Origin of the sequence: Borrelia hispanica CRI (genome assembly GCF_000500065.1) — a bacterium.
GTDB lineage: Bacteria > Spirochaetota > Spirochaetia > Borreliales > Borreliaceae > Borrelia > Borrelia hispanica.
In genome coordinates, this window is record NZ_AYOU01000121.1 from 57,672 (window position 1) to 288,357 (window position 230,686).

Below are 230,686 nucleotides of genomic sequence, written 5' to 3' on the forward strand. Positions count from 1 at the left end.
TGGATAAAATTAAGTTAGCTTATGATAAAAATCCACATCTTATTAATTTGCTTTTTGATGATTATTTTTTGGATATAATAAAGAATCATCATAAATCTTTAAGACGTATAGTTTCAAAGGCCAGTGAAATTGGGATACCATTGCCAGCATTTTATGCAAGTCTTTCTTTTCTAGACTCTTATGCTACTAATTATTTGCCAGCAAATTTAATTCAGGCCCAGAGAGATTTTTTTGGTGCACACAGCTTTGAGAGAATAGATTCAAATAGGGGTGAATTTTTTCATAGTAGTTGGGAATAATTTAGGTTATGTGTTTAAATATAATATTTAATGAATATTCCTCCTATTATATTTATTTTAAATCCTGCATAAAGATAATGGTATGCGATAGATTGTGGACTTGATACAAATTCTATTGAAGGTGCTATTTTAAATCCAATTTCTATATGTTCTGTTATATCGTAAAAAATAGCTATTGGAATTCTAAATCCAAAACCTATTTCCATGCTTTCAAAATTTGATTTGTGGGATGATATGTGTATGTTTCCTCCAATTCCTGTTCCGATAGATAATTTTTCTATTAATGATATTATAAATATTAAATCAATGGCCGAGAGTACAAATACATTGAAATCATATTTTTTAGATTTGAGTATACTTTGTGGTAATTTAATCCCATTAGTTCCTCCATAGCCTATTTCAATATCAATAAATGGAAATGACATGATGTAATTAAATATTGGATTTCCAATGCTTCCACCAAATCCTATTGTTCTATCTAAATATGAACTTTTACCAAATGAATTAATCCACATACTTGATGTTAGTATTATTAGCATTATTTTTTGCATGATGTCCCCAACAATTCATGTTTTTATCTCATTATATTTTATTTTTAATGATTAATAAATTTTATATGAAAATCTTATTAATTGAATTTTTTGATAGTTAATGTTAATGATATTTTGTATTTTTTATGCAACCCAAAGTTTTATACCAAGTCCAGCAAATACTTCCCATTTGTGTTTTGGATAATCATTTCCTATTCCCCATATGTTTATTCCTGGGCCTACTTTTAAAAATAAATCAAAATGTCTTTTGATAATTGGTAAAATTAAGGATAGCGAAATTTTGATACCTATATTTGTTGAATTATATATTTTATGTGTTTTTTGCCATTTAGATATCCACCATAACCCATAAATTCCTATTCCAAGTGATGTATTTATGGGTTTAGGTTTGTTAAATGAGTTTGATGAGAATATATTGAATTCTATAGATGTAAATAATGTATGAAAATTTTGGAATAGATTTTTGAGTCCATTGTAAATTCCAAATTCTATTTCGATGTTTTTTGCTAAAGTAAGTTGTATTGCATTTGGAAATGGCCCTAGTATTCCAATTCCAAAATAACCTTTGTTTTTTGGATGTTTATCTTTTGCTGCGCTATTAAAACAATTTATTAATATAAAAAATAAAATTATTTTTTTCATTTGATAATGAATCCTCTCATCTTAAGTGTATGCTTAATTTTAAAACAAACGTAACCAATATTAGTTATTATTTTATATAAAATTTATATTGTCAAATTTTAAGTAAGGTTGTATTATAGCAGTTTACTTATTTGCTGTACATTGCGTTAGAATTGGCTTGTATTTATTATTTTATTTATAAAGAGAAGTCATTGATACTTCTCTTTATAAATTTATGTAAACCAATACCTAATACCAAGAGTAGCAAATATTTCCCATCTAAATCCAGCTCCTCCATTCCAAATATTTATTCCAAGACCAGGTGCTACTTTTAAAAATACGTCAAATTTTTTTATAAATATTGCAAGATTTAATATTAGTGGCAATCTGGCTCCTATGCTTATTGGACCACTATTTGTGTGTGTATGACTCCATCTGGAGAACCATATTGTTCCATAGCCGCCACCACCAATCGAAAAGTTAAGCATTTGATTTAATCCTTTAAAAGTATGCATATAAAATATGTAGTCTATCGCAAGAAATAAAGTTTGCCAATCTTTAAAAAGATTGTTTGCTCCATTATAAATTCCTAAGTCTATGTCAAAGTTTTCAATGTTAAATTCTAATGCAATTGGAAATGGTAATAAAATTCCTATTCCAAAATTACTTCTTGCTGTTGAATTGGCAAAAGCGGAAGTTGACAATAATAACAATATTAAGATAAATATATTTTTTTGTTTCACGGGTTCTCCTTTAATATAAAGATTTAATATATAAATTTAATTCTGGATTGATATAATTCAATTTATTGTAATAAAGAAAATGTATTTATTATAGGCAGTTTAGATTATTACGTGTTGTTATTTTTTAATTATTGATTGGCATTTATATTTTTTTTTTATATTTTGTAGGATAATTGTATTAGGATGTATTTTTGTTATGTGTAATATTTGAACGTTTGATATTTGTTTAGTATTGAGGTTTTTGATTTATAATTGATACATAATGGTGTTTTTAGGTACATAAATTTAAATAAAACCTATGAAAGTTATTTTAGTTAGTTATATTATTAAGAGGCACTTATGGAATTAGAGGTAGATATACAAGATACATTAAATCAGTATCTTCTATTTAGTTTAGATGAGCTTTATGCAATTGAGATTAAATATGTTGTTGAAGTATTAGAATATACTAAAATCTCAAAGATACCAAGAACTCCTGATTATATGGCAGGAATAATCAACAATAGAGGAAAGATAGTTCCAATAATTGATATTAGAAAGCAATTTGGCATGGAAGAGCGTAAAGTTAGTGATGATGAGGTTAAGAAAAAAGAAATTAATACTTCAAATATTATTATATTGACTTTAACGTATGAAGGCGATGAATTGAATCTTGGAATTTTAGTGGATCATGTTAAAGAGGTTCTTGAGTTAAGTTCATCGGATATCGATGATGCTCCAAGGATTGGTTCGGGTTTCAATTCAAAATTTATATCTGGTATTGGTAAACATAATGATAAATTTGTTGTTATTCTTGATATAAAAAATTTGTTTGATATTAAAGAACTCTCTCAATTTAAAAATACTACAATAAATGGTCCTGATGACGAGTAGGAGCTTTGAGTGTTATGATTTATAAACCAGAAGGGGAACTTGTAGTAAATAATATTTTTAAAGTTAAGGAAGATCTGCTAAATATTCTGAAAGATATGAAAGAAAAAGAAACATTAGTAATTAATCTTGCAAACGTAGAAAAAATAGATGTTACTTTTATACAAATCTTATATGCTTCTAATAAGTATGCCAAGGATAGGAATTTATTTATAAAGATAGAATATCCTTCTGATGAGGTTTTAAGTTCATTAATATATGGTGGATTTTTAATAGATATTGAGGATGTTGATAACTTGGATTTGGGCCTTAGTTTAATTGAATTTTAATTTTATGTGTTTAAGGGCAATTTATGAATAGTAGTGATATGATTGATAAATTTAAGGATTCTTTTAAAGAAGAGTCTATAGAGAATATTTCAGATATTGAACATGCACTTCTTAATATTGAATTTGAATCGGGAAAAGAGGTTATCAATTCTATTTTTAGGAATTTTCATACAATAAAGGGTAGTGCAGGGATGTTTGGTTTTAATTTTACAGCTTCTCTTGTGCATGAAATAGAGACGATTCTTGATTCTATCAAGGTGGGTGTTAATAAATTTAATCAAAGTACTGTTGATGCTACTTTGATGGCGGTTGATTTTATTCGTGAACTCATTGAGGGAGATGAAGCTATTGATGAGATTGTATATAAGACCCGTGAAAACAGTTTAATAGATGCAATTAAGAAGGGACTTGGTATTAATATTGGTGTTGCTAAAGATATGGTTTTAGCTACTAATAGTAAAATTCAAAATTCATCAATTAATTTGGATTCTCAAGAAGCAGAATTAAATTTGTCTTTAAATCAAAATAAATATGAAGATGAGGCTTTGAATGTTGAGATTAAAGTGTATAGGATTCTTTTTATTCCTTCAAGGGGAATTTTATTTCATGGGCACAAACCAATTAATTTGTTAAAAAAGTTATTGAATTTGGGAAATGGACAAGTTAAGGCTAGAGTAAAAAATATTCCTGATCTGGAATTGATATCTCCTGATAATGTTTATGTTGAGTGGGAATTAAAGTTGGAGACGGGAGAGAGTAAAAGTACTATCGAGGATGTTTTTATATTTGTGGATGGACAGTCGACATTTGTTATTGAGGAAGTTGATGCATCTTATGAGATAACAGATGATTCTTTTTTATTAAATAATGTAACTCAAAATGTTAATGAGATGTTTTCTGAGCAAGAGCAAAATTTATCAAATTCACAAGAATTATATAATAAAATGGCCTTTAATAGTGGCGAACATAATGTTAATGATGATAATGCTAAGAGTAAAGTAAATATTGCAAGTATTAAAGTTGATTCAAAAAAATTAGATCATTTGGTAAACCTTGTTGGTGAACTTGTGACGATTCATTCTAAGCTTGCTAAAGAGGCTGAGACTAGTAATAATAATGTTTTAAATTCAATTTCAGCTGAATTTTCTTTGCTGATTAATGAACTTAGAGATTATACTACAGGACTTAGAACAGTTCCTATTGAGATTTTATTTGTCAAGTTCCAAAGAATAGTTAAAGATTTGTCTGTTCAGCTTGGTAAGTCAATTCATTATTATTCTCAAGGTGGTGATACCGTTCTTGATAAGAGTATTATTGAAAGGTTAAATGAGCCTTTGGTACACTTAATTAGAAATTCAATCGATCATGGAATTGAACTTGATGAAGAGAGAGTAAAGGCAGGAAAGAAGTCCCATGGAATAATTAGGCTTTCTGCACAACAATCAGGTGATTCTGTAATTGTTGTTATTGAAGATGATGGTAGGGGACTTGATAAACATAAGATAATTAAGAGAGCTATAGAGAAAAATATAATATCTGAGGCTATATCTAGAACTTTATCTGATATTGATATTTATAATTTAATTTTTGAATCTGGATTTTCAACAGCTGATGTTGTTACAAATATATCGGGTCGTGGTGTTGGAATGGATGTTGTTAAAAAACAGGTAGAGTCTCTTAGAGGGAATGTAGTTATTGAGAGTGAGTTTGGTAAATATACCCGAATAAAATTAATTTTTCCTTTGACCTTAGCAATTATTGAAGGATGGCTTGTTAGGGTTTGCGATCAGTATTTTATTGTTCCTTTGTCTAATGTTGAATCTTGTCTTGAGGCTGATAAATTGGATTCTAGGGTATACGGACTTGAAAGTGGTAGTAATGTCATGAATTATAGGGGAAGTATGATTAGCTTCATAAGGTTGAGGGAATTTTTTGAAATATCTAATGCAAAAAGTAATAGTGAACATGTTGTTGTTGTTAACACAAATAGTGGTAAAATAGGAATTGTGGTAGATGAGGTTTTAGGGCAACATCAAACCGTTATAAAAACTTTAGGTAAGATTTATTCTAAAGTAGAAGGAGTTTCTGGAGCTACAATACTAGGAGATGGCAGTTTGGCATTAGTCATTGATGTTGATAATATAACTAAAATTATAAGGTAGTATATTCTTAGAGTAAGATATCTTGGTTTTTATAAAGGTAGGTTTATATTAAATAATAATAATGAAAATATTGGTAATTGATATTCAAGGTCTTATAAGACAGGTTTTTGTTAGAGCCTTTTCTAAGGATGCAGATGTTGAGATATTAAATCCAGGTTCTAATCCTTTAAATCTTATTAATATTTTTTTGCAAAAATTTCCTGATGTAGTTATTATTGATGAAAATACGGCTAAGTCACATTTTGGAAATGCACTTAACAATGTTCTTAATAATATTTCACTTCCTGTTATTTTTATAGCAGAGAATGAAGTTTATCCAAAATTTGGTTTTCTTGATTCTAAAAAGGATAAGATTAAATTAATAATCAATAAACTTAATTTTAAACTTACAGTTAATTTATTTAGAAGTGATTATTTAGATTTAATCAAATCAGAAATTAAGAAATTAGTAGATCATAAGTTTGTAGCTTCTTTTGAAAGTAAGAGAATAAAATCTCCTGATTTTTTTGAAAAAACTGAAAGTAAAGAGTCTGAGAGAGATATTACTAATATAACCAAAAGTTATAAAGTGGCAGATGTTATTAATGTTTCTCCTAAAAATGGTCCAGATGTTATTCTGAAGTATCAAGGTGTAATTAATAAAAATAAGACAGGAAAAATTATTTTTGTTGGGGCTTCAACTGGTGGTACTGAGGCTTTAAGAGTTTTTTTAAAATTATTCAAAAAAGATTCTCCTCCAATTGTAATTGTGCAACATATGCCTGGGGGTTTTACAACATCTTTTGCAAAAAGTTTGAATAATGAATTTGAAGTTGATGTAAAAGAAGCTGAAGATGGAGATATTTTAAGACCTGGTCTTGTAATAATTGCAAATGGTCATTATCATTTAATTGTGAAATATGCTAATGGAAATTATTTTACTCATCTAATTGATGGGCCTCCAGTTAGCAGACATAAACCTTCCGTTAATGTGTTATTTCGTTCTGCTGCTATGTATGCAGGAGAGAATGCCATTGGAGTTATGCTTACGGGAATGGGGGATGATGGTGCTAGTTGTATGCTTGAAATGAAAAATAGTGGTGCATATAATATTGCACAAGATCAATTAACTTCTGTAGTATTTGGTATGCCTATGGAGGCAATCAAGATAGGTGCTGTGGATAAGGTCCTTCCTTTAAATAAAATATCTGAGTGTATTTTAAGGAGATCTTAATGGAAAATAATGATAAATTTTTGGATATTGATTCGCACATTAATAAGGTATTAACAGAACTTGAAACTTTTGATAATCGTTCAAGGCAAGTTTATGCAAGCTTAAGTAAATCAATTCCTAGGTTAATAGAAAAACTTTCTAAAGATATTAAAGATTTGTCTTTTAATATTGGGTTTATTTCTGATCTTGATGTTGATAATGACTATTCTTTAAATAATTTTATATCTAAAGTAATAAGCGTACTTAATGATTTCGTATTTTATTTTAATTCGTCAACTGAGATTCTTGAGTCTCAATTTAGTATAATACGGGATAAGGTTAAGGATATAGAAATTCTTGAAGATGTAATTGAAAAAATGAAAAAAAGTTCTATCGATATGGAGATAATGTCGATTAATACACTGACTGTTGCCATGAGAGCTGGGAGAGCTGGCGGTGCTTTTTCTTATATTACAAATGAGATTAAAACCTTAACTCAATCTATGATTAAGCAAGCAGATCAGCTAACTAGTAAGGGTAGAGATATTAAGGTTGGACTTGATCGGGCTAAAGAGCAGGTACTTGAAAATAATACAGCTGAGAATAAAATTCTTGAAGAATTTAAAGAGGATTTGATAAAAAATATCGATGAATTTGCAGGAAGTATTGGAGAGGTTATTGCATTTTATGATAATGTATTAAAAATACTTCATGAATTTAAATTTAAATTTGTAAATGCTGTATCTTATCTACAATTTCAAGATCGACTTACTCAGTCTTTACATCATTTAAATGTTATGTATTCTAGCATTGATGTTTTTAAATTTAGGGATATAAGTGAAATTCAAAAATTAAAAATTTTATCTGTTTTTACAGATTCTTCTAGAATGATAATTAGGGATGTTATTTCTAAATTAGACGAAAATTGTATGGCTTTTGAAGAATTTATTGATACATCTATTTCTTCTATTCAAGTCATTAATGATTTAAAGTCAGATAATTCTTCATATGTTGATATTTCAAAGTCTGTTGAATCTTGTTCTATTATCTTATCAAATTTACTTAGGAGAATAGATGATGTTGAGAAAAATAATTCTAATTTTTTAAATCTTTATTATGAACAAATTAAGCTTGTTAAATCTTTAGAATTAATGTTTTCAAATATTTCAGCTATTTCTTCTCGATTTCAAAATATCAATATAGCTTCTAAAATAGAGGTTGTAAAGAGAGTTGAACTTGAAGATATGGAAGGCAATATTTCTGAAATGTCCAAAATTATTAATAATATTGATTTAAATATTACTAAAGGACGAGAATTTCTATCTCAAATAATATTCTTTTTTGAAAAAGTTGTAAAAGATTGTGACAATCGCTTTTATATTGAAAAAAATTATTTTAATAAGTTTAAGAAATTGTTTATAGAGATAAAGGGTAATATTGTTGAGATAAAAAGGATAGCTATTGATCATGTATTATCTTATGAAATGTTTCCCGTTAATTTTTTGGAAATATTTGAAGAGGTAAAATTAGATATTCATAGTATAAAAGCTTTACGAGAGGATCTTATAAATATTGAAAAGATTTTAATTGACATAGAAAATGATATTAATAGTAATCTTGATTCAGAGTTATTAAAACACGATTTTAAGTGTATTGAAGTGGAAGATAAAGAGTTTATTCGTAGAATTGCTAATAGATTTACTTTGTTTGTTCATAAGAAGTATTTATTATCGCTTATTGAAGATGAAAAGGATGTTCATTCATTTGATGAGGGTAGTGTAATTTTATTCTAACTTTTGTATACTTTTGTATGGGTTTAGGAGCGTTTCATGCAAAAAAGGATTTTGGTTATAGATGACAATAGAGCTATTAGGCAAAGTGTTGCTTATATTTTGGAGCAGAATGGTTTTGTGGTTGCTGAGGCTCAGGATGGTCTTGAGGGTGTATCTAAGTTTAAGGAGGCTGTTGGACAGAGTGATAAAGATTTTGATCTAGTAATTACAGATATCAATATGCCTAATTTAGATGGAATAGGAGTGATAAAAGAGATAAGAGAGCTTGGAAGTTTTGTTCCAATACTTGTTTTAACTACTGAATCTGAACAATCGAAAGTTGATGAAGGTCGTAAAGCTGGCGCTACTGGTTGGCTTGTTAAACCTTTCAATCCCGATACTCTTATGCACACAATATCAAAAATATTTTAATTTTTATATTTTAATCTTTATTTTTAGATTATCGTAAGGTTTAGTCTTATGAGTTTTAAGCTAGATAAACAGTTTTATTTTCATTTAGAGGAATTAATTAAATTTAATAGTGTTAATGCTCCTGCATTAAAGAGTAAACCTTTTGGAGAACAAATTGATTTATGTCTAGATAAAGTATTAGAAATTGCTCGAGATATTGGTTTTAAAGTTTATAAAGATCCAGATGGATATTATGGTTTTGCTGAGATAGGTCAGGGTGATGAACTTATAGGTATTTTAACTCATATTGATATTGTTGATGCTGGCAATATATCTAAATGGTATTCAAATCCTTTTGAACTTGGTTTTAGAGATGGAAGAGTTTATGCTAGAGGTATTTTAGATGATAAGGGACCTTTAATGGCTGTTCTTTATGCTTTTAAAATGTTGCTATTAGAGAAAATTTGTTTTAAGAAGAGATTTAGAGTGATTTTTGGAACAGATGAAGAGACTGCATGGCGTTGTATTGAGCAATATAAGATTAACGAAGAGATTCCTGATTTTTCTTTTACTCCTGATGGTGATTTTCCTATTGTTAATGCTGAGAAGGGGTTATTGCAATTTGATGTTATTAGTGATGAACAATTTTTTATGGACCTTGAGCTTGGTATAGGATATAATGTTATTCCTGATGAATGTTCTTTTGAGCTTGGTGATGCTAATAAAGATGATTTTAGGATTTTGCTTGATAATTTTGATGGTAAAATTAGGTATAAGTTTTTTGAAAACAATGTTTTAATTCATGGCATTTCTGCACATGCTTCTTTACCCGAACTTGGTGTTAATGTTGCTCCTTATGCATTAGATATTATTAAATCTTTAGGAATAAGAAGTAATTTTATTGATTTTTTTGAAGACAGGATTGGTTTTACTATCAATGGAGAGAAATTGTTTGGGAAGATTTTGGAAGATTTGCAATCCGGAAAACTTACTCTTTGTTTGACAAAAATTAAATTGTCTAAAACATCTAATCAAATTTTGTCTTTTGATATGAGGTATCCTATAAGTTATAAAAGGGAAGATTTAGTAAATTTAATAAAGAAAACTTTAGATTTATATTCTCTAAATTATAGTGAAGTTTCTTTTCTTGATCCTCTTTATGTTGATTCCAAGTTGAAATTTATTTCATCTTTAATGGAAGTTTATCAGGATTTTACAGGTGAGAGTGATGTTAATCCTATTTCTATTGGTGGTGCAACTTATTCAAGAGCTTTGAAAAATTGTGTTGCTTTTGGACCATTATTTAAAGGTTCAGATAATACAGCTCATCAGATTAATGAATATATTAATGAAAATGAACTTATGGATCTTATTTTGATTTATAAGAATGCTGTTGAAAAACTTAATACTTAAAAGTTTATAGAATAGTACCGGTAGTCGGAGTCGAACCGACACGAGATTGCTCCCATCAGATTTTGAGTCTGACGCGTCTACCAATTCCGCCATACCGGCAATAGATTTTATTTTACTATAATAGTGCCTAAAAAATCATCATTTTTATCGAAAACTTTTTGTAAATTTGTAAGATCAGTGCCATTAAGTATATAAGCTTTAATACCAAGTTTTAATGCTAGTTCTGTTGCTATTGGATCGAATGGTAAATGTGAACCAGGTTCCCAATCTTTTCCTACAATATTTTGTAATTCATTCCAAGTGATGTTTTTAAACCCTTTTGCATCATTATATTTTTTTGGGTCTTTATCATATATTTGATCAATATTGGTTAAATTAATTATTTCGTTTGAATTGAACTTTTCTGCAAGTTTTACAGTAATATAGTCTGTTGAAAATCCTGGTTTCCATCCTGATGCAACTAATATTTGTCCTTTAAATTGAAAATCTTCAGTTGGGTTGCTTACAATATCGTTGATGCAAAGTGGTTGCATTGCTTTGCTTATAAGAGCTGCATTTAGTTTAGTTGCCATTATCCCAATTTCATCGAGTTCATGATTTTTAAATTTAGGATTAATTTGCTTATAAGCATCTTGATATTCTCTTGCTGTTTTTCCTCCTCCTGTAATTAAAATAACTTTTCTGTTAGGTTCTTTTTTTATCCATTGAAAAATAAGATTTTTTAAATTTTTAATGTATGTTGTATTAATGTGATTAGGATTGATTATCCCTCCCCCAAGACTAATTATTTTTATCATCTAAACTCCTTATTTGAGTTGGTTATTTTTTATTTAAATTTGTATTATATAGTATATTTATATTCAGGTTGTTGGAAAATATGATTTAAAATCATATCACCTTATTAACTATACTATATTGTGCAATGTTTCCTTATATCTTATAGTTAAGAATATTTAGTATATTGAATTGTTTACAGGTTTTGCTTAGGTAGGTATTTATTTAGGAGGATTTTATGTATAAGTACAAGGTTTCTGTGATTATTTGTTTTTTTAATGCTGAGAGTACCCTTGAAACGATGTTGAAGAACGCTGTTAATCAGACATTGCGAGATAAGGAAATTATATTGGTAAATGATGGTTCTTATGATCATAGCTTAAAGGTAGCTCAAAAATTTGCGGAACAATATGATTTTGTCAAAATTATTAATCAGAAAAATATGGGAATATCTGTTGCTAGGAATAATGGTTTTGATAAATCTGAGGGAGAATATATAGTCTATTGGGATAGTGATGATCTTGTTGAAAATACTATGCTTGAGGTACTATATAATAGGGCAAAAGCTGATAATTCAGATATAGTTTGTTCTCAGTTTTATATTTATTTTCTTGCACGAAAGATTAAAAGAAAATCAGTTCTTCCTTTTCCTAATTATCCAATAACCGGTGAAGAGGCTTTTAAGAATTTATTATTGACTGTTTTCTCTAGTTTTTATAAAAAAAATTTTGTTGTAGGTACAGTGTGGGATAAATTGATTAGAAGAGATTTGATTGTAAATAATAATATTAAATTTAATGATGTAATATTAGAGGATATAGTTTTTATGCTGCATGCTTTTTTAAAAGCGAATAAAGTTTCTTTTGTAAATAATTATTTCTATACTAATTTTCAAAGGATGGGAAGTGCTAGTTCATCAATTAGTGTAATTAGTAAGTTAAATATGTCTCTGAAGGTTGTAGAGAATCTTTTAAAAGAAGAGGGGTTATTTGAAAAATATTTTGAATATTATAAAAAATTCTATTTGCAACTTTATTATTATATTTCTTTTAAGCAAGTTTATGTTATAAATTGGCATATCAAGAATAAATTTGTATATAAAGCTCATAAATCAAAACTCATTTTTGTTCTTAATGAAGTTAAAAATTCAAAAGAATTTCAAAATTATTATGCAAGTCTTAAAAGTTCCAGATTTAGTGAGTTACAAACTTTGCCAAAAGTGATGTTAAAAATTTGGAATCTGAGTTCTGGATTGTACGTTAATTTTTCCATATTCATGTATAAGGCTTTCTTGAAAAATTAATATTTTAATTCTTGTATTTATTTTTATACTATTTTATAATGTGCCTGAAGGAGAATTTTAGTTGAAAATAGAATTGCGAGATATTTCATTTTCGTATTATAAGACTAATGTTTATTTGAATGTAAATTTATCTGTTGAAAGGGCTCAAAATTATTTGGTTCTTGGTAAGAATGGAGTAGGAAAAACCACTTTGCTTAGGCTTATTAGTGGACTTTTAAATCCATCTACAGGAGAGTTGCTATTTAATTCTTTAAAGACTTTTCCAAGAAATCCTTTAAATTTAGTAAATTTATTTTTTGTTCCGGAAGAGTTTTCTTTGCCTGATATTTCTTTAAATGATTATTATAAATCTTTGTGTAAATTTTATCCAAATTTCAAGGAAGAAAATTTTAAGGAATATTTATTAAGATTTGAATTAGATATTAATCTTAAGTTATCATCTGCGTCATATGGGCAGAAGAAAAAAAGTATTATTGCTTTCTCTGTTGCTACAGGTGTTCCTGTTTTGATATTTGATGAACCTACAAATGGGCTTGATATTGCGTCAAAAAATGTTTTTAGAGATATTTTAAGTAATTTAAGAAATACGATGGTTTTTATTACAGGACATAATGTTAGAGATTTATCAGATATTGTAGAACATTTGATCATTGTTGGTAATAATGATGTTCTCTTTTCAGATTCAGTGTCTCATATTAAGAATAATTATAAAGTTAGGATTGTAGATAAATTGGATGGAGAAGAACTTTATTATGAAAAAGTAAAAGATGGATTTAAATCACTTTATTATGAAAGTGGTACTTTTGATAATAATAATTTTGACATTGAATTTTTCTTTTTATATGTTGTTAATGATAGTTTAAAGGATTTTTCGAATGTTTAGTTTGAAGAGATTTTTTTTATTATTTAATATAGATTTTGTTTATCATAAGAAATTTTATTTTTACTTTGTTATGTCAATTTTTTTGATTTTTCCTTTTATTCATATTTTTTTCAAAAGTTATTTGGGTTTTAATCTAGTTGAACTTGTGGTTTCTAATCAGCCGTTAGACAATATAGTATTTTTTTTGATTTTATTTTGTATGATGTATTTCGTTTCAATATATAATATGTTTAATTATTTTAAATCGATTCATGATCCACTTAAAAATGTGTTTTATTTGTCTTTACCCGTTTCTACTCTAGAGAAATATTTGTTTGTTTTGTCTAAATTTTTATTTTTATTTCCTTTATTTGTAGCCATTTGTTGTTATATGGGTGCCAATATAACTGTGTTATTGGATAAGAAGCTTTTTTTGGGCGATCAAACAAAGAGTTTGTCTTTTGATGTCTTTGTTATGTTTGTTGGCGATACTTATCTTATCTATTTTATTGGATTTTCTATGTTATTGTTATTGAGAATTGTATTTAAGAGATTTGCTTTTTTTAAGTCGGTTGTTATTATAAGTTTATGTTATACATCATTGATCGTCTTATTTAATTTTATGATGTTTTTTGTTAATAACTACTTATTCGAACTTAAAAATAATTTTGATAAGTGGGGAGAGTATTATTTCATTCAGTATATTAGTATATCTTTTGCATTATGTAGTTATTTTTATTCATATTTTTTGCTTAGAAATGTGGGAAATTTAAGTACTAAAAAAATTAATTCTAATATTTTATTGGGCTTGATGTCTTTTTTCGTTATATTTGTCTTTTGTTTTGTGATATTTTTACTTCTTTATGTAATTTATGCGTATATACTTCATGCTTAACAATGGGTCATGATTGATTTTTGAATGGAATAAATGTTAATTTTTATAATTAATATTTTTGTTTAAAATTTTAACTTAAAGGTAATTTTTTGTCTGTATATAAATATTACATAAAACATTTATTTTGTATAGAGATTAGTAAAATATTATTCTTAATTTGTATAAGTCTTTTTATAATAGTGCATTATCTCAAGAATTTATAACATTTTAAAATGTAGTTAAAGGCTTTGTAGGCCTTTGTATTGCGTATTGAGTTTATTTGGAGGGTGTTAATAGTGGATAATCTAAAGATTTTGGTAATAACAGGTGGTGTAATTTCTGGAATAGGTAAAGGGGTTACTTCTGCAAGTATTGCAAGATTGTTTAAGGATAATTTGAAAATAACACCAATTAAATGTGATGGTTATTTAAATACTGATCCTGGGACTATTAATCCTGTTGAACATGGAGAAGTTTTTGTGCTTGATGATGGTGGAGAAGTTGATATGGATTTTGGTCATTATGAGAGATTTTTAAACCAGAATTCTAAATCTAGTTGGAATATTACAATGGGAAAAATATATAAAAATATTCTTGAAAATGAGAGGCGTGGAAAATATTTAGGTAGAACTGTGCAGCTTATTCCTCATGTTACTAATGAAATTAAAGAGACAATTTTAAATATTGCTAGAGAAGAGCATAGTGAACTTTTAGTTATTGAAATTGGTGGTACTGTGGGAGATATGGAGAATATCTTGTTTATTGAGGCAATGAGACAGATAAGATATGAAATTGGAATTGATAATATTGCTTTTGTTCATTTAACTTATATTCCAAATCCTGCTGGGATAAATGAACAAAAATCTAAACCTACTCAACAGAGTGTTAAGACTTTAAATAAAGCCGGAATTTTTCCTGATTTAATTGTTGCAAGAAGTTCTCAACTCTTAACAAAGCAAATAAGAGATAAAATAGCAATGTTTTGTAATGTTGATGCCTCTTGTATTGTTGATAATATTGATGTTGCAACTATTTATGAAATCCCTATATCTTTTTATAAACAAGGATTGCATAAAATTTTAGGTTCAAAATTGAAAATTAATGTTACACCTAAGGTGGATGGTCTTGAAAAGTTAGTAAATGTAATAAAGAGAAATCTTCTCTCTCCCCAAAAGGTTGTAAATATTGCTATTTGTGGTAAATATACTGAACTTGGTGATTCTTATGCATCAATATTTGAGTCTTTAACTCATGTTTCTGCCAATTTGGATATCTTAGTTAAGACAACTGTCATTGACGGTATTAATTTTGATGAGAAAATGATGGAAGGTGTAGATGGCATAGTTGTGCCTGGAGGATTTGGAAGTCGAGGGTATGAAGGTAAGATTCGTGCAATTAAATATGCTCGTGAGAATAATATTCCTTTTCTTGGTATTTGTCTTGGAATGCAACTTGCAGTTATTGAATTTGCACGTAATGTTTGTGGGATATTTGATGCTGATACTGAGGAGATTTTATCTGAAGATAATGTTATGTTGAATTCTATAAATCCTGTTATTCATTTGTTATCTGAGCAAAAAGAACTTGAGAATAAGGGTGCTACAATGCGACTTGGAGGATATCCCGTTTTACTTAAAAAAGATACTCTTGCTTTTAAACTTTATGGAAATGATATGATTATTGAGAGATTTAGGCATAGATATGAAGTTAATAATGATTATCTTGATTTATTTAGCAAATATGGTCTTGTTGTTTCTGGATTTTCTGAAGATTTTCAAATAGTAAAAATAATAGAGATACCTAAAAATAAATTTTTTGTGGCTTGTCAGTTTCATCCTGAGCTTATTACTAGATTGGAAAATCCGTCTAAACTTTTTGTAGGATTAGTAAAAGCATGTCTTTAATTTAAAAATTCAACATGTTTTGTAGGTAATTTTTTATGATATTTGGTTAGGAGGTATAAGATGAATGAAAGTGATGTTAAAAGAGCAATCTCTATGAAGAGATTGGTTAAATATTTTTTTGATGAACTTAAGTATAGAATGAAAATACCTTGTTTGAGACATAATAATCAATATATGAGTAAAAAATATATATTGCTTAATCTTTTAAGGAAAATAGCAAACCTTTCGTTTTATGAGCAATATGAAATTGAGGAACAATTTTTTCTTGATATTTTAGGAAAAGGTGTGTTAGCAGATGCGGTACTTATTAAAAGATTGGATTATGAAAAGTGTGTTATTATTGGTATTATTGAGGCAAAAGCAGAGCATGTTGATCTTGAGTATGAACTTAGTAGATTTTTGATTCAAGGTGATAAGGTTAATGTTCTTTTTTGGCAACCTAAAAGGATACTTTTAAAACAAAATGAAGAATTAGTTATATTAGATGCAGATGACATTTTTAAATTAGATAACGATTTTTATTTGCCATTGGTAAAAGAGAGACTGGAAGACTTTATTAATATTTTTGTGAAATTTTTTTCTTATAATAATATATTATTTGACTATAATAAAATAACAGGTAAGTATTCTTTCATTAGGAGTAAGTAAAATAATAATTTATAGATATTTGTGTTTTATTTATGATATTATTAATAATAATTAGATTAAATTTGTTTTATATTGTTAGAAAATTCTTTTTTATGGTAAAATTTTTTCATGTATAAATTTCCATTTTTTTGTAAAAAAAAATCTGCTGCGGCTGGTGTTAAAGACAATTCTTTTAATGATGTTGAAAATATTGATGATATTAGTATATGTGAGAATGAAAGTTCTTTAAAAGAAATGGTGAGGGGTTTTTATCACGCCAAGTCTTCTATTAGTAATGTATTAATTAATATTGAATTTTTATATAAAAATTTATTTTCTGGTTTTGTAAATGTTGAGAAGGTTTGCGTATCACTTATCAGTAAGGTAAATGATGGTCGAATTAAAGTAAGTGCTATTTTTGAAGATATTGAAAAAAATAATAAAGAAAAATTACAAAAAGTTACTGATATTATTATGGATGTTCAAAAAAGTTTAGAGACCATTAATAGTTTTTTAGGTGCAACTAATATGATTTCTCTTAATGCTAAACTTGAAGCGGCAAGAGCAAAAGAGTATGGAAAGGGATTTTCTGTTGTTGCTGATGAGATTAAAAGATTATCAGATCAAGCAAAGGGTGTTATGAATATGATTTCTGTTAAGGAAATTGAGCAGGTGTCTACAAATTTGGTTTCTGAAAATATTAAGGAATTACAATTAGGTATTGATAATCTTTTTTTAAATATGATAGAAAAACTTACTTCGCTTGAAGAATCATTTAAATATTGTATTGGTCAACAAGGTGAATTTTCAACCTTAATTAATGAGCTTGAAAATATTGAAGCTAGTGTTTCTTATTTGTCAAGAAATTGTGATTCTTTATTTGCTTCTAAAGCTTTTGTATATTCTAATGATGAATTTTTAAAGGAATTGGAATTTATTATTTCAGAACATATGTCTTGGATGAGTGTTGTAAAAGCAATTGTTGATAATCAAAAAAATATGGCAATCCAAAGTGATCCTATGAAACATGGTTTTGGGTTGTTTTATCAAGGTTTTGCTCCAAAAGAGCTTGAGATTAGAGAAGTTTGGGAAAAGATTTATTCTGATTATTTAAATATTCATAAGCTTGTTGTTGATATAATCAAAATTTTTTCACAGGGTAATTTTAACGATGCTGATTTGAAGCATGCAAGGGATTTTTTAATGCAGGCTGAAAATTTATCGAATGAAATAATTAGTAGACTTGAATCTGTTAAAAACATGGTAGTTGAATGTGAAAATCAGAGCATTAATGTTTTTTGCTAATTTAAAGTTATTGTTTGTGTTATTCTAGTTTATAAGTAGTTTAAAGATTTTTCATTTAATTATTTTACTTTAGTTTAAGGTATTTGCTATTAAAAGGTCGAGTTTTATTTTGGTAAGATAAGTATGAATTTAAAAGCTAAGTTTGTTCATTTGCATGTGCATTCAGATTTTTCACTCTTAGATGGAGCTGCAAAGATTGTAGATATTGTGTCAAAGGCTAAAGAGTACAATATGTCTCATATTGCGTTGACTGATCATGGTAATCTTTTTGGTGCTATTAAGTTTTATAGAGAGGCAAAAAAAGTAGGCATTAAGCCCATAATTGGTATTGAAGCCTATATGTCAAATACTTTAAAACATATAAAGAAGAATGATGAATTTGGAAAACCGTATTATCATTTAATTCTTCTTGCAAAGAATGAGCAAGGATATAAGAATTTATTGAAACTTACAAGTGTTTCTTATCTTGAGGGATTTTATTATAGGCCTAGGATGGATAGAGATGATCTTGCAAAGTATTCAGAAGGGCTTATTTGTATGTCTGCATGTATTGGAGGCATTATTCCTCAGTTGATTCTTTCAAATAGATTTGATGATGCAAGGAATGAAATTCTTTGGTTTAAAAATACTTTTGGAGATGATTTTTATCTTGAATTGCAACGTCATGGAATTAAACAACAAGATATAGTTAATGAAAGATTAATAGCTTATTCTAAAGAGCTTGATGTTCAGTTGAGTGTGTCTAATGATTCTCATTATGTCAATAAAGAGGATGCTGCAGCTCAAGATATTATTGTTTGTATTGGTACTGGTGCTAAGAGAAGCGATGCTGGTAGATTTAAAATGGAAACGGATGAATTTTATCTTAAGTCTCCAGAAGAAATGTGTGAACTTTTTAAAGATTTACCAGAGGCTTTGGCAAATACTCTAAAGATTGCTGAGAAATGTAATGATTTTGAAATTAAATTTCCAGGACCTATTTTCCCTGAGTATCATATACCCGAGAAATTTGGTACTCAGGGAAAATATTTAGAACATTTAACACTTGAAGGTTTGAAATTTAGATATGCAGACATAACCGATAATATTAAGGAGCGTGCTTTTTATGAGCTCTCAACAATTATTAATATGGGATTTGAGGCATATTTTTTAATTGTGTGGGATTTTATTAAGTTTGCTCATGATAATGATATTCCTGTTGGTCCTGGTCGTGGTTCTGGAGCGGGTTCTATTGTTGCATATGCTTTACGTATTACTGATGTTGATCCTTTAAAATATAATTTGCTCTTTGAGAGATTTTTAAATCCTGAACGTGTTTCTATGCCTGATTTTGATATTGATTTTTGCTTTGAAGGTAGAGATGAGGTTATAAAGTATGTTACAAAAAAGTATGGAGAAGATAAGGTTGCACAGATAATTACTTTTGGAACTCTAAAACCCAAGGCTGTATTTAAGGATGTGGGTAGGGTCTTAGATATTCCTTTTGTTCAATCTAATGAGATTACTAAACTTATTCCCGATGGTCCAAAAGTTTCCTTGAGAGAAGTTTTGAAAGATAAGGCATTGCAAGAATATTTAAATAAGGGGCCTGTTTATAATGAGTTAATGGAAGCAGCTCTTGTTCTTGAAGGCATGAATAGACATGCATCAACACATGCAGCAGGTATTGTGATTGCTAGAACTTCTTTAACAGATTATGTTCCTCTTTATAAGGACTATAAGCAAGACACAGTCTCTACACAGTATACTATGGATTTATTAGAGGATTGTGGTCTTGTAAAGATGGATTTTCTTGGACTTAAGACATTAACTTTAATAAAAAATGCAGAGAAACTTATTAAGATTACTAATCCTGATTTTAGTATTGCTACTATTTCTGATAGTGATGCTAAGACGTTTAAAATGCTTTCTGAAGGGCGTAGTACTTCTGTTTTTCAGTTTGAATCTGAAGGTATGCAGCAAATTTTGAAAGATTCGAAACCTGATAGTATTGAAGATTTGATTGCTTTAAATGCACTTTATCGTCCAGGGCCTATGCAATTTATACCACAATTTGTTGCTGCTAAGACGGGGGCTAAGCGCATTAAATATCCTCATCCAGATTTAACAGAGGTTTTAAAACCAACTTATGGTGTTATTGTTTATCAAGAACAAGTTATGGAAGTTGCAAAAATTATTGGTGGATTTTCTCTTGGAAAAGCAGATATTTTAAGACGAGCAATGGGTAAAAAGAAAGAAGATGAAATGAATAGGATGAAAGTTGACTTTATAAAAGGTGCTCTTGAGAAAGGTTATGATGAAACACTTGCAAGTGATATATTTGAACTTTTAAAGCCTTTTGCTGGTTATGGTTTTAATAAATCACATGCAGCTGCTTATTCTTTAATAGCTTATCAAACAGCATATCTTAAAGCTAATTATCCTGCAAGTTTTATGGCTGCTAACTTGACAAATGAAATTAATAATACTGAAAAATTGTCTTACTATATTGAAGAGACAAAATCGATGGGAATTAATGTTTTAAGACCCGATATAAATCAATCTTTTAAAGATTTTCGTGTAGTTGGTTCTGATATTTCTTATGGTCTTAATGGAATTAAAAATATTGGTGAACTAATGGTTGATCTTATACTGAATGAGAGACAAGAAAATGGAGAATATAAGTCTTTTGAAGATTTTATTAAAAGAGTAGATGACAAAGTTATAAATAAAAAATTTCTTGAGGCTTCAATAAAGTCTGGTCTTTTTGATAGTCTTGGGCAAAATAGAAGAACACTTATTGAAAATCTTGATAAATTAATAGCTTTTGTATTAGAAAATGAGAATGCAAAAAAACAGGGACAAAATAGTTTATTTGGTTCTCAAAATGTTTTGGAAGAGACTTTTAATTACAATTTGTTTGAGGAATATTCTTATCTTGAGCTTTTAGGGTTTGAAAAGGAGCTTTTAGGTTTTTATGTGTCTGGACATCCTCTTGATCCTTATAAATCAGAATTGGAATTTTTTACAAACTTTAATGTTGTCAAAGATCTTGCATCTAGGAGAAATACTATTGTTAAATTTGCAGGTAGCTTAAACTTTATAAGAGTTGTTCATCTGAAGAAAAATAATGCTAGGATGGCTTTTGGAATTGTTGAAAATTTTGAAGGTTCAATCGAAATTGTGGTTTTTCCTGAGAGTTATGAGCGATATAAACATTTATTGATTGAAGATGATGTGATTGGTGTTATAGGGAAGCTTACATTTAGTAGAGATAAGTTTTCCATAATAGTTGAGAAAATTCTAACTATAAAAGAAATTTCTATTAATAAAATTAATAATCTTCATATTAAATTTACTAATACGGGATTAAATGATTCTAATCTTTTGACTTCTTTAAAAAATAAAATCTTTGATCTTGAGGATAATACGGGATTTTCATATGTTTATCTTTATTTAAAAAATAACGGTAGAGACTTAAAACTTAAAATGGATTTAATTCTAAATTTTAAACCAGATGAGTTTAAAATTAATGAATTAAGAGACCATAAAATAGTGGAGGATATTTGGTTTGATTAGGAGGATTAGTTGTGATAACAGAGACTTTAATTGTATTTTTGAACATTTATAGAATTTTAATTTTAATTAGAATTCTTCTTAGTTGGTTGGTATCCTCAGGAATTAGTTCTAATGCATTTTTTAGATTTATATATAATGTAACAGAGCCATTTTTATCTGTTTTTAGAAGCATTAGATTTTTTAGGTTTGGTATTTATGATTTCTCACCAATTGCAGCTTTAATTACTATTACGATAATCGAGAGAATGTTATCTTATGGTAATTATAAGCTTTCTACTTTTATAGTATTATTTATTATGGAAGCTTGGGGAATATTTAGAAGTATTTTTTTTGCTCTTATTTTTTTCTTTGTTTTAAGAGTGGTATTTCTATTTTTACATTTATTTGATGGTACTGATTTTATGAGGAGCGTTGATTCTTTATTAGTGCCGTTATCTTTTAAGATAAAAAATATAGTTACAGATAAGCATATGTCTTATGCTATTAGTTTAATTGTAGCAGCATCATTACTTTTAGCATTTATAATTATTTGTGAGCAAGCTATAATGGCTATTAATATTTTAAGCTTTTATTTGCCTTTTTAGGGATTTTTTGTGTTTTTACATGAATTTCAGTATGGCTTACAAGGCATTAATGGTCTTGGCAGTAGAGGAATTGATAGATTAAATAATATTAGAATTACAAATGTTAAGGAGCTAATAGAGTATTATCCAAAAAAATATGAAGATCGTCAAAATATGGCAGCGTTCCCAGATCCATCGCAAGTTAGAATTTGTGAACTTATGACAATTTTTACTGTTATAGAACATAGAAATTTTGGAAATACTTTTAAGAGAAATTTAAAAATTATAGGTAGGAGTGACAATAATGAATTATTTGAAATTCTTTTGTTTAATAGAAGTTTTTTAGAGCGAATTTTTAAGATAGGTCAAAAGTTTTATATTTATGCTAGGTTTAGTTATAACGATTATACTAAGATGTGGAGTTGTTCTAATTTTGATAGTGAGATATTTAGTTATAATCCTGTAAAATTTAAAAAAATTATGCCTGTTTATTCTCTTAGTGAGGGACTTAGTTCTAAGAAAATATCTTCTTATGTAAAAGGTGCTCTTGCGTATTTTGTAAAATTTGGACAATCAGATATTCCTAAGTTTTTAATAAATAAATATTCATTATTGTCTTTGCATGATGCTTTAAATGAGATTCATTTTCCAAGTTCTCTTGAAATGCTTAGGAGAGCAAAAAAAACTTTAGTTTATAGAGAGATTTTTTTACTTCAATTTTTCTCAAGGGGTAAAAGTTATAGGGTTTTCTTAAGGGCAGAAAAAAACTTATCTAATGATTTGTTGAAACAAATTATTTCAAAACTTTCATTTGAACTTACAAGGGATCAAAAAATTGCAATTACTGAAATAATTAATGATCTTAAAAATAATAAACCAATGAATAGACTCTTACAAGGTGATGTTGGAAGTGGTAAAACCCTTGTCGCTTTTCTCTCTAGTATTCCTTTAATTGAGGCTGGATATCAGGTTGCATTTATGGTGCCTACTGATCTCTTAGCACGTCAACATTATAATAGTTTGACAAATATATTAAAAGATTTTGATATTTCTGTGGCTCTTTTGACTGGAAGTTTGAAAAAAAAAGATAGAGATGAGGTTTTAGAAAAGATTCAAAGTGGAATTTGTAGTTTGGTAATTGGGACTCATGCTATTTTTTCTCAAGGGACAAAGTTTAAAAATTTGGCTTATGTCATTATTGATGAACAACATAAGTTTGGCGTTGAACAAAGAGAAGAGCTTAGAAATAAAGGTGAAGAAGTTGATGTTCTTTTGATGTCAGCAACGCCTATTCCTAGAAGCTTAGCTTTAACCCTTTTTGGCGATCTTGAAGTGTCTTTAATTAAACGGGGTCCTGAGGGTAGAATACCTGTTACTACATATTTGGCAAAACATGGCAATGAGGAAAAGGTGTATGAATTTTTAAAAAATGAACTTGTAAAAGGACATCAGGTTTATTTTGTATATCCTTTAATATCCTCTTCAGAAAAGTTTAATCTAAAGGATGCTACTAGTATGTGTTTAAATCTGCAAAATATTTTTATTGAATATTCTGTTGCTATTATTCATTCCAAGCTTGAATCTCATGTTAAGGAAGAAATTATGCATAATTTTTATTTAAAAAAAATCGATATTTTAGTTGCAACGAGTGTTATTGAAGTTGGTATTGATTGTCCCAATGCAACTTGCATGGTAGTAGAACATGCAGAACGTTTTGGACTCTCTACATTACATCAAATTCGAGGACGTGTTGGTAGGAGTAATTTAAAGTCTTTTTTCTTTTTGCTTTATAAGGAACCTTTAACGGAAGCAGGTAAATTTAGGCTTAAAACTATAAAGGAAAATATAGATGGATTTAAAATAGCAGAAGAGGATCTTAAATTACGAGGTCCTGGAAATTTATTTGGTCTTGAACAGAGTGGTTATTTTAATCTTAGGATATCTGATTTTGTTGAGGATAAAGAAATTATAGGTTTAATGAGAGAAGAACTTGATATGTTTTGTTCAAATAGAGATTTTTATGATAAAGCAGATGTTAAGTTGCTAGATAACCTTTTAGTATCATATTTGAGTTCAGTTTCTAAAGATAGTTAATATTAATTTGTGTATTTTTGAATTAACTTTAAAAGTTCTTTTTTGTGATTATTCCAAAATTCAAGAAATTTATATTGTAAATTATTAAAGTATTTTTTTTGCAGGGTACATGCTTGTTTTCCAATGTACATGTAATGCCAAGGTTCTGCTTTATAACCAGTTTCTTTTTCATGTTTTTGGGGGTATGATAATGAGAATCCATATTTTGATGAGTTTTCATAAAGCCATTTTCCTTCTTTTGTATTTAATAAGTTATCATCTGTATTGATGAAATCTATTGTTGTTCCTAATTGGTGTTGTGAGTGATTAGAAATTGCTGATTGTATTTGTGCTGACTTTATACCATATGTTTTTACATTATATTTAAATAAAAAATTTTGGTATTCTTTTGTTCTATATGCTGATATTATTTTTATTTGTAAACCATTGTTTTTGCCTTCATTTATAAGATCAATTAAGTCATTTATTAATATTTTTCTTAATTTGAAGTTTTCTTTGCCAATATTTTTAAGTTCTTTGAAATTTTTTAAATAAACCAAGTCAGTTGGGTTATATCCTTTAGGAATAGGGATTTTTTTATTTACAAGTATTAGTAAATTGTTTTCTTCTGCTTTAATTAATGGTTTTAGTTCTTGAATAAATGAGATAGGTTGTTCTTTTATTTGTTTTTGATGAACTTGATCTAGAGTTTTTATGATATTAAGTAAAATTTGAAAATCTTGTTTTGATATTTGGTTTGCTTCTAAAGAATGATTACTAATTAAATTACTAACTAAAAAAAATAGTGAAAAAATATTAAAAGATATCATTAGTATGTAATTATATTGCATTATTCAGTTAACATGTAGTTATATGATGTTGATCTTTTGTTATTGATGAATAATGTCTTAGGTTTTGTTTTTATAAATGTTAAATTAAGTAAAATTTGATGTTATTGTATACCAATTGTAATTGGTGTAATTATTGTGAATTTTACTGTAAATGATAAAAAGATATGTTAGAATACTAGGAATATTTTTGTTAGTTGTTGTTTTAGGTTGTTTGAAAGATAATAGGCCAAAGGGAATTCATTATAAGAAGCAGTTTTAATTTTTAAAATATATTATAATAGCAATTAAAGATATTATATGAGTAATATGAATTTAAAATTCATGTTGATCTTATTTAATAAAGGTATTTTTGTTATTTTTTTATAGTATATTTTTTAAGTTGGTTTTGTTTGTTTTTCTTAACAATTTGAAAATTTGCTTTTTTTATATTTAGGAGGAGGTTATGCATTCATTAAGCAAATCCAAGAAAAGCAGTGTTTATCGAGATGTTTTTAATATTGCAATTCCAACAGTCATTGAATTTTTTTTGTTTAATATTGTTGCATTTACAGATAATATTATGGTGTCTTACCTTGGTGATTATCCTGTTGTTGGTGTTTCTCTTGCAAATAAATTGTTTGAACTCTTTAGTACTATTGCATTTGCTGTAATGGGTGCTTATAACATATTGGCTACAAGACAATATTCTCAAGGTGATATTGATAGTTTTAAAAATACATTTTTTATTAGTATAGCAATACTTTTATTTTTTTCCTTTTTATTTATATTAGTTTCATTATTTTATTCATATTTTTTACTTGGATTATTATCTGATGATTTAATAGCCGTATCTTATGGCGTATCTTATCTTAATATTGCTGTTTATTCTTTTATATTTGCTGTTGTTAAGGGAATTATTGCAAATTCTCTAAAAGTTGTTAAGATCACTAAAATTCAAATTGTTACTTCTATTATTTCAGTTATTGTAAATGTAGTTTTTAATTATATGTTTATTTTTGTTTTTAATATGGGAGTCATTGGTGCTGCTATTGCAACTACATTGGTTCGTCTACTTGAACTTGTTTTTTATCTTTTTTATACTGTTTTTAATGTAAATTCACATTTTTATCTGAAGTTTGAAAACTTAAAAATTAATCCTGTAATATTTTCTGAGTTAATTAAAGTTTTTGTTCCAATTTTTTTCAATGATTTTATTTGGTATATAGGATACTTTGTTTTAAGTGCGATCTTTTCAAGAATTGATACTGCTAAATATGCAGCTTATAGCATAACTTTTTCTACTTATTTTATTGGATTTAATATAGTGCATGCTTTTTGTTTTGCTGTTAATATTGTGATGGGACATGAGATGAATAATGATAAGGATGAAATAATGTCTGTTGCAATATTTTTGGGTAAAATAGGTCTTGCTTTGGCCGCTTTAACTTCTATTATAATGTTTATTTTATCATTTATAGCTCCTTATGTTTTTTGTAAATTAGAGTATGCTAGTCTTACGGGGGTTATGTTAAGATATTATTCCATTTCAGCTTTTTTTACATCACTTGCATTTCAATATTTATTTGGGTTTTTCCGTGCAGGTGCATCTCCAAATTTTGGGGCTGTTATGGAGGGTGCTGTAACTTTAATTTATACAATTCCCATTGCATATTTTTTAGCAAATTATACTCAAACTCCTTTTGAACTTGTTGTATTTATTCCCACCCTTGAAGATGTCATTAAATTTGGTATTTCTTTACCTTATTTTTATAGTACTAAATGGATTAAGTCTATTAAAACAGGTTAATTATTTTGTTATAATACTTGTGCTGTGTGTCTAAATGAGATTAAAGGTAAAAATTTTTTAATTATGGGTTTAGGGCTTCATGGAGGAGGTCTGGCTGTTGCAAAGTTCTTGTTAAAACATGGTGGTAATTTAGTAATTACAGATTTAAGAAATGAAATTGAGTTAAGCCCAAGCATTAATTCTTTAAAACAGTTTAAAGGTAAAATACGATATGTTTTAGGATATCATAATGAGGATGATTTTAAGAGAGCAGATATTGTAATTAAAAACCCTGGTGTAAGCTTTGATAATCGGTATTTAAAGCTTGCAAAAAGAATTGAGAGTGAGATTAGTTTGTTTTTAATGTTTAATCGAAATCCAATCATTGCTATTACGGGAACTAAAGGAAAATCAACCCTAGCATCTCTTTTGTATAAAGTTTTAGTTGCTAGTTATCCGAATGCTAAGCTTGGAGGTAATATTGGAATATCTCCTTTAAATTTTTTGGACGAACTTGATGGAATATCGCCAATTATTTTGGAACTATCTTCTTGGCAATTGCATGATATTAAGAGTTTATCTCCTATAATTAGCATTATTACAAATGTTTATTATGATCATCAAAATTATTATTCAAATTTTGATGATTATATAGAAGATAAAGCAAAAATCTTTATAAATCAAAATTCTGGAATTTTAATTGTGCAAGATCAAGCTTATTATAATTACTTTTCTAGATTTAAACATAATCTTAAGATTGTTTTATTTTCAGAAATTATACCCATAGATTTTAAAGAAGATATCTTTTATTTTAAGGATGGAAGAGTATATTTGAATGATGAAGAGATAGGTGTTCTTAATGAATCAAAAATTGTATTGTTAATTTCTAAAATGATTACTATTTTTGTTGTAAATTATTTGCATTTAAATTTAAATATCTCTTCTGAGATTGTGTCTATTTTTGATGGCATTGAACATAGGTTAGAATTTGTGAGGGAATTTGATGGTGTTAAGTATTATAATGATACGGCATCAACCATTCCTGATTCTACAGTTTTTTCTCTGAAGAGTTTAAAGGTTCATGGAGAATCAATCCATTTGATTACTGGCGGAACTGATAAAGAATTGAATTTTGAAATTTTTGATGATATTTTAAGTTTTGTTAAGACTTGGATTTTGCTACAGGGAAGTGCTACTTTAAAAATTATTGAATTTTTAAAATCAAGAAATGTTAATTATTTTATTTTTTCATCTTTAAAAGAATGTGTTTGTTATGCTAAAGAAGTAGCTATGATAAGTGATATAGTTTTATTTTCTCCAGCTAGTGCTTCTTTTGAACTTTTTCATAATGAGTTTGATCGAGGAATTTGTTTTAAAAATTTAGTGAATAGTATTATTTAAATTCTTTTTTTTATGACTTTGTAATAAATGTATCTTAATATTTCAACAATATTATAAATATTGTATAAAAATTTTTTGTATACAAAATCATAACATCCAATTCTATGAATAATTGTTCCTCCAAATCCGGTTTTAAATTGAAATAGTCCAAATAAAGGGTGTTTTGTATCAGCAGTTGGAGGAATCCCTAAAAAGTCATATTCTTTTATTGAGAGTGTCTTAAGCATTTGTATTGCTTTAAATTGTACCGCATAATTTGGCATTAAATTCCTATTTGTATTACTTGATGCACCATAGAGGTATGTGGCTTTGTCTTTATATATACCAACAATAATTCCAGATATTAATTTTTCATTATGTAATGTAATTATGAGTTTTATTGTTGCATGTTTATCTTCTTTAAAGGCTTTTATTAGGTGTTTTATGTAATCTTTTGAATGAATGGTAAATTTGTCTCTTTGGGCTGTTTCTTTATAAAGTTCATAAAATTCATCAAAATATTTAAAATCATCATCTATTATTACTTTAATATTTTTTTTATTGCTAAGATTTATATTATATCTTGTTTTCTTTTTCATTTTGGCTTTGATGTCATCTATTGAATCGTTTAAATTTAGTATTGTTGTACTTGATGGTTGTATATCATCAAATGATTTTTTGAGATTTTTAAATTTAATTTTTAATGGAATGTATTTGTCTTTACTACTTCTTGAAGTATAGAACATTAAATCATATCGTACGAATATGGTGTTTTTATGTAAATATTGTCTTATATTTTCACTGAATTTTTTTATTTGATTGTTAATTTTATCTATATTAATATCTTCGATTCTTTTATTTGAAAATTCTGGATGAGCGACATAACTTAAATAAAAATTTCCAAAAAGCCTTCTTTGCATTACAAGAATTTTGTTAAATTGATTATTGTTTAATGCTATGGCTTTCCATGCACTTTGTTTGCTGAAATTTTGTTTTACAACTGCCCATAACTTGCTTTGAAGATAATTTTCATTTAAGTTTTCTATTTCTATTTTTTGTGTATCCATTGTTTTTATTTAGTTAAGATTTTAATATACTTTACCATTAGGAATTTCTTTTGAGAGTATTTTCTCTTTAGAATGTTCTAATATTAAGTTAATGCCATTTATTTTAAGTTCTCCATTTTCTGCCACAATTTGAGCTTGGAAAAATTTATCTATGCTAATTTTTTTTGGTGATTTTAATTCTTTTCCAGTGTCGCTCTCAAGTATTACTCTTTCTCCAGGAATGGGATTATCTTTAAAATCTTCTACAATTATTATTTTAAAATTTTTATTTTCATCTTCAGTTGCAATTAACATGCCCTCAGATTTGATACCTCTAAATTTTGCAGGTTTTAAATTGTCAACTATTATTATGTGTTTTCCAATTAGTTCTTCTTCTGTGTAGTGATCCGCAATACTACTTACAATTTGTTTTCCATCAGGCGTGCCATCGTCAAGTTTTAAGATGAATAATTTTTCTGCATCTGGATTTCTGTCTATTGTTTTGATTTTTACTGTTTTTAAGCGGATTTGCTCGCTAAATAAATTTATTGAATTTTTATTTTGTTCATCTTGCATGTTTGTTCTCCCCGAGTATTTTAATTTTAAACTATCAATTAGTTGTTTTTCTAGTTTTGTAAATAATACTTCTGTAGATTGAATTGTTGTTAATCCTAAATTTGTTCCTAAAAATTTGTTGGATATTTCATAACTTTTACCAAAAAAACTTCTTATTTTATCGCTTGTATGTGGCATGAATGGTGAGATTAATATGGAGAGATCTCTTATTAAGTATATCAAGTTTAAGAGTAATTCTTTTGTTGTTTGGGGCGTGCTATTTTTTGTTTTCCATGGTTCTCTGTCTTGAAATATTTTATTACCTATTCTTGAGATATCAAGAATTTCTTTTAAAGCTGATTTTAATTCTATTTGTTTGAAAAAATTTATTGTTCTCTCGTATTTAATATTGACTATTTGCCAGAAATTTTCATTTAGTTCTATTTTATCAATTTTATCTCCAAAGAATTTTTTATAAAATGTTAATACTCTATTAATAAGGTTTGAAAAATTTCCTATAAGTTCACTATTGATTCTTTCCATAAAGTCATCCCACATAAATTGAAAATCAGCTTTTTCAGGTCTGTTGTAATATATATAAAATCTCCAAACATCAGAAGGTATGCCAGTGGTAATAACATCGTTTCCAAATATTCCAGTTCCTGCAGATTTTGAAAATTTTAAGTTTTCATAATTTAAATATTCGCTTGAAGCTAGCTTATTTAACATTGTCCAATTTTCTTGGCTTCCAAGTTCTATTGAAGGAAACATAATGGTATGAAATAAAATATTGTCTTTCCCAATAAATTGTGTTAAATTTGTCTCTTCATTATTTTTCCACCAGGATTCCCAATCTTTGATTGTTTCTTTTGTAATTGATATATATCCAATTGGCGCATCAAACCATACATAAAATACTTTATTTTCATATTCTTTTTTAGGGACAGGTATTCCCCATTTTAAATCTCTTGTTATTGTTCGTTCTTTAAGACCATCTCTTAAAAATGCATTTGTTATTTTAATGGCATTGGTGTTCCAATTTGTGTTTTGGTCAATTTTTTGTATCCAATGTTCCAGTTCATTTTTTAACTTTGGTAGATCAATGTATAAATGCTTAGTTTTTTTTATAATAGGGATATTTTTACAAATTATGCATCTTGGGTTTATTATTTCATTTGTAACTAGTAAACTAGAGCAATTTTCACACTGATCTCCTTTTGTATTATTTCCACAATTTGGACATTCTCCTGTTACGTATCGATCTGCTAAAAACATTTGATCTTTTTGACAAAAAAATTGTTCATTTTCTTTTTCTGTAATATATCCATTTTTGTCTAACTTTAAGAATAAATCTTGTACTGTTTCTTTATGATATTTATTAGTTGTGCGTCCAAAAATATCAAATTTTATATTGAACCATTCATAAATTGATTTGTGTATTGCATGATATTTGTTGCACAACTCTTCAGGTGTAGTTTTTTCAATTAAAGCTTTAGTTTCTGTGGCTGTACCATATTCATCTGTTCCACAAACATAAAGTGTTTCTATTCCCATCATTCTTGAATATCTTGCAAAAGCGTCTGCAGATAAGACTTGGACTAAATTTCCAAGGTGAGGTATGTTATTAACATATGGTAATGCTGCTGTAATTAAGTTCTTTTTTTTCACTTGATTTATTTTTTCCTTTTCTGATACATTATATTCATAATTTTAATATTAACATATCATTTTATTTAGTTTTTTTATTAATGTATGCTTTTATTAATGAATTATTATGTAGGAATGAAATATATGGGATTTTTTAATTTTAGGGATTATGTTTATGCTAGAGCAAGAAAAAATGTAATAGATAATCGGGATAAGGCTAGTATTGTTTTTCCTGAGAGCAATGACATTAGGATTTTAAAAGCCACTATTAATATTTTAAGAGAAGGTCTTGCTGGATTGGTAGTACTTATTGGAGTTAGGGATACTATTTTAGGAAAATTAAGAGAACTTATGGGTTTTAGAGATGATATTTTGGATATGATAAAAATTATAAATCCTAGTTCTTTTAAAGATTTTAATAGGTATTTGGATGAATACTTAAGTTTGTGCCATAATAAAAAATTAAATGTTAGTCAAGCTAAGAGAGAACTTTTAGATGATATTGTATTTTCTATGATGATGGTTAGACTTGGTGATGTTAAGACTTGTGTTTGTGGTGCTTTAGCTTCTTCTGCTAAAGTTTTAAAAAGCGTTTTTAAGATACTTCCTAGACTTAGAGAAACTAAATTTGTATCTTCTTTTATGATTATGGATACTCGGAATGTTTTTGCTCAATCTGAAACTTGTTTTGGGTATGAAGGGATTTTGATGTTTGCTGATTGTGCTGTAATAATTAATCCTGATTCTATGCAACTTGCAGAAATTGCGATGCATAGTGCAAGTTCATTTAGAAATATTTTTGATCAAGATCCAAAGGTGGCTCTTTTAAGCTTTTCTACAAAAGGATCTGCTAATTCTTTAGAGGTTAAAAAAGTAAGGGATGCGTTAGATATTGTTAGGAGCCAATGTTCAGACTTACTGATTGATGGAGAACTTCAGGTTGATGCAGCTTTAGTTAAAAGTATTGCAGAAAAGAAGTGTAGTGATTCTCTGGTTGCCGGTATTGCAAATATTCTTATTTTTCCTAATTTAGAGTCTGGTAATATTGGATATAAACTTGTTGAGAGATTAGCTTTTGCTAGAGCATATGGTCCTTTTTTGCAAGGACTAAGGAATCCTGTTAGTGATCTCTCAAGGGGTTGTTCTGTAAGTGATATTGTATTAACAAGTGCCTTAATGATATGTAGTTAATTGGTTTGCAATTGTAATGAATTCCTTAACAGAGATTTCTTCAGGTCTTTTATCTAAAAAGTTTTTCAAAAAGTCTTCTTTAATAATGTTTTCATTTTTAATAAAGTTGATAATTGTATTTTTAAATTTTTTTCTACGACTTGTAAAGACTGTTCTGATTAATTTGTTGAATATTTGAAAATTTTCAATGTTTCCTTTACAAGGAGTTAATTTTATGGTTGTTGATTTAACTTTAGGGATTGGATAAAAATTTTTTTTATCAATATCCATTACTTTAATTACATTAAAATGTGATTGTACTAATATTGTAAATGATGAGTAATTTTTATTTCCTTCTCTGGCAATCATTCTGTCTGCTAGTTCTTTTTGTACTGTAAATACCATGTGTGTTAATATTTCGTCTTCAATTAGCGTTGATATTACCTTTGATGCAATGTTGTAAGGTAAATTTGAAACTATTTTATTGATGTTTTTTTTTTCTTGCTTATATGTTTTTAAGAAGTCACCTTCAATTAGTTTAAAATTTTTCAGTTGACCAAATTGTTCATTTAGGATTTCTGAATATTTGGGGTCAATTTCGAATGCCGTTAAAAAATCTGCTTTGTTTAATAAGATTGCTGTCATTGCTCCAAGTCCTGGACCAATTTCCCAAATTTTTTCATTTGTTTTAATGTCAAGTGCATCTATTATTTTTTTTCTTATGTTTTCATTAATTAAATAATTTTGTCCCCATATCTTTCTTGGTGCTATATTTTTATTTTTTAACACATTATTTATGCTGTTTATGCTGTTATAATTTATATTCATAGATATTAAAATAATATCACATAGTTATTATCATGAGTTTTTTATATTTTGTTTATAGTATTTTTCTTGTTCTAGCCTGTAGATTATGTAAGATAGTATTATAGTGCTTAATATCAAAAATATTCCTATATTTGAATTGTTAATTCCCTCAACTTTGCTAAAAATAGTGATTGTGTTTTTTATTGTTCTGAATATATAACTATTAATTAGATCAAAAAATAGAAATAGATTTGTGCTAATTGCATAAGTTAGTAGACTAAATATTGTTATTATTAAAAATATTAAAATTAGAGGAGTAACTATTATATTAGATAGTATTGATATTGGTTGAATATTGATATTATTTATATAAAGAATAGGAGCTGTTAGTATTTGAATTAAAAAAGTTGTAAGCATTGGGTATATAAATTTATTTAAGTTGTATCTTTTATTAAGAGCAATAGAAATGCATATTCCAATTACTGAGAGGTAAGATAACTGAAAGCTTATTGAGTTTAATGTGTATGGGAAAATGATGGCGTTTATTATGAAACTAATTGATAATGTGCTAAATAAGTTAATTTTTCCGTATATTAATTTATAAATTATAAAAGTTTTTAGCATTATAAATGCCCTTAATGCAGATGGTGATAAGCCTGTTAAGATTAAATAATTGAGTAATATTATGCTTATGATTGTATATTTTAGTTTGTAATTTACAATCATGTTTAGTAAGTAATTTAAAATAATGTAAATCAAATAAAAGTGTAGACCAGATATCACTAGTATATGTGATAATCCTGCTTTTTGAAATAAATGTTTTTCATATTTTGTTATGTCTGATTTATTATTTGTAAGAATTGCTTTTAAAAAATGGGAATATTTGATACTAATCGAATTTAAAAATTTATTGATGAGTTTATTGTATTTTTCTCTAAGTGTTACCAGCAGTGGTTTTTTGATGCATTGAATTTTATTATTTTGAATTTTGACGATATCTCCTATATTGTATTCATTTTCAATATTTTTAAATATAAATTTGTAATTTTTTCCAAATCCATCTATTGCTTCGATTTTGACATTTTGATATTTAGAGATATAGGTGGTGATATTTGTTATTTGGTAATAATTGTTTTCAAGTATATTAAAAATTAAACTAATTTCAAGAATTATAAGTAGACCTGTGTTGATTATGAATGTTAATGAGAGATGAGCATTTTTTTTGATTATAAAGATTAATATTAGAGCTATATTTAAGTATATTAAATTTAATTTTAGATAATATCTTATTGATAAACTTAATGCACTGATTATAAATAAAAAAATCACTAGAAATCTCTTTTTGAAAGTATGTTTTAAATATATCAGATCATTAATATACTAGATCATTTTTGTATTAATTATTATAAAGTTTGACAATCGTGTATTGATATATCTATAATTTATCATGACATTGTTGAATAAATATCCTGTAAAGTATGCTTTTTTGGAAATCCTATTATCTTATTTTATAGTGACTCGTATTTCTCCTTTTCAAGATGTTAATGTTGACCTTTGGAATTTTAATAAAAATCATTATTCTTATTGGTTATATAGTTTTTTTAAAATTCTTTTTATTATGCATTTTGCCAGGTTAACAAGTTCTTATGATTTTAGGGAGGAATTTTGTATTCCAGAATTTAAATTTGTCTTTGTTTGGCAAGCATTTGCAATTTTCGTTAAGTTGCTTATTTATATTTTTTTTGTATTAATTATTTTATGTCTGTGTTTTTTATTTTTTACATCAGAGTCCGTGATACCTTGGATGGAAATGGGTAGTTCTGGTTTTATTTGGGAAATCAAGAGTATTCAATCACTTCTTTTAATGGTTGTTACTTCTCTTTTTACAGGAGGAGTTGAAGAGTTGTTTTTTAGATCTTTTTTTATTACTAAACTTAAACAAATGGGAATTTCTTTATTCATTTCGAGTTTGATTAGTAGTGTTGTTTTTGCTTATGGGCATTCTTATTATGGATTTATTGGGTTTTTTATGTCTTTGATCTTTGGAATAATTTTTGCTGGTATGTATTTGAGATATAAAAATGTATATTATTCAATTTTTGTTCATAGTTTTTATAATGTCTTTGTTAGTTTTTTACTTTTTTTGTCAAATTACTCAAAGTAGCTTTTATAAGGAGGTTTTATGCTAGATACTGTTCCTAAGCGTTTCAATGAAATTATAGGGCTTTATGGAGATCTTGATATTTTTATTTATAAAGAGAATGATTCTAGAGATTTTAAGAGACAAATATATTCTGATTTTTGGAATGAAGTTAAGAGTGTTGGATCTGGTCTTTTGCATTATGGAATGAGGAAAGGAGATAAAGTAGCTCTTATTTCTGATTCAAGAAGAGAATGGATAATCATTGATATAGCTGTTATGAGCTTGGGTTGTATTGATGTTCCAAGAGGTAATGATTCATCTGAGGATGAATTGGCTTATATTATTAATCATTCTGAATCAAGTTTTATCTTTGTAGAGAATGCGAAACAGTTACAAAAAATCATTTCTAAAAAACACGAGCTTAAATTTGTTAAATATGTTGTGGTTATTGATGATGATAAGCTTTATGAAGATAAGTTGGGGAATATTACGATAATTTCTTATAGGCAATTATTGAGTTTGGGGCATGATTACTTAAAAGATTATCCTAAAATGTTTGATCTTGAACTTGAGAAAGTTTCTGGGAAAGATGTTGCTACTATAATATATACTTCAGGAACAACAGGTTTTCCGAAAGGTGTTGTGCTTCGTCATGAATCTTTTATTTTTCAGTTAGATAGAATTAATGATTATTTGCCAGCACTTGAACCAGGTCAAATAATGATATCTATACTTCCTCTTTGGCATTCATTTGAGAGAACTTGCGAATATATAGTTGCTCTTAATGGTCTCTCAATTGCCTATTCTAAGCCTGTAGGTCCTATTTTGCTTAAAGATTTTGCAGCTTTAAATCCTCATGCAATTATTTCTGTACCAAGAATATGGGAAGGAATAAGGGCTGGGATTATTAAAAAAGTATCGGAATCATTTTTAAAGAAAATTTTGTTTAATTTTTTCTTAAAAGTGGGCATTTTGTATGTAAAACTTGCGGAAAAGTTTTTAGGACTTGTTCCTATTTATAGAAAATCAAACTTTTTAATTTCATCTTTTATGAAGATGATTTATCTTATAGGATTAGTTTTAATTTTTCCTTTTAAATTTTTGGGACATATTTTGGTTTTTAAAAAGATAAAAAAAGCACTTGGAAAAAGATTTATATTTGGTATTTCTGGTGGGGGAGCTTTAATAGATTATGTTGATTATTTTTTTAAGGCTGTAGGGATTCTTGTCCTTGAAGGTTATGGTCTTACAGAAACGGGACCTGTTTTGAGTGTGAGGCGTCTTAAGTCTCCTGTTGCAAATACTGTTGGACCTTTATTTCCAGATATTGAGTATAAAGTAGTTGATCATAATGGTAATGCTTTGCCACCAGGTGAGAAAGGTGAACTTTGGATAAAATCCCCGCAGGTTATGAGTGGTTATTTTAAAGATGAGACTATGACAAGAGAAGTTTTAACAAGAGATGGTTGGTTTAAAACGGGGGATTTGGTTTGTGCGACGATTAATGATGAAATTTCAATTGTTGGGAGGACTAAAGATACAATTGTTCTAAGAGGTGGAGAAAATATTGAGCCTGAACCCATTGAGAGAGCTTTATCAAAATCTATGTTTATTGAAAATGTTGTGGTTGTTGGACAGGATCAAAAATTTTTAGGAGCTATTATTGTACCTAATTTTGAAGTTCTTGAAAAATGGGCTATTTCTAGTGGAATAGCATTTTCTTCTCATGATGATTTGTTATCCAATGAACTTGTGAATAAATTTTATTCTAAATGTATTTTGGATATCGTTAATCCTAAATCTGGATTTAAAAGCTTTGAGAGAATTGTTGGATTTGTTTTGTTAAAGGATGCTTTTGTTATTGGTGACGAACTTACTAATACTCTTAAGCTTAAGAGATATTATATACTTGAGAAATATAATAAGAAGATAATGTCTATCTTTAATAAAGATGATTGTGAATTATTATGATAGATTTTTAGTATATTTAAATTTATAAAATTTACATTTTTTGTATGTAAGGAATATTAAGTAAATGCATGCAGTTTTTTATTGTTTGTAAGACTGCTTTTGATAAATCAATTCTTGCGTGTGTGAGCTCAAGGTTATTTTTATCTATTATTTTTGTGTCTTGATAATATGTGCTAAAGTTTTTTGCAAGTAAATAAGAATAATTAGCTATTACTGAAGGATTACGATCTTTTGATGCTTTAATTATATGTTCTTCAAATTCTGAGATAATTTTAATTATTTCCCATTCGTTTTCATTTACTAGTAAATCAAAATTAGTATTTTTGTTAGTTAAATTTAGATTGTTATATTTGTCAAGTATGCTATTAATTCTTGCTCCTACATATTGAATATATGGACCTGAATTTCCTGTAAATGATAAACTTTCTGTTTTGTTAAATAATATGTCTTTGTGTATTGCTGTTTTTAATAAATAGTAGTGAATGGCTCCTAATGATATATTTAATGCAAGTTTTTGTAAGTTTTGTTCATTTTCATGTCTTTTTTTGAGTTCTAACATAGTTGATTGGCTTAAATCATGAATTAAATTGTCAGCATCAATTATATTTCCTTCTCTTGATTTCATTTTGCCTTCAGGCAAATTTACCATTCCATATGATAAATGTATTAGATTATTTTCGTTAGTAATTCCTAATTTATCTGCAACATAAAATAAAGTTTTAAAGTGGTGAATTTGTTCACTTCCAACCACATAAATCATTTCATCGAAATCAAATTCGTTTTTTCTAGCTACTATATTTCCTAAATCTTGAGTTAAATAAATAGATGTGCCATTGGCTCTTAAGAGCACTTTTTGTTTAAAATTTTGATTGTCTATATTGTTTTTTTCTGTAGGTATGTCGATGCATATTGCTCCATCTTCTCTTTTATAACATAAACCTTTTTTTAATCCGTTAATTACAACTTCTCGTCCAATTTTAAATATTTCACTCTCAAGATAGATTTTGTCAAATGTAATGTTTGTAGTATGATATGTTTCTTTAATGCCATCAATTGCCCATTTGTTTAGCTTTTGCCAAAGTTGAACTGTTTTTTCGTCTCCTTGTTCCCATTGACATAGTAGTTGTTGTATTTCATTCTCTGCCATTTCACTATTTTGAATAGCATATTCATTGTATTTTACATAAAAGTCACCAATTAAATGATCTCCCTTTTTTTGTGCAATTTCAGGGGTTATATTATTTCCAAATTTTTTGTAAGCAAGCATTGACTTACAAATGTGTGTTCCTCTATCATTTATTAGATTTATTTTTGTTACCTTGCTACCAGAAGCCTTTAATATTCTTGATAAACTTTCTCCAATAATGTCATTTCTAAGATGTCCTACATGTAATGGTTTGTTTGTATTTGGTGATGAAAATTCTATTATTATCTTTTTATTTTGGAGCGAATTATTAATACCATAATTTTCTTTTTCTTTATTGACTTTCTTGATTGTATTTTGAATGTATTCTTTTCTGTTAAATTTTATGTTTAAATAGGGACCCATTGATTTTGTTTTATATTCACTTCCAATTTGTTTTATTATTTCTTGCGTGATTACAGGCATGCTTAATTTTAATATTTTGCTAAATTCAAATATTAGTATTGATAAATCTCCCATTTCACTTTTTGGGGGTTTTTGCATTACTATATTTATTTTGTCTAATTTGATATTTGAATTTAATGCAAGTTCCTTTATTGTTTTCTGAATTTTATTTTCTAGATCTGCTTTTATTGTTTTAATCATTCTTTTGTCCTTTAATGTTTGTTAATATGTTAATTAATAGAAAGATTAAAGATGTTATTAAAAAAATATTTGAACTATAAGCTGGTATTTTTGTTATGTTGTAATTTTTAATAATTTGAAATGTAATATTAAAAAATTTCAAATTACCAGTATTTAATATTTCCCTGAAAAATGAAATTATTGTACTTATTGATATAAATGTTATTATGGATGATTTTGAGTATTGCCATATGCTTGGTGATTTAAAAGGTTCATTTTTGTGAAAAGAGATTATTATAACTGTCAAAATAGGTATTGAAAATCGTAAATTTTCATAAAGAATAGGCGTTACATATTGCATAAATGGATAAGTTATGCTGATAACTAGTCCTATTATTAGTAAGTAAATTTCTAGTATGTGATTTTTCAATTCTATTTTTTTAATAATGATTGCTGGCAATAAAATGCATAGTGATATCCAAATTGATATTATTGTTCCTTCTAAAAAATTTTTTGTATATGCAAAAATTGGAAATAACATTAAAGATGTTTTTAAGTACTTTTCTGTTATGTAAAATGTTGTTTTATTCATAAAATTTACCTTGAATTATTTTGTTTTAAATTGATTTGTATCTGTGTTAATTTTTGTAATATGATTTGAATTTGTTGTTCCAAAAGTTTTGATGCTTTCAATGGCTTCTATTAGTTTCTTGATCTCTTCTTTTAATCCTTTCATTGAGTTTGAGACAGTAATATTAATTTCTCCTAAACCCGATACTGTGTTGATTATTTCTTTATTTCCTCTAAACATTTCATTTGAACCTATTTTTACTTCATATGTTATTTCTCTCATTGTGTTTAAAGCTTTTAAAATTTCTTGGCTACCAATTGATTGTTCTTGCATTGTATGATTTATTTCTTCTATAACTTGAACCACAAGGTTTATTGAATTAAATATTTGATTGAAAGCTTTATTTGTTAGTTCTGATGTTTTAACTGTCTGGTTAATGGAATCCATTATTTCATTTATTGATGCTGCAACTGATTCTGATTGTGAAGTTACTTGTTCTGCAAGATCTTTTATCTCTTCTGCAACAATTGCAAAACCTTTACCGGCCTCTCCAGCGTGAGATGCTTCAATGGCGGCATTCATGGATAGTAAGTTTGTTTGACTGGCTATGGATGATATTAATGCATTAGCTTCTTGTAGTCTTGTTGAATTTTTATAAATATCTTTGATTTGCATGATGATTTCTTCTTGTTTTTTTCTTCCATCATCAGAAAAGGCTTTAAGCTCTTCTGTGCTTTTTGCTGCTTTTTGTGTTATTTCTGTAACCGATTGTATGCTTCCTATCATCTCTTCAATAGCTGAGGATGATTCTTCAACACTTGAAGCTTGGGTTTCGATTGAATTATCAAGTGATGCAATGTTTTTAGATAGATTTTCAATTGTATTTGTTGTGTTTGAAATAAATTCAACTTGTTTTTCTATTTCTCCTTGTGTTTTTTCTATATATCTATTTGAGTTTTTTATTGTATCATAAGCTTTATTTATTTCGTTAAATAATAAATCACCATTGTCTTTTAATAGCTTAACCCTGCCTTGTAGCGAATTTATTACATTTTTTAAGTTTTCAATGAAATATCCAAAATAATTTATGGTTGCGCTTATTGAATCTTTGCCTTTTGAGTTAATTTTAATAGTTAAATCACCTTCTTTAACTTTTGGGATAATATTATTAAGTTTTTCTATTTTTGATATGATTAATTTTTTAATTATAATTATCATGATTAATATAAACACTATTATAAACAAAATTATTATTGATGCTGACATTAATTTGATTTTATTAAGTTCGTTTGAAAATATATTGTTATGATTCATTTGTATTGCTAGATACCAAGATGAAGATGTAAGTCTTGTGATAGATATTATGTTATTATTGTTGCTAATATTGTAATTATTTTTTCTTTTAGTCATTGCATTAAGTAGTGGATTTGTTATGTTTGTGTTGTTTTCAAATAGGTCATTTATGGATAATTTGATGGGCTTAAGTGTATCTTCGTTTTTTTCGCCAAAAATTTCTCCTTGATTGTTCATTGCATATATATTGAAGTAGTGTGAACTTTGGTGATGATTGTCTTTCTCCAGTAAAGACCTTTCTAATAGCATAAATATATTATTTCTTAGTTGTTTAATGTGTTCTAATATGTCTACATATAAAACAATATATCCATTATGATCCATTCGTTCACTTTGTTCTAATTTTATGTTTGCATCATTTGTGTCATAAAAATCGTGTTGTTCTTTTTTAGGAAGTTTGTAAATCATTGGTATATAGTATTTGTTATTTATTATTGTGAGATCTTGGTTTAGTATAAGCGTATGATGATTGCCTATGTTGCTGTCCTTTTGCATTTCTTGTAGGTTTATGTAGGTATTAAGCCTTCTCTCATTGCTTGAATATAATACTTTACCATTTTTATCTGTGTATTCTAATATCTTTATATAAGATGGAAATGAACTTAACTGTTCACTAGTTATGATATTTTTGAAACGTTCATTTTGTTGTTTATTTATATTTTGATTGTGATATTTTGCAAAATTATCAATAGCTATTAACATGTTTCTTGTATCTCTAGAGAAACTTTTTATCATTATGTTATTTACAAATTTCGTAAAATTTTGGAGTTCTGTTGTTATGATTTTTTTATATCCACGTTCTAATAATATAAAAATCGTCATAGCAATAATTATTGTGTAAATTACAATAACAATATTAAATTTATAAAAAAGAGTAGAACTAGAATGATTTCTTTTCATTTAAAGCCTCGCAAAACTTTTTACAAAATATCATAACTCACTAGTATTATATATGTTTTATTATATAATTATATACATATTATTAATTAATGAAATGTATATTTTAGTGAATATTTATTAATTATTTATATTATACTATAATTCGTTAACATGGCTTGAAACTTTATTTTTATGGATTGAATTGTGGAGAATTTTTTATGCGTGAGGATTTGGTGAATGTTAAATTAAAAAATATGAGATTTTTGCTCTATCTCATGCTTTTTATTTTTATTTGCTTTGGTTTGTTGTTTCTAGGTCAAGCTTATTTAAATTATAGACATGAATATTTGAATCGTATTGAGGCTGATTTTAAACTTTTTTCAAGTAATGTGGCTTTTAAGATAAAGAATAAATATGATGCTGCTGTTAGTGTTTTGAAAAATTTGATTAAGGATAGTAATGTTTTAAATGTATTACATAAGGTTTCAAATAATTTTGTTTCAAGTGTCGATTTAAGATTTATAGATTTAAATACAAGTATTGCTCTTTTTTTAAGTTCTAAAGGATTTAATGATGTAAGCAAAATTTTTCAACATATTTCTCTTGAAGCTGATTCTTTAGAGGGAGTTTTTTATATTCCTGCAGGAAAAAATGTTTTAATTTCAAATAAAAATTTTTCATTCTTAGATATCAATAATATTATTGAGGATCCAATTTATTTTGTGCCTGTAAAGGAGCGTAGTGTTTATTATTCAAGTTATAAGAGAGTAAAAAATAAGCTTTATTCCCTTGTAAGTATGCCACTTATAAACGATAATCATGCAGTATTAGGAGTAATTTGTTTTTTTGTTTGTTTTGATAGTTTATTTGTTGATATTGCAAATCAATTGAATTCTTATTTTAAATTTAGCAATAAGAATTATGAATTTTTTATGATTGATAGAGATTTTCAACCTTTATTGTTAAATCTTAATGACTTAAATATTAATAATTTTTCAGAAAATTATGTAAATAGTGTGTTAAGTAGTGTTATAGAAGTCGTTAAAATCGATCCTAATATTGTTAAAAAAATTGTAAAGCATAATACTTCTTCTTATTTTTTAAGTACTTCTCAGCTTGCTGGACAGGTAGTTCAAGGCATTATTTTTGATATTAATCATGTTCCTTTAAAGTTTCAGTCAAATTCAATATTTTTCTTAGGTTTTATCTTTTTTTCTTATCTTATCATCTTTTGTCTATGCATCAAGTTTGTTTTACCCTTTTTTAGTGATTTTAAAATTTTAATTGAACAAAAAAAGGAGAGAGAGGATATTTTAAAGCTTGATTCTGCCTCAGAATTCAAATATAAATCTTTTATTTTCTCTTATATTAATACTGAATTTGATAATTTGTTTTCAAAGACTACTAATATCGTTAATAATATTAAATTTTATGTACAGGAATTAAGGGGACGTCTAATCGAAATGAATATACCAGAAGAAAGTATAGAGAGAGTGCATAATAGTCTTACTACTTATGATGGGATAGGAGATGCTTTTTCTAAATTTGAAAAAGCAGTTATGAATATTTTAAAAGATTTTGAATCAACATCTAATCCAATTAATGAGCATAATAAAAATATATTAGATATTGCTGCTAAATTTGAAGAGAATACTAATGCTTTTTATGCAATAGATAAAAATTTAGAAGTTTTTAATAAAGTTGTAGTGTCAAATTCTGCAAGTATTGATACAGTAAAGAGTAAAGTTTCTGAATTGAATTCTGTATTTGATAGTGTAAATAAAAATTTCTCCGACCTTTTGTCGCAAACTAATAATCTTCAAAGTGCAAATAAACTTTTGGTTTTAATATCGGCTCAGACTAATATGCTTGCAATGAATGCAGCTATTGAGGCAGCAAAAGCAGGAGATGCTGGTAAGAGTTTTGCTGTTGTTGCAGAAGAAATTAGAAAGCTTGCTATTAATTCTGGTAAGTACTCAACGACTATCAAGGATGAGCTTAAAAAGGTTAATAATATCATTTCAGTTATAAGTTCAGAAATTGATTCTATTTATAAAGATTTCATTGATATTCAAGATAATATTAATAATAATTCTATGCAGCATGAGAGAATTAATATTACTCTTGCTAAACATGTGAAAGAGATAGGTGAATTTAAAGAACAGTATTTAGCCCATGATATTAAAATTAAAGACACTAAAAATATGTGTAAAGAAATATTTAATAGTTATTTTGTTATTAGTGGAAAGTTTCATAATTTGAATAGTGATCTGAGTGAATTTGAGGTTTCTAAAATGAGTTTAGATGCATTAGAAACTTTGCGTGAACATATACTTTTGATTAATGAGTTTAAAGAAAAAATTTCTAAAATGAGAGATGTTGTTGAGAATATGAATAATGAATTTTGGGGTATGTAGTTTAATTTTTTTGATTAAATCCTATATATAGTATTTCTTCTTCAAGTAAAAATCCTGTTTTTATTTGAACTTGGGTTTTTATCTTGTCAATAAGTGTTTTAACCTCTCTAGAAGTAGCGTTGTTATTATTAATTATAAAATTGCCATGATAATGTGATACTTTTGCTCCTCCGATTTGAAGTCCTTTTAAATTGCATTCTTCAATTATTTGTCCAGTGGGTTTTAAAAAATTTTTGTTGTTTTTAAATGTGCTTCCGCTACTTGGAAAGAGATAATGTCCTTTGTTGATTCTTATTTGCTTATTTTGGTTCATAATTTTTTCAATATGTTTTTTATTGCCTTTCTTTAAATTTAGCGTTGCTTTTAATATTGCAGTATTTTTGTTTTGAAAAGGCGAAATTTTATATGCAAATTCATTTTTATTAAATTTTTTACATATAAAATTTCCATTTTCATCTATAAAGACGATTTTATCTAATATGTCAGAAATCTCACTTCCAAAACATCTTGCATTCATCCAAATTGCTCCCCCAAGTGTTCCAGGAAGTCCATATATAAATTCTAGTCCGCTTAATTCATTTTTCAATGCAAAGTTACATAGATCGTTAAAATTGGTTCCGCATTCTGCAGTAATTTGATTGTCATGAATTTCAATTTTATTTAAATGTTTAGTATAGATAATAGGAAAATTGATTTCTTCTTCATCGTTTATTAATAGATTTGAACCTCCCCCTAAAATAAATATTTTAATTTTTTCTTTTATTGCTGTTTTAAATATATGTTCTGCATCTTCGATCGTTTTAGGTGTTAAGAATAATTTAGAAATACCCCCTATTTTATAAGTTGTGTAATTTGCAAGATTTGTTGTTTGAGGTTGAATATTTATCTTTTTAAGAAAATTGTTTATGTTTTCTAACATGACATTCATTTTATATTGGATTATTATTTTTTTCAAATTATAACTATACTTTAAATGTAATATAGCTATATAGAATAATTTGGATTTGTCAAATTGTTTCAAATGTAATAGACTTGTTATAATAAGTTATATAAAGATTGTGTCAGTCCTAAGTTTTTTAGGATGTCTTTTGAGTTTAAAACTTAATTTTTGATGGTATTTATGCTTCTTAAGTTATACAATACAAAAACAAAATGTTTGTCTGAAGTAAAGGATTTAAGTGAAACTAAGATTTATGCTTGTGGTCCTACTGTTTATAATTATGCTCACATAGGTAATCTTAGAACTTATATTTTTGAAGATCTTCTTATTAAATCTTTAAAGTTATTTAAGTATAATGTTAATTATGCAATGAATATTACTGATATTGGGCATTTAACAGGTGATTTTGATGATGGGGAAGATAAGGTAGTAAAGGCTGCAAAAGAGAGAGGTCTTACTGTTTGTGAGATTAGCAGGTTTTTTACAAAAGCTTTTTTTGATGATTGTAAAAAGTTAAATATTTTACGTCCTGATAAAGTACTTGTTGCAAGTGAATATATTTTAAGTATGATAGAAGTAGTCAAAGTTCTTGAACAGAATGGGTTTACTTATTTTGTAAATGGTAATGTTTATTTTGATATTGCTCGTTTTAAAAATTATGGACAGATGGCTGGCATTAATCTAAATGATATTAATGAAAATTCTGTTTCTAGAGTTGAATTAGATCTCTCAAAAAGGAATAAATCAGATTTTGTTTTATGGTTTACAAATTCAAAATTTAAAAATCAAGAGATGAAGTGGGATTCTCCTTGGGGATTTGGTTATCCAAGTTGGCATTTAGAATGTGCAACAATGAATTTGAATTATTTTAATAATACTCTTAATATTCATTTGGGAGGTGTTGATCATATTAGAGTTCATCATGTAAATGAAATAGCTATAATGGAATGTTATTTAGGTGTAAACTGGTGTGACATGTTTGTTCATGGTGAGTTTTTGATTATGGAAAATGAAAAGATGTCAAAGTCAAATAATAATTTTATTACTATTAAAAACTTAGAAGATGAAGGATTTTCACCTTTAGACTTTAGATATTTTTGTTTAACTGCACATTATAGGACACAACTTAAATTTTCATTTCATAGCTTAAAAGCTTGTAAAGTGGCTAGAGAAAATTTGCTTAGTAAATTGACCTCTTGTTATTCTTCGTTAAGTCAATTTGATATTAGTTTACTTAGTCAGGATGATGAAAATGCTAAGTTTGTTTTAGAACACAAGTATTATTATAGTTTTTTAGAAAGCATAGCTTTTGATTTGAATATTCCTAAAGTGTTGGCTTTGCTTTGGGATATTGTAAGGGATAATAATTTAAGCTCTCTTGCGAAACTTAAACTTGCATTTAAATTTGATGAAGTTTTGTCTCTTGGATTACGGGAAGAAATTTTGAGAGAAATTGACAGGAGTAGGGTAGTTATTGATGATGTTATGAATTCTTTGATTGAAGAGAGACGACTTGCCAAATTGAAAAAAGATTTTAAACGTGCTGATGAGATTAGAGAATATTGTCGTTCTAAAGGTTTTATATTAATTGATACTGAAGAGGGTACTAAAGTTAAAAGAGGGTAATTTTTGGCAGTATTTATTAGGGGACAATATTTTGTTTTAAGTTTGATTTTTTTGATTTTTTTTTGTTTATTTGTTTTTTCTGGATTTTTATTTTATTTAAAGCCTGTAATTTATGAAATATCACCAATGCCTGCTTCTCATGAAAATGTAATTGTTATTAAGGGACGTAATTTGGGTGATCATATTGGAGAAATTAATATTAATGATCATTATTTAATGAAAAGTAGTATTATTAGTTGGAGCAATGAGAAAGTAGTTTTTAAAATTACTAATGAAATTAATTCTGGGCTTGTTTTTATAAAAAATAGGCAAGGTATTAGTAATGAGCTTTTTCTTGTTATTAGTAGACAAGTTCCAATCAAACTTGAAAAAGGCAATAGTCCTTTTCTTGTTTTTGAGGAAAATTTAGTTGTAATGACAAATACTCCTGTTGTATTGAGGGGTAAAAATTTGATATCAGATTCTGGAATTGTTGAGATATTTATTCAAACCAAACATGAACTTTATAAAGTTCTCTCTAGAGATATATTGAGTTTAAGTGAGGTGGAAATAAGATTTATGCCTCCCAAAACTTTGGATATTAATGGTGAGATTTTTGTGATGGTTGATGAACTTAAGAGCAATAAGCTTCCTTTTAAATTTAATGAAAATTTTTTTGCATGGAATTTAAAGAAGGGTAGAAATTTTAAAATCTCTCATGAAATTTATTTTTTAAAGAATAAGAATGATAATTCTAATGAAATATTAAATAATATTAATTTTAATATTTTTTATTTAAGTCCAGTTGAAAATGAAAGACAAAAAATTCAGTTTGCAGATAATAATGGAACTCTATTGAATTTAGATAATTTGTTTTTTAAAAATTTGAAATCAGATAAGTATCATTTTAACTTTGAAGTTAAGACTTGTCAGTTAAATTTAGATATTTTTGATGTGAAAGCTTTGGAGGGTATTAAGGTAAATGCAGATGCTAATATACGCGAGTTTAAAACTTATGTTTTAGATAAAAGAGATCATTATTTATCTTATGAGTCGTTTGATTTAAGTTCAATTAATTTAAATGTCAATAACAAAGATTCAGCTTATGAATTAGCTAAATCTATTATTGATGCTTTAGTATCATATTTTACGCTTGTAGATAATGATTTAGCTTTAGATAAAGCTATTGAGATGAAAGAAATTTCGGTTGATAATTTGATTTTACTTACTAATTTATTTTTTTTTCGACATAATATACCTTTAAGAAATGCTATTGGATTTTATTTTGATAATAAGTCTTCCAGACTTCAAAAACATATTTGGTGTGAGTTTTTTTTAGAGCATATTGGTTTTATTTATTTTGATATAATAAATGCAGTATTATTTAAGGATAGCTCAAGTTATTTTTTGAATATGTCAGAGAATTATATCCATTATGGATATAGAGAAGATTATGATGAGGATTTATTATTAGATGAATATGTTGATTTGGTATTGTTTCAATATAAAAGCTTAACAAGTCATGATCATTCTTTAAATTATAAGATTACTTTGGAGGAAAATATTAATGATAGATGATATTCTATTTGATTTAATTGAAAGAGAAGCTAAGAGAGAGAGAGAAAATATTGAGTTAATTGCTTCAGAGAATTTTGTTTCATCAAATGTGAGACAAGCTGTTGGAAGTGTTTTGACCAATAAATATTCCGAAGGGTATCCTTCAAAGAGATATTATGGTGGATGTTCTGTTGTTGATGATATTGAAAATTTGGCCATATCACGAGCTATGGAATTATTCGGTGCAAGTTATGCTAATGTTCAGCCTCATAGTGGTTCTCAGGCTAATATGGCTGCTATAATGTCACTTATTAAGCCTGGGGATAAAATTCTTGGGATGGAATTATCTCATGGTGGTCATTTGACACATGGTAGTAAGGTTAGCTTTTCTGGTATGTTTTTTGATGCATATTCTTATGGTGTTTCAAGAGATTCGGAGATGATTGATTACGATGATGTTAGAAGGATAGCTAAAGCATGTAGGCCAAATTTGATAATTGCTGGTGCATCTTCTTATTCAAGAGAAATTGATTTTAAGAAGTTTCGTGAAATAGCAAATGAAGTTTCAGCTTATCTTTTATGTGATATTGCTCATACTGCAGGTCTTGTTGCTACGGGTTTTCATAATTCTCCTATTGATGTTGCACATTTAACTACAAGTACTACTCATAAAACTTTAAGAGGACCTAGAGGAGGCTTGATTCTTTCGGGCAGAGAGTGTAATACGATGATCAATTATAATAATAAAGAGAGAACTTTAGGTTCAGCTGTTAATTCTTGTGTTTTTCCAGGAACTCAAGGTGGACCTTTAATGCATGTTATTGCAGGTAAAGCAGTGGCTTTCAAAGAAGCATTAAATAAAGAGTTTAAAGATTATATTTCTAGGGTTATAGAGAATACTAAAGCTATGGCTGAGTATTTTATTTCAGAAGGTCTGAGAATAGTTAGTGGTGGTACAGATAATCATTTGTTTTTAGTTGACCTTAGTGATTTAGGTATTACGGGAGCTGATGCTGAGAAGATTCTTGAGAGTGTAAATATTACGCTTAATAAGAATGCAATTCCTTTTGATTCTAAAAATCCTTCTGTAGCTTCTGGTATTAGAATTGGTGCTCCTGCTATTACTTCACGAGGTTTAAAGAGAGATGATTCTATTAAAGTTGCTCATTTTATTGTTAGGGCTTTAAAGACAAAATCTGCTGATGAACTTAGAAAGATCAAACAGGAAGTTATAGGGTTTATTAGTAGTTTTGATATGCCTTAATTTTAATTTATAGGTTGTTTGTTGAAGTGTCTAATTTATTTCAGATTATTTTTTTATTGTTGCCATTTATTTTGATTTTTAGTCCTTTTATTTTAAGTATATTTTTCATATTTTTTATTTTTTGTATAATTTATAGTATTTTAGGTGGATTTAGGATATATACTACAGGGGATTATTTTTATTCTAAATCAAGGGAATTTGAGTTTTATAAATTATCATTTTTATTAATGGCTAAGTTAATTTCTATTTTAGGATCGATGACCGGTGAGCAATTAAATTATATTAATTTTATAATGAGTTCATTAAATTTATCTGAAAGGGATAAGAGTGAACTTTATAATCTATTTCATTTTTCTGTGACTCAGAATAGGAATGCAGACAAAATATTATATACTCTAAAACTTGGCTATTTTCAACGTAAAGACCTTTTTGTGTGGCTTGTTTCGGTTTTAAAAGAAATTAATAATTTGGCTAGGTATAAAAGTTCAGAAGGTGATAAATTTATTTTATATGTTAGTTCATTCCTTGAACTTGATTTTGAAAGTTATGATTCTTATAAGAATGTTGATATTAAGATTGTGAGTCCTTATGAAGTATTAGGGTTAAAGTATGATGCTAGTGATGATGATATAAAGAAAGCTTATAAAAAATTGGTTATACAATACCATCCAGATAAATTTGCAAATGAACCTGTTAAACAAAAAGAAGCAAATGAAAAATTTATTAAGATTCAAGATGCTTATGAAAGAATTTCTAAAGAGAGAAATTTAAAGTAGCAATGAATTGGTTATAAATTTATAATTTGCAGGGTTATGTTGAATTTTATGAGTAAAATTGTTTAAAGAGTAAATTTACTCTTTAAACAATTTTATTTATTAAGAAATAGATATTTTAAGTAGTATAAATACACTTCCCTTTTGATCTTTGGATGCCAGAATATTGTTTGAATCCCATCCAATAACTATGTTTGTTAATTTAATTAGGTTTTCTAATTCTAGTCCAGCTTTTAGATATAAAGTGTTATTTGAAAAATTAAGAGCTCCTAGCATATGAGCACCTACATATGGAATTATATATGTATTTGGTGACATAGATTTTAAAGGTATTGCATAATCAAGGTATAATGCACCCCCAAGTTGGGTTGCGCTAGTAAATTCAATGTTGGTTTTATTTGTGGTGGTGTTGGTTTTGTTTGGGTTAAGATCTGCTATTATGTCATCTGATTTAGGTTTGTCTCTTAATAGATCGTAAATTCCTATTGAGGCTATCCATCCAAGTCCAGGAATAATACCTTTTTTATTATCTTCGTAAGTTGAAATTTCTGCATTCAATGTTTGAAATGATTTTTTAGCAATGTTTTGTATTAACGTATTTGAAGATGTGGGTCTATATAAACTTTTTCCATAATTAATTCCAAATCCTATACCGGATTTTTTGTCTTGTGCGCCAAATATTCGTTTGTTATAAGATTTACTTCCGCTAATTTCCCAAGATTCTTCTTCTCCTTCATCTGTATTCCAGGCAAATCCTATACCAGTTCCTATAGAGAATTCAAAATTGGGAGTTCTTTTTGTATCGAATTGAAGCTTATTGCTTATTGGATCAAATTGTTTTTTTTCATCTGTGTTTGCTTTTCTAGATATATGTCCAAGTATAGAAAAATCGCTTGCAAATGGGTCTATTCCTAAATCGGAACCAGCTTTTAATACTAGATAAGTATTCTTATTGTTAATTTTTGTAAGACCAAGTTTGTAACTAACTCCAATGGAAGTTATTATAGATGCATTTGATAGAGTTGGACTTACAAGATCTGAGTCTATAACAGATGTATCTTTAAGACCATATGTTATAGAGGAATTATTGAATGTTGAATTTCCGATTGCTCCTGATATTCCAAAATTCAACTCAAGAGGATTTTTGACAATTATATTTGAATTATATTGTGTTGGTTTGTTTTGTATTGGCTTCCATTTGACTTGAGTGCCATAAAGTATACCTTTGTAAGTATCGTTATAAGGAATTGCATCTTTATTTTTTTTATCCTCTTCAGAATCCTTGTCATTTTTTTTATTATTTCTGTTTCCTGTTCCTGTTGCTCCAATTGATAGTATGAGTTCTAATTGTGATGGAAGTTTGTATCCAAATTGAAGAGTTCCTATTTTTTTAGCTGTACTTCTTGCAAGAATTGTTCTTTTTGTTGCATTTTCCTTGTTTGGGAAACCGTAATATTGGCTTTGAATTTTACTTATTGGTGCGAAGCTAAATAATGATTCTTGATTAAAGTTAAAATCAGTCATTGATTCCATTTTAAGGTAAAAATCGTACATATTAATTTGTGCTGTAATATTTCCTACGCTAAATTTTATTGGTGTATCACTTTTTCCACTAGCGTTTAAGCATAGACTTTCTACTTTAACATAAGCTGAGAGAGGATCATTATTACCTACTTCTTTTGTGTTTATATAGGGTGTAATCTTAATTCCCACATTGGTTTTATTTTCTAAACCAGGAACAAGTTCATCCATATCAAATCTAAATTGGCTGCTGTTGTCAAAAGTTAGTGTAATAGGGAGTTTGAGATTTGGGTTAAGTGCGGGTGTATTATTGCTTGTATTTATATTGTTTGCGTTATTACCATTAGTATCAGTCTCATTATCTTCAGCAAAAGCCATGATATAATTTAATGTTATTACGAGTAGGCATACTATTGTTTTTGTCATTATGATATCTCCTTTGTTATAAGATGTAAACTTCCTTGGAAGTTTTTTAATAATTATATATTTTAGGTATTAAAGGTTTTATGATTTTATAATATTAGTTCTTATGTAAAAATTCAAGTAATTTTACGGTATGTATAGATTATTTCAAATAAGACCAACTATTTGTTAGCCTTATTTGTTAATATTATGATATATTTAAACTTATTATTTATTTATAATAAGAAGTAAACCAGAATTCCTGATATTAAAATGTATCCAATAGCATATATAATGGTTTTAGATAATAATTTCCCTTCTTGTCCAATAAGTCCTGCAGTCGTTGTTGCGATTGTTATGTTTTGAGGAGAAATCATTTTTCCTCCTGTTGCTCCTGTTGTATTTGCAGCTGATAGCCAATATGGATTAATATCAAGGTTTGTTGCAATTTGTGTTTGCAAAGGTCCAAATAAAACATTTGAAACAGTATCGCTTCCTGTTAAAAAAGTTCCCAGAGCGCCAATTAATGGGCTAAATAGTGGATATAATGTGCCTGTTAATGTTGAGATACCATCTGCAAGGTCTTTGATCATTCCACTATGTGTCATTAATCTTGATATTGATACTATGCAGATAATTACAAATGAAGACAATGCTAGTTTTTTTATTGTAAGGAGGAATGTTTTTAGTTGCTCAAGTATAGGAACACCTCTCATAGAATAAGATATTATGGTTGCAAGAATAATTAGAGGTCCTGGTGAAGTTAGCCATTTAAATTGTAGTGGATTTGCTCCTGGATAAATTTCGAGAATTGTTTTAAAGTTTGATAAATATTTATTTATTGAGTGAAACAGTGGGGAAACAATTATTATAAGTGAAACTATTAAAATATAGGGCATGCAGGCAAGGAATCCTTGCATTTTTGATATTTTTATTTTGTTGTAAGTTTTATTTTCTTTGTCAAAAAATTTTGCATAGATTATTATTATTGCCATTACTGGTATGCTTCCAATTATTGCAGGAAGTTCTGGTCCTAATATTTTTGAAACATAAACTTGTGATATTGCAATAGATGCCCCTGATAGTAGTGTAAGTACAAACATTCCTCCTTTAAGGCTTTTAATTCCGCCGCCTACAAGAATAACCAATATAAATGGTATCAAAAGTGTTGGAATTATTAGTTGTAAAGAGGTGTCATAAGATAACATTTTAACGTCTAATTCTGTTGCTTGTGCTAGAGATATTATAGGAATTCCTACCGAACCATAGGCAGTTGAAGATGTATCCATGATTAAACATAAAAGACATGCAAAAAATGGTTCAAATCCCATTGCTATTAGTATTGATACAGGAATTGCAACAGCAGTTCCATATCCTGCAACTCCTTCCAAGAAGTTACCAAATCCCCATGTTACTAGCAAAATGATTATTCGCCTATCAGAAGATACGTTTGATAACATTGCTTTTATGATTTGCATGTCATTTTGGCTTTCAGCCATTTTATATGTAAAAATAGCAGCTACTATTACAATAATTATTGGCCATATTCCCATTATTGTTCCTTCAAGGATTGCAAGACTTGTATTGCTTATTCCTAGGTTTTTATCAAATAAAACTATTGCAATAGTAACTATTAAACATATTGGTATGACATAGTAAGCTGGTTTTTTTATTATTCCAAGTCCAATAATAATTATTATAATTGGAATTACTGCTTTAATGAAATTATATAAATTCATAGTTGAATGTGAGCTCCTTTTTCTATTTACCATTTAATTTTATAACAAATTTTCATGCAATAATATACAATATTTATTGTATGAAAATTATTTTTATTATTATGAGCATGTTTATTGTGTTTAATGCTCATAAACTATTTTCAATTACTTTGTTGCAAATTGAAAAAGTAACTTTGGATGCCAAGTCAGTCGTTTTGCTTGATTGTGATACTAAATGTGTTCTTTATTCTAAAAATCCAAATTTGGTTTTTCCGCCAGCATCACTTACTAAGCTTGTTACTATTTATACTGCTTTAGTTGAGGCAAAAAAGCAAAATATAGATTTAAATGTCATTGTTCCTATTAGTAGTTCTGCCTCATATTATAATTTGCCTTTAGATTCTTCATTAATGTTTTTAGAAGAAGGTCATAAGGTAACTTTTGAAGAATTGCTTAAGGGTCTTGTAGTTTCTTCTGGTAATGATGCTGCTATTGCGATTGCAGAATTTATAGTTGGTAAAGATTTAAATAATTTTGTTAGTTTGATGAATGATAATGTTTTAAAATTGAAACTTGTAAATACAAGTTTTGTTGATACATCAGGTTATAGTAAAGATAATAAAATTACAGCATTAGAGATGGCATTATTTGCAAAAACTTATATAGATGAATTTGAATTTATGCTTAAGATACATTCTCTTAAAGATTTTATTTATCCAAAACTTGAAAATTTGGGTAGTACTTCTTCTTCAAAGATGTTAAATTTGAAACAAGATAATAAAAATATTTTGATATTGAGTTATCCTTATGCTGATGGATTAAAAACGGGTTATATTAAGACATCTGGTTTAAATTTAGTTGCTACAGCTAAAAAAGATGATATAAGGTTAATAGCTGTTATTTTAGGGGTTAATAAGGGAGTTGATAATGTTGGAGAAAAGAAACGTTCATTAATTGCACAGAAATTGTTTGAATATGGATTTGATAATTATTCTAAATTTTTTTGCATTGGCAAAAATAAATGAAAAAAGATATAATGGGGGTGTGATTTATTTTTTCTTTAAAGTAGTTTTAAATATATTTTGAAGAGAGGTTATTTTAGATAATAAATTCTAACATTAAAATATTGAGTGCTATGTTGAGAAGTGATTAAAGATTTAGAGGATTAATTCCTGAATACTTTTCAAGTATAAATATTAGGTTTATTTGTTTAATTGCATTTGAAAAGTAAAACGTTTAACAGTATTTTATATGGTTTTATAAAAATTTTTTTAGAGAGTAATTAATTTTATGTTAAATCATTTTAATTTTAAATTAAAGAGAGATGTTACGATAATCGTACCGGGTGAGGCTTTTGTATCAAATGATAGGGTTATATCTACAATACTTGGGTCTTGTGTTTCTGTTGTCCTTTATGATGAATTTCGTAAGCTTATAGGGTTAAATCATTATGTACTAGTGAAATCCGATTTAGTGGTAGATGATCTTAAAAAGGGTAGGTATGGTGTTTATGCTATTCCTATGTTAATTGATGCTATGATAGAGAATGGTGCATCAAAAAGCAATCTTAAAGCTAAGCTTTTTGGAGGTGCAAATTTTATAGCCAAGGGGACAGTAAAGGTGGGTGTTGAAAATTCGTCATTTGCACTTAGTGAATTAGATAAGCATGGTATTCCAATTTTGGCTAGAGATGTGGGGCATTCTAAGTCCAGAAAGATTTTTGTTTACCCTGAGAATTTTAGGGTTGTTGTTGAATATCCAGATGGTGCTAAAATTTTTTAATTTTTTATATACAATTTAGTTAGTATATAATTTATATCTTATATGTAATATATATTGACTTTGTAAATTGAGTTTATGGATTGTTTAGTATGTTTTTGTTAAAAATTGATTTTTTAAGTTGTATTATATTGTGTATATGGTAATTATACTTATTAATAATTGTAAATTTTTATTGGAAATAATAGATGGAAAATATTGTAATACATTATTTTAAACAGATATCTCAAATTCCTCGATGTTCAAAGAATTTGAAAGGTATTAGTAATTTTATTAAAAAAGAAGCCAAAAAATTTAGATTTTCTTTTAAAGAAGACAATGTTGGAAATATTGTGGTTAAGATTAAGGCTAATGAATGTGATAATGTTTTGCCAGTGATTTTACAAGCTCATACAGATATGGTTTGTGAAAAAAATGAATCTGTTGTACATGATTTTGAAAAAGATCCTATAAAGATCATAGAGGATGATGGATATTTTTTTGCATCAGGTACTACTCTTGGTGCTGATAATGGAATTGGGGTTGCAATTATGCTTGCCATTATGAGTGAGTCTTCTGCTTTTAAACATCCTGCTTTAGAACTTCTCTTTACTGTTGATGAGGAGATAGGATTAATAGGAGCTATTGGACTTGATCCTAATTTATGTAGTGGTAAGATGTTAATTAATCTTGATGGAGAAGAAGAAGGCTATTTTTTGATTGGTTGTGCTGGTTCTAGGCTTGTTCATATTAATTTTGAGCCACGATATAGAAAATCTAGAAAAAAAACATGTGTTGAAATTTTATTTACAGGACTTCAAGGCGGTCATTCTGGTGTAGATATTCATGTTGATTTTGCTAATTCTTTAAAGTTGATTTTTTTTGCATTAAATTTACTTGGAGAAAAAATATCGTTTGAGATTGGACACATATCTGGTGGATGTAAAAGCAATGCCATTCCTAGAGAGGCAAAGGCATTGATACTGATTGAAGATGAAGATTATGCTTTATTAGAGAGAGAATTAGACTTGTTTAAGTGTCATGTTCAGGAGATGCATAATCTTGATGTTGGTTTTGAGATTGTTTTAGATAGAGTGGATTTTTCTGGTGATGTTTTAGATGACATAGATCAGGGTAAACTTTTAGATATGGGAATGGCGTTTTTTCATGGAGTTCAAAAGGTTGAAGATTATGATGAAAAACTTGTTAGAACATCTTTAAATTTTGCTAGTCTGTTGAAAGTTGGGGATGAATATCAGTTTGTGTTTACAATAAGATCTTTATTAGATATTGAAAAGGAATATATTTGTTGTCATTTAAAAGCTATTAGTAAGCTTGCAGGTGCTAATTTTAAAATAATTTATGATTATTCTTCTTGGCAACCATCGAAGCATAGTGAACTTCTAAGTCATTTGAAAAATGTATATAAAGATATGTATTTGCATGAGGCTAAGACGGTAATGGTTCATGCTGGTCTTGAGACAGGAATAATATCTGCAAAATTTGGAGAAATAGATGCGGTTACAATTGGGCCTTGGATCAATTATCCTCATACACCAAGGGAACGTGTTGATATTGCTTCAGTTGTTAGAGTTTATGATTTTTTAAAGAAAAGCTTGGAAACTTTGTAAGTTGTGAGTTTTTTTTGATGTTATTTAGTTTTGAATATATATTTTGGTTGACTTACTCTTTGAATATATATAAAATAAAATTTGCATATAATTGAGTAATTGGTGGTTGTAGCTCAGTTGGTAGAGCGCCGGGTTGTGGTTCCGGTTGTCGCGGGTTCGAGCCCCGTCAGTCACCTTTTATTTTTTGTTAGATACACCCATGGCTCAATTGGAGAGAGCATTGGACTTCGGATCCAAAGGTTGCAGGTTCGAGCCCTGCTGGGTGTGAAGTGTTGGTTTTGTACTTGCAAAAGCTTTTTAAGTTTTGTATACTACCTAAGGTATGCAGGAGTGGTGGAACTGGCAGACACGCTAGACTTAGGATCTAGTGCCTTAGGCATGTGGGTTCAAGTCCCACCTTCTGCAAAAGTGCGAAAGTAACTCAGTGGTAGAGTATCACCTTGCCAAGGTGGGAGTCGCGGGTTCAAATCCCGTCTTTCGCTTAATTTTGAAAATTATTAATGTTAAAGCATGTTAATTAGAGGAATATTGTGATATTAACTAGTAATGTGAAATTAATGCCTGGTTCTAAAGTTGAAGCTGTTATTCAAATTTCAAAAGAATTTGTTAAGGCAAAATATAATGAAATCTTGAAAGATTATTCTTCTCGTCTTAAAGTTAAAGGATTTCGGACTGGTAAAGTTCCTTTTAGCATTATTGAAGGTAAATATTCTGACAATATTAGGGCTCTTGCTATAGAGAATCTAATTCATAAATCTTTGGAAGAATTCTTTGAAAATGCAATTTATAAGCCATTAAGTTATGCTGTTCCTAAAATATTAGATGAAAAATTGGAAATAAATTTTGATAAAGATTTTGAATTTACTTTTGTTTATGAATCTTATCCTGAATTTGAAATTTTTGATATTTCAAATTTTAAGGTGGAAATTCCAGAAGTTGTTATTTCTGATTCTGATATAGAAAATGAGCTTAAGTTGTTACAATTTGAAAATTCAATAATTGTTGAGGATACCGGTAGTGTTAAAGTAGGTAGTATTGTTAGAGTAGATTTTGTGGAACTTGATGATTCTTTAAATGAGATTTTAGCAACTAAAAGACAAGATTTTGTTCTTACCGTTGGTGGTGAATCTGATAATTATTATGGATTTGATGATGATATTATTGGGATGAAAAAAGATGAAGAGAAAATAGTGGAAAAAAATTATGGTATAGATTATAAGTTTAGTGAACTTGTTAATACTTCTAAGAGATTGAAGATATGCGTTAAGAATATAAAGAGACGTGATATTCCTGAGCTTGATGATGCTTTTGCAAAAGATGTTAAAGATAGTCTGAATACTTTGGAAGAGCTTAGGGATTATGTAAGAGAAAATATGTTAAGAGTTGTTCAGGAGAAGACCAATTCTCTCAAGCTTTCAAAGTTATTATCTAGTATTGCAGAAAAAGTAAATATAGATGTACCGTCTGCTATGTTTGAAGCTGAATTAAAAAATGTTATTAATGAATTTTCACATCAAAATAAGATTAACATTACTCAGTTGCAAAATTCTTCTGCAGGTTTAGAGGGTGTTAGTGATGTTTTTAAGGAAAATGTACTTAATAAATTAAAATCTAAATTAGTTTTTCAAAAAATTGTAGATAATGATTCAAGCGAAGTTACGGAGCTTGATTTAGAGAATGAATTTATTAAGCAGTCTCAAAATTTAAAAATGGCTCTTCAGGATGTTAAGAAATTTTATAAAGAAAAAAATTTATTTGGACTTTTAAAGAATGAAATTAAGAGACAAAAGGTTAAAGAGAAAATTTTACAAGATTTGGAAGAAATTAAACTTGAAAAAGTTTCCTTTAGAGATTTTGTTAATTATGGAACAGGTGAATAATGATAAGAGAATGTATGCATAATTTAGTGCCTACTGTTGTAGAGCATACTGGAAATTATGAACGTGTGTTTGATATATATTCAAGATTACTACGAGATAGAATAATTTTTTTGAGTGGTGAGATTAATGATTTAAGAGCAGATACAGTCATTGCTCAACTTTTATTTTTGGAATCTGAAGACTCTAAAAAGGATATATATCTTTATATAAATTCTCCAGGAGGTAGTATTACTGCAGGACTTGCAATTTATGATACTATGCAGTATATCAAGCCAGATGTGAGGACTATTTGCATTGGTCAAGCGGCTTCAATGGCTGCATTTTTACTTGCGGGAGGTTCTGTAGGTAAGAGAGAGTCTTTGTCTTATTCAAGGATAATGATTCATCAACCTTGGGGTGGAATAGGTGGCCAAGCTAGTGACATTAGTATACAAGCTAATGAAATTATAAGACTTAAGAGGTTAATAATAGATATTATGTCTGAAAAAATAGGAGTTTCTAAGGAAAAATTAGCTCTTGATATTGAGAGAGATTATTTTATGACACCAGAAGATGCTTTGAATTATGGAATCATTGATAGCATTTTGGTGAGGAATTAGTTTGAGTTTTAGGTGAGATTATATGGCAAGAAGTAAAAGTCAAAAAATTGAAGGGTGTTCTTTTTGTGGTCGTACTAGAGCTGAGGCTGAAGGTAAGATTATTTCAGCAAAGTCTGTTGCGATTTGTTTTGAATGTTCTAAAATATGTCATAATCTTTTTAAAGAAGAGTCAGACAAACCAGCAAGTAATAAGGCTCCAAGAGGGCTTCCAACTCCTAAGCAGCTTAAGAGTCATTTAGATAAGTATATTATTGGGCAAGAAGATGCAAAGAAAGTATTATCTGTTGCTGTTTATAATCATTATAAAAGGATCTTTAAGGGAAGTAAGCGAGAGACTGGGGTTGAACTTGAGAAATCTAATGTACTCCTTGTAGGGCCTACTGGTAGTGGTAAGACATTGCTTGCAAAAAAATTGGCAGCTGAGATGAATGTTCCATTTGCAATTGCTGATGCTACAACTCTTACTGAAGCTGGATATGTGGGAGAGGATGTCGAGAATATTTTGCTTAAGCTAATTCATGCTGCTAATGGAGATGTGAGTTTTGCAGAAAGAGGTATCATTTATATAGATGAGATAGATAAGATTGCAAAAAAAGGTGAGAATATTTCAATTACAAGAGATGTATCTGGAGAGGGTGTTCAACAGTCTTTACTCAAGATAATTGAAGGTACTATTGCAAATGTTCCACCAAGAGGTGGTAGAAAACATCCTTATGAGGAAACTATTGCAATTAATACTCAAGATATACTATTTATATGTGGTGGAGCTTTTGTTGGACTTGAAAATATTATTAAAAAAAGAATTAACAAAAGTTTTATTGGTTTTTCATCTTCTAGTCGCAAGGATACAGGTGGAGATAATTCTTTAAAATATTTAGAAATGGAAGATTTGATTAAATTTGGCCTTATTCCAGAATTTGTAGGTAGACTTCCTGTGCATTCTTATCTTGATAAATTAGAAAAAAAAGATTTGATGAAAATATTAGTTGAACCTGAAAATTCTATTGTAAGGCAATACTATCATATGTTTAAGATGGATAATGTTGATCTTTTATTTGAAAAGGATGCGCTTGATGCAATTGCAGAAGAAGCTATGCTTAAAAATACAGGTGCTAGGGGCTTACGCTCTATTTTAGAAGAACTACTTAAAGATGTGATGTTTGAAATTCCTTCCAGTAAGCAAATTAAAAAAGTTATTGTGACTAAAGATTCTGTTTTAAATGCTAACATTGAGCCCTTAATTTTAACGGGAAGGCATGTTAATAAGCCTTGGGCAAAAGAACTTTATGAAATCAATTCTAAATCTAATTAACGCTAAAAAAGATGATCTTCCCATTATTCTTGTAAAAGACAATGTTTTTTTTCCCAATGTGGCTTTGTGGGTTAGTCTTGATGATAGTGCTTCGATTAATGCCATATATCAGTCTATGTTAGAAGACAGGTTGATTTTATTTTTTTGTATTAAGGATCTTGAGTCTGTTTCGGCTAATACTAAGATTAATGTAGATAATTTATATTCTATTGGTACTTATTCAAAGATTATTCAGGTTATAAAAGTTACTGAGACTTTGGTAAAAATTTTAGTTGATTTCCATGATAGAGTTGTTCTTAAGAGTATTTTAAAGAGAAATGATTATTTTAGAGCAAGAGTTGATTTTATATCTGATAAATGTGAATTTAATGATGAACTTTTTACTTATGCTAAATTTTTAAGAGAAACTTATGATACTTATAAATCTTATTTGCCTTCTACAACATCAAAAGATGATGAGAATGTCAATTTTTTTGATAGTCCTGCTAAGTTTGTTGATGTTATAGCTTCTAATGTCAGTTTGGAATATAAAGTTAAAGTGGAACTTTTACAAGAGTTAAATGTTAAGGCTAGAATAGAAAAGTTAATCATGAATTTAAATATTGAGACTGAGCTTTTAATGCTTAAGAAAGATATTAAGAGTAAAGTTAAATCTAAGCTTGATAAAGGACAAAGAGATTATTTTTTGACTGAACAAGTTAAGGAGATTCAAAAAAGATTAGGTAAAGACGAGACTGACTATCTTGAAAGATTGAATGTAAAAGATATTCCTCAAGATATTAAATCTAGAATTGAAAAAGAAATATCTAGATTGACTCGTACAAATGCAAATTCACCAGATGCTAATATTGTTAGGAATTATATTGAATTATTGCTTGAGTTGCCCTGGAATGAAAATACTGTGATGGAGAATTCTTTAAAAGAAATTGAGATTATTTTAAAAAATTCTCATTATGGTATGAATGAGGCTAAAGAGAAAATAATGAACTTTTTAGCCGTTTATCATATTAATTCTAAAGTCCAGGCTCCTATTTTGTGTCTTGTAGGGCCACCTGGAACCGGAAAAACTTCAGTTGCCTTATCTATTGCTAAATCTCTCTCTAGAGAATTTGCAAAAATTTCGCTTGGTGGGCTTAGAGATGAGACAGAAATTAGAGGACATCGTAGGTCTTATGTTGGGGCTCTTCCTGGAGTTTTTATTAATGCAATCAAAGTTGCAGGTAAATCTAATCCTGTTGTTCTTCTTGATGAGATAGATAAAATTAATAGTACTTATAAAGGGAATCCAGAAGCTGCTCTTTTAGAAGTTTTAGATTCCGAACAAAATACCAGGTTTGTTGATCATTATTTAGAGATTCCTTATGATCTCTCTAATGTGTTGTTTGTGGCAACAGCTAATTCGATAAATGAAATTTCTAGGCCTCTTCTTGATAGAATGGAGATTATCAAGATAGAAGGGTATTCTTGTGTTGAAAAGTTAGAAATTGCAAAGAGTTTTTTGATACCAAATATTATTAAGGAGAGTTGTCTAAGTAAAGTTTATATTAGAATAGAAGATGATGTTATTTTACATATAATTAGAAACTATACTATGGAATCTGGAGTGAGAAATTTAAAAAGAGTATTGACCAATTTGTTTAGAACGCTTTTAAGGGAATTGCTTTATAGTTATTCAAAGGAAGATATTATTGAAGGAAATTTTTATTTTCCAAGTTCCTTGATACATGGTAATAATTTACTCTTTACTCATGATCCTGATATTCGTGGTATTTATAGGATAATTAATATGCATAATTTTCATTTTTATGTGAATTGTGAATGTAGGTTTAATTTGATGCGAATTGATTCTTCTGGGTTTGTTTATGGTCTTGCTTGGACAAATTATGGAGGTGCTGTACTTCCTGTTGAAGCTATTAAGTTTGATAAGAAAGGAGACATTATTTTAACAGGTAGTCTTGGAGCTGTTATGAAAGAAAGTGCGCAATTGGCATATTCTGTTGTTAAAACTTATTCTTCAAAATTTAATTTGGACATAAATGAAATTCCAGAAATTCATCTTCATTTCCCAGAGGGAGCTATACCAAAAGATGGACCTTCTGCTGGGATTACTATTGCAACAGCTATTGCTTCTGTTTTATCTGATAAGAAAGTACCTTTGGATGTTGCTATGACTGGGGAAGTTACTCTTAAAGGTTCGGTTCTTTCTGTTGGAGGTATTAAAGAAAAAGTTCTTGCGGCTTATAGGAATGGTATAAATAAAATTATTCTTCCAAGAGATAATGAAAAAGATTATGTTAAACTTCCAGAAGATATTAGAGATAATATTGATGTTAAGTATGTTTCTCATTTAAAAGAAGTATTTGATTATTTAAACATTATTTAAAGTTTATGTGGTAAAATTTATTAAAGGAGGGGCTATGAAAGATGGAGTTAGAAAACCTTCAGGTAGTAGGGCATCTTTGAATTTTCAAGGTATTATTAAAAACCCAACCAAAAATAACTTTTTAAACTTTTCGAATGCCAACTTTGGTAAAAATTTCACTAAAAAAAAGAAAGGTAAATAGCATGACTAGAGTCATGCTATTTGTTACACTACGCTCTCTTAGAATAATATTCTACGATCATTTGTTCATTTGCAAGAGTAGGTATTTCATCTCTTGATGGTATTCGCAGTATTTTGACGTTGAGTGCGTCAGCATTTACTTCTATCCAATCTGGTAATTTTCTAAGGGTAGATGTTTTTTCTATATTAGATCTAACTAATTTTTTTAAGCTATCTTTTTCCTTTACTTGTATTATATCGTTTGCTCTTAAAATAATGGATGGGATTGTAACTCTTCTTCCATTAAGTATAATAATGCCATGTGAAACTATTTGTCTTGCATGAGCTCTTGAAATGGCAAATCCAGCTCGATAAACAATATTGTCAATTCTTCTCTCAAGTAATGCTAAGAGATTATCACCAGTGACTCCTTGTTGTCTTCTTGCTTCTTTAAAAATATTAGTGAGTTGCGTTTCACTAACACCATAAGTAAATTTTACCTTTTGTTTTTCTATTAATTGCTTTCCATATTCTGTAACTTTAGTTCGTCTAGATCTTCCATGCATTCCAGGTGGATTGGGTTTTTTTTTAAGTAATTTGTCATATTTTGGCTGTTCAAAGATATTAACCCCAAATCGTCTAACCAATTTTCCTTTAGCTATACTTTTTCTGTTCATTAATCCCTCACATATAAATAGCAGGAGCAGGACTTGAACCTGCGACCTTCGGGTTATGAGCCCGACGAGCTACCCAGCTGCTCCACCCTGCGTCTTGGAACATAGTCTAACATAATTTTGTTTGTAGTGTCAATTAATTTTATGTTCTTATATTAATATATGGGTTTCGCATATTTCTTGATGACGTTCTTTTATTGTATATTTTATTTTATCTACTTTTTGTATTAACTTTTCTAAGTTATCTTCATACTTTAAGTCTAGCTTGATGTAAAGATTTATTTCATTTCCTTGATGATAAAAATTCAGTTCTTTAAAGTTGATATTAATATTTTTTAATGTATTTTTTATTTCTCTTTTTAAGTTTATGTTTTGTTTTGAGAGAAGATTATTTGCATTGTCGATAATTACGTGTAATCCTTCTTTAATCATCATAAAGCCAATGCATATGGATATTATTTTGTCAAAACCTGTCCATACATAAGTTGCAAGTAATAAACTTAATGTGGTACCTCCATGAGAGAATATACAATTCTTGTCGGATGATGATAATGCTAGAAGTAAATAATTGTTATATCTTTTACCGATTTGGAATTTTACTACATGCTCGATTATTTTTACTAAAAAGAATATAAAAGGTATTAATGGTATCCAAATGCTTTTTTTAAAAGAATTATTTGAAAATATTTCTAATATGTTTTTCTTACTATGATGTTCATGATTAATATGCATTTCAGGTTCTTGATGAAAATCTATTATTTGATTTAGTCCTGTTGAGTTTATAAATATTGTAAATCCTGAGATTATTATGGCGATTCCTATAATTAATGCTATTAAATTTTCCATTTTTTTATATCCGTAAGGATAATGAATTGTTTCTGGTTTATTTGTAATTTTTAAACTAAAATATGTAATTGTTGATAAAATGAAATCTGATGTAACATGAAGTGCATCTGCTATGAGAGCAAATGAATTAAAAAGAATGCCAACGGTAAGTTTAGATGTTATTGATGCTATTTCTGCTAGTACTGAAATTAATCCTATTCTCATAATGATTGTATCTTTTTTTGTTTCATGAGTTAAATCTTTTTCATATTCATTATTGTTATTGACAAATCCTAAATTTTTAAGCTCTTCTTTTATATCATTGATTTTGCATAATACTTTGTGTACTTTATTTTTTTTCCCATAGTGGATTAGATTACGAATTAATATTTTTTCTATTCCTTCTGCATGAAAATTTGGATCCATATAAAAATTATTGATTTGAATTTCTTTATCTTGTATTTTTGCTTTTAAATATGAAATCGTATTAACGTTATTTTCTACATACGCTATGTAAATTTCATTTTTTTGTAGGTTTTCAAGATTTAATTGAGTGCATTTATTGATATTTTTGCTATTAATTATTTTAATCATATTTGCACTTTTCCTTTAGTTTATTGCATAATCCTATTATGTGTAAAGATAACATTATTTTTTTTAATATTCAATTAATTTCGTTATATCACTAAATGGGGTGGAGGGGTGTCTTATGTTGCAATCTCAATTATTTGTTAAAAAATGCAAAAGATGTATTTCTAAAGATGAAATTTTAATGAATAATGTAAAGAATGTCGAAAATGTTTTTTATGATTTTCTTAAAGTTTTTGACAAAAAGGCTTTAGAAAATATGTTTAATTATTATTATGAAAATTTTAATTTTGATAAAGGAATATATGATTTTATTGATAAATTTATTCCAATGATTGATTTTTTGTCATTAGAAATTTTGGAGCATGAATTTAATTTTGATGAGAAAAGAATTATTTTAGATATTTTTGATGCATCTGCATGTACTATGAAATCTAATCAGTTAAGCGAGTTTGCAAAGGCTATCGTTTCTCTTGGTATTTTGGGTTGATATTGAGACTTGATTTTTATATAAGATTTTATGTCATGTTGTTTGATTTGCTTTAAATATTTTTGATAGTTCTTCCTTATTGAATGGAAATTTAAGTAGATCGTTGAGTGTGTAAGTTTTAAAAACTTTTTTGTTCATGTTAAATTGATTAGGATCTGTTATTAATATTTTAGTATCTTCTTCAAAAAATTCTGACATTACTTGACGACATATTGCGCATGGGACACTTGCTGGGACTGTTGTGACTAATATGAAATCTATTTTTTGGATGCCAACAGATGATATCATGTTCATTATTGCAGCTTGTTCTGCACATCTAGTTGCTCCAAAACTTGCATTTTCAACATTTGAACCTTGAAAAAATAAATTGTCTTTTGTTTTAATACAAGCTCCAACTTTAAAATTTGAATAAGGAGAATATGCATTATTTCGTGCAGTTTCAGCTAATTGAAATGCTTTTATAATTGTATCCTGTTCATTATCATTCATTTATAAAACCCCTTGAATTTATAACGTATTCAATTATAACATAATGTTTATAATTTTCTATTAAAATATTGTAAAATGTTTAATTATAAGATGTGGTTATTGATTTATGTGAAAGGTTTGTTAATGTTTTTTTATGATTGATGTTATTGAATTTATTAAAAAGTATGACAATTTTATTATTGTTGGGCATAAGGATCCCGATTTTGATTGTATAGGTTCATCTTTGGCGTTGGCTTCTTTTTTGCGCAGAATAGGCAAAGGAATTATTCTGTTAAATGAAGGTCCATTTGTAAGGAAGGAAATAATTCCTTTTAGAGAGAAGTTTTTGTCTAGATGGCCAGATATTAATTTATCAGATTATGCTGTTATTATTTTGGATTGCTCCATATTTGATCGCATTGGAGATGAATTTGTTTTTTATGTAAAAGATATGCCCATTCTTGTTATTGATCATCATTCTTCAGGAGATAAATTGGATACCCTTGGATATATTGATCCTGGTGCGCCTTCAACAACTTTTTTGATTGAAAAGTTAATTAGAGCATTTGGATATGAAGTTACTAAGGAAGAGGCATGGTATATTTTAGTGGGGTTTTGTACAGATACAGGATTTTTTAGATTTATTTCAAGCGATGATCCTGCACCCTTTGAAATGGTATCTAGACTTGTATCTAAAGGCTTGATCCTTAAAGATATTTATAATTATATTGAATCTGTTAAAAGTTTAGCCTCAATAGATGTGCTTAGTATGATGCTAAATAATCTTAGGACGTATTTTGATGGGAAGGTATTGTTAACGATTTTACCCTTTAATGCTAAGAGAGACAATAATATTAGTGGAGTTAATGAACTATTTTATTCACTTCTTGCTAATGTAGAAAATAATGAAATACTAATTATTTTGAAAGAAACAGAAGATGGTTCTATTTTAGCAGGACTTCGTTCTAAGGAATATTTCGATGTGGGTGAACTTGCAAAATATTTTGGAGGAGGGGGACATAAACATGCTAGTGGATTTAAGATTAAAAGTAGTGCTTTAAACCTTTTAGAAAATCAAATAATTGCATATATTAAAGATGCTATTAATTCTTGAAATTCATTAAAGGTATTTGTCCTTTTGGATTAAAATCTTCTGTTAAAGTTAAAAATCCAGATTTAAATGATAGTGTTGTGGTGCCATATACTACTACTATGTTTTCTATCCAGTTAAGTTGTTTAATGTGTTGAGGAGTAAGAGACACAATGATGCTTATTTTATTTTTATATTCTTTTAAATTTTTTATGTACTCTAAACTAGCAGGTGTTGATACATTAAAAATAACTTGTTCATATTTTTCAATTAAATTTTTTATTTCTTTTAATTGTATGGGATTCATGCTATTTAGTGGATAATAATTATAATAATAGCCATAACTATTTTGAAATATTTTTTTACCTTCTTTAATCATTGTGTTATAAGGTGATATTAATAGCGTTTTTTTTTGCTTTGATACCTTTTTTGATAATTTTATTTTTGTTATACTCCTTAATGTATTTTGTTCAAAAAAAAATTCAGCTTCTTTAGTAGGTATTTCTTTAGCATTGTCATATTTTGGAAAAAGTTCTTCTCTGTTTCTTTTTTCTTTTAGATATTCTAATTTTATTTTAAGTATTCTTTTATTGGATTTAATAATGTTTTCTCTTATTGTATTATCTTTTTGCATGAGGTTTAATAGTTGATTGTAAGCATTATTTTGTATATCTTCATTTAATGATATTAATAAAATATCAGTTTCTGTTCTAATAATTCGTTCAATTGTGTCATAAATGCTCTCATTTTGATATTTTACTGCATTCATTAGTAGGTCATCTGTTATTATTAAATTGTCGTATTTTAAGTCTTGCCTAAGAATTTCCTTGATAATTTTAGTTGATGAGGATGCAGGTATTTCTTTTCCGTTTGTAAGCATTGGATATGCTAAGTGTCCGCTCATAATCATTGGAATGTTTTCTTGTATTAGTATTTTATATGGTAACAACTCATTTGCTTTAATTTCTTTTAAATCTGAATTTATTATTGGCATTTTTATATGAGAATCAATAACAGTATTGCCATGTCCGGGAAAATGTTTTGCTGTTGAGATTATGCCTGCTTGTTTTTGTCCTTTATAGAAAGCCAATGCAAATAGAGATACGATTTGTGGATTATTTGAATATGTTCTTGGTCCTATTATGAAATTTTCTTCATTACTGTAAATATCTGTTATTGGAGCAAAATTTATGTTAATTCCAAGTTGTTTTAATTCATTTGCTATGTGATATCCAGTAAAGTAGGCATCATTTGGTGATAGAGTTGCTGTTATGCCAAGATTTCCTATTGTTTTTGATGTTGTAAGTTTTATATGTTGTGTCCATCCACCTTCTTGATCTGTTGCTATAAATAAGGGAATTTTAAATCTATTGTTTTGAGAAGTTGTTTGTGCTTTATTTATACTTTCTATTAATTTGTATAAATTTTTTGCATTCCATCCAAAAATTTTGATTCCACCTAAATTTTTTTCTTTGATGAAGTTTAAGGTAAAGTTTGTTATTTCTTCTTTTGGGTAACTTATCATAAACATTTGTCCCAATAATTCTTTGTCATTCATTTGACTTACTATTTGTTCTATTAATTTTTCTTTATTTTCTGTACTCCAAAAGTCATAACAAAAACAATTATTATTAATTAAAAAAACAATTATATAAATAATTTTTTTCATTTGAAACCATACTAATCTTTTTTTGATTTATAAGTATATCATATTGTTTTAGGTTTACTTATTTCAAGTTCCTTATTATTTTAAAATTTTTTGAATATATTGTTTATATTGTAATTGTAAATTAATTATTATTTCCAATTTATATTAAATGTTTTGTTTGTTTATCAGTACTATTTATATTGACAAAATATCTTTGAATTTATACACTTTAATGGCTACAGGCTGATGTAGCTCAGTTGGTTAGAGCACTCGGCTCATATCCGGGATGTCGTGGGTTCAAGTCCCTCCATCAGCATTAAGGAGTTTGTATTATGAGAGTAGCAATTATACTTGCAGATGGTTTTGAAGAAATTGAAGCTGTAGTGCCTATGGATATTCTAAGGCGTGGTAATGTTGATTTGAAAGTTGTAAGTTTAAATGATAGTAAACTTGTTTCAAGTTCTATGGGTTTTGTTTTTGGAGCAGATGAGAAGATATCAGATTGCACAGCAGATCATTTTGATTTAATAATACTTCCTGGGGGAATGCCAGGTGCTACGAATCTTTTTGAATCTAAGGATTTAGATGATATTTTGAGAAATATGAATTTACAGGGCAAGTTGATTGCAGCTATTTGTGCATCTCCAGTAGTTGTTCTGGCTGCAAAGGGACTTTTGGGTGAGAGTAAATTTACATGTTATCCAGGGCTTGAAAATGATATTACTGATGGTGAGTTTGTTAATGAAGATGTTGTTATTAGTAATAATTTTATTACTTCTAAGGGTGTTGGCACGTCTTTTGAGTTTGCTTTTACTTTATTAAAGATTGTTAAGGGAGCGGATGTACTTGAGGATGTTAAAAATAAAGCCTTGCTTTAATGTGAGATATGCAATGAGTAATTGCTATTAATATTATTTGTTTAATTTAAAAAAATGTTTTATGTTAAAGAGTCGTTTTTTGTATATTATATTTTGTGATTAATTATTTTTTATTAGATTATAGGTATCTTCGACTATAGTTAGTTCTTCATTTGTTGGGATGACAAGTATTTTTATCTTACTTTGATTACTTGATATGTCATATTCTGTGTTTTTATCTATTGCTAAATTATTTTTTTGAAGGTCAATTTTAATTCCAATTTTTTCAAATCCTTGAAGTGATAATTTTCTTATCTCATAATCGCTAGTACCAATTCCTGCTGTAAAGATTATTGCATCAATATTAAAGTCTAAAGCCGCAAGGTAAGACCCAATATATTTTTTTATTCTATAAGTCATTATTTCAACCGCAAGTTTAGAATTATATTTATTATTGTTACTTTCTTTCCAAATATCTCTTAAGTCATTTGATTTGCACGATATACCAAGCATACCACTTTCTTTATTAAGAATGTCTTCAATTTGTTTTGGAGTTTTTTTTAGTATTTTGCTCATTAAGGGGATAATTGTAGGATCTATGTCTCCACTTCTTGTGCCCATTACAAGGCCTTCAAGTGGAGTTAGTCCCATACTTGTGTCATAAGATATTCCTTTTTGAACAGCATTAATACTTGCTCCATTGCCTAGGTGTAATATTATTAAATTTAGATCCTCTACATTCTTATTGAGTATTATTGCAGTTCTTTTTGTTATATATGCATATGAGAGACCATGAAATCCATATTTTCTAATATGATAATCTTTATACCAAGAATATGGTATGGCATATAAGAATGCCTTTTGATTCATGGTTTGGTGCCATGATGTGTCAAAACATGCGACTTGTTTTGCATTTGGAAATAATATAAACATTTGTTCTATTACTTTTATTGCAGTTGGATTGTGAAGAGGTGCAAGAAGAGATATTTTTTTTAGTTCATTTAATACATTTTTATTAATGATTACTGAGTTTTTAAATTTTGCACCCCCATGTACAATTCTGTGTCCTATTCCTTGAATTTGGTCTAAATGATTAATAATGTTAGTTTTTTTATTTGTTAAAATTTTAATCAAATGTTTTAGTGCTTTTTTGTGAGATTGAATGTTTAAATTCGTTAATTCTAAAAATTTGTTTTTGAACTTAATTTTGATTATTGCTTGGGTTGTTTTAATTTTTTCAATTATTCCTGATGCTAATATTTTTCCATTGTGATATTGATATTCATAAAGTGTAAATTTTAATGAGGAACTTCCTGTGTTTAGTACTAGTATTATCATATTTTTCATTTAATTATTATTATAATAATAGATACAAATTTTTGTATATCCAATTTATTTTATCTGTTTCTTGAATATTTCCTAAATGTAGGAAAATCGAATTTTTGTATTCTTGATTTAATTTTAAAATATTAGGATTGTCTTTAATAATTTTCATGATTTTTTCTGCAGGGATGCTATTTATATCTAAATATTCAATTTCAAGTAGTCCATTTCTTTCTTTAAGGCTTGTAATATTGAGTTTTTGTGCAAGTAATTTTAGTTCCGATAAAATAAGTAGGGTATTTAGTTCGTTGGGAATTGGTCCAAATTGATCATAAATTTCAGATCTTAGTTTGTTATTTTCTTCTTCACTTTGAATTGCTGAAATTTTTTTGTAGATTGATATTTTATGTTGTTCATTATTTATGTAACTATTAGGGATAAATCCATTGTAATTAATTTCAATGTTAATTTCATTTTTTTTTGAAGTTTTTCCCATGCGTTTTTCAATTGCTTTATTTAGCATTGTTAAGTAATAATCTAGTCCAATAGATTCAATTTCTCCATGTTGTTCTCTTCCAAGTAAATTACCAACGCCTCTTATTTCCATGTCTTTCATTGCAATTTGAAATCCTGCTCCAAGTTCTGAAAATTCAGATATTGCTCTTAGTCTTTCAATAGCGCCTTCATTGAGATTTGAATTTTCTTTATATAAAAAATAAGCAAATGCTTTTTTTGAGCTTCTGCCAACTCTTCCTCTTAGTTGGTATAATTGTGCGAGCCCAAATCTATTTGCATTGTTGATTATTATTGTATTTGCATTTTCAATATCTATTCCATTTTCAATGATTGTTGTTGCTAGTAGTACTTGATATGATTTATTTATAAAATCTTGCATGATGTTTTCAATTTGTTCCCCCGTAAGTTTTGCATGGATAGTGGCAATTCTTGCATAAGGGACTACTTTTTCTATCATTGCTTTTATTGAATCTAGTTCTTGAATATTATGATGTACGAAAAAAACTTGTCCATCTCTTGATAGTTCATTTTCGATTGCATGTTTAATTAGTATTTCACTAAATTCTTCAACGTAAGTTTCTATTTTAATTCTGTTTTGGGGTGGAGTTTTTAAAACAGAAATGTCTCTTAGTTTGATTAATGACATGTGAAGAGAACGAGGAATTGGAGTCGCTGATAATGCAAGAGAATCAACAGAGACTTTTATTTCTTTTAGTTTTTCTTTTTCTTTAACACCAAACCTTTGTTCTTCATCAATAATAATGAGACCCAAATCTTTATATGTTATTTTTTTTGATAGTATTTTATGTGTTCCAATTATTATGTCAATGCTTCCTGTTTCTAAATTGCTTAGAATTTCTTTTTCTTTTGATTTTTTTATAAATCTGCTAATCATTGCAATTTGAATTGGGAAATTTTTAAATCTTTTTTTAAATGTATTGAAGTGTTGTTCTGTAAGAATTGTTGTTGGAGATAGTATTGCTACTTGTTTTTTCCCCATAACGGCTTTAAATGCAGCTCTCATTGCAACTTCAGTTTTTCCAAATCCAACGTCTCCGCATAGAAGTCTGTCCATTACTTTTGAACTCATCATATCTTGTTTTATTTCTGATATTGCTGTTAATTGATCTGGAGTCTCATCATATGGAAATTCTGATTCAAATAATAATTGCCATTCATCATCTTGAGGATATTGAAATCCTTTAATATTTTCTCTTTCTGCATAAAGTGAAACAAGTTGATCCGCAATTTTATCAATTTTTTTTGTTGCATAAATTTTTTTCTTTTCCCAGGTTTTTGAACTGATTCTATCTAGTTTTATATTTTGAGTTTCATTGCCAATGTATTTTTGAATAAGGTGTGTTTGTTCAATAGGAATAAATAATTTTTCATTATCAGCATATTCAATTTCAATATAGTCTTTTTCAAGAAGACTTGTTTTGATTCTCTTTATTTGTCTAAATATTCCGATTCCATGATTTATATGGACAATATGACTATTTTTTTCAACTTCAATAAATGAATCTATAGGTTTTGTTTTTGATGATTCGAAAGTTTTATTTGTTTTTTGTTTTTTGTTAAAAATATCTGCTTCAGTAATAATAGCTATTTTTTCTTCGTTTATTATAAGAGAGCTTGATATTTTAATAACTTCAATTTTGATTTTAGGTATGTCTTGAAAAATATATTTTAATTTTTCTTTTTGTGAGTTGGATTCTGCTGTAATAATTACTTGAAATCCATTATCAATCCAATTTTGTATTTCTTGTTTTGCAAGCACGATATTTGAAAAAAATCTACGTTCGCTTTCAATTTTAAATTCTATAACTTCTTCTGTAGGTTTTTCTGTTTGCTGATTTATAGGAGTTTTTATAAAATATATGTTGGTTTTTAATTTTAAATCATTGGGATTTATAAAGATTTCTTTTGGTGATACTATTTTTATGTCTGATTCTATTGCTTGAGTGTAGAGCTTATCATATTCTTTATATATTTTTTTGATTTCTTCTTTTAAATTTGGTATTTCAAAATTTATAGTAAGTGTATTTTCATTTATTTCTTGGCTTAAGATAGTCTCTCCTAATAATGGATAAAATACTTCTTCTGTTCTTGCGTTGTATTTTGTTTCAATTTGTTTGAAGAATTGTTTATATTCAGTTTCTTTGATGTAGTTTTTTAATTTATCTATGTTTTCTTTGCTCCAAATTATTTCTTTTTTTGGAATTATGTCAAATTCATCAATATTATTTTTTTGTTTTAATTGATTTAGGGGGTTGAAATAATTGATTTGCTTTATTTTATCGTTATTAAGAGAAATTCTTGTTGGTTCTTTGTGATTAAATGAATGTATATCTATTATTTTGTTCTTTATTGTAAATTCTCCGGGTAATGTAACCCTCATTGTTTTTTCATATCCCATTTTTAGGAGTTTTTTTTCAAAATTTTCTATGTTAATTATTTTATCTATTTGGATTTTATATCTATTATTAAATAGATCCTTTTTTGTAGGAATTTTACTAAGTAGAGATTTTAATGAAACAATATATATGCCAGGATTATTTTCATAAAAGTTGATTAAAAATTTTACTCGATCACAGAAAACTTTACTTTTTGAGCCAATTCCTTTGTATATAAGAGGACTGAAGTAATTAAGTTCGTATATTTGATCTGTAATTTGTGTTAAATCATTTTTAATTTCATCTGATATATTTTCATTTTTAACTATCAGTATAACTTTATTATTATTACTATATTTTTTGATTTTGTGAATTAAGAAAGCTTTAAAAAATTTTTCGTATCCTGTTAGTGTAAAATGTATATTTTGTTCAATAAGTTTTTGCATTTTTTTTAAATTTTGATTGTTTTTTAGTTTGGTGGTCAATTCTTTTTCTATATTCATTTTTTACCTTTTTGTTTTTGTAGTTTAGTATAATATTATATATTAATAGATATGTTCTGTTTCGTTATGTATAATATTAGTTAGATTTTGAGGAGTTTATGGAATTTAGAAAGTTATTGTTTGTTGTATTTCTTATGATTGTTCCTTCGATATTTTTTCCTAGGGATTATAAGGGTCTTGATTTTAAGATAAAATTTTTCAATCAATCAATTTATCGTGTGAATAGTAATGTTTCTATTGAAGTTTTACTTAGTAATTCATCTGATGATTTAATTACCCTTGAGGTAGGGGATGTTAATACTTTTGGTTTTGATTTTGATGTTACAGATACTACTAATATAAAGGTTAAGAGATCACTTGAATATGTAAAAAATAGATCAAAAAATGTTGCGATTCCTGTTAGAACTTTAATTTTAAGACCTAATGAGAGATTTTCTGTAGTAATGAGTTTAAATCAATTTGTACAATTTGATAAAGATGGTGTTTATTTTGTTAAAGGTGTATTTTTCCCAAATATTTCAGCTCCTCAAGAACGTGTGGAGTCTAATGTTATTACCTTATTTTTGAAACCTAAAATGGATAATATTGCAGAAAAATTTGACTTTTCTAATTTAGCTTCCAATCGTGAGGTACAAAATGTTTTAAAGCGAGAAAATTTATCTCCTGATAAGGTTATTGAATATTTATTTTCAGCATTGCGACTTGGAGAGAGAGAAAAATTCTTTTTATATATTGATATTGAAAGTCTTATTTTAAATGATCAAAATAAGTCATATCTTTATAAACAAGAACTTAAATCGGGTTCTAACAATATGATTGAAGAATATAAGGAATATTTGTGGAATAATGGTAATTCTTATATTTCAAAAGTTCCAAGTAAATTTTCTATTGTTGAGACTTCTTATACAGATTCTACGGGTAGGGTTGTCTCTGATGTGTATTTTGAGGATGGTCATTTTTATGTTGCCAAGCGATATACCTTTTTTTTAAAAAAGTATGATTATTATTGGATCATTTATGATTATACTGTTCAAAATACTGGAATTAAGGAGAAATACTAGGCCTTTTATTTTGAAAATTAAAGGGTTTTGGAGTATTTTATATATAATAACTTTTATTGATTTGTATGCTAATTTTAAGCATGAAGTTGTTAGAGGAGATACTTTGTATTCAATTTCTATTAAATATAAGGTATCAGTAAAGGAACTTAAAATTGCAAACAATTTAAAATCGGAAAATATTAAGATTGGACGTATATTATTTATTCCAAATTCTTCTAAAGCTAAAAACAAGCTTAATACTAAGAAGGTTACTGCTAAAAAATATAGTCAGAAAGCAAAGGTTGCTCAATATGGCACTAGTAGTAAAATTTATATTGTTAAGGTTGGGGATACTATTGAAGATATATCAAAGAAATATGGCGTAAAAGAAAAAGAATTGATTGCTTGGAATAATTTAAATTCTAAAATTCTTAAGGTTGGGTCTAAGTTGAATTTAGATGAGCCTGATTTTTTAAAGCCATATTTAGTTAAAAAAGGTGATTCACTTTCAAAACTTTCTGTTGATTTTGATATTAGTATTTCAGATATTATACGATTTAATTTTTTAGATAGTAAAAATTTGGTAATTGGACAAAAATTATATTTAAAGAAAGCTTCTAGCAATGTGCATTTTCATTATGTAAAGCGGGGAGAGACACTTGGTAAGATAGCATATATTTATGGTGTTACTGCAAAACATCTTGTTCGTTTAAATGGAAATAACGCAATAAATTTAAAGGCAGATTCGATTTTAGATGTTTCTGGAGTAATAGAATCAGATTTTGCAACTCCTAGTGTTTTGCAATTGGAGGAAAAGGCTAAAAATAATGAAACTTTTATATCTCATAAAGTGTCTGTTGGTGAGACCTTATATAGTATTGCTCGTCAATATGGGATTTTGCTTGAAGATTTGAAAAGTTGGAATAATTTAAATGGAAATCATATTGTGTATAATCAGGAACTTAAAATTTATGATAAGAGCAAAAGATCAGTTGTTGGTGATAAAGTTTTAGATGACATTGTAGGTGATGATGATAATTCTAAGAGTAAAGTTAAAGCTATTGCAAATGTTATTTCTGCCAAGAATAAGAAGTTAAATTTGGATTTTTCTAATGTTTTAGAGCATAGAAATGCCTTTGATATTAGTGCTTTAGTTGTTCTTGAGCCTAAAATACCTATCTTTGAATTTAATGGAATTTTTTATTATTGGTATAAGCCTAAAAAAGTAAGTCAGCCAAGTGAATTTTATTCAGAGGATTGGCATTCTCCTCTTAATGCATATAAGAAAGCAAGTCAGCTTTTTAAAAGTTTTGAAAATCTTGTTCAATCTCGTCCGATTAAAAATAATAGTTTAAAAAATAAATTAATAATAATTGATCCTGGACATGGGGGACTTGATCCTGGTGCTATTGTTAAGGCTAAAGATGGACTTAATAATGAAATTTTTGTTGTTGAGGATGAATATGTTTATGATATTGCTTTAAGGCTTTATGTTTATCTTAAAGAATATGGAGCTAATGTTGAATTGACAATTTTATCTCCCGATCATTTAATTAGAGATAGTGTAGAGGCTAATAATACTTTTGTTAATGTTAAGAATGAAGTTTATAATGATTATGATTTAAATAAGACAGATACGGTTGATTCTTGGATAAATGGTACTCTGGAAGGTTTGAAGAAAAGATTATCTGTTGTAAATAAATTTGTAAATAAATATAGAAATATTAAAAGAGAAGATATGCTTTATATTAGTTTGCATTCTGATAATAGTGTTGGTGCTCCTAGATGTATGGGATTTTATTATCATTCTGAGGATGAAGGAGGATTTGATACTCATTCAAAGAGTATTATTGAAAAAATGACAGCAGATTTTAAAAGACCTCCTTATATTAAAGGACAAAATCTTTATATGTTGAAAAATAATGTTGTTAAGACTAAATTGTTGGTTGAAGTTAGAAATTTGGCGTTTGATGAAGAAGCTTGGGCAATTAGGTCTTCCAAGCTTAGAAATTTAGATTCTAAAATTCTTGCTGATGCTATTTTAAAAATTTTGTAGATTTGTTAATTTTTTGTTATTAATTTGGCTACTTGACAAAAGATTTTCAATTTATCATAATGTTTAGGTATCCATTCCCCTATAGCTCAGCGGTAGAGCAGGTGGCTGTTAACCACTTGGTCGGAGGTTCAATTCCTTCTGGGGGAGTTTTTTTATTGTAAAATTATTTTTTCTATGTCTTTGCGTTTTATCTTAAAGTAATTGAGTCTTTCAAGTAATTTTTTGTTATTTCCATTTCCTAAGTTAAAATGCTTTTGTATTTGTTCTCTTTTCTTTTTTGATTGGGGTCCTGTTATCCCAAGTTCTATTAAATCGCTTAAACTTAAATTTTCTTTTTGTTTTTCATTATAAAAAGTGCTTATTTTTTGTAAAATTGCTTTTATTTCAGATTTAGAAGATATTTCAACTTCTTGATTTTGAGTTTTAAGATAAGCATGCTTAATTTTATTATTATCATTTAAATAACCTGTTCTTTTAAGTATTTGTTTTCTAATAATGTTTCCTGCTTTGTCGCTATCAGTAAAAATAATTATACCATTTGTTTCTATTGCTTTTTTTAAAACATTAATGGTTGATCTTTTTAGATATAACCCACCAGTTTCAATTATAGTACATTTAAATAGAGCTTTTATTTTCTTAGCATCGTCTTTACCTTCAACTACAATTATTTCTTTTATGTGTTTCAGATTTTAATTCCAATTTTCAAAAAATGCTCTTAAAAGTTTAATTGCTTCTATGTGATCTGATATTGCAATAGTTTCTCTTAAAGAGTGCATTCCCCACATTGGAGTTCCAATATCTATTGTTTCAATACCTGTTTTTGAATTTGCAATTGGACCAATTGTGCTTCCGGACTTTGTATCTGCTTTCATTAGTATTTCTTGAATTTTAATATTATTTTTTATAGCTAAAGCTTTAAGTTTTGCCCATCCATTTGCTGTTGTTGCATATTTAAAATTGGCATTGCTTTTGATAGTTACACCTTTTCCTAGACTTGTTTTGTAGTAAGGGTCATGTTTACATATGTATCCTGGATGTATTCCATGTGCTCCATCCATTGAGATATTAAATGATTTTTGGAGTTTTATCATATGTTCTTCTTGTCCTAAATTTAAAACATAATCTATTCTTTCTAAAATTTCTGTTAGTAGTGTTGAATTAGCTCCTCTAGAAGTTAGAGATCCAATTTCTTCATTATCAAAGAATACAGCTACTTTGTTTTTTTTGTTATTTGTGTGAACAAATGCATTCATTATTGCATGACATCCTGATTTGTTGTCAAGATTTTTTGATGCTAAAAATTCACCTTCACTGCCTATAATTTTAGAAGGTTCAGATGCTGTGAATATTAAATCACATGATAAGAAATCTTGTTGGGATATTTGTAATTTTTCTAGGATAATTTCTTTAATACTTTTTTTAAGACTTGTTATAACAACTATATTTTCATGAGTGTTGTATGTAAATCCTTCATTTGCTTTGTGGTTTAGGTGTATAGCTACATTTGGTATAATGCCGATATTTTCAATTGTGATTAATTGTGAATTAATTATTCCTTCTTTCATGAAATATACAATTCCTGCTAAGCTTAAGTCTCTGTCAGTCCAGGTTGAGATTATTGGACCACCGTAAATTTCAATATGTTGAGAGAATACATTGCCTTCGTTCTTGCTAGATTCTATTTTAAGTTTTAATCCAGGACTGTCAGAATGGGCTGATGATATTAGAAATGGTTCGTGTATTTTATTGGTATTAATATTGAATGCAATAAGACTTGTTCCTTCCTTTTTTATATAATAATATCCCGTTTCTAATTTCCATTTTTCATTAAGTTTAAGTTCCTTGGCATTAAGATAATATAATAATTTTTGTTCGATATAATTGATTAGATGGTATGGTGTTAAACTTTTATCTAATAAATTTTGAAAATGTGATATGTCTAATGTTGCATCATGCATTTGTTCTTTCCCCTTTGGTTTTATTGTTTTAATAATATCTAATATTTTATTATAATAGCTTGTGCATGTATATAGGTTTGTGTATATGTGCTAAGGAGATTGTTAAATGGATAAATTTTATAAATTGATATTTTCCACTTTAATCTTTATTGCTTGTACAGCGTCTTCAGAAGTTAATTTACAAGATGATGCTAGCGGAACGATTTCGGTAGTGTTTAATGTTAATAAAGAATTTGAAAGGATCAGAAGAGAACTTGTTACAACTCTTGTAGGAAATGATGTTGCCAAGATGTCGCTTTTTCCTGTTAAAGAGATAAAGCAGTATTTTCGTGATGATGGGGAAAAAATAGGTTTAAGACTTTTAAATATTAAATCAAATGGTGATTCTCTTAAATTGGTTGTTAAGTTTGATAGTTTGATAAAGGTTGCAAGAGATTATCTTGAAAAAGAAAATCTACCTTTGTTTAAGATAGAAAATAAAAATGGGAAGAATATTATTGATATTGATTTAAATTTGAAGAATGTTACTAAGGTGATTAATGAGAATAAAGAATATATAAATGATGCACTTGCGGCATTATTGCCTTCAGAAGAAATACCAATGTCTGAAAAAGAATATAGAGATGTATTAATGTATTTTTTATCAGATTTTACTGATAATGCAAGTGCTATGATTGATAATTCTAACCTTAAAATTAAAATTAAGACATCAAGAAAAATTCAAGAGCAGATTGGATTTAATCAAATTAATTCAAATACCTTAGAACTTAATCTAGATATGATTAAGACTGTGAGTCTTCAAAAACCAATAAAGTTGAGACTAGTTTATTAACTTTATTTAAATATTTATTTCAAATATAAATGAGAGATAAGAATTATTTCTTATCTCTTTTCATAAATCCTATTAATAGTCCTGTTATTAAACTTCCAATTAGGATTGCTACTATCCACATTAATGGATGAGTTATTATTGGTAGAATAAAAATACCTCCGTGTGGAGCCATAAGTTTTACTTGAAATAATGCAGATAAAAAGCCTCCAATAGATGAACCTATTATGCAAGCAGGTATTACTTTTAGAGGATCTGATGCTGCAAAAGGAATTACCGCTTCTGTTATAAAACATGCTCCTAAAACATAACAAACTTTACCAGCTTCATGTTCTTCTTGTGAAAACTTGTTTTTAAAAATGCTGGTTGCAAGTGCAATTCCTATTGGGGGAATCATTCCTCCTGCCATTACGCTTGCGTGAGGGATATAATTTTCTGAAGTTATCATTGCGATTCCGAATGCATAAGCTGCTTTGTTTACCGGTCCACCCATATCTATTGCCATCATTCCTCCAAGTAATGCACCTAGTAATGCCATATTTGTTCCACTTAGTGAATTTAACATATTTGTTATAGATGAATTAAGATATGCAATTGGTGCTAATAATATATATGTTAAAAATCCAGCTATTAGTACTGAGAAAAATGGATAAGTTAAGACAGGATTAATGCTGCTTATATTTTTTGGTATTATTTTTTGACTTATTGATTTTATTATTAAGGTAACGTATCCTGCAATAAATCCTGCTAATATTCCCCCTAGAAATCCTGCATTTCCTTTACTCATCATTAGTCCTGTAATCATTCCAGGTGCAAGGCCAGGGCGTTCTGCTATACTAAATGAAATGTAACCAGCAAGTATTGGAATCATTAAGAAGAAAGCATTGCCACCACCAATTTGCATTAAAATATCTGCTATTTTATTGTAATTTGGATCGTTTGGGTCAAAAGCTTTAATGCCAAACATAAATGATATTGCAATTATTATTCCTCCAGATACTACAAATGGAAGCATAAAAGATACACCATTCATTAAGTGTTTATATATCTCCGTATTACTTGTATTATTTGTTATTGTGTTTTCTGTTTTTTGTGATGTGTTGCTTCTATAGATTTCTGCTTTGTTATCAATGATATCTTGAATGAGTTCTTTTGCCTTATGTATACCATCTTTAACCCCAACTTCAATTAATGGTTTGCCATTAAATCTTGTTTTATTAACAGTTTTGCCGGATGCAATAATTATTCCTTTTGCTTTTTTGATATCTTCTTCGTTTATTGGATTTTCAACTCCACTAGAGCCATTAGTTTCTATTTTAATTTCTACGTTTAATTCGTTTGCGGCTCTTTTTAAGCTGTCGGCTGCCATGTATGTATGGGCGATTCCTGTGGGACATGCAGTTACTGCTAAAATAAAATTTTCAAGATTCGTTTTGCTCATTATTGTATCGCTGTTGGGAGTATTTAAAATAATTTCTAAAAATCTATTTTTGTCGTTTGTATTCATAATCTCTTGTCTTAGAATGTCGTTATTAAATATGTTATTAAGATAAGAAATTGTTTTAATATGGTCATTACCAGTTGTATTTTCAGGAACAGCTATCATAAAAAATAGTTTTGAAGGTTTTAAGTCAGAAGCACCAAAGTCAAATCCTTTGTCTTTAACTCTTAATATTGCTATTCCATGTTTTTCAACAAAATTACCTTTTGCATGGGGCATTGCAATATATTCTTCAAGACCCGTTCCACTTATTTCTTCTCGTTTTTTAATATCTTTTATAAAATTTTCTTTGTTCCTTAGGTATCCATTTTCATTTAGCATGTCGGCCATTTTTTCAATTACGTCATCTTTGCTTTTGGCTTCGTAATTCAATAATATTAATTTTTTAGAAAATAAATCTTGCATAGGGAAGCTCCTTGATATAGTGTATAATTCCTATTATAATAGGCATGATATATTATAATTATATCATATAATTATAATATATTAAGTTGTTTAATTGTATTACTTAATTAATTAAGTAATACAATTAAACAACTTAATAATAATAAAGGAGACTTAATTGATATATACTCTTACGCTTAATCCTGCTATTGATTATAAGATAGTTGTGGAAGGGTTTCAGCAGGAGCATCTTAATCATGTTGTTAAGAGTAGTTTTCTTGCTGGAGGGAAGGGAATAAATGTAAGTAATGTGCTTAAAAATTTTCAAATGGAGAGTATTGCTTTTGGATTTTTGGGTGGTTTTACGGGTGATTATATAAAGAGCTATCTTAATTTAATGAAAATAAAGCATAATTTCGTTAATATATCTGATAATACTAGAATTAATATTAAAATGATGTCATATGGAAAAGAAACAGAAATTAATGGTAATTCACCTGTGATTCTTGAGAAAGATTTTGGATCTTTGATTGTGAAGTTGAAAGAGTTGGATGTGGGTATTTTAGTTATGTCTGGGAGTATTCCAAGTTCACTTGGATGTCGAGCTTATAATGAGATAGTTGAGAATTTGTCAAGTAATTTGAGGGTTGTTGTTGATACTAGTGGTCCTGCATTACAAGAAATTATAAAAATTAAGCCTTTTTTGATAAAGCCAAATATTAATGAACTTAAAGAACTTTTGGGTATAAATTTGACTTCTGATAAAGATTTAATTAATGTTGGGCATAAACTTGTAGAAAGGGGTGTTCAAAATATCATAATCTCAATGGGAGATGACGGGGCTATTTTTATAAATAATCAAAATGTTTATATAGCTAATGTTCCTAAAATTGATTCTTTGAGTACTATTGGTGCAGGAGATTCTGTTGTTGCTGGATTTGTATATGCTTATCAAAAGGGACATTCTTTTGGTGATTCTTTTAAGTTTGCAGTTGCATCAGGTACCGCAACAGCATTTAAGGGACAACTTTGCAATTTAGATGATGTTAAGGGTATTTTAAGCAAAATAAACCTTGAAAAGGTTTTTTTAGATTAATTTAAGCATTCATAAACATTGATTTGACTTTTAATGATCTTTGTTAAAGTTCTTGTGCTTTAGGAATTTATTATCGGGAGCGACGGGACTCGAACCCGCGACCTCCTGCGTGACAGGCAGGCATTCTAACCAGCTGAACTACACCCCCAAACGCAATACCTTATGATTATATTGTTTTTCTTTTTATTTGTCAATTTATTTTAACGCGTTTATATATTCTGTAATTTTGGAATCTCTATTGATTTTTTTTAAACTGACATTTTTAATTATCTCTTTGTTTGATATTATTTCTATACTTTCTCTAGCTCTTGTTATTGCGGTGTAGAGTAATTCTTTTGTTAAGAAAGGGTGATTTTCTATTATAATTTGTACGTTTTGGTATTCAGAGCCTTGGCTTTTATGTATGGTCGTTGCAAAGCTTAGTTCATATTTATTTATTAAGTTAAAGTTTATTTTTTTGTATTTTTCATTTTCTCTTTTAAAGAGAGCATAAATTTTAGAATTTTCTTTAAAAAGTATTCCCCTCTCTCCATTAAATAGATCATTTTTATAATCATTTTGAGTAATTAAAATTATTTGTCCAATTAAATTTCCATATAATTTTTTTAAATATAATTTAATTATTTCATTTATTTTTTGTGTGCCAAATTTTCCAAAATTTTTTGAACATAAAATTATGTTACTAAGCAGTGTATGAATTATTGATTCAATTTCTTTGTCATTTAATGAGTTGAGATTGAAATTGGAAATGTTATTGTACAATTTTTTTGTGTGTTTTAGTAATTCATTTTCGATATTTATTTTATTGAGGTTTTTTAGGATTATGTTTTTGCTATTGTTAAATTGAGTCTCAATTAAGTCCATATCTTCTTTATATATTGCTTTAGCTAATAAATTTATTTCATCATTGCTTCTAAAATTTTGTTTCAGTATTTCTACACTATCATCATTTATTTCTTTTATTTTTGTAAGGCTGGAATACACATTTCCTCCAGCTATTGATGGAAGTTGGTTTTTATCTCCTGTGATTATAATTTTTGTATTTATCTTTAATGCTTTTAATAATCTTAAAAAGGTATTTGCATCTATCATAGATGCTTCATCGATTATAATTATTTCGAATTCTAAGGGATTATTCTCATCATATTTGTCGTCTTTATTTATGAATGACATTTTTAATAGTTTTTGTATTGTGCTATGTTGTGTTTCAAGGTTTTTAAATGATTCTTTAATACTTGATTTCAATTTTTGACTTGCTTTTCCGGTTGGTGCTACAAGAGCTACTTTTTGTTTACAATTTAAATGTATGTCAATTGCTTTGAGAATGTAATTAATTGTTGTTGTTTTGCCTGTGCCTGGTCCACCACTTAATATAAAAAAATTACTTTTTAAAGCTTTTTTTATTGCATTTATTTGTTCTTTACTTAAATTTTTAATATTTAAGTGATCCATGATATTCTGTATTTTCTCATCACTTATTTCTGTTTTATTATTCTTAAGTCTTTTGTCGATTTGTTTTATTAATTCTTCTTCTTCTCTAAAATTTTTTTGCGTATAAATGTAAATATTATTTTCTAATATTAAAGGAGTTGTGATTTTTTCATTTTGATTGTAATTTTTTATTATATTGTTTTTTTCTAAATGTAATATCATTTCTTTTATTTGAGTTTCTTTTGTGAATTTTGTAAGTTCTTGTAGTGTGTGTGTTGATTTTTGATATAGTTGATTTTCTTCTTCTAATTCGAATAATGCACACTCAATTGTGTTTTGAATATCTTGTATTAGTAGATTAATATTGGCTCTTAAGTGTCCTTTAGAGAAGTAATTAAATATGAATATTAAAAAAATGGTAAGTTCTTCATATTTGTCATTTTGTATTTTGTTTGTGAGTAAATGTGATTTGTAATATTGTTCTACATTTATATTTAAAATTTCAATTATTTCATAAATTTTAAGTTCTGGGTTTAAGTAATTTTTTTGCTCTTCTTTTAGAAATTCTCTTAAGACTAAATAATTTCTCATATGTTCCTTTAATGTTTTAGTTGTAAATATATTTGTTCTAATTCTAATTCTTGAAAATTTGGTATGGTGGAGTAAATTCCATTTTGTGTTTGATCTTGTGTTTGAATGTCTTCTTGAAATGCTCTTGTAAAGAGGTATATGACTCCCCCAAAATGTTTTTCATATTCTTCTTGATTTTTAAAGAGTATTTTTTTTATTCCTAATGTATAGATTTTATACTGTAAGTCATAATTTTCTTGTTTCATTTTTTTTGTTAAGTTGGATAATCGATAATCTTGCAGATCTTCTCCAAGATAGTTTGTTTTATAGTCTAAAATATATATTTTATTGTTTATTTTAAATATCAGGTCAATAATTCCTTTTATATATCCGTCATTTAACATGAAATCTAATCTATTATATTGTTTGAATAGGGACATTTGTGTATAAATTTTTGTATTTATTTTAATTAAAAATTCCATTTCTTTTTGTAATTCTTGAATTTCACATAATTTTGCATCAATAAAATTAATTTTTGTATTTAGCATATTATAAATCATCTTTATTAGTAGTTCTTGTATTGTAGGTGTATTTAGTTTTGAATTGAAATATTCTATTTTTTGTTGTATAAGCATACTATTGTTTTTTTTAAAATTGATTAGACTGTCTTTTGCATCATTAAAATTTATATCTCTCATTATTTCATGTAAAATATTTCCAATATCTTTTCCCTTTGGAAGTGTGTTTTTATTGTTAATTGCGTCATTATCATAAGTCTCATCATCTGTTATATTTTGATTTATAGTATTATAGCTTGATGTAAGACTTGTATAGCTATGTATATATTCTTGTCTAAATAGATATTTATTTATTGGTGGTGGAGGGATTAATGTTATTGCTTTTTGTTGATCATTATTGATGTCTAATTGATTATATTGATGATAGTTGTTTAAGTTAGATATATTAAAATTTAGGTTTATTCCATCAATTGTATTTATTTCTGCTAATGCTAACATTTTATTTATTATTGTGCCTTGATTGATAATAAATAGTGCAAACTTTGATCTTGTTGTTCCTACATAAAAAATGTTTTTTTCTTCATTTAAAATTTTATTTTTAGCCAATTGTTGATTTTCTTTTAATTTTAAAAAATCATATTTTATTTTATTGTCTAGGTAATATTTGTAAAATATGTCTGTTTTTTTTATTAGAGTATCGTTATTTTGAGTATCACCTATTAAAAATACGATATTAAAACCCAAACCTTTTGATTTGTGAATGGTTAAAATTTCTATGGATTGATTGTCATTATTAGTTTGTTCCTCATATTGTTCAATATTTTCAATATCTCTGCCAAGTATTAGATCTTCTAGAACACAAATTAATGATTCTATGTTTTTGTCTTTATAGTAAGTTTTTAAAATGAAATTTAGACTTGATTCATAGTTTTGAAGCTCTTCAAATTTATTTTCATTTATCAAATTTTCTTTGTAATTTTGTTTTGATTGTGCAAATTTAGTGAATTCCTCATTATTAAGCTCTTTTGCAAGATTGAGCCATAAATCTTGTTTTGATATGATTTCATCTATTGCTTGCATTAATGTTATTTCTTGATTTTCAAATAAATATATTATTTCACTAATTGCTTCTTCTATATTTTTTATTTCGTTATTTTTAATTAAATTTAGATGTAGTTCCCATGGTAAATTTATCATTTTGCTAGTTAAGACGTAATTTAAAGTTTTAAAATCTTGTTTTCTACTTAGACATTTGACTAGATAGAAAATTTCGTTGAATTCTTTTGTTTTAAAAAAAGGTTCTTTGGTTTTATGAGTTTTTATATTATTATTTTTAAGTTCTCTGTCTATGAAATTTATTTCTTTGCTTGTTCTGCATAGTACTTTTATATCTGATTTTTCAATTTGTCTTAGTTGATTATTATCATAAATTTTTCCGTTTAATAATAAATATTTTATTATTAATGCTGTCTTTTGGAATACATTATCATTTTCTTCAGCTTGTATTATATTTATTGCTTTTATTTCTTGATCATTTATAAAAATTTTATTGTTGTCATTTTTAGGTTCAGTTTGCAATTGAACAAATTCTATTTGTTCAATTTTATCTGTGTGTGTTTTATTATAGATACGTTCAAACATAATATTTAAAGGTTTGACTAACTTTTTATTTGATCTGTAATTTGTTAATAGAGTTATCCTTGCATCTTTTTTAATTTTATCTTTTATGCCTTGATTGTAAAATGATATATCAGCATTTCTAAATGTATAAATTATTTGTTTTGGATCAGCTATAAATACTATTTTGATTCCACAAGAGTTAAGCAATTCAAATATTTTTATTTGTGTTTGATCTAAATCTTGTGCTTCATCTATTAGTATGATTTTATGTCTATTTTTAATTGAAGTTAATAGTTTATGTTCAGAAGATTCTAAATGTTTTTTAAAATTTGTCATTATATGTTTTTGGTCTATTACGTTTGTTGTATTAATAATGGTATTTTCAAGTTCTTTTTCTATATATTGAAGTATTTTGTATTCAACTTTGAGAATAATAAATCTTTTTAGTGTGTTTTTATTTTCTTTATTTGTGTTTGTTTCATTGCTAAGTTGTATTAGAGAAGTTTGTATGCTTAATTCTTTGGGTGATAGAGTAACATTTTTCTTTAAATTAGCCTCTATTATTTTGCATAAAAATTTATTGTTTGTAAGCATTTCTGTAATGTGTATTATATCCGTTGCGTGGCTATATTCTATTTCTGATATTTTTATTCCTTGATTATGTTTGTTGAGAAAAGTCCTTTTTTCTTCTGTGCTCATTTCTTCTAATTCATCTATTATTGTATTGTAATTACAAAGTAATCTTTCTTTATTTTGAAGTATTTGTTTAAAAGTTATTTGAGCTTCTAACCAATCTCCAAGTTCTTGAGTCTTGTGTCTTTTATAACTTTGCCTTAAAGCTTGAATCATGTCTTTTGTATTTGTAAATTTAGATTTGAAAATTTCAAATTCATCATCTTTGATTTGTAATTCTTTTTTGAGTGAATTTTCTTTTCTTAAAAATTCATAAATTATTTCGTCTATTTCTGATGTAAAATTTTCTTTTACTGTGTATTTTGAAAAATTTTCTGTTTCTATTTGAAAATTGTTTAGAGAGTATAATGCAAATTTATTTATGGTTGATATAAATATTTTGTTTGATTGTTCATAAATATTTTTTAATAAAATGTCTGTTTTTGCATTTTGATATATATGTTCAATTGATTTTAATATTCTAGTATGCATTTCTTCCGTTGCTTTTCTTGTAAATGTTAATACCAGAATTTCGTTTGGAGTATACATTGTAGTTGTAAGTAGATTTGTGATAATGTGTTCTAGTGTGTATGTTTTGCCAGTTCCTGCTGAAGCTTCAATTAATATTTTGTCGTTGTTTTTGATTTTATCTATTATTTCTTTCATATTATTTTATACCTTAATAAATTTAGCATAAAAATTTTGCAGTAATGTTTCTAAATTAGCTTCTATATTTAAATCATGGGTGTCTCTAAAGCGATTGTAATATGGGCACCATGTAATGTCTTTATCTTTAAGAATGAATTCCATACTTTTGTTGATACTAATACTTTTTTGTTGATATTTTATTTGTGCTTTTAGTGCTATGGGTAATTCATTTATGTTTTCTATCTTAAGCAAACTTTTTTGTATTAAATCCTTATAAATAGGAGTAGGGTGGCTTGAAATATATGCTATTTGTTTTAGTAAATTTTCAATGTCTAGATGATTTATTTCTTCATTTGTGTATTGATTTTCAATTGATAATTTAGAAGTTTCGTAATTTATTTTTATTTCTTTAATGGATTTTATATTTGTAATTGCAGTTTTTATCATTAATCCTAGCATGTATAGATTTATTTTTTTTATAATTTTGTCTTGCCCATAGTCTTTTTTTTCTAGATAGATGTAAAAATATTGATTGTCTATTTTATATATATTTTTAAGTTTGCCATTTAATTTGAATTCTAGTGTTTTATCTTCAAAGTCAATAAATATATTTTTATTTAATGTAATAGCAGCCTTTTGCATTTTAAAAAAATCTTGAAAATTAATATTAATATTATTTTTGATTTGCAATAATTTTGTTATGAATTCTTCTTTTATTTTTGTTTTTTTTATGTTTATGGGAATTATTCCCTTTTGAATTTGGTTTTCGATTATATTATTTATCCTTTCTAATATATGTTCTTTAGTTTTATCTTTGATATATTCATGTATTGGTATTATACTCATTAGTTTATAGTTGAAATTATCAATATCAATGATTCGTTCTTCTTGTTTTTCTTTAATATCATTAATATAACTTGTATCTTTAATTTGTACGTTTAGTATTTCTTCGTAAAAATATTTGTATGGATTAGTTATGGCTTTATTGATATTTTCTATGTCAAGTGTAATTTGTTTGTTTAAGGCAAGTCTTTTTTGTTTGAAATTTGAAGATTTGCCTTTTTGTAGTGATTTTGCAATGTTAAAAGCTTCTGTGTCATAGTTAATTAGGTAATTGGCTTTGTTATATTTAAAATATTCAGGATCATAATTTTCATTTGGGTGTATTTCAATTTTTATATCTAATCCTGTATCTTTGATGTAATTTATTATTTTGTTTATTATTTTAGGATTATTGATATCTGGATTTAGATATTTGCTTTGTGAGTAATAGAGATACAATTTTTGTGCTGCTGCAAAAATTATTTTAATTAAGTGTGAAATATTATCTTGTTCCAGATTTATATAATCATAGTATTCATTTAATAAATCCATATTATCAAAATAAATATTTGAGTCTAATTCGTGAGTTCCTAAAAAATGAATTTCGGATTTTTGTAGATACTCAATTTTATCACAGCTTGCTACAAGTATACCTGTATTTTTATTATTTAATTGGTTTGTTTTTTGTGTTATGGAGTCTTCAAAAATTGCTTTAAATAATGAAAAATCAACTTTTTTTTCTTTGATTGTTATTATATAATCTTTATGAAGATTTTCATTGATATCTTTTGAAAAAGTTTTTAGGTATTGTATTTTTGCACTTATGTATGCATCAATTCTATTTTCGTCATCAAGCTTAATGTATTTGTCTATAAATATATCTATTATTTCTGCCCATTCATGTATTGTATATTTTTGGTCTTTAAAATACATGATATCTTCATAGAGGCTTCTTATTATGCTTATTAATTTTATTATTGATTCTGGATCTTGAAAGCTTATATTTTCATTACAATTGTTGCATTCATATTTATCATTAAAGATTGATGACATTAAAAATCTATTAAACCCATCTTCCCATGAGTTTAAAAAATTTTGGTCGTAGGATAATTTTTCTTTATGTGTATTGTTCATGCCAAAATTTATATTCATAGCATCGCTAAATTTGATTAAATATTCTAATTCATTTGTTGAAATATTAAATTTATTCATTACTTTTATGTTACTTAAAAATTCAATTATTTCTTTTCTGTTAAAATTACTAATAGTTCCTCTATTTGAAATGAATAATTTCATTAATTGTTTTAATGCTATTATGCTTTTACTCTTTAAGATATCTTGAGAATCTAGAATAGTAAAAGCAAGTTCGTATTTACTTAAAAGTTCTTCGATATATGGTAAATACATGTCCATATCTTTTGCAAGATAGGTTATCACTATATCATTTATTTTAATATTGTTATTTTGTGTTGAATGTAAGATGTTGTTTATTAAAATTTCTACTTCTCGTTTTATTGTTTTTGCTTGTATGATTTTAAAACTATCGTCCAAATTTGATAGAGGTGTACCTTTGACAATATTATTTTTTAAGCTTGATAAGAAGTTTATTTCGTTAAATGATTGAATATCAATTTCTTTTGTGATTTGTATGCTTGGTTGCAATTTGGTGATTTTTATTGGTATTAGTTCATTTATAAGATTAGAGTGAATTTGTGTTATATCTTCGAGTACTAATTCATGTACTGCGATGTTGAAAATTTGTTGCAGACAGTGAAAGATTTTCCTGTCAATTTCTCTACTCTCTCCAATGATTATTATTCTTTTTGTTTCAATATCTTGTTTGATATTTGTTATTTCTTTTTCAATTTTTTCTTGTAAATCAAGAATATTGATTTGATTTACAAATAGTTTGTCAAATATTTCTTTTTGTATTGACTCGTAGTAATGTTTATTTTTATCTTCAAATAAAAAGTTATTTGCTCTCCAAGTATCAATTAGATATGAAAATTTAGAATAGTATTTGTGAAATAGATTAATCATTTTTGATGCAAATGCATATCTGTTTTTTGTTGATTGAAATTGTGAGGTGTTTTGTGTTTGATTATCTTTTAATATATGGTATAACACTAATGTTTCTGTTTCTGTATAAAAAAGCAAAGTATTGTTTTCTAAAAATTCTTTTATATTTGGATTTTCTATTGAAATATTATATATCGTTTTAATAGTGTTGTGTTTGATATTGAGATTATATGAAATCCCATTTATAGTTGCTAGATATTTTTTGATTTCATCACTTAAAATGTTATTTTTGACAAGGATAATAGTTTCTTTTTTAAATAAATTGTCATTTCGAATTAGCTCGTTAACCTTATTGTAAATATTACTTATTTTGTTTGTTTTATATATCTTGTACATGGAATTATATTGTATTATTTGCTTTAGCAAGTGTATTTTTTAGATTTTTTAATTTTTCAGTAATACTTACTTTGTATATATGTGGGTTTATGAGTCTTTTATACGTATGGTCAATTTTTTTAAGATCATTTTGAACATTTACCCTTATATTTTCTAATTTTAATTCGTCGGGTTGGACTATATTACCGTTTTCAAAAATCGTATGTATTAAAAATTCGAAACTATCGTAAGTTTTTATTTCTTTAAAAGTATTATCTTGTGTAGGATGAAAGATTGTAAATTGCTTTTTTAAATTTAAAATTTTTTTTAGTTCTTCTTCTTCTTCTTGTAAAAAAATTAGGTCGAAAATCATTTGATTGTTTGAATATATTCTAACAACTCCTTTTTGAGAAGGTAGTGTTGCTTTATCAATGTTATTTGATATTTTCATTTTGGGGATAAATTTGCCATTTTGTTGAATAGATATCATTTTATATACTCCTGAAAGATTAGATTCTCCTTTTGCTGTAACCAAATTTGTTCCAACTCCCCAACAGTCAATGGGCGCATGAATTGAATTTAGATACATAATAATTTCTTCATCAAGTTCATTTGATATGATAATCTTTACATCAAATAATTCATTTTCATTAAGTTTTCTTCTGACTTCTTTGCTTAAGTATTCAAGATCGCCACTGTCAATTCTAACAGAAAAATTTTTTTTTCCTTGTTTTTGTAATTGTTTAAAAATTTTTATTGCGTTCTTAAGTCCGCTTTTGAGAGTATCATAGGTGTCAATTAATAAATTGACATTATTTGGATATGTTTTTGCATATTCCCAAAAGGCTTCTTCTTCGTTTGTGAAACTCATTACCCAACTATGAGCCATTGTACCAATTATAGGAATATTATATTTATATCCTGCAAGCACATTACTTGTAAAATTAGCACCTCCTATATAAGCAGCTTTGCTTGCTGAGAGTGCGCCATTAATTCCTTGTGCTCTTCTAAGTCCAAGTTCTGCTAGATTTTGAGCACCAGCTTCTTTAATTCTTGCTGTTTTTGTTGCAATTAGACTTTCAAAGTTTATTGTGTTTAATACTAGTCCTTCTATTAATAAGAGTTCAATTAAGTTTCCTTCAATTATTAGTATGGGTTCATGAGGAAAAACAATTCTTCCTTCTGTGATTGAATGTATTTTTATATTTAATTTAAATGTTTTTAGATATTCTAAGAATTTTTTATCAAAATAGTTAAGGCTTTCTAGATATTCAAGTTCTTCTTTGTTAAAATGTAATTCTTTTAAGATATTAATTAGTGTGTGAATTCCTGCTAAGATTATATATCCATTATTAAATGGTGTTTTTCTGAAAAACATTTCAAATTTGGCTTTTGGATTAATGTTTTTTGTAAAGTAAGCATTCATCATTGATAGCTCATAAAAGTCTGTAAAGAGTGATAAATTATTCATTGTTTTACATTATACACCAAGAGGTATTTGATTTGTGTGTTTTATGCTGTCTATTTTAATCAACTTTTTGGTTAGATTAACGATAAGTATAACAACTATTAGTATTTAAAATGGGATTATTGAAATGGTTTTTAATATAGCAATAATAGTATAATTATTTGTTGGAGATATTTTATGAGTGGAAAGAATGTATCTAATTTTGATGTTGTAATTTTTGGTGTTACTGGCAATTTGGCTAGAAAAAAACTTATTCCTTCGCTTTTTAATTTATATAAAGATGGTTATATTAGCAATTTTAGAATTATTGGATTTGCACGCAAAAATTTTACTGATGAGGAACTTAAAAATTATATTAAGGACTCGTTGTGGCAAGAAGAGTTTACTGCTTTGGTTGATAATTTTTTACAATTTGTTATTTATTTATCAGGAGATTTTAGAGATAAAAATGCTTATTTAAAATTGTTATCTCTTTTGAGTAATAGAGAGAAAATATATTATCTTGCAACATCTCCTGAATTTTATGAATCAATAATTGAAAATTTAGAGTTGTATTTATGTGATGATACTTCATATTTATCTAAAATTATTCTTGAGAAACCTTTTGGCAGCGATCTTGATACTTCTAGGTTTTTAAATTCTCTTTTATATTCTGTGTTTAAAGAAGAGCAAATTTATAGAATAGATCATTATTTAGGGAAAGAAACGGTTCAAAATATTTTTACATTTAGATTTGGGAATTCTATTTTTGAGAATATTTGGAATAATCGTTATGTAGATTTTGTGCAAATTACAGTAGCAGAAGAAGTTGGTATTGATGGTAGGGCTGAATATTATGATTCTGTTGGAGCATTAAGGGATATGGTTCAAAATCATATTTTGCAGCTCTTAAGTCTTATTGCTATGGAACCTCCTATTGGGTTTAATGCTGATTTTATTCATGATGAGAAGGTTAAAGTTTTAAAAAGTTTAAGAAAGTTTAATCAAGATACTATGAAAGATAATATTATTAAAGGTCAATATGTGTGTTCTCAAGTACAGGGTGTTTCTAGGAAGGGATATAGGAAAGAAGCTAATTTTTTGTGTAATTCAAATACGGAAACCTATTTGGCTATGAAATTATTTATTGATAATTGGCGTTGGTCTGGTGTTCCTTTTTATATTAGAACAGGAAAAGCACTTGTTAGGAAATTTTCAGAGATATATATTCAGTTTAAAAAGCCTGATTTTACTATTTTTAATACTGGACTAACTAATCTTTCAAATGCTTTGGTTTTTAGAATACAACCAAGAGATGGAATTGAAATTAAATTTAATACTAAAAAACCAGGATATAATTATGAGATTCAAGAAGCTAATATGGAATTTTCTTATCATGCTTCATTTAATAAATTTTTTGGTGAATCTTATGAGAGATTACTTTTTGATGCTTTTTTAGGTGATAGAACTTTGTACGCTCGTAATGATGAAATTGATAGTTCTTGGGAATTTGTATCAGATATTCTTGATAAATGGGGAAATATAGAGAATAGAAATTATTTTTATGGATCTGAAGGGCCAATTGAAGCCAATTTAATATTGGAAAGGGATCATTTTTGGCGTAAAATGTAATTGTATATAGTATTTAATTTTATTTCAAATAATAATTTTATATATAATTTAATTTATTCTATTTTTTGCATTAAGTTTTTAGATTTAATATGAATTTTTTAATTAAAGCCCATTAATATTTTGTTTTATGCTATAATATTGGAAATATATATCTAAAGTTTGTTATTTGTTTTACTTTTTCTTGGATGGGAGATGTTGCAAGGAAATATTTATAGATATATTGAAAATTTAGTATAGATTTGTGATCCTTTATATCTTATGCAAGCTTATGCAAATTAGCCAGAGGAAATATTGTAAGTCTGGGTTATAATCTAGATATTATTGAATGGCAAATTTTTATTATGATGAGTAAATAAGTGGTTAGGATAAATTGTTAAGATTGAGGATTGAGTATGGGATGATGACTTGACAAGATTTGTATAATTATCAGTTTGTTTTGTTATAGTGAAATAATATCTTCTTATTTGTTAATGTGTTTGTATACTGTGGTTCGTAGTAAGAAGACAAGGTAATATTTATTGATAATATTTATTGATATGAGTTCTTCTGTCTAAAAAGTGTTTATTTGTATTTTACAGGTCTCAAATTTTTATTAGGTAATTGTAGTTTCAATTTATTAATTGTTTTTATGATTTTACTTATAGTTTATTTTGAGATAGATAAAGGTATTTTTTGATTTTTATTAAAAATTAAATTTATTGAGATTTCTTAAAATTAAAAAAGAAAGAGATCCAAATAGATCTAGATAGTAATTTCACCAATTTGTGAATTATATAGGGGGTTAAAATGAATACAGATAGTCATATAAAACCAAATTTTTTTGGGCTTGTTCCTTTTCTTGTTTTTATTGTTGTTTATGTAGGAACGGGAATAGTTTTAGAGATTCAAGGTGTAGAGATGGCTTTTTATCAAATGCCACCAATAATTGCTATGTTATTAGCTGTGGTCACGGCATTTCTTTTATTTAAAGGTTCATTTATAAATAAATTGAATGAATTTGTTGAAGGGTGTGCACAGAATGATATTATATTTATATCTTTTATCTTTATGATTTCAGGTGCTTTTTCTGCTGTTTGTAAAGAAATAGGTAGCGTTGAAACCGTAGCAAATATTGGTCTTAAATATATACCTGCCAATTTATTAGTAGCTGGAATATTTTTAATATGCCTTTTCCTCTCTACAGCAACTGGTAGTTTTCTTGGAACTGTTGTTGCTATTACCCCAATTGGGTTTGAGATAGCGGATAAGAGCGGCATTCCATTGCCAGTGGTTGCAGGAGCTGTTCTTGGAGGTGGTGCTTTTGGTGATAGTATGTCTTTAATATCAGATACAACTATTATTGCAAGTCGTACCCAGGGAGTTAAAATTATAGATGTTTTTAGAAATGGTGCTTTTTTTACATTTCCTGCATCTATTTTATCAACCGTAGCATTTGCTATTTTAGGTTCTTATATGGGTGGTATTGGGGCTGAAATTGAACTTGGTGATATAAATTATTTTAAAGTAATTCCTTATCTTTTTGTTATGATTTTTGCATTCTTAGGAGTAGATGTTTTTTTAGTTTTATTTTTTGGAATATTGATTGCTGGATTTATTGGTATTTTTAATGGTGATTTAACTTTGCTTTTAATGGCTCAAAAGATTAATGAGGGACTTTTGGACTTAAGTGAAATGCTTATTATTGTTATTTTTACAGGTGGAATTTCTTATATGACTATTAATCATGGAGGTTTTGAGTGGATTTTAACCAAACTAAAATATTTAGCTAAATGTAGGAGAAGTGCTGAATTTACAATTACTTTTTTAATAATTATGGTAACAGGGTTTTTATCAAATAGTGGTCTTGCAATTTTAGTTAATGGGAGTGTTACTAAGGGAATATCTGAGGCCAATTCTGTTTGTCCTAAACGTTGTGCAGCATTGCTTTCAATTTCTTCTTGTGCTTTAATTGGTGCGTTGCCATATGGAATGCATATGATAAGTGTGATGAATATTGCAAAGGGAGCCATATCTCCACTTGATATTATGCCATTTTTGTTTTATCAAGTGTTTTTAGGTGTTATTATTATTTTTTCTATAGCCTTTTTTAAATTGAAAAAAATCAGTTTTTAAATTTAATAGGCACTTTTTTAAAGTGCCTATGTTAAGATGATATTTCTATATATATTCTCATTTGTTCTTCTTTCACTTTTTTAGGTATTCTTTTAAATACTTCATGTTTTGAAAAATTTTTTGGAACAAATCTATCATCCAAATATAGCTTCATTTCAGGGTTATTTGTTGCTTCTGATTTTAATCGTGTAAGAACATTTTTGTTTGGAGAATTATATTTTGTTTCTTTAAAGTTAGCATAAGATGCTTCGTTTTCATAAAGAAAATTTATAAATTTATAAGCAAGCTCTTTATTGGGTGCGTCTGATGGGATTGCAAGGACATCAAACCATAGATTTGTACTATTAGGTATGTAAAAATCTAAATTTGGGTCTTTAAGCATAGCGTCTATGGCTTCTCCGCTCCATGTTAGTTGAATAGATGCTTCACCGTTTAGCATTAGTGATTTTGCAGCAATATCTGAGAAATAGCCTACTACTAAGGAGACTTGGTTTTTTAGTAGTTTTTCAGCTTCTTTTATGATAGGTATGTTGTGCTCATTTAATGAATAACCAAGCTTTTTAAGTGCAACCCCGATATTTTCTTTTGGAGAATCTAACATTGCAATTTCTTTTTTATATTTTTCATTAAATAATATATCAAATTCGTTCATGTCATTTATATCAATTTTGTTTTTATGATAAAGTATTCCTAGTACTCCCCAAAAAAGAGGTACAGAATAAAGGTTTCCAGGGTCATATTCTAGGTTTTTTAATTCATCCAATATATTTTTTGTTACATTTGGTAGTTTTGAATGATCTAAAAGTTCAATTTTGTTTTCATCTTTTAAATCGCCAATGAGATATTCTGATGGAACTATGATATCATAATAATTTTTTGTGCTATTAAATTTTGCCATCATTTCTTCTGTATTGTTGAAACAATCATAATTTATTTTTACATTATGTTCTTTTTCAAATTGAGCTAGTAAATTTTCATCAATATATTCTGCCCAGTTAAGGATATTCAGAACATTTTGTTTTTTTTGTGAAGAACAAGACACAATCATTAAAATTATTATAAGTATTAAAGTTTTTTTCAAAATTAAACTCCTTTTAATTAAATTTCTGTATCTACCGTTAATTTTTTAATTCCTACGCATTTGTTGATAATGAATAAAAGACTAAGTATTACGAAAAATAGTATTGAGGAAATGGCATTAATTATGGGTTTTATTCCTCTTTTAGTTAAAGAATTGATTAATATTGATAAATTATTAAATCCTTGCCCTGTTGTGAAAAATGATATTAAAAAATCATCAACCGATAACGTAAATGCAATAAGTCCCCCTGTTGCTATACTTCCAATTATTTCTGGGAGTATTATGTTTGTAAAAATTTGGGTTTCTGATGCTCCTAAATCACGAGCTGCATCAATAATATTGTCTGAGAGAGAATATAGCTTGGGTAGAATTATTATTATTATATAAGGTGTTGAAAAGATGATGTGTGACATTAACATTGTAGAGAATCCTAATTGTATTTTGATTAAAGAATAAAATGTCATTAGGCTAATTCCTGTTACAATGTCCGGATTAATTATTGGTATTTTGTTAATTGATAAGAGTATGGTTTTTATTTTTTTATTTTTGATTTTGTAGATACTGTAAGCTCCTAAAATTCCAATTATAATAGAAATTAAAGATGATATTATTGCTACCAGTAAGGTATTATATATGACAATTTTTATTTGTTTTGATGCAAATACCTCTTTGTACCATTTTAAGCTAAATCCTTGAAAAAAAAATCCATTGTCTCCTGAGTTGAAAGAATAAATTATTAAAATTATTATGGGAGCATAAATAAAACTAAGTGTCCAAAATAAAAAAGTATTTTTTAGTATTTTCAGCATGTTAATACCTCATATTTTATTCTGTTTTTTGCATTAATTTAATTATTGTTAAATTAAATATTACTATGACTATCATTAAAATAAATGATATAGCAGATCCTGTGTTCCAGTCTGGTACAAATAAAAATTGTTTTTCAATTAAATTTCCAATTAAAATTTGTTTAGAACCTCCTAGAAGATCTGAGATAATGAACACTGTGATTGAGGGAATAAATACCATTATTATTCCTGTAGCAAGATGTGATAATGTTAATGGTATTTTGATGTAGATTAATATTTGCCACATTTTAGCTCCAAGGTCTCTTGCTGCTTCGATGTATTCATATTTTATTTTTGAGAGTCCTATATATATTGGTAAGATCATAAATGGTAAAAAATTATATATCATACCAATTATTACAGCTTTTTCATTGTAAAGTAAATCCATGGGTTTAAATCCCATTGCTATAAATAAATTATTGATAATTCCGTTTTTTCCAAGTATTCTAATCCAAGCATAACTTCTAAGGAGGGTATTAATCCACATAGGGAGTATTATCATTATTATTAAATTGTTTTGAGTACTTTTTTTTGACATAGATATAAACCATGCCGTAGGATATCCAATTAATATGCAAAAAATTGTTGTAATTAATGCAAAATTGATACTTCTTGAAAAAATTCTTAAGTAACTTGGTTCTAATAATCTTATAAAATTTGCAAATGTAAATTCGTTTCTTTCATTAAGAAATCCTAAAGTTATTATTATGAGTAAAGGGAAGATAATGAAGATTAATAAGAAGAGACTATATAATGTTAACATTATTTTATTCATACTTATTATTCCTTACACATTACATGAATGTCATCGGGGCCTAGTGAAATGTCAACTTCTTCACCAATTTTTGTCAATTTTGTACTTTGGACTAACCAATTAGACTTTTGAATTTCTAATGTCATTTCGTAGTGTACACCCTGAAATATTGCGGAAGTTATTACACCACTTAAATGCCCTTGACCTTTTGGTAATATTTTTACATCTTCTGGTCTGATTACAAGGTCAACAGATTCATTATTTTTAAATCCTTTATCAAGACATTGAAAATTTTTTCCAAACATTTTCACTACAAATTCTTTTTCATAAATTCCTTCAAAAATATTGCTTTCACCAATGAAGCTGGCTACAAATTTTGTTTTAGGTTCGTTGTAAATCTCTTCAGGTGTTCCAATTTGAAGAATTATTCCTTCATTCATTACTACTATTCTGTCGCTCATTGTTAATGCTTCTTCTTGATCGTGTGTCACATAGATAAATGTTATTCCGAGTTTTCTTTGAATTTTTTTAAGTTCTCTTTGCATTTCTTGTCTCATCTTTAAGTCTAGAGCTGAGAGAGGTTCATCTAATAATAAAAGTTTTGGTTCCATAATTATTGCTCTTGCTATTGCAACTCTTTGTTTTTGTCCGCCTGATAATTCATTAATATTTCTATATGCGTATTTTTGCATGCCGATTAATGAGAGTACTGTTTTGACTTTTTCTTTGATTAAATTTTTATTTAATTTTTTTATTCGCAGTCCAAATGAAATATTGTCAAAGACATTCATGTGTGGAAAGAGAGCATAGTTTTGAAATACTGTGTTGATCTCTCTTTTATTAGGTGTGATTTTTGAAATCTCTTTTGATAAAAAATAAATTTCTCCTTCTTTTTGATTTAAAAAACCACCTATTATTTTTATTAACGTTGTCTTTCCGCATCCTGATGGACCAAGTAAGGTAATAAATTCATTTTTTTTTATTTTTAAATTAATTGAATCTAGAGTTTTATTATTACTATCTGTGTAATAATGTTTTAAATTTTTAATCTCTAGGATGTAATTATCCAACTAATGGGACCCTCCTTTTTGTATGAGCCTATTATAAGCCACATGAGACTAGATTATACTTTATATTAATGTTTATGTAAATGATTTTATTTATTGCTATTATCAGGTCTTAGGTCAAGTATAATTTTTCCAAATTTTCCTTCTCTGTATTCTTTTATAAGTATTTTTGATGCACTCTCAATATCCATTCCATATTTTTTATTAATAAATCCTCTTATTTTTGCAAATTCTTCTAAAATTTTGAGTGCGTCTGTTGATATTATATTATATTTTCCTATCAATTTGGTTTTATTTTTTGTATGCATTTCTTTAAGTAGATATAAGGCAAGTTCTGTATTATCTATAATTTCATTTTTGATCATGTCTAATATTGCTAATTTTTTTGCTGTTTCTTGATTTTCTAGGTTGTGCCATAATATTCCTGGCATGTCAAAGAGATTAATATCTTCATTTACTTTGAGTATTTGTATATTTTTTGTGTGTCCTGGTTTGTTTGCAACACTGGTACTTTTTTTGCCTACTAATAGATTAATTATTGATGATTTTCCGACGTTTGGAACTCCAATTACTAAGACTTTTATTTTTTCTTTATAAGTTTTAATTTTTTTTATGTTAGCTATTTTTCTTATATTGTTTATTATTTGTTTTTTTATTCCTTTTTTATATATGTTTGTGATTAGTACATTATTACCAAGAGTTTCAAAATATTTTTTCCATTTTAGAATTTCTCCTTCTTGGACAAGATCTGATTTATTTAAAAGTATTATTTTATCTTTATTTGAGTTTTTGATTATTGCTTCTATTAGTGGGTTTTTGCTGCTAAATGGAGCCCTAGCATCAAGTATTTCTAATACAATGTTTGTTTTTTTGATATTTATCTTTATTAACTCTAAGGCCCGTTTCATATGACCTGGAAACCAGTTGATTTTATTTGACATTGTTAAATTATATCCTAATTTAATTGTATGTAAAATATATGTTTTTTTTATGTTAATTTGTTGATTAATTGTATCTTTTGTAAAAATATTATAAATTTATATCCTTAAGCTTTTTTAGATGATTGTGTTTTAGGAGGTTTGTATTATTAAAAGAGGTCTTATTGTGTCTTGTCAAGCACTTGAAGGAGAGCCATTGCATAGTAGTTTTATTATGTCTAAGATGGCTTTGGCGGCAAAAATGGGAGGAGCTATTGGAATTAGAGCTAATGGTGTTCTTGATATTCGTCAAATAAAATCAGAAGTTGATTTGCCCATTATAGGTATTATTAAGAGAGTTTATCACAATTCTTCTGTTTTTATTACGCCTACTCTTAAAGAAGTTGATGAACTTTGTGATGAAGGGGTTGAAGTGATTGCTCTTGATGCTACTTTTAGGAATCGTCCCGATGGGCTTTTGTTATCTGAATTTGTGAATAAAATTAAGGAAAAATATCCTAGTCAATTATTAATGGCAGATATTGGGTCTTTAGATGAGGCTTTAAATGCAGATCATCTTGGTTTTGACTTTATTGGTACAACTTTGCATGGATATACAGAAGATACTAAGGGATTTAATATTGCTGATAATGATTTTGCCTTTTTAAAAAGTTTACTTAAATGTAATTTGAAAGCAAAATTGATAGTTGAAGGCAAAATTGATACTCCTCTTAAGGCTAAGAGAAGTTTTGAGTTGGGAGTTTCTTTGGTTGTTGTAGGTGGAGCTATTACACGACCTATGGAAATTACCAAAAGTTTTGTTGATAAAATAAATGAGGTTACAACAATTTAATAGTATTTTTAATATTTAGATTTTTTAGGTATATAGGAGGGTTTTTATGGGGAAATTTTTTCAGAATGCCCAAAAATTTGGTCGTTCTTTTATGTTGCCTATTGCCATTCTTCCTGCGGCAGGATTATTTTTAGGGATTGGAGGTGCTTTTTCCAATCCGGCAACTATTAGTGCTTATACATTTTTAAATGTATTTTTTCTTCAATCAGTATTTAACATTATGCGTACCGCAGGTGCTATTATTTTTGTTAATTTGCCACCAATATTTGCAATTGGAGTTGCTGTTGGGCTTGCAAAATCGGATAAGGGAACAGCAGGGCTTGCGGCTTTTATTGGGTATCTTGTTTTAAATTCTACAATTGGTATTTTAGTTGAGATGTTTGGTAAAGTTGAAGATTTCTCAAATGGAGCTGTTGGATTAATCCTTGGTATTAAGACTTTAGAAACAGGTGTTTTTGGTGGCATTATTGTTGGTATTATGACTTATTGTCTTCATAATAAATTTAATAAAGTTGAATTTCCAAGAGTACTTGGATTTTTTTCAGGATCTAGATTTATACCGATAATAGTTTCTCTCTCAAGTATTTTTCTTGCTGTATTGATGTTTATATTTTGGCCATTTATGCAGTCTGGAATTAGTATGGTGGGTTTATTAGTGGATGCAACAGGATATATTGGTACTCTTATTTATGGTATTTTTTTACGAATGCTTGGTCCTTTTGGGCTTCATCATATATTTTATTTGCCTTTTTGGACAACCGGTATTGGTGGTTCTGAAATTATTAATGGTAAACTGGTAGAAGGAACTCAGAACATTTTTTTTGCAGAACTTTCATCTCATAGTTCTGATAAATTTTTTATTGGAACTAGTCGTTTTATGAGCGGAAGATTTATTACTATGATGTTTGGATTGCCTGGAGCTGCTCTTGCACTTTATAGACTTGCAAAACCTAATCAGAAGGATAAAATTTTTGGTCTTTTGTTGTCATCAGCTTTAACTTCCTTTTTAACAGGAATTACAGAGCCTCTTGAATTTTCTTTTCTCTTTGTTGCACCGGTGCTTTATGTAGTTCATGCTGTGTTTGATGGGTGTGCATTTATGGTTGCTCATATTTTACAGATTACAATAGGTCAGACTTTTTCTGGAGGATTTATTGATTTTGTTCTTTTTGGGATTTTACAAGGAAATGCAAGAACAAATTGGGTTTTAGTTCCAATGGTAGGTTTTTTTTGGTTTTGGCTGTATTATTTTAGTTTTGTTTTTTTAATATCTAAATTTGATTATAAGACCCCTGGTAGAGAAGATGTTATTAATGCTCATGATTCGTTTTCTTCAAGTAAAAATGGAGTTGTAGGGGGAAGTGATATTAGTGTGCAAGTAGTTATGGGTCTTGGAGGACGTGATAATATTATTGAACTTGATTGTTGTGCTACACGACTTAGAGTTACTGTAAAAGATTCTATGAAGGTTTCAAAGAGTATTTTGGAAGATACTGGAGCTAAGGGAATTATTATCAAGGATAATGGTGTTCAAGTGGTTTATGGGCCTGGAGTTAGTGTTCTTAAAAATGAAATTGAAGAGTATCTTGATAATGAAGGAAATTAAAATTTTAAGCAAGTGTATGTTTTTATATCACTTGCTTTTTTTTATGTTTTGAATAAAATCGACAGCATATTTTGTTAAATAAGATGTATTTTGTGCACTTCTATAACTGTGGTTTCCTACAGGAACATGAGAATGAGGACTTTCAACAAGAATTATTGGAATCGATTGTTTGTGCCCTCCATAATTATTTATAAAATTATTTATTTCCTTAGAATCGACTGTAGGATCATTTGGGGAATAAGCTATTGTGAGTGGAGTTTTAATTTCTTTAAAACCATTAATATTAATTAATTTAACAAGACCCATCATTGCAATTATTGAATCAATTTGTCGTATTGGCGAATGAAATACGTTGACCTTTGAGTATTCTATTCTTTTATTTTGTCTTATCTCAGGTTCATTATACCCTCCTGTTATTAAATAAGCAATTTGACGTCCCCAAGGGTAATAAATTAAATTTGTTCTTTTATCTTTAGGATAGATATTAGGTGATATTAAAACGGCAGAATGTATTTTGTCTTGATAGTTTTTTAATGCCCAAATGACACAAGCACCTCCGTTTGAAGTTCCAATAAGTATTAGTTTTTCTCCTATTGATTGGCCAATTTGGATGGCTTCATCGATGTCTCGTAACCAGTCTTTAGTATTAACCCCTTTAAATGCATTTTTATTGTCGATGCCGTGGCCTTTAAGCCTTGTAAAGAAAATATTTGCTTTTAATACTTTAGCTATATTGTTAGGAATAGGATAAATTTCATTTTTTGATGCTCCAAACCCATGAATATATACCACTGCATATTGTGTTTTTTCCTTTTCTTTATTCCATATAATTTCTTTTTTTGTGTTTTCTACCAAATTGAATTTAGACTCTTCGATGAGTAGGTATTGATCAATTTCTTCAAGTTTGCTTGGAATTTGAGTTTTATCAAATTCATTTCTAAATTTTATTTTTGGTCCTACTATTATTAATAAAAATAAAAAAATAAAAATAAAAATGGCGTTTTTAATGTTCATATATTTTTTCCTTTAATGATTGTCATCATTTGTGTTGTATTGTTCTTGTTCTTGTTGAGATTCTTGATGACAATTATTACATGATCCTGAATAAATAATTTCAATGGATTTTGTTTTCCATTCTTCTCCAAGTTTGTCTTTCAGAATATCTTTAATGTCATCAAGTTGTATTGGATAAACTTGATTGCATTTGTTGCATTTAAAGTGCGCTATTGTAGAAGTCAAACTTAGATAAAATCTTGTTTCTTTTTGGTCTGTTGTTTTTATATCTTTAAGAATGTTGCGTTCTTTTAAGATATTTAATGTATTGTATACTGTTGCTTTTGATAAGCTTGGTATTTCTTTTATGAGTTTGTTATAAATTTCTTTTGCTGTAAAATATTCTCGTGGATTTGATGCAATATGTAAAATTATTCTATTTCTTGAATGTGAGGCTTTCATGCCCAACTCTGTTGTTAATGATTTTAGCAAGATAGGGTCATTAGTAATTCCGACTTTTTCTAAAGTAGAATGTACCTCTATTGTATTGTTGTTCATATATAATACCCTTTATTATTTAAGATTAAGTACTTTAATGTCCTTATAAAAATAATTTTATAACGGTTTATTAATATTTTGCTACTGATAGCTATTTATTTTCATTTTTTTTTATATTTGGATAAAAAAGTAAAGTTTTTATTTTTGAGTTTATTTTTATTTTATTATCAAAATTATTATTATTTGGTAATAAGAGTAAATTTAAACTCAAAGAATAATTTTTCAAATCCTCAATTTTTACTTTATTATAAGATCCTCCTATATTTAGGATAAACCACCTTTTAAAGCCTTTTTTTGAGATTTTGTAATTTATTGTATATATAACACATTTTTCAATGTTTAAAAAACTTATGAAAAAATTGCTGTTTTGATCGCTTCCTTTAGATATTAGGAATTCTGTTCCATTAATATATCCTTGAATATCTTTTTTTGTTTCAATGATTTTTTCATAAGTGTCAAGATCATTGTATCTTGCAGTAATTTTTAAGTTTGTCCCTCTTTCAATTTCAAATATGGGTATTTCTAGACTTGAATATTCAGTTAAGTAATTTGTATTATTTGTCTTTAGCTTTTTATTGTTACAAGTTATAACAGTAGTAGGCCATACTAGTTTGAGAGATATAAAAAAGCTTGCAAGATTTTCATCCAAAAAGAAATCGATTATTGATTTTTCTTTTGCGTTGAAATTTAAATATTGTCTAATACCTATAATTTTTTCATTTGAGAATGAAAATGAACTTTCAATAATTGGTTCTATAATGATTTCTTTTTTAGATAGAATTTTAATATAGGTTCTACAGGAATCTAGAAATTCAGCGTTTTTTTCTTTATATTTGATCCTATTTAATTTGCCTTCTTTAAATTTTACATAATATTTTTCATGGGCTAATGTAAAATTACCCTCCATATTATATTCTAGATTTTTGCTTGTAATAGGTTCTGGATTTTGTGATTGGTTTTCAAAATTTTTGTTAGTTAAAAATTCTTTTAAAGAAGCTTCATTTATTTGATATTCTTTGAGTCTTTTATTTTGAAATTGTAGTACCAATGCTTGTTCTTTTAATGAATTAAATTCTGGAATTTCTAATAGTTCTGTGTTTATTTTTTTACCCTCTAGATTTTGTATCTTAATGCTATAAAAATTTGTGTCTAATTCTTTTAAAGAGAGCAAGAAATTTTTTAATACTTGATTATCATAGATGTCTTTAATTTCATGGAAATAAATTAGTGAGTCTGTATTTTGTTTTCTTATATCAGGTTCTTGTATTTCTGATAAAAATTGACAGTTGTTTTTATAGAAAACCAAATATTTTTTGTTATTTTTTGCAATCCTTATTCCTTCTATATAATTAAAATTAAGTTTTCTGTATAATTCAAGTACTCTTTTTCTTAGTTTTTCCATATTATAGAGATAAAATGTATTAGGATTATCTTGAAATAAATCTTTGTATCCGCTTTTGAATGGGTTTTTTAAGGCCCAGTACATATCTACATGTATTTCATCATGTAGCATGTATTCATGAGGACTTCCACTATATGTGCTTGGAATGTATATATCTTCGTTATTTTTAAGTCTTTTAAAAAACCATTCATTTAATTCAGAATTTAGTTTTAAAATTTCAAAAAAATATGTTGGGAATGTCCAATGTATTTTATAGGTTAGTTTTTGACTTTCAATTAAGTATTTGGCATTTGATAAAATGGAATATAATTTGCTCTCAGCAAATGAAGTTATTGAGACAATAATAATATAAGTTTTTGAATTTCTAGCTTTTCTAAACATCATAAAAAATCTTTACATAAGTATATATTAAATTAGTATAAATGGTATTGTTTTTACAGTAAATTACTATAGATAGGTTTCTTTATTTTTTATTATTTTGGCTTGATTAATGAAACAAAAAAAATTATATTTTTATAGTGATTATGTATGAAGTTCATGTTAACTTTATAATGTGCTATTTATTATTTAACTTTAAATTTTATACTTAAAAGGAGTAAAATTTATGGCTAAGGACATATATTTTAATGAAGATGCGAGAAAGAGTTTGCTTAGCGGTATTGAAAAATTATCAAATGCTGTAAAGGTCACTCTTGGTCCTAAAGGGAGAAATGTTTTAATTGATAAAAAATTTGGTTCTCCTATTGTTACAAAAGATGGAGTTAGTGTTGCTCGTGAAATTGATCTTGAAAATTCATTTGAAAATATGGGAGCGCAACTTTTAAAAGAAGTTGCAATTAAGACAAATGATTTGGCTGGAGATGGAACTACTACGGCTACTGTACTTGCTTATGCAATTGCAAGAGAAGGACTTAAAAATGTTTCTTCAGGAATTAATCCAATTGGAATTAAGAAAGGGATAGATCATGCTGTGGCTTTAGCTGCTGAAAAAATTCGCAAATCTGCTAAAAAAATTACTACCAAAGAAGAAATTGCGCAAGTTGCATCTATTTCTGCAAATAATGATACTTCAATAGGTGAAAAAATTGCGGAAGCAATGGACAGAGTTGGCAAAGATGGGGTTATTACTGTTGAAGAGTCAAAAACTTTTGATACTACAATTTCTTATGTTGAGGGTATGCAGTTTGATAGAGGATATTTATCTCCTTATTTTTCCACAAATAAAGAAAATATGAGTGTGAGTTTCGATGATACTTATATTTTGATATGTGAAAAAAAAATTAGCACAATTAAAGAACTCTTACCAGTGCTTGAAAAAGTTGTAAATACAAATAAGCCTTTGTTAATTATTGCTGAGGATATTGAAGGAGATGCTCTTGCTGCACTTGTTTTAAATAGTGTACGTGGTGCTTTGAAGGTTTGTGCAATTAAGGCTCCTGGATTTGGTGATAGACGTAAAGCAATGCTTGAAGATATTGCTATACTTACTGGAGGAGTTCTTGTTAGTGAAGAACTAGGACTTACTCTTGAGAATATTGAACTTGAACAACTTGGTCAAGCTAAGTCAGTAAAAGTTGACAAAGATAATACTACTATTATTAATACTGGAAATAGAGAACAAATACAAGAGCGTGCTGCACTTATTAAAAAGCAAATTGAAGAGACAAGTTCTGAGTATGACAAAGAAAAATTACAAGAACGTCTTGCAAAACTTGTTGGTGGTGTTGCTGTTATTAATGTTGGTGCTGTTACTGAGGTAGAACTTAAAGAGAAAAAACATAGGGTGGAGGATGCTTTATCTGCAACTCGTGCTGCTGTTGAAGAGGGTGTTGTTCCTGGTGGTGGATCGACTCTTATTGAAGTTGCTATGTATCTTGATACAGTTGATGTAAGTAAGCTTAGTTATGAAGAGAAACAAGGTTTTGAGATTGTGAAAAGAAGTCTTGAAGAACCAATGAGACAAATAATCTCTAATGCTGGATTTGAGAGTTCTATTTATATTCATCAGATTAAGACTGACAAAAAAGGACTTGGTTTTGATGCAGCAAGTTTTAAATGGGTTAATATGATTGAGAGTGGTATCATTGATCCTGCTAAAGTTACAAGAAGTGCTCTTCAAAATGCAGCTTCAATTGCAGGGTTGTTGTTGACAACTGAATGTGCTATTACTGAAGTTAAGGAAGAAAAGAACAGTGCTGGTGGCAATTATCCTATGGATCCAGGAATGGGAATGATGTAAGTTAATCCTTTTTCAGATTTCTCTTTTGTTAGAGTTTCTATTGTTATAAGGAGCAAAATTTGAGTGAGAATGAATTTGTATTTTGTATAGGTTATGATGGGATTAGGGCTATAATAGATAAAGAGCTTTTAGGTCAACATAAAGATAAAAGTGTGGAAGAGCTTTTTAATCTTGGATTTTATAGAAGCGCTTTTAGTAAAGCGCTTTATAGGAAAGATGATGCTCTTATTGATTATTTGATTAAAAGATATAATAACATTAGTAACTCTGCTTATAGTAGAAAAGAGGAGCTTGAGCTCCTCTTTGGGGTAATTTATCCGGATGATATTGCTAATATAAAAGTTACTTATGTTTAAAAATTAGGAAATTTTATGTTTTTATTACAAGATTTTAGTCATAGTAGTAGCTTCTTTAGAAGCTTATTAGTTTTTGTCCCCGTAATAGCTATATTTTGGTTTTTGGTAATATCTCCTCAACGTAAAGAAGAGAAAAAAAAGAAGGAAATGCTGAAAAGCCTTAAAAAGGGTGATAAAGTTTTAACCATAGGTGGAATTTTTGGAGTTGTTAAGAGGGTTGATGATTCTGAAGTTTTGCTTGAGCTTAGTGAAACTTCAGAGGCAAAATTTGTAAAAAGTTCAATTGAGAAGGTTGTTTTTGACGAAATTAAGGATAAAAAATTAAAAAATGAGAAGTAATTTGCAATTTTAATATATAATGTTAACTTGACATAATAATTTAATTTTAACTTGACATAATAAGGATAAGGGTATTATTTATGAATAAAGTCTCTAAATTGATATTAATACTGTTTGTAACTTCTTTTGCTTATTTTTTAATATTTCCTACTCTAAAGTGGTATTTTTTTACTAAAGAGAAGGATAAACAAATTAGTTCATATTCAAAAGAGGCTTTAAGAGATTATTCTAAATCGCAAGCTTTAAGTTCTCTTGTTAAACTTAAGGAATTGTATCGAAGAAATCCTAAGGATCAAATTCCAGATGATTTGAAGTATTTAATTCCAGTTGCAAAAAATAATTATAAGACTTATGGAAGAGAATTTCCCAAATCGTTTCATGATATAGAAGCATTAAGGGGTGGTTTTTTAACTGATTCTGATATTGAAGAACTTAGTCTTGAAATTTATAGATATTATGAAGATATCAAGCGAAATAAAAGCAAAATAATACAATTGGGACTTGATTTATCTGGAGGAGTAAGTGTTACTATTTCTCTTGATTATTTAGAACTTGAACAAAGATTAGGAAGAACTTTAAGTGTTCTAGAAAAGGAAGAAGCTATTGGTCGTACGATGCAAATACTTAAGGAAAGAGTAGATACTTTTGGACTTACAGAACCTAAAATTACAAGAGAAGTAGGTGGAAATAGAATTTTTTTAGATATTCCAGGAGAGAAAGATGAGAAGCGTGTTGATTCTCTTTTGGGTGGTAAAGGAAATTTGATTTTTTATGTTGTTGATAGTGATGCCACTTCTGTTCTTAATTCTAAGATATTAGAAGCCGGTCCCCTTTATTCTATACATGATATTAAAAATAGCATGAAGCTTGATGATAGTAAAAAAATTTTTCCCTGGTATATAAAGGATGCTTATGGAGTTGATGATGAGGCTAGAGTTCGTTATTATGTTGTTGATTTTGGTATTGACAATTCTTTTGATGGATCTCATATTCAAGATGCTGGAATTTTAAGTGATCCTAAAACGGGAAAGGATATGGTTACATTTAATTTGGATAATGAGGGTAGTGAGAAGTTTTTTGCTTTTACTCAAAAAAATGTTGGAAAAACTTTAGCTGTAGTTATGGAAGGTAAAATTAAGTCAGTAGCCAATATTAATCATGCTATTGCTGGTGGAAATGTATCAATTCAAGGAGATTCTTTTGATAAAAAGGAAGCACAGGAGCTTGCATTTGTTTTTAAAACAGCAGCTTTTCCTGTTGAGATAAAAATAGATGATTTAAGGATTATTGGTCCTACTATTGGAGAAAAAACAATTGAACTTGGCATAAAGGCTTCGCTTCTTGCTCTTGTGTTGGTCTTTTTATTTATGTTTGTATATTATAAAACAAGTGGTTTTGTTGCAGGATTTTCATTAGTTATTTATAATTTATTTTTAATATTGGCAATTCTTTCTGCGTTTAATTTTACTTTAACTCTTACAAGTATTGCAGGTTTGGTGTTAACAATGGGTATGGCTGTTGATATTAATATAATTATTTATGAGAGAATTAAAGAAGAGATTAGAAATGGTAGAAAATTTGAAAGAGCATTTGAAGATGGATTTAAAAAAGCCTTTTGGGCAATAATGGATTCAAATGTTACAACATTTATAGCTGTGCTTTTCTTAACTCTTCTTGGAACAGGGACTATTCAAGGTTTTGCTTGGTCTTTGTCTATAGGGATTGTGGCATCACTTTTTAGTAGTTTAGTCTTTTCAAGGTTTATTTTGGAATTGATTATATCTTTTAATAGAAACAAATGTGTAAGTATTTCTTGGAGTTCAAATTATGCAAAAGGTGTTTAATTTTTTAAAATATGGAAATAAAGCTATTATAGCTAGTTTTTGTATGATTTTTTTAGGTTTTATTTACACCTTTATGTATCATGGTGGTTATAATTGGGGAGTAGATTTTTCTTCGGGTGTAAATATTAATTTTGTGATAGATAAAGCAGGTATTAAGGATTCTGATATAAAAAGAGTGCTCTCTCCATTTTATAAAACATTTGATGTTAATGAAATTATTGCAAATGACTTTAAGAGTCATTTTGATATTATAATAAAGTCAGAGGTTACTGATTATTCTTTGAAAAAAGAAATTCATAGTATTTTGCTAGATAAACTAGGTACTGAGTTTGATGCTAATGTTGAAATTCTTGATTCTTATTTTATTGATTCAAGATTTTCATCTGTTTTAAGGACAAAGTCTGTTTTGTTGGTTTGTTTAACATTTGCCCTTATTTTAGTTTATGTAGCGTTACGATTTAGGTTAAGTTATGCTGTATCATCAATATTTGCAACTATGCATGATATACTTTTTGTGATTGCTTTTTTAGGTTTATTTAGAATAGAAATAAATAGTTCAATAATTGTTTCTATATTAACAATTATTGGGTATTCTTTAAATGATACGATCATTATTTTTGATAGAATTAGAGAAAATTCTAGGAATATGACAGACAGTTCATTTTTAAATGTTTTAAATATAAGTATTAATCAAACTTTATCAAGGACCATTTTAACATCTATTACCACATTTGTTGCTGTATTTTCTATATACATATTTACTGAAGGTGCTATTAAGGATTTTTCTTTGATATTTATGGTAGGTGTTGTTGTTGGTACTTTTTCTTCGGTTTTTGTAGCTTCTCCTATTCTTTTAAGTTGTTATAAAAAAATCAAATAGATATTTTGTTATAATATTATGATATGAAGTTTTTTGATTTTGGTTCATTAGGATTTTATAGGTTTTTTGATTTTCAAAAGCATCTCAATTTTAGTATTTTTAGATATAGTTTAATAAATTACTATTCTTACAAAGAACAATCAACTCTTATTAATGATGCTAATTTGTTTAAAAATAAAATTGTTTTTTTAGATAAAATTCGTAAAGATATCACAAATATTACCTACATTTCTTCAAAAGAAAATGATAATTTAAGTGTTAATAAGACAATATTTTGTGATACTTTGAATGACATTAAAAATTTAATCAAAAAATATTATCCAGAATCAGAATTTTTAGATTTTGAATGTGATGTCCTTTTGGATGATGAGGATACTTTTGATAAATTTTTAGATAGGCTTAGATATTTAAATTTTAAGGTGGATCTTAAAAAGAAGATTGAAGAATTTGATAGACATAATAAAACACCATATTCTTGTATTAAGATTGCAACTTATTTTATTAAAGAAGAATTTTTAGAGAGACTTGAACATTCAATTGATTTTTTTGTTAATGAAGCTAATAATAGTAGTTTAGATTTAATTAATAAAGAAATTGATGAGTATTGTGAAAAGGTAGAGCAGGTCAAAGTAAGTGAATATATTAAAGATACGCATAAAAAATTTGTTATGGAGTATGCAAAAGAAAGAATATCAAAAATTATGAAAGAGCATAGTCTTGATATATCTAAATTGCTTGTTAAAATTTCTTTGTTGGATATTATTATTAATTGTTTTGAAAGCTATTATTTAAATTTATTAGAGGTTCTTAATATGCTCTTGTCAATAAGTAACATCATTGAGATTGGCTTGGATGAGTTACCTGATGCCATTTTTAATGAATGGAATGAACTTATCTATTTACGTAGAAAGGAATTTCAAAAACTTGTTTTGATATCAGATTATGTTTTTCAAAAAAGAATAATATCTACTATAAATTCTGGAGCTTGGAAATTTACTTTCTTTAGCCTTTCACCTCGTCAAGGTGATGTTATTCAGTTCACAGTTGATATTAATAAAAGTTTTAGTAATCTTGAAGAAGGTATTAAGGAATATGAACTTAAAATAGATAAACTTAATAGCCTAAAGCTTGATTGGGAGAAAAGTTTAAAAAATTTTGAACAATTATTTGTTTAAAATTTTTTATTATATATTTCTTTTAGCTTTTCATATATTATTTTAACTTCATCATTAATAATTGGTGGTACATCTACTATTAATTTAACCTTAAGATCTCCTTTAATGGCATTTCCAAGAGCAGGCATTCCAAGACCTTTTAAGTTAAGTATTTCTCCATTTTTTGTGTTTTTTGGAATTTTTATTTTTATTTTTTTACCCTCGATTGTCTCAAAGATTTTTTCACTGCCTAAAGCTATTTCCCATGGATATACGTTAATTTGTGTTTCTAAATTTCGTTCCTTTAGTGTAAAGTTTTTATAACTTGATATTTCAAATTTAATAATTAAGTTACTTCTTTTGCCGGAAATTGGATTGATATTTCCCTTGCCATTGAATTTTAATTTGGTTGTATCAATTGTGCCTTTTGGTATATTAATTTCGATTTTTTCATTATTTATTAATATAAATTTTTTGCTTCCCATATAAGCATCATATAAAGAAATTTTAATAGTTATCTCTTTATCTTGAATTTTTCCTTTTGTAAATTCTCCAAAAATATCAGAAAACAAATCAAAATTGTCAAAGTGTTGAAACCCAGAATTCTTAAATCCTTTAGTAAATGAGTCTGTATTAAAGTTATTGTGAAAATCTGCATTTCCAAAATTGTCATAATTGGATTTTTTTTGAGGAGATGATAAAACTTCGTAAGCTTCATTTATTTCTTTAAATTTTTCTTCTGCAAATTTGTTTTCTTTATTTTTATCAGGGTGATATTTAATTGCTAATTTTTTGTAGGCTTTTTTTATTTCTTCTGTTGTAGCGTTTTTATTTACTCCAAGTATGTTGTAGTAATCTTTAGACATTTAAACCTCTTGTTTTTATTTCCTATTTTATATTGCAGTTAGTTAAATTCATTATACTTAATGCTATGATTATATATATATTATAATTAAACTTAAATTTTTTAAAGGTTATTTATATAGTATTGAATTTTTTGTCTTTGAAAGAGATAAGTATTTATATTGATTTTGGTAAGTGTTTTAGTTATATTTTTTATGAAAAAGTACTTCGTGAGTTGTCTTATTATTTAGAAGTTTTGGGATTTCCAAAAGTTAAGACTCTTTATATTAAATATAATGATTTAAGATTGGTTGATGTTTTTGAATTAGAATCTTTTTTAACATCTTTGTCTGAAAAGTTGAATTTTGTTGATTTGGATGAATTTACTTTTGAATTGCATTCTGGAAATATTACAACGTCTGTTTTAACAGTTCTAGATAATTTTTTTGTCAGTAGAATTAGTCTTGACGTCAAAAGTTTTTCTTCAAAATTCTTAGAAAAGATAGGTATTTTTGGAGTATCTATTGATAAAGTTAATGCTGCTATTGAAAATATTCATCAATTTAATTTTGATTTGAATATTGATTTTGATATTAATATTTTGTATCACAACAAAACAAATCTTAAGAGTGATTTAGTAAAAATAATATCATATGCTCCTGAACATATTTCTCTTTCAGAAATTTTGATTGATAAGAGTAATTGTATTGTTGATTCTATTAGTGATGCTTATAGTAATTATGATGATATTAGGGGTGAAGATTTATGGTTTTATGCTTTTGATTTTTTGGAGTCTAATGGTTATTTAAATTATGAAATTTCAAATTTTGCCTTAAAAGGATATGAGAGTAAACATAATTTGCGATATTGGGAACTCAGTCCATATTTAGGCCTTGGCTTACAAGCTGTTAGTTTGCTTTTTGTTTCTGAGAATAATGGTCTTAGGGCTGTAATTAGGAAGGATGATAATTTTTTGTATGGTATAGAATCTTCTGCTACTTTTGAAAATTTAAGTGATTTAGATTTTTTTATTTATCATTTCATTACAAATCTTGGTACCAAGCGAGGTCTTGATATATCTATTTTGAAACGTAGATTTATATATCATCAGGAGGATTTTTATAAATTTATTGATTACCTTTTAAGTTTAAATAAATCAGTTATTTTGAGTAATGATATTCTTTATTTGGAGCAATGTGAGAGGTTTAAATTGAATTTTTATTTGCGATTGATAGAAGAATATTTAATTGTTAATTCTTTTAAAGTGAGCTTTAAGTTTCTTTAATTTGTCCATTTTGATAGTATATGATTTTAGTATTTTGATGATTAAAAATACCAATTTCAAGTATTCCAGGGAGTAATTTAAAATATTTTTCAGTTCCTTTAGGATTTTCAATATTCATTTTTATGTCTAAGATATAATTATTATTGTCAGTAATTAGTGGTCCTGCTTTAGATTTACATGTTCTTAGAACAGGATTAAAGTTCATTTTTTCTAATTTGGCTTTAATAAATGCAAGGGAATTTGGGGCAATTTCTATTGGTATTAGTGTTTTTTCTCCTAATTTTTTTACTATTTTAGTTTCATCTGCAATGATCAATAACTGATGAGAATTATATGCTACTACCTTTTCCATTAAGTGAGCTGCACCACCACCTTTAATTAAGGCTTTTTTATCTAATAGAACCTCGTCAGCTCCGTCAATTGTAATATCTATATTTTTGTTAAGTTTTGTGAATTTAGATTCGTAAGCAATATTTTCTTTTGCAAGTAAACATTTTGTGTCACTACTTGTTGGATAAAATGTGAGATTTTTTAAAGCACCCGATTTTATTTTGTAACTTAAATATTTAATTGCGTAAAAAACAGTTGTTCCTGTTCCAATTCCGATGAACATGTTGCTTGTTACATAATTATCAATTGCATATTTCGAGATCAATTCTTTTTGTTTTTCCATTTTTAATAATCCTTTTAGTTACTAAATGTCAAATATGAACTTTAAGGTAAATTATATCATTAATAATTCAGTAAATAACAGTGTTTTATTTTGAGTAAAATAGTTTGATAATTTATTGTGTTTAAGGAATGTTTGAGTATTAACATTAATTAGATTTTGTGTTAATTTAATTGATAAAATGTTATTGAGGTAATCAAAATATTTCTTAGGAGATTTTATGTATAAGTTAGTTTTAGTGAGGCATGGTGAGAGTGAATGGAATAAAGAAAATCTTTTTACAGGATGGACTGATGTTAAACTTTCTGAGAAGGGTGTTTCTGAAGCTTTAGAGGGTGGTAGAATACTGAAAGAGGAAGGCTATTCTTTTGATATTGCTTTTAGCTCAATGTTAGTAAGAGCTAATGATACTTTAAATATTATTTTATGTAAATTGGGTCAGTCGTATATTGATGTAGAAAAATCTTGGCGACTTAATGAGAGACATTATGGGGCATTGCAAGGATTAAATAAGGCTGAAACGGCTGAAAAGTATGGAGAAGATAAGGTTCTCATTTGGAGACGTAGTTATGATGTTCCTCCTATGCCTTTGGATGAGTCTGATAAGCGTCATCCAATTCATGATTCAAGATATAAAAATATTCCTAAAAGTGAACTTCCTTCAACCGAATGTTTAAAAGATACTGTTGCAAGAGTTATACCATATTGGACAGATAAAATTGCTAAATCTATTATTGAAGGAAAAAGAGTTATTGTTGCTGCTCATGGTAATTCTTTAAGAGCACTTGTTAAATATCTTGATAGTATGAGTGAGGAGGATATTTTAAAGCTCAATATTCCAACGGGTATTCCTTTAGTTTATGAGCTTGATAAAGATTTAAAACCCGTTAAACATTATTATTTAGGTGATGAGGATAAAATTAGGGCAGCTATGGAATCTGTTGCTAATCAAGGTAAAAAAATAGGTAGATAAAAACAGAGCAAACGTTAACAAGAAGAGATTATTACTAAACATGATCTCTTCTTAAGATAAATTTCAAATATTTTTTTATTAAAATTAAATGTAATGTTTTACAATTTCTTCAAATTTTTCAATACCAATTGTTTTAATAAATCCTGCTAATTTTGGGCCTTTGTCCTTAGTAATTAATATGTTGTAGAGTTGTTTAAAGAATAATGGTGGTTCAATATTGTTTTTTCTTGCAATATTATAAATTTCATCTTGAATTTCTTTTTCAGTAATATTATTAAAATTTTTTTTTAAGAAGTTTAGTAATTGTGTTACTGCTTGTTTATTGTTATCTTGAAGTACTTCAATGTTATCAAATGTTGATCTTAGTGAAAATTTAAAATCTTCAGGTGCGAATTTTTTAATCCAGTTGATGGCACATTCAATTTTATTTATTAGTTTTGTTTTTTGATGTTCTTTTATATTATTTAAAAGTGTAAAGATTTTATCTTTGTCTCCTTCAAAAATTTGACATATTACACTTAAATGTCTAAATCCAATTTGATAAGGAATTTCTTTGTCTGGTGCTTTTGGTTGTGAGAGTTCATAAATTCTTTTGAAAGTTTCTTTTTTCTTTTCTTGAATTTCATCAATTCCATAATACACCCTTTCAAATTTATCGTAATCTTCATAAATTTTTATTACATCAAGGTCAAATGATATTGAAAACTCTGTATTGGGTTTTGTTGATGCAAATAAAAATCTTGTAACTTCAGGTGTATATATTTCAAGGACATCTTTCAATGAAACAACATCTCCAGATGATGAGGATATTTTTCCACCATGTCCTTTAATGGATATAAAATCGTATTGAAATGTTATGGGAGGAGTTCCTCCAAAAATTTTTACTATTTCTTTTGCTGTGTCAAAACTTCCTCCACTGCTGTGGTGATCTTTGCCAGCAGGTTCAAAATCAACATTTTCATATTTCCATCGCATTGGCCAATCTATTCTCCATGGAAGTTTGCAAGCCCATGTTTTTCTTAGGTCTAGTGATTCTTTGTTTCCACATTCGCAATAGTATTCAATAGAATAGCAATGATTATAATTTTTTATTGTTGTAGTATCTCTGTTACATTTGGTACAAAAAATACTAATAGGATACCAATCGTCTGCAAGTTGTGTTGTTCTGTATTTGTTGAGTATTGTTGCGATTTCATCTTTATGGTCTAGTGCAAATTTCATTTGATTTGCATAATCACTTGACATATATTTTAAGCTTTGATCTATAAATTCTGGTTCAATGCCTACAGTAGGTAAATGTTGTTCAAATTCTATTTCATTTGCTCTTGCATAACTGGATTTATTAGTTTTTGTGTCAGGAACTCTTGTTATTGCTTGCCTTAAATATGTTGTTAATAATTCTTGATCAGGCATGTTTTTAGGTACTTTTCTAAATACATCATAGTTATCCCATGAATAAATAAATCTTACTTGTTTTCCCTGGTCTTGTAGTGCTCTTGCTACTAGGTCAACAGAAATTACTTCTCTAAAATTGCCAATGTGAACGGTTCCTGATGGAGTAATTCCTGATGAAACTGTGTATTGTTTTTTTTCACCTTTTTCTGTTATTATTTTTTTTGCATAAAAATCTGCCCAGTGTGCTGTTTTCATAATATTTCCTCTATTAAAATTTAATTTTATCATGCTATTTTTGTTATTTCAATATTAAGAAGTGTTGAAAAATGTTATCATATTAGTTTATCAAATTTTTAATTAATTTAGTGTTTTTATTCCAATTTTTTCTTAATTTTACTTGTAAGAATAAGTTGCATTTTTTTTCAAGTATTTTTGATATTATTTTTCTAGATTCTTCACCAATAGATTTAATTCCTTTTCCTCCTTTGCCAACTATTATTCCCTTTTGACTCTCTCCAGCTACAATAATATTTGCTTTAATAAAAAATTTGTTTTCTCTATCTTCTAAGATCTCGATTTCTGTGTATATAGAATATGGTAATTCTTCTTTAAGTTTTTTAATAGTTACTCCTCTAATTATTTCACTAATTCGTAGATTTATTTTTTGATCTGTATAATATTCTTCTGGATAATAAAGAGGTCCTTCATTAAGATTTTCATAAATTTTATCTTTCATTGTCTCAATATTTATTTGCTTCTCTGCGGAGATTTTTATAATTTTGTTTTTTTGTATTTTTTTTTCTTCTAAAAATGTCATTATTTCTTTTTCTTTTGTTTTGTGAATATCAATTTTATTTATGACCACTATAAAATTAATTTTGGATTTTTGTATGATTGTTAATATTTCATTTTCTTCAATTCCAGGTTGATCTTGAATGTCTATGACATAGATAATTAATTCTGTTTCTGTGATTGCAGAGTATACGTTATTCATTAATGCTATATTGAAATTTTTTTTGCTTAAATGGAATCCTGGTGTGTCTATAAAAATGATTTGTCCTCTTTTGTCTGTAAATATTCCTTTTATTTTATTTCTAGTTGTTTGTGGTTTGGAAGAAGTGATTGATATTTGATATCCACATATTGAATTTAAAAGTGTAGATTTTCCTGTTGAAGGTCTACCTATGATTGATACAAATCCTGATTTCATTTTAATTTCCTATTACAATGTATTAATATTATTAATATATTTTATATGGTAATTAATGTATACTATCTTTAAATATTGTGTTACAAGGATTAAGGTTTGAGAAAAGTCAATTTTGAGGTTTTTTGTGAGAGATGTGGTGAGAGAGTTGAACTTGATAAGGCAATATGTTTGAATTGTCATTCTAAGTTAGGCGATCTTGAATGTCCAAGTTGTGGATATGTAGGTATTATTTCTGCATTTGAGAATGGTTGTCCAAGATGTAATTATAGTCCTTTTGAAAAACAGTTAAAAAAACGCTCTATGAAAAGAGGATTTAAAAGACTTTGGAATGGTGATAGCTTTTTAAGGAAAAGATTTTATTTTGGATTTTATGTTAATGTTATGCTTTATTTGTTTGCTAATTTTTTGATAATTTTGCTTTTTGTTTATATTCTTTTTTTCTAAGGATGAATCTATATGGGAATTACGGTTTTTTATTTATTTTCTATTTTCTTATCTTTTAAGTTAGGAGATAATGTTAAGACTGTTGAAGATAATATGAAACGTAATTCTATTTTTTATTATGATATTGAAGAAGTTGAAATAGCTTCTGTTAATACACAAATTTTAAGTTTTAGAGGTAAAATTTGTGTAAAAAATGCTTACTTTAGTTTTGATAAGTATAATCTTTATTCATATACTTTTGTTTTTGATAAGAAATTGGTTTCTCAATATTCTATTGTTTTGAGTGTTAAAGAAAAATTTGGTGATGCTACTGTTGTAACTCCTTTTAATTATGTTTGGGATATTGGTGATTCAATTATTGTGTTAAATGATAATATCTTAAGAATGACATTAAAGTCTTATATTAATGGAGAAAATTGAACCTGAAAATTTTGTTTGCATTAATTTGTTGTGTCTCTTGTGTTAGGCATATATATGATAAAGAAATCATTATTAATGATACTAAGTTTTTTGTTACGCTTGCAATTGATGAGGTTACTAGAGCTAAAGGTTATATGGGAACTAGACATATCGATATAAATAATGGCATGCTTTTTATTTTTAATAAGGAAAAAAATTTATCTTTTTGGATGAGGGATACTTCTATACCACTTGAAATTGCTTATATTAATGCTGCAGGTATTATTAAAGAGATTTATAGTTTAATTCCTTTCTCAGAAGTGAGTGTCAATTCTAAATATAAGGTGAAATATGCTCTTGAGGTTCCAGAGGGTACTTTTTCTAAATTTAAAATTAAAGTGGGTGATAGGGTCAAATTTAATTTTGATGTTAATTCTTTAAATGTAGAGTAAATTATTCAGCTTTTATTTTTTGAAGTTCTTCTTCCTCATGATCGTTGATTTTGTCTTCATTTTGTAATGTGTCATTAGGAATTTTATTGAAGGTTTCATGAGATTGATCTTTAATATTGACGTTTGTTTTATCTTCTCTTATTACTTTTTTAAAGATAGATATTGTTGCTGCTATTTCTTCAAAGGCATCAAGTAAGAATATTTCTTTTGCATTTTCTTCAGCTTTAACGATGTATACTAAAGAATTATTGCCTCTTTCTGGATCATGGATTATTTCCCATGATCCTAAGACGCGATTGTTGTAACTGTCGCTCATTAAAGATTCTGATATTTCTTGAATTTTATCCGAATTAACGTCAAATGTTTCTACGATTCCAAATATTTCTCTTATTTTTGAATTTTGATATGAATTTAGTTTTGACCTGACTATTATTTCTATGTTTGCATTGTTAATGGTTTGTGATATGATGAAATCATTTTCTTTGTCTATTCTATATTCTAATTTATTATTATCAAGTATTTTTTTAATTCTCTTGTCATAAGTTACGTTTTTATCTTTACAACTTATGAATGTTATTAGTGTTAAAACAGCAATAACTATGCTATATTTTAATTGTTCAATGTTTAAAATACTTGTTTTTAACATGTTATTGCTTACCATGTAATTTATTATAGTTTAATTATAAGGATTTTTGAAGTAAGTTATATGTATTTTAGGAGTAATGATTATTCTTATACAGTTATTCAGTCTAAAAATAGTTATGTACAAAAGTCAACTTTTGGAATATCTTTTGTCATTTTAAATAGAGGCACAAAAATTTTTAGGGAGGATTTATTTGAATTCCTTTCTAATTTTGACTTCATTAGAGAAATTATTTCTATTGAAAAACAAAGTAATAGGACTTCTCTTCAGTTTATTTCAGAGAATTATGATAAATTGAAGTTTATTTTACTTTCTGGAGATTTAAATTCTGGAGAGAAAGTTAATTTAGCTATGAAAGAGTCCATTTGTAGTTTTGTTTTTGTATTGCAAAGTGATATGTATTTGTTAAATCCTTTTTGGATTCCTAATATATTTGATGAAATTGTTAAAAAAAATGTACTTCTTGTTGGTGGTGAATTTTTTGATAAAGAAGAAGAAGTTGTTCCATCAATTTTTCTGCCCACTATTGATAAATATCAAAGATTAAAAGTAATTTTAATAAATTCTGAACGGGATTATGAGAAAACTTTAATTACTATGGATTATTGTGGTCTTTATTCTAAGGAGAAGTTTATTCAGTTAGGAGGTTTTGATAAAAGGATCAAAAACGAATATTTTCAAAGATTAGATTTTGGACTTAGAGCTATTTATTTTGGAGAGAGTATTCATATTTATAGAAAATTACGTATACAATATACAGTTTTAAATGTTCCAGAAGATTTAACTAAAAATAAAAGTTTTTTGATATTTTTACTTAAAAATTATGTTCCTATTTTTATTGGAAATGGAGTAAAATTTTCATTTTTACGATTTATAAGATTATGCTTAAGATATGGTGTTAATCCTTTTAGGTTTGGCAGAGAATTTAAAGAAATTAAATATGAAACCATCAAAAATAGCTTAAGGTTTAAAGGTGATTTAAAGAGTGCAATTGAACTTTGGGAAAATAATATTATTGATTAATTTAATCTTTGTTTTTTTATTTGTGCATGCAGATGAATTTGATTATGTCAATATTCTTGATTCATTTGATAGCAACTTTTTTAAGTTCAATTTTAATATTGAGAGAGATATTCTTACAATTGAGCATGAGAAAGGCCATCTTAAGCTTAAAGTGGGTTTTGAATATGGGTTATCATCTATTGGTTATTATATTTATGTAGATCCTATCCTTTTAAGAGATGGGGAAATTTTAATAACTAAGAAAGCTTTGATGCAGATTGAAAATTATTTTCGATCTTTGCAAAGTTATAATAAACCACGAATAACATCAATTGTTATTGATCCTGGGCATGGTGGTCATGATAGGGGAGCTGTTGTAACACATAAATTAAGAGAACATGATATTACTCTTTTTGAAAAAGATTTTACTTTGACTTATTCTATGCATTTATATAAAATCCTTAGTAATTATTTTTTAGATAGAAATATTTTATTAACGCGTGTGGATGATATTTTTGTGTCATTGCAAGATAGAGCCGAATTTGCAAATGCAATTAAACCAGATTTTCCCAATAATGTTATATTTTTGTCGATACATGCAAATAATGCCCCAAATCCTGATGCTAGAGGAGTTGAATTTTGGTATCTTCCTCAAAATTCAAAAAGAGAGGTTATAAGAAATTTGAAAGGATATGATATTAGAGGTAATAGATACTTAAGGGAGCTTAATGATATACTAGATATTAAGTATAAATATGAATCAAAAAAATTAGCGGAAATTTTATATGAAACTTTTAGTGATGTTTTATACGAGACTAAAATTAGAACAATTAGGGAAGAGCAGTGGTTTGTGATTAAAAATAGTAGTATGCCCGCTGTATTAATTGAAATTGGGTTTTTATCGAATATTGATGATGCGATTTTAATTTTGGATTACAATTATATGATCAAAATCAATATTTTAGTACTTGAGTCTTTAATTAAGTTTATTGAATTTTATGAGAAATAGTGGTTTTAATATGTTTATGAAAAATATTTGTGTTTATTATGATTTTCTTGGTCGTAATTGCTCGAAATATTTACTTGAGATATTTATTATTCTTTTATTATTAAGTTTTTTGTTTTCTTCATATATGATATTTTTTAATTATGATAATCTTTTCTTTAGAAAAGTATTTTATTTCTATTCTGAGCATGAATTAATTTCTGATTTACGTTATTTAAAAGAGAAAAAAACTCTTAAAGAAAATTTGGATTTGTTAGTTAAAGATTTTTTATTGGGTAATAGTAAAGGTTTTTATTTGCAATTTGGAACTAGGAATGTAAAGCTTTTATATTCTTTTATGAGTAATGATGTATATTTTATAAATCTTTCCAAAGAGTTTTATGATTCTTTTGAAAATGGTGGTTATAAGGATTCTGAGGAATTGAGGGTAAGTTTGTTTGTTAAATCTTTAAAAGAAACAATTAATTTTAACTATCCTAGAGATGTTAAAGAAATTTTTATTTTCATTGAGGGGTATATTTTGAATGTTTAAGATGTTTTTAAGTATTATTGGATATATCAAAAAATTGACAAATAAAAAATTAAATTATTTTATAAGAGGAGTTAATTTTATGGATAAAATGAAGAAAATTGTTTTTGTTTTATTTTTTATTATTTTCTTGGTTCCTGTTTTTGGGCAAGAAGCATCTCGAACATCGTCAGGTGATGGTTCTTCTGATGGTGAACCTGGTGAATTGGTTCTTGATTTTGCAGAACTTGCAAAAGATCCAAGTTCTACTGAACTTGATCTTTCAGATTATATTGATCGTGTATATTCTGGAGCTTCAAGCATTATGAAGCCAGAAGATATGGTATTAAATCTTGGAATAAATAATTGGAGTGTCCTTTTAACACCTTCAGCTAGAATGCAAGCATATGTAAAAAATTCTATTGTTGTGCCGGCTGTTGTTAAGAGTGATTCTAAAAAATATGCAGGAGAGACAATTTTGGGAGTTAGAGTGTTATTTCCAAGTTATATTCAGTCTTCTGCAATGGTATTGCCCCCATTTAAAATTCCGTTTTATGCTGGAGCAGATGGTAATCAATTTGTAGGCAGAGGTCTTATTGATAATGTTAGAATTATAAAAGAAGTCAAGGTTACAGTTTACAGTTTGGGACATGATGTTGATCTTGAAGTTTTATTTGAAGATATGAGTGGTATGGAATATGTTTATCCTTTAGGTTCGTTAAAATTTAAGGGTTGGGCAGATTTAGTGTGGGCAAATCCTACTTACCTTCCGGGGATAAGTTCTCGAACAGTTGATAATAGTGTTCCCAATTATCCTCTTCCTTCAAGCAAAATGAGGTTTAAGGCATTTAGGGTTTCAAAATTTCATAGTTCAAGAGAACAAAATCTGATTTTTTATATCAAAGATTTAAGGGTTATTTATGATAAATTAAGTGTTTCTTTAGATTCTGATGTTGATAATGAATCTATATTTAAAATTTATGAGACACGTGGAGTTGAGTCACTTAGAAAATTGAAGTCCCAGGAAGCTCTGAAGAAAGTTTTAAAGGTTAGAGAGAGTATATCAATGCCAGATGAATCTTTTCAAAATTTATTTGAAAAAGGTGAAAAAAGTATTAATGATAAATCTGGGGTACGTACTGAGAAATGATAAATTTAATTATGATAGCAGGATCAATTTTTAATTTGTTCCTGTTATCCTTAAAATAGGAAAACGGGTTAATGATAGATGCAGATAATAAAGAGCTTTTAGAAATTTTTTTTGAAGAGGCTCAAAATCTTGTAGATACTCTTGAAGAGAATATTATTTCATTAGAAGATGACCCTCATAATATGGAAACTATTGATGAAATATTCAGGGCTGCACATACTATTAAGGGCAGTTCAGCTTCTGTTGATATGATGGAACTTTCAAGTTTTACGCATGTTGTTGAGGATGTATTTGATGCTATTAGAGATAATAAATTAAAAATATGTAATGATCTTATTGATTTACTTTTAAATGCGCTTGATGTAATAAAAAGTATGCTTGATGCACGTCTTAATGGAGATGTTTATTTGCAGGATGTAAGTGGACTTAAGAGTAAATTAAGAGGATTTTTGGAATATGATCATCAGACAACTTCTATTGCGGTTTTAGAAAATAAAGATAATGATGAATTTTTACTCTCTTCTTCTGATATTAATGATATGCGTGAAGCTGTAGGGCTTGGTCAAAAAATTTTAAAAGTTAGTATTGATTTTGATAAAGATGATCCCATGGCTACAATTGCTGGGATACAGATGTTTCAAGCTTTAAAGGATTTAGGTCCAATTCTTCACACAGTTCCAAGTTATGACCAATTGATTGCTAATCAATTTTTAAGAAGAGTGGATTATTACTTGATATATTTAAATATTCATAATATTGAAGAAAAGATAAATTTATCTGATGTTGCGACAGATTATTCAATTAATGAATTTGATATTGATAATGAATTGGCAAAAGCAAGCTTAAGAGAGCAAAATTTAGTTATTAATAATACTCTCTCTCAGGATAATGCAGCATCTAATAAGGATAGTTTGCAACTCTCTCATGATGAGATTATTAATTTAAGAGATAATATTGGAGATTCTAAGTTATTTGAAGTTAAATTGTATTTCAATAAAAATAATCCTATGTCAACTATTTCTGGCTTTCAAATGTTACAGGCTTTGAAAAGTTTGGGGGAGATTTATAAATCTATTCCTGATAGTGAAGATTTACTGGCAGATAAATTTTTTGATTTGATTGTTTATTATTTAATATCAAAAACTTCAATAGAGAGTATTTCTAAAAAGGTAGATTTATCAGATGTTGTTGTTAGTTTTGATATTAGCGAAGTTGATTTGAAAAATATTAAAGGTATGGATGTAAGTGCTGAAGTTGATGCTTATGCTCCTGTTAAAGAATCTAAGAAATCAGCTTTAAATGTTAATTTAATTAGAATTGATAGTAAAAGAATAGATTCTATATTAAATCTTGTAAGTGAAGCTGTCATTAGTAAGTCGTCCTATAATCAAATAAATTCTGATATGACATCTTTTATTTATGGTTTTAATTATTTTTATGATTATCAAGAAAATTTTCGTAATAGTTTTTTGTCAGATTTAAAGATGATTTTTAAAGATTTCGGTTTAGATTTGGAAAATTCTATTGAGACACGGATAGTAGAGTTATTGGAACATAAATTTGATAGAAGTTTGCAAGATATGATGAATCTAAAAGATTTATTATTTAAGATTCACCAAGATTCTAGATTTGCATCTAGTAGACTCTCTAGGATAATTACTGATTTGCATGAGAGTGTTTTAAAAACACGGATGTTGCCGGTTGCTAGTATTTTTTCAAGGTTTACAAGAGTAATAAGAGATCTTTCAAAGAAATTGGGTAAGGTTGTAGAACTGAGTACGCAAGGAGAAGATACTGAAGTTGATAAATCTGTTATAGATGACCTTGTAGATCCTTTAATGCATTGTATTAGAAATTCTATGGATCATGGAATTGAAACTATAGATGAAAGGATTAGTAAGGGAAAAGATAAAACCGGTCATATAATTTTGCGTGCCAAAAATGAAGGTAATGTGATATCAATTGAAATTGAAGATGATGGGAAAGGTATAGATCCAAATGTCATTAGGAAAAAATCAATTGAAAAAGGTTTAATAAATGAAAATACAGTTCTTTCAGAGAGTGAAATGCTTAATTTGATTTTTGAGCCTGGGTTTTCGACAGCTAGTCAAATTACAGATGTTTCTGGTAGGGGTGTAGGGCTTGATGTTGTTAAAAATAATGTTAAAAAATTAAATGGAACTATCATTATAGATTCAAAAATTAATGTTGGTACTACTTTTAAAATTAAACTTCCTTTAACATTGGTAATTGTTCAAGGACTTCTTGTAAAATCAGGTAATGAGATTTATGTTATTCCTTTAAATAGTGTTCTTGAAACTCATAGAATTAATGAAGATGATATTAAGCTTCTTGAAAATGATCATGAAGTATATAATTTAAGGGAAGAAGTTATATCTGTGCTTAGGCTTGATGAGCTTTTTAATATAAAAAATGATCATCAAGATTTGTATGAAAAATTTTTGATAGTGATTAGCATTAATGGTAAAAAAGCAGGTATAGTTGTTGATTCTATTCTTGGAGAGGAAGATTTTGTTGTAAAACCTATTAAAGATAAGTATGCTTCGAGCCCTGGAATAGTTGGAGCTACTACACTTGGTAATGGTAAGGTTGTTCTGATTATTGATGTGTTTAGGTTGTTTGACTTAAGGGATATGCAGGGATAGTCTTATGATGGAAATAAAAGAGATATATTTAGATGAACATAATGTTGGTAGTCGTCTTAAAGGAAAGGATTCTGTTAATTTAGATTTTAAAGTGGTATCTTTCAACATTGGGGATGATAGTTATTTGGTAGATATCATGCAAGTTAAAGAGATTAGAAAGTCTAATAATTTTACATATGTTCCTAATGCTAAAAAATATGTGGTTGGTCTTGACAATTTAAGAGGGGAAATAATTTCTATTATTGATTTGAGAATAATGTTTAATTTGAAAATCGTTAAAAAAGAGTTTGAAGATGTTATGGTGCTTAGAAATAACGATCTATTAATAGGAGTTATTGTTGATAAGGTTAATAATGTTTTTTCAATTGATTCTTCTTTGATTCAAGATCCTCATCCTGTTTTATTTCAAGAAACATTGATACATTATATGAGGGGTGTAGTTGAATATGGTTCAAAATTGTACATTGTTCTTGATGTTGGTAAAATTTTTAATTATGATAATGATATAGAAGAGAAAGAATTTTTATTGGAAGAGAGTAAAAATACATGTGATAAGATAGGTACTTCTGGGCATGAAGAGCAGTCGATATCTTCTGATAATAATTATTTGGAGTTATCAGGAGCATCTGCTAGTAATCATGTGTTATCTTCTAAGGATAATTTAGATGATTTAAGGGTGATTAAAGAAAATCTTTTTAAATATTCTTTTAATGCATCCTTGGTGAGTGACGATTTTTTAAAGAGGATAAGAGTTAAATTAGATATTGCAAATATTAATGATTTAGCTTATGATAACTTCTTAAGTGAATTTTATTCAAAATCATCGGGTCAATTATGGAATGAGCGGTATTTAAAGGAATTTAAGGAGGAAATTGTTCAACAGCATGTTAATAATATGAGTAATATTGGTACTATTTTAAATGTTTTTGAAATTGGATGTGGTGAAGGAAAAGAGACAATATCTTTCGTGAATGTTTTGTATGAGTCTTATAAAAATCCTTTTAAAGTAACGGCTATTGATAATGATTTTAATAAAGTTATAGGTACTTCTAATCTGGTTTTCTTGGAATCTGAGATTAATTTGAGTGAGATTTATCGAAGAAATTCCTTTGAGCAAACTTCAGGAGTTTATAAATTTAAGCCAGAGATTATGAATAGTATTTTATTTGAATATTCAGATGCCATTTTATCAGAATTTCCAGAAAATTTGGGAATTGTGTTTTTAAGAGATATTTTATGTTTCTTGAATGATGATGGTCAAATTTTAATTCTGAATGCAATTGTAGAAAAATCTGTTAGAGGTGCTCTTTTGATTTTGGGAGATAATGAAGAACTTAAGAATAATGATCTTTTTGTAAAAGATAAGTCTGTAAAATATTTTAACCTATATAAGAGGATTTAAAGGAGAAATTAATGAGGATAGATTATATAGAACCATTTTTAGATGCTGCTTCTTCAGTTTTAAGAGATATGTTGCTTGTCGATGATATTCAAATGGGCAGTCCTGGGCTTAAATCAATAAATCAAAAGATAAAGGGAGTTTCTGTTATCGTAGGGCTTGCAGGTTCTGTTGAAGGAAGTATTATTATTGACATGGATATTGATACTGCACTTTTTGTTGCATCTAAATTAAATTTTGAAGAGTATGTTAATTTTGATGATGAGGAGACTAAGGAAATGGTAGCAGCAACTCTTACAGAAGTTGGTAATATTATTGCTGGTAATTTTGTTACTACTCTACATTCTAAGGGTTTTGTGTTTGACATAACTCCTCCAGCTTTCATTTATGGAGAGAATATGAAGATAAGTAATAAAGGATCTGAAGCATTAATAGTACCTTTTACTTTGCCAGATAATAAAATTATTGAAGTTAATATTGCAATAAGGGAGAGGGTTTGATATCATTATGGAATTGAGAGTGCTTATTATTAAAAAAGAGGGTTTAATATGATCCAGAAAACTACAATTGCTACGGATGCTGCAAGTAAACCAAGAGGTATTAATTATGATACAGGAGTTCCTTTTAATGTTTTGATTGTGGATGATTCGGTTTTTACCGTAAAGCAACTTACTCAAATTTTTACTTCTGAAGGATTTAACGTCATTGATACTGCTGCTGATGGTGAAGAAGCTGTGGTTAAGTATAAAAATCATTATCCTAATGTCGATATTGTTACTCTTGATATTACTATGCCAAAAATGGATGGAATGACATGTCTTGATAATATTATTGAATTTGATAAAAATGCTAAAGTAATAATGATTTCTGCTTTGGGGAAAGAGCAGTTGGTTAAGGATTGTTTGATTAAGGGTGCAAAGACGTTTATTGTAAAACCTCTTGATAGAGCCAAGGTTCTTCAAAGAGTTATGTCTGTATTTGTCCAATGAAATTAGTGTTGATTATTTATTATTGTTGTTATAAAAAATCATTTCATTAGTTATTTCTTTTGGATTTTTTGTGAAGTATGATGGATTGAGGTTGAAAATTTCTAATTTGTCTTTATTATTACTGATATATAGTTCTAGCTTGTAAAATCCTTGTGTGGTATATATTAATGCTGAGCTTTTAAAAATTGAATCTATAGTTTTAATTTTAAATATTTTGTATTTTGTAAAATCTTTGTCAATGATTTCACTTTTCAGTAAATATTTGTTGGTTTCTCTATATGTTGGAGTGATTTGTGTGTCATCAATTTTATTTTTTAGAATACTTTTTATGAAATTTTCTGTTAATTCATATATCTGTATTTCATGTGTACTTTTTGGATGTTGAGTATAATATTCTTCTTCTATTAATAAGTTAAAAGCAGAATATTTTCTCATGGATTCTGATGATCGTTTTTCTATTGAAGGTGTTATTAATCTTGAATGAATTGATGTGTTAATTATTAAAAATAATAATATTTTTCTGATCATATGTTTTCCTTATTGTTACTATTTATTATTTTCTTTAGTTGTTCAATTTCTAATGGAAGTTTGCTTTTTCTTTTTGTATTTAATTTATTCTTTAATAAAACGTTGTTAAATGTTTTTGCCATTTCATATACTTTTTCTTCACTAAAATGAAATGGAATTTGAATTTTTCTATACTCAAATGGGTCTTGTAAAACTTTGTGCATTAATATAATTGGGTTTAGGAAACTTGCTTTAAAAAATTTATAAAAATTTGTTAAAAATATTGCAAATGATATGAAAAGAGTAAATAAAAATATTCCTATTACAGAGTCATTTTTTCTTTGTAAATATTTGTCTATATAGAATTTTGTTTTGTCTATTTCAATAATTTTATATTCACTAGGACTGTAGTAAAAAAATATATCATCAGATTTAGAATATATAGTTTTTTCTTTATCTTTAATAATAAGTATAAAGGGATATTTTTCTTTAATATAATTTTTTTCAGTTGTGATAGAAATGTTTTTGATTATGTTGAATTCTTGTTTTTCTGGGATTGTATTTGCAAAACCTGAACTTGAGAATATGATGAAAAATATAAATGGAACCAGTGAACTTATTGAAAATGTTCTGGCAAATGCAATTAAAATTAAATTTTTTTCTTTTGGATTATAATAAATTTCAATCATTAAGTCGTTAAATCTAAGAAGTCTTAAGAATCTTAATTTAAAGAGTGAGAGTATTATTGGAGTTAAGATTGTTTCTTGAGGATTTAGTATATTTTGCATTTGATGAGAACTATAAAATATTAAAGGAACTAGACAATGTATTAAATCGAAGAATAGATTATTCCTTATGTATATTTGTGATATTTTTAAAAAATATGCCTTTAAAATTTTGTAAAAGAAAATAAGAATTAATATTATGTCAAATAAGAATCCAATGAATATTAAAGCAAATCGGATTTTATATGGCAAAAAAAGTATTATCGATAATTCTTCCATTAAAAATGTAAATATTGATGCTATTAAAATTGCTTTAAAAAAATTTGAAAATATTTTTACCATTTGTTTTTCCTAGCTATTTCTAAGAGTTCTTTAATAATTCTTGGATCGTAGTCTTTTGAATTTGATTGCTTTATTGAAAACCAACTTTCATCGTATCCTATAAATCCTTTTGTTCTGTTATTTTTGATATTTGGAATTTTAGTTCTATTTGAAAAGATTGATATTAATGTTGCAATTGGAGACATATTGCTTAAGTGTTCATATTTAAATAGACTCTGAGTTATTATCTTTACTGTGTTATTGTCTAAAAATTCTATTTCTTTGCTAACCAATTTTGATATGTTTTCAATATTTTGAGGAATTAACCTTATTTCTTTTTCTAAATAAAATTTAATTATTAGAATTTTTAATAATAATAAAATTTTAATATAGTTTTTTATAATTTTAGAAGAGTCAAAAATATTATTTTCTTTTTTGATTAAGTATATTGTGTAAGAATTTTTATCTTCAAAAAGTTTATTTATATAGAATGTTATATATCCACTACTTATAATATTAAAATTATATAGAAATTCTTTTCTTAAATAAGGATTTGTTTTAATGGAGTTAAATATTAATTCAAGGTTATTTTTATTAAATTTTTTATTAAAAAGATCTTTTACAATATTTAGATCAATAGATTCAATATTTGATAAAATAATAGGACTAATTATTATGTTTGTTTTTTCCTTAACGTATTGAATTAGTGAATCTGTGTCAAATTTAAAATTTTCATTTATAAATGTTGAAATGGTTTCTTTATTATCTTCTATGTATTTGATTATTTCAACTTCTTTTTCAAAAACCGATAATCCTTTTATGCTTTCATGATTAAATAAGTAGTGGTAAAGATGTGGAAAATATATTTTTAGGTTCATTTGATTATGTCTAAGAGTTCAAATGGATTATTTAATATGTATTTTGCTCCGTTTTCTTTTAATTCCTGTATTGTTCTAAATCCCCATGAGACTCCTATGGGTAAAAAACCAGCATTTTGAGCAGTTAACATATCAACATCACTATCACCAATATATGCTATTTCTTGTGGCATAAGATTGAGTTCTATAATCATATCAAGGGCATTTTCAGGATCTGGTTTTGCTTCGAATTTTGATGAATAACCTCTGACTTCAAAAAATTTGATGTCTTGAAATATTTCTTTTGTGATTATTAGTAATTCTTCATGGTTTTTATTACTTAAAATTCCAATAGGGATATTTAGTGAGTTTAGTTTTTTCAAAAGTTCTGGTATTCCATCATATGTTTTTGTGTGAAAATATAAATTTTGATTGTATGCTTTTACAAATTCTTGATAAAGATTGTCATTAAGATGCTTGTCATTTAGATTGATATTTAGATGCTTGAGAGTGTTTTCTATTAATTTGGAATATCCTTTTCCAACCAGAGTATTAAATTCTTCTGTTTGAATTTCTCTATATCCTAATTTTTTTAAAGCAAAGTTCATTGATGATGCAATATCCATGATGCTGTTTATTAAAGTTCCATCCATATCAAAAATGCAAGCTTTGATTTTCATATTGTAATCCTCTTGAAAGTCATATATCATTTGCTTCATTTTATCATTATTTCTATTTTTTGTTTATGTTATTATAGCATTTATAAATTTTACATTATTTTTGTTTTTTTCTAAATATTCCTTGAAAATATTTGTTTTTCGTTTTATTATGTCTGGCTAGGGTGTAAGTAATGTTATTTAACTTAGTTAAAATTTAGGTTATCTTTTGATGCAAGATATATTGGTTTTAGATAAAGTTACTAAACGGTATGGCGACTTTGTTGCTAATGATAATGTTTGTATCAATTTTAAGAAGGGAGAGATACATGCAATTCTTGGTGAGAATGGTGCTGGCAAGACCACTTTAATGAAAATTATTTATGGAATTCACAGACCTGATGGCGGACAAATTTTTTTAAGAGGGCGTGAACTTAAACTGAAAGATTCAAGTGAGTCTATTCGTAGTGGTATTGGTATGGTGTTTCAACATTTTATGCTAATTGCTAAGTTTACTGCAGTTCAAAATATTATTTTAGGATATGAAGATTCAAAATTTGGGTTTGTTAATTATGATCTTGTAAAAAAAAAAATAATTCAACTTTCTGAAAAACATGGTTTAAAAATAGATATTGATAAGCCTGTTGAAAATTTAAGCATTGGAATGAGACAAAAAATAGAAATACTCAAAGTTCTCTATAGAAATGCGGATATTATTATTTTTGACGAACCTACGGCAGTACTTACGCCTAACGAAATAAATGAATTTATGAATGTTTTAAAGATATTGGCTATTGAAGGATATACCGTAATACTTATTACACATAAGATAAAGGAAATAAAATCTGTGGCACAGAGATGTACAGTTATGCGTCTTGGGAGAGTTATTGGAACTTTTGATGTTGCTACTACGAGTGAGGTAGTATTTACTAAATTGATGATAGGTAAAAATACTTTTCTTGATATGTCTAAGAGACAGAGTGTTACTTATACAAATGTTCTTGAAATTAAAAATTTAAAAGTTAAAGATGAGAGAGGTATTTTACGAGTTAAAAACATTAGTTTTGACCTTAAAGAAGGTGAGATTTTTGGGATAGCTGGAGTTGAAGGAAGTGGTCAAGAAGAGTTGATTGATGCTATTATTGGCATTAGATCTATTTTTAGTGGAGATATAATTAAGAAAGTTGATGGTAAGTTTGAATCAATAAAAGGTCTTACTGTTAAGCAAATAATAGATAAAAAAATAGGTCATATTCCGTCTGATAGGCAAAAACACGGACTTATTTTAGATTTTAATATTTTACAAAATATTGCTATTAAGAGTTTTGATGATGTGAAGTATTTAAAAATGAAAGGTAATAATATAGAAAATGATAAAATAAAGTTTAAATTTTTCAATGCTTTAAAGAAGCAATTTGTTAATTTTAATTTTTCTGTTCTTAAGAAAGTAAGCGAACAACTTGTGATTACATTTGATATTAGACCAAGAGATATTTTGAGTAAAGTTAAAAATCTATCTGGAGGTAATCAGCAAAAAGTAATTATTGCACGTGAGATTAATTTGAAACCTGAGATTCTATTAGCAGTGCAACCTACAAGAGGGCTTGATATAGGTGCCATTGAAAATATTTATGAAAAAATTATTGAGCAAAGGAATGCAGGAATGACTGTTCTTCTTGTATCTCTTGAACTTGATGAACTTATTCGTGTTTGTGATAGAATAGCTGTAATGTATGATGGCAAAATCATAGGTGTTTTAGAGGATAATTTTGATGCGGATATTATTAGTAAAATGATGGTGGGTGTAGGTAAATGATGATTAATAATTATAGATTTAGAGAAGTCATTATGACATTTATAAGTTCTCCAATGTTTATTAATTTTTTTTCATTCTTTTTAGGAATTTTAATTGTTGGTTTAATAGTGTTAGTTCTTGGATATTCTCCTTTGAAAATGTATTTTATAATGATAGAGGTTATGTTTTTGTCTCCTAAACATTTAGGATATATTATAAGTTATGCTACGCCTTTGATTTTGACGGGGCTTTCAATTGGCATTGCATTAAAAGTGGGACTTTTTAATATTGGTGTTGAGAGTCAATTTATGCTTGGTTCAATTGCAGCTTTAATAGGTGGAATTTTTTTTGAGTTTGTTCCTTTATTACATGTGGTTGTTGTTTTGTTTTTTGCATTCTTAGTATCAGGAATTTTAGGTGTTTTAATTGGTTATTTAAAAATCAAGTTTAATATAAATGAAGTGATTTCAGGGATAATGTTTAATTGGATTTTATTTCATATAAATAATATAATTATAGATTTGCCCGTTATTAAAAAAGGTGATAGTGATTTATCCAAGCCAATTCGAGAGAGCGCTTTTATTGATTTTTTTGGTTCTTGGAAACTTTCATCTGAAGGACTTGCTTATAGAGGAGAGCATCCATTTATTAATGACTTGTTAAAAGCACCTCTTAATTTTGGAATAATTATTGGTATTGTTGTTGCTGTTTTAATGTGGATTTTATTGAATAAAACGATGCTTGGATTTAAAATAAGTTCTATAGGATATAATATTTTAGCGTCTTATCGTGTGGGAATTGATATTAAGAAGGTTTTGATGTTTGTTATGTTTCTTGCAGGGGCTCTTTCTGGTCTTGCAGGTGCTATACAAGTTATGGGTGTTAATAAGGGAATATTTAAGCTTTCGTATATGGAGGGAACGGGTTTTAATGGTATAGCCGTTGCTTTAATAGGTAATAATTCTCCAATAGGGATAATATTTTCAAGTATTTTATTCTCAATTTTAATTTATGGTAGTAGCAGAGTTCAGAGTTTAATGGGTCTTTCTTCTTCAATTGTATCTTTGATGATAGGGATAGTGGTGATTGTGATTTCTGCTAGTCATTTTTTAAGAAAGGTGTTTTTGGAGGCAATTAAAGGTGTTAAACGCACTAATATTTCTAATTAGCGAAACTCTTGTGAATTCTCAAACTTTGATTTTGGCTGGACTTGGTGGACTTATAAGTGAGAAAAGTGGAATAATTAATGTTGGCATTGAGGGTACAATGGCCCTTGGTGCATTTGTTGGTGCTACAGTTGCATATTGTTATGGCAGTCCTTTATTTGCAATTTTTGCTGGAGGTTTATCAGGTCTCCTTCTGTCACTTTTACATGCTATTTTCACTATTTTTCTTAAATCAGATCAGGTAATCACTGGAATGGCTATTAACTTTATAGGGCCGTCTATTGCTATGTTATTTGGGACTTTGATTTTTGGTTCTGCATCAACCCCTCCAATAGATGTTAAGTTACCTATACTTTTTGATGGGGTTTTGGATAAGAAGTCTATTATATTTCAAATTTTTGGAAAAAGATATTCACTCTATATTGCAATAATGTGTGTCATTTTTTTTTATATAATGTTTAAATATACTAAGATTGGACTTAGAATTAAAGCTAGTGGTGAGGCCCCAGAAGTTTTAAAGTCTCTTGGAGTTAATGTTGTTATGATTAGATTTTTTTGTGTTTTATTTAGTGGTTTATTTGCAGGGGTTGCTGGGGCAGTTCTCTCGACTGTCATTGCTTCAAGTTATATGCAGGGAATTGTTGGTGGTCAAGGTTTTATTGCTATTGTTATGGTAATTTTTGGAAATTGGCAACCTTTTGGAATTTTAATGGGTAGTTTTTTATTTTCTTTTATAAGGACTCTAGTTGTTATGACATCTCAAATTTCTTTTTTTTCTGTATTTGTTCCTCTTAAAATATTAATTATTTTACCGTATATTGTTATAATTTTAAGCCTTATGTTTTTTGCAAATAATAATTATACTCCTCAAGCTTTGGGTTTACCTTGTAGAGAAGATTGATTTTTATTTTGATTTTTTTTAATATACAGTTGGAATTGGTGTAGGATTTATTTATGAATTATATTTTTTGAGATAGAGTATATGGGAGTGTCTATTTATTTTTATATTTGTAAGTTTGTTGTTTGTTAAATTAATTGACTGAAGGATTAATTTACGAGGTAGTTTTATGTTAAAAGTTAAGTACAAATTTGTCGGGTATTTATTCTTATGTTTATTATTAGTAATATTGTTTTTTTCTTTGATTTTTAAGTTTATTTTGGGTAATTATTTAGAACGTTATTATAAGCAGTTAACAAGAGCTCAAGTAAGACGGGCTGCTTTTTCTGTACAATCTTTATTAGATACATTTTATATTATAATTGATGGTGCCAGTTCTAATTTGGCTCTTGAGACTATGGATGAATATTCAGTGGTTAAGAATGGTGGACGTATGTTTTCAGAGATGGAAATAGATAGGCTTAGAGAAAATTCTAAAATAGTTCTTGATACTGTAAAGTTTGATAAAAAATATCGTAATCGTTTATACAACATATTGTGGGATTTAAAACTTGATACTTTTTATGAAGACTTTGCATTTCTTGATTTTGAAGGCAATATAATTGTTACTACAAGATATGAAAATAATTCAGATTTTGCGCAACCTGAGTCAGGTACAGAGTATTTTAAAAAAGCTGTTGAAGGTTATAATAAAGATAAATTGGATTTTGTTGGTTGGTATACGTCTCTTAATGAGGGTATAGCAGGAGAAGTTGCTGTTAGATCTTACTATAAGGATAAAAAGGCTTCTGCTATAGTTGTTCCTGTACATTCGGCTGAAGATAAGGTATTTCTTGGCTATTTAGTAGGTTATTTACTTGACGATTGTATAAGAGAGCAATTAGATAGATCTAGGTTTGGATTTTATAATAGAGGAAATTTAGCTTATTTTGATTCACAAAATTATCTTGTGAATCCTCTAATAGAGTATAATGAGAGTTTTAAAGTTAGTGATTCTTTTATTAGTCTTTTAAAGAGTACGTTATCTAATCCCCCTAGAAAAGCCGATGTTGCAACTGAAACATCAGTTTATGAAATTCAAAGAGCTTTTTTGCCAGAGATGGGATTGTATAATTATTATGCTATTTTGCCTATTAGCAGTGAACTTGGGCATAATAGTGGGGTTCTTCTTGCTAGAATCCCTTATGAAGATATTTACGGTGTTGTTAACAGTTTGGCTTTTAAATTTGTTGCGTGTTCTATTTTGGGACTTATTATATTGATTGTCATTCTTGCAGTCAAAATAGAGTCCATTATTGTTTTTAGATTAAATGTGTTTATTAATTTAGTAAGAAGAATGCTTAAAGGGAATTTAGATAAAACTTGTGTTATTGGTGATGATGGATATTATGATGAACTTAGTTTGCTGGGTGTGCAAATTATCAAAATGAAAAATGCTATTGCAGATGCTATTACAAGTGTTCTTAAAAATATTGATTATGTTAATAAGGCAAGTATTGAGGTTGCAAATTCAAGTCAAGGTTTAAGTTCTAGTGCATTGCAACAGGCTTCAACACTTGAAGAAATGTCAGCTAATATAGAACAAATATCAGATGGGGTTAAGATGAGTGCTGATAATTCCCAAGAGACCGAAAGAATAGCTTTAGTTACTGATCAAAATGCTCACATAGGTGGTGAGGCTGTTGAAGAATCTGTTGTGGCTATGCAAGCTATTGTTGAGAAAGTTAGTGTTATTGAAGAGATAGCTAGAAAGACGAATTTGCTTGCTTTAAATGCAGCAATTGAGGCTGCAAGAGCTGGAGAGGAAGGTAAAGGGTTTGCTGTTGTAGCAAGTGAGATTAGAAAGCTTGCTGATCTTAGTAAAGAATCTGCGCTTGAAATTGGTGAATTAGTTGAAGAAAATTCTAGGTTAGCAACGGAGGCGGGGATGATATTTCGGGATATGTTGCCTGACATAGAAAAGACTACTAATCTTGTAAAGAAAATTTCTGAAGGAAGTTATAAACAAAATGAACAAATTATGCAGTTTAAGGTGGCTCTTGATCAGGTTGGTGAGGTAGTACAAGCTTCTGCATCAAGCAGTGAAGAGCTTTCAAGTATGGCTGATAGGATGCTTGAAAAAGCTAAGGAACTTAAAGAGGTAATATCTTTTTTCAAGACTGATGATTCTGATAAATTTGAAGTTGATGATGATTTGATGAAGGAAAATTTTGCTCCTATAAATGTTAAGAGTAGTTCAGTTGTAGGTAATAAAGCAAATGGTGTTCGTGATGATTCAAGTATGAATTATAAGTCTATTAATAAAAGGGTCGATCCTAAGAAAGCTATTGATGTTGTTGATAAGGATTTAGATTTTGATGATGATTTTTCAGATTTTTAAAGCTTATTTTAAGGGGTAGTTGTTATATGAAACTGAAGCTAAGAGTTAGGATATTACTTATTGTTAGTATGCTTATAGCAATTTTTATTTCTGTATTATTTATTGGATTTGGAATGTTAATTAATTCAAGTTTGATAGCGCAACAATTGGATCTTATGCAAAATCTTATTGGCAATGTCAAAAATTCACTAACTAGTTATTTATATTCAATGGAGGAGCGGGTAAAAGTTACTTCGATGTATTTAGATTCTGTAGAAAGGTTTGAATCTATTGCTAGAAGTAAACCTAAAAGAATCGAGGCTATTTTAGATCAAATTGAAATTTTGGTTAAAACGGGTAGGGGTAATAACTTAATGATAACCGATAAGTTAGGTAAAATAATATTTACTACTGCTGTTAAAGATAATAGTGATTATGGTGTTTCTGTTGCAGATAAAGAATATTTTCTTAAATTGCAAGCTTCTAGTTATATGTATAATTCTTCTGTTTTATTGGCAGATTCTGGTTCGATTGAAGAAGTTTTAATGAAAGATATTTCTAAAATAAAAAACGAATCAGGACAAATTCCTTATTTATTGATAGGTGTTCCTTTAAGAGATAATGTTACCAATGATATTTTTGGATATTTTATGATCTTTTATGCTTTTGATTATCTCTATAATTCGTTTAAAGGTATTCGTTTTGGAACATTAAATAGTGGTCGTGCTATGGTATTTGATGAGACAGGTTCATTTATGATTCATCATAAGTGGACTCCTGGTGATAATTTTGTGAAATCTAATACGTATTATGAGCGTGTATTTAAGAATTGTTATGAAGATTTGATACAAAAAAATAAAGAAATTAGTTTTGGTCGTTATGTTGATCCTTTTGACGATGAGTATATTGGATTTGCTCAAAGGGTAAAATGTAAATTATCTGGTGTTTCATTTATAGTATATTTGAGAGCTAATAGGGCAGATTTTTATTATATGCCTAAACTTACTACTTTCATTTTGAGTATAGGCTTTGTAATTACTTTAATTGTTCTTGGTTTTGTTACTATTTATCTTGTAGGTAAACTTAGTTCTGCTTTAAATGGAATTTTAAATTATTCTGAAAAACTTGCTTCTGGAGATTTTACAGTTACAAGTCATGCTTTAAGGTGGGATACTGAAGAAATTCATAAATTATATGATGATTTGGGACTTTTGAGAGAAAATTTTTCGTCTGTTGCTAAGATAATTAATGAGAATCTTGATTATCTTTATGAAAATGCAATTCAAATAGCGAATGCAAGTCAGAATTTAAGTTCTGGTGCGGTTGAACAAGCTTCTACATTGGAGGAAATGACAGCAAATATTGAACAAATATCGCAAGGTGTTACTGAGAATACCTATAATGCATCTACTACCGAGAGTATTGCTGTTAATACTAATGAGAAAACTAAGGAAGGATATCAGTCTGTTACTAAAGCCATTCAGGCTATGGAAATTATTACAGATAAAATCAGTATTATTGATGAGATAACAAGACAAACTAATTTACTTGCTTTAAATGCTTCTATTGAAGCCGCACGAGTTGGAGATAAGGGTAAGGGGTTTGAAGTTGTTGCTGCTGAAGTAAGAAAGCTTGCTGATCAAAGTAAGGAGTCTGCTAGAGAAATTATTGATATTGCAAATAAAAGTTTAACTATTGCAAGTAAAGCAGGTAATAACTTTAAGCAAATCGTTCCTGGAATGGAAGAAACGGCTGGGCTTGTGAAAAATATTACTCGTGAAAGTTCTAATCAGCGTAATCAAATTGTACAATTTAAAAATGCAATAGAACAAGTTAGTCAATTGGTTCAAACAACAGCATCAAGTAGTGAGAATCTTTCAGCGATGTCGGAAAGAATGTTGGAGAGTGTGAAACATTTAAAAGATTCTGTTGATTATTTTAAGATTGATCAATAAACCTATAGAAATAAATGGTTACTATAGGTTTATTTTGATATAAAATATATCTTTTATATTAGTGTTTTAAGGATTTTAGCTCCACCTAGGCATTCATCTTCTTTATAAAATATGCAAAATTGACCTGGTGAAATTCCATAGTCTTTTTCTTCTAGGTTAACTTTTATAATGTTATCTTTTAATATTTCTATTTTACATTTTATTTTTTTTTCTCCATGTCTTATTTTTGCGCTTAAGTTGTCATTTTTTAGTGGTTTATTGATCCAATTTGTTTTATGAACTAAAAATTGTTCTTTACCTTGTTTTAGATAATTTATACTGTTTGAAATATAAATGATATTATTTTGAATATCCTTTTCTGTTACAAACCATGGTCCATGACTAAGTTTAATACCTTTTCTTTGGCCAATTGTGAAAAACCAATATCCATTATGTGTTCCAAGTATTTTACCAGTCTCTTGTTCAATTATATTACCTTTAAGTTCTCCTAAATGATATTTTATAAATTCGTTATATTTGATTTTTCCAAGAAAGCAGATTCCTTGGCTGTCTTTTCTGTTTTTGTTTGGCAAATCTATTTCATGTGCTATTTGTCTTATTTCACTTTTTAATAAATCACCCAATGGGAAATGTAATTTGGATATTTGTTTTTTAGAGAGATGAGAGAGAAAGTAACTTTGATCTTTTATTTTGTCTTTAGCTTGTTTTAATGTATAGCAATTATTTTTATTTTCTATTTTTGCATAGTGTCCTGTTACAATTAAATCATATTTTTCATTTATTTTTTCAAAAAATGCACCGAATTTAATTCTTTGATTACAAAATATATCTGGGCTTGGTGTATTTCCCATTTTTAATTCTTCAATAGCATAAGTTACTACTCTGTCGTAGTATTCTTCTTGTAAATTAATAATTTCATATGGTACATTGAGTTTTTTACATACAGAATCTACGTAAGTTATATCTTCTTTCCAAGGACATTCGCCTATATAGGAAAGTTCATCTTCAAGCCAAATTTTTAGATAATAACATTTTATATTCTTATATCCTTTTTGTATCATTGTATAAAGAGCTACGGAGCTGTCTACTCCACCAGATAGAAGTACTGCTATTTTCATAATTTATTTCTCCTCTTAGCATATCATATTGAACTTTGATATTTTTATGATCTATAGTATAAATTACTTGGTAATCATTTTTTAAATTGGAGGAAATTGATGAAAGTTGGTATTAGTGATATTAGAGTTTTTTTGCCTTTAAATTGTTTAGATTTTCGTGTTCTTTTAGATAATTCATTGTACAATTCTGATGAAAATTTTTTTGCTAAATTTAATAGAGCCATTGATGCGACGCTTCAGAAGGCATTTAGATTTACAGGTACTAATGAAGACAGTGTTACAATGGCAAGTGCTGCTGTTAAGATGATTTTTGATAATAATGATCTTGATTTAAAGAATATGAGGATATTTCTAGGTGGAACTGAGACAGGAGTAGATCATTCAAAATCAATATCATCGTATGTTTATGGGGCTTTAAAGTTGGCTGGGATTAATTTAGAGAATAATTTTTTAACTTTTCAAGTTCAGCATGCTTGTGCAGGGACCGCACTTTCTTTGCATAGTGCTTCAAGTATTTTAAGTCATTTAAATGGATCTGAATATGGAATAGTATTCTCTAGTGATATTGCGCATTATAATAATCTTACTACAGCAGAAATTACTCAAGGTGCTGGGGCTGCAGCAGTTTTAATTGAGAAAAATCCAAAAGTTTTATCTATTAATTTGTCTGAATTTGGAGTTTATACTGATGATGTTGATGATTTCTTTAGGCCATTTGGAAGTCTTGAAGCTAAAGTGAAAGGGCGTTATTCTATTGATTGTTACAATAAGGCAAATGAAGGGGCTTTAGCCGATTTTGCATATAAGAAAAATATGAGCATTAAAGATTTATTTTCTAAGTATAGATTTATTTTACATGTTCCTTTTGCAAAAATGCCTATAGATTCTATGCATTATGTTTTAAAAAAATATTATAGCGAAGATGAATCTGAGAGGAATGCTTATTTAGAATCAATAGACTTTTATGATTCTGTTGAAGCTTCTAAGGAAGTTGGGAATTTATATACAGGATCAATATTTTTATCTTTAATGTCTTATTTAAAGCGAGTATTTGAAAAAAAGGATATTAGTGGAGAGAGTATACTTTTTTGTTCTTATGGGTCTGGAAATATTATGGTTATTTATGAGCTTACTGTTGAAAAGAATGCTCATTATGTGATTAAGACTTGGGATATTGATAAACTACTTTCAGTAAGGCACAATGCAAATTTTGATGAATATCGAAATTTTTTTGAAAATAAAATTATTCCACATGAGTCACAAGGTTTTTATTTAAAAGAAATTAGGGAAGATGGATATCGAATTTATGGGTATCGAGCCTAATATATTAGATAATAAGAGACAACAAATTGAAATTTGTTTAAATAGGGAAAATGTTAATAAAAGTGATAATCTTTTAAATTTTGTTAATATAAAACATGATGCACTTAGTGAGCTTGATTTTTGTGAAATAGATACGCATGAGAATTTATTTGGTTATGATATTGCTATGCCTATTTTTATATCATCAATGACAGGAGGAGTTAGAGAAGGTAATAAATTGAATAAATCTCTTGTTAGAATTGCAAATGATATTGGTATTCCTATGGGTCTTGGCTCTTTTAAGCTTATATTTAAATATCCTGAATATATTAAAGATTTTTCATTAAAAAAATATGCTGATAATATTCCGTTGTTTTCTAATATAGGTGTTGTTCAGTTACGAGAATTTGGTGTTTTTGAAATAATTGAGATGAATAAGAGGTTGGAGGTTGATGCTATAATTTTGCATTTAAATTCTGGTCAAGAATTGATGAATTCTAAGGGTGGGAGAAGCTTTAAAGGAATTAAAGACACAATTGCTAAGTTTTGTTCTGTGTCAAATTTGCCAGTCATTGTTAAAGAAACCGGTTTTGGAATGTCGCCTGATGCTGTTATTAGTTTGTTAGAACTTGGAGTTTCTTATGTTGATCTTGCTGGTAGTGGTGGTACTAATTGGGTTTTAGTTGAAGGTATTAAAGAAAAAAATTTAGATATTGCATCTTGTTTTGCTAATTGGGGCATATCTTCGGTTTTGACATTACTTAGTATTGATGAGTCTTTTAAAGATAAGATTTTTGCATCAGGAGGATATGAAACAGGTATGGATATTGCAAAAGGTATTGCTCTTGGGGCTCAATTAGTAGGAGTTGCAGGGGCTGTTCTGAGGGTTTTTTATGCAGGAGGCGAAGAAGCTTTATATAAGCTTTTCAAAGACTATGAATATGTCTTAAAGATGTCTATGCTTTTAAGTAATAGTCAAAATTTGGCACAGTTTAGAACAAATAAATATTTTTTAAGTTATCCATTGATGCTTAATATTAAGGGTTTTAAAGATTGTTATGAAACTTAGTGATGATTTTAGAAATAAAAGTATTTTAGATAAAAAACGAGAGATAAAGGATTTTTTAAAATTAAATTTTGATGATTTTTTTTATGATTCTACTGATGAGAATTTTTTGTCTCATATGATAGAGAATTATATTGGTTATCTATCTTTGCCTGTTGGTATTGTTAAAAATTTAAAAGTAAATGATAAATATTATAGTGTACCTATTGCTACGGAAGAACCATCTGTTATTGCTGCATTGAATTTTGCAGCTAAAATTCTTGAAACTGCAAATTTAAGTTATTCTGTGGGTGAGGTGTTAGGTATTGCTCAAGTTTATATAAGCACAGATAAAGATTTAAGTGATATTCTTCTTGGTCTTCATGAAAAAATAGATTTTTGGTCTAAATCTCTCTTAAAAAACATGGAACTTAGGGGTGGAGGTTTTAGAAGACTTTCTACTAAATTTATTGAAGAAATTGGTATTCAAAAATTAAATATTTACATAGATGTTTGTGATGTTATGGGTTCAAATTTATTAAATTCAGTGGCTGAAAGAGTGGCCCATAATATTAATTTAGAATTTGGATATAAATGTGTATTGAAGATTTTGAGTAATGATTCTAATGATTTTTCTGTAAAGGCCAATTTTAGGTTAAATATTAATAATTTGCTTAAGAATAATGAAGAATCCTTGACTTTAGCACATAATATCTCTCTTATTTCAAAGATAGGATTTTTTGAAGAAGAGCGTGCTATTACTAATAATAAAGGTATTATGAATGGTATAACAGGTTTATGTGTTGCTACACTTAATGATACAAGGGCTCTTGAGGCAAGCATACATAAATTTGCCTCAAGAAGTGGTAAATACTTACCTCTTAGTAAATTTTATGTTTCCGATGAAAATTTGATGGGAGAAATAGAATTACCTTTACAAGTTGGGATTAAAGGAGGTTCAGTTGGTTCGCATGAGGCATCTATGTTAAGCTTTAAAATTATGGGTATTGATTGCAAAAAGGAGTTTATGGGTATTCTTGCTTGTGTTGGACTTTCAAGCAATTTTGCGGCTTTAAGAGCACTTGCTTTTGATGGAATTCAAAGGGGACATATGAGATTGCATGTTAATAAGATTTTATATCTTCTTGAAAGAGATTATAATGTGTCTAGTGATGAGAGAGAAAAAATATTATTGAGTATGAATGAAAACGGAATTTATTCTCTTGATTTTGCATTGAAATTTTTAAGTGATTTGAGAGCTTAGTGTGAAGGTTAAATGTAAGGTAAATCCTAGTCTGGCTTTAATTAAATATTGGGGAAAGAGAGATAGATTTTTAAATATTCCTGCTACTTCGAGTATTGCTGTTAGTGTTGATAAATTTTATTCTATAACTGAACTTGAATTGTCATCTACAGATGAAATAATTCTGAATTCGAAATCTGTTGTTTTACAAAATAGAGAAAAAAGATTTTTCAATTATGCAAGAAAAATATTAAATAAATTAGATATTAGATTTAAGATAGTTAGTGAAAATAATTTTCCAACATCAGCAGGACTTGCAAGTTCAAGTTCTGGTTTTGCGTCTATTGCTGCTTGTATTTTAAAATATTTTAATCAATATTCTCATCAAAAAGCTTCAAATCTTGCAAGAATAGGATCAGCTTCAGCGTCAAGAGCTATTTATGGTGGATTTACTTTTTTAAAAGAAGGTGCTTTAAGTGCATTTCAATGTAATAATTACAATTGTTTTAATGAATTGTGCATTATATTTGCTATAGTTGATGGGCAAGAAAAAGAAATTTCTTCAAGAACTGCCATGGAGCTTTGTAAGCAAGAAAAGTTTTATTGGGATGCTTGGATTAAATCTAGTCAAAATATCTTTAAGGAAGCTTTATATTTTTTTTTAATAGGAGATTTTAATAAATTTGGTTTGAGAGTTGTTAAAAGTTATCAGTGTATGTTTGCCTTAATGTTATCATCTTCTATTATTTATTTCAAAGATAATACTATAAATTTGATAAAATATGTGGCTGAGTTGCGAAGAGAGGGTTTTTCTGTTTTTGAAACTATGGATGCTGGACCACAAGTTAAGATATTGTGTTTAAAGAAAGATTTGAATTTGATTTTGCCCAAACTTACTAAAAATTTTAAAGATGTTAATTTTATTGTTTCAGGGATTGGACGTGGTTTGGAATGGATATGATAAATTTTTCAGTGCCTGGTAATTTGCTTTTAATGGGTGAATATTCTATTTTAGAAGAAAATGGTTTTGGTCTTGCAATTGCAATTGACGAGAGAGCTTATTTTTCTTTTAAACAAAGTGATAAATGGCGTTTTTTTGCTAAAAGAACTAAAATTGATGGTTTTACTTTAATAGAAAGTAATGATGATTTTATTTTTAAGATGTTTAGCTATTTAAAGTATTATTATTTTAATAATTTAGAAGTTTTTCCCTTTGATGTTTATGTTGATACAAGTAATTTTTTTTTAAATAGTGGTGTTAAGAAAGGATTTGGGTCGAGTGCTGTTGTTGCTGTTGGGATTGTATGTGGAATTTATTTAATTTTAAATGGTGGTAAAAATTTTCTTAAAGATAAAATTTTTATGTATTGCCTTGAAGCTTACAGATATGCTCAAGGGGGTATGGGTAGTGGGTATGATATTGCTACAAGTCTTTTTGGAGGTGTTGTTATGTTTAGGGGAGGTAATTCTCCGAAATATGAGCTTTTAGATAAAATATGTTTTGACAATTTTTATCTAATGAAAGGTCCAGGTCCCGTTAAAACTACTAATGCTATCATTAGATATAATGGATATAGAGATTCTTTGGTGAGTTTTATGCGAGATGTTAATATTGTAATGGAAAATATTATTTTAAATGTTAGTAATTCTACTCATTGTTTACTGTCTAGTTTAAAGTTGGCAAGAAATATAGGCTTGGAAATTGGGAAGAGAATAGGAATTTCTGCTGAGTTACCTTTAAATCTTTCTTATCTTAAAGATGAATGTACTTTGATTAAGGCTTTGGGTGCTGGGAATGAAACTTTTTTAGTCTATAATCCAAATTTTGAAGTTTTTAAACAATTTGATATTGAACCTATAAATCTAGATTTGGTTGGTGTTAAATTTCATTAGATGTTTATAATAAAAAAATCTTCCAAAATATTATTTTTAGGTGAACATAGTGCTGTTTATGGCTTTCCAGTAATTGGTACTACGATACCTTTTTATATGTATTTAGTTTATACTTTTTCTACTTATTGGAGATATTTGGGGGAGCCTTCTTTCAAAATAGATGAAATAATATCCTTTATTAATAGAAACTTTAGTAAAGTTAGGCCTATTGAATTTTTAATATTTTCTCAAATTCCAGTTGGTTTGGGATTTGGTTCTTCTGCCAGTCTTAGTTTATGTTTTGCTGAATACATTGTAAGTCATGATGAATATAATGCTTATGATAAGATTTTATTAGCAAGAGAAATTGAAAACATTTTTCATGGTAAATCTTCTGGTATGGATATTTTACTTGTTGAATTAAATGGGACTTTTTATTTGGAAAATAAAAATGGTATTTTCAGTTATAAAAAAATAGAATTTTGTAATTTTTATTTTTTGGTTGGTGCTGTCAAAAGGGAATGTGAAACAAGTAAGATAATATCTGATTTAAATTATAAAATTTCTGTTGAGAATAGCCAATTTGATATTATTGAAAAGCTTGGTTATATTGTTGAGAATTCTTATGCTGCTTTTAAGAAACAAGATATTGATTTGTTAGCAAATAATGTTAATATTGCCAATAATTATTTAGATTCTTTAGGATTGTCTTCAAATATACTTAATTACATAATAGCAAGGGGAAGGGAGTTTAAGGCTGTTGCTGGAAAATTGAGTGGTGCTGGTAGAGGAGGGGCTTTTATTTTGCTTTTTAAAGATAAAAATGACGCTATGTTTTGTTTAGAGAAATTGGATAAGGATTTAAAGGAAAATAATATTAATTTAATTTTTAAACTTCACTTATTTAAGTCTTAGTAATGTTGAAATATTATATTTGAGATTAAATTAAGGGAACTAACACAATAATTTTGGGTCCAGAGGGACTCGAACCCCCGACATCCTGCTTGTAAGGCAGGCGCTCTGACCACCTGAGCTATAAACCCTTGAAGTATCAATAGAAATTATATAAGATAAACTTGATTTATGTCAAATTCTTTTACATTTTTCTCCAAAAAGAACCACAAATATATTTTTGTTATCTTTTGTGCGTAATACATACCCGCCTATTTTGCTTGTATCTTTATTTATTAGAGCTTCTTTGTGTTTTGGACTTTGAAGCCATGCATTAGTTACATCTTGAACTTCCATTTTTGCTGCTAAAATTTCTCTTATTCTGCAAAAATTTTTGTCATATTTGCTTACTCGTTGCATAGGAGTTGTTCCAAATAGTGTATGTGTTAATACGTCATTTTTATCTAAATTTATTGCATATTCTTTTGCTACAGTTTCAAGGGTTTTATCTACCTCTAGTTTTTTTAAATTTAAATTATCTCTTAATTTATGAATATCTGAGTAAAGAAAAGTTAAGTCTTTATTGGTGCCCATGAGTGCACATTGACTTGTAAGGAATAAAATAATGATAGGAATTTTTTTTTGCATAATAAACCTACTTATACTAAAATAATATAATTATAACATATATGTAATTATATTAAATAGGAGAATAATGTGGAAAATAATTTGGGTTATTTAGAAAAAGAAAATTCAGCTAAAATTCATTTAGCACTTCAGGAATTGTTAGCGGGCTTACATATTTTTTATGCTAATTTAAGAGGTATTCATTGGAATATTAAGGATATTAATTTTTTTGTGATACATAAAGAAACAGAAAAACTTTATGATTATGTTGCAGAGGTTATTGATATCATAGCTGAGAGATCTAGAGGACTTGGATATGATTCTGAATTTAGATGTTCTGAATTTATTAAGAAGTCGTTTATTAAAGAAATTACTTTAGATGTAAGTTCAAGTTTAATACCTTCAATTAAGAGTATTATTTGTAATTTAGGTGATATTATTAAGAATATGTCTAAGACAAGATGTTTTATTGATAGTACATCTGATTATGGGACAGCTAATATTTTAGATGATATTATTGTTTCTTTTGAAAAGTATTTATGGATGTACAAATCTTTATTGAATGGTTGTGCATGTGTATGTAATAACGAATAACATTGTAGTTAAAGACATTGATTATATGTTATGATGAAAATAATTTTTAATAATTATTTTTGTATGTCTTAGTTAGTCGTTAAATTATTATTTAATTGAATAAAGCTATAGCAAGATCTATAGCTTTTTGGTGTTTGAGGGCTTTATGGAAATTAGAAACATTGGAATTATGGCACATATTGATGCTGGCAAGACTACTACTACAGAGAGAATTATATATTATACTGGTAAAACTCATAAGCTAGGAGATGTTGATTCTGGAAATACTGTTACTGATTGGATGACTCAAGAACAAGATAGAGGTATTACAATTAGTTCTGCTGCTATTACTTGTTATTGGAAAAATTATCAAATAAATATTATTGATACTCCTGGACATGTTGATTTTACAGCTGAAGTTGAGAGGTCTCTTCGTGTTCTTGATGGGGGTATTGTGGTATTTAGTGCTGTTGATGGAATTCAGGCACAAACTGAAACAGTTTGGAAACAGGCATCAAAGTATGGTATCCCAAGGCTTGCTTATGTTAATAAAATGGATCGTGTAGGAGCTAATTTTTTTAAAGTAGTTGAGGATATAGAAAGTAAGTTTGGTATAGTGCCAGTTATTTTGCAAATTCCAATTGGAAGTGAGAGTTCATTTGAAGGCGTTATAGATATCATTCGTAATAAAGAATTACATTTTGAATTTAGAGATGGTAAACCTGTTGTTATTGAGGATATGGTTCGTGAAGAATTTGTTGAGACTGTTGAGGGCTTTAGAGAAAAGTTAATAAATTCTCTTAGTAATTTTAGTGAAAAGATTACTGAACTTTTTCTTGAGTATTCTGTTGTTGATGATTCTGTTATAATTGAAGAAATTCGAAGATGTACCATTGAGGGTCTTGTTATTCCTGTTTTGATGGGTACTAGTCTTAAAAATATTGGTATAGAACCTTTAATAGATGCTATTGTGGATTACCTTCCAAATCCTTTTGAAAAAAAAATTAATGCTCATTCTTTAAAAACAGATAGAAATATGTTGCTTGATCCTAGAGAAGAGAAAAAATTGTCTGCACTTGTGTTTAAGGTTCAATATTTTAGTGCAATTGCTGCCCATCTTTATTTTATTAGGGTATATTCAGGAGAATTGAATTCATCTAAAAAAGTTTTTAATGTTGCTAAGAATAAACGTGAAAAATTTACAAGAATTTTTCGGGTTTTTTCAAATAAGAATGAACAGATTGATGCAGTTAAGGCAGGTGATATTGGGGCGGTTATTGGACTTAAATATTCTATAACGGGTGATACTCTTGTTGAAGAGGGAAATGATATTATTCTTGAATCTTTAGTATTCCCAGAGCCAGTTGTTTTGATATCTATTGAACCTGAGAGAGCATCTGATGATACTAAACTTAAAGAGGTTCTTGAGATTATTGCCAAAGAGGATCCTACTTTTAGTTATAGGGAAGATAAAGAAACGGGACAATTATTGATATCTGGAATGGGTGAATTACATCTTGAGATTATTATTATGCGTATTAAAGATGATTTTAAACTTAATGTTTATACGGGTAAACCTCAAGTAAGTTATAGAGAAAGTTTAAGTTTAACAGTTAATGATATATTTGAATTTGTTAATATCTTTTCTGGTAAAGAGATTAATTTAAAAATAGGAATGATTTTAAGTCCTTTGTCAAGAGGTGAAGGAAATAAAATTGAGTTTGAGTGTGATGTTGAGCCTTTATTTAAAGCTGCTATATTCAGAGGTATTACTTCTTCTTTCTCGAGTGGTATTATTGGCTATCCGATTATTGATACTTTGGTTAAGATTATTTCATTAAATTATGATAAGGTTAAAATTAGTGAATCTGCCATGGAATCAATATCTGGATTTGCATTTAATGAGTTTTTCAGAAGAGCAAGTCCTATTAAACTTGAACCTATTATGATGTTAGAAATTAGGACTCCTATTGAATATACAGGGGATGTTGTCTCTACATTAAATGCTGTTGGGGGGATGATTCATTCTATTAGTAATATTGATGACTATGAAATAATACGCGCAGAGGCAGCTTTTGCAAAGCTTTTCGGATATACTTCTATTTTTAGAAGTTCTACTAAAGGTAGAGGAGTTTTTACTATGGAATTTTTATATTTTAAAGAAAAAGTAGAGTGATGTTTTTGAATTTTTTTACTTGAAATTTGTTTTTTTAAAATATGATATAAATTATTTTATGTTCTAATTTATCTTTTTTAGTTAGTTAATTGACTTGGATTTTATATTTTAATACCTTTGTGGATTATTTCAATAATTAAAAATATAGAATATTTTTTGTTATTAAAAGAGTATTTTTGTCTTTGAATGTTCTACTAGAATATTAAGGTGATTTTTTGATATTATGTCTTATTATTAATATTTTTTTATTTTAAAAATAAAGGAGGTTGTTTTATGCAGGGTGAGAATATGGTTTCAATTAGAGGTGGTAATAGAAAAAAGATACTCCTTAGTTTGAAGAATATGCAGTATTCAAGGACAGATCTGGCTCGTAAGTTATCATTGACAAATGCAGCTGTGACTATTCTTACTAATCATATGATAAAAGAGAATATTTTAGTTGAGGTTGGGTCAAAAGAATCAGATATTAAGAAGCATGGAAGGAAAGAAATACTTCTTGATATTAATAAAGATTTTGCATATTCAATGGGAGTGATTATTTCAAGTAATTATTTCCAGATAGGAATTGCTAATCTTAAATGTGAGGTTTTAATAAGTGAAACTTATTCTTTTGAACCACCAGTTAGTGCTTATGAGATATTAGAAAGAATTAAAGATCATATGATTGAAATTATTTGGAAGCATAATTTTTCAAGAGATAAATTTATTGGATTAGGTTTTAGTATTACTGGGATAATTAAGGATAAGGAATCTGGTATTGTTAATGATAGCCATGGTGCATGGATTGAGAAAGATGTTCCTGTGAAAGCTATATTAGAGGAATATTTTTCGCTTACTGTATACCTTGAAAGTTATGTAAAAAATCTTTCTCTTGCTGAATTTATGGGCAAGAATGTGGATAATATCATGTTTTTCGATTATACAGATACAGCTGAGCTTTCTATTTGGTCTGATGGTAATGTTTATTCTGGCTTTAATAATAAATCTGGTATGGTGAGTCATATGGTCATTGATTATGGAGGTGAGAAAAATTGTCCTACTTGTGGAAATAAGGGATGTGTTAATATGTTAATTTCTAATTTTGCACTGCAGCGTTTAATTTCGAAAGAATTTATGAATGGAGAGATTCCTGAGCTTTATGATAAGTATGAAAGTAGACTTAAAAAGGTTACAATATATGATATTTTTGCGCTTCATGATAAATATGATTTTATACATAAAATAATGGAGGATACAGTAAAATATTTGGCAATAGTTATTATTAATATTCAAAGGGTTCTTGATTTTAATTATTTAGTTCTTTATGGTCAAAGTTTTAAACTTAAGAGTTTTTTTGATTTACTTAAAGAGGAGATAAAAAGATTAAATAAAGAAAGTATAATATTAAAACTTAGCTCTCTAGATACTGAAGTATCTGTTGTTGGACCTGCTTCTAGTGTTATTTTTAATAAATTTTATTTGACAGGGGGAGATATTGATTAATATTTTCTTTTTTTGTATTGTATACTTTGTAGGATTTTTGCAAAAGAGGGTAACTTTTAGTGTTTGAAAATTTAAGTGCAGGCTTTAGAGACTTTGTAAAGTATGTTTCTGGGAAAGCTGTTATAAATGAAAAAAATATTGAAACAGCTATTGACACTATTAAGAATGCCTTAATTGAAGCTGATGTTAATTTAAGGGTTGTAAGACGTTTTGTAAATTCTGTTGTAGAAGAGGCAAAAGGAATTAAGGTTTTAAGAGGTGTTGATCCTAAGTCTCATTTTATTAAAATTGTTAATGATAAGCTTGTAAATTTTTTGGGAGATAAACATTCTGAGCTTCTTTTAAATCCCATTAATAAATTATCTTGTATTTTAATGCTTGGTCTTCAAGGTTCTGGGAAGACTACAACGTGTGCAAAACTTGCTATGAGGCTTAAATCGGAGAATCGTAAAGTTCTTCTTGTTGCTGCAGATACATTTAGGGCCGCAGCAATTGAGCAATTGAAGGTTTTAGGTGCACAAATTGACATTTCTGTTTTTGTTCTTGAGAATGAAGATAGTCCTATTAAAGTTGTAAAAAAATCTATTGAATATGCTAGATCAGAGCTTTTTGATACTTTGATAATAGATACTAGAGGACGTCTTGAAGTTGAAGATTTATTGTTAAGAGAAATAATAGATATTAAAAATATTGTGGTTCCTACAGAGACAATATTAGTTGCAGATGCAATGACAGGTCAGGTTGCTGTAAATATTGCAAAAAAATTTAATGAGAGTGTAGGGATTACGGGTGTAATTTTTACGAAATTTGATTCTGATGCTAGGGGTGGTGCAATACTCTCGCTTAAGACTATTTGTGGAGCTCCTATTAAGTTTGTTGGGGTTGGTGAGAAACCCGAAGATCTTGATATTTTTTATCCAGATAGAGTTGCTTCACGAATTCTTGGTATGGGAGATGTTGTTACTCTTGTAGAGAGAGCTCAGAGTATTATAGATAAGGAAGAAGCTTTAAAACTTGAAGAAAAAGTTAGAAAAGCTAACTTTAATTTTGAAGATTATTTAAATCAATTTAAGTATATGCGTAATATGGGTGGGGTTTCTACTTTGATGGGAATGCTTCCTGGTGTGTCGTCAGAAGTGCTTGGTCGTAGTGTTAATGAGAGAGAACTTAAAAGGGAAGAAGCAATTATACTTTCTATGACTCAAAGAGAAAGGCGCAATCCTGTTATTTTAAATAATCCTTCAAGAAAGAAAAGAATAGCTTTAGGAAGTGGGACAACGCTTTTTGAAGTTAATAAACTTATTAAAAAATTTAGTCAAACAGTTTTAATGCTTAAAAAAATGAAAAATAAGAGCTTTCAAAACAAGATAGCATCTCTTTTTGGAGGTAAAGGAGGCATGGTAGATTGAGTGTTAGAATAAGATTAAAAAGGATGGGGGCAAAAAAGAGGCCTTATTATCGAATTGTAGTAATGGATTCTTCTTCGCCTAGAGATGGACGAGCTATTGAAGAGCTTGGGTATTATCATCCTGTTGAAAGGCAAAATCAAGTCAAAATAAATAAGAATAAATTTCAAGAGTGGATAGACAAAGGTGCTATTCCAAGTGATACGGTTAAGAGGATTTTAAATAAAAGTAATTTTAAAGTTGATAATTAGGAGGAACTAATGAAAGAGTACGGTAATGAAATTGAACTTATAGAATTTGTGGTAAAATCTCTTGTGGATAAAAAAGATGAGGTTAAATTGAATGTAGTTGAAGGTGAGAAATCAACTATTTTGGAGTTAAGAGTTTCTGCAAATGATGTTGGAAAAATAATTGGAAGAAGAGGTCGCATTGCAAGGGCTATTAGGACGCTTCTTAGTGCTTGTGCTGCAAAAACAAATAGGAGAGTTCAGTTAGAAATTTTGGACTAATTTATGTTTGTAAAAGGCATAATATTATCGTCTTATGGGATTAATGGATATGCTAAGGTTAAAAGCATATCCAATGGTTTTAGTGATTTTTTTTGTTTAAAAAATAGTAAATTAGTTTTAAAAAAAAATTTTTGTTCTTCAGTTGAAGTTACAGTTGAAGACGTATCTTTAAGGAATAATTCGTTATTATTAAAGTTTAGAGAATTTAATGCTCCTGAGCCCATTAAAGACTTAATTGGTTTTGAATTATGGGTAAGTGATGAACTTGCATCTAAATTAGAAAAAGATGAGTATTATTTTAGCGAGCTTATTGGGTATAGAGTAGTTAATGATGGGGTAGAAGTAGGAATTGTTGTATCTTTTTTTGAATCCTCAAAATCAGTTCTTCTTGAAATTAAGGTTGGAGATAGATTATTTTTTGTTCCTTTTTTAGATGTTTATCTTGGAGATATTAATAGGGAACTTAAAACTATTGAGCTTAAGGTATTAGAGCTCTTGCAATGAGAATTACAATTCTCTCTTTATTTCCTTCAATCATTACTCCATTTTTTGAAAATTCAATAATGAAAAAGGTTGTAGATAAGGGTATCATAAGTTATGAAGTCATATCTATTCGTGACTTTTCTAAAGATAAAAACAAAAGATGTGATGATGTCCCTTATGGTGGGGGTGCAGGTATGGTTTTAAAAGTACAACCTATTGTTGATGCTCTTGAATATGTAAATGCAAATTCAAAGACTACGATATTTGTAAGTCCGTCTGGATTGAAGTATACTCAAAAATTGGCTTATGACTTGTCAAAGAAGGATGAACTTGTTATAATTTGTGGGAGATATGAAGGGCTTGATCAACGTGTGATTGATTTGTATGTTGATCTTGAAATTTCAGTTGGAGATTATGTTTTGTCTTCAGGTGAAGTTGCAGCTCTTGTTATAATAGATAGTGTATATAGATTATTAGATGGTGTAATAAATCCTAGTTCTTTGTGTGAGGAATCTTTTAGTTTTGAGTCTGGTTTGCTTGAATATCCTCATTATACTAGGCCTTATGAATTTAGGAATTTGAAAGTTCCTGATGTGCTTTTATCGGGGCATCATGAAGAAATAAAGAAATGGCGATTTATTAAGTCAGTTGAAAAAACTAAAAAAAATAGATTTGATTTGTACCTTAAATATTTGGAAATGAGAGGAGAAAAAAATGATGGATTTGATAAGAAAAATTGAGGCTAAAGGAAAGAGAACAGAAAGTTTTGATTTTAGGGTAGGAGATACTATACGTGTTAGTTATAAAATCATAGAAGGAACTAATGAGAGAATTCAAAATTTTGAGGGTCTTGTTATATCTATTCAAAATAAAGGGATAGGTCAAACTTTTTTAGTGAGAAAAATTTCTTCAGGAATTGGAGTTGAAAAAATTTTTCCTATGCATTCACCTATTATCGAAAAAGTTCAGGTTTTAAAGAGAGGAAAAGTAAGACGAGCTAAGCTTTATTATATGCGAGATAGAATTGGTAAGGCTGCTATGAAAATAAAAGAACGTCTTGATGTTAAGAAACTTAAATAATGATCGTTTGAGGTTAAGAGTGGTTCTTTTTAAAAGTTGGATTGAAGTGTTTTGCTAAAGTGCTTGCTGTTTTTTATAATTTTCTGTTTAGTGTTAATTATACATTTTTGTTTTGGGATTTTTTTTATTTAAAAATGATAAATTTTTATTTTGTTATATAAAAAAGGTAATTTTATTATTCCTATTTCTTTTGGATTGGTAAAAGGTGATATTTTTATTTTTATAATTTAGAGATTAAAGGTCATTTTAAATGAATTTTTGTTTATTTTTTATTAACAAGAAAAAATAATTTGTGAGTTTGATAAATTTTGCTATAGTTTTAAATATAAAAATATATTTAGATTTTGATTTAAATGATATTATAGGAGATCCCAAGCCTCTCTTGTTTGTTGTGATGTAAGCTGATAAGATATATTAAATTCAGTTTAATAATTTAAAAAATTTTTATTGTGGAATAATGATTGTAAAGTGTCATTGATTTGGGGAGGTATAAATGTAAAAAAATAGCTTTTTATTAATTAAATATGATACGAAGTTTCCAAATTCTTTTGTTTTAATTAATGCCATGGGAAAATTTTATATAGAAGAGAAAACTTGCTAAGTGTGAGATAATTTTGTTGTAGGGAATTAATATTTATTTTAAAGTTTAGTGGAAGAATGTTAAGTTATGAATAATAGGCAAATTAAGACTCAATACAAGACTTTGATATTAAATTATTTTGTTACTAGAAAAAAATTGATAAGTATGCTAAATATAGCATTGAATTATATAGTTTTAATGATTAACATCATTTGGAATATTTGTTTGATATTCTTAAAGAGAAATATTACTCGTTTGTTTGACATTGATTGAAGGAGTTAATATTGAGGATGGGTAGAAGTAAGACCAGTGGGAATGATTTAGAGAGAGGAAGTAAATTTCCTTATTGGAAAATTAGAAAAGCACGATCTGAACTTAAGAAACAAAGTGCTTCTGTTTTAAGTAATAGTACTAACAATAATAAATCTGTGGGTTTTAATTCTAATGGACATAAAAATTATAAAGGTGATAGACAAAAAGGATTGGGAAAAGATCAAAGATCGCGCATAAAATTTAAAAAAATATGTCCTATTTGTGATAAGCAAATTAAAGATATTCTTTCTTGTATGTCCATGAAGTTTGATGGCGAAGATAAGCCTATACATTTTGATTGTGCTATTGATAGGTTGAAATCTGAAAGTCAGCTTTTAAAAAATGAAAGTTTGGTATATAAAGGTGTTGGCAAGTTTTTTGTTGTTGATAGGTCTGTTAGGGGAAATAATTTGTCTTTTAAAATCGTTAAGGAGATTGATTTTGAAAATTTAGAGAGTCGTCCTGATTGGCGACAAAAAATTCTTAATGATATGAATAAAGGATTTAAATTATATTAGTTATGAGAGCAGCATTATTTCCTGGTTCATTTGATCCTATTACATGGGGACATATTGATTTAGTAAAAAGAGCTTCGTTAATTTTTGATAGAGTAATTGTTCTTGTTGCTAATAATAGTAATAAGAGTTATTTGCTTAGTGATATTGAAAGATATGAACTTACTTTTGAGGTTATTATGTCTTTAGGATGGACAAAAATTTTTGTGGATAAATATGATGGAGTTGTTTTAGATTATGCTTTAAAGAATAATATTGGTTTTATTGTAAGAGGTGTTAGAGCGTTTCATGATTTTGAATTTGAATTTGAGAGATATGTTGTTAACAATAAGCTGAATTCTTCAATAGATACAGTATTTTTACCAAGTAGTGATAAATATTTATTCGTAAGATCAGATCTTGTTAAGGAATTGATAAAAAATAAGAATTTTAATCTTTCAAACTTTATTCCGGAGTTGGTACAAAAAAAGTTGAAATCTAAATTTATTGACAAATTATCTTGATAATATATATATTATTAAGATACGTTTGTTTATGTTTAAGGAGACAAAGATATGGCTGTTCCAAAATTTAAGCCTTCAAAGTCTAGAAGTAGGACGAGGCGCAGTATAAATATGAGGAAAAAAATTCCTCAATTTCAGGAATGTTCAAATTGCGGTAACCTTGCAATAAGGCATAGAATATGCGCAAAGTGTGGTTATTATCGAAATAGTCAATATTTAGAATTAGGATTATAGTTTGAACGAGGAATGTTTGTTTATGGATCAAAATGAGATTTTTAAAAAGGTTAGGTCTATTATATCCGAGCAGCTTGACAAGAAAGAAGATGAGATTACTATGGAATCTAGGTTTGTTGAAGATCTTGGTGCAGACAGTCTAGATATTTATGAGCTTTTATATTTACTTGAAGAAGCATTTGATGATAAAATTCCAGAAAATGAAGCTAGCGAGTTTGAGACTATAGGTGATGTTGTTGCTTTTATTGAAAAGAAGAAGGGTTAACTGTAATGGGTTCTTCAGTAGTGAAGTTGGATGTGGATCGAAAACAAAAGTTAAATGAGTTTTTAATGGGTTTGCATATTGATTTTAATGACATTTATTTGTTAAATATGTCTTTAAGTCATTCATCATATGCAAATGAATTTGATCAGAAATATGCTAATAATGAGAGATTGGAGTTTTTAGGAGATTCTGTTCTTAATCTTATTATTACAGATTATTTGTATAAATTTTATCCTGATAAGAGTGAAGGTGAGCTTAGTAAAGCTAGGTCTTATATTGTTAGTGAAGATTCTCTCTCTAGTATTGCTAGAGAACTTAATCTTGGTAATTATATTTTACTTGGTAGAGGTGAAGAAAATAATGATGGACGTAATAAGAAAGGCATTCTTGCAGATGCTATTGAAGCTTTTGTAGGTGCACTTTATCTTGATGGGGGCTTTTCAAAAGCCTCTACTTTTGTGGTAGAACTTTTTGAAGTACATATAAGGTTAATGTTTAATCGTGGTGATTTTAAAGATTATAAAAGTTTATTGCAAGAATATGTTCAAAAAAAATATAAAATTTCACCAAGTTATAAATTGGCTAAAGAGTTAGGTCCTGATCATAATAAGATTTTTTGTGTTGAACTTTATGTTAATGATAAATTTGTATCTAATGGAAAAGGAAAGTCTAAAAAAGAGGCTGAGATGATAGCAGCTGAAATGGCACTTAAAAATATTGTGAATATTGATCTTTAATTTTTTGAAGCAAAATTTCTTTCTTGTTTAATTTAGGCTCTATTAATACTTCATTAAGTAGATGATTGAGAATTTTACCAGTATTTTTGTTGGTTCTTAATTGGAACTTTTTAACATCGTTGCCATTTATTTGCAATTCTTTTAAAGATAACGGATCTCTTAATAGCTTATTGTTTTTAATCTTGTTTTTTATTAATTTAAACTTATTGTTTTTTCCTTTAAGAGCTTTATATATGTCAAGTGTTTCTTTATAATTTTCTCTGGTAGTTTTGCTTAAAAAAATTCTAATATGATGTAATTTTTTGGGATTTAATGTATGAATTGTGTTGATAGTTGTTTTATATAATAATATTAGTTTAATGTCTTTGTTTGAAAACTTGAGTAATTTTAAGTTTTGTTTTAAATTTGATATGTCTTGTTTTATAGTAAAAATAACTATTGCTTTTAAATAAAATTTATTTCTATGTAAAAGAGTAATTTTTTTTATTAATTTTTTGTTTATTTCTATGTTAAAAAAATATTTAAAAAAGTTTATTTTTTGTAAATATTTAATTCCCTTTGTTGGATTTTCTCCATCTAAAAGTTTAATAAATTCATTATTAATTCTTTCTTTTGATAGAAATAAAATATTGTTTTTTTTGTATTTCATGGAAATTAATGTATTTTTCTCAATTGTAAAATTAAGTGTGGATGCAAATCTTGCAGCTCTAAGGATTCTAAGAGCATCTTCTTCAAATCGTTTGTTTGGATCCCCTATACATTTTATTATCTTTTTATTAAGATCTTGTTGTCCATTGTAGTAATCTATTATTTCGAAGTTAAGTGTATGCATTGCGATTGCATTTATTGTGAAGTCTCGTCTTTTTAAGTCTTCCTTTAAATTTTTTGTAAATTTTATTTGCTTAGGAGATCGTTTATTGTCATAATCTATGTCTATTCTATAAGTTGTGATTTCAAAGATTTTTTTATTAAAGATTATACTTATTGTTCCATGTTTTATTCCTGTTTGTATATTTTTTGGAAATAATTTCATTATTTCTTTTGGAGTTGCATTTGTTGTAAAATCAAAATCATAAGGTATCTTTTTAAGAAGTAAGTCTCTTAATGCGCCTCCTACAAGGAAAAATTCATAGTTATGGTTATTAAAGATTTGACTAATTTTTATTATATCTTTAGTGTTATTACCTAGATTCATATAGAAATATATTATAGTTGAAATACTATTTTTTCTAAGGTTAAGATAAGGTTTTAGTTTATTCTTAAATATCATAAAATAATATTTGTTCGATTTATATTAAATATTTATAAATGGGGTTTTATGGACAAGAGTAATGTTAGTGTATATGATTCTATTGATAAGCTTTCAAAAGATTCAAGGGCTAAATTGATAAGAGAAATTAAAAAAAATTTAAGTTTAAATTCTTCGGTATTATCTTTAAATAGTTCTAATTATTTGGATTCAGATTCTGCTGTTCAAGTTGATGATTTTCTCTCTAAAAAATTTATGGAAGAATCTTTTTGGATAAGGATATGGATATATATTTTAAGTTTTTTTCAGAGAGATCGGACCAAAGAAGATGTGTATAAAATATATCTTCTCAAAAACTTAGAAAGGCGTGTTAATAGTATGTACAAAAATTCTGTAATAGATTTTAGAAAAGGTTATTTACGAGTAGGTTTTGTGGAAATGTTTTTTGAGTTTTATTGTCATTTGATAAAACTTAAAGGATATTTTAGGATGCTAGAGTCAGATAATATTGTTGAACAGGCAATGTTTGAGATTATTCAAGGTAAAATACCTAACTCTAAAAGCAAGATGGAAGATTTTTTAGAACCTGAAGAATATGAGCAATTTGTAAAAAAAGATAAAAGTCAAAAAGAGTTGGACGAGATTATTAAGATAAAGATTAATAATTATATTAATGCAATACCTTCGCAAATTTATGTGGTTGTAGAAGAGATGTTTGAATTTTTTTATATTTTAAATAGTGTTGCATTTTTTCCTTATAAATCTTTTTTTTCTTTCTTTGATATTGAACTTTTAGATGATAAGGATAATTTTGATATTGCTGATCTTGATAGGACAATTAGTACTAGCTTTGAGAGTGTTGATAAATATTTTAAGTGTTTTTGTGAGATTGTGCATACGTTAAGAGACATTGTAATAAATGAAGAGGTGTTAAAAATTATTATTAAGAATTATTTTTTGATAGTAAAATCAAATGAAAATGAGATTTTAAATGAAGAGAACCTTTTGAATGTCGATTCTATATTTAAGAATATGTTGGGTATTATGATGAAACTTATTAATTTGTCAAAAACCTTGCCTTATTTAGATGTTTTCAAAATTTATTATGAAAATCCGTTGTTAACACCAAAGAAATATATTCCTTGTTTTGATGTTCGAAGTTTTTATGAAAATATTTTATTTTTAAATGTTAGTGAACAACTTGTTGAGAATTATTCTAAATCCGTTACATCTATGGCAACTAAGGAACTTAAAAGTTTAATTAAAAATTATAATGTTATTATGAATTTAGATAAGATAATTTTTAAGGGACTAGATCTTGACTATTCATTTTTTAAAAAACTTTACTTTATGAATGAATTTTTTAAATGTATTTATGATGTGAGGATGATGGAAGTTCTTAAAACTGTAAACAATGTAGTACTTGCTCATAATACTGATTTGAGAAGTTTGTATATTAAGCTTGAGAGAGATATTAATGTATTGAGAAAAGAAATTTATGATTTGTATTTTGAGCTTAATTATCGAAATGGAGAGTATGAAAGTTATAATAGCGAAGAGTATAGCAGTGATGATTCTTATCGAGATAAAACTTTGGAGTGGTGTTTAAGGGAGGTTGAAACGATTAAAAGGTTAGTTTTTAAGTTTATATGTTGTTTTGTTGATCTTAAGGAAAAATATATTGCTCTTTTGGACAATAATAATGCTTTTATACAAAGTGCTCTTAATATATTTAATAAAGTATCAACAGAAGATAATGTTAAAATCAGTTTAAGTTATGTTATTGATAATAAGTTGCTTATCGTTAAGCAAGCTCTTTTTGTGCTTGAAAATTTATAGTTTATTATGAAAAATTATAAATCAAATGATTTGATGAAATTATCTTCAATTCTTATTAGGGTTTTGGTGATAGTTTTATTTCTTAATTCTATACTTAGTTTTTTTATGTTTTTAGCAGGTGCTTATAATGTTTTTATGCATTCTTTTCAAAAATTTTCTCTTGAATTTACAATTGTATTAAGTTCTGTTTCTTTTGGTCTTGAGATTACCCGCGCGATATTTTTTTATGTATTTAGAGGACGAAAAATTAAACATTTTGTTATTTTGATTTTGAGTTTTGTTATTTGTTTTTTTGCTTTTTTTATAAAAGTTTTTCTTGATAGGTAGTTAATTTATTTTAAACTTACTATTGACTAATGTATTTTATTTTTATAAACTAACCATTAGCTTTATTATGCCGACTTAGCTCAGTTGGTCCAGAGCTGCGGTCTTGTAAACCGCAGGTCGTCGGTTCGAATCCGACAGTCGGCTTTATGGGGCGGTACCGAAGTGGTTAACCGGGGCAGACTGTAAATCTGTTGGCTTTGCCTACGTGGGTTCGAATCCCACCCTCCCCACTTTAAAGGTTATATGATTTGTCTAAATGTTTTGGGAGGTCTTGTTTTGTCATTTAAAGTATGGCTTTAATGTTAAGGTTAATGCAACTTGAAGTATTTTGATATTCATTGTAGTAAAATTAGTTTATATTTATAATAGATTATATTTTGTAGGGATAATGTGTTTTTTGTTTCTTATTTAGTTGAAGGTATGTAGGCGTAATTTTCTTCTTTTAAAAGAGATTTTGTATTCTTATGGTAATAAAAAAGATTTTTATTTCCCTTTTTGTGTTGTTGCTTTTGTTATTCCTTTTTTTATCTTTCTTATATTTTTTAAATTCTTCTCCTCTTAAATCTGATTTGGTATATGAATTTGAAATTCAAAAGGGATGGGGGGTTAAAAAAATTGCTTGGGAGCTTAAGAGAAAGAATTTAATTAGATCTGCTAAGTTATTGATAGCAATTTCTTATTTTTTTGGTAGCGATAAAAACTTTAGAGAAGGCAAGTATTTGATTAATGGTTATTGTTCAACTTTTGATGTTTATAAAGAGTTTTTAAAAGGAAGACCTATACTTCCTATTAATATTACCATACCTGAAGGGTATACTGGTAGAAGAATAGCTTTAAAACTAAATGAATCAGGCATTATTAGCAATGTACAAAGTTTTATTGATTTAATCAATGATGTTAACTTTGTTAGTGAACTTGGACTTGATTATGATTCTGTTGAGGGATTTTTATTTCCAGATACTTATAAGTTTTATAAAGATATGGACATGAAAGAAATAATTCGAGTTTTTGTCAGCAACTTTTTTAACAAACTTTATTCTATTGGTATAGATTATAAATCTTATTCTAGTAAAGATCTTTATGATAAAGTTATTATTGCATCTATTGTTGAACGTGAATATAGAGTTAAAAATGAAGCACCAATAATGGCATCTGTTTTTTATAATAGAATAAAATCTAATATGGCATTACAATCTTGTGCTACAATTGAGTATATTATTACTGAAGAGTTAAATAAGCCTCATCCTACAAGAATTTATTTTTCAGATTTAGAGATTAATTCTCAATATAATACTTATATTAATAAAGGTTATCCTCCAGGGCCAATTGCTAATGCTGGAATTGTATCTTTAACAGCAGCCTTTTTTCCAGATAATACAAATTATTTGTTTTTTGTTATAAAAGATCCTAAAGTCGGGACACATAAGTTTTCTTCAGTTTATAGTGATCACATTTTAGCTGCAAATAGTTATATTCGTAATTTTATTACTAAGGATTAAATAAATATGGAATATGCTAAAATTATAGATTTAATTAAACAAAGAGTAGATATTGTTAATATAATAAGTGAACATGTTGTGTTGGTGAAATCAGGAGCTTTTTATAAAGGTCTTTGTCCTTTTCATGCTGAGAGAACACCTTCTTTTACTATAACCCCTTCTCAAGGACTTTTTTATTGTTTTGGATGTAAAAAAGGGGGAGATGTTGTTAAATTTTTAATGGATATTGAAAAGCTTGATTATCATGATGCTGTTAATTCTTTGTGCACTAAAATAGGAATTGAATATGACAGTGCTACAAGAAATATGGGGATTAAAAATAAACTCCATGATAAGACATTAATTTCAGAGATATATAATTTGAATGCTAAGTTAATTAAAGTTTTTGTATTTTTTTTAAATAATAATCAGGAAATTTTGAGTTATATTTTGCAAGAGAGGAGAATATCAAGAGAAATTGTTGATTTGTTTAATATTGGTTATTTACTATGTGATGTTGCGGGTAAGTCAAGTTTTTATGATTTTTTAGTCTCAAAAGGGTATTCTAATAGTATTTTAAGTAAGAGTGGTTTATTTGCTACTAGAAGAGAGAAGTTTTCAATTTTGTCTGGAAGATTAATTTTTCCAATTAAAGATTTTAAAGGGAATGTGGTAGGATTTGGAGGTAGAATTTTAGGTAAAAATAGTGGAGCTAAATACATTAATTTAAGTGAAACAAGAGTTTTTAAAAAAAGAGAGTTACTTTATGGGTTTTATGAAGGCCTTTCTATGATTAAGGAAACTAGATCCATAATTTTAACGGAAGGATATATCGATGTTCTTGCATTCTTTACAGCTGGTGTAAAGATAGCTGTTTCTACACTTGGTACTTCTTTTTCAACACAACATCTTGCTTTAATTAAGAGATATGCAGATAAAATAGTAATATGTTTTGATGATGATATGGCTGGACTTATAGCTACTTTTAAAGCATATCAAATTTGTTTGCCTTTTAATATTGATGTAAGTGTGATTAGAATGAAATATGGAGTTGATCCTGCAGATGTTTTAAAGAATAAGGGTGCTTCTGTTTTAAATAATATGATTAATGATAGTTGTGATGCTTTTGAATATCTTTTAGAAAAATATTCTCTTAAATATGATTTAAATAAAACTACAGATTTAAACAGTATGGTTAATTTGTTTATAAAGTTGATAGGTCTATCAAGTACTAATACACAAAGAGATCTTCTATTGTCAAAACTTGAGAGCAAATTGGGTGTTAAGTTGGAAACTTTAAGAAAAGATTATTATAGTATGAGAGAAAAGAATGCAATTGCTAGTTATAAGAAGAATGCATGTTCTTATGAGGTAAATACCTATGAGAGATATTTATTGGTTGCCTTATTGAAAGACTTTAATTATTTTACTATAATAAGGCGTAATATTAATGATAGTGACTTGTATGATGTTGATGTAAAAAAAATTTTTGTATGTTTTGAAAATTTGTTTGATAATAATAAGAGTTTTTCATTATTTAATTTAAAAGAATTATTAAAAAATAAACATGGTATTAGTGAAAATTTTTTTGAAAATATGTTACGAGTAGAGTTTGAAGTGGATGATGAGATGGTTAAGCAAATTTTGTTTGCAATTAAAAAGAGAAAAGTAGAAAATAGAATTTTGGCATTTAAAGAGATGATCAAAAATTATGTTTCGATAGATGCTAAAGCTCAGATAAGAGAATTGATGTTTTTAAATATGCAAAGAGAAAATCTGAGGATATATTTGAATGAATAGTGTAGATAATAAAGACTTGCAGGCTTTTAGGAAAAAAAATTCAAAATTAATAAAGACTATATTAAATTATTTGGGAGACAAGAAGGAAATTACTTTTGAAGACCTATCAACTTTTTTATCAGGAGATATGTTAGAGCCTGATAATATTGATTGTATTTATGGAATTCTTGAAAATGAGGGAATAGGTTTGATTAATGAAAAAATAGAGTCAGATATTTGTGATGTTGATGAACTTGATGAGGCAAGTAAGCTTGATAGTCAATGTATGATGTTAGATGATGCTATTCAGGTTGATGATGAACTTGATGATAAATTGGATGATTTTGATGATGAAGTTTTAGACAAAGAAGATTATAATTCAGGATACATTAAGAGTGGTTTATTAAAGGATAGTAATTCTGAGGATCCAATAAGACTTTACTTAAAAGAAATAGGAAAAGAATTTTTATTAACTGGAAATCAAGAGGTAGAACTTGCAAAACAAATGGATTCTGGGGAGAGTATAATTGAAAATATTCTTAAGAATGAAGGATTGGTTATAGAGAATTATTATAATTTGGTTAATGCTATTTATTCAAGAGTTGACAAAGAGGAATTTTTTAAAAAAGATAGAGAAAGGGAAAAAGATAATAATTTTGATTATTATAACAAAAAAAAAAGAATTACTTCATTTTATAAATCTTTATTAAAGCCATTTCAAGATCGTTTGGTCAAGTATGTTGAGAGAAAGCATAGATTATATGAACTTGGTGAGGATATTTTTGAAGAGAGTATTACTAATGAGAGATTACAGATAAAAGAACTTCTTAAGTCTATTCCTTTATATCAGGAAGAATTACGTTTGTTTTCAGATGATTATATTGATTCTGCTAGCAAGATCAAAGATTTAAAGAGACAACAGAAATCTATACTAGATAGATTGAAAATAGATAAGGTGCGAAATCTTAGAATTCTTGGTAGGGATTTGGCTATTCCTGAGAAGAGGGAGAGAATAGAAAAATCTTTAAATATTAGGGAAGATTTAATTAAGGAACAAATTACAGAAGCACAGCTTGCTCAAAAAGAACTTGAGAGGATTGAAATGTATTATGAATATCCAATGGATAAAATAATAAGTATGTCAGAAGAGATCCTTAAGGGTAAACAAATGATGCAGCATGCAAAGGATCAATTAATTAAAGCTAATTTGAGACTTGTTGTAAGTATTGCTAAAAAATATGCTAATAGAGGTTTACATTTCTTTGATCTTGTTCAAGAGGGTAATATTGGTCTAATTAAAGCGGTTGAAAAATTTGAGTATAAAAGAGGATTTAAGTTTTCTACTTATGCTACATGGTGGATTCGTCAAGCAATAACAAGATCCATATCAGATCAGGCACGTACCATTCGTGTACCTGTACATATGATTGAGCAGATAAATAGACTTAATAGGGAAACAAGATATTTAGTTCAGGTTTTAGGTAAAGATCCAACAGATGAAGAGTTATCAATGAGACTTGGTTGGGATCTCAAAAAAGTAAAAACCGTGAAGAATGTTTCAAGAGAACCTGTTTCGCTTGAAACACCAATTGGAGAAGAAGAGGATTCTGTGCTTAGTGATTTTATTGAAGATAAGGCTATCAAAAATCCAGCAAAGCATACATCTTTTGTTGTATTGCAGGATCAAATAAGGGCAGTTCTTGGGACTTTGCCAGAGAGAGAACAAGAAGTTGTTAAGATGAGATTTGGTCTTGAAGATGGATATTCTTTAACTCTTGAAGAAGTAGGATTACATTTTAATGTTACACGAGAGAGAATTAGACAAATTGAGTCTAAAGCTTTGAGAAGACTTAAGAATCCCAAAAAAACCCAAAAACTTAAAGATTATTTGGAAGATTTAAATTGAATAAGGAGGTCTTCGTGGAGAGTAATATTGATATATTGAAAAATCTTGAAGGTATATATAAGTCTAAATTTGAGCTTGAAGAACGCCAAAGAAATATTCCTAAATATTTACAAACTAAAAAAGTTCAAATTGATGGGCTTGTTGAGACTTTTGCCGAATTGCAATTACGATTTAAGGAATATCAAAAAGAAGATGCATCTTTAAAATTGGATATTCAAGATATTAATGTAAGAAAGAGCAAGGCTGAAGAGAAAATTGATAGTATTAAGACTCAAAGGGAATATGAGGCTCTTGAAAAAGAATTGCAAACCATTATTGATGATGAAGTTGCTATTAGAAAGAAAATGACACATATTACTGGGCTTAAGACTAAAGTAGACAGGGAAATAGCCGATGTTAAGAGTAAACTTGAGATTGAGCAAAATATTTATGCTGTTGAAAGTAATGATCTTGAAAATGAACTTTTAGAAATTGTCAAAAAACTTGATTCTATAAAAAGTGAAGAAGAAAAATATTCTTCTCGGATGGATGAGGACTTTTTATTTAAATTTCAAAGAATTATTCGCAATAAATCCAATGGAGTTGTACCTTTAATTGACAGTGTTTGTAAGGGTTGTCATATGATACTTCCTGTGGAATTTGCAAATAAGGTGAGGCGTGAACCGGATGATATTAAGTTTTGTCCTTATTGTAGTAGAATACTTTATTATCAGGATAAATTTGAAGTTGGGTTGGGAATGGTTCCTGGTGGTTTAGCAGATCTTATAGAATAGTATTTTAAATTTATGTGTGTTTTAAAGTTGATATCCAGTCATCGCTTAACATACTGTATTTCAGTATTTTGAGAGGAAAGTCCGAGCTCCAATAAGAGCATAATGCTAGGTAATGCCTAGGAGTTGAAAGACTTAAGATAGTGTCACAGAAAATTACCGCCTTAGGGTAAGGGTGAAAAGGTGAGGTAAGAGCTCACCGCTTATTTAGTGATAAATAAGGTCAAGACAAACCTCATTAGGAGCAAAATCAAGTAAACAAGCTTCCTTAGCTCTTGAGGGTATGCTTGTGGGTAGATTGCATGATTTTTTCAGTGATGGAAAAACAAGATAGATGATGACATAATACAGAACTCGGCTTATGGATGTCAACTTAAATTTTTTAGAGAATCTTTATGGGAATCAATTATTTGAAATTTATTTTTTATTTTGTTATAAGTTTATCACTTGTATTCTTTATTTTTTTTATTTTATCTTATTTAAAAGCTTTTTCTAATTCTTATTTAAAAGCAGGTCCTACCGAGGTAAATTTGCTTGTTTTGTGGGATAATAAGGAGTACAAAGAAATAATAGATTATGCTGAGAATGGTATTAAAGAAAATAAATTTGATTTTAATCTAAATTTACTTCTTGGATTTTCATATTTTTATTATTCTTTAATGTTAAATGATAGTTATTTAAAAAATCAATTTTTGGATAATGCAATAGAAAGATTAAGGTTTTTGATGTCTATTAATGATGATGTTCCTATGAGTTCACTTTATTATATTTTGGGAAAAGTTTATTCTCATAAGGGTGAGTATTATAGTGATCTTTCTGTTAAGTATTTAAATAAGGCTTTATATGCAAGTAGTTTTGATTTTGTAAATGTAAAAAAAGATATTTTTGAGTATTTGGGGTATTCTTATCAACTCTTAAGAGATTATAATTCTAGTTTAAAATTTTTTGAAAAGGCTTATAGAGAAAACAAATCTGATCTTATTCTTTGGAGTTTGGCATATGTTAATTATAAGGCAGGAGATATTGATAAGAGTATTGAATATATAAATAAATTTTTGGACGAAGAGCATGAATCATTAAAAGGAGATAAGCGAGATGATAATTTAGTGCAAAAGGTATATTTACTTTATGGAAATATTTATTTTGAGAGAAGTGCTTATGAGGATGCCTTTAATTGCTATGATAAAGTCTTGAAAATTAATAGTTTAAATCCTAATGTTTATGTTAAAATAGGAGACATATATAGAAAAAGAGATAAAGATTATCCTAAGGCTAGAAAATATTGGCGAGAAGCATTAAGCATTAATCCTTATTTAGAAGAAGCAAGGGAAAGGCTTAAAATTAGCCCGGAGGATTTTTAGAGGGAGCTTGATTTGAATTTTTTTAAATCTTTTTTGATAGATATTGGTATTGATCTTGGTACATGCAATACTTTGGTTTACATTAAGGATTATGGTGTCGTTATGAGTGAACCTTCGGTAGTTGCTATTGATGTTAATAAGAATAATAGGGTGGTAGCTGTTGGTCGTAATGCAAAGAAGATGCTTTGGAAAACCCCAGAGAATATTAAGGCAGTAAGACCACTTCGTGATGGTGTTATTGCTGATATTGAGAATACAGAAAAAATGATTCGATATTTTATAGGCCAGATTTTTTCTCGAAAAAAATTATTTTTTAAACCAAGGATGGTGATAGGAGTTCCAACTTGTATTACTGAAGTTGAGAGAAGGGCTGTAAAAGAAAGTGCAATGAATGCTGGTGCTCGTGAGGTTAAAGTTATTGAAGAATCTCTTGCAGCTGCTATTGGATCTGATATTCCTATTTTTGAGCCAACAGGTCATATGGTGTGTGATATTGGAGGAGGAACTACCGAAATATCAGTTATTTCTCTTGGTGGTATGGTGGTAAGTAGAGCTATTAGAACGGGTGGTGATGAATTTGATGAGAGTATCATTAAATATATGAGAAATGCTCATAATATTATTATTGGACAACAAACAGCCGAAAAATTAAAAATTAAAATAGGTAATGTTTATCCAGATACTCATAATTTAAAGATAGAGACAATCGATATTAAAGGTACGGATGCTGTTACGGGTCTTCCTAGGAAGCAAATTATTGATTCTATGGAAGTAAGAGAGTCTTTGCAAGAACCTATTAGTACCGTTGTTGATGAGGTTAAGCGAACTCTTGGGGCAACTCCTCCAGAACTTGCAACGGATATTGTTGAGCGTGGCATTATCTTAACAGGAGGTGGAGCTCTTCTTAAAGGACTTAGTAGGCTTTTATCAAAGGAAACAGGGGTTCCAGTTTATGTTGCGGATAATCCTCTTTTATCTGTAGCTGTTGGAGCTGGTCTATTTTATGATTATGCTAATAGAATAGATATTAGTAAAAATATATATAGTTTTATTAATGAATGAATATGAAGTTTCTTGTTAATTTCAGGGATTTTATTAAGGTAATAACTGTATTAATATTTGCTACTATTCTTATGTTTTATGACACAAATGGTTCTAGGGTGAAGAAAAGAGATGATTTTTTTATTTTTACTTTAAATTCATATATTCAAAGGAATATGTATGAATTTTTTAATTTTGTCTCTAGTATTTTTAAAGCAATAAATGAATATAAAGATTATGGTGAGACAATAGAAGCTTATAAAAAGCGAATACAACAACTTGAGATAGTTATTCAGAATGTTCAGGTCTTAAGACAAGAAAATTCTAGACTTAAAGAACAACTTGAATTTTATTCTGAACATTCTAATGATTTTATTTCAGCCGAGATAATTTATCTAAATTATGCAAATATTTCATCTTTAATGGCAATTAATAAAGGTTATAATGATGGCGTTCAAAAAGATATGATAGCTGTTGCTTATCAAGATGGATTTAGTGGTCTTGTTGGTAAAGTTGTTAAAGTTTATGCAAATACTTCAAGAATCTTACCTTTAACCAGTTATGAAAATTTTGTTTCTGCTAGAATTCAAAATAGTAAATTTATAGGTCTTGTTGAAGGTAAGGGATATGGTGAGGTGCTTGAGATGAATTATGTTAATAAATTGGCTGAAAATTTTTTAAAGGTTGGGGATTCTGTTGTTACAGCTGGTTTTAGTGATTACCCTGGTGGCATTTATATAGGTAGGATTACTCATTTTGATGTTCTTGAATATAATTCGCTTTTAAGTATTAAAATTGAACCCATAATAATTTTAGATAAATTAGAATATGTGTTTTTGATTAAGGGTGATGAGAGGATGAAAAATTGATATCTTTTATATTGTATTATATTATTAGTGTACTTTTGGGACAAGTTTTTCAGTATTATTGTGATATAGGTTTTTCTTTTTCAGTAGATATATTTTTAATCATTTTAATTTTTAATTCTTTAAATTTTGCTTTTAATGTAGGTTTGATTTCAAGTATTTTACATGGTTTTATTATGGAATATTTTAATGGATTGCCACTTGGTTTTTTTGTATTTTGTTATGTTTTAGTATTTTATCTTCTCTATAAAATCAAGATAGTTGTTCCAAAGAGTATGTTTAGTGTAACAATGTTTTTTATTTTTTCAAAATTTATTATTTGGTTTGTAGCAATGATTTTTGCAGATTTTATTGATCTTAAAGGCTTTAATTATTCAATATTTGATCTAAATCTTATTATCAATATAGTATTTTTAAATTTTTTGTATCCAATTTTAAATTATTTCACAAGGAGCTTTTATACTATTAGGGAGGAATATTAATTAAAATGAAACTTGTTTCGGGTAGCAGATATAGGTTTGGAATGTTTCTTCTATCTTTCGTTTTTTTTTCTTACCTTTTTACTTTATTTAAGATGCAGATTGGAAAACATTTGTTTTATGATAGGGAAGCAACAGTTCTTTTATCTAGGGTTGAAAAGGTTAGTGCTTCAAGAGGTGAAATCTTAGATTCAAATTTTAATGTTCTTGCCAATAATCTTACCGTTTTTGTTTTAAAGATTAGCTTGGAACAATATTATGGTATGTCTGTTAAAGATAGAGATGAAATGTTAAATTTTTTGTCAGATATTTTAGGTATTGAGAAGGAACCTATTCTTTCTAAAATTGAAGCTACTCGAGGGTATTTAAAGGATGTAGAAATAATTGAACTTAATCCAGAAATGTTATTTAGAATTGCTGAGAAGAGAAGTTATTATCCTGCTCTTTTGTGGACATATTCATTTAAAAGGAATTATTTGGTAGATGATTCTTATTCTCATCCTATTGGATATGTTGGCAAAATTAATCAAAGAGAATTACGTGCTTTTTATAATGTTAAAGGATATGATAACAATTCTACAATAGGGAAATTAGGAGTTGAGCAAATTTATGATAGTTATATTAGAGGAAAAGAAGGGTTAATTAAATATAGAGTAGATTCTAGAGAAAGGAAAATAGATAGTGGTTCTATTATCGAACATATGATACCTGGTCATAATATTGTTTTAAATATTAATAAAGATATTCAGATACTTGCTAAGAATACTTTAGGTAAGAGATATGGAACTGTAGTTGTATTAAAACCCTCAACAGGAGGTGTTATGGCATTGCATAATTATCCTTATTATTCAATGAATGATGTTTATAATAAACATTCTAGAGAAGATTATTCGTTTTTAAATAGAGCAATCCAGTCGGTTTATCCACCCGCATCTATTTTTAAGTTGGTTATGGCTACGGCTTTGTTAGAAGAACAAGTTTTGGATAAAAATAAAAAACTCCATTGTCAGGGCTATTTTAGGGTAGGAAATAGAATATTTCATTGTTGGAATCGTGTTGGACATGGTTATGTTGATTTAGAGCATGCTGTTGCTCATTCATGTAATGTTTATTTTTATATGGTGGGACTTAAATATCTTGGTGTTGAGAGAATAGTGAAATATGCAAAAGAATATGGTTTTGGAGAAAAAACAGGGATTGATTTACCAAATGAAGTGTCTGGGCTTCTTCCAAGTCCAGAGTGGAAAGAGAAAACTTTCAGTCAACCTTGGGTAGGAGGTGATACTGTTAATTTTTCAATAGGTCAAGGCTTTTTAAATGCTACTCCTATTCAGATTGTCAATATGGTGGCTATGATTGCCAATGAAGGTGTTATTTATAAGCCAAGAATTGTTAGTAAAATTTTAAATGGTAATACTAATGAAGTCATTCTTGAAAATGTTCCTGAACTTCTTAGAAAAACAAATATTATTAGTAAACGTACTTTTAGACTTTTGAAAAAATATATGAGACATGTTGTAACTTATGGTACTGCTAAAAATTCGGTTCTAACAAAAGCTGTTGAGGTTATAGGCAAGACAGGTACGGGACAAACGGGTGTTATTGGAGTTGAAAATAGTTCTTTTGTTGGTCTTGCTCCTTATAATGAAGTATCTAGTAAACAAATTATTATTTTTAGTTTTGTTGAGGGAAGAAGTAATGCAGGTATGTGGCCTGCTAAATCTGTAGATTTAATGATGCAAGGAATTTTTGCTAAACAGAGTTATGAAGATATTCTTAGAGAATATAAACCATGGTATATTAGGTAAAATATGGCTGTTTTTAGAAAAAGTTATGATAGTTTGACATTATTTAGTTTAGCAATGATATCTTTTATTGGGGTTTTGCTTATATATTCTAGTGATTATACTTCTAATGGTTCTTTAATGAAAATAGAGTATATTAAACAGATTATATGGGTTATTGGTGGATTTTTTGTAATTTTTGTAGTAGGAAGGTATGATCTTAAGATCATACATGGTATGGTTTATCCTTTATATTTTTTGTTAGTTGTTTCTTTGATTTTTACTGCTATTTTTGGTATTACTGTTAATGGAGCTAAATCTTGGATTGGAATTTGGAAATTAGGTGGACAACCCTCAGAATTTGGGAAAATTATTGTTATTTTAACTCTTGCCAAATTTTATAGTAGTAAAAATGAATATCATAATTTCTTTGCTTTTGTTTTTGCATTTATGATACTTTTACCCGTTATTTTATTTGTATTTTTGCAGCCTGATTTTGGTACAGCTGTAGTTTATTTGAATATGTTTATCTTTATTTCTTTCTTTGCGGGTGTAGATATACACTATATTTTATATTTTACTTTAACAGGATTTTTATCATTTATTTTTGTAGTATTGCCTGTTTGGTATGAATATAAGGCGGATATGGGTAATACATTATATTTAATCTTTTCTAATAATTTTTATTTTAAAGTAGCTTTTTTGGTGTTGGCCTTGATATTTTTATCCTCTGTTGTAGGTTTTTTTATTTCAAAATATAACTTGAATATTAGGCTTATTTATTTTTATATATCATTTGTGAGTTCCATTTTGTTAATAGCAGCTTTTTGTTCTAAATTTCTGTCAAAATTTATGAAACCTTATCAAATTAAGAGGTTTTTAGTTTTCTTAGATCCAAATATTGATCTTAAAGGTGCTGGTTGGAATTTAAATCAGGTAAAGATTGCTATTGGTTCTGGCGGTATTTTGGGTAAGGGATTTTTAAAAGGTCCTTATACTCATGCAAATTATGTTCCGTCTCAAAGCACAGATTTTATTTTTTCAATTCTTGCTGAAGAATTTGGTTTTTTAGGCGTAAGTATTGTTTTAGTATTATTTTTTCTTATTTTTTTTAGGATTTTAATAATAATGGATAAAAGCAAAGATAGATATATGTCTTTAATTCTTGCTGGTGTATTGTGTCTTTTATTTTTTCATACTTCTTTTAATATTGGTATGTCTTTAGGTCTCTTACCAATTACAGGTATACCTTTGCCTTTTCTATCTTATGGTGGTTCGTCTACTATTACTTTCTTTTTGGCTATGGCTCTTTACTTTAATATTGAATCTATAGTAACTATGGACTGATAAATTTATATTCTTTTTATATTTTTTTCTTATTATTTTGTCTGTTTTTTTAATAAATTTTTTTGTATATTGTAATTGAGAAGATTTGTTGTTTATCTATGATTTTTTAAGTTGTGAATTTATTATAATGTTTTCATATTGCAAATCTTCAAGTTTATAAGGTGTTGTTATGGGTGAAAAATTAGATAAGGATAGTATTCTTTATAAGAAGAGACATTCGATTGCACATGTCATGGCAGAAGCTGTTCTTGAATTATTTCCAAATACTAAGATTGCTATAGGTCCTCCAATTAAAGATGGTTTTTATTATGATTTTGATTTTGAAAAGCACATTTCAGAAAATGATCTTTTATTAATAGAACAGAAAATGCGAGAAATTTTAAAGACAGGCAGTCCTTTTATAAGAGAAGTTATAACTAGAGAGCAGGCTTTAGTGCTTTTTAAAGATGAACCTTATAAGATAGATTTAATTCAAAATTTTGATGTTACAGATGAGATTACAATATATAAGAGTCATAATTTTACAGATCTTTGTAGAGGTCCTCATGTTGATAATATGAATAAGCTTGATCCAAAAGCATTTAAGTTAACTAGTATAGCTGGTGCTTATTGGCGTGGCGATGAAAAAAATAAAATGTTAAGTCGTATTTATGGAACTTTATGGAATAATGAAAAGGACTTAAAAGCATATCTTACATTGCAGGAAGAGATAAAAAAGAGAGATCATAGAAAGCTTGGTCGTGAACTTGATTTGTTTTCTGTTCATGAGGAGATAGGACCTGGTCTTATTTTTTTCCATCCACATGGTGCTAGAATAAGGGCTTTAATAGAGAATTTTTGGCGAGAAGAGCATTTTAAGAATGGTTATGATATACTTTTTACTCCTCATATTGGTAAATCTTGGATTTGGGAAACCTCTGGTCATTTAGATTTTTATAAAGAGAGTATGTTTGAAAAAATTGAAATGGATAGAAGTGATTATTATGTTAAGCCTATGAATTGTCCATTTCATATTGCAATTTATAATACTGATAAGCATTCTTATAGAGATTTGCCATTTAGGTGGGCTGAACTTGGTACTGTCTATCGTTATGAGAAGATAGGTGCGATTCATGGTACTATGCGTGTTAGAGGTTTTACTCAAGATGATGCACATATTATATGTACTTATGAGCAAGTAAATTTTGAAGTTAGAGAGGTTTTACGTTTTGCTATTGATATGTGGCATAAATTTGGATTTACAAATTTAAAGGCATATCTTTCAACAAAACCTGAAAAAGCTGTTGGAGATGATGATGATTGGAAAATGGCTGTTAAAGTTTTAGAGAAAACCTTGATTGATTTTAATATCGATTTTGATATTGATGAAGGCGGAGGAGCTTTTTATGGGCCCAAAATTGATCTTAAGATAATTGATTCTCTTGGAAGGGCGTGGCAAATGAGTACAATTCAATTTGATTTTAATCTTCCTGCAAGATTTAAGATGACTTATACTGCAGAAGACGGCAAGGAAAAGAGACCCTTTATGATTCATAGGGCGCTTCTTGGTTCTATTGAGAGATTTTTTGGGATTTTAGTGGAGCATTATGGTGGAGCATTTCCTGTATGGTTGGCTCCTCTTCAAGTTGTAATTATTCCTGTAAATAGCATTGTAGAAGAATATGCATTAGAAGTATTGTCTAGATTTCAAAATGAAGGAATTAGAATAAAATTTGATAATTATTGTAATATGAGGATGAATGCAAAAATTAGACAATATCAGTCAAAAAAAGTTCCATATATGTTTATTATTGGAGAGAGAGAAGTGGTAGAAGGAAAGATTTCAATTAGAACTAGAACAAATGAGCAAATTAATGGACTTGAGCTTAAAGAAGCTCTTGAATTTGTGAAGTTAAAGATAAGTAATAAGGAGATCTTATAGCTTGCATAGTAAAAAAATAATTACTCCAAATAAAATAACTTTTCTTAGAATTATATTATCTTTTGTTATTTTATTGATATTATGTTTTGAATATTTGTGGAATTCTTATTTAATTTTAATTTTAATTTGGCTTTTAATTATTTTTAATGAAATTACAGATATTATTGATGGATATATTGCTAGAAAATATGGTTTAGTTAGTAATGTAGGTAAAATTTTAGATCCCTATGCAGATGTGTTGCAACATTTAACATATTTTGTTTTTTTCTTTTATAAAGGTATTACTCCGTATTATTTTTTTGTGATATTTGTATATCGTGAACTTTCTGTTGGTGTTATTAGAAATTTAATTATTCAATTTAATATAATCCAGCAAGCCAGAATTTCAGGTAAAGTAAAATCGTTATTTTATGCTATTGCTGTATTTGCGAGTCTTTTGCTTTATACTTTTGACAAGTTAAAAATTATTACTTTTGTTGACAGTTTTATTAGTTCAATTTTAAATTTAACTTTTAGTTTTTCTTTTATTGTTTCAATAATATATGTTATTTCTGCTTTTATAACTATCATATCATTAATTGATTATGTCATGATATTTTTGGATCTTGGCAAGTATGAGAAGTAATTTATTATTAATATTTATTTGTTTGTTTATTAATTTTTATTCTTATGCTGATGTAAAGCAAATGTTGACCGAAGTTAAGCCTTTAACTATTTCAAGCAAAAATGGAAAAGGAAGCATTTATTTGAAAGTTGACAAGTCTTCTGATTATATTTTGACTTTTGATGTTGCTTTGGGGACAGATTTTGTATATATGGTATATGACGTTTTTAATAAAAAATATATAACAGATAAGATAAGAAAAAATGATGTTAAACTTGCATTGCAAAAGGATGTTCTTTATGCTGTAATTTATGTTACATCAGAGAATGTAAACATTAATTTTACTCTTAATGATTTAGATTTATCAATAATTGGTGAGAGTTCTTTAAAGGCCAAAATATCTAATATAAAAAAACAAAATAAAACTTTTTTATTAAGAGATTTGCCAAGTTTTAAGTTAAGTTCAAGGCTTAAAAAATATATTTTAAAAACCTATAAGCATAATATTTATATTGCGTATCAGGTTGAAGATGATGATACTATTAAAGTTGCTTCATTTATTGAAAATATTGGTTGGTTTGATATCAGTACTGCTGTTAATGATAATATTACCGATATTTCATGTTTTGATTTTGCGATTAATTCTAAAGGGGAATTATATATTGTATTTACTACTAAGAGTACCAGTGATTTTCCTAGTGAACTTATAGTTCGGAAATTTAATAGTCGAAAGTGGATTGATATTAGTCCTAAATTGAGAGAAAATGTTGGTTTTTTAGTAAATATTAGTGTTGATCATAAGGACAATTTGTATGTAGCTTATTTGAAAAAAATTGGTTATGAATATAAAGTCAATTTTATTGTAAATAGAGGATATGGAACTACTTGGAATAGTATTATAGATTCTAATGTGTTTAAAGGTACTGCTGATGTTGATGTCTTAAGTATTGGTGTTATTGCTGAACCTTTTTTAGGAATTTTTTACAATTATAAATTAAATGATTATGTGAATTCTGAATTTATTATTGATAGAGGAAAAACTTGGTCGAATGTGAATATACAATCTGTAAATATGGCAAATTCTGTTAGAATCTTATCTGATGTTAAATCAAATAAGATTATTTTAAGTTATGTAACAAAAGATAGACCTATTGTTAGTATATCTACTCTTCAATGTGATAAATGGCAAAATGTAAGTCCAAATATTAAAATTAAAGGGGTAGTTAGTGATATTTTGAAATATAGTAATGATTTGTTATTAACGTTTGAAGATGATAATAATGTGAGACTTATTTATTTGAATTCTGATAATTGGTATTTTTTAAATGAATCTGAAATTTTTCAAAAATCTGCTTGCAAACCTCAACTTGCACAATATCAAAAAAAAGGATTTGTATTGTCATGTTTAAGCTTAGATTTTAAAGTTTTATTTCTTAAGTTGATTAGATAATAATTCAAAGTATGATTTTTTTTCAATATTATTTTGTAGTTTAAAGTCTTCTATTGTTTTGTAAATTTCTTTCTTAGCAATACTTAATTCATTTTTATTGTCAATTATTTTTTCGATTTCTAGAAAGAATCCGAGATTTTGAATTTCGTTAACTTCTATATTTAAATTGTCTTTTTTATAGATTAGACTTTTTTTAATCTTTTTATATAAAATTTTAAAATCCAATTCTTTGATAAAGGATATAAAGTTATCTATTTTGTCTACTTGAAATTCAATTTCTTTGTTTATTTCTATATCTTTTTCTAAAGATTTAATTTTAAATGTTATAATTTTTTTTGAGATATTGGATTCTCTTATTCTAATGATTTTTTTTGAATTGGAATAATAAATATCATTTTTAATTTCTTCTTTAATAAATTGAAATTTTTGATTAGCTAATTTTACGATTTTTTTTACTCTGTTTTTTGGAATAAAAGCTTTTAGTTCAACTTCAAACATATATTAAAAATAATAAAATTATGGTAATATTTCAACATTCTGCTATTTTGATCATGATATCTTATATGTTTTGTTGTATTTTATTTTTATATGTTGAAAATTGAATTTAGTGATAGGTTTTTTCTTTTTAGTTATTTTATCTTAATTATGTTTGTAGGCTCTTTGTTATTGTTATTACCTATTGCTTGGAATGATGTTGAAAGTTTAAAATATATAGATGTTTTATTTACATCTGTATCTGCTGTTAGTATTACGGGGCTTGTGACTGTTAAGATGGAAAGTTTTTCTACTTTTGGTTTTATTGTAATAATGTTATTGATTCAGTTTGGTGGACTTGGTTTCATAACAATTACTACCTTTTATTTGCTTATTCCTAAACGTAAGTTAAAGTTAACTGATGTTCGAATAATCAAACAATATTCTCTTTCAAATATTGAATATAATCCTTTGAAAATTTTAAAAAATATACTTTTTGTGACTTTTTCAATTGAATTAATTGGAGGAATATTAATATTATTGTTTTTTAAAATTAGAGGTATTAATATTTCATTACTTGAGGCTTTATTTACTGCTGTTTCAGCTTTTTGTAATGCAGGGTTTTCTATGCATTCTGAGAGTATTTATGCATGGCGTGATGTTCCTGAAGCTATAATTGTTATTGCTATATTGATTATTTGTGGAGGACTGGGATTTATGGTGTATCGTGATGTTACTAATACTATGAAGTATCGTAAGAAATTATCCCTTCATGCTAAAATTGTTTTTACGCTTAGTTTTTTTTTGATTCTTTTTGGTGCAGTTGTATTTTTTTTCTCAGAAATTCATAAACTTAGAGATGGTTATTCACTTGGGACTTTAATATTTAATGCAATATTTTATTCAATAAGTACAAGAACAGCTGGTTTTAATTATCTTGACAATGCTCTTATTTCAAGTAGAACCCAAATGCTTTCTTTGCCATTTATGTTTATTGGTGGTGCTCCAGGTTCAACTGCTGGAGGAATAAAAATTACTACTTTTTTCTTAATTATTCTTGCAGTAATAAAATCTCAAGATGGTAATGGTTATATTATTGGTTCTTATAAAGTCTCAATTGATAGTATAAGATTTGCACTTTTATTTTTTGTAAGAGCTGTTTTTATTTTATGTTTTTCATTTTTTGTTCTTCTTGCTGCTGAGAGTGGTGGAAAATGGAGAGTCATTGATTTGGGATATGAGGTTTTTTCTGCTTTTGGTACTGTTGGTTTATCAGTTGGGGTTACACAAGATTTGTCATTTTTGGGTAAAGTAATTATAATTTTTACTATGTTTGCGGGTAGAATAGGGCTTTTTTCTATGGCAATTTTTGTTTCTAGAAATTCTCGTTTTGAAGAATTTACAAGACCAAGACAGGATATTTTGGTGGGTTAGAATAAAGTGAAAACATTTGTTATTATTGGTCTTAGTAATTTGGGAATTCATATTCTTGAAAATTTAAGTAAGCTTGATTGTCAAATAATTATTGTTGATACTTCAAAAGAATTGGTTGAAGAATATGATGTAATTGCTACAGAAAGTTTTATTTTAGATCAGTTTACTAAGAATGCATTAAAAAAAATTATTCCTGTAGATACTGATGCTGTTATTATTGATTTTGATAATGATCTTGGGAAAAGTGCTCTTGTTACTCATTATTGTAATCTTTTAGGTGTGAAGGAAATATGTGTTAAGACTGAAGATGGGGATGATGCTGAAATATTAAAAACTCTTGGTGCTACAAGAATTATATTTCCAAGCAAGGATGCTGCTCGAAGATTGACTCCATTGTTGGTATCTCCTAATCTTTCAACATATAGTATTGTTGGGCATGATATTATTGTTGCTGAGACAATTATTCCAAAAGAATACGTAGGTAAAACTTTACTTGAGGCTGATTTGAGAAGTGAGAAGGGTATTACTGTTATTGCTGTTAGAAATTTAAGTAATTCTAGATATGAACTTGTGGATGGAGATTATTTTTTCTTAAAGGATGATAAAATTGTGATTTGTGGCAAACCTGATAAGATTGAAAATTTTACAAATAATAAAGATTTGATTAAGGATTTAATATCAGTTTCTAAAACAGAAGATGCTGCTTATAAGGAAAGTTCTAAAAAATTAGGCTTTTTAAAATTTTTTGATTTTATGAAAAATTTTAATAAGGATAAGAAAAATAATTAATAGGATTTTAAGATGACTAAAATTATTCCTGTTGCAAGTGGAAAGGGAGGTGTTGGGAAAACATCTTTTGTTGCTAATATTGGTTATAAACTTGCACGTTTAGGTAAGACTGTGATACTTGTTGATCTTGACCTTGGAGGTTCTAATCTGCATACTTGTTTAGGTGTTAAGAATACTGGTGTTGGCATAGGTTCTTTTATTAATAAACAAGAAAAAGATTTTTCAAGTTTAGTTCTTAAAACTCCTTATAAAAAGCTTTATTTGGTTCCAGGAGATGCTCTTTATACGGGTACAGCCAATATACCTTTTTCTATCAAGAAGAGAATAATAGATTCTATTCAAAGAGAACTTGTTGCTGATTTCGTTTTTATAGATTTAGGGTCAGGTACGTCTTATAATACAGTGGATTTTTATTTATCATCTTATAGTGGCGTAATCATTACTGTTCCAGAAACTCCTTCAATTCTTAATGCTTATTCTTTTTTAAAAAATGCTCTCTATAGACTTCTATATTTAGGTTTTCCTCCAAAAAGTCCTGAACGAGAATATATTAGTAATTTTTTTAAAAATAAAATAGAAGGTACAAACGTTAAATTTAAAGATTTAGTTTTAGGTATTGAAGTTATATCTTTAAGTTCTTCACTTAAGGTCAAAAAGATGATGAATAGTTTTTATCCTAGAGTTGTATTAAATAGAATAGAGTCTAGCGAAGAAATAGCTATGTGTGAAAATTTAATAAATGTTGTTAAAAATAATATCAATATACCAGTTGAATTTATTGGTTTTATTCCCTTTGCAAAAAGTTTTAGAGCATCTGTTAATAATAGAATTCCATTTGTTGATTTTGATAGAAATTCGAAACTTAATAAATATTTTGAATTTATTGCGTGTAATTTAATTAAATCACCTGTTGAAGGTTCACCTTATATTTATGATGATATATACGATATGATTAAGGATCAAAGTCAATTTATTAGGAAATAATTAGATTATAATAATACTTGAAGGAGGGGTAATTTAATGTATAGGCTTAAGAATCAAAATTTGGGTTTTAATATAGAAAACCTAGGAGAATGTAAATATGATAATCCTTTAATTAATTTTTATGCTAATGAGAGTCATGTTCATTTTACTTCTGAAGAGAGTAAGATTAGATTTAATGTTTATAAAAATGAAGAGAGTTGGAATCAATATGAGGATGTTTTTTTAGAAAAGGCTGGACCTAGACGTAAAATTTATTTTGTCCCAAAACATGTTAAAGCCGCAATTACTACTTGTGGGGGTCTCTGTCCAGGTTTTAATGATGTGATTCGTTCAATTGTTAGAACTTTATGGAATGTATATGGAGTATATAATATTTATGGCGTTAAGTTTGGATATAAAGGACTTTTGTCAGAGTCTAATTTAAGTTTTGTTGATTTAAATCCTGATGTGGTTAATGATATTAATCAGCTTGGTGGTACAATACTTGGTTCATCAAGAGGAGGAATTCGACCTGTTGAAATAGTTGATACTTTAGAGAGAATGGGTATTAATATGCTTTTTAATATTGGTGGAGATGGTACACAAAAGGGTTCTATTTTAATTGCTGAAGAGATAGAGAGACGAAATTTAAAAGTTGCTGTTATAGGTATTCCTAAAACGGTAGATAATGATTTTATGTTTGTTCAAAAATCTTTTGGATTTGAAACGGCTGTAGAACAATCAGTTGCTGCTGTTGCTGGTGCGCATTTTGAGGCAAATAGTGCTTATAATGGAATAGGTCTTGTTAAAGTGATGGGTAGAGATTCTGGGTTTATTGCTGCTTATACTGCTCTATCTTCTAATGATGTTAATTTTTGTTTAATACCAGAATTAGATTTTGATATTGAGGGACCAAATGGACTTCTTGCACATCTTGAGAGACGGCTTTTAAAAAAAGAAAGTATGGATGAAATTCCTCATGCAGTTATATTGATAGCAGAAGGAGCAGGACAAAAATATTTTGATCCTGGTATTAGAAAGAAAGATGATTCTGGTAATTTACTGTATGAGGATATTGGACTTTATATTAAAGATAAAATCAATGAATATTTTAAATCTAAAGATATTCCTGTTAATCTTAAATATATTGATCCTAGTTATATTATTAGAAGTTCTCCAGCTAATGCTAGTGATTCTCTCTATTGTGCTCGTCTTGGTTCAAATGCTGTTCATGCTGCTATGGCTGGTAAAACGAAATTATTAATTAGTTTGTGGAGTACAAAATTTGTGCATGTTCCCATCAGAATGGCTGTCATTGCTAGGAATGAAGTTAATGTGAATGGTTCTTTCTGGAGGGATGTTCTTGCAAGCACTGGTCAGCCATTTAGTATGAAAAATTGACTAAAAAGTAATTTAAGTTTTTTTATTTATTTTGCTGCATTACCAGCAATATTTAATGCATCCCAAGTTTTGGAGAATGGTGGAGAATATGCAAAATCCATCATTCCAAGTTCATTTATTTTAAGTTTTGAATAAATAGCAAGGGATAATGCGTGCATTCTTAGTGCAGCTCCATTTTTTCCAATTATTTGTGCACCAAGAATTTCTTTTGTATCTTGATTATATATTAGCTTAATATATAAATCTTCTTGATTGGGATAATAGTTTGTATGGTTTTTGTCTTTGATAAATACTGTTTTATATTGGAGCCCAAGTTTTAATGCCATCTCTTCAGTAAGACCAGATCTAGCTGCTTCGAGTGATAAAACTTTAATAGATGCAGATCCCAATGTGCCTTTAAAAGGTACTCGTTTTCCTGCTAGGTTTTCACCAATGATTTTTCCCAATTTATTGGCTGTTGTTGCAAGAGGAATATAATCATTTTGATTGCTTATAATGTTATATATTGTGGCACAATCTCCTGCAGCAAAAATATTTTTTGCACTGGTTTCACCGTATTCGTTTACAATTATTGCACCGTTTTTTAATGTATCAAGTTGACCTTCTAAAAATTCAGTTGCTGGCTTGATGCCTGTAGAGAGTATTACAAGATCTGCTTTGTATTCAGATTTGTTTGTAATAATTCCTTCAACTTTGTCTTTTCCTATTAAACTTGTTACAAATTCATTTGTGTGAAGTAAAACATTATTTTTTATAAGCTCTTCTTCCATTATATTTGTGATTTCTTTGTCAAATGATTCTGTTAGTATTCGTTTATCCAATTGGATAATTCTGACATTTTTTTCTCGTGCTTTAGTAGCTTCTACCATTTCAATTCCAATATATCCAGCCCCAATTATTATTATGTTTTTTATTTCTTGTTGGTTTAAGAGTTCTCTGATTTCCTTGCCATCTTGCATATTTCTTAAAGTATAAAAATTTTTTAGTTTAATATTGTTAATTGGTGGAATTATAGGGTTTCCTCCAGTTGCAATCATCAATTTATCATAGGTATCATTGAATATTTCTTGTGTTTGAAGGTTTTTTACTTGGATAATGTTATTTTTGATATCTACTTTAATGACTTCGTGTTTAGTAAATACTGATATTCCATTCTGTTTAAATTGCTCAGGTGTCCTGGCTATCATATTGTTTGGTTCGTCAAAAAATTTTCCAATGAAATAAGGTAGTCCACAAGCACCAAAGGATGTGGTATTTGTTTTTTCATAAATAACTATATTTAATTCTTTGTTTATTCGTTTTGCTTTTGCTGCAGCGCTTGTTCCTGCTGCAGTTCCTCCAATAATTATTATTTTCATAAGAATTACCTTTTATTTAGTATTTTGATTATTATAAATGTTTTTGTCTAATTGATTAAGATTTTTGGCTGTTATGACCCCTGCAACCATTGAATCACTGACATTAACAGATGTTCGTCCCATATCGATTAAAGGTTCGATGGAAATGAATAAGCCAACTAGTGAAACAGGTAGATTCATTGATGAGAGAACCATTAAGGATGATATTGTTGCACCTCCTCCAGCTCCAGCTACTCCAAACGAGGTTATTATTATTATTCCTATGAGTTGTAGTAGAAATGAGGGATCTGTTGGATTTATTCCTTGTGTAGGTGCAATCATGATTGCTAGCATAGCAGGATGAAGTGCTGCGCAACCATTTTGTCCAATAGATGCCCCAAGTGCACTGGAGAGATTTGCAATTCCTTCACTAACTCCTAGTTTTTTAGTTTGCACTTCTACATTGACAGGTATTGTTGCTGCACTGGAACGCGATATAAATGCAAATGTTAGTACTGGCCATACTTTTTTAATAAAAGTTATTGGATTTAGTCTGTTAAATGCAATAATTGTCATGTGCATTAAGAGTGTAATACCTATAGCAACATAAGATGCAAGTGCAAATTTTCCAAGTTTCATTATGCTTATAAGATCACTTGTTGCTGATATTTTTGTGATCATTGCTAATATGGCATAAGGTGTTGATTTTAAGATTAAAGTTACTATTCCTAAAGTTAAATCTTGTGCTGTTGATATTATTTGTTTAAAAAAATCTATTGACTCTGGTTTTTTTTTGGCAACTCTTAGAGCAACAATCCCTACTAAAGCAGCAAATATTACTATTCCTATTGTTGAGTTTGGTCTTGTTCCTGCCATATCTGCAAATATATTGTCCGGAATGAGTTCTGATAGTTTTTGTGTCATTGGAGTTTGGTGTAAAACTTGAAGTTTGCGATCTAATTTTTGACCTTGCATGATTTCATCAACTCCAGATTGAAGTCCTTCTGCTGTTAATTTGAAAAAAATAGATATACAAATTCCAATTATTGCGGCAATTCCTGCTGTAAATATGAGTATAAATATTACTGATAAGCTCATTTTCCAAATATCTTGGCTATTTGTTAGTTTTATTATTGCAGATATTATTGATACTAGTATTAGTGGTATTACCATCATTTTAATGAGTCTTATATATCCGATTCCTATAATATTAGTCCATTGAATAGTTTCTTGTATTATTGTTGAGTTTGGTTCGTAACAATATTTTATGAGTGTACCAAATATTATTCCTAATCCTAGAGCTATTAATATTCTTTTCGTAAAAGAGATATGTTTTTTGCGTAAAAAGTATAAAAATCCTATTAATATAAGCATTATTGTAACATTTAATATTACATATGTTATTGTCATATTCATGATTTGGCCTCTTAGTTATAGATTTAAGATAATCATTTTTTTCTTAAAATAATATATCATAAGATTTAATTATTTTATCTTGTGAATTATCGTTCTTTAAAATTTTGTTAGCAATAATTTTGCCTAATTGAACTCCTTCTTGATCAAATGAATTTATATTTAGTAGAAATCCTTCAAACATTACTTTATTTTCGTAATGAGAGAGTATAGCACCTATTGTATAAGGAGTAAGCTCTTTAGAGTATATTAATGCAGAAGGTCTCTCTCCTTTAAAACTTTGATTTTGATTGATATTTTCTTTTCCAATAGCAAATGCAATTATTTGGGCTATTAGATTTGCTTTTAGTTTATCATTACTTGATGTTCCCTCTAAAGAAACATCTTGTTTTAATTGGGATTGACTAAATCCTATTAAATCCATTGGTACTATTTCTGTTCCTTGATGAAGCATTTGAAAGAATGAATGTTGCACATCTGTTCCAATTCCTCCCCAAATTATTCTGACTGTTTTATAGTCAATTTGTTCTCCAAATCTGTTTACGCTTTTTCCGTTGCTTTCCATTTCAAGTTGTTGTAAATGAAGATAAAAATTTTCCATTGCTTTTGAATATGCAATAATACAGTTACTGCTATAATTTAGTATATTGCTTTCATATATACTGATTATTGATGCTAGAAGGGGTGCATTTTCTCTTACATTTTTGTTTAGTGCTTGTTTGTCAACCTCATGAGCTCCTTTTAATATTTCTTTTGTAATATCTTCTGTAAAGCAAAGGGTTATTAGAGTAAGCCCTACAGCTGAGGTTGGTGAAAATCTTCCACCAATTGAATCATGCATCAAAAAGTATTCAAGGTATCCTTTTTCGAGTGCCAACATGCTTCCTTGTGATGTAATGATTATAATTTGTTTTTTATATTCTTCAATTCCATTATCTTTTAATTTTTTAATTAAGAATTGCATATTAGATGATGTTTCTAGTGTAGTTCCACTTTTTGATACTACAATAAATAGAGTTTCTTTAAGATTTATTTCACTTAAAACCTCTTCTGCTTCATCTGGGTCAACATTTGAAATAAAATATGCTTTCATTTTGCATAAATTTTTTTGTTTAGCATAGTTTTTAATTGTGGTGTATAGTGCTTTTGGCCCAAGACTTGAACCTCCAATACCAATTTGTACGACATTTTTAAAAGCCTTTCCATTTGTATTTTTAATCGTTCCATTTTGTATTTTTTTTGCAAATTCAAAAATTTTATGAAGTTCTCTTTCAAAAAATTCTCGCATATTTTCATTGTTATCTATAACTGTTGTGCCAAGTTGTCCTCTTGTTAAGTGATGTAAAACTTTTCTATTTTCACTAAGATTAATATGTGTTCCATTAATGATTTCTTTATACTTTTCTATTAGATGTGCTTCATCGCTTAAATTTTGAAATAACTTTAAATGAGTTTCATTGATTTGTTTTGTAGCATAGTTGTAATGTACGTGATTCCCTTCTATTTTGATGTCATATTCTTTAATTCTATTTTCATTTAATACTGTCTTTAGTTTTTCGGGATTCATTTGTTTTAATTCTTGAAAACTTTTAAGCTTATTAAGATCATTATAATGAATCATTAAGCATCCTCCAATAGTCTTTTTACGTATTTAAATTTAATTTTGTTTTTTTATTTTAAATATTTTTTTGATTTTTATTATTATTTTTTTTATCAATCTTATTATTGTGTTTTTTTCTGAATAATTTTTGAGTTCTTCTTCTCCTTCTTCTGCTTCACTTTTTGTAAATGATTTTCTGACATTATTTTCATCAAGTTCGATTTCAAGTAAGTTTTTTTTATCTTCTATTGGAATTACTTTGACATCGACCTCTTTATATCCAAGTTCTTTTAGTACTTGATATCTTCTAAAACCTGCCACTAGGTTTTTATTTTTATCTATTATTATAGGATAAATCAGACCATGTTTTTTAATGCTTTCTTTAAGAGTTGTTGTATCTCCTATATTTTTTCTGATTCGTTTTTTGATTTTTATTTGTTCTAAATCTATTAACATATTTTATTAATCCAATTGTATATTTTCTCCATTGACATCTTTATGTTCAATTTCATTATTTTGTTTTTCATCATTTACAATAGAATTTTTTTGAGGTTCTGTATTATTTGGCTTATCTGTAGTATTCGTACTATCATCTATATTGTTATTGTCATCTATTATTTTGTTGTTGGTGTCGTCTTCTGTTTTAGCATCTTGGGTATTATGTTCCATGTTTTCCTCTTTATTGTCATTTTCAAAATCTTCATTTTGTATATCCATATTAATATTATCATTAAATTTATCATTATTAATTGTATTAGTATTATTTTCAGGAATTTTTTCATTTTCTGTTTTATTGTGTTGGTAAAAATCGTTTGTAAGATATTCAAATTCGGTAGTATCGAAGTTTAGTTCATCATTGTCATTAATGTTGTCGATGCCATAAATATTGAATTCCATTTTATTTAAAAATTCAGATTTGTTTTCATAATATTTTGATTTTTCAAATGGTTGGCTTCCTGTAATGAATATTTCGTTTATTATTGTTTCATTAGGTACACCTTCTGGTAATAGACCTGTTTCTGATTGAACTTGTACATTAATTATTCCTTTGGGTCGTATAAATACCTTTTGGGGTAAGTTTTTATGATATTCTGCCATAAATTTACCCCAAGTAGGGCCAGCTAGTGCTGTTCCTGTGCCTGCAGTTCCCAATGAATATCCTTTTTTGTCAAAACCAACCCATATAGCCGTTGTTATATAAGGTGAATATCCTATTGTCCATCCGTCGGCCCAGTTTTGGGTTGTTCCTGATTTACCTACAATATCGGATTTAAAATTTTTGAGATTTGTGTATTTTTGATTTGATAGAGTGCCATATTGGATTGTTGATTTCATCATATCTGTCATAATGTAAGCAGTTTGAGGAGATACTATTTGCGCATTAGCACCTTTATTCTTGATTGATGTTAGTATTTCAGATTCTACATTTGCTATTACTTTTCCATTTCTATCTTCTATATATTTAATTCCGTATGGTTCTACTTCTTTTCCATTATTTCCTAAAATAGCAAATGCTCTTGCCATTTGTATTGGAGATGTTGATGTGACTCCAAGTGCAAGGGGATATACTTTGGGGAATATTTTATTTATTTCATTTTGATCTTTGATTCCTAGTAATTTAGCCGAATATTTAATTGCATTGTCGAAACCTAATTTATCAAGTATTCTAAGGGCGGGAATATTGAGAGATAAAGCGAGTGCTTTACGTGTTAAGACATTTCCTCGCCATTTTCCTCCATAATTTTCAGGGGCATACACCTCTCCTTCTTGATTAAAAAAGGCTACAGGAGAATCTGAGAGCATTGTTGCAGCTGTTATTTTTTTTAATTCAATAGCTGCTGAAAAATATAAAACTTTAAATGCGCTTCCAGGTTGAATTTTTGCTTGAGTTGCTCTATTAAATTCGCTTCCCTTTCTATATCCACTTCCTCCAACCATTGCTTTTATGGCTCCTGTTGTGGTGTCTAGTGATATTAATGCACCTTCTGGTTGCACAAGTAAGTTTGGATTTGTTTTATTGTTTATTGTGTAAGCTCTTGTTGCTTTGTCTATTTTATCAATGCCTAAAATTGCAGCAAAGCTTGCAAGAAGATCAATATTATCCTCATAAAATTTTCTTGTTTTTAATTTTGTGTATTGTCTGCCATTTATTCTAGTATTTCTTATGCCAAATAAATCGGATATTGTATCAATTATTGGTACTATTTCTGAATTTATTACTAATGTTTCAGATGATTTTGTAGAATTATACATTTTCCTTGCTTTTGTAATCATTTCTTGTGTAATTTCATTTGCATGTTTTTGTGCTTCAAGATCAAGTGTTGTATATATTGAGTATCCATCTTTGTATATATTTGCTTCTGATGGGAGGTATTTAGTTATTCGTTGTCTTACATATTCTGAAAAATAAGGAGCATGATCTTCTTTGTCAGATATAGCTGGTGTATCTGCCATACGAGTCCAGTCATAATTTTGCCAATATTCATTAAATTCTGATTCAGCTAATTCAGGGGTGATAATACCATGAGATACTACTTGATTTAATACAGCTCTTTGTATTTTCTTTGCGAATTTTGGATTGTAAAATGGTGAATAAAGTTTTGCATTTGGCAATTGTATAATCATTAAAACAGCTTCTGCGGTGTTAATATCTTTAACACTTTTATTGAAGAAAAATTTTGAAGCTGCTACTACGCCATAATTTCCATTTCCAAAATAGACTTTATTTAAGTATTTTTCAAGTATTTCATATTTTGATAATTTTTTTTCAAGCTGTATTGCCCACCAAACTTCATTTAATTTTCTTAAAATAGATCTTTTTGCTTGATTTGTGTAGAGTAGTTTTGCTAATTGTTGTGTTATAGTACTACCACCTGAGAAATATCTTCCAAGAACAATATTAAATGCAGCTCTTAAAATTCCCATTAATGAGAAGCCTCTGTGGAAAAAAAAGCTGAGATCTTCGCGTATTAAGAGTGTGTTTATTAAATTATTAGGCATTTCTCTTAAAGGTAATAATTCTCTGTTCTCATCAGATATAAATTGTGTTATGAGCTTACCATTGGTATCAAAAAGTTTTGATGGTATAGCAGGGTTTATATTTCCAAAATTTTTATCTTTTTGAATATTTATAGTTTCAACTATGGCAATTGATAAAAAAATGATTGAAAAACTGATAATAAAATAGGTAAAATAAACTAGCATGTTAGCTTTTTTGCTAAAATTGAGCCTTTTCAAATTGTATCCTTCTAACGTCTTTCAACGTAATTATACTATAAAATATGATAAACTTAACATTTTGCAAGTTGTTATTAATGTAAAAATATTGTTATAATGCCTTTTTATATGGGTTATTTTGATATTTAAGTTTTTTAAAATGTAAGTTGATTCGTTATGAGAATTTGGAAAGATTGGGACTTTATGTGTGGGTGTTGTTGTTTTTTAAAATAAACAGTAAAAATAATAAGAATTACAGATTAATACATTGAATGATGAATTATTTTTATGTTAGTGTTTTTTTGAAATTTTTATTTATAGAGTTGCTTTTTTGGAATAGATTTGATCTTTATATGTGTGTTGAATAAAGTGTGAACTATTGGTTGTATCTAATATTTTGGGATAGAATTATTTTAAAGTATATGCATAAATTAAAATTTTTGAATTGTATTGCTTTAAAGTTCCTGAATATCAATTTTAATATGTTTGTTAGATTTCAAAGGAGAGGTTTATGTTTTTTTCTAAAAAAATAAAAGATTATGAAGCTAAATATAGAGGTAAGGAAATTAAAATGAGTACTGAAATTAATAGTTTCCTTAATATTAAAAATTCTGTTGAAATAAAGGTTGGTACTTATGTGGTGGTTGGTGTTATTTATTCTATTTCTATGAGTTTTATTAAAATTATTTTGCAACAAGATGAAATTTTACCCGTCTTGGCACAAAATGGAAATTTAGGCAATATTAATATTAAGAGTTATGACAATAATGTTGTGGATAATTCTTTTTGTATTCCTTCTTTAATTGTTAAGTTGGTAAATACATCTTCTTATGCCATTCAAGATAAGGAATATAATTTGTTGACGCTAGAATTTATATCTTCTATGCCAGAAGAAATTTTAATTAAAATTGGGAAATTGCTTGATTTAAAGCTTGGTCAAAATCAAAGGATTCATGAGCGTATTATTATTGATAAAGAGTCTTTAAAAAAACTTAATCTTGCTTCTGATAAAGCTTTTGTTGAAGTTAATGGTATTAAGCATAAATGTTTGATTAAAGATATGTCTTATGGAGGTGCTCTTTTGATATCTTATTTTGATTATGAAAAATTGGAAGAGAGTAATACCGATTTGATTTTGAGTTTTGATGTTGCAGGTAAGAAAGTTTCTATTGTGGGGCAGGCAAGAAATTTAAGTGTTATTCAAACGCCCAATGGTAAAGTTTTAGCTATAGGTGTTGCATTTTGTGAAGAAAAAATTCCTCTTGACTATACAATGTTAATACATGATTATTTTAATTAGAGGATTTATGCTTAAGAATATTGTTTATGTTTCTCTTCCTGAGAATTTTACAAATCAGATTAAAGGTTTTGTATTTGATCCTAAGATATTATTGCCTGTTGAGGTTAGTGATATTGAGCACTTTTCTCAAGATGAACTTAGTTTTGAATCCATTATGTCTGCAATTCTTAAGATTTCTGCTTATGACCAAAATAATGTTAACTTTCCTTATTATAAGAAGCTTTTATTAGCTTTAAATCCAAATATTATTAATATTCTTATTAATGTTGGTCTTTCGAAGATTGATGAGGGAGATTATAATTTGGCTCTTGAAATTTTTTTGTCATTAAAAGGTGTTGAAGGTGAGAATGAGGTTATTCTTTTTAATTTAGCATTATTATATGAAAAAATGGCTGAAAATTTTTTAAGACTTGAGCAACATATGGATGCTATTAGCAGTAATCAAAATGCTTTAAATATTTATGAAAGACTATTAACACTTGATAGTATTAATGAAAATGTATTTGCAAATGCTGGTTTTTTTTTTGTTAAGCAATATAAATTAGATAGGGCTCAAGAATTACTGAGTCATTATTTAAAAATTTCTAGTAATTTAGGATTGAAGAATAAGGTAAATGAAATTTTAAATGTTATAGAGGTTCATAAAGATTTAGCTTTAAATCTTGAGAGAATATATGATTTGATAATTTTATCAAAAGAAGATGAAGCTATTTGTGAACTTATTAAACTATTAGAATATCATAAAGATTCCTGGAATGTTTGGTTCTTGCTTGGATGGGGGTATAGAAGAAAGGGATTTTACTTGCAGGCAAAAGATGCTTTTCTTAAAGTGTTATTTTTTGATTCTAATAATGTTGATGCTATGAATGAAATTTCAATTTGTTTAATGGAGTTGCTTAAGTTTGATGAGAGTCTTGAATATTTACTTAGAGCATTAAAACTTGAACCTGATAATATTAAAATTATTTCAAATCTTGGTATTCTTTATTTAAAGATGGAGCGTAAAAAAGAGGCTAGAGAATATTTTCAAATCATTCTTGAATATGATCCAAATGATCCTATTGCTCTTAAGTATTTGGAATTGTTAGAAAAATAATTTAAATTTATTCAGAAATAAATTTGTCTAGACTTGCTTTTTTGAGTCTGTTATTTATTGAATATCCAAGTTGATTATTATCTACAAATTCAGCAAGTATTTGTTTATGTGTTCTCTCAGATTCTACAAAAACTTTATAAATATTTTTTGCATATTCTTCTAATGTGTTAAATATACAGATGTGATTTGTATTCCAAAGCCTATTAAACCAATATGATTTAAAAGTATTTTTCATAATGAGTATTTTTGTATCTTGTCTTGATACATACTTTCTTATATTATCTTTTTGTCTGAATAAATAAACAGGTATGCGTGGTCTATAATGTTCCAATAAATTTCCTGGTGATTGGAGTATTTTTTTTCCCAATGAATATTCTACATTAAAGTTTCCATTAAGTTCTCTCTCTATCATTTCTTTTGTTATTGAGCCTGGTCTTAATATTGATACGTTGCTTTTAGCGTCAAAACTTATAACAGTTGATTCTATTCCAATTTTTGATACTCCATTTTTCTTAATGATTCCTTTAACAAGGCCATTAAGTTCCTTTATTGCCATTTCAAAATTAGTGGCACTGGGACGTTTTGATAAATTTGCTGATGGAGCTGCTATTGGAACTTTGCTCATTTTGATTAATTTGAGAGCTATAGGGTCTGAAGGTATTCTGACTGCTATGCTTTCAAGACCGCCATTTATTAATTTAGATATCTTACCCGCATTTTTTAATATGAATGTTATGGGACCTGGGGTAAATTTGTTCATTAAAATCATAGCACTATCTGGTATATATTCTACAAGTTCTTTTATTTTTTCTATTGATTCAACATGTACTATTAGGGGATTTGTAATAGGACGCTTTTTGACTATAAAGAGCATTCGTATAGCATTCTCATCATATGCATTAGCTCCAATGCCGTATACTGTTTCTGTGGGAAATACTACTAATTCTCCTGAATTAATGAATTTCGCTGCTTTTTCTATTTCAGTTTCTTTTATTATTTCTGTTTTCATTAATGTTACCTATTAAGGTTATCTTAGTATACTTATTAAATCAAAAAAATTGCAAATAAACAATTTAGGACAACTAATTAATTTTGTGTTATAAGTCTTATGCTTTATATTGTGATATGCAATATGATACAATGTGTAATTATGATAGGTTTATTTGGTCTTAGGTATGTTGACTTGAGATTTATATTTTTATTTTTGATTGTTGCTACTATGCAATTAAATAGTGCTACTGTAGGGCTTGCTTCGTGGTATGGAGAAGCTTTTCATGGTAAGACTACTGCTAATGGCGAGAAATTTGATATGACTGCTCTTACAGCGGCTCACAAAGAGCTTCCATTTAATAGTGTTGTAAGAGTTACCAATTTACTTAATAATAGAACTGTTGTTGTAAGAATTAATGACAGGGGACCTTTTAGAAAAGATAGGATAATTGATTTATCAAAATCTGCTGCTGAAAAGTTAGATTTTATAGGAATAGGTGTTGCTCCTGTAAAAATTGAAATATTAAAACAAGTTGATATAAAAAATATTGAAAACCAAAAATCTGAGAACAATCTTGATGTTAAAGATGTTCCTAAGAGTAATTCTAATAATGATGTTGTTGATTTAAAAACAGATAAAGGTGTTGTTGTGGGAAAGGAACATACTGAAGTTGCAGGTCAAATTTTAAATAATACAGATAAAGAGCCAGATTTTTACATACAAGTTGGTTCTTATAAGACTAAAGATTATGCTCAAAGGGCTTATAAGATTCTTGAAAAAGTTGGTCTTAATGTTTTTGTAAACTCACATGGACCTTTTTTTACAGTATTTATTCCTACTTATGCTGATGATGTACAAAAGAATGTTGAGCTCATTAAATCTACAGGATACAAAGACATTTTGGTGAGAAAGACTAAAATCCCAGGAAATAATATCCTTATGGATTAATATTTTGATCTGTTTTAAAAAATGTATTTATTGTATGTTTGATAGTTGTAAAGTTTGAGTAGTAAGTTTTGATTTTAGGTAATGATTTTAAAAATAATTTACCATAAGTTTTGTTGTAAATTCTTTTATCAAAACATACTATGATTCCATAATCTTTCGAGTCTCTAATTAGTCTTCCAAATCCTTGTTTAAATTTTATTATTGCTTGTGGTAATGTTTCTTTTATAAAAAAATTTTCATTTGTTTTTTTAGCCAATTCATTTTTTGCTATTAAGATTGGATCTGAAGGAGTTTGAAATGGCAGTTTGGGGATGATAATCATTGTTAATCGATCTCCTTTAATGTCAATTCCTTCCCAAAAATTTTTTATTCCTATAAGTACACTTTTTTGGGGTGATTTTTTGAATGAATTTATAAGTTCATTTTTTGGTAATTGTCCTTGTATGAAAATGTTTATGTCATTTTTAAATAAAAAATCTTTGATGTTTTGACTTATGTATTCTAAACTTTTAACCGAAGTTAGGAGAATTAGGGTTCCTCCTTTGTTTAATATCACAAGTTCTTTAATATATCTTATTGATTGATTTAAAAATCCTTCTTCATTGTTAGGATTTTCAATATCTGATGTAATTGTAAGTATTGATTGTTCTTGATAAGGAAACGGGTATGGTAAATTTTCCATTTCGATATGTTTATTACTTAAATTTAGCCCCGTTTGATTTAAAAAGTATGAAAATGATTGATTTATTATAAGAGTAGCTGATGTAAAAATTATTCTTTTTGTTCGTTGATACATGATTTTATTTAGTTCTGGACCTAAATAAATTTCTGATGTTTGAAATATAGGGATATTTTTTTTATTTTCTATCCAAAAACAAAGATTATCATCTTGATTTTCAGATATAAAATTTTGAATTAATAATTTTGTTTGATCTAAATTTTTAATTAATCTATTTAGTTCTATTTTTGCTGTTTTGTTTTCTATATTTTGTATTATTGATCTTATGGTTATTTGATAATTTTCTAGATGATAAATGATATTTTGTAGATATGTTTTAATACGTATATAAAAGTTTGTTTTATGTGTATCACTGGTAATTCTATAAGTTGATGGTAATTTTTCTTGTATGTTTATTATGTATTCTATGTTTTCAAAGTTTTGTATTGTTAAAATTTCAAAATCTTTCTTATAGATGTTATTTATATTTTGTCGTTTAATTATTTTATCTATTTTTATGAAAATTTGTTTTATTCCAGTTTTTGAAAAATTTTTATTAAATAAGCTTCTTGCAGCTTCTTCTAAATAGTGAGCCTCATCAACTATTATGTTTTTTATGCTAGGTAATATTAAATTAATATTTATGTTTTCTTCTTCAAAATTATTTTCATGATTTTCTTTTTCCATTAATATTTCGTTTCTTATATAAAGGTCGTTTAAGAGTAAATGGTGATTAGTTATAATGATATCGCATTCTAATATTTTATTTCTTGCTTTTTTAAAAAGACATTTGTTCTCATTAGGACAGGTGATTTCTGAGCATGTTTCAGGATTTGCTGATACTTCTTCCCAAATTTGTTCATCTATGAAATTAAGTTCATCTTTATCTCCTGTTTTTGTGTTTTTTGCCCAGTAGGTTAATGTTTCTAAATTTTTTTTATTTAGTGTATATGTTAAAAGGCTTTTCTTGAGTTCTTCGAGTCTTCTAAGGCAGATATAATTTCGCATTCCTTTAATTATGCCAAACTTAATCTTAAAAGGAATAATCTTCTTTAAGGATTTAATATCTTTTTTTATTAGTTGTTCTTGAAGGTTAATTGATGATGTTGAAATTATGACTTTTTCTTTTGTTTGGTGAATGAAATCAATAGCAGCAATGAGATATGCAAGACTTTTGCCAGTTCCTGTTGGTGCTTCAATGACTAAAAAGTTTTCATCCCTAAATGTTTGTTTTATTTTGTCTATCATTCTAAGTTGTGTATCTCGTCTTACAAATCCTTTGATATTTAGTTCTGCTTGTTGAAGTATATATTCACTTAAGTTCATTTATTCAGCATCCTTTTACTATTTTTACAAATTTTTATGTACTGTGATTAATTTTATTGTACAATTTAAAGTTTTTTATATTTTATATTATGATATTGCAAATTTGTTATTGTTGTTCATTTTCATAGGTAGTTTTAATATATTTTTATATATCATTTAGATTGTAAGTAAATTTTTATCATTGCTTTTGATTTTAAAATTTATGTTTAAGTCATTCCTTTACCATGTTATTTTCTTGTTATATTATTTATTTTATGACTTTTTTAAATAATATGAAGCGTCCCATTATGATTTTAGCTCCAATGGAAGATGTTACAGATACTGTTTTTAGAAATTTAGTTCATTTTATGGGAAATGGAAAGTATGGTCCTGATATTTATTTTACTGAATTTATTTCTGTAAAAGGACTTTTAAATAAATCAAAGAACTCAATACAACATATTTTGACAAAAAATGATGAGCTTAGTCGACCTTTGATTGCTCAAATTTGGGGTGATGACCCTGATAAGTTTGTGAAGGCAATAGAAATTTTGAGTAATTTGGGATTTTGGGGCATTGATCTTAATATGGGTTGTCCAAAGAAAAAAATAGTTAAAAAAGGTGTTTGTTCTGCTTTGATTAATAATAAGTCCTTAGCCCATGAAATAATTATTGCAAGTAAAGAGGCATGTTTAAAACATGGATTACCTCTTAGTGTTAAAACTAGACATGGTTTTTTTTGTTCTGAGGTTGAAGATTGGTTGGGTTTTTTACTTAAATTAGGTATTGATATGTTAACCGTGCATCCTAGGCTTGTTATTAATCAAAGTGAAGGGCCTATAGATGTTAATGTATTTGATGAACTTGTTAAATTAAGAAATGAAATTAATCCTTATGTAGTAATTATTGGAAATGGAGATGTTTTAAGTTTAAATCAGGCATATCAAATGATTAATAGGTATTCTATTGATGGGATAATGTTTGGTCGTGGAATATTAAAAAATTTAAACTTGTTTAGAATAGATGAGCCTAACTTTTTAAATAGTGATTTAAATTTTAGGTTAAATATATTAAAATTGCACATAACGGATTTTCATTCTACTTGGGGTATTACTAAAGATTTTAATAAACTTAAGAAGTATTTTAAAATTTATTTTAATGAAAATGAAATATGTAGTGAATATTTTTATAATATTATGAGCTCAAGTAATTATGATGAACTTTTTGAAAATCTAAATCGAATTAATGTTGTAGGAGATAAGCTTAAATAATGAGCGAAGAACTTTCAAGCAGTTACGATCCTAAAGTTTTTGAGGATAAAATTTATAAGAGATGGTTGGATAATGGTGTCTTTAGTCCTAATGATAAGATTGAATTAAAATTTAGCATGGTAGCACCTCCTCCAAATGTTACAGGTATTCTTCATATGGGACATGCTCTTAATTTTACTTTGCAAGATATTCTTGTTCGTTATAAAAGGATGAAGGGATTTAATACTCTTTGGCTTTTTGGTACAGATCATGCTGGAATTGCAACTCAGACAGTTTTTGAAAAACAACTTAGAGAAAGTGGCAAAAGTAAAGATGATTTTAGTCGTGAAGAATTTATTGAAGGAATTCTTGAATTAAAAAATAAGCATAGAAAAATAATTGTTAATCAGGTAGAAAAGCTTGGGGCTTCTTATGATCATTTGCGTGAGAGGTTTACTCTTGATGATGGACTTTCAAGGGCTGTTAATAAAGTTTTTATTGATTTATATAATAAGGGGCTAATTTATAAGGGAGAATATCTTGTAAATCTTGATCCTGGTTCTGGAAGTGTTGTGAGTGATGAAGAAGTTGAATATAAGGAAATTTTGGGTAAGATTTATTTTGTTAAATATTTATTGTGTGATGGTAGTTTTATTGAAGTTGCAACTACTAGACCTGAGACAATGTTTGGAGATGTAGCTATTGCTGTTAATCCCAATGATGAGAGATATAAATCTTTAATTGGGAGAGAGGTTATAGTTCCTATTGCAAATAGAAAAATTAAGATAATAGCTGATGATTATGTTGATATGGAATTTGGTAGTGGTGCTTTAAAAATAACGCCTGCTCATGATCCTAATGATTTTGATATTGCAAAAAGGCATAATCTTGCCAAGATAAATATTTTGAATAAGAATGCAAAGCTTAATGAAAATGTTCCAATTGAGTATCAAGGTTTAAGTGTTAGTGCAGCAAGAAGTAAAATAGAAAAAGATTTAATAGACAAAGGATTTTTAATAGATGTTAAAAATCATAAGCATCAGGTTGGGCATTGTCATAGATCTGGAGAAGTTATTGAACCTTATTTGTCAAATCAGTGGTTTGTAAGGATGAAACCGTTAGCCGATGCTGCTTTACAAGCATTAATTGATGGTAAGATTAGGTTTTATCCTAAAAAATGGGAAAATACATATAAACATTGGTTATCCAATATTAAAGATTGGTGTATATCTAGACAGTTGGTTTGGGGACATAGGATTCCTGCTTGGTATGATGTTCAGACAGGAGAGATTGTTGTTAGTGAATTTGATCCTTCATTGAGTGAGCGTTATAGTGGAAGAAGTTTTATTAGAGATTCAGATGTACTTGATACTTGGTTTTCTTCTTGGTTGTGGCCATTTTCTTCTCTTGGATGGCCAGATGTGACTTTTGATCTTAAAAATTATTATCCTACAACTACTTTAGTTACTGCTTATGACATAATATTTTTTTGGGTAGCAAGGATGGTAATGGCAGGAATTGAATTTATGGGAGAAGTTCCATTTAGAGATATATATATAACTCCTCTTTTAAGAGATAAAAAGGGACAAAAGATGTCAAAATCTTTAGGTAATGGTATAGATCCTCTAAAGATTATCGATCAGTATGGAAGTGATGCATTACGATTTACTCTTTCATTTTTGTCCGTACAAGGACAGGATTTGAACATTGACACTAAAGATTTTATGTTTGGGGCTAAATTTGCAAATAAAGTATTTAATGCATCTAAGTTTATTTTATCAAATTTAAAGGGTAGGTTAGTATTAGATAGTTTGGAATTTGATGACATTGATAAGTGGCTAATTACAAGGTTAAATTCAACTATTGCTGCTATAGATTGTTCATTTGAAAATTATAAGTATAATGAAGCTACAAAAGCGGTATATGAATTTTTTTGGAATGATTTTTGTGATTGGTATATTGAAATTAGTAAGATTAATTTATATAGTGATGATTTTGATTTACAGAATATAACTATTTCTAAATTAATTTTTTTCCTAAAAGAATCTTTACTTATTATGCATCCCTTTATTCCTTTTATTACCGAAGAAATTTATTCTAAGGTTATGTCGTTAAAAGATATATTGGCTTTGAAAAAGTATCCTGAATTTACAGTTCAAAGAGATTTTAGAGAAGAATTTCAGCAATTTAATTTATTTAAAGACTTTATTATTTCAATGAGAACTCTTAGAAGTGAATTTAATATAGTTCCTAATGTTAAGATTAATGTTGCTTTGAAATTTGATAATACTTTTCAGTCTGAAAAGTATTTTAAAAAAAATGAATATATTGCAAAAAAACTTATTAATTTTGATTGTATTTTTTACAATGAAAATTATGAAAATATGATAGGAGTTCCTAATGTTAATTTTGAGAGTTTTGCAGATATTAAAAATCTCATAGATACTGATAAAGAACTTACAAAACTTAGTAAACAATTAGAAAAATATGAAAAACTTAAAAATGTAACTCTTCAAAAGCTTGAGAATCAAAACTTTTTATCAAATGCTCCTGATGAGATTATTAATTTTGAGAAGTTAAAATTAGAAGAATTTGATTCTTTTATTGTGAGAATTAGTAATTATATTTCTAATTTAAAGAAATCTAATTACTAATTAGAATTTGTTTGTATTATTCTTTTTGTGCTACTAACATATGTCTTTTGTTATTAAATCCTTTTATTTTAAGATAATTAAAATTGGCAAGTTTTAATCCGTCTTTTACAATTCTTGCTGCAGAAAATGTTGAGAGTTTTGTTCCGGTTTTGCTTTTTTGTGAGATTATTGTAAATATTTCTTTGTTCCACATTCTAATATTTTTGCTTGGAGTAAATCCATCTAAAAACCAGTAATCTATGTACTTTGGTAATTCTTTAAGTTTGTCTTTAGCATCACCAATGAGAATTTTTAAATTAATATTATTTGATATTTGATATTTTATATTTTTTATTGGTATTTTTGGATATTTTTTAAGCATTATCTTGAAATATTGTATATCGTTATTAAAAAATTGTGATATTTTTTTTATTTGTTCTTTTTTTAATGGAAATTTTTCAATTGAGTAATAGTTAATTTTTGTTTTAATATTGTTTTCTATTAAATATTTTAAGAGGGCTATTAAATTTAGCCCTGTTCCAAATCCTAATTCTGCAATTTTTATGTTTTTGGCGGTTGCAAGTTCTTTTTCTAGTTTACATCCTTTAATAAATACGTAATTGCTCTCTTCAAGTCCATATTGAGGATCATAATAAATATCTTTAAATTTACTTGAATATATAGTCTTACCTTGGAATATTAATTTGTGAGTCATTTTTATAAATAAATTACAAGATAATAATTTAATCTCTCTAGGAGAGAATAAATTAAAAAATCCATTACTCTTAAAGACAATAACAGTAATGTTATATATATTAACCCTGAATTTTGTTTGACTAGTATAATAGGATGTAGCTACTAAATTTAAACATTGTTACCTTTAAAGAGAAACTAAATCATGATTTAGTTTCTCTTTTTTCTTATTCTTTTATTCTTCTATAATGGCTATTATTTCTTTTGCTTTTAGAATTAGGTGCTCTTTATCTTCAATCTTCACGGCAGCTCCAGCATATTTTTCATAAAGCACTGTGTCTCCGACTTTAACATTAATGTCTTCTTTGTTGGAGCCAATAGCCATAACTGTTCCAATATGTGTTTTCTCTTTTGCATTTTCTGGTATATATAATCCTGAAGTTGTTTTACTTTCGGCTTCTTTTATTTTTATTAAAACTCTATCAGCTAAAGGTTTAATATTTTTCATTTTCAAACATCTCCTTAATTTGATAATATAAATATACGAAAAAGTGAAGTGTTAAGTCAATATCTTTTAATAACACTTGAAAATTAGCTTTATTTTAAAGATAATTCTTTTAATAAAATGTCAAGTTTAGGTGGAAAAATAGTTTGATAAGAGTAAATAATTTAGAAGTTACATTTGGAGAGAGAGTTTTATTTCAAGATGTAAATATTAAGTTTTCTTCTGGAAATTGTTATGGAATAATAGGAGCTAATGGTGCAGGTAAGAGCACTTTTTTGAAAGTTTTGGGTGGCACGATTGAGCCTAGTAAGGGTGAAATATTAATTGCTAAGAATCAAAGAATGGCTGTTCTTGAACAAAATCAATTTGCATATGATGATTTTCAAGTTATTGATACTGTGATTATGGGGCATAAAAAGCTTTATTCTATTCAAAAAGAAAAAGATGAAATTTATGCAAAACTTGATTTTAATGATGAGGATGGCATTAGAGCAGGAGAACTTGAGGCAGAGTTTGCTGATCTTGGAGGTTATGAAGCAGAATCTAATGCTGCAGTTCTTTTAAGGGGGTTAGGTATAGATGAGTCTCTGCATTTTAGTTTAATGAGAGATGTTGAGGCGGCCTTAAAAGTGAGAATACTTTTAGCTCAGGCTCTTTTTGGTGATCCTGATATATTGCTTCTTGATGAGCCTACTAATAATCTTGATATTCAATCGATTAAGTGGTTGGAAGAATTTTTAATTAATTTTGAAAATACAGTTATTGTTGTCTCACATGATAGGCACTTTTTAAATCAAGTTTGTACTCATATTGTTGATATTGATTATGGAAAAATTCAAGTTTATCTTGGTAATTATGATTTTTGGTATGAAACTAGTCGAATACTTAATAAGCAATTGAAAGATGCTAAGAAAAGATCTGAAGAGAAAATAGCAGAACTTAAGACTTTTATTCAAAGATTTTCAAGTAATGCATCAAAATCTCGCCAAGCAACTTCAAGAAAAAAGTTGATTGAAAAAATTAAAGTTGAAGATTTAAAACCGTCTTCAAGAAAATTTCCTTATGTTAATTTTAAAATTGAACGGGATCTTGGCAAAAATGTTATCACAATTAAAAATTTAACCAAAGAATTTGAGGGACAATTTATTTTAAACAAATTTAGTATTGTCGTAGAACCTGGACAAAAGATTGTTTTTTTAGGTAGTCCAATTTCAGCAAGTTATCTTTTTGATATCATTACTAATGAAGACAGAGATTATAAGGGACATTATGAATGGGGTTCTACTGTTAATTTTGAGTATTTTAAAAAGGATAATGAAGAATATTTTAATGTAAATTTAAGTTTAATAGATTGGCTTAGACAATATTCTAAAGAAGGCGATGAGACTTATATTAGAGGGTTTTTGGGGAGGATGCTTTTTAGTCAAGATGAGGCTTTAAAGGGAGTTAATGTTCTCTCAGGAGGTGAAAAGGTAAGATGTATGCTTTCAAAGATAATGCTTAGTGGTGCTAATGTATTATTATTGGATCAACCAACTAATCATTTAGATCTAGAGGCAATTACATCTCTAAATACTGGACTTAAAGATTTTAAGGGAGTTGTTTTGTTTACATCTCATGATCATCAGTTTATTGATACAATTGCTAATAGAATTATTGAATTTACTCCTAATGGCATAATTGATCGTTTTATGACTTTTTCTGAGTATATTGAGGATGTCAAAGTTAAGGAATTGCGGGATAAACTTTATGAAGGACATTCCATATTGAAACTTTAATCACATTTTTGTTCATTACAGGATGTTTGTGATTTTGAAATTAAATTTTTGTATTTTAATTTTTTTTAGTGCTTATTTTTCTCTATTTGCAGATGTTAATCTTTATTTTCAAAGAGCTTTAACTGGGCAAGTTTTAGGAAATCCTATCCTTGATGAGAGACGTGATACTATTACTGTATTAACGAAGGATAGGTGGTTAATAACTTATACTATGTCTTTTGGTAAAAAGTATTCTTATAGGTTAGATAGAACTCCTTATCCCTTTTTATTAAAGGATTTTGGTAATGGGTATTATGTTATTACAGTACGTAATGAAGTTCAAAAAATCCGAAGAGGAAGACTTATATGGAAATATAATCTGGGTGTTTCTCCTATAAAAGCCCCTTCAATAGGTAATGGTTATATTTTAATTCCTACGGTTGATGGTAGAGTTATTGCTTTAAGACTTGGTGATGGTCATAAGGTTTTTGAGGTTGATATAGAAGGGCAAGCATTAACCTCATCTGTTGTTTTTGAAAATGGTAATTTTTATATTGTCAATGAAAATGATGAAATGTTTGCTTTTAATGTTAATGGAGAACAGATATGGAATATTTCGCTTATGTCCTCTCCTAGTGCATTGATGATCAGTACTGATAATAAAATAATTGTTGGATTGCAATCTGGAGAGATTGTCATTTATGATAGTGATTTTGGTGATGTATTAAATTCTGTTAGTTTAAATTATCCTATTAATTTTTTGTTTGAAAAATTTAATGGAGAGTATGTTGCAGTATCTGATATTGGTGTTTTTTTTAATTTAAGTAAAAATCTTGAAATTATGTTTTTCAAAAATTTATCTTTAAATATTAAAGAAGCTGTGCTTTACAATAATAAAAATCTTTGTCTTGTTATGAAATCAAATGGTGTTTTAGTTCTTGATGAATATTTTAGACCCGTTGATAGATATGATGATATGAAGGAGATATCCGGACTTGTGGCTAATGTTGGATTCATTGTTACTGGAGGATTTAATTGGATATTGACCACTTATTATTATCAATATAAAGATATGCTTGACATTATTGTTTGGAATCATACATTGGGTAATAGATATCATCAAAATAGAATAGATTTTAGAGAAAAATCTTTAATGGAACATGAAGATGTTTATTTGACCCTTGATGAAATGTTAAATTCTGCATATGACAAGGTTGCTTATCGTAAATTTTTAAGTATGCTTGATTCTATTTTAAAGAAATATGGTAGTTTTCCTAAAAGATATTTAAATTTATATAAAAAGGCTATTGATAATTGGCTTTCTCCAAAAGATGGAATTGATAGAATCTTTCAAAGAGGACAATTGTATAAATATTTTATGTATGTTGATGATATGTCCGCAATTAAGAGTTTTGTTAATGTTGCAATTCATGAGAAAGATATTAGCAATGTAATTCAGTTGATTAAAAATATTGCCAAATTTGAATATTATCATGATCAAGATGAACTTGTATATAATTATATTCAATATATAATATTGAATTATCAGGGTAATTTAGAGATAGCTTATGCTGTTCTTTTAAGCTTACGCAAGATAATTGTAAATTCTTCTGAAGAGAATCTTACAAAGTATAGAAGTAAATATCTAACTCTTTTGAAATTTATCAAGCGACAAAATTTTTCTGAAAAAATTAATGACTTTGCTAATGAAATTATTGCAATTCTTTAATTCATTTTGTTGCTAATTTTATGTTATCATGTATTGAATACATCTTGTATTGTGTTAAAATTGATGTTTTAATTTATACCGGTTTAGTTAATGATTAAGTTTATAATTTAACCAGGGGAGAATTTTATTATGAAAAGAATATGGGCACTTTCTAGTTTATTATTTGTTTTTTTAAATATTTTTACTTTTCATGCTAGAGAGGTTGATAAGAAAAAATTAAAAGATTTTATTAATATGGATCTTGAGTTTGTCAATTATCGAGGTCCTTATGATTCTACAGACACGTATCAACAGATATTGGGTATTGGTGAATTTTTGGCTAAAAATTTAGTTGATAATAAGGCTAACTATTACAATAAATATTATGTTAATAGGCATATTGATCGTGAAGATGAAAAAAGTAGTTCTGATGTTTTTGTTATTGGTTTAAATTCATCTCTTGATAGTATTTTAAATCTTAGAAGAATACTTACAGGATATTTGATGGAAGGTTTTAAATACAGTAAAGAAAGTGCAGAATTGCTTGCCAAGGCTATTACGATATATAATGCTGCTTATCGAGGTGATTTAGATTATTATAATAATGCTTATATTAATTCTTCTCTTACAGATTTAAATAAGCATAATGTAGGGCTTTCAAGAGTTTATAGTCAATGGGCTGGAAATACTCATATTTTTATTCCTCTCAAAAGAAATATTTTGTCAGGAGACATTGAATCAGATGTTGATCTTGATAAAATAGTTACGGAGAGAGTAGTAGCCTCTCTTTTAGGTGAAAATGAAGAAGTTGGTACAAATTTTGCAAGAGATTTAACAGATGTTCAAGATGAAATGCGTGATGTTGATCAGAAAAAAATTGATATTGAATCTAATACTTTAAAGAGTCTTGATGATGAATTGAATGAAACCATTGATAATCTGAGAGAACAACTTGAGAAAGCTACAGGTGATACTGAGAAAAAAGAAATTGAGAAACAAATTGATGATAAAGTGTTTGAAAGAGATGTTTTAAAAGGTAAAACAGAAGAACTTAAAAAGTCACAAAAAAAGTTAGATAGTTCTCAGGAAAAATTGGATAAGCAGAGGGGTATAGTAAAGGATAAGATACAAGAAAATATTGATAAGAGTAATAAAGATAAAAACTTACCAAAGCCTGGAGATATAACTTCTCCAAAAGTAGATGAAAAATTGCAATTAACCGAGACTATTGAAGATTTAGAAGAGCAACTCAATAAAGCTACTGATGATACTGAAAAGAAAGAAATTGAAAAAAAAATTGATGATAAGATAGTGCAAAGAGATGCTTTAGAGGATAATAGAGATGAGCGTAAAGAGGTAGATAATGGTAGCTTGGATAAACAAAAAGATCCAGTTAGGAATAGGTTGCAAAGAAATGTTGAGCGCAAAAATCAAAATAATAATTTGCCAAAGCCTAAAGCTATATCACAAAATAATGGAAAATCACAGTTATCTAAGGATTTAGCACAACAACTTAAGAAGGCTATTGATGATGCTGAGAAAAAAGAAATTGAGAAACAAATTGATAATAACATATTTCAAAGAGATGCTTTAGAGGATAATAGAGATGAGCGTAAAGAGGTAGATAATGGTAGCTTGGATAAACAAAAAGATCCAGTTAGGAATAGGTTGCAAAGAAATGTTGAGCGCAAAAATCAAAATAATAATTTGCCAAAGCCTAAAGTTACATCACAAAATGATGAAAAATTAAAATCAGTTGATGAATTGAAAAGACAACTTGAAAAAGCTACATCAGATATTCCAAAAAATTCTCCTAATATTGCAAATAAGCAATCTTTGCAAGAATTGACCGATAAGTCTTTAAATGCTAAAGAAAAATTGGTTCAATCTGAAGATGTGAATAAATTGTCCACTGAAGATAAGGACAAAACGCCTGTATTTTTGGAAATTTTAAATCCTAGTACTAATTTAGGTGTTCTTAGGTTAATTGATTCAGATAAAGAGAAATTAGATAAAAATTATCAGTACGGTATTAGGAGGTATGGGGTTTATGAGAGGAAAGATGATTTTGTTGCTATAAAACTTTGTTCAGGTATTGCAAAACTTCAATTACTTAGCAAATCAGAAAATTTAAAAGTTAAATCTCAAGCAGGTTTTGAATTGAGTAGGGATTCGTCTCTTTATGTTGATTCTGAAATGATTTTAGTAGTTGTTAAAGATAATAATGCTTGGAAATTAGCAAAGTTTTCTTCAAATGATTTGAGTAAATTTGTTCTTTCTGAAGATGAAGTTTTACCATTTACAAGTTTTACTGTTAATGCAGGTCATATTTATTTACAGGATGCGTCTAAGTCAATTATTACTTTAGATGTAAATACTTTGAAAAAAACAAATTAAATTCAATCATTTATTAAACAATATGTTTGTTAATGCAAGCAGGAAGGATAAAATTTTGTTCATTCTTGTAATGATGGAAAATCGGGACAGTGAGATTCGAACTCACGATCCCCTGCTCCCAAAGCAGGTGCCTTAGCCGCTAGGCCATGTCCCGAAAAATTACGCGCCAATTAGGACTTGAACCTAAAACCTACAGATTAGAAGTCTGTTGCTCTCTCCAATTGAGCTATTAGCGCCTTTGAGCCTAAAATTGAGTATACCATGTTGAAAAATCCTTGTCAAGAAAGATATTATTGCTTATCCTTTATTATGACTATACATATAATTTATAATTATTTTTATGGTTAATATTGATTTAATTGTAGATGAAACTTTATCTCGCTATCCTTATGTAAAACCTTTTTTAACTTTTAAAAATAATTACGAACTTTTAATAATGGTGATTTTGAGTGCAAGAACGACTGATAATATGGTTAATAAGATTGCACCTAAACTTTTTGATAAATATGGTGATTTTAAAAGTTTGGCATGTGCTGATTTAGTAGATGTTGAAAAATTAATTTATAAATTAGGATTTTATTCAAATAAATCTAAAAATATTATAAATTGTGCACGAATGATTTTAGAAGATTTTAATGGTATTATTCCAGATAATATTTTTGATCTTATATCTTTGCCAGGAGTAGGTAGGAAAACAGCCAATGTTATTCTTGGTGTTGTTTATAAAAAGCCAGCTATTATTGTAGATACTCATTTTAGTAGAGTTGTGATTAGACATGGAATTACTTTTGAGAAGACACCTTTAAAAATTGAATTAGATTTAAGAAATAGAATACCGGCTGATAAACAATATAGATTTTCTATGGCTATTAATAGGCATGGAAGAGATATTTGTACATCACGTAGTCAAAATTGTAAGAATTGTTTTTTAGAAAAATTTGCACCAAGACTTGTTTGATTATGATTTATGATGATATGAAAAATTTTGTGTGTTTTTTTAGTTTGAGACTTATTGATGTTAAGATAATGTTTATAGTTAATAATATTATTAGGGGATTTATCCATATCCAAACATATTCTTTTCCCATTTCTATATATCTTAAAAGTTCTCCAAGACTTGGATAATAGCTTTTGTTTTGTTGTTGTAAAAAATTTATTACTTCAAAAGTTGTTAGGCTTTTTGAGATTTGTAGAGGAATAATTGATGAAATTGATGAAAAAATTTCGGGAAATATGTGATATATTATTATTCTATATTGGCTTGCACCCATCATTTTACTTGCTTTTATATAATCAAGGTTTTTAATTAGTAGTGTGTTATTTCTTGTAATGAATGAAAATTTGATCCATCCGTGTACTATTGCTAGTATAAATGATACTTCTAGTATGTTGTAGTTTTTTTGTTTTGAAAAATAATAAAGAATTAACGTTAATATATAGAAAAATGGTATTGTTTGTAATGATTCTATTAATTTTGAAATTATCAAACAAGTTTTGAATTTGAGATTTCCGATTATTATTCCTACAAAAATTCCAATTATTGCAGAAATTGCTGCATAACTAAATGAAAGTAAAATAGAATTTCTAGTTGCTAATATTAATCTTGATAATATATCTCTACCCATTTTATCAGTTCCTAAAGGATTTGTATTTGTTGGTGCTTGCGGCAATTTGTTTGTTTGCTTAATATATATTTTATTTGGGTCTTTCTTATATATTGCAAATTTTGTATTTTCATTTATTAAATTAGGAATTATTATTAGAAATAAAATGAAAATACTCAATAATAAAATATATAATCTTTTAAATTTATTCATTATTCTAATATATCCTTATAAGGATTCATATTGTATGTTAATATATCTGTTATTAAATTTGTTATTAGCATAATGAATACTCCAACAAATAGTAAGTCTCTGTAAACTATATAATCGTTATTTTTTATTGCATTAATTGTTAAAGCTCCAATCCCATCAATTCCAAATGTTATCTCAATAAAAGAGGAACCAAAGAATGATGTTGTAAGGGTGGATCGTAGGTGTGTGATTAATGAAGTTAAAGAGGGAATTAATGCATGAAATGTTATTATTGAAAAATTTTTAATACCCCTTGATTTTGCACTTATTATATAAGGTTCAGATAAATTTTTTGTTAGGGATTGTTTAAAAATTACAGCGTTAAATATGAAAAATGAAAAAAACCATGCAAATCCACCTATTATCAGGTTTTTTTGATTTATGTTGAGGTAGTAAAGTAGAGTAATTACTAACATTATGATTAAGTTTCTTGGTAATGAATGTAAAAATAGCATTATATATTCTAAAATATTATTTAGAATTGTATTTTTTACAAAAAATGTCCATATAATAATAAAAAAAATGGCTATTAAGTAAGATAATATTAAACCTGGAATTGATATTGTTAATGTGTTTTTTATTTTACTAAAAATGACACTTATTGGTGATTTGCCTTTTATAAGAGGGGTATTATAGGTAGTTCTCCAGATTATTCCTTGATATTGGGTTTTATATACTATGTATAGAGATCCTGAGATGTGTTTGGCAAAATAATCTTTACTTAATGGAGTATTTGGATCAAAATCATATATTAACTTGTAGCTTTCAATACTTTTAATTAATCCGATATATTCCAAATAGTCTTTAAATACATTTGTTTTTATAAATGGAACATTTGGACGATTATTTGAAAATGCATTTAATATTGATATACAAAAAAATGTTGACATAATGACGTTAATCGCCATATATAATACATTTTTTATGATAAATATAGCTGTAGTTTACCTCCCTTTATTAAGAATTTTTATTTTTTCAAAATAACTGAGTAAAAAATAAGATATCAGTGAAAATATTATTGATATTAAGTAAAAATTTTTGTCTATGTTTGTATTGTTTGATGTTTGTTTTATGTTTAATATATTGCCTTGGTAATAATTTTCATCTTCATCAGAATTTTTTATGATAATTGAATTTTGAGGATAATAACCTAGTTTGCTTGCTTCTCTTAAGATAGCTGGTTTCGATATTTGTAAGTTAATATATTTTGTTTTTAAATTTTTTTGTATCATTTTTAAGTTTTCAATATGATTTTTCATTATAATGAGATTGTTGTTTAATTTTTTATAGCTAATAATTCCTGTTTCTCCAAAAATTGGTGCTATCATGAAATAACTTATTACACCTACGTAAATGGAAAACATAATTTTTTTTATTAGGAACATATTATATTGTAATTATATCTTTAATATATTATATTTACAAGTATATAATTACAATATAATATATTCCATAGCATGTTATATTGTAATTATATGCTTGTTGAGTATGAGTATGTTGTCTTTGTTTAACTAAATTTGGAGAAAAATTTTTAATATGATAAGTCATAAGAATTCTTTCTTTATTAAAGAAGGCCCTAAAAAAGTTGATTTTGATATTGATAGTGTGTTTTTGCAGCACTCAGTTAATGCACAAGTTGTTTCTATACATTCTGATGATATTAAAGTTTTATTGGATGAAAAGTTATTAAAACTTGATTCTTCTTTAAAGCAAAGGCATGGTGAGTTGGTTGATTATTTAAAAAAGGTTGAGGTACGTATTTCTAGAGTTGAAAAGACGATACTTGATCGTAGTTTGGATTCTCTTGAAAATTCTGATAATTCTAGCTTAAAATCAATGGGTTTTATTGAATCTCATGATGACATTATTGTTAGAGATAATGAATTTGGTGAAATAGTAAAACGAGAGAATAATTTGCCAAATGTTTCGCTTGCTCAGGAAGAATTAGATGCTTTACTTGAAGGGCTTAATGAAATTTCAAGTGATAATAAGAAGAATTTTGATAATGGTAATAATGGTAATACTTTAGAGAATGATTTTGCATCCGAAGAAATCTTGATGGATGATCGTAAGAGTTTAGATATCGATAATAATTTATCCCTATACAATAATGATATACATGGTGTTCAAGATAAATTATCAAAAACAGAAAAAGATGAATCCTTAAAAACTAATTTGTTAATGTCTGGGGATATTGATAAATTAGAAGAATCTTCTTCTTTAAAGATGGATAATCTTGTTCATAAGAATGGTAGTGAGCAGGCTTCTGCTGCAAGTTTGGATGAATATAATGAGGTTTCGACTAATTCTTTTATTGATGAGAGCCCTACTAATATTGAGTTGAAGAGTGAGGGTGATTATATTGATAATTATAATGTAAATGACATTACTTCAGATATGAAAAATGTAGAGAGTGATGTTTCATCTTTTGAGAAGGATCATTTGGGTAAATATGAACAGCATTTTTTAAATCCCAATTTAAATGAAGCTATATCTTTAAGCCAAGATTTGCAAGATTCAAATAATGTGGAAATTCAGGAAGATAATAAAGAATTAAATGGTTTAATTGATATTTCTGATCATAAGGTTAATAGCTTGGAGATGACTAATGGTGTCAATTTACGAGAAAGTGATCATGATTCCACTTTAACAGTGGAGCATAAAAATAGTCATGTTGTTTCTGCTAATTTGAAAAAGTTTGATAATTTTGAAGATGTGTTAAAAGCAGATTTAAATTATGTGGATTTGCAAAATTGTATTAAAGATTTTGAAGAGAAAAATCTTTATGATGATGCAGGTGATTTAGAAGAGAAAGTGGAACAGGGTGAAAAATTAAATGCATCTTATCTAAAAGAACAAGAGACTACTGGAGACAGTCATAATTCTTGTAATTTTAGTTTTGCTGATGTTGAGGCTATAATAAATAAATTTAATGATAATGATTATTTAAGTCAGATTAATTTAAGTGATGAAGAACGTGACGTGTTAGTTAAGTTTATTGATAATTTAGAAAATGAACTTTCTTTTAATCCTCAGGGTAATAATTTTAAAATTAAAAAAGAATATGAAATTTTACAAAAAATTAAGCGTTTACTAGAAAGAGAGTAGGATTATCTATTTAATTAGATACTATTTTTTGTTTTTTATAACCTCAATTTTATTTTTATTTTTAACCTTTTTTTACTTTATTAATAAATTTTTAAATCAAATTGATTTTGATTTTGATGATTTAATCAATGATGTGAAATCATATAATATGAATTTTTTTAAAGATTTAGATTTGGAAAATTATTTTTCTAAGACTTTGTTTGATAATGACTTAGTTAATTCTTATTATTTATTATCATCAGTTAATGGTATGTTAATTTATAAATCAAAAGATGATTCAATTTATAGATTGTCTGACAAATTAGAACCAACTTTTTTAATAAATAGTATATTTATTAAAAAAGTTAAAGTTAACTTTGAATTAAGTGATGATTTTATAAGTTTAGTTGTATACTATAATATCCTGCCCAAGAGCAGGATACTTTATATTTTGTATTCTTACTTCTTTGTAATATCCTTTTTATATTTTTGTTTTTCTGTCTTTGTTTTATATCGATTATATCGAGATATTAATTGTGATCATTGTGTTCTAGATGATCTTCATTAGGTTCGTTATCTTTTTGTTCTATTTTTTTTTCTAAATTAAAGACATCAAAGAATGACCATCTATTGGTAGTATAATAATATACATCATTGTCTCTTTTCATTAAAATATCTTTATTTTTTTCATCTTTATTAATATAAATATCAATGTTATTAATACTTTTATTGTCCCATTGTATTTCAATATTATATTGTAGGTTATAATCATTGATTTTACTTTGATCTATTTCAAGCCCATCTGTTGTGAAGTCTTGAATGATTTGTAAAAGTTTTTCTTGTTTTAATACTTTTTGATTGATGAAGTAAAGGCCGTCTTTAATATATACTTTATAATCACTTTGTATTGAATTTTCTTCAGATTTTATTGATTTGTTTGCTATTTTAAAGGATAAACTTTCTATTTTTGCATTGTTTTCATTAAAGAGTTTGGTATCGGCAAATGTGTTGTAAGAGTTGCCTTTGTAAGATAGAAAGATATTATTTGTTAGATATACATTCTCGTCACTTCCCTTGATATAAGACAATCTTGAATCTCCTTCTCCTGGATTGCCAATAAATATTTCTGTTAGCAAATTATTTTGTTCATCAAAAAATTTAAAAGCAGGATTTTCGTTTATTCCCAATTCTTTATGTTTTTTTGGATTTCTGCTTACAAGTTTATTTTTTTGGAGTTTTTCTAGATTTTGAATCATAGAATTAACTCTTTGTTCATCAATTGGAAGTTTGATATCGTTGTATTTCAGTTCCCAACCTTTCCCTGATTTTATAATTGTTCCCTCAAGAGCTGTTTCAATTTTTGCAGTTTTCTTAAAGTCAATTGTAAACAATTTTTCTTCTAAAAGTCTTGTAACTTGGTTTTGCTTTGAGAAAATTATTCCTAACAAAAATGTGGATATTAATATTATGATTATTACTATTTTTATGTTTTCTCTCATTCCTAGCAATGTTTGTTTATTGTTCATAAGTTCTCCTTCATTAGTTGATTTTTCGTTTTTTTGTAAATCTAATAAGTCCAAATATTATTATTGCTATAGGTAATATGACCAAATTTATGACTATTAATGAAAATTTTGCATTTAACATTTCTTTTGAAGAATTTATAAATTTGAGTTTTGAACGTACTTCTCTTGATTTGATGCTAAAAAAAGCTTCCTTTTGCATTAAATAGTCTGAGATTCGTCCAGCAAATTCAAAATTAGAGGGTGAACCATTATACATGTAATCGCTAAAGATCATGCTTGAACCTAGTAAAACTATTTTTGAATTTGTAGATTTGATGTCTTTATATAGACTTTTAATTTTTCCTTCAACTGAATATCCAAGAATTTGTTGATTTTCTTTATCAAATGTTTTAGGTATATTAAATGAATACATGGCTATGTTTGAAACTTCTTCGTTGTTGGCTTGCCAAGATTCTTTAGAACTTGTAAATAGGGGTGAATATTTTATGTCATCATTATTTTCTTTTGTTTCTATAAGATTTAGTGAATTACTCCAAGGAATGATAGCATCGTAAAAATTTTTAAGTAAAGGATTATTAGGATCTGTGATATTATTTTTATTAATCAATATCCATGGGTAATAGGTTTGAAAATTACCTCCTAAGAAAAGACTTGGTGATCTTTTGTCAAGTATAATATTTTCATTATATTTAATACCATAACTTTCAATTAGATTAAATATTGGAGATTGAATAGAAGTTGTTGTATATGGGTTTTGAGGATTATAATCAATTTTACTTGTAGTTATTAATATTCTTCCATTATTGATGATAAACTCATCAATTTTTTTTAATGTATTCTCATTTATGTCTTTAGAGCCGATAATAAATAATCCATTGATGTCTTGTAGTTGTTCGTTTTCTAGATTTATTTCTTTAACTTCTGTTTTAAAAACTTTTTGCATTATTTCTATAAAGTTTTTATGTGTTGCTTTTAAATTTGCATCTCCAAATACGAGTCCTAATATTTTTTGTGTATTATTTATTAATTTGTCCAAACTGCTTGCAAGATCATATTCTAAATTGCTAATTTCTGTTACTATTGGAAGTACTTCACGTTTGCCTTCATATGTGATTTCAATTCCTGAATATATTTTTAGTATGGAGAGTTGATTAATTTCTCGTAAATCTATTTGTTGTGATGGAATTCCAATTTGTTCTAATGGAGTTGCTATTTTATCAGCATCTATGTCTTTATAAATTACTTTTCCTCTTGCAGCGTCAGAAAAACTTGTTAAAAAATTTTTTATTTGTTCTGGGAATGCAAAATAATTGCCAAGGCTTGCAGAATTATAATAAGTAATATATATTTTTTCATTTGCATTTGAAAATAAATCTTTTGTAACTTGAGAAATCGTAAAAGCTTTGTTTTTAGTAAGGTCTATTTTGAAAGTAAAAATAGATATGTTACAAAAGATGAGCAATATTATTATAAGGTTTAAGGTTAAATTTAAAATCTCTTGATGTTTGTTTTTCATAAAATAACTATCTCCATTTTTTTAATCTTATGCTATATGCGCTTAGTATTAAAAATGTAATTGTAAACGTGCTGAAGTAAATTAGATCTGATAAGTTTAATATTCCCATGTTAAAATAACCAAAATGATTACTAATTGAGATAAAATTTAATATTTGTCCAAATATATTGTCTTTTCCAAATATCATTACTAACTTTCCCGAAAATACTATTATGACCAAAACAAAAACGCTTAATATGTAAGACACTATTTGACTTTTAGTAATGGAAGATATAAAGACTCCTATGCTAAGCACTGAATAAGAATAAAGAATTATTCCTAAATATTGAAGGAATATTATTCCAAGATCAAATTCACCCATAAAGATTGTCATTAATGTTAGTGGCAATGTAAGAGCAAAAAGTATTAGTGTAAATATTTTAAGTGTAATAAATTTGCCAAGTACTATTTCTTGTGGATTTATTGGTAGTGCATAGAGTAATTCAATACTTCCCGTTTTGTATTCTTCTGAGAATACTCCCATACTTAGAGCTGGGAGAACTAACATTAAAATTATAGGCATTGATGAGAAATAAGACATCAATGAGGCGTTGTCTTTGATAAAAAATCCTGATAAGAAAATAAAAGAAAAGTTTACAAATATTAAGAAAAATAATATTACAACATATGCAGTTGGCGTTCCAAATAAAACTTTTAATTCTTTTTTTGACAAAATTAAGGATTGTCTTAGATCTATTTTCATTCTTTTCTCTCCTTTGTTAATTTGCTAAATATTTTTTCTAAACTTTCATGTTTTGGAATCATTGCTTTAAGTATCATTCCTTTACTTGTAATATAATTAAAAAGTTCTCTTTCACTTTTATTGGGTTTGAGTTTTAATGAAACATTGGTTTCTTTTTCAAATTCTTCTATTTTAATTGATGTAAATATATCATTGTTATAAAAATGTTCTTTGATTGTTTCAGAATCTTTATAAATAATAAGTTCTATTTCAGATTCTTGAAGTCTGTTTTTTGCTATATTTGCTTTAGTATCATCAGCAATAATTTGTCCATTATTAATAATGACTATTCTTTTGCATATTGATTCAACTTCACTTAAAATGTGAGATGAAAATAGTATTGTACTGGTTTTTGCAAGTTCTTTTAAAAAGTCTTTAAATTCAATAATTTGGTTTGGGTCAAGTCCGTTTGTAGGTTCATCTAGTATTACAAGTTTGGGATTATTAATTAAAGCACCAGCTATTCCTACTCTTTGTTTAAAGCCTTTTGATAATGTAGATATTAGTTTATTTTTGACACTTTCAAGTTTAAAAATACTGATTGCTCTCTCTATTTCTTTATTGTGATTTGTAACACCTTTAATTTCGGATATAAAGTTTAAATATTCCTTGACGGATAATTCAGGATAGAGGGCTAATTTTTCAGGTATGTAGCCTATATTTTGTAATATTTCTTTTGGATTTTTTGTTATATCTTTTCCAAAGATTTTTACATTGCCTTTATTTGGATAGTGAAATGATGTTAAAATTTTGATTAATGTGGATTTTCCTGCTCCATTTGGGCCAAGTATTCCAAGTACTTCTCCTTCGTTAACTTTGAAGCTAACATTTAAGAGAGCTGTAAATGAACCATATGTTTTAGTAATGTTGTTTACATTGATCATTTGTTATCTCCTTAGATATTATTATTTTATAATAAATTTATCTTTATTTGCTTTAAGTTTCATACCGTCTTTTGCTAAGAATATGTTTCCATTTGGATATTCTTGTTGTGCTTCATTTAGTAATTCATGTAGGTCTTTATTTAAAGTATATCTTTCACTGAAATGTATAAGTCCAGTTTGATATACTTTTGCTTTTTTTGTAATTTGTGCTGCTAATTTTGCTGTTAAATGTAATTTTTTTTTAGCTTCTTCTTTTAAGTCATCTTTAAATGTACTCTCAATAATTACTAAATTGAAATTTTGAATATATGTGCTTAATTCTTCAAAGTAAGCTGTATCTGTAATATATGCAAATTTTAGTCCTTTTTTTATTTCTCCTAATATTTCAGAAGGAACTATTTTTCTTCCATTCAGCATTACTTCATATCCTTCTTGTAGTTTTTTTCTAATAGGTCCTTTTGGTATATTTAGGCTTTCTGCTTTTTGTGTGTCAAATTTTCCAGGTTTATCTTTTTCTATAAATAAATATCCAATACAATCTATTGAATGTTTAAGTTTTATGTATTCAATTCTTTTTCTTTTGTCTTCATATAGTACAGGTTCTGTCTTATTAATTATTATTTCTTTATATATTATTTGATAATTTTTATGTACTCTTAAGAGTTCAATATTTGTTTCTAAATATTTCTTGATACCTATAGGGCCAATAATGGTTAAAGGTTCTTTTCTTGTATCACCACTTTGTGCCATTAACATTACTATTCCAAGTAATCCTGTGATATGATCGGCGTGTAAATGTGTGATACAAATCATTTTAATTTTTTGCCATGATATTTTTTGTTTCCTAAGAGACATTTGCGTAGCTTCTCCACAGTCAAAAAGAACACTTTCTCCGTGATATTCAATTAAAATAGATGTTAAATATCTGTTGTGTAATGGTCTTGTGCCTCCTGTGCCAAGAATATTAATATTAAAATTCAAAAACAATCTCCCAATTCTTTTTGTTTAGTAAATTATAGACATACATGTTAAAATTGACTTTTAAAATGTGCATGATTATATTGGTATTTTGCATTTTTTTTAAATGATTTTTTAATTTAATAGTAGATACTCCTTGATATTACATATTGAGTATTTAATTTTATAAAAGATAGATATATTTTATTTTTACTATTATGTTTTATTTTGCACACACTGCAAACATTATATTATTTTTTTTGATAATTTAGAAATGTTTCACATAGGAATTATTTATTTTAATGAAAATTCTAATACAAATGAATTGGTTATTTAATAGTACCTTTTTTATTTGAATGATTATATAAGTTTTCATATCTTTTAATATCATAATAAGTTGGTAGATTAGATTTGTTTTCAATATAATCTAAGATTTTTTTAGATAAATATGGTGCCATTGATATTCCTCTTGTTCCAAATCCATTTAAGATAAATATATTTTTATATTGTGGATGTTCCCCAAGGAATGGTTCTCTATCAATTGTGGCAGGTCTTATGTGTGCTTTGTGTTTTATTACTTTGTAATTTAAATTTGTAATTTTTTCCAGTTTTTTTAATAATTCTTTTTTTGCCCATTCATTTGTTTTTGTATCTAAAGTGTTCCATTCATAAGTTCCTCCAAGATAGTATTTACTATTGTCTAGAGGTATTAATGATACATGTCTATTGTATATTTCTTTTAGATTAAGACCTTTAATTTCTACTATAAGCATTTCTCCTTTTGCTAGTTTAAATGGAAGATATGAAAAGAGCCCTTCAATTTTTTCTCTATATCCTTTTGTAAATATTAGTTTTTTAAATTTAAGTTTGTTTATTGTAAAGAAATTTTTATCTATTTTAAGATTTTTATCATTTATTTCTTGTTCTGTATATGCGTGATATTTAATAAAGTATTTTTTGAGATTGTTTATATATAGTTCTGTATTAATTGTTGCTCCCTTTATTAATATGCCTCCATCATTGTCATTACAGAAATCGTTTATTTTGTCATTTTTTATTTCGATAATAAACTTTTCTATATTTGAATAATTATTTATTTTAGAAAGTAATTCTTCTTTTTGTGTTTTTGTAGTAAATGGTCTAAAGATAGGAATTTCTTTTAGAAGATTGCAATTAATATTTTTTTCTATTTCTTTGTAATATTGAATTGCAAATATAAAAATTTCAGATTCTCTCCAGGCAATATTCATTTTTCTTCCCATAATAGGGTTAATAAGTCCTCCTGCTATTGTTGTTGCTTTTTGAATGCCATCATCAAATAAAATTACACTTTTTTTTCTTTGAAGTATTTCATAAGTTAAAGTACTCCCAGCAATCCCACCACCAATAATTGCAAATTCATATTCCATTTAATTTTCCTTTATGTTAAGTTTGATTTTTTTGAATAATTATTTATTTTAATATATTATTTATGTTTTATATGTGCGAGGAGATTTAAAAACCTTTTGTTTTTAATTATAATTATGTATATTTAATTATAATTGTTTAAAAGGTAAGTTTATGGATTTTAAAGATATGAATGTGCAAACAGAAATACAAAAATCATTAGAATTTGCATTAAAGAGTAGATCAATAGTTATTACAGGTGAAATTGATAAAGATACTTCTAAGTTATTTCAAGAAAAAATATTATTTTTAGAAGCATCAGATTCTACAAAACCAATATTTGTTTACATTGATTCAGAAGGTGGTGACATTGATGCTGGTTTTGCTATTTTTAATATGATACGTTTTGTAAGACCCAAAGTTTTTACTATTGGAGTTGGACTTGTTGCAAGTGCTGGTGCTTTGATTTTCTTAGCAGCAGATTCAAAGAGTAGGTTTTCTTTGCCGCATGCAAGGTATTTATTGCACCAACCATTAAGTGGTTTTAAAGGTGTTGCTACAGATATTGAAATTTATACAAATGAACTTAATAAAGTCAAGAGTGAACTTAATGATATTATTGCAAAAGAGACGGGTCAGGAGCTTGATAAAGTTGAAAAAGATACCGATAGGGATTTTTGGTTAGATAGCGAATCAGCAGTAAAATATGGGCTTGTCTTTCAGATTATTACTACTAGACTTGAACTTGAGAAATTTATTTCTTAGTTTGTTGGTATTATCTTGTAGTTTTTCAAAAAGGGATTTTAGTATTTTGGAATTTAGTGTTATTAATTTCCAAAAAAATTTAATTTCAATTAATGTATTAGTAGATATTGCTTATAATTTATCTTTTTTAGATTTTGATGTAGTGATTGTTAAAAATTTAAGGAATAAAGAGGAGTTAGATCTTATTAATAATAAAGTTGCATTTGGAGATTTTCAAAATGCATATTTTATTAGACAAAATGATATTTTATCGATAAGTATTCTTTCTAAAGAGAAAATTAAAATTCAAATTTTAGATTTAATAGAGGGATTTTATGGATATAGATTGGGTGTGGTTGTTGATTTTGTGTTTAAAGATCGGCATTATGGGATTGTTATTTTTAATTTTGATGAAAAAATAGCTAATAATTTGGATATTGATATTGTTAATGATCAAATTAGATATTTAAGTTATAGGTATAAAAATTTGCTTTTTATTTTAGATAAGAGTGAACTTATTTTGTTAAATATGATTATTAATAATGGTTTTTTTAATTTAATTTATAATTCTATTAATCCTTTTTATATCATTAATGCCATTAGTTCTAAGGTTTATTCTAATTTTGTAGCACAAATTTCTATTCATTCTTTAAGGTATGTTGTTTTAAGTTATTTGTATAATAATTTTTATATGAGTAGTTTTCCAAAAAGTATTTTAATTAAATAGGTTTTGAAATTTTTAGTTCTTGACATCATGATTGCATTGTTATATTATTACTACCGATGCCGAAATGGTGGAAGTGGTAGACACACAGGACTTAAAATCCTGAGGAGGAAGCTCCGTACCGGTTCAAGTCCGGTTTTCGGTATTTCAAATTTTAGGATTATTGTTATTATTGAATAGGTTGTTTATATAAATTCCGCCAATAAATAAGATAATTGAAAAGACATAAATTTGTGGGCTAAATTTTATTTGAAGTTTGGTTGTAAGAAATATTATTTGTATAATTGTTCCTGAAATTAGTCCTATAGATAGATATAGAAAATCGATTAAATATTTTTCCATTGTTTTTTTAATTATTATTATTGTAATTCCTATTCCTATTATTGTAAAAGTGCTAAATATGATACATGGTATTATTTTAATTTGTGCTATTATGTTGATTATTTCTTTATAAGTTCCAAGACTTAATAATATGAGTGAACCTGAGATACCTGGTAATATCATTGCGGAACCACCTATTATTCCTGAACAGGCAAGTAATAAATAGTATTGAATTGAGGTTTTATCTTGATTTGTTGTTAGTTTTAGTGATACGTCATGATGCTTTAGGATTAAGAGCAATAGTATAGTTAAAAGGCCAGATGTAAATAATAAGTATTTATTAATTTTTGTATTGATGTTAAATGTTGAATTTGTATTAATTTCTTTTTTTAATGTAAATATACTTCCTAGGATTAATCCTATAAAAAATATATTTAAATACATTTCTTTTGTTGAATTGTCTAAAATATAGTTTTTAAGTATTTTTGCAAATATTGTTGTTGAGGTTAATATTCCAAGTGATAATTTCCCTAAAAAAATTATGTTTTCTTTTACTTTTTTTAGTTTTATAAGACTTGTTGACGAATAAATGATGTTATAGTATATTCCTGTTATTAAGGCTATCGTGCCTCCTGAAATGCCTGGTATTATACTTGCGATACCAATTAAGAGGCCTTTTATATAAATTCCCATAGTAATTTATGTATTTACATAGAATTAATGTTTTTATCTCTCATCACCCTCACCACTAATTGTACCGTTTTTATGTCTTTTTTTTAACTTTTCTAGATTGGTTATTGCAACATCTTCAAGTGTTATGCCAAGGTTATTACTTAAATTTGAAATATACCACAATACGTCACCAAGTTCTTTCTTTATTGCTAATAAATATTCTTCATCAAGGATATATTCTCTATCTCGACCTAATTTTTTTATTTTTTCTACCACCTCTCCTGTTTCTCCAGCAAGTCCAAGTGTGGTTAAAATCAATTCTTCTTTTTTGTTTTTATATTTTGCAGTTTGCTTAGCTTTTGTTTGATATTCATTTAATTCCATAATTAAGACTAGTGTAATATAGTTTTTATTTATTTACAAGTTTATTTATTATTTCTTTTTTTTTAAAGTTTTATTATATTAATTGGGGTTTAGCTATTATGAGTAAATGTATTCTTTTATTTGCAATTCTATTCTTTTTTGCACAATTTAATTACATATATTCTTATCCTGAGATACAAAGTTTTTCAAATAAAGATCCTGTTTTTTATGATCTGAGAAGAAAAATTGTTAAATATAATAAAAGAGAAAATGTTCCTTTGTTTATTTATTTATATCGAGTAAGGGAAGGTGATACTTTTTTTAGGATTGCAAATAAATTAAATGGTTGGCAAGCTAGTATTGCTACAATTAACATGTTAGATTCTCCTGTTTTAAAGGTAGGACAAGAAATTTTATTCCCCAGTAAGAAAGGTCTTTTTATCCTTAATAGTAAGGAATATAGATTTAATAATTTACTCTTAGCAACAAGGGATTTAAAAAAAGCAGAAAAAATAAAAATTAAGAGAAATAATAAGATTTATGATTTTTATTTTTTTGATTCGATTGAACAGCCAAAATTAAGTTTTTTTTCAACTACAGAAATGCTTTTCTTTTTAAATTCTGATTTTATTTTTCCTTTGAAGAAATTTATTATAAGTTCTGATTTTGGCTTTAGACCAGATCCTTTTACTGGTGTTAACAATTTTCATACAGGTATAGATCTTGCAGCTCCAATTAACACTTTGGTTTTTTGTTCAGCTTATGGTGTTGTAGGTTTAGTTGGGTTTAATAATGTTTATGGTAATTTTGTTGTTGTTGAACATAAAAATAATGTTAAATCTCTTTATGGACATCTTAATTCTTATTTTGTCAAAAGGGGGGATATTTTAAGAACAGGAGATATTATTGGTAAAGTAGGACAAACTGGTAGATCTACAGGGCCTCATTTACATTTTGAAATATTAAAGAGAGATGCTCCTGTTAATCCTATAACAATTTTAAAATAGACAAAATTATATTATTAAATTGTGTTTATTATTATGTTATATTTTAAGATAAATTTAAATATAAGGGTGTAATTTTTTGCTACACTTTATTTAAAAGATTTATTTAATATGTTTCGACTTGATATATTATTGTTGCTATTGGAATTTTTTTAGTATAAAAAATATACATCATCAGATAATGGCTATATTGTTTTATATTGATTATTAATTAATAGTTAATGTATGTTATACTCTGTGATTTTATTGTGTAAAGTTTTTCTTCCAATTTTAAGTATTTCAGCACATTTACTTTTATTATTCTTTGAATGAAGAAGTGTTTGTTTGATGATCTCTTTTTCTGCTTCTTTTAAGCTTATTCCTATTGGTAGTGTTATATTGAATGTTTGATTTGTGTTATTTTTGATTTTAGGAGGTAGGTCATCTTTAACAATTTGTTTCCCTTTAGATAAGATTAATGCACTCTCAAGTACATTTTTTAATTCTCTAATATTTCCTGGCCAATCATATGCATAAAGAGCTTTTAGTGCATCATTGGAAATACTTTTTTCTTCTTTATTATTTTCACTTGCAACATCTTTAATTAATATTTTTGTTAAATTTGGAATGTCATCTTTTCTTTCTCTTAATGGTGGAATATTTATATTTATTATATTAAGTCTATAAAATAAATCTTCTCTAAATTTTCCTTTTTGAATTTCTTCTTCAATATTTTTATTTGTTGCTGTTAGTAACCTAATGTCAACTTGCATAGTGGTCTCTCCGCCTACTCGTTCAAATGTTTTATTTTGCAGTACTCTTAGTAATTTTACTTGTACTTCAGGTGATACTTCTACTATTTCGTCTAAAAATATGGTTCCTTTATCTGCTAGTTCAAATCTACCTTTTTTTTGAGAAATTGCACCTGTGAATGCTCCTTTTTCATGTCCAAAAAGTTCGCTCTCAAGTATGCTTTCAGATAGTGCGGCACAATTGACTTTAATAAAAGGTTTGTCGTTTCTATTTGATAAATCAAATATTGCATCTGCTATTACTTCTTTTCCAACACCGCTTTCTCCAGTTATTAGAACAGATGCTTTTGATTTTGCAATTTTTTTTACAAGTTCTAAGATTTTTTGCATTATAAGTGATTTTCCAAATATTTCTTCATAATAGCTTAAATTTTTTCGTATAATTACGTTTTTTTGTAATATGTTTTGTTGTTTTTTATCATTCTTTTTTTTTAGAGCTCGCTTGATGATTAATAATAATCTTTCAAGGTCAACAGGTTTTGTTAAAAAGTCATAAGCACCTTCTCGCATAGCATCAACAGCTGAATCTACAGTGCCATGTGCTGTAAGAATGATAAAAGGTATATTTGGATTTCTGTCTTTTACAATTTTTAATAATTCTTCTCCTGATATTTGAGGCATTCTAAGATCAGAGATTATAGCATCGATTTTTTCATTTTGAATTGTTTCAAGCGCTTCTTCGCCATCACTAGCAGTAAATACAAAGTAACCCTCTTCTTCAAGATAAGTTGCTATTCCTTCTCGTATGTTTTTTTCATCATCTGCTACTAATAATTTACTCATTTTCTAAACATCCTTCAATTAAAATTTTGCCCTTATTTAGTTTTGGAAGTGTTATTGTAAAAGATGTTCCTTTCATTTCTTTACTTTCTACAAAAATTTCACCACCATGTTCTTTAACTATTTTATAGGAAATGGTGAGTCCTATACCACTTCCATTTTCTTTTGTACTGAATTGGGGTTTAAATATATCGTCTTTTGTTTCGTTTTTTATTCCATTAGCATTATCTTTAATAGAAATATAAATGTTATCTTCATTTTCATGAGTAAATATTTCTATTTTTTTTATTTTTTTATTTGATTCAAGTAATGCTTCTTCTGCATTTTTGACTATGTTAATAATTACTTGTCTTATAAGTTTTTCATCAATTAATACAAAGCTTACTTTTTTTAAACCGAGTATAAATTTAATATTTTTGTTTTTTAATTCTGGATTTAATAGATTATATACACTTTTTATAATGTCTGAGATATCTCTTTTTTGTGGCATTATTTTTATTGGTCTTACTGTTAATAAAAAATCTGTTACTGTTTTGTCCATTCTATTTATTTCTTCTTTAATTATTTTAAAGTAATGATTTGCTTTTTTGCTTTCGATGTTTTGTCTATCTATTTCTTTTTTAAGTAGTTGTAAATTTATATCAATTGCTCCTAGAGGATTTTTGATTTCATGTGCTATGTTTCTTGCATGTCTTGTAAATGCAGCTAAAGCTTCAGCTCTTCTAAAGAGTTCTTCTTTATGTTTTTTATCTTTAATATCTTCAATTAAAATGATATTGCCTTCAAGTTTTTGATCTCTTACATATGGCATAAATGATATTTTGATATATATATTTGTTGAAATTTGTACTTCAAATCCTATTATTTTATCTTCATTTGTTGCTAGTTCTTCTATGAGATTTGTTAGTG

Annotated in this window: 192 protein-coding genes, 15 tRNA genes, 1 other RNA gene and 1 pseudogene (2 of these 209 only partly in view); 132 read left to right on the forward strand and 77 right to left on the reverse strand. The window is 27.5% G+C overall.

Annotated features, from left to right (window positions below; all coding sequences use genetic code 11):
• Positions 1-299, forward strand: the 3' portion of a protein-coding gene (gnd, locus tag U880_RS0103845) for a decarboxylating NADP(+)-dependent phosphogluconate dehydrogenase (protein WP_024654829.1). 1,096 nt of this gene lie to the left of the window's left edge; the window shows 299 of its 1,395 coding nt (coding positions 1,097-1,395); its start codon lies off the left edge, out of view; it ends in the stop codon at positions 297-299.
• Between the two features lie 14 nt (positions 300-313).
• On the opposite strand, the gene U880_RS0103850 is transcribed toward gnd, so the two are convergent.
• The 3 genes from U880_RS0103850 to U880_RS0103860 form a co-directional block, all read right to left on the reverse strand.
• The gene (locus U880_RS0103850; protein ID WP_024654830.1) at positions 314-850 is read right to left on the reverse strand and encodes a BAPKO_0422 family outer member beta-barrel protein; all 537 of its coding nucleotides are present in this window, start codon (positions 848-850) and stop codon (positions 314-316) included.
• Positions 851-973: 123 nt separating this feature from the next.
• The gene (locus tag U880_RS0103855) at positions 974-1,492 is read right to left on the reverse strand and encodes a BAPKO_0422 family outer member beta-barrel protein (RefSeq protein ID WP_024654831.1); all 519 of its coding nucleotides are present in this window, start codon (positions 1,490-1,492) and stop codon (positions 974-976) included.
• Between the two features lie 212 nt (positions 1,493-1,704).
• Positions 1,705-2,214 (reverse strand): BAPKO_0422 family outer member beta-barrel protein, encoded by a 510-nt coding sequence (locus U880_RS0103860; RefSeq protein ID WP_024654832.1) that lies wholly within the window; start codon positions 2,212-2,214, stop codon positions 1,705-1,707.
• Positions 2,215-2,553: 339 nt separating this feature from the next.
• Here U880_RS0103860 and U880_RS0103865 point away from each other — a divergent pair, with 339 nt between their 5' ends.
• From U880_RS0103865 to U880_RS0103895, 7 genes are all read left to right on the forward strand, one after another.
• Positions 2,554-3,087, forward strand: coding sequence for a chemotaxis protein CheW (locus tag U880_RS0103865; protein ID WP_024654833.1), 534 nt, complete (start codon positions 2,554-2,556; stop codon positions 3,085-3,087).
• A 14-nt stretch (positions 3,088-3,101) separates the two neighbouring features.
• Positions 3,102-3,413: an STAS domain-containing protein gene (locus tag U880_RS0103870; protein WP_024654834.1), complete on the forward strand. Its 312-nt coding sequence runs from the start codon at positions 3,102-3,104 to the stop codon at positions 3,411-3,413.
• A 23-nt stretch (positions 3,414-3,436) separates the two neighbouring features.
• On the forward strand, positions 3,437-5,575 hold the full coding sequence (locus U880_RS0103875) for a chemotaxis protein CheA (protein ID WP_024654835.1): 2,139 nt from the start codon (positions 3,437-3,439) through the stop codon (positions 5,573-5,575).
• A 61-nt stretch (positions 5,576-5,636) separates the two neighbouring features.
• Positions 5,637-6,788 (forward strand): chemotaxis protein CheB, encoded by a 1,152-nt coding sequence (locus U880_RS0103880; RefSeq protein ID WP_024654836.1) that lies wholly within the window; start codon positions 5,637-5,639, stop codon positions 6,786-6,788.
• Positions 6,788-8,560 (forward strand): BB0569 family chemotaxis protein, encoded by a 1,773-nt coding sequence (locus tag U880_RS0103885; RefSeq protein ID WP_024654837.1) that lies wholly within the window; start codon positions 6,788-6,790, stop codon positions 8,558-8,560. Before U880_RS0103880 ends, U880_RS0103885 begins: the two co-directional genes overlap by 1 nt.
• 36 nt (positions 8,561-8,596) lie before the next feature.
• Positions 8,597-8,971, forward strand: a complete 375-nt coding sequence (locus tag U880_RS0103890; protein ID WP_024654838.1) for a response regulator — start codon at positions 8,597-8,599, stop codon at positions 8,969-8,971.
• Between the two features lie 48 nt (positions 8,972-9,019).
• Positions 9,020-10,363 carry a Sapep family Mn(2+)-dependent dipeptidase gene (locus U880_RS0103895; protein ID WP_038359208.1) on the forward strand — a complete coding sequence of 448 codons (1,344 nt, stop codon included), beginning with the start codon at positions 9,020-9,022 and terminating at the stop codon, positions 10,361-10,363.
• A gap of 15 nt (positions 10,364-10,378) precedes the next feature.
• Here the strand turns inward: U880_RS0103895 and U880_RS0103900 are convergent.
• Positions 10,379-10,462: transfer RNA gene (locus U880_RS0103900), tRNA-Leu, on the reverse strand.
• Positions 10,463-10,470: 8 nt separating this feature from the next.
• On the reverse strand, positions 10,471-11,160 hold the full coding sequence (gene pyrH / locus U880_RS0103905; RefSeq protein ID WP_024654840.1) for a UMP kinase: 690 nt from the start codon (positions 11,158-11,160) through the stop codon (positions 10,471-10,473).
• 215 nt (positions 11,161-11,375) lie between these two features.
• Between pyrH and U880_RS0103910 the strand changes: the two genes are divergently transcribed.
• The 9 genes from U880_RS0103910 to recG all read left to right on the forward strand — a co-directional run bounded on the left by U880_RS0103910 (position 11,376) and on the right by recG (position 24,227).
• Complete coding sequence (locus U880_RS0103910) at positions 11,376-12,440, forward strand: glycosyltransferase family 2 protein (RefSeq protein ID WP_024654841.1); 1,065 nt, start codon at positions 11,376-11,378, stop codon at positions 12,438-12,440.
• 61 nt (positions 12,441-12,501) lie between these two features.
• On the forward strand, positions 12,502-13,323 hold the full coding sequence (locus U880_RS0103915) for an ATP-binding cassette domain-containing protein (protein ID WP_024654842.1): 822 nt from the start codon (positions 12,502-12,504) through the stop codon (positions 13,321-13,323).
• Positions 13,324-13,693: 370 nt separating this feature from the next.
• On the forward strand, positions 13,694-14,197 hold the full coding sequence (locus tag U880_RS11800; protein ID WP_235048005.1) for a hypothetical protein: 504 nt from the start codon (positions 13,694-13,696) through the stop codon (positions 14,195-14,197).
• 272 nt (positions 14,198-14,469) lie between these two features.
• Positions 14,470-16,080 (forward strand): glutamine hydrolyzing CTP synthase, encoded by a 1,611-nt coding sequence (pyrG, locus tag U880_RS0103925; RefSeq protein WP_024654844.1) that lies wholly within the window; start codon positions 14,470-14,472, stop codon positions 16,078-16,080.
• Positions 16,081-16,140: 60 nt separating this feature from the next.
• Positions 16,141-16,728 (forward strand): hypothetical protein, encoded by a 588-nt coding sequence (locus U880_RS0103930; protein WP_024654845.1) that lies wholly within the window; start codon positions 16,141-16,143, stop codon positions 16,726-16,728.
• Positions 16,729-16,836: 108 nt separating this feature from the next.
• Positions 16,837-18,012: a methyl-accepting chemotaxis protein gene (locus tag U880_RS0103935; RefSeq protein WP_024654846.1), complete on the forward strand. Its 1,176-nt coding sequence runs from the start codon at positions 16,837-16,839 to the stop codon at positions 18,010-18,012.
• Positions 18,013-18,135: 123 nt separating this feature from the next.
• On the forward strand, positions 18,136-21,570 hold the full coding sequence (dnaE, locus tag U880_RS0103940) for a DNA polymerase III subunit alpha (protein ID WP_024654847.1): 3,435 nt from the start codon (positions 18,136-18,138) through the stop codon (positions 21,568-21,570).
• 11 nt (positions 21,571-21,581) lie between these two features.
• Positions 21,582-22,154, forward strand: coding sequence for a YggT family protein (locus U880_RS0103945; RefSeq protein ID WP_024654848.1), 573 nt, complete (start codon positions 21,582-21,584; stop codon positions 22,152-22,154).
• Between the two features lie 9 nt (positions 22,155-22,163).
• Complete coding sequence (recG, locus tag U880_RS0103950; protein WP_024654849.1) at positions 22,164-24,227, forward strand: ATP-dependent DNA helicase RecG; 2,064 nt, start codon at positions 22,164-22,166, stop codon at positions 24,225-24,227.
• A 2-nt stretch (positions 24,228-24,229) separates the two neighbouring features.
• Here recG and U880_RS0103955 read toward each other — a convergent pair whose 3' ends face one another.
• Entirely contained in the window at positions 24,230-25,036 is an 807-nt protein-coding gene (locus tag U880_RS0103955) for a M15 family metallopeptidase (protein ID WP_024654850.1), read from the reverse strand.
• Between the two features lie 463 nt (positions 25,037-25,499).
• Here U880_RS0103955 and U880_RS0103960 point away from each other — a divergent pair, with 463 nt between their 5' ends.
• Positions 25,500-26,843 carry an MATE family efflux transporter gene (locus tag U880_RS0103960; RefSeq protein ID WP_024654851.1) on the forward strand — a complete coding sequence of 448 codons (1,344 nt, stop codon included), beginning with the start codon at positions 25,500-25,502 and terminating at the stop codon, positions 26,841-26,843.
• Between the two features lie 24 nt (positions 26,844-26,867).
• Positions 26,868-28,223, forward strand: coding sequence for a UDP-N-acetylmuramoyl-L-alanine--D-glutamate ligase (gene murD / locus U880_RS0103965; protein ID WP_024654852.1), 1,356 nt, complete (start codon positions 26,868-26,870; stop codon positions 28,221-28,223).
• Here the strand turns inward: murD and U880_RS0103970 are convergent.
• Positions 28,220-29,269, reverse strand: a complete 1,050-nt coding sequence (locus U880_RS0103970; protein WP_024654853.1) for a lipid II:glycine glycyltransferase FemX — start codon at positions 29,267-29,269, stop codon at positions 28,220-28,222. The two genes, murD and U880_RS0103970, sit on opposite strands and share 4 nt — an antisense overlap.
• A 21-nt stretch (positions 29,270-29,290) precedes the next feature.
• Positions 29,291-31,480 (reverse strand): methionine--tRNA ligase, encoded by a 2,190-nt coding sequence (gene metG, locus U880_RS0103975; RefSeq protein WP_268744605.1) that lies wholly within the window; start codon positions 31,478-31,480, stop codon positions 29,291-29,293.
• A gap of 114 nt (positions 31,481-31,594) precedes the next feature.
• Between metG and pta the strand changes: the two genes are divergently transcribed.
• A complete protein-coding gene (gene pta, locus U880_RS0103980) occupies positions 31,595-32,641 on the forward strand; it encodes a phosphate acetyltransferase (RefSeq protein ID WP_024654855.1) in 1,047 nt (348 codons plus the stop codon).
• Here the strand turns inward: pta and rsmA are convergent.
• Entirely contained in the window at positions 32,624-33,448 is an 825-nt protein-coding gene (gene rsmA, locus U880_RS0103985) for a 16S rRNA (adenine(1518)-N(6)/adenine(1519)-N(6))-dimethyltransferase RsmA (protein ID WP_024654856.1), read from the reverse strand. The two genes, pta and rsmA, sit on opposite strands and share 18 nt — an antisense overlap.
• 30 nt (positions 33,449-33,478) lie before the next feature.
• The gene (locus tag U880_RS0103990; RefSeq protein WP_024654857.1) at positions 33,479-34,756 is read right to left on the reverse strand and encodes a ComEC/Rec2 family competence protein; all 1,278 of its coding nucleotides are present in this window, start codon (positions 34,754-34,756) and stop codon (positions 33,479-33,481) included.
• A gap of 157 nt (positions 34,757-34,913) precedes the next feature.
• Between U880_RS0103990 and U880_RS10090 the strand changes: the two genes are divergently transcribed.
• The gene (locus U880_RS10090; protein ID WP_235048006.1) at positions 34,914-35,591 is read left to right on the forward strand and encodes a CPBP family intramembrane glutamic endopeptidase; all 678 of its coding nucleotides are present in this window, start codon (positions 34,914-34,916) and stop codon (positions 35,589-35,591) included.
• Between the two features lie 18 nt (positions 35,592-35,609).
• A complete protein-coding gene (locus tag U880_RS0104000; RefSeq protein ID WP_024654858.1) occupies positions 35,610-37,541 on the forward strand; it encodes an AMP-binding protein in 1,932 nt (643 codons plus the stop codon).
• A 31-nt stretch (positions 37,542-37,572) separates the two neighbouring features.
• On the opposite strand, the gene argS is transcribed toward U880_RS0104000, so the two are convergent.
• Genes argS through U880_RS0104015 form a run of 3 tightly spaced genes read right to left on the reverse strand, consistent with a single transcriptional unit; the run spans position 37,573 to position 42,133 of the window.
• The gene (argS, locus tag U880_RS0104005; RefSeq protein ID WP_024654859.1) at positions 37,573-39,330 is read right to left on the reverse strand and encodes an arginine--tRNA ligase; all 1,758 of its coding nucleotides are present in this window, start codon (positions 39,328-39,330) and stop codon (positions 37,573-37,575) included.
• Positions 39,323-39,901, reverse strand: a complete 579-nt coding sequence (locus U880_RS0104010) for a hypothetical protein (RefSeq protein ID WP_024654860.1) — start codon at positions 39,899-39,901, stop codon at positions 39,323-39,325. The genes argS and U880_RS0104010 overlap by 8 nt, the downstream gene beginning before the upstream one ends.
• A 15-nt stretch (positions 39,902-39,916) precedes the next feature.
• On the reverse strand, positions 39,917-42,133 hold the full coding sequence (locus U880_RS0104015; protein WP_024654861.1) for a methyl-accepting chemotaxis protein: 2,217 nt from the start codon (positions 42,131-42,133) through the stop codon (positions 39,917-39,919).
• A gap of 197 nt (positions 42,134-42,330) precedes the next feature.
• Between U880_RS0104015 and U880_RS0104020 the strand changes: the two genes are divergently transcribed.
• Entirely contained in the window at positions 42,331-44,529 is a 2,199-nt protein-coding gene (locus U880_RS0104020) for a methyl-accepting chemotaxis protein (RefSeq protein WP_024654862.1), read from the forward strand.
• Between the two features lies 1 nt (position 44,530).
• Here the strand turns inward: U880_RS0104020 and murB are convergent, their stop codons facing one another.
• Positions 44,531-45,448 (reverse strand): UDP-N-acetylmuramate dehydrogenase, encoded by a 918-nt coding sequence (gene murB / locus U880_RS0104025; RefSeq protein ID WP_024654863.1) that lies wholly within the window; start codon positions 45,446-45,448, stop codon positions 44,531-44,533.
• Between the two features lie 201 nt (positions 45,449-45,649).
• Between murB and U880_RS0104030 the strand changes: the two genes are divergently transcribed.
• From U880_RS0104030 to U880_RS0104045, 4 genes are read left to right on the forward strand one after another with little or no spacing between them, the layout of a single operon-like run.
• The gene (locus U880_RS0104030) at positions 45,650-47,095 is read left to right on the forward strand and encodes a cysteine--tRNA ligase (protein ID WP_024654864.1); all 1,446 of its coding nucleotides are present in this window, start codon (positions 45,650-45,652) and stop codon (positions 47,093-47,095) included.
• A 3-nt stretch (positions 47,096-47,098) separates the two neighbouring features.
• Positions 47,099-48,652 carry a DNA-binding protein gene (locus U880_RS0104035; protein WP_024654865.1) on the forward strand — a complete coding sequence of 518 codons (1,554 nt, stop codon included), beginning with the start codon at positions 47,099-47,101 and terminating at the stop codon, positions 48,650-48,652.
• Positions 48,642-49,895, forward strand: a complete 1,254-nt coding sequence (gene glyA, locus U880_RS0104040) for a serine hydroxymethyltransferase (RefSeq protein ID WP_024654866.1) — start codon at positions 48,642-48,644, stop codon at positions 49,893-49,895. Before U880_RS0104035 ends, glyA begins: the two co-directional genes overlap by 11 nt.
• A 26-nt stretch (positions 49,896-49,921) precedes the next feature.
• A complete protein-coding gene (locus U880_RS0104045; protein ID WP_024654867.1) occupies positions 49,922-50,671 on the forward strand; it encodes a J domain-containing protein in 750 nt (249 codons plus the stop codon).
• Positions 50,672-50,770: 99 nt separating this feature from the next.
• On the opposite strand, the gene U880_RS0104050 is transcribed toward U880_RS0104045, so the two are convergent.
• Together U880_RS0104050 and U880_RS0104055 are read right to left on the reverse strand one after the other, a co-directional pair.
• Positions 50,771-52,615 (reverse strand): integrin-binding adhesin P66 family protein, encoded by a 1,845-nt coding sequence (locus U880_RS0104050; protein ID WP_024654868.1) that lies wholly within the window; start codon positions 52,613-52,615, stop codon positions 50,771-50,773.
• A gap of 212 nt (positions 52,616-52,827) precedes the next feature.
• Positions 52,828-54,330: a lactate permease LctP family transporter gene (locus U880_RS0104055; RefSeq protein ID WP_024654869.1), complete on the reverse strand. Its 1,503-nt coding sequence runs from the start codon at positions 54,328-54,330 to the stop codon at positions 52,828-52,830.
• An 80-nt stretch (positions 54,331-54,410) separates the two neighbouring features.
• On the opposite strand from U880_RS0104055, the pseudogene U880_RS0104060 reads away from it, so the two are divergent.
• From U880_RS0104060 to U880_RS11520, 12 genes and pseudogenes are all read left to right on the forward strand, one after another.
• A pseudogene (locus U880_RS0104060) lies at positions 54,411-55,356 on the forward strand (D-alanyl-D-alanine carboxypeptidase family protein); the annotation flags it as partial.
• A gap of 243 nt (positions 55,357-55,599) precedes the next feature.
• Positions 55,600-56,091, forward strand: coding sequence for a chemotaxis protein CheD (locus U880_RS0104065; protein WP_024654871.1), 492 nt, complete (start codon positions 55,600-55,602; stop codon positions 56,089-56,091).
• A 185-nt stretch (positions 56,092-56,276) separates the two neighbouring features.
• Entirely contained in the window at positions 56,277-57,698 is a 1,422-nt protein-coding gene (gene pepD / locus U880_RS0104070) for a beta-Ala-His dipeptidase (RefSeq protein WP_024654872.1), read from the forward strand.
• A 101-nt stretch (positions 57,699-57,799) separates the two neighbouring features.
• Positions 57,800-57,874, forward strand: a tRNA-His gene (locus tag U880_RS0104075).
• 17 nt (positions 57,875-57,891) lie between these two features.
• A tRNA-Arg gene (locus U880_RS0104080) sits at positions 57,892-57,965 on the forward strand.
• 57 nt (positions 57,966-58,022) lie between these two features.
• Positions 58,023-58,103, forward strand: a tRNA-Leu gene (locus tag U880_RS0104085).
• Between the two features lie 5 nt (positions 58,104-58,108).
• A tRNA-Gly gene (locus tag U880_RS0104090) sits at positions 58,109-58,180 on the forward strand.
• A gap of 48 nt (positions 58,181-58,228) precedes the next feature.
• The gene (gene tig, locus U880_RS0104095; protein ID WP_024654873.1) at positions 58,229-59,578 is read left to right on the forward strand and encodes a trigger factor; all 1,350 of its coding nucleotides are present in this window, start codon (positions 58,229-58,231) and stop codon (positions 59,576-59,578) included.
• Between the two features lie 14 nt (positions 59,579-59,592).
• Complete coding sequence (gene clpP, locus U880_RS0104100) at positions 59,593-60,177, forward strand: ATP-dependent Clp endopeptidase proteolytic subunit ClpP (protein ID WP_024654874.1); 585 nt, start codon at positions 59,593-59,595, stop codon at positions 60,175-60,177.
• Positions 60,178-60,199: 22 nt separating this feature from the next.
• Positions 60,200-61,489, forward strand: coding sequence for an ATP-dependent protease ATP-binding subunit ClpX (gene clpX, locus U880_RS0104105; RefSeq protein WP_024654875.1), 1,290 nt, complete (start codon positions 60,200-60,202; stop codon positions 61,487-61,489).
• On the forward strand, positions 61,464-63,872 hold the full coding sequence (gene lon / locus U880_RS0104110) for an endopeptidase La (protein ID WP_024654876.1): 2,409 nt from the start codon (positions 61,464-61,466) through the stop codon (positions 63,870-63,872). Before clpX ends, lon begins: the two co-directional genes overlap by 26 nt.
• A 34-nt stretch (positions 63,873-63,906) precedes the next feature.
• The gene (locus U880_RS11520) at positions 63,907-64,053 is read left to right on the forward strand and encodes a hypothetical protein (protein WP_162830779.1); all 147 of its coding nucleotides are present in this window, start codon (positions 63,907-63,909) and stop codon (positions 64,051-64,053) included.
• Between the two features lie 28 nt (positions 64,054-64,081).
• Here U880_RS11520 and rpsD read toward each other — a convergent pair whose 3' ends face one another.
• From rpsD to U880_RS0104130, 3 genes are all read right to left on the reverse strand, one after another.
• Complete coding sequence (gene rpsD, locus U880_RS0104120) at positions 64,082-64,708, reverse strand: 30S ribosomal protein S4 (RefSeq protein ID WP_024654877.1); 627 nt, start codon at positions 64,706-64,708, stop codon at positions 64,082-64,084.
• Between the two features lie 18 nt (positions 64,709-64,726).
• Positions 64,727-64,800: transfer RNA gene (locus U880_RS0104125), tRNA-Met, on the reverse strand.
• A gap of 55 nt (positions 64,801-64,855) precedes the next feature.
• Positions 64,856-66,124 carry a cation diffusion facilitator family transporter gene (locus tag U880_RS0104130; protein ID WP_024654878.1) on the reverse strand — a complete coding sequence of 423 codons (1,269 nt, stop codon included), beginning with the start codon at positions 66,122-66,124 and terminating at the stop codon, positions 64,856-64,858.
• A 115-nt stretch (positions 66,125-66,239) separates the two neighbouring features.
• Here U880_RS0104130 and U880_RS0104135 point away from each other — a divergent pair, with 115 nt between their 5' ends.
• Positions 66,240-66,608, forward strand: a complete 369-nt coding sequence (locus tag U880_RS0104135; RefSeq protein WP_024654879.1) for a hypothetical protein — start codon at positions 66,240-66,242, stop codon at positions 66,606-66,608.
• Between the two features lie 33 nt (positions 66,609-66,641).
• Here U880_RS0104135 and cdd read toward each other — a convergent pair whose 3' ends face one another.
• Entirely contained in the window at positions 66,642-67,097 is a 456-nt protein-coding gene (gene cdd, locus U880_RS0104140) for a cytidine deaminase (RefSeq protein ID WP_024654880.1), read from the reverse strand.
• Positions 67,098-67,230: 133 nt separating this feature from the next.
• Between cdd and U880_RS0104145 the strand changes: the two genes are divergently transcribed.
• Complete coding sequence (locus U880_RS0104145) at positions 67,231-68,190, forward strand: DHH family phosphoesterase (protein ID WP_024654881.1); 960 nt, start codon at positions 67,231-67,233, stop codon at positions 68,188-68,190.
• Here the strand turns inward: U880_RS0104145 and U880_RS0104150 are convergent.
• Positions 68,180-69,724: a glycoside hydrolase family 3 N-terminal domain-containing protein gene (locus U880_RS0104150; protein ID WP_051373883.1), complete on the reverse strand. Its 1,545-nt coding sequence runs from the start codon at positions 69,722-69,724 to the stop codon at positions 68,180-68,182. The two genes, U880_RS0104145 and U880_RS0104150, sit on opposite strands and share 11 nt — an antisense overlap.
• 332 nt (positions 69,725-70,056) lie before the next feature.
• Between U880_RS0104150 and U880_RS0104155 the strand changes: the two genes are divergently transcribed.
• Positions 70,057-70,130: transfer RNA gene (locus tag U880_RS0104155), tRNA-Met, on the forward strand.
• 16 nt (positions 70,131-70,146) lie between these two features.
• A complete protein-coding gene (locus U880_RS0104160) occupies positions 70,147-70,692 on the forward strand; it encodes a DJ-1 family glyoxalase III (protein WP_024654883.1) in 546 nt (181 codons plus the stop codon).
• 99 nt (positions 70,693-70,791) lie between these two features.
• On the opposite strand, the gene U880_RS0104165 is transcribed toward U880_RS0104160, so the two are convergent.
• Both U880_RS0104165 and mfd read right to left on the reverse strand, forming a co-directional pair.
• Positions 70,792-72,009 (reverse strand): acetate kinase, encoded by a 1,218-nt coding sequence (locus tag U880_RS0104165; protein ID WP_024654884.1) that lies wholly within the window; start codon positions 72,007-72,009, stop codon positions 70,792-70,794.
• Between the two features lie 19 nt (positions 72,010-72,028).
• Positions 72,029-75,409, reverse strand: coding sequence for a transcription-repair coupling factor (gene mfd, locus U880_RS0104170; RefSeq protein ID WP_024654885.1), 3,381 nt, complete (start codon positions 75,407-75,409; stop codon positions 72,029-72,031).
• 98 nt (positions 75,410-75,507) lie between these two features.
• On the opposite strand from mfd, the gene U880_RS0104175 reads away from it, so the two are divergent.
• The 3 genes from U880_RS0104175 (at position 75,508) to U880_RS0104185 (ending at position 78,652) form a co-directional block, all read left to right on the forward strand.
• Positions 75,508-76,470 (forward strand): hypothetical protein, encoded by a 963-nt coding sequence (locus tag U880_RS0104175; protein WP_024654886.1) that lies wholly within the window; start codon positions 75,508-75,510, stop codon positions 76,468-76,470.
• The gene (locus tag U880_RS0104180) at positions 76,427-78,505 is read left to right on the forward strand and encodes a LysM peptidoglycan-binding domain-containing protein (protein ID WP_038359219.1); all 2,079 of its coding nucleotides are present in this window, start codon (positions 76,427-76,429) and stop codon (positions 78,503-78,505) included. Before U880_RS0104175 ends, U880_RS0104180 begins: the two co-directional genes overlap by 44 nt.
• A 75-nt stretch (positions 78,506-78,580) precedes the next feature.
• Positions 78,581-78,652 (forward strand) — tRNA-Asn (locus U880_RS0104185).
• A 5-nt stretch (positions 78,653-78,657) separates the two neighbouring features.
• Here the strand turns inward: U880_RS0104185 and rnmV are convergent.
• Together rnmV and U880_RS0104190 are read right to left on the reverse strand one after the other, a co-directional pair.
• Positions 78,658-79,191: a ribonuclease M5 gene (rnmV, locus tag U880_RS10865; protein ID WP_084543210.1), complete on the reverse strand. Its 534-nt coding sequence runs from the start codon at positions 79,189-79,191 to the stop codon at positions 78,658-78,660.
• A 3-nt stretch (positions 79,192-79,194) separates the two neighbouring features.
• The gene (locus tag U880_RS0104190) at positions 79,195-80,463 is read right to left on the reverse strand and encodes a M18 family aminopeptidase (protein WP_024654888.1); all 1,269 of its coding nucleotides are present in this window, start codon (positions 80,461-80,463) and stop codon (positions 79,195-79,197) included.
• A 106-nt stretch (positions 80,464-80,569) separates the two neighbouring features.
• Here U880_RS0104190 and U880_RS0104195 point away from each other — a divergent pair, with 106 nt between their 5' ends.
• Positions 80,570-81,295, forward strand: a complete 726-nt coding sequence (locus tag U880_RS0104195; RefSeq protein WP_024654889.1) for a hypothetical protein — start codon at positions 80,570-80,572, stop codon at positions 81,293-81,295.
• Between the two features lie 43 nt (positions 81,296-81,338).
• On the opposite strand, the gene U880_RS0104200 is transcribed toward U880_RS0104195, so the two are convergent.
• Entirely contained in the window at positions 81,339-83,198 is a 1,860-nt protein-coding gene (locus tag U880_RS0104200; protein ID WP_024654890.1) for a fructose-specific PTS transporter subunit EIIC, read from the reverse strand.
• Positions 83,199-83,355: 157 nt separating this feature from the next.
• On the opposite strand from U880_RS0104200, the gene pfkB reads away from it, so the two are divergent.
• Positions 83,356-84,273, forward strand: coding sequence for a 1-phosphofructokinase (pfkB, locus tag U880_RS0104205; RefSeq protein ID WP_024654891.1), 918 nt, complete (start codon positions 83,356-83,358; stop codon positions 84,271-84,273).
• A 74-nt stretch (positions 84,274-84,347) separates the two neighbouring features.
• Here the strand turns inward: pfkB and U880_RS0104210 are convergent.
• From U880_RS0104210 to U880_RS0104230, 5 genes are all read right to left on the reverse strand, one after another.
• Positions 84,348-84,421, reverse strand: a tRNA-Asp gene (locus tag U880_RS0104210).
• Positions 84,422-84,468: 47 nt separating this feature from the next.
• Positions 84,469-86,295: an exodeoxyribonuclease V subunit alpha gene (gene recD / locus U880_RS0104215; RefSeq protein ID WP_024654892.1), complete on the reverse strand. Its 1,827-nt coding sequence runs from the start codon at positions 86,293-86,295 to the stop codon at positions 84,469-84,471.
• 8 nt (positions 86,296-86,303) lie between these two features.
• Positions 86,304-89,750: an exodeoxyribonuclease V subunit beta gene (gene recB / locus U880_RS0104220; RefSeq protein ID WP_024654893.1), complete on the reverse strand. Its 3,447-nt coding sequence runs from the start codon at positions 89,748-89,750 to the stop codon at positions 86,304-86,306.
• A 6-nt stretch (positions 89,751-89,756) separates the two neighbouring features.
• Positions 89,757-92,969 carry an exodeoxyribonuclease V subunit gamma gene (locus tag U880_RS0104225; protein ID WP_024654894.1) on the reverse strand — a complete coding sequence of 1,071 codons (3,213 nt, stop codon included), beginning with the start codon at positions 92,967-92,969 and terminating at the stop codon, positions 89,757-89,759.
• Between the two features lie 4 nt (positions 92,970-92,973).
• A complete protein-coding gene (locus U880_RS0104230) occupies positions 92,974-94,419 on the reverse strand; it encodes a nicotinate phosphoribosyltransferase (RefSeq protein ID WP_024654895.1) in 1,446 nt (481 codons plus the stop codon).
• Between the two features lie 174 nt (positions 94,420-94,593).
• Between U880_RS0104230 and zwf the strand changes: the two genes are divergently transcribed.
• Positions 94,594-96,027, forward strand: a complete 1,434-nt coding sequence (gene zwf / locus U880_RS0104235) for a glucose-6-phosphate dehydrogenase (RefSeq protein ID WP_024654896.1) — start codon at positions 94,594-94,596, stop codon at positions 96,025-96,027.
• A gap of 786 nt (positions 96,028-96,813) precedes the next feature.
• Positions 96,814-98,139 carry a Na+/H+ antiporter NhaC family protein gene (locus U880_RS0104240; RefSeq protein ID WP_024654897.1) on the forward strand — a complete coding sequence of 442 codons (1,326 nt, stop codon included), beginning with the start codon at positions 96,814-96,816 and terminating at the stop codon, positions 98,137-98,139.
• Between the two features lie 31 nt (positions 98,140-98,170).
• Here U880_RS0104240 and U880_RS0104245 read toward each other — a convergent pair whose 3' ends face one another.
• The 5 genes from U880_RS0104245 to ylqF all read right to left on the reverse strand — a co-directional run bounded on the left by U880_RS0104245 (position 98,171) and on the right by ylqF (position 102,830).
• On the reverse strand, positions 98,171-99,220 hold the full coding sequence (locus tag U880_RS0104245) for an ABC transporter substrate-binding protein (protein WP_024654898.1): 1,050 nt from the start codon (positions 99,218-99,220) through the stop codon (positions 98,171-98,173).
• A 17-nt stretch (positions 99,221-99,237) separates the two neighbouring features.
• On the reverse strand, positions 99,238-100,029 hold the full coding sequence (locus U880_RS0104250; protein WP_024654899.1) for an ABC transporter permease: 792 nt from the start codon (positions 100,027-100,029) through the stop codon (positions 99,238-99,240).
• 16 nt (positions 100,030-100,045) lie between these two features.
• On the reverse strand, positions 100,046-100,843 hold the full coding sequence (locus tag U880_RS0104255) for an ABC transporter permease (protein ID WP_024654900.1): 798 nt from the start codon (positions 100,841-100,843) through the stop codon (positions 100,046-100,048).
• 5 nt (positions 100,844-100,848) lie between these two features.
• Positions 100,849-101,892: an ABC transporter ATP-binding protein gene (locus tag U880_RS0104260; RefSeq protein ID WP_024654901.1), complete on the reverse strand. Its 1,044-nt coding sequence runs from the start codon at positions 101,890-101,892 to the stop codon at positions 100,849-100,851.
• A gap of 86 nt (positions 101,893-101,978) precedes the next feature.
• Positions 101,979-102,830: a ribosome biogenesis GTPase YlqF gene (gene ylqF / locus U880_RS0104265; RefSeq protein ID WP_024654902.1), complete on the reverse strand. Its 852-nt coding sequence runs from the start codon at positions 102,828-102,830 to the stop codon at positions 101,979-101,981.
• A 142-nt stretch (positions 102,831-102,972) separates the two neighbouring features.
• Here ylqF and U880_RS0104270 point away from each other — a divergent pair, with 142 nt between their 5' ends.
• Positions 102,973-103,659, forward strand: a complete 687-nt coding sequence (locus U880_RS0104270; protein ID WP_326942974.1) for an N-acetylmannosamine-6-phosphate 2-epimerase — start codon at positions 102,973-102,975, stop codon at positions 103,657-103,659.
• A gap of 46 nt (positions 103,660-103,705) precedes the next feature.
• Positions 103,706-105,265 carry a PTS transporter subunit EIIC gene (locus U880_RS0104275; protein WP_024654904.1) on the forward strand — a complete coding sequence of 520 codons (1,560 nt, stop codon included), beginning with the start codon at positions 103,706-103,708 and terminating at the stop codon, positions 105,263-105,265.
• A 27-nt stretch (positions 105,266-105,292) separates the two neighbouring features.
• On the opposite strand, the gene U880_RS0104280 is transcribed toward U880_RS0104275, so the two are convergent.
• From U880_RS0104280 to U880_RS0104290, 3 genes are all read right to left on the reverse strand, one after another.
• Positions 105,293-106,279, reverse strand: a complete 987-nt coding sequence (locus tag U880_RS0104280; protein ID WP_024654905.1) for an alpha/beta hydrolase — start codon at positions 106,277-106,279, stop codon at positions 105,293-105,295.
• A gap of 12 nt (positions 106,280-106,291) precedes the next feature.
• Positions 106,292-106,816, reverse strand: coding sequence for a transcriptional repressor (locus U880_RS0104285; RefSeq protein WP_024654906.1), 525 nt, complete (start codon positions 106,814-106,816; stop codon positions 106,292-106,294).
• Between the two features lie 91 nt (positions 106,817-106,907).
• The gene (locus U880_RS0104290; RefSeq protein WP_024654907.1) at positions 106,908-108,599 is read right to left on the reverse strand and encodes a hypothetical protein; all 1,692 of its coding nucleotides are present in this window, start codon (positions 108,597-108,599) and stop codon (positions 106,908-106,910) included.
• A gap of 223 nt (positions 108,600-108,822) precedes the next feature.
• Here U880_RS0104290 and groL point away from each other — a divergent pair, with 223 nt between their 5' ends.
• The 6 genes from groL to U880_RS0104320 all read left to right on the forward strand — a co-directional run bounded on the left by groL (position 108,823) and on the right by U880_RS0104320 (position 115,051).
• Entirely contained in the window at positions 108,823-110,457 is a 1,635-nt protein-coding gene (gene groL / locus U880_RS0104295) for a chaperonin GroEL (RefSeq protein WP_024654908.1), read from the forward strand.
• Positions 110,458-110,516: 59 nt separating this feature from the next.
• Positions 110,517-110,813 carry a hypothetical protein gene (locus U880_RS0104300; RefSeq protein ID WP_024654909.1) on the forward strand — a complete coding sequence of 99 codons (297 nt, stop codon included), beginning with the start codon at positions 110,517-110,519 and terminating at the stop codon, positions 110,811-110,813.
• Between the two features lie 15 nt (positions 110,814-110,828).
• On the forward strand, positions 110,829-111,152 hold the full coding sequence (gene yajC / locus U880_RS0104305; protein WP_024654910.1) for a preprotein translocase subunit YajC: 324 nt from the start codon (positions 110,829-110,831) through the stop codon (positions 111,150-111,152).
• 80 nt (positions 111,153-111,232) lie between these two features.
• A complete protein-coding gene (gene secD / locus U880_RS0104310; RefSeq protein ID WP_024654911.1) occupies positions 111,233-112,996 on the forward strand; it encodes a protein translocase subunit SecD in 1,764 nt (587 codons plus the stop codon).
• Positions 112,980-113,876, forward strand: coding sequence for a protein translocase subunit SecF (secF, locus tag U880_RS0104315; protein WP_024654912.1), 897 nt, complete (start codon positions 112,980-112,982; stop codon positions 113,874-113,876). The genes secD and secF overlap by 17 nt, the downstream gene beginning before the upstream one ends.
• 23 nt (positions 113,877-113,899) lie before the next feature.
• Positions 113,900-115,051, forward strand: a complete 1,152-nt coding sequence (locus tag U880_RS0104320; RefSeq protein ID WP_024654913.1) for a hypothetical protein — start codon at positions 113,900-113,902, stop codon at positions 115,049-115,051.
• Here the strand turns inward: U880_RS0104320 and U880_RS0104325 are convergent.
• Positions 115,048-115,896, reverse strand: coding sequence for a DnaJ C-terminal domain-containing protein (locus tag U880_RS0104325; RefSeq protein WP_024654914.1), 849 nt, complete (start codon positions 115,894-115,896; stop codon positions 115,048-115,050). The genes U880_RS0104320 and U880_RS0104325 overlap by 4 nt on opposite strands.
• Positions 115,897-116,033: 137 nt before the next feature.
• On the opposite strand from U880_RS0104325, the gene psgB reads away from it, so the two are divergent.
• Complete coding sequence (gene psgB, locus U880_RS0104330) at positions 116,034-117,158, forward strand: HemN-related non-iron pseudo-SAM protein PsgB (protein WP_235048007.1); 1,125 nt, start codon at positions 116,034-116,036, stop codon at positions 117,156-117,158.
• Here psgB and rpiA read toward each other — a convergent pair.
• Complete coding sequence (gene rpiA, locus U880_RS0104335) at positions 117,145-117,831, reverse strand: ribose 5-phosphate isomerase A (protein ID WP_024654916.1); 687 nt, start codon at positions 117,829-117,831, stop codon at positions 117,145-117,147. The genes psgB and rpiA overlap by 14 nt on opposite strands.
• A gap of 217 nt (positions 117,832-118,048) precedes the next feature.
• On the opposite strand from rpiA, the gene gpmA reads away from it, so the two are divergent.
• Complete coding sequence (gene gpmA, locus U880_RS0104340) at positions 118,049-118,801, forward strand: 2,3-diphosphoglycerate-dependent phosphoglycerate mutase (protein WP_024654917.1); 753 nt, start codon at positions 118,049-118,051, stop codon at positions 118,799-118,801.
• An 84-nt stretch (positions 118,802-118,885) separates the two neighbouring features.
• On the opposite strand, the gene lysS is transcribed toward gpmA, so the two are convergent.
• Positions 118,886-120,451, reverse strand: a complete 1,566-nt coding sequence (lysS, locus tag U880_RS0104345) for a lysine--tRNA ligase (RefSeq protein ID WP_024654918.1) — start codon at positions 120,449-120,451, stop codon at positions 118,886-118,888.
• A gap of 82 nt (positions 120,452-120,533) precedes the next feature.
• Complete coding sequence (gene era / locus U880_RS0104350; RefSeq protein WP_024654919.1) at positions 120,534-121,406, reverse strand: GTPase Era; 873 nt, start codon at positions 121,404-121,406, stop codon at positions 120,534-120,536.
• A gap of 96 nt (positions 121,407-121,502) precedes the next feature.
• Here era and U880_RS0104355 point away from each other — a divergent pair, with 96 nt between their 5' ends.
• The 3 genes from U880_RS0104355 to U880_RS0104365 are packed head-to-tail and all read left to right on the forward strand — an operon-like array spanning position 121,503 to position 122,701.
• Positions 121,503-121,850: a zinc ribbon domain-containing protein gene (locus U880_RS0104355; RefSeq protein WP_024654920.1), complete on the forward strand. Its 348-nt coding sequence runs from the start codon at positions 121,503-121,505 to the stop codon at positions 121,848-121,850.
• 12 nt (positions 121,851-121,862) lie between these two features.
• Positions 121,863-122,270: a hypothetical protein gene (locus U880_RS0104360; RefSeq protein WP_024654921.1), complete on the forward strand. Its 408-nt coding sequence runs from the start codon at positions 121,863-121,865 to the stop codon at positions 122,268-122,270.
• Entirely contained in the window at positions 122,267-122,701 is a 435-nt protein-coding gene (locus tag U880_RS0104365; protein ID WP_024654922.1) for a DUF192 domain-containing protein, read from the forward strand. The genes U880_RS0104360 and U880_RS0104365 overlap by 4 nt, the downstream gene beginning before the upstream one ends.
• A gap of 1 nt (position 122,702) precedes the next feature.
• Here the strand turns inward: U880_RS0104365 and U880_RS0104370 are convergent, their stop codons facing one another.
• Positions 122,703-123,347, reverse strand: coding sequence for a hypothetical protein (locus U880_RS0104370; protein ID WP_024654923.1), 645 nt, complete (start codon positions 123,345-123,347; stop codon positions 122,703-122,705).
• 60 nt (positions 123,348-123,407) lie between these two features.
• On the opposite strand from U880_RS0104370, the gene U880_RS0104375 reads away from it, so the two are divergent.
• The 8 genes from U880_RS0104375 to U880_RS0104410 all read left to right on the forward strand — a co-directional run bounded on the left by U880_RS0104375 (position 123,408) and on the right by U880_RS0104410 (position 132,064).
• Complete coding sequence (locus U880_RS0104375; RefSeq protein ID WP_024654924.1) at positions 123,408-124,367, forward strand: glycosyltransferase family protein; 960 nt, start codon at positions 123,408-123,410, stop codon at positions 124,365-124,367.
• Entirely contained in the window at positions 124,360-125,355 is a 996-nt protein-coding gene (locus tag U880_RS0104380; RefSeq protein ID WP_024654925.1) for an N-acetylmuramoyl-L-alanine amidase family protein, read from the forward strand. The genes U880_RS0104375 and U880_RS0104380 overlap by 8 nt, the downstream gene beginning before the upstream one ends.
• A complete protein-coding gene (locus U880_RS0104385) occupies positions 125,345-125,884 on the forward strand; it encodes a flagellar filament outsheath protein (protein WP_024654926.1) in 540 nt (179 codons plus the stop codon). The genes U880_RS0104380 and U880_RS0104385 overlap by 11 nt, the downstream gene beginning before the upstream one ends.
• Positions 125,885-125,963: 79 nt before the next feature.
• Positions 125,964-127,010, forward strand: a complete 1,047-nt coding sequence (locus U880_RS0104390) for a flagellar filament outer layer protein FlaA (protein ID WP_038359282.1) — start codon at positions 125,964-125,966, stop codon at positions 127,008-127,010.
• A 71-nt stretch (positions 127,011-127,081) separates the two neighbouring features.
• The gene (locus tag U880_RS0104395; RefSeq protein ID WP_024654928.1) at positions 127,082-129,676 is read left to right on the forward strand and encodes a chemotaxis protein CheA; all 2,595 of its coding nucleotides are present in this window, start codon (positions 127,082-127,084) and stop codon (positions 129,674-129,676) included.
• Between the two features lie 7 nt (positions 129,677-129,683).
• Positions 129,684-131,078 (forward strand): CheR family methyltransferase, encoded by a 1,395-nt coding sequence (locus U880_RS0104400; protein ID WP_024654929.1) that lies wholly within the window; start codon positions 129,684-129,686, stop codon positions 131,076-131,078.
• Between the two features lie 11 nt (positions 131,079-131,089).
• Positions 131,090-131,575 (forward strand): chemotaxis protein CheX, encoded by a 486-nt coding sequence (locus tag U880_RS0104405; RefSeq protein ID WP_024654930.1) that lies wholly within the window; start codon positions 131,090-131,092, stop codon positions 131,573-131,575.
• A 48-nt stretch (positions 131,576-131,623) separates the two neighbouring features.
• Positions 131,624-132,064 (forward strand): response regulator, encoded by a 441-nt coding sequence (locus U880_RS0104410; RefSeq protein ID WP_024654931.1) that lies wholly within the window; start codon positions 131,624-131,626, stop codon positions 132,062-132,064.
• Positions 132,065-132,076: 12 nt separating this feature from the next.
• Here the strand turns inward: U880_RS0104410 and U880_RS0104415 are convergent, their stop codons facing one another.
• The 4 genes from U880_RS0104415 to U880_RS0104430 are packed head-to-tail and all read right to left on the reverse strand — an operon-like array spanning position 132,077 to position 135,154.
• On the reverse strand, positions 132,077-132,592 hold the full coding sequence (locus U880_RS0104415; RefSeq protein ID WP_024654932.1) for a hypothetical protein: 516 nt from the start codon (positions 132,590-132,592) through the stop codon (positions 132,077-132,079).
• Positions 132,589-133,638: a hypothetical protein gene (locus tag U880_RS0104420; RefSeq protein ID WP_024654933.1), complete on the reverse strand. Its 1,050-nt coding sequence runs from the start codon at positions 133,636-133,638 to the stop codon at positions 132,589-132,591. The genes U880_RS0104415 and U880_RS0104420 overlap by 4 nt, the downstream gene beginning before the upstream one ends.
• Positions 133,632-134,495, reverse strand: coding sequence for a hypothetical protein (locus tag U880_RS0104425; RefSeq protein ID WP_024654934.1), 864 nt, complete (start codon positions 134,493-134,495; stop codon positions 133,632-133,634). The genes U880_RS0104420 and U880_RS0104425 overlap by 7 nt, the downstream gene beginning before the upstream one ends.
• Positions 134,492-135,154, reverse strand: a complete 663-nt coding sequence (locus U880_RS0104430) for an HAD family hydrolase (RefSeq protein ID WP_024654935.1) — start codon at positions 135,152-135,154, stop codon at positions 134,492-134,494. The genes U880_RS0104425 and U880_RS0104430 overlap by 4 nt, the downstream gene beginning before the upstream one ends.
• 205 nt (positions 135,155-135,359) lie before the next feature.
• Here U880_RS0104430 and U880_RS0104435 point away from each other — a divergent pair, with 205 nt between their 5' ends.
• The 5 genes from U880_RS0104435 to U880_RS0104455 all read left to right on the forward strand — a co-directional run bounded on the left by U880_RS0104435 (position 135,360) and on the right by U880_RS0104455 (position 143,303).
• The gene (locus tag U880_RS0104435) at positions 135,360-136,946 is read left to right on the forward strand and encodes an ABC transporter ATP-binding protein (RefSeq protein WP_024654936.1); all 1,587 of its coding nucleotides are present in this window, start codon (positions 135,360-135,362) and stop codon (positions 136,944-136,946) included.
• Positions 136,946-138,094 carry an ABC transporter permease gene (locus U880_RS0104440; RefSeq protein ID WP_038359232.1) on the forward strand — a complete coding sequence of 383 codons (1,149 nt, stop codon included), beginning with the start codon at positions 136,946-136,948 and terminating at the stop codon, positions 138,092-138,094. Before U880_RS0104435 ends, U880_RS0104440 begins: the two co-directional genes overlap by 1 nt.
• Positions 138,066-138,992 (forward strand): ABC transporter permease, encoded by a 927-nt coding sequence (locus tag U880_RS0104445; RefSeq protein WP_024654938.1) that lies wholly within the window; start codon positions 138,066-138,068, stop codon positions 138,990-138,992. Before U880_RS0104440 ends, U880_RS0104445 begins: the two co-directional genes overlap by 29 nt.
• A 166-nt stretch (positions 138,993-139,158) precedes the next feature.
• Positions 139,159-141,369, forward strand: coding sequence for a methyl-accepting chemotaxis protein (locus U880_RS0104450; RefSeq protein WP_024654939.1), 2,211 nt, complete (start codon positions 139,159-139,161; stop codon positions 141,367-141,369).
• A 26-nt stretch (positions 141,370-141,395) separates the two neighbouring features.
• A complete protein-coding gene (locus tag U880_RS0104455; protein WP_038359235.1) occupies positions 141,396-143,303 on the forward strand; it encodes a methyl-accepting chemotaxis protein in 1,908 nt (635 codons plus the stop codon).
• A 53-nt stretch (positions 143,304-143,356) separates the two neighbouring features.
• Here the strand turns inward: U880_RS0104455 and mnmA are convergent, their stop codons facing one another.
• Positions 143,357-144,421, reverse strand: a complete 1,065-nt coding sequence (mnmA, locus tag U880_RS0104460; protein ID WP_024654941.1) for a tRNA 2-thiouridine(34) synthase MnmA — start codon at positions 144,419-144,421, stop codon at positions 143,357-143,359.
• A gap of 99 nt (positions 144,422-144,520) precedes the next feature.
• On the opposite strand from mnmA, the gene U880_RS0104465 reads away from it, so the two are divergent.
• Genes U880_RS0104465 through mvk form a run of 6 tightly spaced genes read left to right on the forward strand, consistent with a single transcriptional unit; the run spans position 144,521 to position 150,798 of the window.
• The gene (locus tag U880_RS0104465) at positions 144,521-145,744 is read left to right on the forward strand and encodes a hydroxymethylglutaryl-CoA synthase (RefSeq protein ID WP_024654942.1); all 1,224 of its coding nucleotides are present in this window, start codon (positions 144,521-144,523) and stop codon (positions 145,742-145,744) included.
• Positions 145,728-146,792, forward strand: coding sequence for a type 2 isopentenyl-diphosphate Delta-isomerase (fni, locus tag U880_RS0104470; RefSeq protein WP_024654943.1), 1,065 nt, complete (start codon positions 145,728-145,730; stop codon positions 146,790-146,792). Before U880_RS0104465 ends, fni begins: the two co-directional genes overlap by 17 nt.
• The gene (locus U880_RS0104475; RefSeq protein WP_024654944.1) at positions 146,782-148,032 is read left to right on the forward strand and encodes a hydroxymethylglutaryl-CoA reductase, degradative; all 1,251 of its coding nucleotides are present in this window, start codon (positions 146,782-146,784) and stop codon (positions 148,030-148,032) included. Before fni ends, U880_RS0104475 begins: the two co-directional genes overlap by 11 nt.
• 1 nt (position 148,033) lies before the next feature.
• Positions 148,034-148,972 carry a diphosphomevalonate decarboxylase gene (gene mvaD, locus U880_RS0104480; RefSeq protein WP_024654945.1) on the forward strand — a complete coding sequence of 313 codons (939 nt, stop codon included), beginning with the start codon at positions 148,034-148,036 and terminating at the stop codon, positions 148,970-148,972.
• Positions 148,963-149,904 (forward strand): GHMP family kinase ATP-binding protein, encoded by a 942-nt coding sequence (locus tag U880_RS0104485; protein ID WP_024654946.1) that lies wholly within the window; start codon positions 148,963-148,965, stop codon positions 149,902-149,904. The genes mvaD and U880_RS0104485 overlap by 10 nt, the downstream gene beginning before the upstream one ends.
• Positions 149,905-150,798 (forward strand): mevalonate kinase, encoded by an 894-nt coding sequence (gene mvk, locus U880_RS0104490; RefSeq protein ID WP_024654947.1) that lies wholly within the window; start codon positions 149,905-149,907, stop codon positions 150,796-150,798.
• A gap of 54 nt (positions 150,799-150,852) precedes the next feature.
• On the opposite strand, the gene U880_RS0104495 is transcribed toward mvk, so the two are convergent.
• Both U880_RS0104495 and U880_RS0104500 read right to left on the reverse strand, forming a co-directional pair.
• Positions 150,853-150,926 (reverse strand) — tRNA-Val (locus U880_RS0104495).
• Positions 150,927-150,969: 43 nt separating this feature from the next.
• A complete protein-coding gene (locus U880_RS0104500; protein WP_024654948.1) occupies positions 150,970-151,422 on the reverse strand; it encodes a CAP domain-containing protein in 453 nt (150 codons plus the stop codon).
• 69 nt (positions 151,423-151,491) lie between these two features.
• Between U880_RS0104500 and U880_RS0104505 the strand changes: the two genes are divergently transcribed.
• The 14 genes from U880_RS0104505 to rnc all read left to right on the forward strand — a co-directional run bounded on the left by U880_RS0104505 (position 151,492) and on the right by rnc (position 162,256).
• The gene (locus U880_RS0104505; RefSeq protein ID WP_024654949.1) at positions 151,492-151,995 is read left to right on the forward strand and encodes a Dps family protein; all 504 of its coding nucleotides are present in this window, start codon (positions 151,492-151,494) and stop codon (positions 151,993-151,995) included.
• Between the two features lie 145 nt (positions 151,996-152,140).
• The gene (fusA, locus tag U880_RS0104510; RefSeq protein ID WP_024654950.1) at positions 152,141-154,150 is read left to right on the forward strand and encodes an elongation factor G; all 2,010 of its coding nucleotides are present in this window, start codon (positions 152,141-152,143) and stop codon (positions 154,148-154,150) included.
• Between the two features lie 273 nt (positions 154,151-154,423).
• Positions 154,424-155,632: a host adaptation transcriptional regulator BadR gene (badR, locus tag U880_RS0104515; protein ID WP_014696515.1), complete on the forward strand. Its 1,209-nt coding sequence runs from the start codon at positions 154,424-154,426 to the stop codon at positions 155,630-155,632.
• A gap of 59 nt (positions 155,633-155,691) precedes the next feature.
• The gene (gene ffh / locus U880_RS0104520) at positions 155,692-157,041 is read left to right on the forward strand and encodes a signal recognition particle protein (protein ID WP_024654951.1); all 1,350 of its coding nucleotides are present in this window, start codon (positions 155,692-155,694) and stop codon (positions 157,039-157,041) included.
• Complete coding sequence (rpsP, locus tag U880_RS0104525; RefSeq protein ID WP_024654952.1) at positions 157,038-157,289, forward strand: 30S ribosomal protein S16; 252 nt, start codon at positions 157,038-157,040, stop codon at positions 157,287-157,289. Before ffh ends, rpsP begins: the two co-directional genes overlap by 4 nt.
• 9 nt (positions 157,290-157,298) lie before the next feature.
• Entirely contained in the window at positions 157,299-157,547 is a 249-nt protein-coding gene (locus tag U880_RS0104530) for a KH domain-containing protein (protein WP_012538436.1), read from the forward strand.
• Positions 157,548-157,550: 3 nt separating this feature from the next.
• Entirely contained in the window at positions 157,551-158,051 is a 501-nt protein-coding gene (gene rimM / locus U880_RS0104535) for a ribosome maturation factor RimM (protein ID WP_024654953.1), read from the forward strand.
• On the forward strand, positions 158,048-158,770 hold the full coding sequence (gene trmD / locus U880_RS0104540; RefSeq protein WP_024654954.1) for a tRNA (guanosine(37)-N1)-methyltransferase TrmD: 723 nt from the start codon (positions 158,048-158,050) through the stop codon (positions 158,768-158,770). The genes rimM and trmD overlap by 4 nt, the downstream gene beginning before the upstream one ends.
• Positions 158,748-159,110, forward strand: a complete 363-nt coding sequence (rplS, locus tag U880_RS0104545) for a 50S ribosomal protein L19 (protein WP_024654955.1) — start codon at positions 158,748-158,750, stop codon at positions 159,108-159,110. Before trmD ends, rplS begins: the two co-directional genes overlap by 23 nt.
• Positions 159,111-159,980: 870 nt before the next feature.
• Entirely contained in the window at positions 159,981-160,520 is a 540-nt protein-coding gene (locus U880_RS0104555) for a hypothetical protein (protein ID WP_235048008.1), read from the forward strand.
• A 2-nt stretch (positions 160,521-160,522) separates the two neighbouring features.
• The gene (gene coaD, locus U880_RS0104560) at positions 160,523-161,020 is read left to right on the forward strand and encodes a pantetheine-phosphate adenylyltransferase (RefSeq protein WP_024654957.1); all 498 of its coding nucleotides are present in this window, start codon (positions 160,523-160,525) and stop codon (positions 161,018-161,020) included.
• A gap of 51 nt (positions 161,021-161,071) precedes the next feature.
• Positions 161,072-161,254: a 50S ribosomal protein L32 gene (rpmF, locus tag U880_RS0104565; protein ID WP_012538442.1), complete on the forward strand. Its 183-nt coding sequence runs from the start codon at positions 161,072-161,074 to the stop codon at positions 161,252-161,254.
• A 22-nt stretch (positions 161,255-161,276) separates the two neighbouring features.
• Complete coding sequence (gene acpP / locus U880_RS0104570; protein WP_014696523.1) at positions 161,277-161,519, forward strand: acyl carrier protein; 243 nt, start codon at positions 161,277-161,279, stop codon at positions 161,517-161,519.
• A gap of 5 nt (positions 161,520-161,524) precedes the next feature.
• The gene (gene rnc, locus U880_RS0104575) at positions 161,525-162,256 is read left to right on the forward strand and encodes a ribonuclease III (protein WP_012538444.1); all 732 of its coding nucleotides are present in this window, start codon (positions 161,525-161,527) and stop codon (positions 162,254-162,256) included.
• Here rnc and U880_RS0104580 read toward each other — a convergent pair.
• Entirely contained in the window at positions 162,228-163,451 is a 1,224-nt protein-coding gene (locus tag U880_RS0104580) for a CCA tRNA nucleotidyltransferase (RefSeq protein WP_024654958.1), read from the reverse strand. The two genes, rnc and U880_RS0104580, sit on opposite strands and share 29 nt — an antisense overlap.
• A 123-nt stretch (positions 163,452-163,574) precedes the next feature.
• Here U880_RS0104580 and U880_RS0104585 point away from each other — a divergent pair, with 123 nt between their 5' ends.
• The 18 genes from U880_RS0104585 to U880_RS0104665 all read left to right on the forward strand — a co-directional run bounded on the left by U880_RS0104585 (position 163,575) and on the right by U880_RS0104665 (position 182,457).
• Positions 163,575-165,344, forward strand: coding sequence for a hypothetical protein (locus tag U880_RS0104585; protein ID WP_024654959.1), 1,770 nt, complete (start codon positions 163,575-163,577; stop codon positions 165,342-165,344).
• Positions 165,345-165,350: 6 nt separating this feature from the next.
• A complete protein-coding gene (locus U880_RS0104590; RefSeq protein WP_024654960.1) occupies positions 165,351-165,671 on the forward strand; it encodes a hypothetical protein in 321 nt (106 codons plus the stop codon).
• Positions 165,672-165,740: 69 nt separating this feature from the next.
• Positions 165,741-165,815, forward strand: a tRNA-Thr gene (locus U880_RS0104595).
• 4 nt (positions 165,816-165,819) lie between these two features.
• Positions 165,820-165,901: transfer RNA gene (locus U880_RS0104600), tRNA-Tyr, on the forward strand.
• Between the two features lie 228 nt (positions 165,902-166,129).
• Positions 166,130-167,170 carry an endolytic transglycosylase MltG gene (mltG, locus tag U880_RS0104605; RefSeq protein ID WP_024654961.1) on the forward strand — a complete coding sequence of 347 codons (1,041 nt, stop codon included), beginning with the start codon at positions 166,130-166,132 and terminating at the stop codon, positions 167,168-167,170.
• Positions 167,171-167,176: 6 nt separating this feature from the next.
• Positions 167,177-168,949 carry a DNA primase gene (gene dnaG, locus U880_RS0104610; RefSeq protein ID WP_024654962.1) on the forward strand — a complete coding sequence of 591 codons (1,773 nt, stop codon included), beginning with the start codon at positions 167,177-167,179 and terminating at the stop codon, positions 168,947-168,949.
• Positions 168,942-170,834, forward strand: coding sequence for an RNA polymerase sigma factor RpoD (rpoD, locus tag U880_RS0104615; RefSeq protein ID WP_024654963.1), 1,893 nt, complete (start codon positions 168,942-168,944; stop codon positions 170,832-170,834). The genes dnaG and rpoD overlap by 8 nt, the downstream gene beginning before the upstream one ends.
• Before the next feature lie 14 nt (positions 170,835-170,848).
• Positions 170,849-171,607 (forward strand): zinc ribbon domain-containing protein, encoded by a 759-nt coding sequence (locus tag U880_RS0104620; RefSeq protein ID WP_024654964.1) that lies wholly within the window; start codon positions 170,849-170,851, stop codon positions 171,605-171,607.
• Positions 171,608-171,633: 26 nt separating this feature from the next.
• Positions 171,634-171,981, forward strand: an RNA gene (gene rnpB / locus U880_RS10530) — RNase P RNA component class A.
• 18 nt (positions 171,982-171,999) lie between these two features.
• Positions 172,000-172,965: a tetratricopeptide repeat protein gene (locus U880_RS0104625; protein WP_024654965.1), complete on the forward strand. Its 966-nt coding sequence runs from the start codon at positions 172,000-172,002 to the stop codon at positions 172,963-172,965.
• Between the two features lie 12 nt (positions 172,966-172,977).
• Complete coding sequence (locus U880_RS0104630; RefSeq protein WP_012538453.1) at positions 172,978-174,027, forward strand: rod shape-determining protein; 1,050 nt, start codon at positions 172,978-172,980, stop codon at positions 174,025-174,027.
• Between the two features lie 2 nt (positions 174,028-174,029).
• Positions 174,030-174,875 carry a rod shape-determining protein MreC gene (gene mreC, locus U880_RS0104635; protein ID WP_024654966.1) on the forward strand — a complete coding sequence of 282 codons (846 nt, stop codon included), beginning with the start codon at positions 174,030-174,032 and terminating at the stop codon, positions 174,873-174,875.
• Positions 174,872-175,354: a hypothetical protein gene (locus tag U880_RS0104640; protein WP_024654967.1), complete on the forward strand. Its 483-nt coding sequence runs from the start codon at positions 174,872-174,874 to the stop codon at positions 175,352-175,354. Before mreC ends, U880_RS0104640 begins: the two co-directional genes overlap by 4 nt.
• Positions 175,355-175,359: 5 nt before the next feature.
• Positions 175,360-177,159, forward strand: coding sequence for a penicillin-binding protein 2 (mrdA, locus tag U880_RS0104645; protein WP_024654968.1), 1,800 nt, complete (start codon positions 175,360-175,362; stop codon positions 177,157-177,159).
• Between the two features lie 3 nt (positions 177,160-177,162).
• A complete protein-coding gene (rodA, locus tag U880_RS0104650; RefSeq protein WP_024654969.1) occupies positions 177,163-178,482 on the forward strand; it encodes a rod shape-determining protein RodA in 1,320 nt (439 codons plus the stop codon).
• Positions 178,483-178,651: 169 nt separating this feature from the next.
• On the forward strand, positions 178,652-180,403 hold the full coding sequence (gene thrS / locus U880_RS0104655; protein WP_024654970.1) for a threonine--tRNA ligase: 1,752 nt from the start codon (positions 178,652-178,654) through the stop codon (positions 180,401-180,403).
• Position 180,404: 1 nt separating this feature from the next.
• Positions 180,405-181,028, forward strand: coding sequence for a CDP-diacylglycerol--glycerol-3-phosphate 3-phosphatidyltransferase (pgsA, locus tag U880_RS0104660; protein ID WP_024654971.1), 624 nt, complete (start codon positions 180,405-180,407; stop codon positions 181,026-181,028).
• Positions 181,018-182,457: a hypothetical protein gene (locus U880_RS0104665; RefSeq protein ID WP_024654972.1), complete on the forward strand. Its 1,440-nt coding sequence runs from the start codon at positions 181,018-181,020 to the stop codon at positions 182,455-182,457. The genes pgsA and U880_RS0104665 overlap by 11 nt, the downstream gene beginning before the upstream one ends.
• Here the strand turns inward: U880_RS0104665 and cyaB are convergent.
• Positions 182,434-182,955 carry a class IV adenylate cyclase gene (cyaB, locus tag U880_RS0104670; RefSeq protein WP_024654973.1) on the reverse strand — a complete coding sequence of 174 codons (522 nt, stop codon included), beginning with the start codon at positions 182,953-182,955 and terminating at the stop codon, positions 182,434-182,436. The two genes, U880_RS0104665 and cyaB, sit on opposite strands and share 24 nt — an antisense overlap.
• A 90-nt stretch (positions 182,956-183,045) precedes the next feature.
• Between cyaB and U880_RS0104675 the strand changes: the two genes are divergently transcribed.
• Genes U880_RS0104675 through U880_RS0104690 form a run of 4 tightly spaced genes read left to right on the forward strand, consistent with a single transcriptional unit; the run spans position 183,046 to position 187,518 of the window.
• Entirely contained in the window at positions 183,046-184,365 is a 1,320-nt protein-coding gene (locus U880_RS0104675; RefSeq protein WP_024654974.1) for a TrkH family potassium uptake protein, read from the forward strand.
• Positions 184,366-184,371: 6 nt separating this feature from the next.
• A complete protein-coding gene (locus U880_RS0104680; RefSeq protein WP_024654975.1) occupies positions 184,372-185,154 on the forward strand; it encodes a potassium channel family protein in 783 nt (260 codons plus the stop codon).
• A 12-nt stretch (positions 185,155-185,166) separates the two neighbouring features.
• On the forward strand, positions 185,167-186,138 hold the full coding sequence (locus U880_RS0104685) for a nucleotide-binding protein (protein ID WP_024654976.1): 972 nt from the start codon (positions 185,167-185,169) through the stop codon (positions 186,136-186,138).
• A 36-nt stretch (positions 186,139-186,174) separates the two neighbouring features.
• Positions 186,175-187,518, forward strand: a complete 1,344-nt coding sequence (locus tag U880_RS0104690) for an ATP-dependent 6-phosphofructokinase (protein ID WP_024654977.1) — start codon at positions 186,175-186,177, stop codon at positions 187,516-187,518.
• A gap of 26 nt (positions 187,519-187,544) precedes the next feature.
• On the opposite strand, the gene U880_RS0104695 is transcribed toward U880_RS0104690, so the two are convergent.
• Genes U880_RS0104695 through U880_RS0104715 form a run of 5 tightly spaced genes read right to left on the reverse strand, consistent with a single transcriptional unit; the run spans position 187,545 to position 195,072 of the window.
• A complete protein-coding gene (locus tag U880_RS0104695) occupies positions 187,545-188,876 on the reverse strand; it encodes a CoA-disulfide reductase (RefSeq protein ID WP_024654978.1) in 1,332 nt (443 codons plus the stop codon).
• Between the two features lie 12 nt (positions 188,877-188,888).
• A complete protein-coding gene (locus tag U880_RS0104700; RefSeq protein WP_024654979.1) occupies positions 188,889-190,271 on the reverse strand; it encodes an L-cystine transporter in 1,383 nt (460 codons plus the stop codon).
• Between the two features lie 43 nt (positions 190,272-190,314).
• A complete protein-coding gene (locus U880_RS0104705) occupies positions 190,315-191,889 on the reverse strand; it encodes a glucose-6-phosphate isomerase (RefSeq protein ID WP_024654980.1) in 1,575 nt (524 codons plus the stop codon).
• 36 nt (positions 191,890-191,925) lie between these two features.
• Positions 191,926-192,324 carry a ParB N-terminal domain-containing protein gene (locus tag U880_RS0104710; protein ID WP_024654981.1) on the reverse strand — a complete coding sequence of 133 codons (399 nt, stop codon included), beginning with the start codon at positions 192,322-192,324 and terminating at the stop codon, positions 191,926-191,928.
• 6 nt (positions 192,325-192,330) lie between these two features.
• Positions 192,331-195,072 carry a penicillin-binding protein 1A gene (locus U880_RS0104715; RefSeq protein WP_200862214.1) on the reverse strand — a complete coding sequence of 914 codons (2,742 nt, stop codon included), beginning with the start codon at positions 195,070-195,072 and terminating at the stop codon, positions 192,331-192,333.
• A gap of 523 nt (positions 195,073-195,595) precedes the next feature.
• Here U880_RS0104715 and plzA point away from each other — a divergent pair.
• A complete protein-coding gene (plzA, locus tag U880_RS0104720; protein WP_024654983.1) occupies positions 195,596-196,384 on the forward strand; it encodes a c-di-GMP-binding receptor PlzA in 789 nt (262 codons plus the stop codon).
• Positions 196,385-196,391: 7 nt separating this feature from the next.
• The gene (locus U880_RS0104725) at positions 196,392-197,480 is read left to right on the forward strand and encodes a tetratricopeptide repeat protein (protein ID WP_235048009.1); all 1,089 of its coding nucleotides are present in this window, start codon (positions 196,392-196,394) and stop codon (positions 197,478-197,480) included.
• Positions 197,481-197,487: 7 nt separating this feature from the next.
• Here U880_RS0104725 and U880_RS0104730 read toward each other — a convergent pair whose 3' ends face one another.
• The gene (locus tag U880_RS0104730; RefSeq protein WP_024654985.1) at positions 197,488-198,489 is read right to left on the reverse strand and encodes an L-threonylcarbamoyladenylate synthase; all 1,002 of its coding nucleotides are present in this window, start codon (positions 198,487-198,489) and stop codon (positions 197,488-197,490) included.
• A gap of 99 nt (positions 198,490-198,588) precedes the next feature.
• Between U880_RS0104730 and U880_RS0104735 the strand changes: the two genes are divergently transcribed.
• On the forward strand, positions 198,589-199,419 hold the full coding sequence (locus U880_RS0104735; RefSeq protein ID WP_024654986.1) for a septal ring lytic transglycosylase RlpA family protein: 831 nt from the start codon (positions 198,589-198,591) through the stop codon (positions 199,417-199,419).
• On the opposite strand, the gene U880_RS0104740 is transcribed toward U880_RS0104735, so the two are convergent.
• Positions 199,409-201,463 (reverse strand): ATP-dependent DNA helicase, encoded by a 2,055-nt coding sequence (locus U880_RS0104740; protein ID WP_024654987.1) that lies wholly within the window; start codon positions 201,461-201,463, stop codon positions 199,409-199,411. The two genes, U880_RS0104735 and U880_RS0104740, sit on opposite strands and share 11 nt — an antisense overlap.
• Positions 201,464-201,717: 254 nt before the next feature.
• On the opposite strand from U880_RS0104740, the gene U880_RS0104745 reads away from it, so the two are divergent.
• The gene (locus U880_RS0104745; RefSeq protein WP_024654988.1) at positions 201,718-202,713 is read left to right on the forward strand and encodes a tRNA dihydrouridine synthase; all 996 of its coding nucleotides are present in this window, start codon (positions 201,718-201,720) and stop codon (positions 202,711-202,713) included.
• Complete coding sequence (valS, locus tag U880_RS0104750) at positions 202,713-205,346, forward strand: valine--tRNA ligase (RefSeq protein ID WP_024654989.1); 2,634 nt, start codon at positions 202,713-202,715, stop codon at positions 205,344-205,346. The genes U880_RS0104745 and valS overlap by 1 nt, the downstream gene beginning before the upstream one ends.
• Before the next feature lie 16 nt (positions 205,347-205,362).
• On the opposite strand, the gene mnmD is transcribed toward valS, so the two are convergent.
• Together mnmD and groES are read right to left on the reverse strand one after the other, a co-directional pair.
• Entirely contained in the window at positions 205,363-206,040 is a 678-nt protein-coding gene (gene mnmD / locus U880_RS0104755) for a tRNA (5-methylaminomethyl-2-thiouridine)(34)-methyltransferase MnmD (RefSeq protein WP_024654990.1), read from the reverse strand.
• 213 nt (positions 206,041-206,253) lie between these two features.
• The gene (gene groES / locus U880_RS0104760) at positions 206,254-206,526 is read right to left on the reverse strand and encodes a co-chaperone GroES (RefSeq protein ID WP_024654991.1); all 273 of its coding nucleotides are present in this window, start codon (positions 206,524-206,526) and stop codon (positions 206,254-206,256) included.
• 143 nt (positions 206,527-206,669) lie between these two features.
• Here groES and U880_RS0104765 point away from each other — a divergent pair, with 143 nt between their 5' ends.
• From U880_RS0104765 to U880_RS0104775, 3 genes are all read left to right on the forward strand, one after another.
• On the forward strand, positions 206,670-208,301 hold the full coding sequence (locus tag U880_RS0104765) for an ABC-F family ATP-binding cassette domain-containing protein (protein ID WP_024654992.1): 1,632 nt from the start codon (positions 206,670-206,672) through the stop codon (positions 208,299-208,301).
• Between the two features lie 22 nt (positions 208,302-208,323).
• Positions 208,324-210,009: an outer membrane protein assembly factor BamB family protein gene (locus U880_RS0104770; protein ID WP_038359242.1), complete on the forward strand. Its 1,686-nt coding sequence runs from the start codon at positions 208,324-208,326 to the stop codon at positions 210,007-210,009.
• A gap of 129 nt (positions 210,010-210,138) precedes the next feature.
• A complete protein-coding gene (locus U880_RS0104775; protein WP_024654994.1) occupies positions 210,139-212,385 on the forward strand; it encodes a P83/100 family protein in 2,247 nt (748 codons plus the stop codon).
• 81 nt (positions 212,386-212,466) lie between these two features.
• On the opposite strand, the gene U880_RS0104780 is transcribed toward U880_RS0104775, so the two are convergent.
• Positions 212,467-212,539 (reverse strand) — tRNA-Pro (locus U880_RS0104780).
• Between the two features lie 8 nt (positions 212,540-212,547).
• Positions 212,548-212,621 (reverse strand) — tRNA-Arg (locus U880_RS0104785).
• Positions 212,622-212,725: 104 nt separating this feature from the next.
• Between U880_RS0104785 and U880_RS0104790 the strand changes: the two genes are divergently transcribed.
• Positions 212,726-213,343, forward strand: a complete 618-nt coding sequence (locus U880_RS0104790) for an endonuclease III domain-containing protein (protein ID WP_024654995.1) — start codon at positions 212,726-212,728, stop codon at positions 213,341-213,343.
• 7 nt (positions 213,344-213,350) lie between these two features.
• Here U880_RS0104790 and U880_RS0104795 read toward each other — a convergent pair whose 3' ends face one another.
• The 3 genes from U880_RS0104795 to U880_RS0104805 are packed head-to-tail and all read right to left on the reverse strand — an operon-like array spanning position 213,351 to position 215,626.
• Positions 213,351-214,202, reverse strand: a complete 852-nt coding sequence (locus U880_RS0104795) for an ABC transporter permease subunit (RefSeq protein ID WP_038359245.1) — start codon at positions 214,200-214,202, stop codon at positions 213,351-213,353.
• Complete coding sequence (locus U880_RS0104800) at positions 214,202-215,149, reverse strand: ABC transporter permease subunit (protein WP_038359247.1); 948 nt, start codon at positions 215,147-215,149, stop codon at positions 214,202-214,204. The genes U880_RS0104795 and U880_RS0104800 overlap by 1 nt, the downstream gene beginning before the upstream one ends.
• Positions 215,150-215,185: 36 nt before the next feature.
• On the reverse strand, positions 215,186-215,626 hold the full coding sequence (locus tag U880_RS0104805) for a septum formation initiator family protein (protein ID WP_024654998.1): 441 nt from the start codon (positions 215,624-215,626) through the stop codon (positions 215,186-215,188).
• Positions 215,627-215,777: 151 nt separating this feature from the next.
• Between U880_RS0104805 and U880_RS0104810 the strand changes: the two genes are divergently transcribed.
• Positions 215,778-217,349 carry a hypothetical protein gene (locus U880_RS0104810; protein ID WP_024654999.1) on the forward strand — a complete coding sequence of 524 codons (1,572 nt, stop codon included), beginning with the start codon at positions 215,778-215,780 and terminating at the stop codon, positions 217,347-217,349.
• A gap of 509 nt (positions 217,350-217,858) precedes the next feature.
• On the opposite strand, the gene U880_RS0104820 is transcribed toward U880_RS0104810, so the two are convergent.
• From U880_RS0104820 to U880_RS0104845, 6 genes are all read right to left on the reverse strand, one after another.
• Positions 217,859-218,854: a DUF4340 domain-containing protein gene (locus tag U880_RS0104820; RefSeq protein WP_024655001.1), complete on the reverse strand. Its 996-nt coding sequence runs from the start codon at positions 218,852-218,854 to the stop codon at positions 217,859-217,861.
• Positions 218,855-218,867: 13 nt separating this feature from the next.
• Positions 218,868-220,370: a GldG family protein gene (locus U880_RS0104825; protein ID WP_024655002.1), complete on the reverse strand. Its 1,503-nt coding sequence runs from the start codon at positions 220,368-220,370 to the stop codon at positions 218,868-218,870.
• Positions 220,371-220,377: 7 nt separating this feature from the next.
• The gene (locus U880_RS0104830; RefSeq protein WP_014696567.1) at positions 220,378-221,112 is read right to left on the reverse strand and encodes an ABC transporter permease; all 735 of its coding nucleotides are present in this window, start codon (positions 221,110-221,112) and stop codon (positions 220,378-220,380) included.
• Entirely contained in the window at positions 221,109-222,035 is a 927-nt protein-coding gene (locus tag U880_RS0104835) for an ABC transporter ATP-binding protein (RefSeq protein WP_024655003.1), read from the reverse strand. The genes U880_RS0104830 and U880_RS0104835 overlap by 4 nt, the downstream gene beginning before the upstream one ends.
• 21 nt (positions 222,036-222,056) lie before the next feature.
• Positions 222,057-223,016 carry a ribonuclease Z gene (locus U880_RS0104840; RefSeq protein ID WP_024655004.1) on the reverse strand — a complete coding sequence of 320 codons (960 nt, stop codon included), beginning with the start codon at positions 223,014-223,016 and terminating at the stop codon, positions 222,057-222,059.
• 305 nt (positions 223,017-223,321) lie between these two features.
• The gene (locus U880_RS0104845) at positions 223,322-224,401 is read right to left on the reverse strand and encodes an NAD(P)/FAD-dependent oxidoreductase (RefSeq protein ID WP_024655005.1); all 1,080 of its coding nucleotides are present in this window, start codon (positions 224,399-224,401) and stop codon (positions 223,322-223,324) included.
• A 151-nt stretch (positions 224,402-224,552) separates the two neighbouring features.
• On the opposite strand from U880_RS0104845, the gene U880_RS0104850 reads away from it, so the two are divergent.
• The 3 genes from U880_RS0104850 to U880_RS0104860 all read left to right on the forward strand — a co-directional run bounded on the left by U880_RS0104850 (position 224,553) and on the right by U880_RS0104860 (position 225,991).
• Positions 224,553-225,143, forward strand: a complete 591-nt coding sequence (locus U880_RS0104850) for an ATP-dependent Clp protease proteolytic subunit (protein WP_024655006.1) — start codon at positions 224,553-224,555, stop codon at positions 225,141-225,143.
• Positions 225,085-225,849 carry a hypothetical protein gene (locus U880_RS0104855; protein WP_051373881.1) on the forward strand — a complete coding sequence of 255 codons (765 nt, stop codon included), beginning with the start codon at positions 225,085-225,087 and terminating at the stop codon, positions 225,847-225,849. The genes U880_RS0104850 and U880_RS0104855 overlap by 59 nt, the downstream gene beginning before the upstream one ends.
• A gap of 58 nt (positions 225,850-225,907) precedes the next feature.
• Positions 225,908-225,991, forward strand: a tRNA-Leu gene (locus tag U880_RS0104860).
• Positions 225,992-225,993: 2 nt separating this feature from the next.
• Here the strand turns inward: U880_RS0104860 and U880_RS0104865 are convergent.
• Positions 225,994-226,860: an undecaprenyl phosphate translocase family protein gene (locus U880_RS0104865; RefSeq protein ID WP_024655008.1), complete on the reverse strand. Its 867-nt coding sequence runs from the start codon at positions 226,858-226,860 to the stop codon at positions 225,994-225,996.
• 33 nt (positions 226,861-226,893) lie between these two features.
• Positions 226,894-227,223 carry a nucleoside triphosphate pyrophosphohydrolase family protein gene (locus U880_RS0104870; RefSeq protein ID WP_024655009.1) on the reverse strand — a complete coding sequence of 110 codons (330 nt, stop codon included), beginning with the start codon at positions 227,221-227,223 and terminating at the stop codon, positions 226,894-226,896.
• 98 nt (positions 227,224-227,321) lie between these two features.
• Between U880_RS0104870 and U880_RS0104875 the strand changes: the two genes are divergently transcribed.
• On the forward strand, positions 227,322-228,209 hold the full coding sequence (locus U880_RS0104875) for a LysM peptidoglycan-binding domain-containing M23 family metallopeptidase (RefSeq protein ID WP_024655010.1): 888 nt from the start codon (positions 227,322-227,324) through the stop codon (positions 228,207-228,209).
• A 215-nt stretch (positions 228,210-228,424) separates the two neighbouring features.
• On the opposite strand, the gene U880_RS0104880 is transcribed toward U880_RS0104875, so the two are convergent.
• Together U880_RS0104880 and U880_RS0104885 are read right to left on the reverse strand one after the other, a co-directional pair.
• Positions 228,425-229,780 (reverse strand): sigma-54-dependent transcriptional regulator, encoded by a 1,356-nt coding sequence (locus U880_RS0104880; protein WP_024655011.1) that lies wholly within the window; start codon positions 229,778-229,780, stop codon positions 228,425-228,427.
• Positions 229,773-230,686, reverse strand: the 3' portion of a protein-coding gene (locus tag U880_RS0104885) for a two-component system sensor histidine kinase NtrB (RefSeq protein ID WP_024655012.1). 247 nt of this gene lie beyond the right edge of the window; the window shows 914 of its 1,161 coding nt (coding positions 248-1,161); the start codon falls outside the window, past its right edge — the gene reads right to left on this strand; the stop codon is at positions 229,773-229,775. Before U880_RS0104885 ends, U880_RS0104880 begins: the two co-directional genes overlap by 8 nt.

Bases quoted from the DNA above. Each gene is read 5' to 3' on its own strand.
- U880_RS0103850 (WP_024654830.1), bottom strand. From the start codon at position 850: ATGCAAAAAATAATGCTAATAATACTAACATCAAGTATGTGGATTAAT.
- U880_RS0103855 (WP_024654831.1), bottom strand. From the start codon at position 1,492: ATGAAAAAAATAATTTTATTTTTTATATTAATAAATTGTTTTAATAGC.
- U880_RS0103865 (WP_024654833.1), top strand. From the start codon at position 2,554: ATGGAATTAGAGGTAGATATACAAGATACATTAAATCAGTATCTTCTA.
- U880_RS0103870 (WP_024654834.1), top strand. From the start codon at position 3,102: ATGATTTATAAACCAGAAGGGGAACTTGTAGTAAATAATATTTTTAAA.
- U880_RS0103875 (WP_024654835.1), top strand. From the start codon at position 3,437: ATGAATAGTAGTGATATGATTGATAAATTTAAGGATTCTTTTAAAGAA.
- U880_RS0103880 (WP_024654836.1), top strand. From the start codon at position 5,637: ATGAAAATATTGGTAATTGATATTCAAGGTCTTATAAGACAGGTTTTT.
- U880_RS0103885 (WP_024654837.1), top strand. From the start codon at position 6,788: ATGGAAAATAATGATAAATTTTTGGATATTGATTCGCACATTAATAAG.
- U880_RS0103890 (WP_024654838.1), top strand. From the start codon at position 8,597: ATGCAAAAAAGGATTTTGGTTATAGATGACAATAGAGCTATTAGGCAA.
- U880_RS0103895 (WP_038359208.1), top strand. From the start codon at position 9,020: ATGAGTTTTAAGCTAGATAAACAGTTTTATTTTCATTTAGAGGAATTA.
- pyrH (WP_024654840.1), bottom strand. From the start codon at position 11,160: ATGATAAAAATAATTAGTCTTGGGGGAGGGATAATCAATCCTAATCAC.
- U880_RS0103910 (WP_024654841.1), top strand. From the start codon at position 11,376: ATGTATAAGTACAAGGTTTCTGTGATTATTTGTTTTTTTAATGCTGAG.
- U880_RS11800 (WP_235048005.1), top strand. From the start codon at position 13,694: ATGGGTGCCAATATAACTGTGTTATTGGATAAGAAGCTTTTTTTGGGC.
- U880_RS0103930 (WP_024654845.1), top strand. From the start codon at position 16,141: ATGAATGAAAGTGATGTTAAAAGAGCAATCTCTATGAAGAGATTGGTT.
- U880_RS0103935 (WP_024654846.1), top strand. From the start codon at position 16,837: ATGTATAAATTTCCATTTTTTTGTAAAAAAAAATCTGCTGCGGCTGGT.
- dnaE (WP_024654847.1), top strand. From the start codon at position 18,136: ATGAATTTAAAAGCTAAGTTTGTTCATTTGCATGTGCATTCAGATTTT.
- U880_RS0103955 (WP_024654850.1), bottom strand. From the start codon at position 25,036: ATGATATCTTTTAATATTTTTTCACTATTTTTTTTAGTTAGTAATTTA.
- U880_RS0103960 (WP_024654851.1), top strand. From the start codon at position 25,500: ATGCATTCATTAAGCAAATCCAAGAAAAGCAGTGTTTATCGAGATGTT.
- U880_RS0103970 (WP_024654853.1), bottom strand. From the start codon at position 29,269: ATGGATACACAAAAAATAGAAATAGAAAACTTAAATGAAAATTATCTT.
- pta (WP_024654855.1), top strand. From the start codon at position 31,595: ATGGGATTTTTTAATTTTAGGGATTATGTTTATGCTAGAGCAAGAAAA.
- rsmA (WP_024654856.1), bottom strand. From the start codon at position 33,448: ATGAATATAAATTATAACAGCATAAACAGCATAAATAATGTGTTAAAA.
- U880_RS0104000 (WP_024654858.1), top strand. From the start codon at position 35,610: ATGCTAGATACTGTTCCTAAGCGTTTCAATGAAATTATAGGGCTTTAT.
- argS (WP_024654859.1), bottom strand. From the start codon at position 39,330: ATGATTAAAACAATAAAAGCAGATCTAGAAAATAAAATTCAGAAAACA.
- U880_RS0104010 (WP_024654860.1), bottom strand. From the start codon at position 39,901: ATGAATAAAACAACATTTTACATAACAGAAAAGTACTTAAAAACATCT.
- U880_RS0104015 (WP_024654861.1), bottom strand. From the start codon at position 42,133: ATGAAAAGAAATCATTCTAGTTCTACTCTTTTTTATAAATTTAATATT.
- U880_RS0104020 (WP_024654862.1), top strand. From the start codon at position 42,331: ATGCGTGAGGATTTGGTGAATGTTAAATTAAAAAATATGAGATTTTTG.
- murB (WP_024654863.1), bottom strand. From the start codon at position 45,448: ATGTTAGAAAACATAAACAATTTTCTTAAAAAGATAAATATTCAACCT.
- U880_RS0104030 (WP_024654864.1), top strand. From the start codon at position 45,650: ATGCTTCTTAAGTTATACAATACAAAAACAAAATGTTTGTCTGAAGTA.
- glyA (WP_024654866.1), top strand. From the start codon at position 48,642: ATGATAGATGATATTCTATTTGATTTAATTGAAAGAGAAGCTAAGAGA.
- U880_RS0104050 (WP_024654868.1), bottom strand. From the start codon at position 52,615: ATGACAAAAACAATAGTATGCCTACTCGTAATAACATTAAATTATATC.
- U880_RS0104055 (WP_024654869.1), bottom strand. From the start codon at position 54,330: ATGAATTTATATAATTTCATTAAAGCAGTAATTCCAATTATAATAATT.
- U880_RS0104065 (WP_024654871.1), top strand. From the start codon at position 55,600: ATGTTAAATCATTTTAATTTTAAATTAAAGAGAGATGTTACGATAATC.
- pepD (WP_024654872.1), top strand. From the start codon at position 56,277: ATGGAAAATATTGTAATACATTATTTTAAACAGATATCTCAAATTCCT.
- clpP (WP_024654874.1), top strand. From the start codon at position 59,593: ATGCATAATTTAGTGCCTACTGTTGTAGAGCATACTGGAAATTATGAA.
- clpX (WP_024654875.1), top strand. From the start codon at position 60,200: ATGGCAAGAAGTAAAAGTCAAAAAATTGAAGGGTGTTCTTTTTGTGGT.
- lon (WP_024654876.1), top strand. From the start codon at position 61,464: ATGAAATCAATTCTAAATCTAATTAACGCTAAAAAAGATGATCTTCCC.
- U880_RS11520 (WP_162830779.1), top strand. From the start codon at position 63,907: ATGAAAGATGGAGTTAGAAAACCTTCAGGTAGTAGGGCATCTTTGAAT.
- rpsD (WP_024654877.1), bottom strand. From the start codon at position 64,708: ATGAACAGAAAAAGTATAGCTAAAGGAAAATTGGTTAGACGATTTGGG.
- U880_RS0104130 (WP_024654878.1), bottom strand. From the start codon at position 66,124: ATGATTAAAATAATTAATAGCAAAAATATCAATAAATGCACTCAATTA.
- U880_RS0104135 (WP_024654879.1), top strand. From the start codon at position 66,240: ATGTTGCAATCTCAATTATTTGTTAAAAAATGCAAAAGATGTATTTCT.
- cdd (WP_024654880.1), bottom strand. From the start codon at position 67,097: ATGAATGATAATGAACAGGATACAATTATAAAAGCATTTCAATTAGCT.
- U880_RS0104145 (WP_024654881.1), top strand. From the start codon at position 67,231: ATGATTGATGTTATTGAATTTATTAAAAAGTATGACAATTTTATTATT.
- U880_RS0104150 (WP_051373883.1), bottom strand. From the start codon at position 69,724: ATGAATGACAAAGAATTATTGGGACAAATGTTTATGATAAGTTACCCA.
- U880_RS0104160 (WP_024654883.1), top strand. From the start codon at position 70,147: ATGAGAGTAGCAATTATACTTGCAGATGGTTTTGAAGAAATTGAAGCT.
- U880_RS0104165 (WP_024654884.1), bottom strand. From the start codon at position 72,009: ATGATAATACTAGTACTAAACACAGGAAGTTCCTCATTAAAATTTACA.
- mfd (WP_024654885.1), bottom strand. From the start codon at position 75,409: ATGAATATAGAAAAAGAATTGACCACCAAACTAAAAAACAATCAAAAT.
- U880_RS0104175 (WP_024654886.1), top strand. From the start codon at position 75,508: ATGGAATTTAGAAAGTTATTGTTTGTTGTATTTCTTATGATTGTTCCT.
- U880_RS0104180 (WP_038359219.1), top strand. From the start codon at position 76,427: ATGATTATACTGTTCAAAATACTGGAATTAAGGAGAAATACTAGGCCT.
- U880_RS0104190 (WP_024654888.1), bottom strand. From the start codon at position 80,463: ATGCATGATGCAACATTAGACATATCACATTTTCAAAATTTATTAGAT.
- U880_RS0104195 (WP_024654889.1), top strand. From the start codon at position 80,570: ATGGATAAATTTTATAAATTGATATTTTCCACTTTAATCTTTATTGCT.
- U880_RS0104200 (WP_024654890.1), bottom strand. From the start codon at position 83,198: ATGCAAGATTTATTTTCTAAAAAATTAATATTATTGAATTACGAAGCC.
- recD (WP_024654892.1), bottom strand. From the start codon at position 86,295: ATGAGAAATTATTTAGTCTTAAGAGAATTTCTAAAAGAAGAGCAAAAA.
- recB (WP_024654893.1), bottom strand. From the start codon at position 89,750: ATGAAAGAAATAATAGATAAAATCAAAAACAACGACAAAATATTAATT.
- U880_RS0104225 (WP_024654894.1), bottom strand. From the start codon at position 92,969: ATGTACAAGATATATAAAACAAACAAAATAAGTAATATTTACAATAAG.
- U880_RS0104230 (WP_024654895.1), bottom strand. From the start codon at position 94,419: ATGAATAATTTATCACTCTTTACAGACTTTTATGAGCTATCAATGATG.
- zwf (WP_024654896.1), top strand. From the start codon at position 94,594: ATGAGTGGAAAGAATGTATCTAATTTTGATGTTGTAATTTTTGGTGTT.
- U880_RS0104240 (WP_024654897.1), top strand. From the start codon at position 96,814: ATGAATACAGATAGTCATATAAAACCAAATTTTTTTGGGCTTGTTCCT.
- U880_RS0104250 (WP_024654899.1), bottom strand. From the start codon at position 100,029: ATGCTGAAAATACTAAAAAATACTTTTTTATTTTGGACACTTAGTTTT.
- U880_RS0104255 (WP_024654900.1), bottom strand. From the start codon at position 100,843: ATGAATAAAATAATGTTAACATTATATAGTCTCTTCTTATTAATCTTC.
- ylqF (WP_024654902.1), bottom strand. From the start codon at position 102,830: ATGTCAAATAAAATCAACTGGTTTCCAGGTCATATGAAACGGGCCTTA.
- U880_RS0104275 (WP_024654904.1), top strand. From the start codon at position 103,706: ATGGGGAAATTTTTTCAGAATGCCCAAAAATTTGGTCGTTCTTTTATG.
- U880_RS0104280 (WP_024654905.1), bottom strand. From the start codon at position 106,279: ATGAACATTAAAAACGCCATTTTTATTTTTATTTTTTTATTTTTATTA.
- U880_RS0104285 (WP_024654906.1), bottom strand. From the start codon at position 106,816: ATGAACAACAATACAATAGAGGTACATTCTACTTTAGAAAAAGTCGGA.
- U880_RS0104290 (WP_024654907.1), bottom strand. From the start codon at position 108,599: ATGTTTAGAAAAGCTAGAAATTCAAAAACTTATATTATTATTGTCTCA.
- groL (WP_024654908.1), top strand. From the start codon at position 108,823: ATGGCTAAGGACATATATTTTAATGAAGATGCGAGAAAGAGTTTGCTT.
- yajC (WP_024654910.1), top strand. From the start codon at position 110,829: ATGTTTTTATTACAAGATTTTAGTCATAGTAGTAGCTTCTTTAGAAGC.
- secD (WP_024654911.1), top strand. From the start codon at position 111,233: ATGAATAAAGTCTCTAAATTGATATTAATACTGTTTGTAACTTCTTTT.
- secF (WP_024654912.1), top strand. From the start codon at position 112,980: ATGCAAAAGGTGTTTAATTTTTTAAAATATGGAAATAAAGCTATTATA.
- U880_RS0104320 (WP_024654913.1), top strand. From the start codon at position 113,900: ATGAAGTTTTTTGATTTTGGTTCATTAGGATTTTATAGGTTTTTTGAT.
- U880_RS0104325 (WP_024654914.1), bottom strand. From the start codon at position 115,896: ATGTCTAAAGATTACTACAACATACTTGGAGTAAATAAAAACGCTACA.
- rpiA (WP_024654916.1), bottom strand. From the start codon at position 117,831: ATGGAAAAACAAAAAGAATTGATCTCGAAATATGCAATTGATAATTAT.
- gpmA (WP_024654917.1), top strand. From the start codon at position 118,049: ATGTATAAGTTAGTTTTAGTGAGGCATGGTGAGAGTGAATGGAATAAA.
- lysS (WP_024654918.1), bottom strand. From the start codon at position 120,451: ATGAAAACAGCACACTGGGCAGATTTTTATGCAAAAAAAATAATAACA.
- era (WP_024654919.1), bottom strand. From the start codon at position 121,406: ATGAAATCAGGATTTGTATCAATCATAGGTAGACCTTCAACAGGAAAA.
- U880_RS0104360 (WP_024654921.1), top strand. From the start codon at position 121,863: ATGGGAATTACGGTTTTTTATTTATTTTCTATTTTCTTATCTTTTAAG.
- U880_RS0104370 (WP_024654923.1), bottom strand. From the start codon at position 123,347: ATGTTAAAAACAAGTATTTTAAACATTGAACAATTAAAATATAGCATA.
- U880_RS0104375 (WP_024654924.1), top strand. From the start codon at position 123,408: ATGTATTTTAGGAGTAATGATTATTCTTATACAGTTATTCAGTCTAAA.
- U880_RS0104385 (WP_024654926.1), top strand. From the start codon at position 125,345: ATGAGAAATAGTGGTTTTAATATGTTTATGAAAAATATTTGTGTTTAT.
- U880_RS0104390 (WP_038359282.1), top strand. From the start codon at position 125,964: ATGGATAAAATGAAGAAAATTGTTTTTGTTTTATTTTTTATTATTTTC.
- U880_RS0104395 (WP_024654928.1), top strand. From the start codon at position 127,082: ATGATAGATGCAGATAATAAAGAGCTTTTAGAAATTTTTTTTGAAGAG.
- U880_RS0104400 (WP_024654929.1), top strand. From the start codon at position 129,684: ATGGAAATAAAAGAGATATATTTAGATGAACATAATGTTGGTAGTCGT.
- U880_RS0104405 (WP_024654930.1), top strand. From the start codon at position 131,090: ATGAGGATAGATTATATAGAACCATTTTTAGATGCTGCTTCTTCAGTT.
- U880_RS0104410 (WP_024654931.1), top strand. From the start codon at position 131,624: ATGATCCAGAAAACTACAATTGCTACGGATGCTGCAAGTAAACCAAGA.
- U880_RS0104415 (WP_024654932.1), bottom strand. From the start codon at position 132,592: ATGATCAGAAAAATATTATTATTTTTAATAATTAACACATCAATTCAT.
- U880_RS0104420 (WP_024654933.1), bottom strand. From the start codon at position 133,638: ATGGTAAAAATATTTTCAAATTTTTTTAAAGCAATTTTAATAGCATCA.
- U880_RS0104425 (WP_024654934.1), bottom strand. From the start codon at position 134,495: ATGAACCTAAAAATATATTTTCCACATCTTTACCACTACTTATTTAAT.
- U880_RS0104430 (WP_024654935.1), bottom strand. From the start codon at position 135,154: ATGAAAATCAAAGCTTGCATTTTTGATATGGATGGAACTTTAATAAAC.
- U880_RS0104440 (WP_038359232.1), top strand. From the start codon at position 136,946: ATGATTAATAATTATAGATTTAGAGAAGTCATTATGACATTTATAAGT.
- U880_RS0104450 (WP_024654939.1), top strand. From the start codon at position 139,159: ATGTTAAAAGTTAAGTACAAATTTGTCGGGTATTTATTCTTATGTTTA.
- U880_RS0104455 (WP_038359235.1), top strand. From the start codon at position 141,396: ATGAAACTGAAGCTAAGAGTTAGGATATTACTTATTGTTAGTATGCTT.
- mnmA (WP_024654941.1), bottom strand. From the start codon at position 144,421: ATGAAAATAGCAGTACTTCTATCTGGTGGAGTAGACAGCTCCGTAGCT.
- U880_RS0104465 (WP_024654942.1), top strand. From the start codon at position 144,521: ATGAAAGTTGGTATTAGTGATATTAGAGTTTTTTTGCCTTTAAATTGT.
- fni (WP_024654943.1), top strand. From the start codon at position 145,728: ATGGGTATCGAGCCTAATATATTAGATAATAAGAGACAACAAATTGAA.
- U880_RS0104475 (WP_024654944.1), top strand. From the start codon at position 146,782: ATGAAACTTAGTGATGATTTTAGAAATAAAAGTATTTTAGATAAAAAA.
- U880_RS0104485 (WP_024654946.1), top strand. From the start codon at position 148,963: ATGGATATGATAAATTTTTCAGTGCCTGGTAATTTGCTTTTAATGGGT.
- mvk (WP_024654947.1), top strand. From the start codon at position 149,905: ATGTTTATAATAAAAAAATCTTCCAAAATATTATTTTTAGGTGAACAT.
- U880_RS0104500 (WP_024654948.1), bottom strand. From the start codon at position 151,422: ATGCAAAAAAAAATTCCTATCATTATTTTATTCCTTACAAGTCAATGT.
- fusA (WP_024654950.1), top strand. From the start codon at position 152,141: ATGGAAATTAGAAACATTGGAATTATGGCACATATTGATGCTGGCAAG.
- badR (WP_014696515.1), top strand. From the start codon at position 154,424: ATGCAGGGTGAGAATATGGTTTCAATTAGAGGTGGTAATAGAAAAAAG.
- U880_RS0104530 (WP_012538436.1), top strand. From the start codon at position 157,299: ATGAAAGAGTACGGTAATGAAATTGAACTTATAGAATTTGTGGTAAAA.
- rimM (WP_024654953.1), top strand. From the start codon at position 157,551: ATGTTTGTAAAAGGCATAATATTATCGTCTTATGGGATTAATGGATAT.
- trmD (WP_024654954.1), top strand. From the start codon at position 158,048: ATGAGAATTACAATTCTCTCTTTATTTCCTTCAATCATTACTCCATTT.
- rplS (WP_024654955.1), top strand. From the start codon at position 158,748: ATGGATTTGATAAGAAAAATTGAGGCTAAAGGAAAGAGAACAGAAAGT.
- U880_RS0104555 (WP_235048008.1), top strand. From the start codon at position 159,981: ATGGGTAGAAGTAAGACCAGTGGGAATGATTTAGAGAGAGGAAGTAAA.
- coaD (WP_024654957.1), top strand. From the start codon at position 160,523: ATGAGAGCAGCATTATTTCCTGGTTCATTTGATCCTATTACATGGGGA.
- rpmF (WP_012538442.1), top strand. From the start codon at position 161,072: ATGGCTGTTCCAAAATTTAAGCCTTCAAAGTCTAGAAGTAGGACGAGG.
- acpP (WP_014696523.1), top strand. From the start codon at position 161,277: ATGGATCAAAATGAGATTTTTAAAAAGGTTAGGTCTATTATATCCGAG.
- rnc (WP_012538444.1), top strand. From the start codon at position 161,525: ATGGGTTCTTCAGTAGTGAAGTTGGATGTGGATCGAAAACAAAAGTTA.
- U880_RS0104580 (WP_024654958.1), bottom strand. From the start codon at position 163,451: ATGAATCTAGGTAATAACACTAAAGATATAATAAAAATTAGTCAAATC.
- U880_RS0104585 (WP_024654959.1), top strand. From the start codon at position 163,575: ATGGACAAGAGTAATGTTAGTGTATATGATTCTATTGATAAGCTTTCA.
- U880_RS0104590 (WP_024654960.1), top strand. From the start codon at position 165,351: ATGAAAAATTATAAATCAAATGATTTGATGAAATTATCTTCAATTCTT.
- dnaG (WP_024654962.1), top strand. From the start codon at position 167,177: ATGGAATATGCTAAAATTATAGATTTAATTAAACAAAGAGTAGATATT.
- rpoD (WP_024654963.1), top strand. From the start codon at position 168,942: ATGAATAGTGTAGATAATAAAGACTTGCAGGCTTTTAGGAAAAAAAAT.
- U880_RS0104625 (WP_024654965.1), top strand. From the start codon at position 172,000: ATGGGAATCAATTATTTGAAATTTATTTTTTATTTTGTTATAAGTTTA.
- mreC (WP_024654966.1), top strand. From the start codon at position 174,030: ATGAAGTTTCTTGTTAATTTCAGGGATTTTATTAAGGTAATAACTGTA.
- mrdA (WP_024654968.1), top strand. From the start codon at position 175,360: ATGAAACTTGTTTCGGGTAGCAGATATAGGTTTGGAATGTTTCTTCTA.
- rodA (WP_024654969.1), top strand. From the start codon at position 177,163: ATGGCTGTTTTTAGAAAAAGTTATGATAGTTTGACATTATTTAGTTTA.
- thrS (WP_024654970.1), top strand. From the start codon at position 178,652: ATGGGTGAAAAATTAGATAAGGATAGTATTCTTTATAAGAAGAGACAT.
- U880_RS0104665 (WP_024654972.1), top strand. From the start codon at position 181,018: ATGAGAAGTAATTTATTATTAATATTTATTTGTTTGTTTATTAATTTT.
- cyaB (WP_024654973.1), bottom strand. From the start codon at position 182,955: ATGTTTGAAGTTGAACTAAAAGCTTTTATTCCAAAAAACAGAGTAAAA.
- U880_RS0104675 (WP_024654974.1), top strand. From the start codon at position 183,046: ATGTTGAAAATTGAATTTAGTGATAGGTTTTTTCTTTTTAGTTATTTT.
- U880_RS0104685 (WP_024654976.1), top strand. From the start codon at position 185,167: ATGACTAAAATTATTCCTGTTGCAAGTGGAAAGGGAGGTGTTGGGAAA.
- U880_RS0104690 (WP_024654977.1), top strand. From the start codon at position 186,175: ATGTATAGGCTTAAGAATCAAAATTTGGGTTTTAATATAGAAAACCTA.
- U880_RS0104695 (WP_024654978.1), bottom strand. From the start codon at position 188,876: ATGAAAATAATAATTATTGGAGGAACTGCAGCAGGAACAAGCGCTGCA.
- U880_RS0104700 (WP_024654979.1), bottom strand. From the start codon at position 190,271: ATGAATATGACAATAACATATGTAATATTAAATGTTACAATAATGCTT.
- U880_RS0104705 (WP_024654980.1), bottom strand. From the start codon at position 191,889: ATGATTCATTATAATGATCTTAATAAGCTTAAAAGTTTTCAAGAATTA.
- U880_RS0104710 (WP_024654981.1), bottom strand. From the start codon at position 192,324: ATGTTAATAGATTTAGAACAAATAAAAATCAAAAAACGAATCAGAAAA.
- U880_RS0104715 (WP_200862214.1), bottom strand. From the start codon at position 195,072: ATGCTAGTTTATTTTACCTATTTTATTATCAGTTTTTCAATCATTTTT.
- plzA (WP_024654983.1), top strand. From the start codon at position 195,596: ATGTTTTTTTCTAAAAAAATAAAAGATTATGAAGCTAAATATAGAGGT.
- U880_RS0104725 (WP_235048009.1), top strand. From the start codon at position 196,392: ATGCTTAAGAATATTGTTTATGTTTCTCTTCCTGAGAATTTTACAAAT.
- U880_RS0104730 (WP_024654985.1), bottom strand. From the start codon at position 198,489: ATGAAAACAGAAATAATAAAAGAAACTGAAATAGAAAAAGCAGCGAAA.
- U880_RS0104735 (WP_024654986.1), top strand. From the start codon at position 198,589: ATGCTTTATATTGTGATATGCAATATGATACAATGTGTAATTATGATA.
- U880_RS0104740 (WP_024654987.1), bottom strand. From the start codon at position 201,463: ATGAACTTAAGTGAATATATACTTCAACAAGCAGAACTAAATATCAAA.
- U880_RS0104745 (WP_024654988.1), top strand. From the start codon at position 201,718: ATGACTTTTTTAAATAATATGAAGCGTCCCATTATGATTTTAGCTCCA.
- valS (WP_024654989.1), top strand. From the start codon at position 202,713: ATGAGCGAAGAACTTTCAAGCAGTTACGATCCTAAAGTTTTTGAGGAT.
- mnmD (WP_024654990.1), bottom strand. From the start codon at position 206,040: ATGACTCACAAATTAATATTCCAAGGTAAGACTATATATTCAAGTAAA.
- groES (WP_024654991.1), bottom strand. From the start codon at position 206,526: ATGAAAAATATTAAACCTTTAGCTGATAGAGTTTTAATAAAAATAAAA.
- U880_RS0104770 (WP_038359242.1), top strand. From the start codon at position 208,324: ATGTTTGTGATTTTGAAATTAAATTTTTGTATTTTAATTTTTTTTAGT.
- U880_RS0104775 (WP_024654994.1), top strand. From the start codon at position 210,139: ATGAAAAGAATATGGGCACTTTCTAGTTTATTATTTGTTTTTTTAAAT.
- U880_RS0104790 (WP_024654995.1), top strand. From the start codon at position 212,726: ATGGTTAATATTGATTTAATTGTAGATGAAACTTTATCTCGCTATCCT.
- U880_RS0104795 (WP_038359245.1), bottom strand. From the start codon at position 214,202: ATGAATAAATTTAAAAGATTATATATTTTATTATTGAGTATTTTCATT.
- U880_RS0104800 (WP_038359247.1), bottom strand. From the start codon at position 215,149: ATGGCGATTAACGTCATTATGTCAACATTTTTTTGTATATCAATATTA.
- U880_RS0104805 (WP_024654998.1), bottom strand. From the start codon at position 215,626: ATGTTCCTAATAAAAAAAATTATGTTTTCCATTTACGTAGGTGTAATA.
- U880_RS0104810 (WP_024654999.1), top strand. From the start codon at position 215,778: ATGATAAGTCATAAGAATTCTTTCTTTATTAAAGAAGGCCCTAAAAAA.
- U880_RS0104820 (WP_024655001.1), bottom strand. From the start codon at position 218,854: ATGAACAATAAACAAACATTGCTAGGAATGAGAGAAAACATAAAAATA.
- U880_RS0104825 (WP_024655002.1), bottom strand. From the start codon at position 220,370: ATGAAAAACAAACATCAAGAGATTTTAAATTTAACCTTAAACCTTATA.
- U880_RS0104830 (WP_014696567.1), bottom strand. From the start codon at position 221,112: ATGAAAATAGATCTAAGACAATCCTTAATTTTGTCAAAAAAAGAATTA.
- U880_RS0104835 (WP_024655003.1), bottom strand. From the start codon at position 222,035: ATGATCAATGTAAACAACATTACTAAAACATATGGTTCATTTACAGCT.
- U880_RS0104845 (WP_024655005.1), bottom strand. From the start codon at position 224,401: ATGGAATATGAATTTGCAATTATTGGTGGTGGGATTGCTGGGAGTACT.
- U880_RS0104850 (WP_024655006.1), top strand. From the start codon at position 224,553: ATGGATTTTAAAGATATGAATGTGCAAACAGAAATACAAAAATCATTA.
- U880_RS0104855 (WP_051373881.1), top strand. From the start codon at position 225,085: ATGGGCTTGTCTTTCAGATTATTACTACTAGACTTGAACTTGAGAAAT.
- U880_RS0104865 (WP_024655008.1), bottom strand. From the start codon at position 226,860: ATGGGAATTTATATAAAAGGCCTCTTAATTGGTATCGCAAGTATAATA.
- U880_RS0104870 (WP_024655009.1), bottom strand. From the start codon at position 227,223: ATGGAATTAAATGAATATCAAACAAAAGCTAAGCAAACTGCAAAATAT.
- U880_RS0104875 (WP_024655010.1), top strand. From the start codon at position 227,322: ATGAGTAAATGTATTCTTTTATTTGCAATTCTATTCTTTTTTGCACAA.
- U880_RS0104880 (WP_024655011.1), bottom strand. From the start codon at position 229,780: ATGAGTAAATTATTAGTAGCAGATGATGAAAAAAACATACGAGAAGGA.